The sequence below is a fragment of the Caballeronia sp. LjRoot34 genome (assembly GCF_964253815.1).
Classification (GTDB): domain Bacteria; phylum Pseudomonadota; class Gammaproteobacteria; order Burkholderiales; family Burkholderiaceae; genus Caballeronia.
Map to the genome: position 1 here is coordinate 3685880 of NZ_CAXUSB020000001.1, position 230686 is coordinate 3916565.

Here is a 230686-nt window from a genome sequence, read left to right on the forward strand (position 1 = left end):
CACCAGCGTCGACGCTTCGAGCATGAACGACTGGCTCGCCAGATACGAATACGGCGCACCATTGCGTCGATCGAGCGTAAGCCGCACGTGTGTCGAACTCTCGGACGCCACGTCCCACGCGCCGAGCCAGCCGTCGCCATGCAAGGGCAGCGGCTCGCCGGGCCGGTTGCACGGCACATCGACACCGCGGCCGAGAAACTGAAACCGTCCGCCGCCGATGCGATTCGAATACGGCAGCAGCGGATAACACGCGAGCTCATTAGGATCCGTAGCCGCACTCGGCGCGAGGCACGGCCGGAAGATCGGCACGAGCGCTCCGTCGCTGCGCCAGTCGAAGCGCGTGATGCCGCCGCCGAGGGCCGGCGCGATATCGAGGCGTAGTTGTGCGTTGGCGAGCGTGATGCAACCGTTGACACCCGCGCCGCCCATCGCGACGACCGACGTGGCGGGACCCGGACGAATTGGCGGCTCCGTGGCGGCGACAAGCTTCGAGCGGCGGGTATTCGCGGCAGGACGGGACGACGCCGGTGGGGGCGTGGAGCTTCCTGCTGGGCGGGCAACGGTCATGGTGGCTGTCTCCGAACGAGAGGCGATCGATCCCGTGGTCCTGGCGTGAAGCGCCAGCGTGCCCGGGAAATTGCGGGCAACGCGTCGTGCGCGCCGCCTCATGTTGTGCGTGCAACGTGATACCGCAGGTTTGCTGCGCGACGCGTAAAACGCCCGCCGCATTCACGCGCTCACTGCGCGTGACTATGCCCGCGAAACACCGGCTCGGCGATACCCCTGGCCGACGGCGTCGCGATAAAAACCGCGCCCGCGTGCGGATCGTCCTGCAACGCGCCCGCATCCAATCCAACCCGAGCACTCGTGATGTACACCGTGTCGAGTTGTGGACCGCCAAACGCGACGCAGCTTGGCTGCGCCGTCGGCACGTCGATGCGCGCTGTTTCGCGGCCATCGGCGTCATAACGCACCACGCGCCTGCCGCCCCACTGCGCGTTCCACAAGCCGCGATCGCTATCGACGGCGGAACCATCCGGCTCGCCGCTCGCATCCGCCAGTTCGACAAACACGCGCTGGTTCGCAAACGAATCGTAGTCACACACGCGAATCACGCGCTCCGGGGAATCGCAGAAATACATGCGCGATCCGTCCGGACTGAACGCGATACTGTTCGAAATCGCGCACTCGCCGAGCGGCAAACGCTCAAGCGACAAATCCAGGTTCAGCCGATAAAACCCGCCAATCTTCTCCGCCTTCGCCACATCGTGTTTCGTCCCGAACACGAAGCGGCCCTGGCGGTCGCATTTGCCGTCGTTGATACGCGTCAGCAGATCGGCTTCCACCGGCATGATCGTTTCGATCGCGCCGGTCTTCAAGTCGAAAAACGCCAGCCGGGAAGCCAGGCCGAGCAACAGCACGTCAGCATCGGCGCATAACGCGAAGCATGCAAGCCGTTCCGGCATATCGAACGAAACGCGGCTGGCGTCGCGCGGGTCGTAGCGCCACAAACGCTCGCCTTCAATATCGGTCCAGTAAAAACGCCCGGTCGCGGCGCACCACGTCGCGCCTTCGCCCAGCGCGCATTGGCTGTCGATCAACAGATCGGCTTTCATGCCCAGCCTCCGTCGATCACGACCTCTTGCGCGGTCATCATGCTGCTGTCCTCCGACGCCAGGAACAACGCGGCACGCGCAAGATGCACGGGCAACAATTCCGCATCAATACACTGGCCTTCCTTGATCGCAAGCTTGCCCGCTTCGTCGAGCCATAAGCGACGTTGTTTGTCGGTCATCACCCAGCCCGGCACGAGCGTATTGACCCGGATATTGAACGGGCCCAGATCGCGTGCGAGCCCATTCGTCATACCCTGCACGGCCGCTTTCGCGCTCACGTAAACCGGAAAACCGCCTTGCTTAAGCATCCAGCTAATAGAGCCGAGATTCACGATCGACCCGCCGCCGAGCTGCTTCATATCGTCGATCACCGCCTGCGCCGCGAAAAACTGATGGCGCAGATTCACCGCGATTCCCGCGTCGTACGACTCGGGCGTCACGTCCTCGATCTTGTGGCGCTTGTCGTTCGCCGCGTTGTTCACCAGCACGCCGATAAGCCCCAGCGTGCTGCGAACATCGGCAATGCCTTGTCGCAACGCGTCGATATTCGTCAGGTCCACGCGCAGGAACATCGGCCGGAATTGGCCCTCGGCCAGATCCGCACCGAGCTGATCCGCGAGCGCTTCGCCGGCATTGGTATCGACATCGAAGAACGCGACCTTCGCGCCCTGATCGAAGAAATGCTCGACGAACGCCGCACCAATGCCCGTCGCGCCGCCGGTAATCAGCACCACTTTACCGGCAAGGCTCGGATAGCGGGCGAGGGTTTTATCGACTGAACTGGCCATCTTTTCCTAACCTCTCAATTAGTCGCCGAATTTAGTCGCGTGAGCCACGATTCTTCAACTGGTCGAGCAGCACCGCGGCAAGCAGGATCGCGCCGCGCACGAGGTACTGATAGAACGCGTCGATGTTCATCAGGTTCATCACGTTCTCGACCGTACCCATGATCAGCACGCCGATCACCACGCCCGAAATGGTCGCGCGGCCACCGAGCAGCGACACGCCGCCGAGCACGCACGCGGAAATCACGTTGAGCTCGAAACCGTCAGCGGCGTTCGGTTGTCCCGACGTAATCCGCGACGCCAGGATCACCCCGGCGAGTGCCGCCACCGCGCCCTGGATCAGGAAGATCCAGACGCGCGTGCGTTCCACATTGATACCCGCCAAACGTGACGCTTCTGCGTTGCCGCCAATCGCGAGCGTATTACGCCCGTACACGGTCTGATTCAGCAGCACGCCGAACACGATGAAACACGCCAGCGTGACCCAGATCGGCAGCGAGACGCCGAACATGGTCAGGCCGCCGAGCGCGATAAACGTGTCCGACGACACGCCCACCGCCTGGCCATGTGACACGATAAACCCAAGCCCGCGCACCACTTCCATCGTAGCCAGCGTAGTAATCAGCGCGTTGATGCGCAAGTACGCAATCACCGCGCCGTTCACAAAGCCGATAGCCGAACCCGCCGCCACCGCCGCGATGATCGCGATAAACGTGTTGCCCGTGGCGTTCAGCACCATCGCGCAGAGCACGCCGGCGAAGGCCACCGTGGACCCGACCGACAAGTCGAAATCGCGCGAAGCGAGGCAGAACATCATCGTGCACGCGACCATGCCGATCTGCGAAATCGACAACGCCAGGCCAAGCATGTTCTCGATAGAGAAGAAGTGATCGACCGAGAGCGACATCGTGATGAACATCACGATAAAGATCACGACCAGGCTGTATTCGGTGATCTGTTGCCACCACTTCTGCTTGTCGTTTTTCGCTGGCACCAGCGTGTTGGTAATGTTTTCCCTGACTTCCATGATGTCCTCCATCTCCACTTTTTTGCTTCAGGCTGCCTTCGCAGTCGGTTCCGATTGCACAGGCAGCGCAAGATTGAGCACTGATTGTTCGTTCGCTATTCCACGCGGCAATTCGCCCGCAATGCGCCCTTGCCGCATCACCACGATCCTGTCCGATACCCCCAGCACTTCCGGCAATTCAGACGAAATCATCACGATCGCGCAGCCGCGTTCGGCCAGTTGATAGATCACGTTATAGATCTCGTGCTTCGCGCCCACGTCAATGCCGCGCGTGGGTTCATCGAGGATCACGACTTTCAGTTCCGGCTCAGCGAGCCAGCGCGACAGAATGGTTTTCTGCTGGTTGCCGCCGGAGAGAAAGCGGATTTTCTGCTTGCGGCTCGGCGTCTTGATCTTCAGCAACTGGATAAAACGCTCGGCGGTCGCTGCCTCTTTCTTGCGATCCAGGAACAGCCCGGCGCGCAGATAATGCCGGCGGCACGAAATGTTGATGTTCTCGGACACCGAAGCCATTGCCACGATGCCTTCTTCCTTGCGGTCCTCAGGACACAGCACAATGCCGTGTTTGATCGCTTCGCCCGCGCTGCGGATCTTGATCGACTCGCCATCGAGCATGATCGTGCCGGCCTTCTTGCGGTCCGCGCCATAGACCAGGTGCATCAGTTCGCTGCGCCCCGCGCCCACCAGCCCGAAGAAGCCGACAATCTCGCCGCGGCGCACTTCAAAACTTGTCGGTTCACGCAGCGCATGGCCTTCAATATTACTGACGGAGAAGCGCACGTCGCCGAGCGCACGTGGCTTGTAATCGTAGATATCGGCAATCTCGCGACCGACCATTTCCTGCACGAGCATATCGCGCGGAACCTCGGCCAGATTCGCATGCGACGCGATCTTGCGGCCATCGCGGAAAATCGTGCATGTGTTGCACAGCTCGTAAATCTCGTCCATGCGGTGCGAGATGTAGATCAGCGCGCGGTTGTCCGCCTTCAAATCACGCACGAGCTTGAACAGCACTTCCGTCTCGCGATGCGACAGCGACGACGTGGGTTCATCGAGCGCAATTACGCGTGCGTTACGCATCAGCGCCTTGCAGATTTCCACCATCTGCCGTTGCGCGATGGAAAGCTTCTTGAGCTTCGCGTTCGGATCGAGATCGACCCCCATTTGCAGCAGCCGTTCGCGCACATGCTTTTTCGCTTCGCGCTTGTGCACCCAGCCCAGCGTGTTCGGCAAGGAACCGAGCAGCAGGTTTTCTGCGACTGTGAGATCGGGCACGTACTGCAATTCCTGGTGAATCACCGCGACACCCGCCGCAATCGATACAGCCGCGCTCGTGAACTTCACCTCGTTGCCATCGATCAGGACACGCCCGGAATCCGGCTGATATTCACCGCCCAGCACTTTCAGCAAAGTCGATTTGCCCGCGCCGTTCTCGCCCATCAGGCCGTGCACTTCGCCGGCGTTGACGTCGAACGACACGCCGTCGAGCGCGCGCACGCCTGGAAAAACCTTACCGATATTGTCAAAACGCAGCGTCGCTGACACATCGCCTCCTTATGTTTCATGCGGACCGCCGCGCTTCATTTTGAAACGCGACGGTCCGTATTGCTCTACCGATACCTGATACGAAAAGAGCTTACTTGGCCGATGCCAGGCCCATCTTCTCGCGCACTTCGCCCACGTTGTCACGCGTCGCCAGCATGCCGGTGGTCAGCGTCACGAGCGGCGGTTCCTTGCCGTCCTTGATCCACGTGTACATGAGTGACGACGTTTCCTCGCCGTGACGCTTTGGGCTGATGATGACGGTCGCATAGAAGCCCGTCGGGTTCGGCTTCTTGAACTCGCTCAAGGCCGAATCCGAGCCGCCGATCCCCACGCCGATCATGTTGTCCGCCTTGAAACCACGGCCTTCCGCTGCGCGCACCGCGCCGAGCACGGCTTCGTCGTTCAGGCCGAACGCTACCCAGTGCTTGAACTGCGGATTCTTCGTGAGCGCGATGTTCGCGGCATTGAACGCGTTCTCCGTGTCGGTCTTGGCTTGCGCCGCCATCACGATGTTCGCCTTCGGAAAGCCCGCTGCGACCAATGCGTCGGCAGCGCCGCTCGTACGGTCGTGCGCGGTCGGCAGTTGCTCATAGGTCACGTCGATAGCGCCGGTTTCAGCCATGTTCCAGCCGCGCTTCTTGATCTCGTCGGCAATGCCGTCACCCACTTGCTTGCCGATGTTGTAAGCCGAGATGCCCATGTACGGCACCGAGGCGATCGGCTTGCCCGAACCGTCGACCAGGCGGTCATCCACCGTCATCATCTTCAGTCCGGCGGCTTTAGCCTTCGCGACAATGCCCGGTCCGAGCTTGACGTCAGGTGTGCAGATCACGAAACCCTGGGCCTTTTGCGCGGCGAGGTTGTCGATCGCGCTCATCACCTTTTCACCCGACGGCGCGCCGATCTTCACCAGCGTAAAACCCTTCTCCTTCGCCGCGATTTCGGCGAACTTCCACTCATCCTGGAACCAGGGTTCTTCCGGCTGCTTCACCAGGAAGCCGATCTTGACGTCATCGGCGGCTTGCGCGACCGGTGCCGTGAACAAAGTAGCGCTGGCTGCGGTGGCCGTTGCAACCAGTGTGAGGAACATTCTGCGTTTCATGGTCTGTCTCCTGACTTGAGCTGTCTAGTTGGTACGAAGGTGTTGGCCGCGTCTTGTTGTCATGACGTCGCACCGCGGCCAGTGCGTCATCCTTTGCTGCTTTTCTACGTATTCATAGGGCTTCAGTCGTGGTACAGCGCCGAGCGCCCGCCATCCACCGTAATGCAACTCGCGTTGATAAACGGCGCTTCGTCGGACGCGAGGAACACGGCGGTCATCGCCACTTCCTCCGGCCGGCCGATGCGCTTCATCGGTTGCAGATCGAGCGTTGCCTGTTTCGCTTTGGCCGGATCTGCCTGCTCGTTCCACCAGTCGTGCGTGAGTTGCGTCTCGATGTAACCCGGCGCAATCGCGTTCACCCGCACCTGCCGCCCCGCGTATTCGATACCCAGCGCCCGCGTCAATCCGATCACGCCGTGCTTCGCCACCGGATACGGAAAACAACCCGGGATGATCTTGAACGAGTGCGTAGAAGCAATATTCACGATGCTGCCGCGCCCGCGTTCAACCATGCCCGGCAAGACCGCGCGGCAACCGTTCCAGACGCCGTCGAGATCGACGGCGAAACAGCGGCGCCAGTCGTCGTCGGTCATGGTCAGCGGATCGCAAAACACGTTGATGCCCGCGTTATTCACCAGCACATCGATCGGGCCGAACTTCGCTTCTGCTTCGCTCACGGCGTTTTGTACCGATGCGCTTTGCGTCACGTCTGTTTGTACGGCGAGCACCTTGTCCGCCGATCCGATCCGCGCCGCCGTTTCACGCGCTAACGCAATATCCAGTTCCGCCAGCACCACCGCCGCGCCTTCGCGCACGAACGCGCTGGCAATCGCCGCGCCGATGCCACGCCCGGCGCCGGTGATGACCGCGACCTTGCCTGCGAGCCGGGTCATTTCTTCTGGCCTCGCGCCACGGCTAATCCATTGATGAACGCCTTCGCGTGCGAGGCCGTCGTCGCCGCGCTCTGACCTGGCTTGTACAGCGCCGAGCCGAGACCGAAGCCATTCGCGCCCGCGCTCAGGAACGGTCCCATGTTGTCCGGCGAAATTCCACCGACCGGCACCAGCGGCACACGCGCTGCGATCACCGCGCGCCACGCCTTCACCACATGCACGCCGAGCTGCTCGGCGGGGAACATCTTCAACACGTCCGCCCCGTTCTTCAGCGCGATGAATGCTTCGTTCGGCGTCGCAACGCCCGGTGAACACGCGAGACCTTGCGCTTTCGCGGCGCGCACGACATCGCCGTCGCTGTGCGGCATCACGATCAGTTCGCCGCCGGCGTTTTTCACTTGCGCGACGTAATCTGGATGCAGCACCGTACCCGCTCCGACGATGGCGTCGGCGGGCAGCGCCCGGCGAATCGCTGCGATGCTGTCGAATGGCTGCGGCGAATTCAGCGGCACTTCCACGATCCGGAAACCCGCTTCGTACAACGCGCGGCCGTGGTCAGCGGCGTCCGCCGGCGTCACGCCGCGCAGGATCGCGATCAGCGGACACAGGCCGAACGCAGCGGCCAGGCCAGCGTGCGGCGCGTAAGGCGCGGGGAGGTTGATATCGATTTGCATGGTCCTGCTCCTAATTAGATGCGCTCGCCGTCGACTGGATCAGGCCGGCCTGCAGCGCGATCCGATGCAACCCGCGCTCGGTCGCGTGCGCGACCGTCTGCGCATCGTGGCAACCGAAGCGCGCGAGCGCGTGGCGATAACGTTCGCAAAGCGCGTCGTTACCGATCAGCCTTAACGCCTTGCCCGCGAGATCCGCTTGCTCACGCGCCAGCACTTCATTGAGACCGCGTAATTCGTGGCCGATCAACAGGCCCGACAGGTAATCCGCTTGTTGCTCGGGCTTCAGTTGCCCCGTCAGTCCCAGCGTCCGGGTGCTGAAAATGGTCGCGAGCAAACCCGCGTGGCCGGCGTCCTTGGCGGTATCGACGCCGCGAATGAACGCACCCAGATCGTGGTGATCGGTCGCGCGCATCGTGCGCCCGAGGATGGTGTGATCGCGCAGCGCGCCGAAAGTCTCACCGGTCATGAAGGTGTAGAACCGTTCGATCCGTCCCTTCGACACAACCGCCCACTTGGCATGCGTTCCCGGCAAGCCGATCAGGCCGCCGTGCGGTTCCTGGTCCAGCGTGGCGTCGCTGGCGAGCGCCCCGAAGATCTGCGTTTCTTCGCCGCGCATCACGTTGGGCAACGCGCCGTCTTCAAGCACCCCCGGAACGATGTGAACCGTAATGCCCTTGAGCGTTTTCACGCGCACGATGCCCGCGACCAGCGCAGCCGGATCGGCGGGTGTGGACACGTACGGCGCTTCCAGCCAGCCTTGCGCGCTGCCGACCATGCCCGCAGCGATCACCGGCAGCGGCGCGCCGCTGGCGAGCCATGCGCCACAGGTTGCATCGAATACGGCGTCGAAACCGCCTTGCGCTGCGGGTTTCGGCAAATTCATGATGCCCGCCGACGATGCCCGCGTATCCAGCACCGCGCCGTGTGCGTCGAGCAGATAGGCGCGCAGCGCGGTTGTGCCCCAGTCGAGTGCGATCAGGGCCGGCGGCTCTTCAGCGCGGGCTGATTGCGTCTCGGCCGATGTGTCGATCCGCGTCATCGTTTGATCCTGCGTGTTGCGGGCTGCGGAACGCGCCAGCCGAGTTCTTGCGAGATCGCGCGCGCTTCGCGCTGTACGACCGGAATCAGTTCTTCCATGCGCTCAGGCGGCATGTAGGGAATCGTGCTTGCCACCGACAGCGCCGCGACAATCGCGCCCGACGCGTCGCGCACCGGCGCCGCGACGCAGCGGATCGATGCTTCGTTCTCCTCGAGATCGAAGGTGAAACCGCCTTGCGAATAGCCCGTCATGCGCTGCACGAAGGTATCGGTATCGGGCTGATGGTCGGGCTTGAAACTCACCTTCGCGAGCACGCGATGCGACGCTTCCAGCAGCTTCGACCACGTCTCGGGTGGCAGGTCGAGCATCATCGCCTTGCCAATTCCCGTCGATGCCAGCGGCATCCGGTGCCCTACGCGCGAGCGCATCTCGAGGCCGCGCGTGCCGGGAATTTTGTCGATATAAAGCACGTCGTCGCCATCACGCACGCCGAGGTGAATGGTGTCGTGCGTATGCTCGGCCAGCACTTGCAAATGCGGACGCGCTACCGCGGTGAGCGGCATTTGTTCAAGCGCGATCGTGCCGAGTTCGATCAGCTTCGGGCCGAGCAGATAACCACCGCCGACCTGGCGCAGATAGCGCGCCTGCACCAGCGAGCTCACCAGACGATGCGTCGTGCTGCGGGTGGTGCCGAGCGCCGCGCCGATGCTGCGCAGATCGCGCGCGCCGCCTGCTGCGGCTTCGAGAATCGCGAGGCCGCGCAGCAGGGTTTGCGTGCCGGCTTGCTGCGGCGTGAGGTCGAGCAATGCAGCCGCCGATGCCTGCGCTTCGCTCGGCTCGGTTGCGTCGTTCGCTTCGTTCGCTGCATCTGCCTCGGGCGCTGCCGGTTTGCCGGCCGTGCGGTCCATCGACAATTCATGCTCGACGGTGGAGTTCAGGGTCTTGGTCATGGCACTCGATGTTCGCGGCTTGAGAATGATTGAGCGTTCGTTCACGACGCGAGTTACCGGGCCGATGGCACGCGGCGAAGCATCACGCGGGATACGGCGCGGGGAATCATCGATAAGGAGTGCGAGACGCATGAAGGCGAGTGCAGATGCGAGCGCGCGGGTTGCGCTGATGTCGCTGACGTTGGCATGACGTGTCTCCGAGTGCTTTTTTCGTTTCACACGGTCTCCGGGAAAACCCCGATGCCGCGTGTAACTGCCGTTTTGGCTGTGATCGGATTTTAGAGCCGGGTGTCTCAATTATTCAATATGTGATTGATGTGTTCACATATTGGGAGATCGGATTGATTTTGAGCAGAGGGGTCTCGCGGCCCGACCCGCCCACGCTACCGTGCGTACGGGTCCGAACACGGCGGCTCGGACCCGTTATCCGCCCGGGCTAACCGATCGAAGTACAGGCGGTCTAGCTGGAATCATCAGCGCGAGCGCCCGGTCGGGCGAGTCACCGTTGTGGGCCGTGTACTCGACGGTTGGACCCAGCGCTTCGAGTGCGTTGTCAATGAGCTTGCATAGGTCGTCGCGATACACGCGAATGCCGCCGCCGAGCGGCGGGTTCGTCGCGAACATCAACGAACAGACGGACTGGAGATCCACTATTTTGTTCTACAGCAGCGACCGGTCGATCCTGGGCACTTCTCGCGCCAGTTGTATCAGCTTGCCGACCTGGACGGTCACGAAATCATGGATGCGTTCCACAAGGGCCCGTTCTTCGCCCACGTACACCTCGGATTGCGCCAGGTCCCCCGCGACGCGCGTTATCGCCTGCGCCATGCGCGTCAGTTCGCGTGCAAGCAGAGGTCTGGGCGTGCCCGTACACTGGGCGAAGCAAGCGAGTTCAAACGCGGTGACCTCTTCCAGACGGAATGCGTCGCCGTAAGCCAGTGCCATGTCCTGCTCGACGGCGTCTCCGTAGACATTGACGGACACAAGATCGTAAAAGGGTGCGGGCGACAGGCCGGCGGGACGCACATGAAAAGACAGATTTTTGCCGTGCGCGTCACTGTTGCCGATGAAAAGCTGAAACAACGCCCACCGCAGCATGATCTGACGGGCATGTGCAGGGTTCTCAAGGTGCGGCTCAAGCGTGAACAGCTTTTCGAAGCTCGCGCCCTCCCTGATGTCGCGAACGGCCTGAGCGTTACCGAAGTTGCGCTCGTACTTGAGGCTTACAGGCAGGTCCAGCGCCTGGCAGCCGTCAATGACGTGCGTGCGACGGACCCGAAGCGCGGTCACATCGTCGGCAGGATCAAGCTCTACCTCACGGTCAAATCGCTTGATGAGCAGTATCGGCTCCGGAATCCGGCGAATTTCCACCGCCGCCGTGGGCAGCCCGATGCTTGCGGCCAGCGTCATGCAGTAGTGCTCGTTCGCAACCATGAAAGCGGATGCGGGATTGAGAGACTCCGGCTTAAGGATGTGCGTCGAGCTGATGGGTCCGCCGTCTACGAGCGAGAGCGACTCTCCCTCGACAAGCACCTGCAGTTTGTCCTGGAAGCCCGCGACTGACAGCCGGAGCTTGCGGTCCCAGACCGGAAAGGGAATCTCATCGCGGCGACGGATACGCTCGCTCAGCTCTTCATTGGGCACGATTCGGCGCACGGACGGCGCGTCTTCCTCTTCGGCGGCCGTGTACTCCGCTTCCACGGGTTCGACGCCGTCCTCAACGGGGACCGCCTTTTTCGCTGTGGCCGTAAAACTCAATGCGCCGACGGGTTCTTTTCCCAGGATGTGCACCAGACCGAAAGTGTTGTCCTTCGACATCTGGTACATGACCGAGGCGACCTCAAGCGCGCGCCCTTCGGGAAGCAGGTTCGCGAGGAAGCGATGCACCGTGCCAAGTTTCGGCTGCTCACGCGATAGCGGGATGTGTGGCGAAAGCGCGAAAGCGGCTTCTCTGGCCTGCCAGGTTTCGTCGTACGTAAAGCTGTAGATGTCCTGCTGCGACTCGAACCCGAGCAGCCCTACCGAACCGTCCTGGGTCGAAACATTGAGCACGTGCGCCATCAGGATTGCCCCGTCGAGAGCGGCGCCTTCGGATGACTCGCCGCCACGCCTAGAGCCCGCAGCGCGTTAGCTGACTCGCTCTTCGTGAGCACCAGCATGGTCAGCCCGAGGCCTTCGAGCACGCGCAATAGCCGGTCGGAGCCGACAGGATGGCCATTTTCAAGCCGGGAAAGCACGTTAGAGGACACGCCGAGCAAGTCGGCTGCGTCGTCGATACGCATCGACTGCTCCAGCCGGCGATTGCGCACAAGCGCACCGAGCGCGCCCATGTCGCGCGCAAGGGGGTTGGTGTGGGGGTTACGTGGTGACAGGGTTCGAGCCATAGTTGCGCCATAGGGAAACAATGGGCGTGGCTTGGGCGTTTAACCCGATAGTTTCTCTTTAGGGAAATTATGGGTCGTTGAGCCACGTCGGCTAAATAGTTGCGTTATATGTAAACATGATAAAGCAACATCCCTTAAAACCCATAGTTTCCATATCCGCACAATTATTGCAGATCACCTGGATCGATTGCCAGCTTGAGCCCGCCGACTGGCCCGATGCGGATAGAGGATGGCGACGAGACGCTCGCCTCCATCGTGGTTAATTCCCGAAGCCTCTGGAAGCGGCTGCGCCTCAATGCGGCAATTCCGCCGCCCCCATGCGCCGCGTAATCACCCCTGCCCGCTGCGACAAATACGCCGACCCTCTGTGTTCATCGAAGTATTTCGGCCTCGGCAACATCACCGCGAGCCGCGCCGATTGCCACGCGCTCAGCTTCGACGCCGACGTCTTGTAGTAGTAATGCGCCGCCGCTTCAGCGCCATAAACGCCATTGCCCCACTCCACCGAATTCAGGTAGATCTCGAAGATGCGTTCCTTGTCCATCCAGAGCTCGAGCATCGACGTGATGACCAGTTCCTGCGCCTTCCTCACATAACTCTTTTCTCGCGATAAAAACAGGTTGCGCGCCAGTTGCTGCGAGATGGTCGAGCCGCCCGCGACAATCTTGCCGCGCGCCTTGTTCTTCTCCCAGGCTTGCAGGATGGCGTCGGTTTCGTAACCGTTGTTGTTGACGAAGTTCGCGTCCTCGGACGCAATGATCGCGCGCTTCAGGTTGCGCGAAATCTGGTCGTACGGAACCCAGGTGCGCTGAATGGCGAGATCGGGACGGTCTTGTGCAAGCCGCCACGCATCCGAGCGCATGAACGCCGTCGATGAAGGATTGACGAACGTATAAATCCCGACCATCGCGAAGAAATAGACCTGCGTGGCAATGGCGGCAATCGCCATGACCGAGATGCCGTAGACAATCCACCGAGCCGGCCCGAGACGAACGGGCGATTTTGTTCTTGTCATCGTGCTTCTTCTGTTTGGAACGAATCGGAACATAACGCCGCGCTGATCCGCGCGCTGAACTAACCCTTCGCTGATAACTCCAGCCGCAATGCACGCAGCACCGCGCCGCTGTCGGGACGCACCCCGCGCCACAGGAAAAACGATTCCGCCGCTTGCTCGACGAGCATCCCGAGGCCATCGGCCGAACGCGCGCCGAGGCTGTCGGCGTGACGCATGAACACGGTCGGCTGGGCGCTGTACATCATGTCGTAGGCGAGCGTGCCGGGGCCGAACGAATCGTTATCGCAATCGGGCAGAGAGTCGTCGAGACTGCCGGCCGTCGCGTTGACGATCACATCGTAGGGGCCCGCTTCCACGCTATCCGCACCACCACCGGAGAAACGCACATGCGCGGCGTGTGCGGCATCGGAGAAATGATCGACGAGTTGCTGCGCCTTCAATGCCGTCCGGTTCACGATAGTTAACGCCGCCACGCCGCCATCCAGCATGGGCAGCACGACACCGCGTGCAGCACCGCCCGCGCCGAGCAGCAAGACACGCGCGCCTTTCAAACCAACGCCCAGATTCCCTTCGATATCGCGCACAAGGCCAACGCCGTCGGTGTTGTCGCCAAGCACGCCATCGACGTTGAACGCGAACGTGTTCACCGCACCCGCCGCTGCTGCGCGCGGCGTGAGCGTAGTGGCGAAAGCATGGGCGTCGAGCTTGAACGGCACCGTCACGTTCATTCCCCGACCGCCGGCTTCGACGAACGCACGGACATCGTCGGAGAACGCGCCGATGGTTCCAAGCACGCGCCCATATTCGATCGCCTCGCCTGTCTGCTCAGCAAAACGCGCGTGGATCCACGGCGATTTGCTATGCGCAACCGGATTGCCGATGACCGCGTACTTGTCCCGCGTGACGGCGCCCGATGTCATCGCGTAGGCTCCGTCGTGTCGGGCGTGCTTTCCCCAGCGGGTTCGCCCGTAGAGGCTTCCGCTTCGGGCACCGCTTCCGCCTGCGCCTCAGCTTCGCTCTCCGCGCTCAAATCTTCCGCTTCAATCAGCTCTTCTTCCGTCTCATCCTGCTGCGCCTCGGCCTCTTGCGCCGACGCCGGAGCAGGTGCATCGATCACATGCAGCAAACGGCACGACGCCTCGACCGTGAGTTCATCGAGACTCATGACGTCCAGCATCACTTTCGTCCCGCGCGCGTGCACGCCAAGGCCGGGCACATGCAGCATCAACGGAATTTCATCGAGGCGCACGAGATCGTCCTTCACCACCGACGCCGCCACGTGCTTCTTGTTTTCCTGCTTCAACCAGCGCAGGCACCAGAAATACTCCATGCGCCGTTGATAGTCGGCATATGCGGAATATTGATCATCGAAGCCCTGCACGACGGCAAACAGATCGGCGTCTTTTGGCTTGAACGGCGCAACCAGCGCTGCCGTCACGCCATGCCGCACGCACGCGAGCAACTGCCATTGATTGACCAGGTCGACGTAACGACGCAACGGCGACGTGCTCCACGCGTATTGCGCAACGCCCAGCCCTTCGTGCGGCGCGGGCGTGGTCTGCATGCGCGTGCGCTTCGGACCCGGCGCGCCGAATCCGCGCTGCGACCGATAAATCCCCGGCACGCTGTGATCGTTGAGAAACGCGCCCCACGATGAATTCGCGAGAATCGCCAGCTCGGCGACGATCAGATCGAGCGGCGATCCGCGTCGACGTGGCGTAATCGTGATGTGCTCGCCTTCCACATAGAAATTGAAGTCGTTATTGCGCTGCACTTCGCGCCGCAAACCATACCCCGCGCGCGCTTCCTGACGCTTTTCGAACAGCGCCTGCGCGAGCGGCCACAGCACCGCGATATCGTCCTTGTGCGGATACTCGCCCGTTCCCGCCGCGAGCGATTCCTCGGTGACGTGTTCGTCCAGATGGTTGTGTCGAAGATTGCTCTTTACGAACACGCGCTCGGCGCGCGTTTCGGTTGCGACGATTTCCTGCGTTTCCCGATTCACGATGATGTACAGCGACAACGCCGGCCGCAATCCGCCTTCAGCCAGCGTGAACGCTTCCACGACGCTGTCGGGCAGCATCGTGATCTTGTCGCCGGGCATGTACACGGTGGACAAGCGGGTGCGCGCGATCGCATCGATCATGTCGCCGCGCGAGATTCCCAACGACGGCGCCGCGATGTGAATACCGACGCGCACACGGCCATCGGCGAGATGCTCGACGGAGAATGCGTCGTCGATTTCGGTGGTGGTGACGTCATCGATGGAAAACGCCTGCACGTCCGCTTCCGGCAGATCGTCGGGAAGCGGCGGCACGGTAACCGGCGCGAAGCCCGTCCCGTGCGGGAAAAATTCCGACAGGAAACGGGCTTCGTGCAGCGCGCGCGCCGACGGAATGCCACCCACTTCCAGCATCAGCCGCGCTTGCGAAATCCCGCGAGCGGCAGCAGCCGCTTCGAGCGCCTTATATTCGATACAGTTCTTGTCCGGCTTCGTCAGCAAGCCGATCGCCTTGCCGGCGAGCGCATCGGGCAGTTTTCCAGCAATCAGTTCCGCTTCGTAGCCCGCTTGTACCAGGGCAAGCTGCCGTTTCTTTTCCAGCCCGGCCAGCGCCATCTGCAACTGCTCTTGCGGCGCGCGCTGATATTGCCCGCGCCCCTTGCGGCGGAAATACACCGGCGAACCGTGCATGCGCAGCACGAGCGCGGCGCGCTCGGTCGCGCCGAATTTATCGCCGAAATAATCCGCGCCCAGTTCAGCGAACGGAAATTCTTCTTCCGGCGCGCACTCCCACAGGAAGTCGAGATCGATGTCCTGCGCGATGGCATCGGCCTGCTGCATCAGATCGGCGGCGTTCGGTTTCTCGAATTCGATCAATACGTCTTTGGCGCGCACTTTCGCGCGCCGTCCACCCGGCAACTCGACCTGAAACGCATCGTTCTGCTTGGACAGAACGGCGCCGGCCTTGAAACTACCTGATTCCTCAAAAAAAACGTTCACTCAATACTCTCGAAAGACTGTTGGTCGGCGTGGCGTCCGGTCGGGTTCGCGTCCCGCACAAAGCGCCAGGCCCACATAAAAGGAAACGCTCAGGGTCTTCAGGCCGCCACAGCGGGCGGCGGAGCCTCGCAGAACGCCAGCACCTGGTCTAGGTAACTGGGAAAGTCGCTGATCGCGTGGTCGCTGCCCTGGATCAGCGTGGTCCGCACGTCCGGGTAATGGGCGAGCATGGTGCGGTAGTCGAGCACTTCGTCGCCGGTAGCCGCGATCAGATAGTAGCGCTCGGGACGGGTGATCGATGGAACAGAAAGCGCACGCAATTCGTCGATATGACGCGGTTCGACCACAATACTGCCGCCGCCATGCCACAACGGCTGTTCGCCGAGATAAGCACTCAGGTCCTCCTGCGGCACGACCGCCGGATTCAGCAGGACGGCGCGCCAGCCGTGTTTTTCGGCGAGCCACGTTGCGTAAAACCCGCCGAGCGAGCTGCCGATCAGCGTGATCTGATCGTCATCGGCTTGCGCCGCCAGCTTTTCGGCCAGCGCAATGGCTTCGCGGGGCGAAACCGGCAACGTCGGGCACTGCCATTCATCGATCAGTCCCAGCTCTTCCAGCCGCGCGCGCATCACGCGGGCCTTGAACGATTGTGGCGATGACCGAAAGCCGTGCAGATAAAGAATCACACCCGCTCCTTGGGTTCCGGCCGCGTTGCCGGCCGCGCGGACAATGCGTCGAGCAGCTTCTGATGCACGCCGCCGAAACCGCCGTTGCTCATCACGAGCACGTGATCGCCAGGACGCGCCGCCGCGACGATTGACTTGACCAGCGCTGCAAGATCGCTGAACGCATGGGCTTTATTGCCGAGGGGCGCCAGTGCCGCTTGCAGGTCCCAGCCGAGCTTGTCGCGGCCTTCGTGCGCGCCGTAGCCGAAAACCAGGTCCGCGTCGGCGAGACTGGCCGGCAATTGCGCTTTCATCGTGCCGAGTTTCATCGTGTTCGAACGGGGTTCGAGGACGGCGATGATGCGGCTATTTGCGCCGATACGCGTCCGCAAGCCCGCTATTGTTGTTTCGATCGCGGTGGGGTGATGCGCGAAGTCGTCATAGACGGTCACGCCGTCCACGCTGCCCTTCACTTCCATCCGGCGTTTCACGTTCCGGAACGTGCTTAGCGATTGCGTCGCCTGCGCGGGCGGAACGCCCACTGAACGCGCCGCCGCGATCGCCGCCAGCGCATTCATTCGATTGTGCTCGCCTTGCACTTGCCAGTCGACCACGCCCTGGCGCTCGCCTTCCCAGTACACGGCGAACTGCTCGTCGACGGCAACACCGTCGATCGCGGGCAGCGCTTCCCAGCCGCCTTGCACGCCGAAGCGCTCGACGCCCGTCCAGCAACCGCGTGTCAGCACGCGTTCGAGCGCGGCTTCGCGGCCGTTCGTCACGATGCGTCCGACGCCGGGCACGGTACGCACCAGATGATGAAATTGGGTCTCGATAGCGGCGAGATCCGGGAAGATATCGGCGTGATCGAATTCGAGGTTGTTCAGCACTGCCGTGCGTGGGCGATAGTGAACGAACTTGGAGCGTTTATCGAAGAAAGCGGTGTCGTATTCATCGGCTTCGATCACGAAGAAGCTTGAATCCGTGAGTCGTGCCGAGATGCCGAAATTCAGGGGCACGCCGCCGATCAGGAAGCCCGGATTCATGCCGGCGTCTTCGAGCAGCCAGGTCAGCATGGAGCTGGTGGTGGTCTTGCCGTGTGTTCCGGCAACCGCGAGCACCCATTTGCCGTTCAGCACGTGTTCACCGAGCCATTGCGGGCCGGACGTGTAGGGTAGGCCACGATCGAGGATGGCTTCCATGAGTGGATTGCCGCGCGTCACGACATTGCCTATTACGAACAGATCGGGTTCGAGCGCGATTTGCTCGACGCCATAACCTTCGATCAACTCGATGCCCTGCGCTTCGAGCTGGGTGCTCATTGGCGGATAGACGCCGGCGTCGCAGCCGGTGACGCTGTGCCCCGCTTCGCGGGCGAGGACCGCGAGGCCACCCATGAATGTGCCGCAGATACCGAGGATGTGAATGTGCATAAAGCGTGTGTTCGTGGCGGGAGGGCCGTTAGCACGGGGGGAATGAGTGAGGGTATTCCGGCGCCCGGAGCGGTACATTGTAACCGACCGGGATTTTTTGCTTGCGCGGGTGGGGGGGGGGTCGTTTGGGGGGCTTGAGGGGGAGGTCGGAGTCTATGCCGGGTTGCTGCTTTCGGCCGTGGTGGCCTGCGAGAGTCGGATTTTCTCTTTATCACTATTAGCCACTGTGCGTGGCGGCACGTCATTTCTTGGTCCTTAGCGACAAAGAAACGAAGCAAAGAAAACGCTTTAACCGCTCTACCCTAAGTGTCCACAGCGTGCAGTTTCTATTCATAGGTGCCCCAAAAGCACGGTGCTCGCCAGAGCCACGGATGGTTGAACCCCTCCTTCTCGCGAATCCTGACACGAACACGCTTCGCCCCGTACGCTCTCGGGCAAGCACCACTGCCAAGGAACCACCACGGCCTCACGCGTCTTTCCGGTTTCGTTTTTTGGCGCGTTGGCTAGGTGGTCTGAACAGTTGTTTCCGCCGGCAATGGCACCTCGCGTATTGGTACTTCCGTATTGGTACTTCATTTCTTGGCGGGTTAACTGCGTGGACCACGCGCTTATTTTCGCCGGCTACGGCCTCACGCATTTTCGCGACCTCGTTTCCGGCAGGGTTGGCGACGTGGTTCGAGGCGCGTGCACATTTGGTGGTTGGTCGTCCGCGGATAGCGCGGGGTGAACCTTGGGCAGGTTCAATCACTGGTGGCGAAGCGTGTGGGTATCGGTGTTCGGAGAAGGAGGGGTTCACACATCCGTCGCTCTGGCGAGCACCGTGCTTTTGGGGCACCTATGAATCAAAACTGCACGCTGTGGACACTTAGGGTAGCGTGGTTGAAAGCGCTTTCTTTGCTTCGTTTCTTTGTCGCTAAGGACCAAGAAATGACGTGCCGCCACGCACAGTGGCTAATAGTGATAAAGAGAAAATCCGACTCTCGCAGACCACCACGGCCGAAAGCAGCAACCCGGCATTGACCCCGACCGCAAACGCCGAAACCTAGCAACCGAACACCAGCCCACCCGAGTGCGAACGAAAACCCATCTCCGGTATCATCCCCCCATGATTCGCAAATCACATTTCGATCCGCAGCGCGTGCGCGAAGAAATCGCCATCGCGGCGGCGCGGCTAATCGCCGAAGACGGCCTTGACTATTCCACCGCGAAGCGCAAAGCCGCCCGCCAGGTTGTCGGCGAAACACGCATTGCCGGCGAATGGCTCCCGGATAACGGTCAGATCGAAGATGAAATCCGCGAATACCAGGCAATCTTCCAAAGCGAAAGCCAACCAGCCGTCCTGCGGCGCATGCGCGAAGTCGCATTCGAATGGATGCAACGACTCCAGCCATTCAACCCGTACCTGACCGGCGCCGTGCTAAACGGCACAGCAGGCGAACACTCGGACATCCACCTGCAATGCTTCTGCGATAACCCCAAGGAAGTCGCTATTTACCTGTTGAACGCGAACGTTCAATACGACGTATCGGAAACCCGGCATTTCGCCGGCCGCGGCTACGTCGAAACCCTGAGCTTCCTGATGCGCCCCTCGCGCGACGAAGAACCCATGGGCATTCACATCGCGCTCTACGACACCAACGACCTGCGCGGCGCCGTCCGCGCGGACGGCCGAGGCAAGCTTGCCCGCGCAAGCGCCGCCGCCGTGCGCGCATTGCTCGATGGCCCCCCCGCCCCCACACTGGCACCCTCACTATGAATTCCATGCGTATTGTTGCCGCCCTCGTTATCGCCATCGCGGCAACCGGCGGCGGTTTCTACGCCAGCCATCTGATGATGGGCGGCGAAACGAGCCAGGCAGCAGAAACCACATCGAAAGCAAGCAGCAACGCAGTCGATGAACTCTGGAAAGCACAGTTGCAAACCGCCGCAGGCACGCAGCAAGCACTCGCCTCGTTCAAAGGCAAACCCGTGGTGGTGAACTTCTGGGCGTCGTGGTGCGGTCCCTGCGTGAAGGAAATGCCGACACTCGCGGCGCTGCATCGGGAATATGAGAAGAAAGGCATCACGTTTATTGGCCTCGGCGTCGATTCCGAGAAAAACGTCAACGCCTTTCTTCAGAAGGTACCCGTCGATTACCCAATCTACATCGCGGGCTTCGGCGGCGCCGATCTTGCCCGCAGTTTCGGCAATAACGTGGGCGCGCTGCCGTTCACCGTCGTCATCGACGCGAAAGGGGTGATTCGCTCGACAAAGCTCGGCGAAGTCGATCCAAAAGAGCTGAAAGCGACGCTCGACGCCTTGTGAGACCGCCGTTTGATCCTCCGCAAATCGATATCGATCGCGGGGAGATGCCGTCATTTCAAGAAACTTTGCACGAAAATACGTGCAAAATATGCGAATACGTCCTTCCCCGCCCCCTGATCCGGGCCGCGGGCGGGTCGCGAAACTAGACAAAATTCTCTAAAGGGCGCTAAAGTGCGCCCAACTCCGCACAAACCAAAGCCACTATGTCACGACTGCTGGTCCTGCACGGCCCAAATCTTAATCTGCTCGGCACCCGCGAACCGGATGTCTACGGTCGGGTAACGCTCGCAGAAATCGATCAGGCCCTCGCAGAGAAGGCAGAGGCGGCCGGCGCGGAATTGTCTTCGTTTCAAAGCAATCATGAAGGCGCGATCGTGGACCGCATTCAGCAAGCGCGGACCGAACAGGTGGACTTCGTGCTGATCAATCCCGCAGCCTACACGCACACGAGCGTCGCAATCCGCGATGCCCTCGCGGGCGTGGCGCTGCCGTTCATCGAGATTCATTTGTCGAACGTGCACAAGCGGGAAGCTTTCCGACACCACTCCTATTTCTCCGATCTGGCCGAAGCCGTGATTTGCGGCCTGGGCTGGAAAGGCTATCTGTACGCGCTCGACTTCGCCCTCGAGCGTCTTGCTGCGAATGCTGCTGTAAAGCTTGCTGCGAAGCCGGCTGAGCAGTCAGCTGAAAAGCCACGCGCTTGAGCCGCGATCCGCTCAAGGCAATTGAACTGCTCGCACTACGTGATGCGGAGCGCGCGTCCGCAACATCGGACAACGCTCTCGTCGGCGGCGCCCAACTACCAAGTCAAGCACCGGAAAAAGCTTCCGGTCACCAAGCATTGAAAGGGGAATTTTCGATGGACCTTCGTAAACTTAAAACTCTTATCGACCTCGTCTCGGAATCCGGCATCTCGGAGCTGGAAGTCACCGAAGGCGAAGGCAAGGTTCGCATCGTCAAGAATGCCGCGCCGGTCTACATGCAGGCTCCGCAGTACATGCAGCAACCGATGCAGCAAGCGCCGCAATACGGCCCGCCGGGCGAAGCAGGCAATGCGGGCGCAGCCGCCGGCGCGCCGGCGACGCCGGCCGCAGTCGTGCCGCAAGGTCACGTGGTGACCTCGCCGATGGTCGGCTCGTTCTACCGCGCACCGTCGCCGGGCGCCGACGCATTCGTGCAAGTCGGAGACACCGTCAAGGAAGGCCAGACGCTTTGCATCATCGAAGCAATGAAGCTGTTGAATGAAATCGAGTCGGACAAGTCGGGCATCGTGAAGGAAATCCTGGTCGAGAACGGCCAGGCTGTCGAGTACGGTCAGCCGCTGTTCTTGATCGGCGATTGATTTCCCGCGATGCCGCCGGATGAAAGCGCAGTCAGTCGTCATGCGCCCAGCCGGTGGCCGCAGTACCCGGGCGCTCGCCTGCCTAGCCTGATTTGTCTGGCTAACCGGCGAGACGCGCCGCCGATCTCCCAGGACCGCCGCGGGCAACCGTCCCGGTGTTCCATCGATGAGTCGAAACCTTGCTATGTTTGAAAAAATCCTCATTGCGAACCGTGGTGAAATCGCGCTTCGAATCCAGCGCGCGTGCCGCGAACTAGGCGTCAAGACGGTCATCGTCTATTCGGAAGCCGATAAAGAAGCCAAGTACGTGAAGTTGGCCGATGAAGCCGTCTGTATCGGACCGGCTCCGTCCAACCTCAGCTACCTCAACATGCCGGCGCTGATCAGCGCCGCCGAAGTTACCGACGCCGAAGCGATCCACCCCGGCTACGGTTTCTTGTCAGAGAACGCGGACTTTGCGGAGCGTGTGGAGCAATCCGGCTTCACGTTCATCGGACCGCGTCCTGAAACCATCCGCTTGATGGGTGACAAAGTCTCCGCCAAGCAAACGATGATCAAGACGGGCGTGCCGTGCGTCCCGGGTTCCGAAGGCGCATTGCCCGACGATCCGAAGGAAATCGTGAAGATTGCACGCGCCGTGGGTTATCCGGTGATCATCAAGGCGGCGGGCGGCGGCGGTGGGCGCGGCATGCGCGTCGTGCACACCGAAGCGGCGCTGGTGAACGCGGTGAACATGACCCGCGAAGAAGCAGGCCGTGCATTCGGTAATCCGCAGGTCTACATGGAGAAATTCCTGGAGAACCCGCGGCACATCGAAATCCAGATTCTCGCCGACTCGTTCCGTAACGCAATCTGGCTGGGCGAACGCGATTGCTCCACGCAGCGCCGTCACCAGAAGGTGATTGAAGAAGCGCCGGCACCGGGTATTGCGCGACGCCTGATCGAGCGCATTGGCGATCGTTGCGCCGACGCCTGCAAGAAGATGGGTTATCTCGGCGCGGGTACGTTCGAATTCCTGTACGAGAACAACGAGTTCTATTTCATCGAAATGAACACGCGCGTGCAGGTCGAACATCCGGTGACGGAGCTGATTACCGGCGTGGATATCGTGCAGGAACAGATCCGTATTGCTGCCGGCGAAAAGCTCGCGTTCCGCCAGAAGGACATCGTGTTTCGCGGTCATGCGATCGAATGCCGGATCAACGCGGAAGATCCGTTCAAGTTCACGCCGTCGCCGGGACGGTTGACGTCGTGGCATATGCCGGGCGGTCCGGGAATTCGTGTCGATTCGCATGCGTACAACGGCTATTTCGTGCCGCCGAACTACGATTCGATGATCGGCAAGCTGATCTCGTATGGCGCGACCCGCGAGCAGGCGATCAACCGCATGCGCATTGCGTTATCGGAAATGGTCGTGGAAGGCATTTCGACCAACATCCCGCTGCATCGCGAGATGATGATCGACGCGAAGTTCGTCGAAGGCGGCACGAGCATTCATTACCTCGAAAACAAGCTGGCCGCGCGCAAGGCGGCAGCCGCCGTCGCTGCAGAAGACGCGGCTCAATAACGCAACAACGCAATAAGTAAGGCTTCAAGATGAGCTACCGGGAATTGATCGCCGAGCTGGACCGGGAACACGCGGAAGCGTTGTCGGATGCGCTGCTGGAGTTGGGCGCGCTGTCGGTTTCGGTGGAAGACGCCGACGCCGATACCCCCGACGAGCAGCCTCTGTTCGGCGAACCCGGCCTCACGCCGGACCAGAAGGCGTGGAACCGCTCGCGCGTAGTCGCCCTTCTGGCGGACGCCGCCGACCCCGCCGTGTTGCTTGCAGCGGCGGCCAATGAAATAGGCTTGAAAGACACGCCGGCCTTCACGGTGCGCGATGTCGAAGATCAGGACTGGGTGCGCCTCACGCAATCCCAGTTCGATCCTATTCCTATCGGCAAACGGATTTGGGTCGTGCCCTCGTGGCATGCAGCGCCCGATCCGGATGCACTCGTGCTCGAACTTGATCCGGGTCTCGCGTTCGGTACCGGCAGCCATCCGACTACGCGGCTGTGCATGGAATGGCTGGAGCAGTCGGTGGAACCAAACCAGTCCGTGCTCGATTACGGTTGCGGTTCCGGCATCCTCGCGATCCTGGCGAAGAAATGCGGCGCGAACCCGGTGATTGGTATCGATATCGATCCGCAAGCGGTGGAATCCGCGCGCCAGAACAGCGAGCGCAATCACGCCGATGTCACCTACGGCTTGCCCGCCGATCTCGCCGAAGGGCAATTCGACATCGTGGTCGCGAACATTCTGTCGAACCCGCTGAAGCTGATGGCGTCGATGCTTTCCACACGGGTCAAACCGGGCGGACGCATTGCGTTATCGGGGATTCTGGCGCGCCAGGCCGACGAAGTTGCCGCGGTCTATGCACGCTGGATCGACATCAACGTATGGCGGGAACACGAAGGCTGGGTGTGTCTTGCCGGTACCCGCCGCGAAAGCCTTTAGAATAGCGCCATCGTCCATCTACCGGCCTCTGGCCTTCGGCTACATATGGCGCTGGCAACCCGCTGTCCCCACTGCGAAACGGTTTTCCGTCTGGACCCGCATTTGCTCGCGCCGCACGACGGCCGCGTGCGGTGCGGTCATTGCCAGGAAATCTTCGACGCCGCTCATTACCAGTTCGACCGCGACGAAACCGTCATGGCCGCGCTTGCCGCAACCGCGCCTAATTACGGCGTAGATCCAGCAAGCCCGTGGGCAGAGAAGTCGAGCGCCGAGGTTTCCGCCGACAAGCGCGACGCACTGGGCATTCCTCTGCACCCGTTCGTCCCCACGACCGCCCTCGCGCCTCAGATCGAAGCGCAACACCCTCCGGTTACGCGCGCTGAACCGCTCGCGGGGCTCGCTGCCGCTGAAGCGGTTTCGCACGCGCGCGCGGACCGCGATTTTCCGGGAGAAGGACGCACTGAATTCCCGTGGCAGGCGGTCAATCGCGCTGAAGCGGACGCACAAGCTGATGCACCCGCCGACAACCCCGCTCCCGCCGAACCGCGCGCCGATTCTTTCGTGGGCCGTAACGAAGGCGATTCGCTGAAGGAATCGCGCGCGGATCCCTTCATTGGCCGCACTGAAAGCGAAGCGCTTAACGAGTCACGCGCTGAATCACGCACAGAACCGTTCGTCGGCTGGAGCGCCCCGCGTGCGGAGCCGGAAACGCCCGCGCCGCGCCGCCCAGTCGATACAACCACCCGCTCCGAACCCGCCCCGCTCGGTACCACGTCCGCTGCGCCGTGGGCAGCAGGCCCCGCCGAGCCAAGTTTTGGCGGCGCGGCTGCATCGTCCGAACCTGCTTTTGAGCCCACTTCTGAGCCGTTCCCCGTTATCCGTGAAACGCGCGCGCCGGCCCGTTCGGGAATCGTGTGGAAGATACTCGGATCTTTAATCGCGCTCGTGCTGTTTGTCGCGTTGATCGCGCAGGTCGCGTGGTGGCAACGGGAGACCGTGATGGTCTACTGGCCCGCCTCGCAGCCGCTCTTCGCGCAAGCGTGCGAGCAGATTGGCTGCGTGGTCGCGCCACCGCGCGATATCGATGGCCTGCAGATCGAGAACTCCGGTCTGCGCCAGGTGGACGGATCACACAAGCTCGAACTGAAACTCTCGCTACGCAATCGCTTCGACGTGGCGATCGCCTATCCGGCGCTGGAGCTCACCCTCCTCGACGACAAGAACAACGTCGCGATCCGGCGTGTCCTGTGGCCGCAAGACTATGCGCGTCCGGGCACGGTGATCGGCGCAGGTCTCGCCGCGCGCAGTACACAGCCCGTGATCGTGCGGCTCGATACCGGCGACGCAGTCGCGGCGAATTATCGCGTGCAGATTTTTTATCCCTGATTTATCCGTGACACGCGCCTGCTTTAGCCGGTCTGTTGATGCGCGTCTGCTTCAGCGTCCGCTTTCACGTTTTTACGCTTAACCGTTTTTTTTACGCGGTTTCTGCGCGTGCCCCGTGATCAGTCAGTCGTTTTTTTCCGCGCGTGTCGCTCGTCCGTCCCCGGTCGAGCGACGCGCATATTCCCTGAACATCAGACACTTTCTGGAGTAGACATGAGCCAAGTTACCCTCGGTGGCAACCCGATCGAAGTGGCAGGCACGTTCCCGGCAGCCGGCGCAAAAGCAGCCGATTTCATCCTGGTCGGCAAGGATCTGGGCAATCTGACGCTGGCGAGTTTCGCTGGCAAGCGCAAGGTGCTGAACATCGTGCCGAGCCTCGACACGCCGACGTGCGCCACCTCCACGCGCAAGTTCAACGTGGCCGCGGCCGGACTCGACAACACGGTGGTCGTGGTCGTCTCGGGCGACCTGCCCTTCGCGGCAACGCGCTTCTGCACGACGGAAGGTATCGAGAACGTGGTGACGGCGTCTACATTCCGCGGCCATGACTTCGCGAAGGCCTACGGCGTCGATGTCACAAGCGGACCGCTGACGGGCCTGACGGCGCGCGCAGTGGTCGTGATCGATGAAAACGACAAGGTGTTGTACTCGGAACTCGTGCCGGAAATCAAGAACGAGCCGAACTACGACGCAGCGCTGGCCGCGTTGAAGTAAGCATCGAAGAACGCAGGCCGGTTGCGGCCTGCCTCTTCCCGAGCGGCGGCGAGCTGCATCTCGATCCGCCTCGCCGCGCCGGATGAACATCTGAAGCACGACAGTTATTCAGTCAGCCGTGACGGGTTCAACCCGCCACGGTGGTGAAGCGGCAATGCGCATCCGTGACGGGGTGGAACACCCGCCGCGTGACGAATGCGCAGCGTTTCATGCAGGCATGCACGGTAACTCAAGCCTGCGCGCACTTTCATCGACGCTTTCATAGATCTACTTTCAGGGAATTCGCCAGTGTCTACGCTTATCTGCGGCTCGCTCGCCTACGACAACATCATGACTTTCCAGGGCCGCTTCGGCGACCACATCCTGCCGGACCAGGTGCATCAGTTGAACATCAGCTTCCTCGTCCCCACGATGCGGCGTAACTTCGGCGGCTGCGCGGGCAACATTGCGTACGCGCTGAACCTGCTCGGCGGCGACGCGAAGATCATGGCGACGCTCGGCGAAGCCGACGCCCAGCTTTATCTCGATCGTTTCGATGCGCTGGGTTTGTCGAGGGAATATGTGCGCGTGCTGCCCGACCAGCACTCGGCGCAATGCTTCATCACTACCGATCTCGGGAACAACCAGATCACCGCGTTCCACCCGGGCGCGATGATGGATTCGCACCTGAACCACGCCCGCGAAACCAAGGGCGTCACGCTGGGCATCGTTGCACCGGACGGCGCTGATGGCATGCGTCAGCACGTCGAGGAACTGGCGGCAGCGGGCGTGCCCTTCGTCTTCGATCCGGGCCAGGGCCTGCCGATTCTCGAAGGTGTGGAACTTCGTCGCATGATTGAACTTGCCACATACGTGGCAGTCAACGATTACGAGGCGAAATTGTTGAGCAACAAGACCGGCTGGTCGATCGACGATATCTTGAGCCGCGTCGAGGCACTCGTGATTACGCGCGGCGAACACGGTGCGCAGATTTTGCACGCTGAAGGTATCGAAGAAATTCCGGCCGTGACGGCGCAGAAAGTCGTCGATCCGACCGGTTGCGGCGACGCGTTCCGCGGTGGCTTGCTGTATGGCATCGAGAACAAGCTGGGCTGGGCAAAAACAGGCCGGCTCGCCAGCCTGATGGGTGCGCTGAAAATCGAACATCAGGGACCGCAGACGTATGCGCCCTCCCGTGCCGAGATCGGCGAGCGCTTCGAGCAGGCGTTTGGTTCGGCGCTCCCAGGGTTTTAAGCGGTGCAATGAAGAAGGTTGAAATGCGTCATTGAAGCGAATTTGAGCGACGCTTCGGCAATGACATGTACCGGCAGGCCGTTGGCTTTTTCAAGCAACGGCCTGCCGTAATTTTGTGGAGTGAAGAATGAAGATAACAAGTCGCATGGCGCTGATAGCAGCGCTTTTTAGCTCCGTCGCGATGACGGGATGCGCCTATAACAGCAGTTCGCCCGATGTGTACACCGCGTCGCAAGCCCAGCGCGAAGAGACGGTCCGCATGGGTACCGTCGACAGCGTGCGCGGCGTGAAGATCAGCACGAACAACGGCCAGCCTAGCGGGCTTGGCGCTATCGGCGGCGGTGCACTGGGAGCAGTGGCAGGCAGCGCGCTCGGCGGCGGGAATGGCTCGATCGTGACAGGGATCATTGGCGGGATTGTAGGTGCGGTGGCGGGCAATGCTGTCGAGAACGGCGTCGCCGTGCAGAACGGACTGGAGATCACCGTGCGCCTGGATAACGGCGACATGCGCGCCATTACGCAAACCGCAACCGGCGAAGTGTTCCAGGCCGGCGAGCGGGTTCGGTTGCTTTCCAGCGGCGGTGTGACGCGAGTGACGCACTAGCGCGGATGAAGTGCCGGCGTGATCGAATCGGTTATGCCGGGGTAGGAGAAAAGCGCATGCGTCTTCGGGCGCATGTTTTTTTCGTCTGCAGCCCGGGTGTGCGTCTGACATAGGGATGCCAAGGGCACGCAGCGGCGCCGCTCCGCTATATGTCTACATATGACGGTCAATAAAAAAACCCGCTGCCGGCAACCACCGGGAGCGGGTTTGGACCGCGTAGCACTACACGGTCACGAGACACATCGCGTGTGTCGAAGTACTGCGTTACAGCCTGCGCTTACGGACGGCTGCCCGTCGGGAACGGCCATGCAGCGGCCGGATTCAATGCCGTCTTGACCGTTGCAGCCGGGGCCGGCGCTGCAGGTGTCGTTGCCGTCGCCGGTGCTACAGCAGCCGTCTTCTTCGCAGCGGCAGCCTTCTTGGCCGGAGCCTTTTTAGCAACCGGAGCGGGCGCTGCAGCAGGAGCAGGAGCCGCGGCCGGAGCAGCAGCTACAGCAGCCTTCTTCGCAGCAGGGGCAGCCTTCTTGGCGGGCGCAGCCTTCTTGGCGGCCGCCTTTTTGGCAGGTGCCTTCTTAGCAGGCGCCTTTTTAGCAGCGGCCTTTTTAGCGGCAGCCTTTTTGGCGGGGGCCTTCTTGGCCGCAGCCTTCTTGGCAGGCGCCTTTTTAGCAGCAGCCTTTTTAGCAGGCGCCTTCTTGGCGGCAACCTTCTTGGCCGCTGCCTTCTTCGCAGGCGCCTTCTTGGCTGCAACCTTCTTCACTGCAACCTTCTTGGCGGCAACTTTCTTCGCCGGCGCCTTCTTAGCAGCGACCTTCTTGGCTGCAACCTTCTTCGCCGCGACCTTCTTCACTGCGACTTTCTTGGCTGCAACCTTCTTCACTGCAACTTTCTTCGCAGCCGGTGCCTTCTTCGCTACCGTTGCCTTCTTGGCAGCCGTTTTCTTAACAGCCGGTTTCGCTGCAGCTTTCTTTGCGACGGATTTCTTGGCTAATGCCATCATTTTCTCCTTCAGGTTTCAAGATGAGAGTCAGTTCAAACAACACCCTTCGTCAAAACCCGCTTCCCGCGTGGGCTTCTCAGGACGCACGCTGCGAAGCGGATTATTCATCGGCGTACGCTGATGGAGCCTGCTTACGCTAATGAATACGGCAAGGCGCGCAGTGCCACAAGGCACCGCGCGCCAAATTAAGTCAGCACCAGAAGAAGGTGCCAGCAATCGCTTGATCGGGCCGTCGGCGCTGCCGACGGCATATTTCGGGGGGAAGTTTGCCCGTCCCACTGAAGGGTCCGCAAAACGCCTGTCATCTTTTTGGGCGGTTAAGCCACAAGGCGCACTTTGCATCAGGCGACCGTTCTCCTAAACCTGTTGGCCGGCGCGCGCGCAATCTTGATCGCACGCAATGGCGCCGGTTTGCCATTCATCCCGTCTACTCGGCACCCTCTGCGGGCGCCTGGTCTGCTTTGATTCGTTGCGGCAATGCGTCCATTGCCGCTGGCTGACGCTGATTCGCTGACTCGCTTATTCCCAGGTCAGCGCGCCGCCGGTCTGATACTCAATCACTCGCGTCTCGAAGAAGTTGCGTTCCTTCTTCAGGTCGATCATCTCGCTCATCCACGGGAACGGATTTTCTTCGTTCGGGAACAGCGGGTCGAGGCCGATCTGCTGGCAACGACGATTACAGATGAAACGCAAATAACTCTTGAACATGGAGGCATTCAGACCGAGCACGCCGCGCGGCATCGTGTCTTCTGCGTACCGGTATTCCAGTTCGACGGCTTCCTGGAAGATCTCGCGGATCTCCGCGCGAAATTCCGGCGTCCACAGTTGCGGTTCTTCAAGCTTGATCTGGTTGATCAGGTCGATGCCGAAGTTGCAGTGCATCGACTCGTCGCGCAGGATGTACTGATACTGCTCGGCTGCGCCCGTCATCTTGTTCTGGCGACCCAGCGCCAGAATCTGCGTAAAGCCGACGTAGAAGAAGAGCCCTTCCATCACGCAAGCAAACACGATCAACGACTTGAGCAATTTCTGGTCCGCTTCAAGCGTACCCGTGGTGAATGCCGGATCGGTCAGCGTGTTGATGAACGGAATCAGGAACTCGTCCTTCGCGCGGATCGAGTCGACCTCGTGATACGCGTTGAAGATTTCGCTCTCGTCCAGACCGAGCGATTCGACAATGTACTGATACGCGTGCGTGTGGATCGCTTCCTCGAACGCCTGGCGCAGCAGGAACTGCCGGCACTCGGGCGCCGTGATGTGGCGATACGTCCCGAGCACAATGTTGTTGGCGGCGAGCGAGTCGGCCGTGACGAAGAAACCGAGGTTGCGCTTCACAATCCGGCGTTCGTCGTCGGAGAGGCCGTTCGGGTCCTTCCACAACGCGATGTCGCGCGACATGTTCACTTCCTGCGGCATCCAGTGGTTCGCACAACCCGCCAGATACTTTTCCCACGCCCACTTGTACTTGAACGGCACCAACTGATTCACGTCGGTCTTGCCGTTGATGATGCGCTTGTCCGCCACATTCACCCGCTTGGCACTTGCTGCCGCGATGTCGCTGGCGCTGGGTGCTGCGGGAGCAACGAAGTCGCTCGCAAAAATATTCGGTGCCGCTGCCGTTTGATGAGCCGTTTGAAGAACGCCATGACCAGCGACTTGCGTGGCTGCATGCGAAGTGACTGGAGCTGCAGCACGCGACGCTTGGCTGACTGCTTGGCTGAAACCCGCAACCTGACCCGCCGGGTTACGCAACGCGTTGTGTTGCGAACCGTTCGAGGGAGTTACGGCAGTGGTCTCGTCATCCCAGTTGAGCATAAATTCTCACCATCAATTTAGATCGGTTTGTACCATCTTTCCATGAGCGATAAAAGAGCTTGCTCATAAAAATCCTGTTTTCGTGTTGACACTGCTACTTGCATACAACACTTTGCGTCGAGCTCACTGCCTGAAGCTTCATGCGAAGTCTCTTTGAACGTGTTCGATGCAGTGCTTGCTCAATGCTTCTTCAAGCTCTTTCAGCATTGCTTTTGCTTGGAGCAGCTGCATCGTCCGGCTCTGCTGTGAATCGTCTTGCGTGTGGGCCTGCGTGCGTAATTAGCGTGGTCGTTAAGGGTGATCGTTAAGCGTGAGATCGAATAGCTTTCACTGCGTGATTGCTTCGATGAAAACCTGGTGCGTCCGCGTCTTCGCGCAGCGCGCGATCGTCCCGTTAAGTGCTGCTCGCGACTCGCTCAAATTGGTTGAGCCAAGCTTCGGATCATGACCTTCGACGACCCGCTTCAACCCGCATTTCGAGTGCTTCTTCACTCTAAAAAAACCGTTGCGCCGAGCTCGCGATTACACGTGTCTTGCTGCGGAAAACGATACGCTGGTGCGTCTCGTTTCCATGTCGAAAGTGTAGCACTCGACGCCGTCATCGCAAAGGCAAAACCACAAAATATTGGGTGTTTTTAGCCTGAGACGACTACCTATAGTACAAACGAATACGTCATGCAAGAGCAGATTTCAAGCGTGAAAATGCGGCTGCGAGCTCACGGAGGCACCGCAGACCCGCGCATGAATCACCCGACAGCGGCCGCTCGCACACGCCTTTTCAACGTCGCTTGTCGCGCAGCGGCGTGAGTAATTCGCGCAAGTTGTTGTGATCGATTTCGTGCATCAGCGCGAGCAGCCGGCCGAGTTGTCCTGCAGGAAAACCCTCACGCGCGAACCACGCGAGATAGTGGCCGGGCAGGTCCGCGATCAAGCGATCCTTGTACTTTCCATAGGGCATCTTCTGCGTGACGAGACGCTGCAGATCTTCGGGGTCCATCGTCGTTCTCCTCGGGTTTTATCGTCGCCGGATGTCGCTCGAGTGTCGCTCATCACGGCACTTCGCGATGTCGCTGTCATGATATCGATGCCATAATCCCAGCTTCCCGCCGCGAAGAGATCCCCTTCCGTTCTCCATGTCGCTAGCCATCAAAGCTTTCGCTGCCCCTCTTATCGTCGCCTGCGCGATGTTCATGGAAAGCGTCGATGCCAACGTCATCGTCACCGCAATCCCCGAAATGGCCAAAGCTTTCGGCCGAGACCCCGTCACACTGAAGATCGCCGTCACCAGTTATGTGCTCGGCCTCGGGGTCTTCATCCCGATCTGCGGCTGGGTCGCCGACCGCTTCGGCGCGCGCACGATCTTCCGTCTCGCTATTGGCATCTTCGTCGCCGGCTCCATCCTGTGCGCGGCGTCCACCTCGCTGATCCCGTTCACGCTCGCGCGCTTCGTCCAGGGCGTAGGCGGCGCGATGATGGTGCCGGTCGGCCGGATCATCATCTTCCGCTCCGTGCGGCGCTCCGAATTCATCCGCGCGATGAACTACCTCTCGGTGCCCGCCATGTTTGGCCCCGCCGTCGGACCGCTGCTCGGCGGCTTTATCACCACCTATCTGCACTGGCGCCTGATCTTCTTCATCAACATCCCGATCGGCATCCTTGGCATCTATCTGACCAACCGCTACATCGGTAATGCGCGCGAGCCGCATCCCGGACCGCTGGACTGGTTCGGTTTCTTTTTGTCGGCGAGCGGCGGCACATTGTTTCTGCTCGGGCTCTCGCTGATCGGCGGCGAATTGGTCTCCGATCTCGCCGCGACGATCATGACGATCGCCGGCGTGGCCTTCCTCGTCGTGTATTTACTGCACTCACGACGCATAAAACTGCCGCTCCTCGATCTGCGCTTCCTGCGTGTGCCGACCTTTCAGGCGAGCGTGGTGGGCGGCTCGCTGTTTCGCATCGGCCTGGGCGCGGTGCCGTTCCTGCTCCCGCTCGCCATGCAGGAAGGACTCGGCATGAGTGCGTTCAAGTCCGGCTCGATCACCTGCGCATCGGCGTTTGGCGGCATGTTCATGCGCTCGCTCGCGTCGCGCGTGCTGCACCGGTACGGCTTCCGGCAGACGCTGATGGTCAACGCGGCGCTGTCGGGCATCGCGATCGCCGCGTGCGGCATGTTCTATCCGGGCACGCCGACGTGGCTCATTTGGGCGGTCGTGCTGCTCGGCGGTTTTTTCCCGGCGTTGCAATTCACGAGCCTCAACTCGCTGACGTATGCCGAGATCGAAAGCCGCGATGTGGGTCGCGCGACGAGCCTCGGGAGTTTTATCCAGCAGGTGTCGCTCGGGTTGGGCGTGACAATCGGCGGAATCGCGCTGCAAATTTCGCATTCCCTGCAGGGACATCCGCAGATCGTCTGGTCGGATTTCTGGCCTGCGTTCGTCGTCGTTGGATTGTTTTCGTTTCTTTCGATTCCGATTACCGCGAAGTTGGCACGCGACGCGGGGCATGAGATATCGAGGGGAACACGGGGGTGACGCGCATGCGCGTCGCTTCGAGGTGGCGGCGACGATACCTATAGGAAGGCCGGCCTGAATTCGTCAGCCCGGTTCGTTGTCGAAAGGGCCGATGCATCTTCGGTATCGGCTTCTGATTTCAATCGCTGCAACGCTTCTGAACTCGACGAGCGTAAATACAAATACAAAAGGCTCGCTTCGAATCCGATCGCCCAAGCCGATTGCGGAAAGGGCAACCGCTTCGGGACCGCGACTCGGATTTCAAACGCCGCGAGCTACCGGAACTCAGCGAGCACAAATAGAAAAGGCCGGTTCCGAACCCGCCGCCCCTTCCGTTGTGGAAAGAACAGCCGCCTCGTACCGGCCTCGACTCTCAAACACTACCTGACTGGCGAGAGGCCGATTACATCGGCCTCTCGCTTATTACCCTCTTACTGGCAAGCCTCGCACTCGTCGAACCCGGCATCGCCCGGACGCATCATGCAGACCGGACCATCGGCTTCTGCTTCGGCCGCAGCGGCAATTGCCGGCGCCGCAACCGCAGCGGCGTTGAAACCACCCGTCGACGATCCGTGCGAACCCTGCGAACCAAAACCGTTGCCGTTCGCGCCAGAAGCACCGCCTTCGCCGTTCCCCGAGTTACCCGAAGGCACCGAGTTCAGTTGCCCGTGAGCGACCGTCGACTTCTCGACGTGCGTGGCGGCCATCGTGCGGAGGTAATACGTGGTCTTCAGACCGCGCAGCCACGCCAGCTTGTACACCTCGTCGAGCTTCTTGCCTGACGCGCCACCCATGTAGATGTTCAGCGATTGCGCCTGGTCGATCCACTTCTGACGGCGCGATGCGGCTTCCACCACCCAGGTCGCGTCGAGTTCGAACGCCGTTGCGTAGATTGCTCGCAGATCGGCCGGAACCCGGTCGATACGCGACAACGTGCCGTCGAAGTACTTCAGGTCCGAGACCATCACTTCGTCCCACAGGCCGCGTTCCTTCAGGTCACGCACCAGGTAATCGTTCACGACCGTGAATTCGCCCGACAGATTCGACTTCACGTACAGATTCTGGAACGTCGGCTCGATACATGCCGATACGCCGATGATGTTCGAAATGGTCGCGGTCGGAGCGATTGCCACGCAGTTCGAATTGCGCATGCCGTAGGTGGCGATCCGCGAACGCAGTTCGGTCCAGTCCATCGACGAACTGTCGTCCACTTCCACATATCCGCCGCGCGCTTCGGCCAGCAGCTTCAGCGAATCTTGCGGGAGAATGCCGCGGTCCCACAGCGAGCCGCGATAGCTCGAATAACGCCCGCGCTCTTGCGCCAGTTCCGTCGACGCGTAGTAAGCGTAGTAGCAGACCGCTTCCATGGAAGTATCGGCGAAAGCGACGGCTTCGTTCGACGCATACGGCGTGCGCAGCAAGTGCAGGCAGTCCTGGAAACCCATGATGCCCATACCGACCGGACGATGCTTCAGGTTCGAATTACGCGCTTTGGCGACGGCGTAGTAATTGATGTCGATGACGTTATCGAGCATGCGCATGGCCACGCTGATGGTGCGCTTGAGCTTGTCGTGATCGAGCGCGAGCGTGCCGTCAGCCTGCGTCTTCATGTGCGCAACCAGATTCACCGAGCCGAGATTACAAACGGCGATTTCGGTGTCGCTGGTGTTCAGCGTGATTTCCGTGCACAGGTTCGACGAGTGGACAACGCCCACGTGCTGCTGCGGCGAACGGATGTTACACGGATCCTTGAACGTGATCCACGGGTGACCCGTTTCGAACAGCATGCCCAGCATCTTGCGCCACAGTTGCGCAGCCGGAACCTTCTTGAACAGCTTGAGCTCGCCGCGTGCTGCCTTCTCTTCATACGCAACGTACGCTTTTTCGAACGCTGCGCCGAACAAATCATGCAGATCGGGCGTATTGGCCGGCGAGAACAGCGTCCAGTCACCGTTTTCGTGAACGCGCTTCATGAACAGGTCGGGAATCCAGTTCGCCGTGTTCATGTCGTGCGTGCGGCGACGGTCATCGCCCGTGTTCTTGCGCAGCTCCAGGAACTCTTCGATATCCAGATGCCACGTTTCCAGGTACGCGCACACCGCGCCCTTGCGCTTGCCACCCTGATTCACCGCGACGGCCGTGTCGTTCACGACTTTCAGGAACGGCACCACGCCTTGCGACTTGCCGTTCGTGCCCTTGATGTGCGAACCGAGCGCACGCACGCGCGTCCAGTCGTTGCCCAGGCCACCCGCAAACTTCGACAGCAGCGCGTTTTCCTTCAGCGCTTCATAGATGCCGTCGAGGTCGTCGGCAACCGTCGTCAGATAGCACGACGACAATTGCGAACGGCGCGTGCCCGAGTTGAACAGCGTGGGGGTGGACGACATGAAGTCGAAGCTCGACAGCACGTTGTAGAACTCGATCGCCCGTGCTTCGCGGTCGATTTCGTTCAGCGCCAGGCCCATTGCAACGCGCATGAAGAACGCCTGCGGCAGTTCGATGCGCTTGGTTTCGTTGTGCAGGAAGTAGCGGTCATACAGCGTCTGCAGGCCGAGATAGCCGAATTGCAGATCGCGGTCGGCGTCGAGCGCGGCGCCCAGACGCTTCAAGTCGTACTGCTGGAGCTTTTCATCGAGCAGTTCCGCTTCCACGCCCTGCTTGATGAAGAGCGGGAAATACTCAGCGTAGCGCGTAGCCATTTCGCCCTGCGAGACGTCTTCTTCCAGGATTTCGCGACGAATGGTGTGCAGCAAAATACGCGCGGTGACCTGGCTGTACGCCGGGTCCTTTTCGATCATGGTGCGCGCGGCGAGAATGGCGGAGTCATAGACTTGCGCCATCGGCACGCCGTCGTACAGGTTCTTCACCGTTTCCGCGACGATCGGATCGGCGCTCACTTCGCTGCCGAGATTCGCGCACGCTTCGTTGATGCGCGCCTTCAACGCGTCCAGATCCAGCGGATGCGACACGCCGTTGTCGATCACGTTGATGCCAAGCGCATTCGCGCGCGTTTCCGGTGCGTGCGCGCGTTCCTGCGTGCGCTTCTCGCGATACAGCACGTACGCGCGCGCCACGTTGTGCTCGCCGCCACGCATCAGCGCGAGTTCGACTTGATCTTGAATGTCTTCAATATGGAACGTACCGCCGTTCGGACGGCTGCGAACCAGCGCCCGGATAACGCTCTGCGTCAGTTGTTCGACGAGTTCGCGCACGCGCGCCGAGCCTGCGCCCTGGCCGCCGTTCACGGCCAGAAACGCCTTCGTCACGGCGATGGAGATCTTCGACGGCTCGAACGACACCACGGTCCCGTTGCGGCGGATCACTTTGTAGTCGGCCAGTGTGGCGTCCGGCGCGAGCGCGCTGGCGCTCGGCTGACTCTGTGCGCCGATGGGCCGCACGGAGGCGCCCTCGTAGGAAGTCGTGGTGTTGTCGGTGGTTTGCATGTGCAAATCTCCAGGTGTTCGATGGTGCGGAACGTCCGCGGATTGAGATGCGTGCCGTGCGTGGTGGCTGCTTGTTGCTGCTTTGTTGCTGTTCGCTACTGCTTTCCCCTACTTCTGCCAACCGCGCACGACGATGAAATTGAAAATTGAATAACGGCTCAGTCGAGAAAATTGCCGGTGCCGTTCTTGCGCTCAGTCCATGGTTTTTCCATGACCCGATACGCTTCAAACCGATGAAGACAACCCCTCCCGCTACGCCTGTTTGCCTCGGTCTTTCAAACTGAATGCCGACGGTTTTTACGCGACAAATCAGTGGCTTATCCGGTGTTTTCTTCTATGGCCGGAAAGCGTGCGGCGCCGGCTCTATGAGCGGGGCGCCGCCTGGACAACACAACATATAGTGCGAATTACGTCTCTGAGCACCAAGTATAGTGGCATTCCGCACAGTCTCAAAAACTTTTATTTGCTGAAGAATAGCCCTCAGAGGGTTGACTTTTGAAATGGCAAAGTCGGATAAGGGAAAGCGCGCCAAGGTGCGCAGAACACACGCAAACGCGCTGCGATGCAAAATGAAAGCTCTTTCGGTCTACCGGAAGCGGTGAGGCAAGGCGGGCGGTAAGCCGGCGACGATGGCAAGGCATAGCGCGTCACTACGGCTCAGCAACTCACGCGGCAACGCACTTGATCAAGCGTGAACACACAGCGAATCAAACGTCGCCGAGATAGGGAAAGTACTGAAGCGGGAGTTGTGTATCGCGCTGCAGTCGCGGCCACTCGAAGTACGGGCCCGGATCGGTTTTACGACCCGGAGCGATGTCCGAATGTCCGGCTAGCGCTTCGATCGGATAGCGCCGGGTGAGCGCCTGGACGACATCATTGAGCGATGCGTATTGTGCGTCCTCGAACGCACATCGATCACTGCCTTCCAGTTCGATACCCACCGAAAAATCGTTGCATCGCTCACGTCCGAGAAAACTCGACACGCCCGCGTGCCATGCGCGTTCGTTGCACGACACGTACTGCTCGGTGCGCCCATCGCGATGAATCACGAAATGCGACGAGACCCGCATGCCCCGCAAGTGGTCATAGTAGGGATGAGCGTCGTGATCGAGACGGTTCTGGAAGAACTCGGCAATCGCGTTGCCGCCGAATTCATCGGGCGGCAAGCTGATGTTGTGAACAACGACGAGCGTTGGTTCAATACCCCCCGGACGCGCTTCGAAGTTCGGAGACGGCACCCGGAACGCTGCCGTGTACCAGCCGTCGGCATCGATCAAACCTGTCACGCTCATCGAGCGTCGCGGCCTGTGGGATGCGCGGCGTAGCGCTGGGCGTGATCGGTGCAACAGAAGCGATGCCCGGCCGCGACAATCGCTTCGCTCTTGGGCGTGTGCACGCCGCATTCCGCGCAGCGCACCAGAGGATCGGGAAGTTGCGGCGCGGAACGGGAAGCCGCCGGGCCATGAGACGCGCGCGTGGCCCCTGCACCTTGTGGACCCGCTTGTGCACCAGCGGCGGCCTGGGCGCGCTTGAGCTTCTTGAACAGCCACTGGCTCGCAAAGAACACAAATATCAGCAGGAGAAGTTGGCGCATGATCTTACTAATAGTAGAGGCAATAAAAGCCGGAGGATTCAGCTGACCGCGTCAAACGACCGCGCGATGCAACAGCACTTCGAACACGAAGCGGCTGCCCACGTAAGCAAGGAGCAATGCGACGAACGAAGCGAGCACCCAGCGCAACGCGGCGCGGCCGCGCCAGCCTGACACACGGCGAGCGGTCAACAGCGCGCCAAACATCAGCCACGACAAAATGGCGAACACGGTTTTGTGGTCGAGTTTGAACGCCTTGTCGACGAGTTGTTCGTTGAACGCGACACCCGATATGAGCGTAAGCGTCAGCAGCACGAAGCCCGCCGAGATCAGCCGGAACAACAATTTTTCAAGCGTAAGCAACGGCGGTAACGTATCAAGCCAGCTCGACACCCAGCTATTCGATGTATGTCGCGTAGCGGTCCCGCGCATGTTCTGCAGGCGCTTTTCCACCATCAGCATCAGGATGGCATGAAGCGCGGCAATGGCGAACAGCCCGTACGCAATATTCGCGATCAGGAAATGCAGCTTGAACATGGGCGCGGCGGCATACGGCAGCACGCGCACACCGCCAAAAATCAGCGGCATGACCGAGGCCATGCACGCAAGCGGCAGCACGAGCAGCCGCAGGCCGTCGAGCGGGAAGAAAAAGCTCTCTATCCAGTAGATGCCCGCGCCCAGCCAGAACATGGCGGAGAGCGCGAAGGCAAAGCCGAACACCATCGCGTTCTGCGGAAAGATGGTGGTGTGCAACAAGACGCCATGCACGAGCAACGCGACGCCGAGCAATACGCGCCCCATCGTACTCATGCCCGACGCCTTCGATGCCCGGCCGCTTTGCATGGAGTCGGCCATGCCCGGGTTCATTCCGGTACTCACGCCGCCGGCCAGGCGACCGCCCACCGGCATGCCCGCCAGCGCCGGCTCAACGGCCGTGTTGCGATGCGCGCGCCAGCCAGCTACGGCAAGTCCGCCGTAGAGAAGCGCAGTGAGGGCATACAGTACAATATCCATGTTCGAAGTTTACACCAGGCCCTGAAGCCACGACGTCTTCCCCCTCTTGCCGGGTCGTCTTGAAGCCAGGCTCCGTCAGGAAGTCGTCACTGTTACCCGGCCGCACTCTCCACACGCTCCCATGCTCGACACACTCACTACACGGATGGCGCGCGTCGTCAAGACGCTGCGCGGCGAAGCCCGGCTCACCGAGGCTAACACGCAGGAAATGCTGCGCGAAGTACGCCTGGCGCTGCTCGAGGCTGACGTCGCGTTGCCGGTTGTGCGCGAATTTATCGCGAAGGTGAAGGAAAAAGCGCTCGGCGAAGAGGTGCTTTCGAGCCTGTCGCCGGGTCAGGCGCTTGTCGGCGTCGTGCAGCGCGAGCTGACGGCGATCATCGGCGGGGATTACGAGGGTAAGGCCGTCGAACTGAATCTCGCGGTCACGCCGCCGGCGATCATCCTGATGGCCGGCCTGCAAGGCGCGGGTAAAACCACCACGTCGGGCAAGCTCGCCAAGCTGCTGCGCGAGAAGCACAAGAAAAAAGTGCTGACGGTTTCCGTCGACGTGTATCGTCCGGCCGCTATTCAGCAGTTGAAAACGGTGACGGAACAAGTCGGCGCGGACTTTTTCCCGTCGGAGCCGGATCAGAAGCCGGCGGATATCGCCCGTGCGGCGGTGGATTGGGCGAAACGCCATTTCCATGACGTGCTGATCGTCGATACAGCCGGCCGGCTCGGTATTGACGAAGCGATGATGAAGGAAATCAGCGAGCTTCACGCGATCCTGAAACCGGCGGAAACGCTCTTCGTGGTCGACGCCATGCTCGGCCAGGACGCCGTGAATACCGCGAAGGCGTTCAGCGACGCCCTGCCGCTGACCGGCGTGGTGCTGACCAAGCTGGACGGCGATTCACGCGGTGGCGCGGCGCTGTCGGTGCGTCACGTGACCGGCAAGCCGATCAAGTTCGTGGGTGTCGCAGAAAAACTGGACGGGCTGGAAGTTTTCCACCCGGACCGGATGGCGAACCGGATTCTCGGCATGGGCGACATTCTCGCTTTGGTCGAGGAAGCGCAGAAAGGCGTGGATAGCGTGGCCGCGCAAAAACTCGCCGATAAAGTCAAGAAAGGCGGCGATTTCGACCTGAACGACTTCCGCGCGCAACTAGCGCAGATGAAGAACATGGGCGGTTTGTCGTCGCTGATGGACAAGCTGCCGGCACAGTTCCAGCAAGCCGCGGCGGGCGCGAACATGGGCGTCGCGGAAAAACAGATGCGCCGGATGGAAGGCATCATCAATTCAATGACGCTGCTGGAGCGCGCGAAACCCGATCTGATCAAGGCGCAGCGCAAACGCCGTATTGCAGCGGGCGCGGGCGTGCAGGTCCAGGAAGTCAACCGCATGCTCGCTCAATACGACCAGATGCGCGGCATGATGAAAAAGCTGAGGGGCGGCAATCTGCAGAAAATGATGCGTGGCATGAAGGGCATGATGCCGGGCATGCGTTGAAGTTTTGATCGGGTTTGATTTCCATGACCCGCGTTTTGCTGAGGAACGCGGGTTTATCATGTGGCGCTTAGCGCCTCGTTTCCCCTATTTTTAGCTCTACACCCTCGCCGCCTGCCCTTATGAATCGCGAAGAAGCACTCCACATTTTCAGCCACTCCGAAGAGATTGTTTCGGCACAAGACGTGACCGCATCGATCGAAAGCATGGCGAAAGCCATTGGCGCGAGCGCGGGCGAAGAGTTCCCGCTCGTGCTGTCCGTCATGGGCGGCGCGGCGGTGTTCACCGGCATGCTGCTGCCGCATCTCGACTTTCCGCTTGAGTTCGACTACATCCACTTGACGCGGTATCGGAACGCGACCAAGGGTAGCGACAAGATGGAATGGCGCGTGGCGCCGGCGGAGTCGGTAAAGGATCGCGTGGTGCTGGTGCTCGACGACATCCTGGATGAAGGCGAAACCATGGCTGCCATCCGCGACCGCATCATGGCCATGGGCGCGAAGAAATTCCTCTCGGCTGTGCTGTGCGAGAAGCTCATCAATAAATCGAAACCCCTGCGGCCGGACTTTTGCGGCTTCGAAGTGCCGGATCGGTACGTGTTCGGCTGCGGTATGGACGCGAAGGGATATTGGCGCAACCTGCCGACTATCCGTGCACTGACCGAAGGCGCGTAATTCGGTTTCGCCAGCGTTTGAGGTGCGGCGAATAGCCGCATCATCCACTTGGCGATGTTCAGCGCACTCAAGATCAAAAAGGCCGTTTCAACTTACGTTGAAACGGCCTTTTTATATTCACCACCTCGAAAGCTGCCCCGGGATGATCTTCAGTCAGCCATTTGCAGCCAGTTGATGCACGAAGGTCCGTATCCCGGTGAGGATCATTTCCACCGATATCGCGACCAGCACCAATCCCATCAGCCGTTCAAACGCCGTAACGGCCCGTTCACCCAGCCAATGCTGAATCTTCTCGGCCAGCACCAGCACGACCGCGCAGACCATCATGGTGACCGTCAGTGCTCCGATCCATTCCCACATCTGCCCGGGCGCCTGCGATGTCAGCAGCATCACCGTCGCCAGCGCCGACGGACCAGCCAGCGCGGGAATGGCCAGCGGCACGATCAGCGGTTCGCCGCCGCGTGAATCACCGCCCATCGGACCATCGGGATGCGGAAAAATCATGCGCAACGCGATCAGGAACAACACGATCCCGCCGCCCAGCCGCAACGACAAATCCGTCAGGCTCATCGCGCGAAGAAAGCGGTCGCCCACCAGCATGAACAACAGCAGGATCCCGAAGGCGATGGCGACTTCCCGCAATATCACGATCCGCCGGCGCTCCTTCTCCACACCACGCAAGGCGTTGATGAAGATCGGGATATTGCCGAGCGGATCGGTGATCAGGATAAGCAGCACCGTCGCCGAGAGGAAGTTGTACTGCACGTTACCGGGCCGCTCCACGAGCCAGTGCAGCGCGCACCTTCTCGATCACCACGTTCGCCGCGTCATCCACCGGCAACAAGGTGGCTTCGGCGTCGCGTCGTGCCTGGTACTCGAGCTTGCCTTCCTTGAGCCCGCGGTCACCAATCACCAGCCGATGCGGCACGCCAATCAGCTCCCACTCCGCGAACATCACGCCCGGCCGTTCGCCGCGATCGTCCAGGACCACGTCGATACCCGCAGCCTGCAGCGCCGCGTACAGCTTGTCGGCCTGCTCGCGAACGGCTTCGCTGCGGTCGTAGCCCATCGGGCACAACACGACTTCGAACGGAGCAATCGATTCCGGCCAGATGATGCCCTTGGCGTCGAAGTTCTGTTCAATCGCGGCGCCCAGGATCCGCGTGATGCCGATGCCGTAGCAGCCCATTTGCATGGGCGCGGGCTTGCCGTTTTCATCGAGGAACGATGCGCCCATGGCATCCGAGTACTTCGTGCCGAGCTGGAAAACGTGGCCCACTTCAATACCGCGGCAGATTTCCAGCGTGCCCTTGCCATCCGGCGACGGATCGCCTGCCAGCACATTGCGAATGTCCGCCACGACCGGCTCCGGCAGGTCGCGGCCCCAGTTCACGCCGGTGATGTGATAGTCCACCTCGTTCGCGCCGACCACGAAGTCGCTCATGTTCGCGACCGTGCGGTCCGCGATCACGTTGACCGGCTTTTTCGTGTTGATCGGGCCGAGATAGCCGGGCGGCGTGCCGAACGTATCGATAATCTCGGCTTCCGTTGCAAAGCGATAACCCGCCAGACCCGGCTGCTTGTTCGCCTTGATGTCGTTCAGCGAATGGTCGCCGCGCAGCATCAATAGCCAGATGGTCGGCGCGGCGCCTTCGTTTTCCGTCGCGAGGATGATCGACTTGATCGTGCGTTGCAGCGGAATGTTCAGCAATTCCGCGACCGCCTCGCACTTCGCCTTGCCCGGCGTGGCCGTCTTCTTCATTTCTTCCGCGGGCGCCGGACGCGTGGCGTTCAACGGCAGCGCGTCGGCGGCTTCCACGTTTGCCGCGTAATCCGAGGTCGGGCAATACGCGATTGCGTCTTCGCCGGTGTCGGCGATCACGTGGAATTCATGCGAACCGCTGCCGCCGATCGAGCCGTTATCGGCCGCGACCGCGCGGAATTCCAGGCCGATGCGCGTAAATACACGCACGTAGGCATCGAACATTTTCTTGTACGACTCGCCGAGTGCCGCCTGATCGCGGTCGAAGGAATACGCGTCCTTCATGATGAATTCGCGCCCGCGCATCACGCCGAAACGCGGCCGGATTTCATCGCGGAACTTGGTCTGGATCTGGTAAAAATTGACCGGCAATTGCCGGTAACTCTTGATCTCGCGCCGCGCGATGTCCGTCACCACTTCTTCGTGCGTCGGTCCGAGCACGAAATCGCGGTCATGACGATCCTTGATACGCAGCAGTTCGGGGCCGTACTGTTCCAGGCGTCCCGATTCCTGCCAGAGTTCGGCCGGTTGCACGCCGGGCATCAACAATTCGAGCGCGCCGGCCCGGTTCATTTCTTCACGCACGATTGCTTCCACCTTGCGGATGGAGCGCAGGCCGATAGGCAGATAACTATAGATACCGCCGGCCACGCGGCGAATCATGCCCGCACGCATCATGAGTTGGTGGCTGACGATTTCCGCGTCGGTGGGAGCTTCCTTCAGGGTGCCGATAAAGAAACGGGATGCTTTCATTCAAAAATTTTCCAATGCGGGAGCGCGTCGATTGAATGGGCTTATTGCCCAAACCTGCGGAACATGCAGAACGTGCGGAACGAGTGAACGACGGGACAGCGATACGGCAAGGCGTCGGCCGACCGCACCGGCACTCAAGCGAAACGAACTCCGATTCGGGTTCGTGCCGGTGCGCCAGGCCCGTTATCTGTTTATAATCAAAGCAATTTTAAAGGATTCGAAGGTGGTTGTATGCTGGATCGTGAAGGCTTTCGCCCGAACGTCGGCATCATCCTCTTGAACGCGCACAATGAAGTGTTTTGGGGCAAGCGGCTGCGTGAACATTCCTGGCAGTTTCCGCAGGGGGGCATCAAGTACGGCGAGACCCCCGTGCAAGCGATGTATCGGGAGTTACACGAAGAAACCGGTTTGCTTCCGGAGCACGTGAAGGTCGTGGGTCGAACCCGCGACTGGCTGCGTTATGAGGTGCCGGACAAGTTCATCAAGCGCGAGGTGCGCGGACACTATCGCGGACAGAAACAGATCTGGTTTTTGTTACGCATGGTAGGCCGTGACTGTGACATTTGTTTGCGTGCGACTGATCATCCGGAATTCGATGCCTGGCGGTGGAATGAGTATTGGGTCCCGCTCGACGCGGTGATCGAGTTCAAGCGGGATGTATATCAGCTTGCGCTCACGGAACTTTCTCGCTTTCTTAGGCGCGCGGTTGTGCGGGCTGAGCGCGCGGAGCGTATGGCGCATCATGCCAACCGGTATCCACGCGTGATTCAGGGCATGACGTTGGAAGATGCGGCCGTTTCTGCTAACGGCGGTGTCATTCAGGCAGAATGTTCCGTGACCGAAGAGCTGCACATCTACGCACAACGTCCTTCGCGGGATTAGGACGTGTGTCATTCGAAGCGGCGGTGCGGCAACGCACGCCGCTTTTTTTCGTGCAGCGTCGAAGGCTGGGCTTGCGTGTTTGACATGCCGGCGCGTTCCCTTGGCGGGACAAAACGCGGCGCTTTTCACGCGACACGATCTATTTGCAGTCGCTTCTGCATCAACCTCAGGAAATCAAGAATTGAAAGCCATTGCATTGTTCGCGGTATCCGCGGCAGCCCTTGCCGTGCTCGCCGGTTGCGGCAGCGCCAAGCCGACAAATAAGGACGACAGCGCGTTCGTCTACCTCATGGACCGCAAGCCGAACTGGGTCGAAAACAAGGTCGATACCCTGCCGCCTTTGCCGCAGAACGCGGATCTCCTGGAGTTCAATGTCTCGGAAAATACGCCGCTGTCTTTTTTCATCGATAAAAACTCGCTCAGCGTGGGAACCGACGGTGTGATCCGCTACACGGTTGTCGTGAAAAGCCCGGCCGGCGCGCGCAATGTCAATTACGAAGGCATTCGCTGCGACAACTATAACTGGCGCCTGTATGCGAGCATTAATGAGGACCAGACCGACTGGGACCGCACGGTCGAGAACGATTTTCGACGCATCGAAAACGGCGAGTTGAACGCCTATCATGCCGCGCTGTATCAGGATTACTTCTGCGCGAACAAGTTGCCGACAGGGTCGGCCAAGGAGATTTTGCAGAACATCAAGATGAAACGGACTGCGGTTTCGAACTATCACTAGGTCGAATGACTGGTGAAAAAGCCCGCTGCACCTGACGGTCAGCGGGCTTTTTTGTCGGTCGCCACATCGTTTTACAAGGTGTCGTCACGCAAAAGAGATAATTTGTTGCAATTATTACCGATCAATTAATCGCTCGCATACAATCGGCCGGGAAGTTTCAGTAAGACGTCATTATGAGGAGAAATAACGGTGACCCTGCTCGACTCGAGGCTCTTGTCCGAATACGCCTTCCAGCGCACGGCGGGTGCGACCATACGCTTGGCGTCGCGCGATCTCGCGCACAGGGACGCATCAAGCATCGGGCAATTACCGGCCGATCAGGAAGAAGATTCGGTATATAAAGGCGCAGAAACAGACGCGTTTAGCCAAAACGTCGGCGCTCAGAAACCGAAATAGCCGACACCGCGACGTTGCACACCGTCCAACGAGTTTGGGGTGCAACTGAGATTCGCGGATTCCTTGTGTTGGACAGGAGCCTCCCTGCTTACGCCAGCACCAGATTGTCCCGATGAATCAACTCGGGTTCGAGCATGTACCCGAGCACCGTTTCGATTTCACCGCTCGGCCGACGCTGGATCAATCGCGCCTCCGAACTGCTGTAATTCGTGATGCCGCGCGCCACTTCCTGACCGCTCGGATTCATGCACGCGATCACTTCGCCGCGCGCAAATGCGCCGTGAACATCGATCACGCCAATTGGCAGCAAGCTTTTACCGCCCGCAGTGAGCTTCTCGACCGCACCGTCGTCAATAACCACGTGGCCACGCACCTGCAAATGATCCGCCATCCATTGCTTGCGGGCCGCCATACGGGCTGTGCGCGCCATCAATTGCGTACCGATCATCTCGCCTGACGCCAGCCGGGTCAGGACATCCGACTCCCGCCCGCTCGCGATCACCGTGTTCGCACCGCTGTGCGCCGCGCGCTTCGCCGCAAGAATCTTGGTCAGCATGCCGCCGCGCCCCAGGCTGGAACCCGCGCCGCCTGCCATGGCCTCGAGTTCCGGCGTACCCGCGTCGGCCTGCTCGACCAGTGTGGCTGTGGGATCGTGCCGGGGATCAGCGGTAAACAAGCCGCGCTGATCGGTGAGGATAATCAGCGCGTCGCCTTCTATAAGGTTAGCGACCAGCGCGCCGAGCGTGTCGTTGTCGCCGAATTTGATTTCATCGGTGATGACGGTGTCGTTTTCATTGATGATCGGCACGCAACCCAGGCGCAACAAGGTGAGTAGCGTTGAGCGTGCGTTCAGATAGCGTTCCCGGTCGGCGAGATCGGCGTGCGTGAGAAGAATCTGCGCCGTGCGCATGCCATGCTTCGCGAAACTGCTTTCGTAGACTTGCGCCAGGCCCATCTGGCCAACGGCGGCCGCCGCCTGCAATTCGTCAATTTCACGCGGCCGCTTCGTCCAGCCCAGACGATGAATACCCTCGGCGATCGCGCCGGAACTGACCAGCACGACTTCCTTGCCCTGCGCGCGCAATGCCGCAATCTGCGCAGCCCAGCGCGCGATGGCCGCGTGGTCGAGCCCGCGCCCGTCGTTGGTCACCAGGCTCGATCCCACTTTCACTACGAGTCGCTTCGAAGCGGCTATGACGGAACGCATCTGACGCATTTCTCCTCGGATTTGCCTCGATAACCACGGGCCAAACTTTTACGCTTCGTCTTCGTCCTGGTCTTCGTCGATCTCCGGCGCGATCTGCGGCGCCACGACGGCAGGTTCGTCGCGGAAACGGACATCCGCAGCGAGGTCTTCGGCTTCTGCCGCCCGCGATGCATCCGAATTCTTCGAGATGTAATCGAAGATGGCGTAGGTCAGGCTTTCGCAGCCCTGCCCCGTCAGCGCCGAGATCTCGAACACCGGGCCGTCCCATTCGTAGCGCTTGATGAAGTCCGCCACGCGCGATTTACGCTCGTCGTCCGGCACCATGTCGAGCTTGTTCAGCACAAGCCAACGTGGTTTTTCATACAGCGCTTCATCATATTTGCGCAATTCGTTGACGATCGCGCGCGCTTCCACAACAGGATCGACTGCGTCGTCGAACGGGGCCAGATCGACGAGATGCAGCAGCACGCCGGTGCGCTGCAAGTGGCGCAGGAACCGGTGGCCCAGACCTGCGCCTTCCGCCGCGCCTTCGATCAAGCCAGGAATGTCCGCGATCACGAAGCTCTTTTCCGGTCCCACACGGACCACGCCGAGATTCGGCGCAAGCGTGGTGAACGGATAGTCAGCAATTTTCGGCCGCGCATTCGACACTGCCGTGATGAACGTGGACTTGCCCGCGTTCGGCATGCCGAGCAAACCGACATCGGCGAGCACTTTCAACTCGAGACGCAGCATGCGCCGGTCGCCTGGCTTGCCTTCGGTCTTCTGGCGCGGAGCGCGGTTCGTGCTCGACTTGAAGTGCAGGTTGCCGAGACCGCCAGCACCGCCGTGCGCGATCAGCACGCTCTGGTTATGCTCGGTCAAATCGGCGATCAACTCGCCCGTTTCCGTGTCCGCGATGATCGTGCCGACCGGCATGCGCAAGATGATGTCGTCGCCGCCCTTGCCGTAGCAGTCGGCGCCGCGGCCGTTTTCGCCGTTGCGCGCCTGGTGTTTCTTCGCGTACCGGTAGTCGATCAGCGTGTTGATATTGCGGTCCGCGACCGCATACACGCTGCCGCCCCGGCCGCCGTCGCCGCCGTCCGGTCCGCCGAACGGGACGAACTTCTCGCGCCGCATCGACGCGCTGCCATCCCCTCCGTCGCCGGCGATGACTTCAATTCTCGCTTCGTCAATGAACTTCATGAGTTGCTCCGTCCCGTGTTTCACTTTGCATGGGACGGGAGTAAGCGCATGGGACCAGAGTAAGCGCTAAAACGCCAACTCTGGTCGACAGCGCCAACTCCCGTCGACCGCCTTGCATGGGACTGGAGTAAGGCGCTAAAGCGCCAACTCCAGTCGACACACTATTCTGCCGCGACCGGCCGATGCCAGCCACTAGGCCATTCGATATATGTCACTGCCTGGCCGAGTCAATCAAGCCAGCCAATAAAAAAAGCCCCGCGAACTTCGCGGGGCCCTTTCCGGTCCTGAAGCCCGTGCCTGAATACTACTTAGGCAGCCGGGACAACGTTGACCAGATGCTTCTTTGCTGCGCCCTTCGTCGAAAACGTGACGTGGCCGTCGGTCAGCGCGAACAAGGTGTGATCCTTGCCCATGCCGACGTTGTCGCCCGGGTGCATGCGCGTACCGCGCTGACGAACAATGATGCCGCCTGCATTGATAGCCTGGCCGCCGTAAACCTTCACGCCGAGGCGCTTTGATTCAGAGTCGCGACCATTGCGGGATGACCCGCCTGCTTTTTTGTGTGCCATTTAATAGCTCCTTGACCGTTTAGCTTAATCGACTCGACGACGCTTACGCGGCGTTGATAGCGTCGATACGCAGTTCGGTGTAGTTCTGGCGATGGCCAGCGTGCTTTTGGTAGTGCTTCCGGCGACGCATCTTGAAGATCGTGACTTTCTTGTGACGACCCTGGGACACGACGGTACATGTGACGGAAGCCCCACTGACCAGCGGTGCACCGAACTGAATCGATTCACCTTCGCCTACTGCGAGAACCTGGTCGAGCGTGATTTCAGCGTCAATGTCTGCCGGTATCTGTTCTACTTTCAATTTTTCGCCGACAGCAACCTTATACTGCTTGCCGCCGGTTTTTATGACCGCGTACATTGAGAACCTCACTCTGAATTCATTTTTCCGCACACCGTGCGCGAAAACGCGTGATTATACAGAGAGTTAGGCACTCCGTCAAAACCGTTGTTCATCGGGAAAAACGGAGCGGCGACAGTCCGAACCGAGCACGGCGTGCGCACCATTATCGGGATTTCGCCGCCTGAAGCCTCGCGTCAGGCTTGTCGCGGCCACCCGCGCGGTTCGTCCGAGGCGTCTTTAGAGGCGGCTATCGGCCGATTCGCCTTATAATTCGCGGCACTATCCTAATTGCCGATCATGTCGTCCACTGCCATTTCCTCCCCAAACGCCGCCAACGTGCTCGAGCCTATCGCCGAGGACATGCAGCAGGTCAATCGCGTCATCCGGCAGCGCCTGGCATCCGAAGTGATGCTGATCAACCAGATTTCCGAGTACATCATCGGGGCTGGCGGCAAACGGCTCCGGCCCGCGCTCTTGTTGCTGGTCGCAGGCGCGCTCGGCGACACCACCGGGCACCGGCATGAGCTGGCCGCCGTGGTCGAGTTCATTCATACGGCCACGCTGCTGCACGATGACGTAGTCGACGAATCCGATCTCCGGCGCGGCCGCAAGACCGCGAACGCGCTGTTCGGCAACGCGGCAAGCGTGCTCGTGGGCGACTTTTTGTACTCGCGCTCCTTCGAAATGATGGTCGGCGTGGGCAGGATGCGCGTGATGGAGATCCTGTCGGTCGCGACCAACGTGATCTCGGAAGGCGAAGTGCTGCAGTTGTTGAACATGCACGACCCGGATGTGGACGAAGCGCGCTACATGCAGGTGATCCGCTACAAGACGGCCAAGCTTTTCGAAGCGGCGGCCCAACTGGGCGCGGTGCTGTCGGGGTCGGATGCCCGGACGGAAGCGGCGGCGGCGGAATTTGGCCGGCGTATCGGCACGGCGTTCCAGATCATGGACGATTGGCTCGATTACACCGGCACGGCGGAATCGATGGGAAAAAATGCCGGCGACGATCTGCGCGAAGGCAAACCCACCCTCCCGCTCATCTATTTGATGGAACATGGTTCGGCCGAACAGGCAGCGCTCGCGCGCGAGGCGATCGAGCAAGGCGGCACCGATAAATTCGATACCATCTTTGAAGCCATCACTAAATCGGGCGCGCTGGATCACACGCTGAAATGTGCACGGCAGGAAGCCCAGGCGGCAGCGAATGCAATTTCTTCGTTTCCAGATTCCATTTTTAAAGAGAGCCTGCTAGAATTATGTTCTTACTCGACGGCAAGACAGTCCTGAAAAGGAAACGAACCGTCTCAGAGTGAACATTCGGGGTGTAGCTTAGCCTGGTAGAGCGCTACGTTCGGGACGTAGAGGCCGGAGGTTCGAATCCTCTCACCCCGACCAGAATTGATAAAAAACCGCCCAGCTTGCTGGGCGGTTTTTTGTTTTGGGTCATCGATTTTTTAGGTTATCCGCTAATCATCGGCTATGGGTGATCTACAAGTTCGGCGCAAGGTTTGCGCTGCCATCGTCAGATTCAATAACACTGCGCTCGCTCATCAATGTCTTCACTCAGATTTTCATCGGTTAGAAGAATGTCCGTGGGCCAACGCATCGGGCTGTGGTTCGTGTTTCTGTATTTCCTGATCGGCGGAGCGTGCCACTTTTTGTACATGCCGCTCTTCGTGAAAATCGTGCCGCCCAGTATTCCCTTCCCGCTCCTGGCCGTCATTGTGAGCGGCGTTTTCGAATTGCTTGGCGCGATCGGCGTGATGATCAAACGCACGCGAAGCGCAGCGGGCATCGGGCTGACGTTACTGACCATTGCCGTCACGCCCGCCAACGTATTCATGTATCAACACGCGGATCAGTTCTCACAAGTTCCATCGTGGTTATTGCTCGTGCGGTTGCCTTTGCAACTTGTATTGATTGCGTGCATTTTATGGAGCACGCGGCGGCGCGCTTAACTCGTGCTTCATTCACTTAGCTAACCCGCGCGCGAAAAGCCCTCGCGCGGGAAAGTTGTCACCCATCGCCACCGATCGCACCGCTTCAGACTGATAGAAACTGTCTCGTCGATTCCTCGACGTTTTCAGATGCTTCCGATGTTCCGCACCGGTAACTTTCACTAGATTTTCTACCGCAAGGCCAGCCAAAGGCGTGATTTACGTCTTTCCAGATGCCAACTTCACGTTGCGCTTCTTTGTCCTCAAGGTAGGAACATCATCATGACAGTCTCCAAAACGGCGCCCGTCGCGGCCGGCAAAAGAACGACATCGCGCTCTGTCACCACTCACGATTCGCATAACGAATATCCGATCGTTCTTGTTCACGGCATGTGCGGCTGGGGCCGCGACGAGTTATTCGGACAGAAATTCCGCTATTGGGGCGGCGCAAAAGGTGATATTCAGGAGCATCTGAAAGCGCAAGGTTACGAGACATTCACCGCATCCATGGGTCCGATCTCCAGCAACTGGGACCGCGCTTGCGAGTTGTATACCTATCTCGTAGGCGGTGTGGTGGACTACGGCGCAGTTCATTCAGCCAGATACGGCCACGCTCGCTATGGCCGGAGTTATCCCGGCGTTTATCCGCAATGGAGCGAAGCGCACAAGGTGCATTTGATCGGGCACAGCATGGGCGGCCCGACATCGCGAACATTGATCCAGCTGCTCGAACACGGCGACGCGGACGAAGCGGGTTTTAAACCTGGGCCGAGAGAAGCGCCCAGCTCTCCGCTCTTTGCGGGCGGGAGAAAATGGGTACATAGCGTGACGTCGGTTTCCGGTGTCCACAATGGCGCGCTGACAGCGGACGATGTCGGCCAATTCCCAATCTTTATCCGCGATCTCATGATCGGCGCTGCGGCGCTCGCAGGACTTGGAACGACCGAGCCAATCTACGATTTCAACCTGCAGCAATGGGGACTGGAGCGTGAAGAGGGACAAGGGTTTGACGACTATATTCGTCGAGCGCTGGAAAGCCGGGTCTGGAAAACCCAGGACGGTTGCACCTACGATCTCTCGACCATAGCGGCACATTTCCAGAATTCGTGGGCGCAAACGTCGGAGAACGTGTACTACAGTTCCTACGCTGTTGATGGCACCTTCGCCGGTCCGCAAGGGGTACGTATCCCGCAGGCAAACATGAACGTCATTCTGAAGCCCAGTGCCGCAGCGGTCGGACTGAACAAAAAAGATCTCGCCGGCGGTTTTGCTGCGTGGCGTCCGAACGATGGCCTGGTTAGCGTGCCTTCGGCGCAGTTCCCGGTTGGCCATCCACACGAAATGGCGAGCGAGGACAAAACGACCGCCAGGAAAAAGGGCGTGTGGTACGTCAATCCGACCATTGAAGGAATGGACCATCTAAGCATAGTGATCCCGCTGCACGAGACGACGATTGAGCAGTTGTATCGATTCTACGAAGAAATAGCCGCTCAAATCCACGCGTTACCGGTGTGATCCGTGGGACGTGACGCCTGAGCCATGGCCCTTGAGCCATGGCCCCTATAATGCCGAAGGCACCACTTGGCGGTCACGTCCCATCATCTCATCATGCTTCCTCTGAAATACCTCGGCGCCTATCCGCAAACGCTTCAGGACAAGGTCCGCAAACTTATCGCCGATGACCAATTGGGCGTGTATCTTGCCGACCGGTATCCGGACCGCCATGCCGTGCAATCGGACCGCGCGCTGTATCAATACACCACAGATCTGAAGCAGGAGTTCCTGCGCGTGGCGCCCGCCATCGACAAGGTAATGTACGACGCCAAGCTCGACGTGCTGCGTCATGCGCTCGGCCTGCACACAGCCATATCACGCGTGCAAGGCGGCAAGCTCAAGGCGAAGAAGGAGATTCGGGTGGCGTCGCTATTCAAGGAAGCGCCGCCTGAATTCCTGCGCATGATCGTCGTGCATGAACTCGCGCATTTGAAGGAAAGCGACCACAACAAAGCGTTTTATCGGCTATGTGAATTCATGCAGCCCGGGTATCACCAGATCGAATTCGATCTGCGCATATATCTGACGCAGCGCGAGCTTTCGCGCGACTCATCCGTCAAGTAAATGCGTCAATCCGCGGCCGCGTGAGCGAGTGTTTCGCTGTCAACACTGCGCATTGGCCGGATCAGCAAAAGCAGCGGCACGACCAGCAAGGTCGCCACGAACATCAGCTTGAAGTCGTTCAGGTACGCGATCATCTGCGCCTGCTGATTGATCGACTGATCCATCAACGCAAGACTCATCTGTGATCCACTTTCGAGCATGGGCTGCATCGACGGATTGAATACGTTCACATTCGCCGCGAGATCGGCGTGCGCCACCTGCGTGCCGCGCGTCATCATGGTCTGCACGATCGAGATGCCGATACTGCTGCCAATGTTACGCATCAGGCTGTAGGTCGCGGTGCCATCGGCGCGTAGTTCGGGCGTCAGCGTGGAAAACGTCAGCGCGCTCAGCGGCACAAATACGAAACCCAGGCCAAAACCCTGGATCACGCCGGGCCACACGATGTCCGACACCGACAGCACGAGCGTGTACTGCATCATCTGCCAGAGCGCGAACGCGGAAACGAGAAAACCGGCGAGCAACAACAGACGCGCGTCGATGCGCCGTAACAGCCGCCCGGCGATCAGCATGGCGACCATCGTTCCCGCGCCACTGGGCGCCGTGACCAGACCCGTCGTGGCGACGGGATAGTTCATCAGGTTCTGCAGCATCGGCGGCAACAACGCACGGGTCGCGTACATCACCGCGCCAATCATGAAGATGAAAAACACGCCGGTCGCGAAATTGCGGTCCTTCAACAGTTCGTACTTGAAGAATGAACGCTTGCCGGCGGTCGCGGTGTGCGCGAGAAAAAAGATAAAACTCAGCACGGCAAGAATGGCTTCGATACGGATTTCGATCGAGCCGAACCAGTCGAGCTGCTCGCCGCGATCGAGCATGGCCTGGAGTGCGCCGATCGCAAGACCCAGCGTGGCAAACCCGAACGCATCGAATTTCACCCCGAGCTTCGCCGCTCGCGCCGGCAGGAACGTCACTACGCCAAATAGCGCAAACGCGCCGATCGGCACGTTGATGAAAAATACCCAGCGCCAGTTGTAACTATCGGTGAGCCAGCCGCCCAACGTTGGCCCGAGAATCGGTCCGACCATCACGCCCATGCCCCAGACGGCCATTGCCTGGCCCTGCTTTTCGCGCGGATTGATGTCGAGCAGGATGGACTGCGAGAGCGGCACGAGCGAGGCGCCGAAAATACCCTGCAGCAATCGTGACGCGACAATCTGCGCAAGACTGTCCGATAACCCGCATAGCGCCGACGCTATCGTGAAGCCGCCAATAGAAATGATCAGCAGACGCTTCGTGCTCAGCCGGTCGGATAACCAGCCCGTCAGCGGCGTGGCGATAGCCGCCGCAACAATGTACGACGTCAGCACCCACGTGATCTCGTCCTGCGACGCCGACAGCGTGCCCTGCATATGCGGCAGCGCGACATTGGCGATCGTGCTGTCGAGTGTCTGGATCAGCGTGGCGAGCATGATCGAGACTGTGAGCATGGGCCGGTTGAGCGGCGTGGCCGCCGCGCTTACCGGCATCGATTCAGAGGACATTCAGGCGCCGATTCGGTTATCAGATTGCTTACTCTTAATAGTAAGCATGCTTATTATAAACAAGCTAATGATTGGGACAAGAAGTCAAAAATCAGGAGAAACCCGTGTTTGCCGGAATGTAGGTGGGCGCGAGCTTCTTTCGTATAATCCGGGCATGGAAACGCACCTCGACAAGCGCTTTGGCTTTCTGATCTCGGACGTTGGGCGCTTGTGCAGCAAGCGCTTCGACGAACTCGCGAAGTCGTCCCTCGATCTCACGCGGGCGCAATGCCGCGCGCTCGCCTATCTGTCCCATTTCGGCGATGTGAACCAGGCACGGCTGGCCGATCTGCTGGAAGTCGCGCCGATATCGGCCGGCCGCCTGCTGGACCGGATGGAGGAAGGCGGCTGGATCGAGCGTTTTTCGAATCCCGATGACCGTCGCGAGCGGACGGTGAGGATGACGGCAAAAGCCGAAAGCGCACTCGGCAGGGCGCGCCGGGTGGGCGATTCAATGGCCGCTGAAGCGTTGGCAGGGCTTGATGCCGACGAGCGCGCGCAACTGATCTCGCTGCTGCGGCGCGTGCGGGTGAATCTGAGCACGATTGTGGACGAGTAAGCGTTTTGCAGGAGCTCGGGAAGCGGCGCACTTATGTCTCTTCCGAAACTGCGACAAGCCGCCGCCCGCCGTGAAACGCTCGACTCGATAATTGCAGAACTCGGCCGTGCAATGACCGTGGAGCAGCCAGATTTTAGATCGATCGACGCAGTGCAATAGATAGGAGGTCCGACCTTTGCTACCAAGCGTGTCGGAACATCCGCCGCGCGTAGCTGAGCTTCCGGGCTCCTGCAACGCGCACGCCTCCCTCCCGATTGCAGCTTGTCTCGTCCGGAATCCGACATGCTCTTGCTCGCCATACCGCTTACGGTAATCGTCACGCTCGTCATTGTCCTGATCCTTGCGAACTTCGTGAGCGGCGAAAAGAAGGTCGAGCACAACATCGACAGGCTGTATTCCAGCGACAACCCGCAATTCATTCGTTCAATGAGCCTCTTGCTGGGGCCGCCGGTGACGTCGGGCAACCGGTATGCCGTGCTGCTGAACGGCGACGAAATCTTCCCATCCATGCTCGATGGCATTCAATCCGCCAAAGAGACCATTACCTTCGAAACGTTCATCTACTGGTCCGGCGACATTGGCGCGCGATTTGCGGCGGCGTTGTCGGAGAAAGCGCGTTCGGGCGTTGCGGTGCATGTCCTGCTCGACTGGGTGGGCTGCAAGAAAATGGATCACCGTTATCTCGACGAACTGCGGCAAGCCGGTGCCGACGTCGTTCAGTATCACAAGCCACACTGGACCGGACTCGGGCGAATGAATAACCGGACGCACCGGAAGCTGCTGATCATCGACGGCCGCATGGGTTTCACTGGAGGCGTTGGGATCGCGGAGGAATGGACGGAGAACGCGCAAGACGAAAAGCATTGGCGCGACACGCATTTCCGAGTGGAAGGTCCGGTGGTCGGTCACATGCAGGCCGTGTTCATGGACAACTGGATCAAGGCGACCGGCAATGTGCTGCATGGTCCCAAGTACTTTCCTGACATACCCCCCTTGCCCGAAGCCGAGGCCTGTCATGGTGTCGCGCACATGTTCAGCAGCTCTCCCACCCACGGCGCCGACGACATGGAACTGATGTATCTCATGGCGATTACGGCGGCCACGCACAGCATTCATCTGGCGAGCGCGTATTTCGTCCCCGATGGCCTCGCGATCAATGCCCTGGTGGAAGCCGCACGACGCGGCGTGAGAGTGCGCATTGTGACGCCGGGAAAACGTATTGACACGCATACAGTGCGTGAAGCCTCTCGCGCCTGCTGGGGAGATCTGCTGGCCGCGGGTATCGAAATCCATGAATATCAGCCGACCATGTTCCATTGCAAATTACTCGTGGTGGACGATTACCTGGTTTCAGTGGGATCGACGAATTTCGACAGCCGCTCGTTCAAGCTCAACGACGAAGCGAACCTCAATATCTACGATCGCGAATTTGCCCGTCAGCAAAGCGCGATCTTCGACGCCGATATTGAAAAGTCGCGCCTCGTCACGTACGAAGAGTGGCTGCACAGACCGAGGTCAGAGAAGCTGATAGAGAAAGTGGTGCCGTTGCTCGACTGGCAGCTTTGAGCATCTGCACGACTTTTCCCGGGTTTCGACTACTTGCCACGACCTCAATGCAGCGTCAAGCCACCGCCCGCCGCTGCCTCAATCAGCTTTCTCATAGGCCACGCCTCGGCGTACTGACCGATCACAGCGACCTCGCGATCCGCCTGCTCGGGTAGCAAACGGTCGTCGACCACCACGATGATGGGCATATTGGCAATCAGCGCATTACCCCGCAGGTCCACCAGCTTGTAGAGCTCCGACGACGAAGCGTTACGATGACATGAGATCACGTCGATCTGCGTGTCACCCTGCGACAGGTCGAAGCCATATTGGCGACCCGACACGCCCGCGGCCTTATGCGTGCTTTTGACCGCCAAGACATCTGGCTTCATTGCGTTGAGATAAAGCCGCGTATCGCCGATCAAGCTCGGCTCGCGGACCGCGAAGTCAGTACCCGCGTTGTCGAACTCCCATCTGGCCAGGCTCATCAGCGCGTCTATATAGATCGCGAACCCGGACGCCATGTTGGCAATTTCAAACGTGCCTTCAATTTCGCCCTCGTGCGTCACCTTGATATCAGGCTGCTTGATCGCCGCTTTCACCACCTGATAGTCCCGCAGATGAAATGAGCTGATCTGCCGGCAAAAGCAGTGAAACAGCGTCTCTCCGGAATCGAAGAAGCGAATCTTGCTACCACCGTCCAAATATTCGGCATAGACGACGAACGGATCGCCGCCGTAGAAACCAAATGGTGTGTGGAGCGCCATCATGGGTGGCTCTTCCTCTTCAAGTTGCACGCAGCCGAAGCCAAGCTTCGCGCACATGTCCTTGCAGGACGACTGGATGTTCATTTTGATTCCGGTACCGATGGGTCAGGTAAGACGCACGTCAGCGTCAAGTTAGTCTTTTTGCAGAAGAGCCGAAGCGCGCTTGCGTAGTTGAAACCAGACCATTCGGCCAAGCCCGCAATCCGATCACGCCCGACATGTTCATGAGAATCCCGATGGGGATCAGTTATTGGCCGGCTACCCTGAACAATCTCAAGCTGATAAGCACGTCGATCACTTTTATTCTGAGCGTGGTACATGCCAAAGACAAATCGCCTGAAGGGCGGTCGTCGGCCATACCTGACAGAGAGCTGTGCCGTCATGCCCTGAATGCGCCTGCCGTCGGCATCCGTCATGCCGAACACGCATTTGGCCAAACTGACCGCTTCCTTGTGCTTGCTCCATCCCGTTGAAGGATCGCCAAATTTGGTGAGGCTCAACAGGCGTTCCGCCTCGTCCCGTGGAAGATCGTCGATCATATGAGGTCATGGTTTGCATCCTGCGTGCTTGCGTGGATTTCACATGACCAACCATACCTTGATGCACTTTAGGCGAGTCAAGCTGAACGTTGTCATAAAGTGTCGACTTGCCATGCCGACCACATCTGACATCGCGACAAAGCTATCAAGAAGCTACCCGCCGATCACCCCCGATCGCGTCAACGCCTCGATCTGTGCGTCGCCCATTCCAAGCACATCGCGCAGCACGGCGTTCGTGTGTTGTCCAAGCATCGGGGGCGCCTGATCGTACGCAACCGGCGTAGCCGATAAACGCAGCGGACTCGCCACCGTTGGCGCCACGCCCGCGACGGGATGCGGAATCTCCCGCGCCGCGCCGCGAAATTGCGCTTGGTCAGAATCGAAAGCCTGCGCGATATCGTTGATCGGGCCGCACGGCACGCCGCACGCTTCTAGCGCGTCGACCCATGCGTCGCGGGGACGCGTCATGAACACGGCCGCCAGTTGCGGCAGCAATTCCGCCCGGTTCACGCTACGCCCGCTATTGGTGGCGAAGCGTGCATCGAGCGCAAGTTCCGGCACGTTCATCGCGGTGCACAGCGAACGAAACTGGCTGTCGTTGCCGCATGCAACGATCACATGGCCATCGCTCGCCGCAAAGGTCTGATACGGCACGATGTTCGGATGCGCATTGCCCATGCGCTGTGGCGCGATGCCCGTGGTGAGATAGTTCATGGACTGGTTAGCGAGCATGGCGAGCTGGCAATCGAGCAATGCGATATCGAGATGCTGCCCGAGTCCGCTCTTCTCGCGCTCCATGAGCGCGGCGAGCACGCCGGTAGTGGCATACATGCCGGCCATCAAATCCGTTACCGCCACGCCGACTTTTTCCGGGCCGCCACCCGCTACGCTGTCGGGCTCGCCGGTAATGCTCATCAGGCCGCCCATCCCCTGGATCAGGAAGTCGTAACCCGCGCGCTGCAATAGCGGGCCGCTCTGTCCAAAACCCGTCACCGAGCAGTACACGAGCCGCGGATTGAGCGTCGAAAGACTCTCGTAGTCCAGACCATATTTCCTGAGTCCTCCGACCTTGAAGTTTTCGACGACCACGTCACACGACTTCGCGAACTCGCGGATCAGCGCAGCGCCTTCGGGTGAACTCATGTCGATGGCAACCGACTGCTTGTTGCGGTTCGCGCACAGGAAATAGGCGCTCTCCGATGTATCACGGCCCTCGGCGTCGCGCAGGAACGGCGGCCCCCACGTGCGGGTGTCGTCGCCCGTGCCCGGACGCTCGATCTTGATCACTTGCGCGCCAAGATCCGCGAGGTTCTGCGTGCACCACGGCCCCGCCAGCACCCTCGATAAATCCAGCACACGAATGCCGTCCAACGGGCGTTTTCTTGTCGTATTGATGTTTGCGCCCGAGTTCTCCGGCGTCGCTTGATTCTTGCTGTCCTGCACCATTTCACCTCGTTCGTTTCAAGCCGGGTTCTGGCTGATGGGTCCGTTCATGGCCGGAAAAATGCGAATCGGCACGCCCGGTCAGGCGGCTGGCGGAGAACCGCATCGTCCGATGCCGTCGATTGTAGCCAAGTCGCCAGATAGGCCGTCCCCTCGTATATCCCAAAGCGCACCAGCCAATCGACAGGATCAAAATCACGGAACACGGTCGAAATATTTGTCAGGTATCGGAATATTCCGCGAGCGCCACCCGTTTATCCCGTATCTGTACAAATGTAACGAGACAAACGACGTGATAACGAAAATCCCGATGCTCGCTGCCGCCCTGGCCCTTGTCGCGGCCTTCAGCCTGAGTGCCCATGCCGCCCCGCCGATGGCCGAAGCCGGTATGTACACCGACGCGAAAGGCATGACGCTCTACACGTTCGACAAAGATCCGGCGTCGGGTCCGAGCGCGTGCAGCGGCGGTTGCGCCCAGGCGTGGCCGGCGGTATTGGCCGATGCCGCGGACAAGCCCCAAGGTGACTGGACCATGATGCCGGCAGCCGATGGCGCTAACCAGTGGGCATACAAAGGCAAGCGCGTATACACGTTCGCGAAAGACAAGAAACCCGGCGATGCCAACGGCGACAATTTCAAGGACATGTGGCACACCGTGAGGCAATAAGCGGGATGCACCAAGCGTGAAGCAGCAAGACACCATCACAGCGATGGAGACCAGCATGAAGCGATCGATGGCCGCTGTTCCCGTGGCGGCAATATCGTCGTCACGGGAACAGGGGTCCGGAGCGCTGAAAATGAACCAGTCATGAGCATAGGCCGTTGAGCTTCGATACCGATCTCGTTGGAGTTCTCCCGCAGTTGCGGCGTTATGCGCGCGCGCTGACGGGAGATCGTGCATGGGCCGATGACCTCGTGCAGGACGTGACCGAACGCGCGCTGGGCCGGTCGAAAGGATTTCGCGTCGGCAGCAATCTGCGCGCGTGGCTGTTCACGATCATGCGCAATCTCTATATTGATCAGTTGCGCGGCCGGCGCGATATCGCCGTCGACGATGAAACCGCGCCCTGGCGGCAGATGGCCGCGCCCGTGGGCGAAGTCGATGGGCTCGTGCTGCGCGACGTGCAACGCGCGCTGTATTGCCTGCCGGTCGAGCAACGCGAAGTCATGCTGCTCGTCTGCGTCGAGGACATGAGTTATCAGGAGGCATCCGTGGTGCTGAACGTGCCGGCCGGAACAGTGATGTCGCGATTATCGCGGGCACGGGAGCATATGCGTGTGCTGCTCGGTGAGGAACCGGGCCGCAAATCGGCGTCGTTGAAAATCGTGAGTGGCACATGACGAACCCCGAACGTCCGGAACAGGCGGAATCCAGCGCGGCAGCCGATGAGTTGCGCGCGCTGTCGGCGTTCATCGACGATGAGGCGTCTGAGGCCGAGCGCGCTGAAACTGCCGCGCGGATTGCCCGCGATCCGGCGAGCGCGGTGACGGTCGCCGCGTATCGCGCGCAGGACAATGCGCTGCGGGCGCTGTTTGCCGCCACGGCTGATAAAGAACCCCAAGTCGTGATCGTGCGTCCGCGCAAGCGTTATCTGATGGCGGCGAGCTGGCTGGCGGTGGGGATTGCATGCGGCTTCCTGATGCATATGCTGTTGCCGGTCCTCGATCAGGATCATCCGGCGCCGACGTTCGCGCAACGCGCGGATATCGCTTACGCCGTGTATGCGCCTGAACAGAGGCACGCGGTGGAAGTCGCGGCATCGCAGGAAGATCATCTTGTTACGTGGTTGTCCAAGCGGCTCAACCGGACCCTGACGATTCCCTCACTGCACGAATATGGGTTCGAGCTGGTCGGTGGCCGCTTGTTGCCCGGCGAGGACGGGCCGGCGGCTCAGTTCATGTATCAGAACGCCAGCGGCGAACGGCTCACGCTGTACATGACCAGCGGTTCGGGCAAACACAAGGACGAATACGCCATACGGATGTTGCGCGACGGCTCGCGACGAACTTTCTACTGGACGACAGATCACGCGGGTTATGCGCTCTCGGGACAGATCGGCGAGACGAAGCTCCGTGCCATCAGCTTCGATACCTGCGCCGCATTAGGCGGCGATCCGAAGAAATGGCAGTGAGCGGTTGGCAGGATCGCGGCGCTTGAAGCGGCGGAAATACATCAAGCGCACGTGGTACCCGGAGCGAAGTTATTGAGACTCAAGGCCAGAAGAACAATGAAGAAAGATTCAAGCATGTGCCGCGCGAAGCGGCTTTTGCGCGTTGCCGCGATAGGCGCGGGATGTTTCCTGAGCGTCGCCGCCGTCGCCGATGAGCGCTTCACGCTGACATCGCCCGGCCTCGCCGATAACGCCACCCTCGACTCCCGCCACGCCGCCAGCGCGCAGGATTGCGGCGGCAAGAACGTTTCGTTGCCGCTGGCGTGGAGCAATGCGCCGTCCGGGACCAAAAGCTTTGCCGTCACTATCTTCGATCCCGACGGCGCTCGCGGCCTCGGAATCGTGCATTGGATTCTCTACGGAATTCCTGCTGCGACGACCACTTTGGCGGAAGGCGGGCCGCCGCCGGCGGGGAGTATTGGTGGAATCAACCGGACGGGGAAGGACGGCTATTACGGACCCTGCCCGCCGCACGGCGATGCGCCGCATCACTATGTCGTGCAAGCCTACGCGCTGGATATCGCCGCCAATGCCCTGCCCTCCGCGCTTGACCGCAACGGATTGATCGCGGCGATGAAGGGGCATGTGCTGGCGGCATCGAGCATGGTGGTGCGGTACGGGCGTTGATTACCGCGATGCGTGATTAGGTAGTACATCAACGTCATCGCGGCTTATGCCTTCAGGCCTCATCCGCGGCCGCAAGCCCCGCCCTCGTCTGCACGCGCCACGCACGTGAACCGCCAAGGAAGTCGACCCAGCCAAGCGCCGCGCCCGTATGGCGCAGCAACTGGAACGTGAACGGCTCGACAATCGCCGTCACGATCGCCATCCACAGGCTCGACCCGGCGGTGTCGCCCGTCCAGCGCCGGTACAAATGCACGGTCCACAAATGAAAGGCGAAATCGATAAGAATCTTCCCGCCGATCACGCTGAAAATCGGCAAGACAATAGCGCCGCGCCGATCCACGATAAACCCCAGCAGCAGCGCAAACGCCGTCAAGCCGTAGATGGGCTGCACGGTATCGAAGGCTTTCACGGGCAGCATCAGCAAACCGAGCGTGCCGTAACGCCGGTTGCCGGTCATATCGCGATTCCAGTATTGCGTCTGCAAAAAGCCCGCGAACCAGCGCCGCCTTTGCCGCATGAAACCGCTGAACGAACTCGGCGCGTCCGTGATGGCGTGCGCGTTGCCCACCACACGCACGTCCCAGTCCAGACCGTGATCGACGGAATGACGGCGCAGCCGGTGAATCAATTCGTAATCCTCCACCAGGCATTGCGGATCGAAACCACCGACAGCCAGCAACGCATCGCGGCGAAATGAAGCGAACGCCCCCGAGATCAGCAACAGGCTATCGGCGCGCATCCATGCAAAACGCGCGATGAAATTGCGGATGTATTCGTAAGTCTGGAACCACTGGAAAAAGCGCCCGCTGATCGTTTTGCTGCACACCGGAACCAGGATGCCCGCTGCGGCAACCAGGTTCGGCCGCGACGCAAACGCGCTGCGCATGGCCAGGACGGCGTCGTCGGCGAGACGGGTATCGGCATCGACGGTCATGACGATCGGCGTACTGATCTTTTCGATCGCCGCATTCAGCGCACGCGCCTTGCCGCCATGTGCCACGCGTAGCCAGAAGAGCGTCGGATGCAGCGTCGATGCCGCGCTCAATTCTCCCTCCGCCGGCGAGACAAGGCCAAAACGTTGCGTGAGAAGCTCGGCGGTGGCGTCGGAGGAACCATCGTCGGCGATCACGATTTGCGCCGCGCCATGCGTTTGCCCGAGCAATTTCGCGAGCGTGTTAGGCAGCACGGCCGCCTCGTTATGCGACGCCACGATCACGCCGAGCTTCGGCAAACCGCGTTCGCGCTGCTTGCGATCAAGCGGCTTGCGCGGCCTGACAAGCGTCCACGATTTCGCCGCGACAAACATCAGCAGCAAGGTGTCGTAGACCACGTAGGCAATGCCCGTCGACCATGCCACCACGCCGTGCAGGAAAAACGCGCGGGCGAACAGCACGAGCCACAGCACGACCACGCCGCCGTGAATCAGCACGCTCGCGAGCGTCACGGGGCGAGGCGCCAAGCGCGGCGAAGCCTGCGCGAGCGCCTCTTCCAGAGAGGGTTTCACCAGCAGATCCGGTTGCGGCGGGGTCTTTTTTGTTTGGATGGGTACGGCGTGAAGTTTCACATCCATCACGGCACCATCCGCGAGATCACCGACTTCTTGTCGATCCACTGATGCTTGAGCGCGCCGCCCACGTGCATCGCCAAAAGGGCGTACAGCGCGTAACCCAGCCACGTATGCAATGCGCCGAAACGATCGTGCAACGATTCCTTCAGGACCGGATCGAGATGCATCACGAAACCCACGCGCGGCCACGGAATCAGGCCGAACAGATGCATCGGATGCGTCGCGGCGTCTTTCCATGCCGAGTCGTGCAGCCAGCCAGATAACGGCAAACCGATCATCAGCAGGTACAACAAAAAGTGTGCGAGGTGAGCGGCCATGTGTTCCCACTTCGGAAACGCCTTCGGCAGCGGCGGCGGCCGATGCGAAACGCGCCACAAGATCCGCAGCAGCACCAGCCCGAGAACGGTGATGCCGATGGACTTGTGGGTATCGACGACCGGACGCACCCATGAATCGGGGAACGATTCCGCCGTCAGCCCCAGCACGACGTTGCAGATAATCAACAACGCGATGAGCCAGTGCAGGACCATCGCGGTGCGCGTGTAGCGCAGCGGCATCTCGGTCTGGGGCGGGTCTGACACCACGTTGGCAGCTTGCGTGGACATTGAAACTCCGTGCGGAAAATGAGGATCGGCTGGATAGTTCTTTCTGCAAACTGTCGCGGCGGATTGGTCTATTCAAGCCAAGCGCGAATGTTTGCAGACGACACGATCCAAACGCACCGTGGCGTCGCTTTATTCCATCGATTCTGCGGGAAAACGCGAAGTTGCGTTTGTAGTGGGTTTGTCAGTCAAGGCGTTGAAAGGGTTCGACGGGTTCGGCGCCCCTCGCTCCCGGCGACACAAACGCCAGCACCGCCTGCGCGAATCGCAACGCGGCCGGATTCGCGGCGTCGCGGCGCGTGACAAGGTGGAGCGGCGCGGAGAACGCTTCGTCGCCGGCAACAGCGCAATACACCACGGTTTCCTGCTGGTATCGCTGCATGGATGCCGGCACGAGCGTGATGCCGCCGCCCGCCGCCACCAGGTTGATGGCGCTCAGCATGCGCGGCACTTCGCTCACCACTTCCGGCTTGAAACCCGCCGCCTCGCAGGCGCGGATGAAGTCCGCGTACATGCCCGGTGCGCCCGGCCGCCGCACGAAAATAAACGACTCGCCGGCAAGCGCCTTCAGCGGCACACGCGGCTGTTTGCCCGGGCGCACGCCTTTCCCTTTCGCTGGCAGCAGCGCATGTCCGACCGGAAGCACGAGCACCATGCGCTCCTCGTGCAGCAGGTCGAAGCGCAACTCCGCGGGCGTCTCGATCGGCTTGCGCAGGATGCCGGCATCGACGCGTCCATTCACCATCCGTTCGATGATGTCAGCCGCATTGATCTCGTTCAGGTCGATGGCAATATCCGGATGCGTCGCGCGAAAACGGCGGATCGCGGCGGTGGCGAGCGGGTGGAATGCCGCCGAACTCGTCAGCGCGATCCGCACGGAACCGAGCTGGCCGTTCGCCACCCGCCGCGCATTGACCACGCCTTGATCGAGCGCGTCGAGCACCGCGCGGGCATCGACGACAAAAGCCGCGCCCGCCGACGTCAATTCCACCCCGCGCGGCAATCGCGTAAAAAGCGCAAAACCCAGTTCGCGTTCAAGCTCCTGAATCTGCTGCGACAAAGGCGGCTGCTGAATATGCAGCCGCGCCGCCGCCCGCGTGAACTGGCGCTCCTCGGCGACCGTAAGGAAGTACCGCAGGTGACGCAGTTCCATCGAGAGGCCTCACATACGTGACAGATATGGCAATGCCATCCGATATGTATTTTACATTTGCCACTGCGTTTCGTACTCTTCGATTCAAATACACATAAATGCACAGATCTGGAGACATATGGAAACCACCTTCCCATCTAGCGCGGCCGATCACCCGCCAGCTTCATTGGCGTCGCTCAGCAAGTCGCAGATTCGCCGCGCCGTGCTGGCTTCGGTCATTGGCAATGGGTTGGAATGGTTCGATTTCCTGATCTACGGCTACTTCGCGAAGATCATCGCGCACGTGTTTTTCCCGGTCGGTAACACCGCGCTTTCCACAACGCTGACGCTCGGCACGTTTGCCGTTGGATTTATCGTGCGGCCGCTCGGCGGGATCGTGATTGGGGCCTATGCGGATCGCGTCGGGCGCCGCAAGACTCTTTCCATGCTCATCCTCATGATGGCCGCCAGCACCTTGTTGATGGGCCTGACTCCCGGCTATTCGACCATCGGAGTCGCCGCGCCCTTGCTTGTGTTGCTTGCGCGCGTCATGCAGGGTTTGTCGGTGGGCGGCGAGTTCGCCACGGCCGCCGCGATGCTCACGGAATACGCGCCGCGCGGCAAGAAAATGTACTTCGGCAGCTTCCAGATGACATCGCAGGCGGTGGCGCTGGTGCTTTCGTCGGCGTTTGGGTATTTCCTGACATCGAATCTGGACCGGGCATCGCTCGAATCATGGGGCTGGCGCGTGCCGTTCCTGGTCGGCGCGCTGGTCGGGCCGGTGGGGTTTTACATTCGCCACAAAGTCGCGGAGTCGCCCGAGTTCGTGGAGTTGCGCGAACGGCTCGGCCACGCGCCGCGGCAGACCATCCGCAGCTTTTTCCGGCAACGCGGTGACGCGTCGTTGTGCGCGATGGGCGTGATCATCGTCGGCACGGCAACGAATTATCTGTGGCACACGTTCATGCCGCTCTATGTCGAGCGTCAGTTGCACTTGCCGCTCAAGAATGCGTTGTTCGGCACGGCGGTGTCGGGGCTGGTTTCCATAGTGGGTTATCCGCTCGCGGGAAAACTCGCGGACCGGATCGGCGCGTACCGGCTGTTCTTTCCGGTGACTATCGTGTGGGTCGTGATCGCGTATCCGCTGTTTGCATGGGTACTCGCGTCCCCCACGCCGGGCCGTGTTTTCGCCGCTCAAATGGTCGCGACCGTGGTGCTGAGCCTGATGTCCGGACCGCATCCCGGCATGCTCACGCAGTTGTTTCCCACTGCCACGCGCTCTACCGGCGTCGCGCTCTCGTACAACATCGCGGTGACGCTGTTTGGCGGCCTCGCGCCGCTGACCGTCTCCACGCTGATCACCCTGACCGGATCGAATATCGTGCCGGCGTATTACCTGATCTTCGCGGGCTTCGTGTCGCTCGCGCTGGTCGGGCTGACACGTTCCGGGCAACGTCTGCGCCGCGATCCCGATGCCCTCCCGCTGGATTGAAATGACTGCCGTGCTCCCCTCTTCCCCTAAAGCTCGCAATGAGCATCCGGTTGGTGCAGTCGGCAACGAACGGCTGCGCGTGGTTACGTCGCGCGGCGTGGGTACGGTGCCGTTTTATCGGTCGATCGAAGAACAGGATGCTGCGAACGTTTCGCGAATCGTGATCCTGCTGCACGGCCGGTTGCGTGATGCCGATGCTTACTTGCTCTCAGCGCAACGTGCGTTGGCGGCGGCATCGACCGATCCCGCCCATACGTTACTGCTCGTACCGCAGTTCCTGGCCACCGCGGATATTGCCGCGCACGGCTTGTCCGCCGACACGCTGCATTGGGAATGGACCTCATGGATGGGCGGCGACGACGCGCTCGGCCCGGCGCCGCTCAGTTCCTTCGATGTCCTCGATGCATTCATCGGGCAATTCGCGGATCTTGCGCGTTATCCGGCGCTGCGCGAAGTGGTGATCGCCGGGCATTCGGGCGGCGCGCAGGTCGCGCACCGGTACGCGATTGTGGGCGCCGGCTGTAACGTGCCTGGCGTGCAATGCCGGTACGTGATCGCGAATCCATCGTCGTATGTGTACTTCGACTCCGTGCGGCCCTACGCTGACGGCGTTCTGCGTCCCGCCGATACCACCGCGTGCCCCGGCGTGGATGACTGGAAGTACGGCGTGCGGCACCCGCCGCGTTACGCAAAGTCCGTGTCATTCGATACGTTCGAAACACGTTACGCGGCGAACGACGTTATCTATCTGCTCGGTCAGCAGGATTGCGACCCATACCACGATGCACTCGACCGTTCGTGTGCGGCACAAGCGCAAGGCCCCCATCGGCTCGCGCGTGGACGTTCTTATTTTTCGTACCTCAAAGCCCGTCATCCAGGGCTTGGACATCGCTGCTGGGAAGTCGCCGGCGTAGGCCACAACGGCGCAGCGATGCTCGGTTCGCACGAAGGCGTGCGGGCGTTGTTCGACGCACAACGGCTGGCGAACGTGGCCGATTCATCGACAGCCGGCGCGACGGATTAGACACCGCGCAATACATCACGACATTCAAGAACGTTGCTTCGGCGACGGGACTGCTGTCGTCCGGACGGTGCGTCGTTCGTTTCTTGGTCGGTTTATCGGCAAGCGTTTGGTTGGCTCGTTTGGCTCGTTTGGCTCGTTTGGCTCGTTTGGCTCGTTTGGCTCGTTTGGCTCGTTTGGCTCGTTTGGCTCGTTTGTCCGATGCAAGCAGCAGTTAATAAACATACGGAGACAGCATGATCAAAAATACCCTCGCCGCTTGCGGCGTATCTCTTGTCGTCGCTGCGCTGACCGGTTGCGGCGGTTCATCGTCCAATAACGACAGTCCGCCCCCCGCGCCGCCTACGCCACCTATTTCGTCTGCCACGGCATGCTCTGCGCTCGGCGGGATCAAGATTGCGGCGACGTCGATAGGCGCGCCCAGCAACGGCGCAACGGTGGCGAGCGCGACACTGGTCGCGGCGTCGAGTACGTCCGGCGAGTATTGCCAGGTGAACGGCACCATTGCACCGGTCGATACGACCGCGCCGAACATCAATTTCGAAGTCAACTTGCCGACGGCATGGAACGAAAAGGCGCTGCAATATGGCGGCGGGGGTTTCGACGGCACGCTCATCACCGGCCTTGCCGCACTCGACATGGCGCACACCGGTTCGTCGACACCGCTCGCCCGCGGCTACGTGACCTTCGGCGACGACTCCGGTCACCAAAGCAAAAGCATCACCGACGGTGCGTTCGCCGCGAACGACGAAGCGCTCGCCAACTACGGCGGCCTCACCCTGAAAAAAACCCACGACGTCGCCATGCTATTGCTCAAGGCGCGTTACGGCGCGGCGCCCACGAAAACCTATTTCTTCGGCAGCTCGACCGGCGGTCGTGACGGCCTCACCGTGATCCAGCGATGGCCCGCTGACTATGACGGCATTGTCGTCAACCGCCCCGCGCTCAACTACACGGGTCTGCGTCTTTCCAACGTTGTGCTTGGCCGCGCGCTTTATTTGAATGGCGGCGCGGGCTGGCTCGACGTGAACAAGACCGTGCTGCTCGAGAACGCCGTGACGAAAGCCTGCGACACGCTCGACGGTGTAGCCGACGGCATCATCTCGAACGTCGCGGCCTGCAAGCTGCAAGCGCCCGCCGTGCTCGCCGCCTTGCGCTGCCCGGCTGGCAAGGACACGGGAGACACCTGCCTCTCCGATGCCCAGATCGCAACCGTGAACGCCATTGCTTCGCCATTGCTCCTGCCCTATCCGCTCGCGAACGGCGTCACGCGTTACGCCGGGTACAACATCCTCGCGGGTTCCGTGTTCGCGGGTCAGTACACCACGCGTAACTTCGGCACCTCACCCATACCGGCCAATCCCGCCGGCAAGAACGACGCGAACCAGTGGGTCACAGGCGACCAGTGGGTGAAGTATTTCATCACGCGTATCCCGACGTTCAATTCGCTCACCTTCGACGCTCTGAATCCAGGCGCGTACCAGGCGCAAGTCCAGCAAGTTTCAGCTGAAAGCGATGCCACCAACCCCGACCTCTCGGCGTTCATCGCGAAGGGTGGCAAAGCGATCATCACCCACGGTCTCGCCGATGAAATCGTCAGCACGGATTCGTCGGTGGACTACTACAACGCGCTCGTGCAGAAATTCGGCCAGGCTTCCGTCGATAGTTTCGTGCGCTTCTATTTGATGCCAGGCGTTGGCCACGGCACCGGACCGTTCCTGCCGCAAGTCGATTCGCTTGGGGCGCTGGAACAATGGGCGGAAAACGGCACCACGCCGGAAACACTCACCGTCACGGACTCGACCGCTGCGACCGCCGGGCGCACGCGGCCCCTGTGCCGTTACCCGACCTGGCCGAAATACGCGGGCGGTAACGTCAATTCCGCCGCGAGTTTCAGTTGTAGCCAGTAATCGCCAAGGGAGGACGGGACGGGTCGAACTATCGTCCGGAAGGCTTGTCGAGCAAGAGAAGCAATCGCTTTCTGCTCTGCTATAGTCTTTCCCATCCTCCCTTTCCAGATCGCGCGTGGACCACATTCCCTTATGGGCGCAAATCTGCGCCATTTTCCTGCTGCTGTTTCTCTCCGCATTCTTCTCGATTTCCGAAACGTCGATGATGGCGCTCAATCGCCATCGGCTAAAACACCTCGCCAACCAAGGTTCGCTGCGTGCTCGCGTCACGCAGGGCCTGCTTGCCAAGACCGATCAACTGTTGAGCGTGATCCTGATCGGCAACAATCTGATCAACACGATCATTCCGGTACTGACAACGTCCATCGCGCTGCGCACCTTTGGCCATAACAATGTGGTCTTGTCGGTGACGACCGGGGTTGTTGCGTTCCTCATCATTGTGTTTGCGGAGATTGCGCCGAAGATTGTGGGCGCGACTTATCCGGAAAAGGTCGCGCTCCCGGCCAGCCTGGTTTTGTCGCCTTTGATGCGAGTGGCGAGACCAATCGTCTGGTTCGTCAACCTGTTCGCGAACGGCGTGCTGAAAGTGCTGCACATCAACACGAAAGGTGGCCGGGACCAGCGGCTTTCCACGGAGGAACTGCGCACCATCGTGCTGGAATCGGGCAATTTCATGCCGACCAAACACCGCAGCATCCTGCTGAACCTGTTCGACCTGGAGAACATCACTGTCGACGACGTGATGATTCCGCGCCGCCGGATTGAAGCACTGGATTTCGATGCCCCCTTCGACACCATCCTGCATCAGCTCGAGACCTGCTATCACAACAAGCTGGTGGTGTATCAGGGCGACATCGATCGCGTGCTGGGTGTTCTGCACGTGAGAAAGACGCTCTCGGCACTGCATAACCAGGAATTCGAACGCGAGACCTTGCGCGAACTGTTGGCCGAACCGTACTTCGTCCCGGCCGGCACGCCTGTGTTTCAGCAACTGCAATTCTTTCAGGAGAGCCGGCATCGAATTGCGATTGTGGTGAATGAATATGGCGAACTGCAGGGACTGGTGACGCCGGAAGACATCATTGAAGAACTGATTGGCGAGTTCACCACGACCATTCCACGCGGAGCTGGTTCGCGTGGCGGATGGAACGAGGAAGGTGAATGCATTGTGGCCGGCAGCATGCCGTTGCGCGAGCTGAACCGCTGGCTGAAACTGACGCTTCCCACCGACGGCCCGAAGACACTCAACGGCCTGATCCTCGAAGCCCTGGAAGAGATTCCGGACGGCGACGTGAGCGTGCGTATTGCCGGTGTGCACTTCGAAGTAATGCGCAGCGACGACCAGGCAATACGCACCGTGAAGATATTCCGGCCGCAAGGCGTGGTGCTGAGAAAACAAGGGTAGCGACGAAGCTGGGTTCATGGGCGGGTCGGGTTTCGCGTTGGGCTTCTGGTTGCACCAGCTTGCGCCGTTTTCGCCTCCGCTAATCACCTGTCGGACCGCGTTAGCCATTTGGTCAGCTTTTTCAGCGGCGCCAAGCGTTAGCCGTTCGGCCGAGTTGGAACAAGGCCCGTGGAAGGACATGATTAAGGCATCCCGTTCACCGAGCCATGCCGATGCCGTCCTCTTTCCCAGTTACATTTTCGCGGCCGCCGCCGCAGCTATCCGCTCGCCCGGCCGATGCAATCCCTGACGCCGACAACGCGCCCGCCGTTGCGTTGCTCACCGATACCCTGCGCGAAGCAGCTGCACGCGGAGCGTCCGATATTCACGTCGAACCGGGCGAGCACGAATGGCGCATCCGCTTGCGTATTGACGGTGCGTTGCATGTCTTTCTCAAGCCGCCGCCGCATTTGCGTGACGCTTTCATCACGCGGATCAAAGTGCTGGCGCGCATGGACATTGCCGAGCGGCGCGTGCCGCAGGACGGACGTTTGCGATTGCCGTTGGCTAACGGGAATCCGGAAGACTATCGCGTGAATTCGCTGCCGGTCCTGTTCGGTGAAAAACTCGTGTTGCGCCGCCTGGAGTCACTGCCGGCGGATCTGTCGCTGGCGGCGCTGGGGCTTGCCCCCGACCAGCAGAAGACGGTGCAAGCCGCGATCCACGCGCCCCACGGACTCGTGCTGGTTACCGGCCCCACCGGCAGCGGCAAAACCCTGTCGCTGTATTGCTTTTTGCAGATGCTCAACGCGGAGTCACGCAACGTCTGTTCCGTCGAAGATCCCGCCGAAATCCAGCTTGCCGGTATCAATCAGGTCAGTGTCCGCGACAAAGCGGGCCTCACTTTCGCGGTCGCGCTGCGCGCGTTCATGCGGCAAGATCCGGACGTGATCATGGTCGGCGAAATCCGCGACGCCGAAACCGCCGACGTGGCCGTGAAGGCTGCGCAAACGGGCCATCTCGTACTCTCCACGCTGCATACCAACGACGCACCCGCAGCCATCGCACGATTGATCGATATTGGCATTGCGCCGTACAACCTGGCGTCGGCGCTGAGGCTTGTTACAGCGCAACGGCTGGTGCGGCGGCTTTGCGACGCTTGTCGGCGGCCTTCAGACCTGGAGTTCGAGCCGGGCTTCAAACCGTTCGAGCCCCGTGGCTGCGCCGCGTGCCATGGCATTGGTTATCGCGGCCGGGTGGGCGTGCATCAACTGATGCCCATCTCCGACACGTTGCGCGAACTGATCGTCGCGCGCACCGCCACGCACGCCGTCACGCGGCAGGCACAAAGCGAGGGCATGCCGAGCCTGCGCGACGCCGCGTTCGCACGCGTACGCGAAGGCATGACGAGCGTAGCGGAAGCCGCCGACGCGACGGAGCTTACGTGAACGTGAACATGAGCCCACTGTCTTTCGATACGCGCTTTGGCTGGCGCGGCATTGACGCAAACGGCGCGGACAAGCGCGGCAAGACGATCGCCGCGGATTCAACCCGTGCGCGCGCGGCGCTAAAGCGCGGCGGCGTCACGGTGCTGGAACTCACCGCGCTCGGTTCGGCGCCACCTCCCAAAGCCCGCGCTGCCGACGTCACACTGTTCACGCGGCAACTCGCCGGCTTGCTGCGCGCCGGCTTGCCGCTTGCACCGTCGCTGGATCTCATCGCCAGTACCCCTTCGCGCGGTGGCCTGCCACGCATCGTGGGATCGGTTGCACGGGATATCACGCAGGGCATTGCATTCTCGGAAGCGCTGGCGCGTCATCCCGCGTGTTTCAACACGCTGTATTGCCAGCTGGTTGCCGTCGGCGAAGTGGCCGGCGCGTTGCCGGTCGTGCTCGCGCGGCTCGCCGAAGACCGCGAACGAGCAGGCGCTCAACGGGCGAAACTGCGTGCCGCGCTGACCTATCCGGTCGCGGTGCTGTTGTTGTCGCTTGCCATTACCGCAGGATTGCTGATTGGCGTGGTGCCGACCTTCAAGACCATCTTCGACGGTTTCGGCGCTAAATTGCCGGCACCCACTTTGTTCGTGCTCGCGTTGTCGGATGGCGTCGCGCGCTGGTGCGGACCATTCGCGCTCTTTTGCCTGATGTCCGGCATCGCGTTCAAGCGGCTTCTACGACGAGTCCCCGCGGCTAGAAGCGCGTTTGATCGCGCCATGCTGAAGCTGCCGCTCGCCGGATCCCTCCTGCGCGCGTTGGCGGTGGCACGCTGGAGCCGCGCGCTCGGCACGTTACTGGCGGCGGGCACACCGTTATCGGATGCATTCGATTCCTTGGCGAGCGCCACGGGCAACCGTATCTTCGATACCGCCACTGTCGAGATCGCGAGGCGCCTTCGACATGGCGAGCGGCTAGCCGCCGCCATGCGTGCGGTCGGCTGCTTTCCGCCGGATGTGGTGCAGCCTATCGCCGTGGCCGAGGAATCCGGTTCGCTCGACGCGATGCTGCTCGATCTCGCTACACTGGGCGACCGTCAGGTGGACGAACAGACCAGCGCATTCGCGAGCCTGTGCGAGCCTGTGCGAGCCTGTGCGAGCCGGTTGTGATCGTGGTACTCGGTGCATTGGTTGGCGGTCTCGTCGTCGCCATGTATCTTCCGATCGTTCAGCTCGGGAATGTGGTGTAAGTGGTGTAGGATCGCAGCCGAATTCAACCCAGGACAGTCATGCAGCCTTTGTATCAGGCGGAGTTTTCAGGCCGCTATCTCGACGCTTACGGTTCCGCGTTCGGCGCTTTGCCGCTCGCGGCGCAGTATGGTTTCGCGATCGTCTTCGGGCTGGTAATCGGCAGCTTTCTGACGGTCGTCGTGCACCGCCTGCCGATCATGCTGGAACGCGCGTGGAAGGCCGAGAACGCCATCAGCAACGAGGACGACGCGCATAAAGACGCGCTGCCCGCCCGCTACAACCTCGCCGTACCACGCAGCGCCTGCCCGCATTGCGGCCACGTGTTGCGGCCGTGGGAAAATATTCCAGTCGTGAGTTACGTGCTGCTGCGCGGCCGTTGCGCGAAATGCAACGCACGCGTAAGCGCACGTTATCCGCTGACCGAACTGGCCACGGCGCTGTTTGCCGCGCTATCGCTGTTTGCGTTCGGACCCACGCTGATCGCGCTCGCGGCGTTCGGTTTGTGCGCGACGCTGCTGGCTGCGAGCCTGATCGACTTCGATACCCGCTATCTGCCTGACACGCTGACCTTGCCGCTGCTGTGGGCCGGCCTGATCGTCAATCTCGGCGACACTGCATTCGTCCCGCTGCGGGAGGCGGTTATCGGTGCGATCGCGGGTTATCTGTTTCTCTGGTGCGTGTATTGGCTGTTCAGGCTCGTACGCGGCGTGGAAGGCATGGGTTACGGCGACTTCAAGCTGCTCGGCGCGCTTGGCGCGTGGCTCGGCTGGCAGGCGCTGCCGCAGGTAGTGCTGGTGTCGGCGCTGATGGGCGCGATCTTCGGACTGGCGGCAACCGGTATTGGCAAGATGCGCTTTGAAGAACCGCTGCCGTTTGGGCCGTTTCTCGCAGCCGGCGGCGTGATCACGTTATTTTTCGGCACGCCGCTTTACGCAGTGTTCGGCGGATAAAACGAAACGAAAAGGGAGTTGAACGATGTTCAGCATCGGCTTGACCGGCGGGATCGGCAGCGGCAAGACCACGGTGGCGGACATGTTTGCCGCGCGCGGCGTACCCGTTATCGATACAGACCTGATCGCGCACCAGATTACCGCGCCGGGTGGCGTCGCGATGCCGCTGATCGAAAGCACGTTCGGCCCTGAATACGTTGCCGCCGACGGTTCGCTGGATCGCGCAAAAATGCGCACCCGCGTTTTCTCCGATAACGCCGCCAAAGCTCAGCTCGAATCGATCACGCATCCACTGATCCGCGCCGAAAGCCAGCGCCAACGCAATGCGGCGCAAGGGGCTTATCACATCGTCGTGGTGCCGTTGCTGATTGAAGCGGGCGAACGCGCGAGCAAGGTGGAGCGGATTCTCGTGGTCGACTGCCCGGTAGACACGCAAATCGAGCGTGTGATCCGGCGCAATGGCTTCACACGCGATCAGGTGCTCGCCATCATCGCGCGTCAGGCCGCGCGTGAAGCGCGCCTGGCGGCCGCCGACGACGTCGTCGTCAACGACGCTGCCGCCACGCTGGAAACGCTGCAGCGCGAGGTGGACGCCTTGCACGTGCGCTATCTGGCAATGGCATCGGAGACGGACAAACTGCAGAGCAAACCGGGGAGCAAACCGCGTACCTAGCAAGTGCATGCAACGCGTTCGAACTCCTCACGAACGGCGCTGAAAATGCGCGCCAAATGTGATTAAACGTGCGGATTTGCCGTGGGTTTGATGCGGCATTAGAATGTCCTCACTTTCTGCCATCGAACCTTTCGACCAACGCCGAGGCGAGCGCGCTTGATCCTTTACGAGTACCCCTTCAACGAGCGAATCAGAACGCTGCTGCGTCTCGAAGATCTTTTCGAGCGTTTCACCTTCTTTCTGACTCAAGAAGACCCGCGCGAACATCACGCCGCACTGACCACGTTGTTCGAGATTGCCGAAGTCGCGGGCCGCACGGATCTGAAAGCGGACCTGATGAAGGAGTTGGAGCGGCAACGCCAGACGCTCGCGCCGTTTCGCGGCAACCCTGGTATCGAACAGGATGCGCTGGAGTCGGTGCTGGGCGAAATAGAGCAGACATTGGCCGGCCTCGGACAGATGCAGGGCAAGACGGGCCAGCATCTGGCCGATAACGAATGGCTTGCGAGCATTCGCAGCCGTACGATCATTCCGGGCGGCACCTGCCGCTTCGATCTGCCGTCGTACTTCGCGTGGCAACAAAATCCAGCCGAGGAGCGCCGCGGGGACATCGCGAAATGGGTCACGCCCATGCTGCCGTTGCGCGACGCCGCTACCATCGTGCTGCGTCTCGCACGAGAATCGGGCCAGGCGTCCAAAGTCATGGCCATGCAAGGCAGCTATCAGCAGATGCTTTCGGGTCGAACTTATCAATTGATGCAGGTACGAGTGCCGTCCGACACGCGCCTGATTCCCGAGGCGAGTGCGAACAAGTACATGCTATGGGTACGCTTTACAGTGCAGGACGGCGATCTGAGGCCACGTGCGGTAGACGCCGACATCCCGTTCCACCTGACGTTATGCAGTCTTTAAGTTGGGCTTAGAAACCCCATTTACTGAACTCAACCTCTTTAAATCCGCTCTGCAGAATGACCACTATCGTTAAATGCCCGACTTGCGAGAAGGACGTCCGCTGGGTTCCCGAAAGCCGCTTTCGTCCGTTTTGTTCAGACCGTTGCAAGCAAATCGATCTCGGTGCCTGGGCGACCGAGAAATATAAGATTGGCGGCAGTGAGCAAGACACGCCGCCCGATGAAGACTCGCATAGCGGCCTGAACTAGGCCGCAGCCCCGTTATGAAACAAAGCGTCTAAACCGCTTCCGCCGCGAGCCACTCCAGTACAGGAATGGCCGCGGGCAACAACGGCGTGACATCGGCGGGAAGATGCTGCCAGGATAACGCCTGGCCTTCGCGTCCGACCGGTTCACCGTTCCACGCGGTCACCTTGCAAAAATAGAGCCGCACGTACGCGTGGGGGTAATCGTGCTCGAGTGTCCGCCAGCGCTCGCAACCGGTCACCTCGATACCCAATTCCTCATGCAATTCCCGCGTGAGCGCCGCTTCAACGCTTTCCCCCGCTTCCAGCTTGCCGCCGGGAAACTCCCAGTAACCTTCATACGGTTTGCCTTCCGGCCGCTGAGCCAGCAGATAGCGACCGTCCGGTTGCACGAGCACGCCGACCGCGACGTCCGTCACCTTGCGTCCATCGGGCGCCGTGTTTGAAACGCTCGAAGTAGAAGTAGAAGCCGTCATGCCTTGCGGCCCGACCAGTCGCGGGCGAATTGCCACGCCACCCGTCCCGAGCGCGAGCCGCGTTCCAACGCCCACACGAGGGCGTCGCCGCGAGCCCCGGCAATCTCTTCTGCCTGGCAGCCGAAATGCTTCAGCCAGTGGCCGACGATCGTCAGGTAATCGTCCTGCTTGAACGGGTAAAAACTCACCCACAGGCCGAATCGCTCGGACAGCGAAATCTTCTCTTCAACCACTTCGCCGGGATGAATTTCGCCATCGGACGTGTGTTTGTAGGTCTCGTTGTCGCTCATGTATTCGGGCAACAAATGGCGCCGGTTCGACGTCGCGTAAATCAGCACGTTGTCTGATTGAGCGGAGATCGAGCCGTCCAGCGCCACTTTCAGCGCCTTGTAGCCCGACTCGCCTTCTTCGAACGAGAGGTCGTCGCAGAAAACGATGAACCGTTCCGGCCGCGCGGAAATCAGGTCGACGATATCGCCGAGATCGTGGAGATCGTCTTTATCGACTTCGATCAGACGCAGCCCTTCCGTGTGGTACGCGTTCAGGCATGCCTTGATCAGCGATGACTTGCCGGTCCCGCGCGCGCCCGTCAGCAACACGTTGTTCGCTGGAGACTTGCGCACGAACTGCCGCGTGTTCTGCTCGATAAGCCCCTTCTGGCGCTCGATATTGCAAAGATCGTCGAGCGACAACGGCGACAGGTTCGGGACCGGCTGCAGGAAACCGCGTCCCTGACGCTTGCGCCAGCGAAATGCCACGGCGCTGTTCCAGTCGATTTCCGGCGGAGCCGGCGGCAACATCCCTTCTACGCGCGCCAGGACAGCTTCGGCACGGGTCAGAAATTGTTCGAGTTTATCCATGGAGATTTAAGATCAGGAGCGGTAATCGGCGTTGATGCTGACGTAATCGTGCGAGAGATCGCACGTCCAGATGGTGGCGACCGCTTGACCGCGGCCTAGCAGCACGCGGATCGCGATCTCGCTTTTCTTCATCACGCGCTGCCCGTCTTCCTCGCGATACTCAGGATTGCGGCCACCATTCTTCGCGACCAGGACATCGTCGAGGTACAGATCGATCTTGTTCACATCGAGATCCGCCACGCCCGCATAACCGATAGCCGCGAGAATCCGGCCCAGGTTGGGATCGGACGCGTAGAAGGCGGTCTTGACGAGCGGCGAATGGCCGATTGCATACGCGATCAGACGACATTCGGCTTCGCTCGTGCCGCCTTCCACCGTCACCGTCATGAACTTGGTCGCGCCCTCGCCGTCGCGCACGATCAGTTGCGCCAGCTCCTGCGCCACCGATGTCACGGCATCGCGCAACGCGACATAGGCGGGGGAGTCCGTCGATGTAATCAACGGCAGCGACGACTTGCCCGAAGCGATCACGATGAACGAATCGTTCGTCGAGGTATCGCCGTCAATGGTGATGCAGTTGAACGAGCGATCGGCAACGTGCTTGATCAGGGTATCGAGCACCGGTTGCGTGACAGCGGCATCGCAGGCGAGAAAACCGAGCATGGTCGCCATGTTCGGCCGGATCATGCCCGCGCCCTTGCTGATACCCGACAGCGTGATCGTGTGACCATCGATCTGAACCTGACGCGATGCAGCCTTCGGCAATGTGTCCGTGGTCATGATGGTTTGCGCAGCGTCGTACCAGTGCGCGGGCTTTTGGTTCGCCAGCGCAGCAGGCAAACCTGCTTTCAAACGATCAACAGGCAGCGGCTCAAGAATCACGCCCGTGGAAAACGGCAGGATCTGTGTGGCTTCAAGGTCCAGCAGCGCGGCCAGCGCCTCACACGTTTCACGCGTGTGCGCCATGCCCGGCTCGCCGGTTCCCGCATTCGCATTGCCGGTGTTCACCACGAGTGCACGAATGCCCTTGGCGCCCGCACGCACTGCGTCCAGATGCTCGCGACACACCGTCACGGGCGCCGCGCAGAAACGGTTTTGCGTAAACACACCGCCGACCGTCGCGCCTTCTTCGATCTGAATGACGAGCACATCCTTACGATTCGGTTTTCGAATGTTCGCCTCGGCCCAGCCTAGCGTGACGCCGGCGACGGGAAACAGGTGGGCGGGATCGATCGAGGGGAAATTGACGGCCATGTTCGCGACTCGCTGAAAGTGGCGAGTGCCGGTGCTCAGAAAGCGCAACGGCACGGAGATGAAAGGAACGGAGCCTGACTTGTTTGAAAGACGGACGTCCGGCGATACCAAAACCAATTTGCCAAAGACAAACGACGCATTGCTGCGTCGCCTGTCTCCAATGCTTCTTTCTTGTTACTCGCTACGGCTCTTCAACCGTCGATTATGCGAGCTTGCCGTGACAGTTTTTGTACTTCTTGCCGCTGCCGCACGGGCACGGGTCGTTACGTCCGACCTTCGGCACATCGTCCGCCGCCACGCGGGTGGCGACCGTGGTGTCGTCGCCGTATCCCATCGCCTGATTGACCATCTGCGTGGTGGCGTCGGCCGCAACGGCTGCCGCAGCCGCGCCGCCTTCCTCGAAGTCGGCGTGCTGGAACGATACATTGTCCAGATGGCTGCCCTTCTCTTCGTACTGTTCGGCGGCTTCTTCCAGCTGTTCCGGCGACTGGACCTGCACGTTCATCACGACCCGCGTGACTTCCTGCTTCACCGAATCGAGCATGGCGGCGAACAGTTCGAACGCCTCGCGCTTGTATTCCTGCTTCGGATTTTTCTGCGCATAACCGCGCAGATGGATGCCCTGACGCAGATGATCCAGCGCGGCCAGATGCTCGCGCCAGCGGCTGTCGAGCGTCTGCAGCATGATCGAACGCTCGAATGCGCTGAACGATTCACGTCCGACAAGTGCGACCTTTGCTTCGTAGCTTTCATCGGCGGCGGAAACCACGGCTTCCAGAATCTCGTCGGCGTCGATGGAATTCGACTCGTTGATCATCTCCTGAACGGCGAGATCGAGTGACCATTCGTTGCGCAGCACTTCTTCCAGTTCCGGAGCGCTCCATTGCTCTTCAATGCTGCCCGCCGGAATGTAGGTGCGCGTCACCTCGGTGATCACGCTCTGGCGCATGGCGGTGATGGTCTCGGCCACGTCGGTTGCTTCGAGCAATTCATTGCGCTGCTGGTAGATCACCTTGCGCTGATCGTTCGATACGTCGTCGTATTCGAGCAATTGCTTGCGAATATCGAAGTTACGCGCTTCCACCTTGCGCTGCGCCGATTCGATAGAACGCGTGACAATCCCCGCCTCGATCGCCTCGCCTTCCGGCATTTTGAGGCGGTCCATGATCGAGCGCACGCGGTCGCCGGCGAAAATCCGCAACAGCGGGTCGTCGAGCGACAGATAAAACCGCGATGAACCCGGATCGCCCTGACGTCCGGCACGGCCGCGCAATTGATTGTCGATACGACGCGACTCGTGCCGTTCCGTACCAATGATATGCAGCCCGCCCGATGCCTTCACGCGGTCGTGCAGCGCTTGCCATTCGTCTTCGAGATGCTTGATGCGGCGTTGTTTTTCTTCGTCGGAGAGCGATTCGTCCGCTTCGATAAACGACGACTGCTTCTCGACATTGCCGCCCAGCACGATGTCCGTACCGCGACCGGCCATGTTCGTCGCAATGGTGACCGCGGCCGGCCGCCCGGCTTCCGCGACAATCGCCGCTTCGCGTGCGTGCTGCTTCGCGTTCAACACTTCGTGCTTGAGGCCCGCTTGCGTGAGCAGGCCGGACAGCAACTCCGACGCCTCGATGGACGTCGTACCCACCAGCACCGGCTGCCCGCGCTCGACGCAATCGCGGATATCGCGCGTCACGGCGTCGTAGCGTTCCTTCGCCGTCTTGTAGATCTGATCCTGCTTGTCGATCCGTTTCGGCGGCCGGTTCGTCGGGATCACGACCGTTTCCAGGCCGTAGATCTCGTTGAATTCGTACGCTTCGGTGTCCGCCGTACCAGTCATGCCGGACAGCTTCGAATACATGCGGAAGAAGTTCTGGAACGTGATGGACGCAAGCGTCTGGTTCTCGTTCTGGATCTTGACGTGTTCCTTCGCTTCCACGGCCTGATGCAAGCCGTCCGACCAGCGCCGGCCGGTCATCATGCGGCCGGTGAATTCGTCGACGATCACGACTTCGTTGCCCTGAACCACGTAATGCTGGTCGCGGAAAAACAGCGTGTGCGCGCGCAACGCGGCGTACACGTGGTGCATCAGCGTGATGTTTTGCGCCGCATAAAGGCTTTCGCCTTCACCGATCAGGCCCCACTCGGCCAGCAGCCGTTCGGCCTTTTCGTGACCTTGTTCGGTCAGGAAAACCTGACGCGCTTTTTCGTCAAGCGTGTAGTCACCCACTTTCTCGACGCCCGTGCCGTCCGCCTTCTCTTCGCCGATCTGCTGCTCGAGCAGCGGCGGCAGCGCATTCATGCGCACGTAGAGTTCGGTGTGATCTTCGGCCTGGCCGGAAATAATGAGTGGCGTACGCGCTTCGTCGATAAGAATCGAGTCCACCTCGTCGACCACCGCGAAATTCAGCGGACGCTGCACGCGCGCGTGGGTCTCGTAGACCATGTTGTCGCGCAGGTAGTCGAAGCCGAACTCGTTGTTCGTGCCGTACGTGATGTCCGCGGCATACGCTTCCTGCTTCTGCGCGTGTTCCATCTGCGACAGGTTGATGCCCCACGACAACCCGAGGAAGTTGTAGAGCTTGCCCATCCACTCGGCGTCGCGTTGCGCGAGGTAATCGTTCACCGTGACCACATGCACGCCGCGCCCGGACAACGCGTTCAGATATGCGGCCAGCGTAGCGACGAGCGTCTTGCCCTCGCCCGTACGCATTTCCGCGATCTTGCCGTAATGCAGCACCATGCCGCCGATCAGCTGGACGTCGAAGTGACGCATCTTCAGCACGCGCTTGCTGGCCTCGCGGCACACCGCGAACGCTTCGGGCAGCAACCGGTCGAGCGACTCGCCGCTCGCCACGCGCTGACGGAACTCGTCGGTCTTCGCGCGCAGTTGCTTGTCCGTGTACTGCTCGATCGTCGGCTCGAAAGCATTGATCGCCGCAACGGTCTTTTGGTACTGCTTGACTAGGCGCTGGTTGCGACTGCCAAAAAACTTTTGGAGGAAACCGGTGGTCATCGGATCAGTGTCTGCGTCGCGGTATTGGCTTAGAGCGCGCTGGGTGCGTCCCGGTTCGGGGAACCTCGGCGGCTTAAGTCCATGGGTGAAATCGAATCGGGGATTTTAGCACGCGCCTCCGGTAGAGCTTGCGTGCACATCGTTTGTGGTACATCGGCCCGGCGGCACGTCAGAGCGGTTCAAACCGGCAAGCGCGCCGCCATGTCACAGGGCGCGCAGCGTTACAATCAGCGCATCGCCGCCAGCCCCACAGATTGAAAAATGAGCCGATTTCCGCCGAATTCAAGGCCTCCGCCACGCTTCGATCCCCGCAAGCCGCAGGCGCTGACGGAGGTGCTCGGGCGAACCAGCGAGTTTCTCGCATTGCGCGCCGGCGTTGAACAGGTGACGGCGCTGCAACGCGATCTGGTGGCGCTGCTGCCCGATTATCTTGGATCCAACGTGGAACCGGGTTTCATTAAAGATGGCGTATTGGCCCTTTTCGCCGGCCATAACGCGCTCGCCGCCCGCCTCCGGCATATCGAGCCGCGTCTTTTAGTGGATTTGCAGCAACGCGGCTGGGCGGTCAATGCGCTGAAGATTCGCGTCCGGCCGCAGGCGATGAAAGATGTCGTGCCGCCCAAACAAGCGCGCATGTCTGTCGCCGGGGCCGACGCGTTGCAAACACTCGCCGAAACGCTTGAGCCGTCGCCGCTTCAGGAAGCGCTCGCTAAAATGGCCGCGCGTCATCACGCGAAAACACAAAAAAAATGAGCGGCGCTCGAAAGCAGCCGCTCATTTCATTCTGACTTGCTAAATACCTTATGCGAACGCCGTTTGAGTATCGAAAGCGAAACCGCGCGGCGCCGCTTGCTTATCCTCGAACGTGACAATTTCATATGCGTCTTCGTGCGCCAGTAATTCACGCAACAACATGTTATTCAATGCGTGACCGCCTTTATACGCGGCATACGACGCCAGCAGAGGATGACCAATGACATACAAATCGCCAATCGCATCCAGCATCTTGTGCTTCACAAACTCGTCTTCGTAACGCAAACCGTCGTTATTCAGAATGCGGTATTCGTCCAGCACGATAGCGTTATCCATACTGCCGCCCCGTGCCAAGCCGAGTTCACGCATCATTTCCACTTCATGCGCAAAACCGAACGTCCGTGCGCGGGCAATATCCCGGACATAGGAGGTATTCGCAAAATCCACTTCAAGCGCCTGTCCGGTTTTATCGACAGCCGGATGGCGAAAATCAATGGTGAATTTCAGTTTGAAGCCGAAATACGGCTCAAGGCGTGCGAATTTATCGCCGTCGCGGATTTCAACCGGCTTCGTCACCTTGATAAATTTCTTTGCCGCGTTCTGCTCTTCAATACCCGCCGATTGAATCAGAAACACGAACGAAGCAGCGCTGCCATCCATAATCGGAATTTCTTCAGCTGTGACATCGACATACAGATTGTCGATACCCAGTCCCGCACATGCCGACATCAAATGTTCGATAGTCGAAACGCGCGCGCCGTCTTTTTGCAAGACCGAAGCCAGGCGCGTGTCGCCGATAGCCATGGCCGACACGGGAATGTCCACCGCCACAGGCAGGTCGATACGCGCAAAGACAATACCGGTATTGGCCGGCGCGGGCCGAAGCGTCAAATCCACCTTACGACCCGAATGCAGGCCGATGCCGACGGTTTTGACGATGGTTTTAATGGTTCGCTGCTTCAACATAATTTTTTTCGCTTCGATTGTGACTCTCGATTGAGAGAATCAATCGTGAATTTGTATTCAATAGCGCGAAGTATACTCCAATCGCCTCGCGTCGTCCCGGGAGGAGCCTTGCAACTTGTTTCTCCAGGTTACCGGGTAATGGCAGCACATCGGGTGCTGTGCCACGCGAAAGCGAGGAGGGTCGGGCCGATGACCGGAATGGAGGCATTCCCGGACATCGGCACCGCGTTACGGCTTTGTTGCGACTTTGTTGCGGCATATTTCAAGAGGCCGTCCAAACGTCATTTTATGTCGCACGAATGCAACATATCGTCTGGCTTAAGGCCCTGAAATGAGCGCGACATCAGCTCAACATTGCTTCAAACATCAGCCCAACGTCGCCAGTACGCTCTCAGCGCTACTAACTTCAAACTTGCCGGGTGCTTCGAGATTCAGCGTCTTGACCACGCTGTCCTCGACCACCATTGCGTAACGCTGGGAGCGAATTCCCATGCCACGCTCCGACAAATCCTGCTCCAGGCCGAGTGCTCGGGTAAAACGTGCGCTGCCGTCGGCGATCATCTTCACCTTGCCCGAGGTTTGAAGATCGCGTCCCCACGCGTTCATCACGAACGCGTCGTTGACGGAGACACACCAGATTTCATCGATACCCGCCGCAGCCAGCTTCTCTGCGTTGTCGATAAAACCTGGCACGTGCCTGGCGGAACAGGTGGGCGTGAACGCGCCCGGCAATCCGAAGATCACCACGCGCTTGCCCGCCGTCCGCTCGCGCACCGAGAAACCGTTCGGTCCCACGGCGCAGCCCTCCGTCGCCACATCGATAAATTCGAAGAGGCGTTCGTCGGGCAGCGTTTCACCTGTCTTGATCATGGATCGGCCTTTCACTGAGTCAGTGCTGGTCACGCCAGCGATTTGCATCTTGATTCATCACATCAGAAGCTCGTTCCGCCGCCGCTTAACGTATCGATCTCATCCCAATATAGACGATGATGAACGCAATCGAGGCGGTCACTCGGCCACAGTCCAGCGTCCAGAAGACGCGGCCTGAGAACGAGGCAGAACAATCGTCGCCTGAGACTTTTGCCAACGGGCGCTTAAATAAAACAACTAAAACCAGCCGCCCCGGCAAGCATCATCAGTCTGCCTGCTTGCGCAAGAACGCCGGAATGTCGTATGTGTCGACGCCCTTTTCCTGCAGCGCCTGCACGTGCGAAGCCGCTGTTTCACGCGTCTGACGCCACACAGCCGGCGCTTCCAGCGCGCCGTAATCCGTACCGTTCGATTGCTGCGGCGCGTAGCTGTGCTGTGCGTGCGCGAACGCTACGTTGTCCGTGCCTGTTTTCAGCAAGGTCATCGGAGCGGCTTGTTGCTTCTTCGCCGCACGGCCAAGGCCCGTTGCCACCACAGTCACGCGCAATGCATCGCCCATCGCGTCGTCATACACGGCGCCGAAGATCACGGTCGCGTCTTCTGCTGCATACGACTTGATCGTGTTCATCACTTCACGCGTTTCCGACAAGCGCAGCGAACGGCTCGACGTAATGTTCACCAGCACGCCACGTGCCCCTGAGAGGTCCACGCCTTCCAGCAGCGGACTTGCCACGGCTTGTTCAGCAGCCAGGCGCGCACGATCGACACCGGCGACCGTCGCCGTGCCCATCATTGCCTTGCCTTGCTCGCCCATCACCGTCTTCACGTCTTCGAAGTCGACGTTGACCAGCCCGTCGACGTTGATGATTTCCGCGATGCCGGCAACAGCGTTGTTCAACACGTCATCAGCGCACTGGAAGCACTTGTCCATCTCAGCGTCATCGCCCATCACCTCGAACAGCTTGTCGTTGAGAACGACGATCAGCGAGTCGACGTGATCCTCCAGTTGCTGCGATCCCGCTTCAGCCACGCGCATGCGGCGGCCGCCTTCAAACTCGAACGGCTTGCTGACCACACCTACGGTCAAAATACCCATTTCCTTGGCGATCTGAGCCACGACTGGCGCGGCTCCCGTACCCGTGCCGCCACCCATGCCTGCGGTGATGAACACCATGTGCGCGCCGCGCAATGCATCGGCAATACGCTCACGCGCATCTTCCGCTGCGGCCTTGCCCATGTCCGGCTTGGCGCCTGCTCCCAGACCCGTGTTGCCCAACTGGATCACCTGGGTGGCACGCGAACGCGCGAGCGCCTGCGCATCCGTATTCATCACGATGAAGTCCACGCCCTGGACCCCGCGGTTGATCATGTGCTGCACCGCGTTTCCGCCTGCACCACCAACACCAACGACCTTGATGATCGTTCCGTTGGTTTCCGTTTCCAGCATTTCGAAATCCATATTGCCTCCGTCAAGAATGAAAATCGGCGTTATTCGGCAAGAGATCGGGCAACCTCTTGTCGCGCGCCAGCCGCCGGCACCAGCGCGAATTCTTTGTGTTCAAAAATTTCCCAGGAACCAATCTTTCATGCGTCCCAAAACCTGTCCCATCGAGCCGGACTGCACAGCGACCTTTCGGCCGCGCATGCGTTGCGAACGGCCTTCGACGAGCAAACCCATCGCGGTGGAATAACGCGGATTGCGAACCACGTCCGCCAGACCGCCCGCATATTCGGGCACGCCGATACGCACCGGCTTCAGGAAGATGTCTTCGCCGAGTTCGACCATGCCGGGCATCATCGATGCGCCGCCGGTCAGCACCACGCCGCTGCTCAGCAATTCTTCGTAACCCGATTCGCGCACGACCTGCTGCACGAGCGAGAACAGTTCTTCAACGCGCGGTTCGACAACAGCGGCCAGCGCTTGACGTGACAATGTCCGCGGACCGCGCTCGCCGAGTCCCGGCACCTCGATCATTTCATCCGGATCAGCCAGCGCCTGTTTCGCGATCCCGTAGCTCACCTTGATATCTTCGGCATCGGGCGTTGGCGTACGCAAAGCCATGGCGACGTCGCTCGTGATCTGATCGCCGGCGATCGGAATCACCGCCGTATGACGGATCGCGCCTTCGCTGAAGATTGCGATGTCGGTCGTACCGCCACCGATATCCACCAGCACCACGCCGAGTTCCTTCTCATCTTCCGTCAGTACCGCCAGCGACGAAGCCAGCGGCTGCAAGATCAAGTCGTTCACTTCAAGCCCGCATCGACGCACACACTTCACGATGTTCTGCGCCGCGCTCACCGCGCCCGTCACGATATGCACCTTCACTTCCAGCCGGATGCCGCTCATGCCGATCGGCTCGCGCACATCTTCCTGCCCATCGATGATGAATTCCTGCGTCAGGATATGCAGCACCTGCTGATCGGTCGGGATGTTGATCGCCTTGGCCGTTTCGATCACGCGCGCCACGTCGGTCTGCGTGACTTCCTTGTCCTTGATAGCAACCATGCCGCTCGAATTGAAGCTGCGAATGTGGCTGCCGGCGATGCCGGTGAATACATTCGTGATCTTGCAATCGGCCATCAGTTCGGCTTCTTCGAGCGCGCGCTGGATCGACTGGACCGTGGCTTCAATATTCACCACCACGCCCTTCTTCAATCCCTTCGAGTCGCTTTGCCCGAGCCCGATCACCTCGTAGTGGCCTTCGCCTTTCAACTCGGCGACGATCGCCACCACCTTCGACGTCCCGATGTCGAGGGCGACCAGCAAGTCTTTGTAGTCTTTGCTCATAGGGTGCTCATTGCCTGTGATGTCTGCTTACTTCTTCGCTTTGTCGGTGTCGCTGATAAAGCGCATGCCGGCGGCCTTGATCGCAAAGCCGTTCGGATAGCGCAAATCCGCGTACTCGATGTCATTTCCCCACCGCCCCGTCACCGCCGACCACGCCGCCACGAACCGTCGGCTGCGATCAAACAACGTATCCTGATTGCGCTCGCGCCCCAATTCGATCTGCGTCCCGTTCGAAAGCTTCACTGTCCACGCATATCGCGGCGACAAGATGACTTCTTCCGGATGCGCGTCGAGCGGAGCGAACCACTTCGTGAAATCGTGATAGCGCGCCACCACTTCTTTCGCCGATCCATCCGGCCCTTCGAACGCGGGCAGGTCGTCATCGAGCTCGCCCTGGTTCGCCGTGAACAGATCGCCGTCCACACTCACCAGTTGATCCGTACCCCACGTGCCAAGCGGCTTGAATTCTTCAAGCGTGACCGCCAGCGCATTCGGCCACACGCGCCGCACGCTCGCGTGGCGTACCCACGGCATCTGTTCGAACGCGGTGCGTGCCGCGTCGAGATCGACAGTGAAGTAGTTGCCCTTCAAATGTCCCACCACGCTCGCGCGCACGGTCGGTGAATTGATGTGCAACGTGTCGCCGTCAATCTGGATCTCGCGCAGGCGGAACTCCGGCCGCTGGATCGCCCAGTAACCGGCGGCCGCCAGCAGCACGAACACGAGCAATACGTGCAGTGCGTTGGCCGTGAGGTTCAGTTGGCGAGCGTTATTCCACATGTCTTTTTACGTCTAATCCTGCAATGTCAACGACAACACCTTCACCACCAGGTCCTTGTAGCTAATCCCGACTGCACGCGCCGCTTTCGGTGGCAGCGAGTGGTCCGTCATGCCCGGCGCGGTGTTCACTTCCAGGAAGTACGGATTGCCGTCACCGTCCATCATGAAATCGGCGCGGCCCCAGTCGGTGCAGCCCAGCACATCGAACGCGCGGCGTGAGAGTACCTTCATGCGCGCTTCGTCGGCGGGCGTGAGGCCGCAGGGAATCGGGTACTGCGTGTCGTCGGCGATGTACTTCGCGTTGTAGTCGTAGAACTCGCCGGCCGGCACGATCTTGATGATCGGCAAATCCAGGTCGCCCGCGATACAGCACGTGTATTCACCGCCGCCTTCAATGCTTTTCTCGACCAAAACGATCTTGTCGAACTTCGCCGCTTCGATCAGCGCCGGCACCAGCGTTTCCGCGCTCTTCACCTTGATCACGGCAACGCTCGATCCTTCGCTCGCCGGTTTCACGAACAGCGGCAAACCAAGCTTCGGAATAATCTTCTGCGCCGCGGCTTCGTAGTCATCGCCGCGCATCACGACTTCGAACGGCGGCGTGGGCACGCCGGTTTGTTGCCAAACAAGCTTCGTGCGGAATTTATCAAGGCCGAGCGCCGAACCGAGCACACCGCTACCCGTGTACTTGATGCCGTAGAAATCGAGCGCGCCCTGCAACTGGCCGTTCTCGCCATACCCGCCATGCAACGCGATAAACACGCGCGCAAACCCTTCGGACTTCAACTCGGCCAGCGGCCGTTCCGCCGGATCGAACGGCTGCGCGTCGATGCCTGCATCGCGTAATCCCTGCAGCACGAGACGCCCCGAATTCAGCGATACCTCGCGCTCAGCCGTTTCCCCGCCAAGCAGCACGGCCACTTTGCCAAACACCTTGGGGTCGATTGCGTTGCTCGTCATTTCAAAACCTTCGAATCCTGAACTTGCGTCGTCAGCCGAGCGCATACGCCGCCGATAGAACCGGCGCCCATCGTGATCACCACGTCGCCATTGCGTGCCAGCGTGGCAATCGCGTCCGGCATCTCATCCACCGTTTCGACAAACACCGGCTCCACTTTTCCCGCCACACGAATCGCACGCGCTAACGCGCGGCCATCGGCGGCGACGATCGGCGCTTCGCCTGCCGCGTAGACGTCGGTGAGCACGAGGGCGTCGACGGTCGATAACACCCGCACGAAGTCTTCGAAGCAATCGCGCGTGCGCGTGTATCGATGCGGCTGGAACGCCAGCACGAGACGACGGCCAGGAAATGCGCCGCGCGCCGCCGCGACCGTCGCGGCCATTTCGACCGGGTGATGACCGTAGTCGTCAATCAGCGTGTAGGCGCCGCCTTCGGACGCTTTCACGTTCACTTCGCCGTAGCGCTGAAAACGCCGGCCTACGCCGGTAAATTCCTGGAGTGCCCTCTGGATATCGGCATCGGAGACTTCAAGTTCAGTCGCAATCGCAATAGCAGCCAGCGCGTTCTGCACGTTGTGCGTGCCCGGCAGATTCAACACGATGTCCAACGGCGTCGCGTCTTCACGCAACGTCGTGAAATGCATCTTGCCGTCCCGCGCTTCCACGTTCACCGCGCGCACTTGCGCTTCGGCGCCGAGGCCGTATCGGATGATCGGCTTCGATACGAACGGCAAAATTTCGCGCACGTTCGGATCGTCCACGCACAGCACCGCAATGCCGTAGAACGGCAGCCGATGCGTGAATTCGATAAACGCCTGCTTCAGCCGCGCGAAGTCATGGCCGTAGGTGTCCATGTGATCGGCATCGATGTTCGTGATGACTTCGATCACCGGGAACAGGTTCAGGAACGACGCATCCGATTCATCGGCTTCAGCCACGATGAAATCGCCCGTCCCCAGTCGCGCATTCGCGCCCGCGCTGATCAAACGACCGCCGATCACGAAAGTTGGATCAAGCCCGCCCGCGGCCAGCACGCTTGCCACCAGCGACGTGGTCGTGGTCTTGCCGTGCGTGCCGGCAATCGCGATGCCCTGCTTCAGGCGCATCAGCTCCGCGAGCATCACGGCGCGCGGCACGATCGGAATCCGGCGATGGCGCGCGGCCAGCACTTCGGGGTTATCGGAGCGCACGGCGGTGGACACGACCACGGCATTCGCGCCGTCGATGTTCTCTTCCCGATGCCCGATCGCCACGCGAGCACCCAGCGTGGAGAGGCGATCGGTCACGCCGTTGCTCGTCAGATCCGAGCCGCTGACCTGATAGCCAAGGTTGAGCAACACCTCCGCAATGCCGCTCATCCCCGCGCCGCCGATGCCGACAAAGTGAATGTGTTTGACGATATGTTTCATGGCTGGATTTCCTTCGGCGCTTGTATCAGCGCGCTCAAGCCGGCTACATCGGCGCAGACCCGGCCGACGCGTTCAGCCGCGTCGGGTTTCGCCAGGGCGCGACCTTTCACGGCCATCGAGGCCAGCGTCTCGCGAGTCTGTTCACGCAACCAGCCAGCGAGCTTTTCCGCCGACAAATCGCGCTGTTGTATTAAGTGGGCCGCGCCCGCATTAGCGAGGAACGCGGCGTTGGTGGTCTGGTGGTCATCGACGGCGAAGGGGAACGGCACGAACAACGCCGCCACGCCAACGGCCGCGATCTCCGATACGGTCATCGCGCCCGAGCGGCAGATCACGAGATCCGCTGCGGCATAGGCGCTCGCCATATCGTCGATAAACGGCACCAGTTGAACATCGTCATCCGCCGATAAACCCGCTGCCGCATAGTTCGCTTTCAACGCATCAATATGCTTCGCGCCCGCCTGATGCACGACGCGCGGACGCATCGCGGGGTCGAGCAATGCGAGCGCGTTCGGTACGGTTTCATTCAAAGCGGCTGCACCCAGACTCCCCCCGACGACCAGAACGTTAAGACGCGCATCAGCAGCTACATTCCGCGCGGCGTAGCGTTCTTTGGGTGGCAATGCTTCGCTAAGTTCCGCACGAATTGGATTTCCGGTCCATTCAGCATTCGGCAGCGCATTCGGGAACGCGACCAGCACGCGTTTGGCCACATGCGCGAGGACCTTGTTCGCCAGTCCCGCGATTGAATTCTGTTCGTGGAGCACGAGCGGCGTGCCGCTCAGCTTCGACATCAAACCCGCCGGAAACGTGATGTATCCGCCCATGCCGAGCACCACATCCGGCTTCACCTTACGCAGCGCGTGCAGACTTTGCGAGCATGCGCGCAGCAAGTTCACCGGCAGCATCAGCTTCGTCTTGATGCCCTTGCCCCGCACACCTCCGAAGCGCACGTACTCCATCGCGATACCGTGCTTCGGCACAAGCGTCGCTTCTATGCCCGACGCATTGCCGAGCCACACGACACGCCAGCCGCGCGCCTGCATCCAGTGAGCGACCGCGAGCCCCGGGAATACGTGTCCCCCGGTGCCGCCGGCCATCACCATCAGCGTGCCTGCGCGCGGCGACGTCGAAACCGTCATACCTTGCCTCCGCGCATGAGCACCCGGTTTTCGTAGTCCACGCGCATGAGTACCGCCAGTGCGACGCAATTCAGCAAGATGCCCGAACCGCCATAGCTCACCAGTGGCAACGTCAAGCCTTTGGTCGGCAAGAGACCGAGGTTCACGCCCATATTGATGAAGGTCTGCGCGCCAAACCAGAGGCCAATACCCTTTGCCATCAAACCGGCAAAAGTGCGATCGAGCGCGAGCGCCTGACGGCCGATTTCGAACGCGCGCCGCACGATCCAGTAGAACAGCAGGATCACGATCAGCACGCCCACGAACCCGAGTTCCTCGCCGATCACCGCGAGGATAAAGTCGGTGTGCGCTTCCGGCAGATAGTTGAGCTTCTCGACACTGCCGCCCAATCCCACGCCGAACCATTCGCCGCGACCGAACGCGATCAGCGAGTGCGTCAACTGGTATGCCTTGCCTTGTGCATAGCGGTCGTCCCACGGATCGAGGTAAGCGAAGATCCGTTCACGACGCCACGGCGATGCCCACACCAGCAACGCGAATGTGCCAACGGCCGTTGCAACCAGGCCGCCGAACAGCTTGGCGTTCACGCCGCCGAGGAACAGCACGCCCATCGCGATGACCGCGATCACCATGAACGCGCCCATGTCCGGCTCGAGCAGCAGCAGCGCGCCGACGAAACCGACGGCAACAGCCATCGGCAAAAAGCCACGGCCGATGCTGTTCATGAACTCCTGCTTGCGCACCGTGTAGTTGGCCGCGTAGATGGTCACGGCGAGCTTCATGATTTCCGACGGCTGCATATTCGTGATGCCGAGCGGTATCCATCGACGCGCCCCGTTCACACCCTTGCCGATGTGCGGAATCAGCACGATCACCAGCAGGAACAGCGAGAACAGGAAGAACTTCGCCGCGTACTTGTCCCACGTGGACACCGGAATCTTGAACGCGATAATCGAGGCCACGACGGCCGTTGCTATCGACACAAGATGGCGCACCAGGAAGAAATAGTCGTGGTACTGCGCATATTTCGGCGAATCCGGCATGGCGATGGAAGCTGAATACACCATCACGATACCGAGCCCGAGCAACGCGATCGTCACCCACAGCAGCGAGTAGTCATAGTCGAGCATGCGCGAACGGATAGGCGTCACGCCGTTGACCGCGCTCGAAATGCCACTCGTGCGTTCGGCCACGCGCGCACCGAGGCCGCCAAGCCCACCCGCGCCGCCCGTGCGGTCCGTACGCGAGGTGCGGCCGCCGAGCGTGGCGCTGTCGTTGGCAACGGCGTTGCGTTGACCGGTCAGTTTCGAGCCAAAACGTTCGGACCAGCTCATAGCATCACTCCCCGATCTGCCGCAATGTCGGCCACCGCTTGCCGGAATACGTCCGCCCGATGTCCGTAGTTTTTAAACATGTCGAAGCTGGCGCACGCGGGCGACAGCAATACCGCGTCGCCAGGCTGGGCCAGAAGCGCTGCGGCCTGCGTGGCGGCTTCGAGCGTTGCGTGGTCGTGCATCGGTACGTCCGTGTCCGCCAGCGCCTCACGAATGCGCGGGGCATCGCGGCCAATCAGCATCACGGCCCGGCACCAACGCGCGACGGGCGCTGCGAGCGGCGAAAAATCCTGGCCCTTGCCGTCACCGCCAGCGATCAGCAGCGTCTTTTGCGCCAGGCCATCGAGCGCCGCGACGGTCGCGCCGACGTTCGTGCCTTTGCTGTCATCGACGAAATCAATGCCTTCTATTTGCGCGATCACTTCCACGCGATGCGGCTCGCCCTGGTATTCACGCAAGCCATGCAACAGCGAAGCAAGCGGCAAATCGATCGCCCTTGCAAGCGCCAAACCAGCCAGCGCATTCGCTGCGTTATGCAAACCGCGAACGCGCAGCGCATCGACGGGCATCAGGCGTTTCGAATACACATTCGGCTCAGCGGCGACATCGCTTTTACGCCGGCGCGTGGGCGCGGGTTCATCGCTAAGGTCGCGGTCGTTGCCTTGCGCCAGCCACGCGATACCGTTCTCGCGCAGCAGGCCGTAATCGCCGAGACGCTTCGGCTCGTTCAGGCCGAACGTGACCACCAGCGCGGGATTTCCCGATCCCAGCGCCATCGTCCGAGCGTCATCGCGATTCAACACGCGCACGGTCTTTTCACCAAAGATGCGGCCCTTTGCTGCAGCGTAAGCGTCAAGGCCGCCGTGCCAGTCCAGATGATCCTGCGTGATATTCAGCACAGCAGCAGCGTCCGGCGCGAACGAGTGTGCCGTCTCAAGCTGAAAACTCGACAACTCCAGCACCCAGACATCGGGCAGCGCAGTGTTGTCGATTGCTTCACTCAACTTGTCCAGCATCGCCGGGCTGATGTTTCCCGCCACCGCCACGGTCTTGCCGGCACGTTCACACAACAGCCCAGTCAGCGCGGTCGTCGTGGTCTTGCCGTTGGTGCCCGTAATGGCGATCACCTTCGGCGCATAGCCGTTCGCGCCAAGCGACTTCAACGCTTGCGCGAACAATTCCAGCTCGCCCCACACAGGGACGCCGCGTTCCCGCGCGGCGTCGAGGAGCGGCCTCAAATCATCAGCCAGAGGCGACAGTCCCGGGCTGATTGCAACAATTTCGATACCGCCATCGAGCAGCGCCGGCGTGAATTCACCGCCGACAAACTCCGCATCGATGCCATGCACAGCGAGCTCCGACAGGTTCGGCGGCGTGGCGCGGGTATCGGCCACGCGCAGACGGCACCCGTGACGCGCGCACCAACGCGTCATCGCGAGGCCGGATTCACCGAGCCCCAGCACAAGCACCATCGGACTTTGCCGATCGAAGAACTTCTCGCCAAACATCGCTTTACCTTTTTCCTGGCCAACTAAAAATCAACGCAACTTCAGCGTCGACAAACCGAACAGACACAACATCAGCGTGATGATCCAGAAGCGCACGACCACCTGCGTTTCCTTCCATCCCGACAACTCGAAATGGTGATGCAGCGGCGCCATCTTGAAGATGCGCCGCCCTTCGCCGAAGCGTTTTTTCGTGTACTTGAAATAGCTCACCTGCATCATCACGGACACCGTTTCCGCGACGAACACGCCGCCCATGATGAACAACACGACTTCCTGCCGCACGATCACGGCGATGGTCCCGAGCGCGCCGCCTAGCGCGAGTGCGCCGACATCGCCCATGAAGACTTGCGCGGGGTGCGTGTTGTACCAGAGAAACGCGAGCCCCGCGCCCCCCATTGCAGAACAAAAGATCAATAACTCGCCGGCCCCGGGAATGTGCGGGAACAACAAGTACTTCGAGTACACCGAGCTACCCATCACATAAGCAAACGCGCCCAGCGATGCGCCCACCAGCACGACCGGCATGATGACGAGACCGTCGAGGCCATCGGTGAGATTCACCGCGTTGCTCGAACCGACGATCACCAGATACGTCATCGCGATGAAACCCCACGTGCCGAGCGGATAGCTGATCGATTTGAGGAACGGCAGCATCAAGTCCGCACGCGCGGGCAAACCCATCGACAGACCGCTTCGCACCCACGCCATGAACAGATCGAACACGCGCGCGTTGTTCGCCTCCGACACGCTGAACGCGAGATACACGGCGGCGAACAAACCGATCACCGATTGCCAGAAATACTTTTCCCGCGACGACATTCCGCGCGGGTCTTTATGCACGACCTTGCGGTAGTCATCGACCCAGCCGATCACGCCGTAACCGAACGTGACGAGCATCACGATCCACACGAAGCGATTGGTCAGGTCAGCCCAGAGCAAGGTGGAAAACGCGATGCCCAACAGGATCAGCACGCCACCCATGGTCGGCGTGCCGGACTTCACCAAATGCGTTTGCGGGCCGTTCGTACGCACGGCCTGACCGACCTTCAACGACGTCAATTTTCTAATCACCCACGGACCGCAAACGAGGCCGACGAACAACGCCGTGATCGTCGCGCCGACTGCGCGGAACGTGAGGTAGGTAAACACGCGCAGAAAACTGGCGTCATTCTGAAGCCATTGCGCGAGTGCGAGTAGCATGCTGGTCCTTCTTCTTCAGTGCGCAGCGGGCGTTTTGCCCGCTGCGGGTTGGTGTGGACTCGTCACGGCGTCCACCACGCGTTCCATCTGCATGAAGCGCGAGCCTTTCACGAGAAACGTGGCGTCGGGTCCGAAGCCGGCGCCGGTGAGTGCCGCAATGAGCGAGGTGATATCGGTGAAATGCTGTCCTGTCGGGCCGAACGCTTTGCTTGAATCGATGCTGGCGTCGCCAAGTGCATAAAGCACATCGATACCCCGTTGCGCCGCGTAAGCACCCACCTCGCGATGAAACGCCGGGCCCTGGTCGCCGACTTCGCCCATGTCGCCCATCACCAGCACGCGCGGTGACGGTTGCGACGCGAGCACGTCGATAGCCGCGCGCATGGAGTCGGGATTCGAGTTGTACGTATCGTCGATAACAGTCGCGCCTTCGATCGGCTTGAGCACCGCGTGCTTCACTTGCAGGCGGCCCTTTACCGGTTTAAAAGCTTCGAGCCCGCGCTTGACGGCATCGAGTGAAACGCTCGCGGCAATAGCGGCAGCCGTAGCCGCCAACGCGTTGCGCGCGTTGTGTTCGCCCAGTACTTGCAACGCGACTTCGAGCGAGCCTTGCGGCGTGCTGATCTCAAGCGTCGCGCCAACCAGCTTGCCGGTCACCGCCGCTTCGCTTTGCGACGCGTCCGTATGCAACGCGAAATCCAGAATCGGATTGCCCGTCGCGGCGACGCGCCAGATGCTGGCGTATTTATCGTCGGCGGGGAAAACAGCCGTGCCGTTGGCGGCCAGCGCGTGAATCACCGACGCATGTTCCAGCGCGACCGCTTCCACCGTCGCCATGAATTCCTGATGCTCGCGTTGCGCGTTGTTGACGACCGCGACCGTCGGCGCGGCGATCTTGCCGAGCGTTTCAGTTTCGCCCGGATGATTCATGCCGAGTTCGATGACCGCCAGCTTGTGCGTCTCGTTCAGGCGAAACAACGTCAACGGCAAGCCGATGTCGTTATTGAAATTGCCCGCCGTCGCGAGCCGCGCGCTTTCGCCCACGGCCGCCGCGAGGATCGACGCGATCATTTCTTTGACCGTAGTCTTGCCATTGCTGCCGGTGACTGCAATCAGCGGAATCGTAAAGCGCTTGCGCCAGCCGTGGGCCAATGCGCCGAGCGCCACGCGTGTGTCCTTGACCTTGATCGCGGGCACAGTGAAATTGGCCGGCGCGTGCGTGATCAACGCCGCCGCAATGCCGCGCTGCGCCACTTGCGGCAGGAACGTGTGGGCATCGAAACGATCGCCCTTGATCGCGATGAACAGATCACCCGGACCCGCCGTGCGGCTATCGGTTGATACCCGGTCGAACGCGACGTTTTCATCGCCGATAACGATCGCACCCGGAATCTGCAACGCGGCGTCGCGTAGTGTGAAGAGCGTCATTCGCCACCTCCGCGTGCTTGCGTGGCGCGAGCGGCAAGCGCCAGACGTGCGTGATCCTGATCGGAGAAAACGCGCTTTTTTCCCATGATTTCCTGCGTGGCTTCGTGACCCTTGCCGGCCAGCACGACCACGTCCTCGCGCGCCGCCATGCGGATCGCCTGGAGAATCGCGCTCGCGCGGTCTTCTATGCGGCGCGCTTTCGACGCGTCCTGAAAGCCCGCCGCAACCTGATCGATGATCGCAAGCGGATCTTCGCCGCGGGGGTTGTCGCTGGTAATCACGACGTGATCCGCATTCTTCTCGGCAATGGCGCCCATCAGCGGACGCTTGGTCGCGTCACGATCGCCGCCGCAACCGAACATGCAGATCAGTTGACCGCCTCGCGCTTCGGCGATTGGCCGCAGCGCTGCCAGCGTTTTCTCGAGGGCGTCCGGCGTATGCGCATAGTCGATCACCACCAGCGGCTCATCGTTCTGCAAACGGCCACCGAGACGTTGCATCCGTCCATTCACCGGCTCGAGTTTCGCGATCTGCGCAAGCGCGGCGTCGAGCGGAATCTGCGCCGCCAGCAACGCACCCAGCACGCCGAGCAGGTTGCTCACATTGAACTCGCCGAGCGTCGCCACTTCCACGTCCGCGTCGCCCCAGTCGGAACTCAGGTGGAACGCTGTGCCCTTCGTGGTTGCGCGCACGCGGCTGGCAAGCAGCAACGCGTCGGCTTTGACTTCGGCTCCGGCGCCGTTTTCGATGCCGTACGCAATCGTTCGCGTCCTGCCGTGACACGATGCAATCAAACGCTGACCAGCCGGATCGTCGCGATTGATGACAGCGGCTTTCAAAGCCGGCCACGCGAACAGCTTCGCCTTCGCCGCTTCGTACGCGGCGAACGTGCCGTGATAGTCCAGATGATCCTGCGTGAGATTCGTGAAGATCGCGATGTCGAACTTCGTGCCATTCACGCGGCCCTGATGCAGCGCATGCGACGACACTTCCATGGCCACGGCCTTCGCGCCGCCGGTCTTGAATTGGGCAAACGTGCGTTGCAGTTGTGGCGCGTCCGGCGTCGTGAAACCTGAATGCACGAGCTTGCCCGGCATGCCGCTGCCGAGCGTACCGACCACCGCACACGGCTTGCCCAACGCCGACAGCGCCGTTGCCAGCCAATGGCTGCACGACGTCTTGCCGTTCGTGCCGGTTACGCCCGCGACCAGCATGGAATCGGTGGGGTCGCCGTACCACCCCGATGCAATCGGCCCGGCCAGTTCATTCAGCGCCTTGACCGCGAATGCACGCGACGCGTCCGGCTTGCCGGTGAAATTCTCCGGCTGATACAGCACGGCAGCGGCGCCCTTTTCGAATGCAGTATCAATAAAAGGACGGCTATCCGCGCCATCCACGGCGTAGGCAAAAAACACGTCACCGGGTTTCAGCGAACGCGAGTCGGCATGCAATTGCGCGCCGGCGTCCACGTGCGCCCGCAACCACTCAACCGCTTTCGCGATCTGCGCCTGCTGCTTGACCAAATCCAGGCCGCTCATCGGACGACTCCCGGGTGATTCTTCGAGTTCGTCGATACCTTCAGCTTCTTCGGCGGATTCGTGTTCGTATTCGTCCCGTCCGGCTTCTTGATGTCGGTGGCGGGCGTGCTGGAGGCGGGGTCATCGGACACCACCATCTGCTTCACCGCCATGTCCGGCGGTACGTTCAACGAACGCAGCGTGTCCCCGACGATTGCCGAGAACACCGGCCCCGACACCTGGCCGCCAAAGTGGCTGCCGGCCGTCGGTTCATCGACCGAAACCGCCACCACGATGCGCGGATCAGGCATGGGTCCCATGCCGACAAACGATGCGCGATACCGAGATTTATCGTAGCCACGTCCTGCGTGCTTGTACGCCGTACCCGACTTACCCCCCACGCGATACCCCGGCACGGCCGCATCCGGCGACGTGCCGCCCTTCGCCGTCACCATTTCGAGCATGGCGCGCACTTCACGCGCGGTGGTCGGCGCAAACACTTGCGGCCCCGTCACGGGCGCGTCGCCCGGCGTCCGGAAAATGGATACCGGCAGCACTTGCCCGTCATGCGCGATGGCCGTGTACGCGCGCGCCAACTGGAACAGCGACGCCGACAGGCCATAGCCATACGACATGGTCGCCTGTTCGATCCGGCGCCAGCTTTTCCAGGGCCGCAGCCGGCCCGACACCGCGCCCGGGAAGCCCACTTTCGGCGCCTGCCCGAGCCCGATGCTCGTATACATGTTCCACATCTCTTCAGGCTTCAACTGCATCGCGATCTTGGTCGCGCCAATGTTGCTCGACTTCTGGATCACGCCGCCCACGGTCAGCACGCCGAACCCCGAGTCGTCGGTAATTCGCGCGCCGTCGAGCACGAACGAACCGTTGCCGGTATCCACCAGCGTATTCGGCGTGACCCGATGCAGATCGAGCGCCAGCGAAATGGTGAACGGCTTCATGATCGAGCCCGGCTCGAACGTGTCCGTCATGATCCGGTTACGCAATTGCTCGCCGGTCATGCGCGAGCGGTCGTTCGGGTTATAGGTTGGATAATTGACAAGCGCGAGCACCTCGCCCGTCTTCACGTCGATCACGATCGCCGCACCCGCCTTCGCCTTGAACTTCTCCACGGCGGCTTTCAGGTTCGTGTACGCGATGTACTGGATCTTGCTGTCAATGGACAACTCCACGTCCTCGCCGTCATGCGGCACGACTTGCTCGTCCACATCCTCGACGATGTGCCCCATCCGGTCCTTGATCACCCGACGCATGCCCGGCGTACCGGCGAGAATGCCCTGATCGCCCAGTTCGACGCCTTCCTGACCCTTGTCTTCAATATTAGTAAAGCCGATCAGATGTGCCGTGATCTCGCCTTCCGGATAAAAGCGCTTGTATTCACCACGCGAATAAATCCCGGGGATGTCCAGCGCCGTAACTTTCTGCGCGACCTCGATCGACACCTGGCGCTTCACATAGACAAAGGTCTTGTCCATGGAGAGCTTCGCGCGCAATTCCTTCGGCGACATATCGAGCAGCGTGGCGAGCTCGCCGAGCTTGTCGGCGCCGAGATCGTCGGGAACGGCTTCGGGGATTGCCCAGATCGCCTTCACCGGCAGGCTGGTCGCGAGCACGAGGCCGTTGCGGTCCTTGATCTGGCCGCGCGTGGCCGGCATTTCGAGCGTGCGCTGATAGCGGCTTTCACCCTGCTTCTTGAAGAACGCGTTGCCCGGACCCTGGATCCAGAACGCACGCCCCGCGAGCGCGACGAACGCCATGAACAGCATGAACACGACGAGCTTCGAGCGCCACATGGGGAGGCGCACCGAGAGGATGGGATTGGGCGTGAAGGCGACGCCCTTGTTTTTCTTTGGCGACGGTTTCATCGTTTCACCCCGCGTGCGGGAGGAGCCGACGCCGGAACGGGCGCAGGCAACGGCGCGTCCGTGGCCTTCGACGTCGCCGGGTCATAGTTCAGATATTGCGTGCGGCCCGTGGTGACGGGCAGCATTTTCAGGGACGTAGTAGCCAACTGCTCGATGCGCGAAGTTTTCGACAACGCGCTCTGCTGATATTGAAGCTGCGAAAAATCCTGCTGCAACTGGCGCTCTTCCGACTGCGCCCGCTGCACATTGATAAAAATCTGCCTTTGCTTGTTCGAGGCGTTCACCGCGGACAGCGCGCAACCGAGCACAACGATCAGCAGGAAGATGTTGAGACGGTTCATGGCGCCGCCTGCCCGCTAGGCTGCTCAGTAATACGTTCGGCAATCCGCATGACAGCGGAGCGCGCGCGCGGGTTCGCCGCGACTTCCGCGTCAGACGCAAACACACGGCCAATCAGCTTGAGTGGCGGACTGGGGAGGTCGACGGCACGAATCGGCAGGCGGCGGTCGATCACAGGCCCGCTTGCGTGGGCCTGCATGAAACGTTTGACGATCCGGTCCTCGAGCGAATGAAAGCTGATCACGACGAGGCGCCCCCCTTGCTCCAACAACGCCAATGCTGCGTCCAGAACTACTTGCAGCTCCGCAAGCTCTTGATTGATGTGAATCCGTATAGCCTGAAAGGTGCGGGTTGCCGGATCCTTACCCTTCTCACGGGTTTTGACGACATGACCCACGATTTGGGCAAGCTCGCCCGTGGTGACGAGAGGCCCAAGACGGTCGGACTCTGCCCGGCGAGCAACAAGCGCCTTTGCAATCTGAAAAGCAAACCGTTCTTCCCCATAATCTTTAATCACCTCCGTCAGTTCCTGCACCGTTGCCCGTGCCAGCCATTCCGCGGCGGATTCGCCACGGCTCGGGTCCATCCGCATGTCGAGCGGGCCGTCGGCCCTGAAACTGAAGCCGCGATCCGGATCGTCCACTTGCGGCGACGACACCCCCAGATCCAGCAACACGCCCGACACTTTCCCTACTCCTCGCTCGGCAGCGGCATCGGCTAACGAGGCGAAACTCTCATGCACAATGGAAAATCTTGAATCCTGAATCTGCGCCGCTGTAGCAATAGCCAACGGGTCTTTGTCGAAGGCAATGAGCCGGCCGCCTTCCGCCAGCTTCGTCAGGATCAGACGGCTATGGCCGCCCCGTCCAAACGTTCCATCTATATAAGTACCGTCAACACGCGTGACGAGCCCATCTACCGCCTCATCCAGCAGCACCGTGCGATGCTGCAATTCATTTTTCATCGCAGGGGCCATGTTCTTTAGCGCCGCGTCAAAACGTAAAATTCTTCAGCGCGTCGGGCATGCCTTGCGCCATTGCCGCTTTTTCCTTCTCGGAGTAAGTCACTGTGTCCCACACTTCCAGGTAGTTACCCATTCCGAGCAACGTCACTTCTTTAGTCAGCGATGCCGCCGCGCGTAATTCCGGCGACACCAATACCCGTCCAGCGCTATCGAGCTCGACATCCATGGCGTTGCCGAGATAGATCCGGCGAACCCAGATTGCGTCCATAGGGAGTGCAGCGATTTTCGAGCGAAAGATTTCCCACTCAGGGCGAGGAAAGAGCAACAGGCATCCATCCGGGCTCTTGGTGAGCGTAACCCGGCCTTCTGCCTGTCCTTGCAGCGCTTCCCGATAGCGAGACGGGACGGACATCCGTCCTTTCGCATCGAGCGACAGCGCCGAAGCCCCTTGGAACACTCGCCCTCTCCTCTTCACGCCACGGCGGCGCGTCACGACTTTGTTGGAATATGCCTGAAAATGCTCTCTGAATCACACAAAAATACACTTTCTCACACCATTTCCCACTGTAGAGGAAGGCATTTCGCCGGTCAATACGATCTGGCATTTTTTGACTAAATTTGTTTGTTAGAACAATGACTTAGCGCAGACCGCTAAAGTAGGGTGAAATTTCGAAAAGCGTTATGAATGAATGATGTAGTGGCGAATGTGAAGGTAGTACGTGAAATGACGGACAACGACTAGGGGATGGTTTTGTTCCGCGAAGGCCCGCGCGAGGAATTGCGGGTCAGATGGAACGCAGAAACAGGAGAGAAGTGAGAGCGCATCCCGCCGGATTCGGCGAGATGCGTGATTGATTAAATATAGTACGCCGTGCGGGTCATGACCTTCGATGTCGCGCGCATCAGCGCCCGCACCGGAAACGGCAATTCGACGCCGCCAGCGTTGATGGCCGCGGCGGCATGCGCGGCTTCATCCGAACGCATTTGCTCGACGATCGCGCGTGATGCGTGGTCGTTCACGGGCAGACTCGTCATATGGCTGTTCAGGTGCTTCTCCACCTGACGCTCGGTTTCTGCCATGAACCCCAGACTGACCCGGTCACCAAACCTTCCCGCGATAAACCCCAGCGCCAGCGACCCGCCATACCACAATGGGTTGAGCAGGCTGGGCCGTGAGTCGAGATCGCGCAAACGCTGCATAGTCCACGCCAGGTGGTCTTCTTCCTCGCGCGCAGCTTCCTCGAAGCCGCGCTTCAACGTGGTCGACTTGGTCGCGAGCTTTTGCGCCTGATACAGCGCCTGCGCGCACACCTCGCCAACGTGATTCACGCGCATCAACGCCGCCGAATGCGCCTTCTCTTCCGCGCTCAATGCTGTATCCGCTACGTCAGCGGGAGGCTCAGCAATGTCCACTTGAACCGGAGGCGCCTCGGGTATGGGGCGTGACATCCGGGATACGCCGGTCATCGACCGTAGTCCACGATCGAACTCAGAGATCAGTTCATCGAGTGTCATTTCATAACTCCTGTTTCGATCTCCTGAGCGATCTTGACCGGGCGGAGACCGATCGTCCAACTAACAAATTATCTACACTTTAAAACGCGTAATTAGGGCAGATACGGGTCGTAAATATGTCGGAAACCTGGATTTTACCGCATGTTGCGTAAACGTCACATGCGGGTAATTGACCGTCGGCTTTTGCTTTGTCACTAAAGGCCTCTTTGTTACATTACGTTCAACTTTGATTTTGAAGTACCCGGCGGGGACGTCAACACACTGGCGCCAAGAACAGTGACCTTGCCAAACAGTTTCAACACTGTGGAGATCATCAGCGAAAAAGTCGCTTCTCGCTGTGGCCAATATCAACGGCCTATCGCCAGCGTCAACGCAGAACCCGATCACCGCGCTGGCCGGCATCCGTCACACGTTCTAATAAGTCGTAATAACGTAGTTGTCTTGAAAGGCGCCTTCGGGCGCCTTTTTTTCGTGCTGACCGGGCTGGATCGAGTCGGCTTCGATGCATACACTGAAAAAAGCCTCCACATCTTGCGATGCGAAGGCCTGCTGTTTATTTCACTCTTCGGCAGTTGATCCGTGTTCAGGCGTTGCCGTCGCGCAACTCACGGCGCAATATCTTGCCGACATTACTCTTCGGCAATTCCGTCCGGAACTCGATCACGCGCGGCCGCTTGTAGCCCGTCAACCGTTCTTTACAGAAGGCCATCACATCGGCTTCGGTCAAATGCGGATCGCGGCGAACGACAAACAGTTTGACCGCTTCGCCCGAGGTCGCATCCTTCACGCCGACGGCCGCCACTTCGAAGACGCCCGGAAGCTTCGCCACCACATCCTCGATCTCATTCGGGTACACGTTGAAGCCCGACACCAGGATCATGTCCTTCTTGCGGTCTACGATCTTCACGTATCCGCGTTCGTCCATGATGCCGACGTCACCCGACTTGAAGAAACCGTCGGGGGTCATCACTTTCGCCGTCTCATCGGGACGGTTCCAGTAACCCGCCATCACCTGCGGACCGCGAATGCAGATCTCGCCGGGCTGGCCAAGCGGCATGTCGTTGTTGTCGTCGTCGCGGATGGCCAGTTCGGTGGAGGGGAACGGCAAGCCGATCGTGCCGGTGTATTCCGTAGCGGTCACCGGATTGCACGTCACGCAGGGAGATGTTTCGGATAACCCATAACCTTCGATAATCGGCGAACCGGTGACCTCGAACCATCGCTTGGCCACAGCTTCCTGCACGGCCATGCCGCCGCCGTTCGCCGCGATCAGCTTGGAAAAATCAAGCTTGGCGAATTCCGGATTGTTCAGCAGCGCGTTATACAGGGTGTTCACGGCGGGAAACGTGTTGATCTGGAAGCCTTTCAGCTCCTTGATCGTGCCGGGGATATCGCGCGGATTCGGAATCAGGATACCCAGGCCGCCCGTGCGCAGGGTCAGAAAGCCGCAAACGGTCAGCGCGAAGATGTGATAAAGCGGCAGCGCCACGACGGTCACGAATTGATCGATGTCCGGCCGGCTCTTACGTCCAGGTTCGAGCCAGACTTCGGACTGCAAGACGTTCGCAATCAGGTTCCGATGCAACAGCATCGCGCCCTTCGCTACACCTGTCGTGCCACCTGTGTACTGGAGAAAAGCGATGTCGTCGGGACCTTGCTTGATGGGTTTGAGCGTTTCGCGTGCACCTTCTCGAAGGGCTGCGTTGAAACTCGCATGGCCGGGGAGACTCCACGCCGGCACCAACTTCTTCACACGCCGCACGACGAAGTTGACGATCACGCCTTTCGCGCCCATCAGGTCGCCCATCGACGCCACCACCACGTGCTTGATCGCGGTGTTTTTCACGACGGCCTGCACGGTATGCGCGAAGTTCTCGAGCACGACGATTGCCTCGGCTCCCGAATCCCTCAATTGATGCTCGAGTTCGCGCGGCGTGTAGAGCGGATTGACGTTCACAACGACATAACCCGCGCGCAAAATGGCGGCAATCGCGACCGGGTACTGCAGCACGTTCGGCATCATGATTGCGACGCGTGCGCCGGTCTTAAGCCCGCGCGACTGGAACCACGCCGCTAGCCGGCTGGACAGCGTGTCGAGTTCGCCATAGGTGATCGCCTTGCCCATACAGACAAACGCGTGTTTGCTGCGATGTTCGCGAAAACTTTCTTCCAATAGGTCGGAAAGCGAATTGTACTGAGTCGCATCGATTTCCTCGGGCACGCCTGCCGGATAGGACTTCAGCCAAATTTTTTCCATACGGCGTCTCCTTTGTATGATTTTAGAATGGTCGTGCGAAATTTGTCCGTAGCGCATCGTAGCCGCTCGATCGCATTCCGACAACCGGGTTAGACGCCAGCTTCCAATCTCACCGGCCCGTGCTTCCCCTTACGCCTGCTGGCTTCCACGCAATTTTGCTTACCTCGTTTTCTCAACTCAGTAAGCCGCCTCGACCTCCACGAGACAATCGTAAAATGTGGCGGAGCCGCCCAGATCCGTCAGCGCTTGACTCGTCACCTGGTTGGCGTTGCAGCCATCCGGCGCGAGTTTCTTCCACCATACCGATAACCCCACCACTACGCCTTCACGCGCGCGATCGGTGACGCGCACGCGCGCCTGCATCGACCCGCGGTCGTTGAATACACGCACCAGTTCGCCTTCGATGATCTGGCGAGCGTGGGCATCGGCGGGATGCATGTCGAGATGCGGTTCACCCTCCGTCGATCGCAGGCTTTCCACGTTGACGAAGCTGCTGTTGAGGAAGTTCCGTGCGGGCGGCGAGATCATCGCGAGCGGATAACGTGCGGCGAGTGCCGGCGCGTATTCTGCCGATTCGTACGGCGGCAGGTAATCGGGCACCGGTTCCAGCCCGGCACGTTGCAAGCGCTCACTGAAAAATTCGCATTTCCCCGATGGCGTGTGGAAACCGCCCTCGGCGAACGGCGCCTCCGCCAGCTTGAGCTGCGCCCAGCCTGTTGTCTTCAGCGTGTCCCAGGTCACGCCGGCCAGCGCGGGATCGTTCCAGCGGAATGCCTTCGATGCCAGCTCTTCATCGCTTTCAAATAGCGCCGGATGCGTCAGCCCCATCGCTCTGGCCAGGCCGCGGAAAATCTCCGTGTTTGGCCGCGACTCACCCACCGGAGCGATAGCCGGCAAGTTCGCCATCACGTGCGTGTGGCCGTATGACTTGTGGGCATCGAGATGCTCGAGCTGCGTGGTCGCCGGCAAGATGAGGTCGGCGTAATCGGCGGTATCGGTCTGGAAATGTTCGAGCACGATCGTGAACAGATCCTCCCGCGCGAACCCTGCCGCGACCTTCGCGGAATCCGGTGCGACGGCGACCGGGTTCGAGTTGTAGACGATCAGCGCTTCGACTTTCGGGCCGAAGCTCGCGTCGCCAGCGTGCAGCAACGCGTCGCCAATAGCGTTCATGTTCACCATGCGCGGCAGCTTCGACGGCCATCCCGGCATCAAGTCCGGCCGTTCGAGCGCGTTGACATCGACTGGCGCCCAACTCGACGACGACAGCAGCAAGCCCCCCGACCGCTCGCGCCATGCACCAGTAAGCGAAGGCAGACAAGCGATCGCGCGAACCGCATTGCCCCCGCCTCGCACGCGCTGCATGCCGTAGTTGAGGCGTATCGATGCTTTTTTCGTCGATCCGAAAGCCCGCGCGAGATCGATCACAACCTGCTCTTCGATCCCGCATATTTCCGCGACACGCCCCGGCGGATAAGCTTCGGCACGCGCCTTGAGTTGATCGAAGCCGAGCGTGTAGGCGCCGATGTACGCCTGATCGATCAGCCCTTCACCGATCATCACGTTCATCATGCCGAGCGCCAGCGCGCCGTCAGTGCCCGGTTTCAACGCGATGTGCTGGTGGCATTTTTCAGCCGTCAGCGAGCGATAAGGATCGATGGCAATCAACCGCGCACCCCGGCGCTTGGCTTCCTGTGCGCGCGTCCAGAAGTGCAGATTCGAGGCGATCGAATTCGATCCCCAGATCAGGATCAGTTCGCTTTCCTCGAAATACTCGGTATGCATGCCGAGACTTCCGCCATACGTGTAACGCAAGCCCGCGGCGCCGGCAGCAGCGCAGATAGTCCGGTCCAGACGCGACGCGCCGAGCACATTGAAGAAGCGCGCAGCAATGCTCTCACCTTGCACCAAGCCCATCGTGCCCGCGTAGCTATAGGGCAAGATGGCTTCGGGCGCACGGGCCGCGATTTCATTCAGGCGCTCCGCGGCGAATTTCAGCGCGTCATCCCAGCTGAGTGTTTCGAAACGGCCCGAGCCCTTCGGACCAACGCGCCGCATTGGCGTGAGTAACCGATCTCGATGATGTGTCCGTTCGGCATAGCGCGACACTTTCGTGCACAGCACGCCTTGTGTGGGCGGATGATCCGGGTCGCCGGTCACCTTGATAGCGCGGCCGTCCTTGACCGTGACGCGCATCGCACAGGTGTCGGGACAATCGTGCGGACAGACAGCACGAGCGAATTCGGCGGGAGCATTCATGCGGATATCCGGTGGGAACGAGCAAAAAGCGGACAGATTGCATCATTTTATTACGGTCGACCGGGGCCGCCGTCTCGTATCTCGATAAATAATCGCGGGCGTAGAATGGTGCGATCGACGCGGACGAAAGCACGCGCAACGTTAATTTTTCAAACCGAGGCCAGTTTCATGAATCTGATTCCAGAAATCGAAGCGTCGCACGAGGAAATCAAAGCGCTGCGACGAACGATCCATGCGCATCCCGAATTGCGTTACGAAGAAGTCGGCACGGCAAAACTAGTCGCCGACAATCTCGAACAATGGGGCTTGGAAGTACATCGCGGCATGGGCAAAACCGGCGTCGTCGGGGTATTGAAACGGGGTTCGGGTAAGCGATGCGTGGGCCTGCGCGCCGACATGGACGCATTGCCTATTACCGAAATCAACACGTTCGGACATCGATCCCAAAACGAGGGCCGCATGCACGCGTGCGGCCACGACGGCCATACCGCCATGTTGTTGGGGGCGGCGAAACATCTGGCTACGTACGGCAAGTTCGACGGGACCATCGTGTTCATCTTCCAGCCGGCCGAGGAAGGTGGAGCGGGCGCCAAGGCGATGATCGAGGACGGGCTGTTCGAACAATTTCCCGTCGATGCCGTGTTCGGCATCCACAACTGGCCGGGTATTCCTGCGGGTCATTTCGGTGTCACCCCGGGCCCGATCATGGCATCGAGCAACGAATTTCGCATCAATATCAAGGGTATCGGCTCGCACGCGGCGTTGCCACACAATGGGCACGACCCGGTATTCACCGCGGTTCAGATTGCTAACGGGCTGCAAGGGATCATCACGCGCAGCAAGAAACCCATCGACACCGCCGTCCTTTCGATCACGCAGATTCATGCTGGAGACACGTCGAACGTTGTCCCCGATGACGCCTGGCTCGGGGGCACAGTGCGAACATTTACCGTCGAGACACTCGATTTGATCGAGCGCCGGATGCGGGCGATTGCGGAGGCGACTGCTGCTGCGTACGAGTGCGACGTTTCCATCGACTTTCATCGCAACTATCCGCCCACGATCAACGACGCTGAGCAGACGCGCTTCGCGGCGTCGGTGATGGCTGCGGTAGTGGGAAAGGAGAACGTCAATGCTTCCGTCGAACCTACGATGGGCGCCGAGGACTTCGCTTTCATGCTGCTCGAGAAGCCAGGCTGCTATGCGTTTTTGGGAAATGGCGAAGGGTCGCATCGTGAAACTGGACACGGATTGGGACCTTGCACGCTTCACAACGCAAGCTACGATTTCAACGACGCGCTGTTATCGGTTGGATCAACGTATTGGGTGCGGCTTGCAGAAAAGTTTCTGACTGCTGGAGAGGATCAGGCGACGCGCTGAATGAGTTAAATCGCGGTTAACGCCGATGCGTCCACCTCTTTGAGAAGTGGGCGCATTTTGTTTGTAGCGGGCGGGCGTGTTTTAGTTATGTTTTGGCTATCGAATCAGCGTTTTGAGGGCGCTTTGCTTTGCCGCGTGATCGAGAGTGATTTGATTCGGTTCGCGCAGAGTGTGTTTCTGCTGAAACGCCGTAAATAGGCCGTGTAGGCCGTGTATATGCGCTGAAGTCACGGCACCGTTATAGTCCGCAGCGATACGCGTTCATGGGTTGCTGTATTGCGTGTTGAAGAACGCGTAAGCCGATGTGTTGTGGTGTTGGGATGCGAGTTGTATGAAGCGGTGTTCAGAAACGCAAAAACCCCACCTTTGTGGGGTGGGGTTTTTGTTTAGCTGCACAGGTTACGAGCAACAGATGAGGAGCCTGACGATTACCTACTTTCACACGGGAATCCGCACTATCATTGGCGTGGAGTCGTTTCACGGTCCTGTTCGGGATGGGAAGGGGTGGTACCGACTCGCTATGGTCATCAGGCATAAAGGGGTGTTGTGGTGGGGGTTAAGGCCATCACAACCAATCTGGGGAAGAAGTAGTCGAGTGCATGTGTTGAGCACGCCTCGTTATTACTGGTGTTGCTTGGGGTTGTGTTTAGTACTGGCACAACACTGATCTCAACCTTGCGCGTTCGTCTGGCACTGGGCCATAGGAGACACACTTGTTATAGGATCAAGCCTTACGGGCAATTAGTATCAGTTAGCTTAATGCATTACTGCACTTCCACACCTGACCTATCAACGTCCTGGTCTAGAACGACCCTTCAAGGAGCTTAAAGCTCCAGGGATATCTCATCTCAAGGCGAGTTTCCCGCTTAGATGCTTTCAGCGGTTATCTCTTCCGAACATAGCTACCCGGCGATGCCACTGGCGTGACAACCGGTACACCAGAGGTTCGTCCACTCCGGTCCTCTCGTACTAGGAGCAGCCCCCTTCAAATATCCAACGCCCACGGCAGATAGGGACCAAACTGTCTCACGACGTTTTAAACCCAGCTCACGTACCTCTTTAAATGGCGAACAGCCATACCCTTGGGACCGGCTACAGCCCCAGGATGAGATGAGCCGACATCGAGGTGCCAAACACCGCCGTCGATATGAACTCTTGGGCGGTATCAGCCTGTTATCCCCAGAGTACCTTTTATCCGTTGAGCGATGGCCCTTCCATACAGAACCACCGGATCACTATGACCTGCTTTCGCACCTGCTCGACTTGTCGGTCTCGCAGTTAAGCACGCTTATGCCATTGCACTATCAGCACGATTTCCGACCGTACCTAGCGTACCTTCGTACTCCTCCGTTACACTTTGGGAGGAGACCGCCCCAGTCAAACTGCCTACCATGCACTGTCCCCGATCCGGATCACGGACCAAGGTTAGAACCTCAAACAAACCAGGGTGGTATTTCAAGGACGGCTCCACCGAAACTAGCGTTCCGGTTTCATAGCCTCCCACCTATCCTACACAGATCGGTTCAAAGTCCAATGCAAAGCTACAGTAAAGGTTCATGGGGTCTTTCCGTCTAGCCGCGGGGAGATTGCATCATCACAAACACTTCAACTTCGCTGAGTCTCGGGAGGAGACAGTGTGGCCATCGTTACGCCATTCGTGCAGGTCGGAACTTACCCGACAAGGAATTTCGCTACCTTAGGACCGTTATAGTTACGGCCGCCGTTTACCGGGACTTCAATCAAGAGCTTGCACCCCATCATTTAATCTTCCGGCACCGGGCAGGCGTCACACCCTATACGTCCACTTTCGTGTTTGCAGAGTGCTGTGTTTTTATTAAACAGTCGCAGCCACCAGTTTATTGCAACCCCTTCACCCTCCTGGCGCAGGCCAGTCAAGCTACAGGGGCGTACCTTATCCCGAAGTTACGGTACCAATTTGCCGAGTTCCTTCTCCCGAGTTCTCTCAAGCGCCTTAGAATACTCATCTCGCCCACCTGTGTCGGTTTGCGGTACGGTCTTGTTAAACTGAAGCTTAGAGGCTTTTCTTGGAACCACTTCCGATTGCTTCGCCACCTAAGCGGCTCGCCTCACACCCTTGAATTCCGCGCCCGGATTTGCCTAAGCGCCTTCTCCAATGCAAGGACCGGGACTTCCAACACCCGGACAACCTTCCGCGATCCGTCCCCCCATCGCATTTAACAATGGTGCAGGAATATTAACCTGCTTCCCATCAGCTACGCATTTCTGCCTCGCCTTAGGGGCCGACTCACCCTACGCCGATGAACGTTGCGTAGGAAACCTTGGGCTTACGGCGAGGGGGCTTTTCACCCCCTTTATCGCTACTCATGTCAGCATTCGCACTTCCGATACCTCCAGCACACTTTTCAATGCACCTTCACAGGCTTACGGAACGCTCTCCTACCATGCGGGATAAATCCCGCATCCGCAGCTTCGGTATATTGCTTAGCCCCGTTACATCTTCCGCGCAGGACGACTCGATCAGTGAGCTATTACGCTTTCTTTAAAAGATGGCTGCTTCTAAGCCAACTTCCTGACTGTTTTAGCCTTCCCACTTCGTTTCCCACTTAGCAATATTTGGGGACCTTAGCTGGCGGTCTGGGTTGTTTCCCTCTTGACACCGGACGTTAGCACCCGATGTCTGTCTCCCGTGATTGCACTCTTCGGTATTCGGAGTTTGCTATGGCGTAGTAATCCGCAATGGACCCCACAACCATGACAGTGCTCTACCCCCGAAGGTGATACACGAGGCACTACCTAAATAGTTTTCGGAGAGAACCAGCTATTTCCAAGTTTGTTTAGCCTTTCACCCCTATCCACAGCTCATCCCCTAATTTTTCAACATTAGTGGGTTCGGTCCTCCAGTACGTGTTACCGCACCTTCAACCTGGCCATGGATAGATCACTTGGTTTCGGGTCTACGCCCAGCAACTGAACGCCCTATTCGGACTCGCTTTCGCTACGGCTGCCTTAATCAGTTAACCTTGCTACTGAACGTAAGTCGCTGACCCATTATACAAAAGGTACGCCGTCACCCCTTGCGAGGCTCCGACTGTTTGTATGCATGCGGTTTCAGGATCTATTTCACTCCCCTCCCGGGGTTCTTTTCGCCTTTCCCTCACGGTACTGGTTCACTATCGGTCGATCACGAGTATTTAGCCTTGGAGGATGGTCCCCCCATCTTCAGACAGGATTTCACGTGTCCCGCCCTACTTGTCGTACACCTAGTTCCACACATCCGCTTTCGCCTACAGGACTATCACCTGCTATGGTCACACTTTCCAGAGTGTTCGGCTAACGGTCGTGCTAAAGAGTACAGGCTGATCCCATTTCGCTCGCCACTACTTTGGGAATCTCGGTTGATTTCTTTTCCTGCGGTTACTTAGATGTTTCAGTTCACCGCGTTCGCTTCACTAGACCTATGTATTCAGTCTAGGATGACCCAGAAGGGCCGGGTTTCCCCATTCGGACATCTACGGATCAAAGCTCGTTTGCCAGCTCCCCGTAGCTTTTCGCAGGCTACCGCGTCCTTCATCGCCTGTGATCGCCAAGGCATCCACCACATGCACTTGTTCGCTTGACCCTATAACGAGTGTGTCTCTCCAAACACTACCCAGGTTGCCCCGGACCGTGTTTTTCTTCACCTCGCTATAGGTTGAGTATTCGTGTTGCGCCGTATTCCAAAGCAATCTTTCGATCACCTTTTCATACATTGATACAATCACAACCCTGATTCACCTACTCACACACCCATCTCTAAGTGTACTTTCGTGAATCTCTTTACTACTTCTTCCAGATTGTTAAAGAACGACAGCACAACTTAAAGCGCTATGCTTTAAGTTGCTTACTGACTGGCTCAATCGCCAATGCGTAATCACTCTCTTTATAAAGAATGCTATGCGTTGGTGATTGGTGGAGGATGACGGGATCGAACCGACGACCCCCTGCTTGCAAAGCAGGTGCTCTCCCAGCTGAGCTAATCCCCCAGTACCGCGATGCTGAAGGGTCCGTAGATTGGTTTGAATGCGATTAACTTTCGTCAATCACTTTCAAGCGAATCATGGTGGGTCTGGTTGGATTCGAACCAACGACCCCCGCCTTATCAAGACGGTGCTCTAACCAACTGAGCTACAGACCCTTAGCCTGTCTTCTTACAGCCGATAAGCGTGAGCGCTTTAGCACTTCACTTTGAAACGTTGAGCTCGAGAAAGGAGGTGATCCAGCCGCACCTTCCGATACGGCTACCTTGTTACGACTTCACCCCAGTCATGAATCCTACCGTGGTGACCGTCCTCCTTGCGGTTAGACTAGCCACTTCTGGTAAAACCCACTCCCATGGTGTGACGGGCGGTGTGTACAAGACCCGGGAACGTATTCACCGCGGCATGCTGATCCGCGATTACTAGCGATTCCAGCTTCACGTAGTCGAGTTGCAGACTACGATCCGGACTACGATCGGTTTTCTGGGATTAGCTCCCCCTCACGGGTTGGCAGCCCTCTGTTCCGACCATTGTATGACGTGTGAAGCCCTACCCATAAGGGCCATGAGGACTTGACGTCATCCCCACCTTCCTCCGGTTTGTCACCGGCAGTCTCCTTAGAGTGCTCTTGCGTAGCAACTAAGGACAAGGGTTGCGCTCGTTGCGGGACTTAACCCAACATCTCACGACACGAGCTGACGACAGCCATGCAGCACCTGTGTATCGGTTCTCTTTCGAGCACCCCCACCTTTCAGCAGGGTTCCGACCATGTCAAGGGTAGGTAAGGTTTTTCGCGTTGCATCGAATTAATCCACATCATCCACCGCTTGTGCGGGTCCCCGTCAATTCCTTTGAGTTTTAATCTTGCGACCGTACTCCCCAGGCGGTCAACTTCACGCGTTAGCTACGTTACTAAGTCAATGAAGACCCAACAACTAGTTGACATCGTTTAGGGCGTGGACTACCAGGGTATCTAATCCTGTTTGCTCCCCACGCTTTCGTGCATGAGCGTCAGTATTGGCCCAGGGGGCTGCCTTCGCCATCGGTATTCCTCCACATCTCTACGCATTTCACTGCTACACGTGGAATTCTACCCCCCTCTGCCATACTCTAGCTCGCCAGTCACAAATGCAGTTCCCAGGTTAAGCCCGGGGATTTCACATCTGTCTTAACGAACCGCCTGCGCACGCTTTACGCCCAGTAATTCCGATTAACGCTCGCACCCTACGTATTACCGCGGCTGCTGGCACGTAGTTAGCCGGTGCTTATTCTTCCGGTACCGTCATCCTCCCGCCGTATTAGGGCAGAAGTTTTCTTTCCGGACAAAAGTGCTTTACAACCCGAAGGCCTTCTTCACACACGCGGCATTGCTGGATCAGGGTTTCCCCCATTGTCCAAAATTCCCCACTGCTGCCTCCCGTAGGAGTCTGGGCCGTGTCTCAGTCCCAGTGTGGCTGGTCGTCCTCTCAGACCAGCTACAGATCGTCGCCTTGGTAGGCCTTTACCCCACCAACTAGCTAATCTGCCATCGGCCGCCCCTATAGCGCGAGGTCTTTCGATCCCCCGCTTTCTTCCGTAGATCGTATGCGGTATTAATCCGGCTTTCGCCGGGCTATCCCCCACTACAGGACACGTTCCGATGTATTACTCACCCGTTCGCCACTCGCCACCAGGGTTACCCCCGTGCTGCCGTTCGACTTGCATGTGTAAGGCATGCCGCCAGCGTTCAATCTGAGCCAGGATCAAACTCTTCAGTTCAATGCCTGTTACTGTTTTCTATTCTTGCGAATAGGTCGCTCACTCAACGTACTGACAAGTTCCTCCCATCTTCCCTTTCGGAAAGACGCTCAAAACCTACCTTAATACTAGTGTGAGACTTGATACTTTCGCTTCACGGCAGCGTCTCCCGAGAAACCCCGGAAAACACCACCACGCTTCTCAGCAAAACACCAAGCGCCCACACTTATCGGCTGTTAGTTTTTAAAGAACATTCGCTCAAACCGCAAAGCCCCAACCCTCAGAACCCCACCGCTTTCGCGTCGCTGCTCGTGCAGCACAGAAACGAGATTATGTCCTGCGTTTCGCTTTCCGTCAACAGGTTTTTTTACTTCACCTGAACTTTCCGATTCGCTGCGAAGCCCGTCCTGCTTGGCTCTGCGGCATCCTCTTAAGCGCCACGCTTACTGCACTTTCTCACTTCCCTTCGCCTCTTCGTGAAGCGAAGGAACGGAATTCTAGTGCCCGTTCCTCACTCGCGCAAGAGGTTCGTGAAAAGAATTTCAGCGGTGCTTAAAAACCGGTTTCCGCTTCTCAACAAATGCGGCCATTCCTTCCTTCTGATCTTCAGTGGCAAAGAGTGAATGGAACATGCGCCGTTCGAAATGAACTCCCTCTGCTAACGTCGATTCATATGCGCGATTAACGGACTCCTTCGCCATCATTACCGCGGGCAGCGAGAAGCTCGCGATTGTCGATGCCGCTTCCATTGCTTCGTCCAACAAGCTTGCCGCCGGCACAACGCGCGATACCAAGCCAGCACGCTCCGCCTCTTCGGCGCCCATCATGCGCGCGGTCAGGCACATGTCCATTGCCTTCGCCTTCGACACTGCGCGCGGCAGGCGCTGCGTGCCGCCAGCACCCGGAATCACGCCAAGCTTGATTTCCGGTTGTCCGAACTTGGCGGTATCGGCGGCAATGATGATGTCGCACATCATGGCCAGCTCGCAGCCGCCACCGAGCGCGAAGCCTGACACCGCCGCAACGATGGGCTTGCGAATAGTGCGCACCGTTTCCCAGTTGCGCGTGATGAAGTCACCCTTGAACGTGTCCATATAGGAATAGCCGGCCATCATGCCGATGTCCGCCCCCGCCGCGAACGCTTTTTCGCTGCCGGTCAGCACGATCGCGCCGATGTTCTCGTCGGCATCGAATTGCTTCAGCGCGACGCCGAGCTCATCCATCAGGGCATCGTTTAGCGCGTTGAGCGCCTTAGGCCGGTTCAACGTGATCAAGCCGACTCGTCCGCGGACTTCGGTCAATAGATTCTCGTAAGCCATTCATTCCTCCTATGTGAACTCGCGCGAAAACGCTTCGCGCACGCGTCTCGAAAATGCTAACATTCGCAAACCAACCGGTCGGTCAATTAATTGATCAAGCGTCCATCACCGTCACTCATCCCTTGCCGCCATGACACATCCGCTATTCACGAAGCACGAAGCGACGCTTAATCAAGCGCTCGCCGCCATTGCAACACGTGGCTACTGGAGCCCGTTTCCGGAAATGCCGAGTCCCAAAGTGTACGGTGAAACGGCGAGTACGGACGGCGAGGCGGCCTTCAAAGCACACCTGAACCGAACCTTCGATCTGGATCAGCCGACAACCGGCGAGACGATTGGCAATGAGCGTTCGCCCTTTGGACTCGCGCTCGGAATCCGCTATCCGAAAGCGAACCTCGACGCACTGCTGGCTGCATCCAGGACCGCTCAAAGTCAGTGGCGCGCCGCCGGTCCCGACGCGTGGGCGGGTGTCAGCCTCGAAATACTGACCCGGCTGAACAAGGCGAGTTTCGAGATCGGCTACAGCGTCATGCATACGACCGGGCAAGCCTTCATGATGGCCTTTCAGGCAGGCGGTCCGCATGCACAGGATCGCGCGCTCGAAGCAGTGGCGTACGCGTGGGACGAGCTCCGCCGAATTCCTACCGACGCTTATTGGGAAAAGCCCCAAGGCAAGAATCCCCCGCTCGCGATGCACAAGCGTTTCACCATCGTGCCGCGCGGTACAGGTCTTGTGCTCGGTTGCTGCACATTCCCCACCTGGAACGGCTATCCGGGGATGTTCGCCGATTTGACCACAGGCAACACGGTCATCGTCAAACCGCATCCTGGCGCCATCCTGCCGCTGGCAATTACGGTACGCATCGCTCGCGACGTTCTGCGCGAAGCCGGATTCGACCCGAACGTGGTCACTCTGCTTGCGACCGAAGCGAACGATGGCCCCCTCGTTCAGGATCTTGCGCTACGCCCCGAAATCAAGCTGATCGATTTCACCGGCAGCACGCAAAACGGCAACTGGCTCGAGCGCCATGCGCACCAGGCGCAGGTCTACACGGAGAAGGCCGGCGTGAATCAGATCGTGATCGATTCGGTAGATAACCTCAAAGCTGTTGCCGGCAATATCGCATTCTCGCTGGCGTTGTACTCCGGCCAAATGTGCACGGCGCCGCAAAACATCTACGTGCCACGCGACGGCATCCAGACGAGCGACGGCCACATGAGCTTCGACGACGTCGCGAAGACGCTCGCGGCTGCCGTCGAAAAGCTGGTCTCCGATCCGGCCCGCGCGGTGGAATTGACGGGTGCCATTCAGAATGATGGCGTGATGGCGCGCATTGCCGACGCCCGGCAACTGGGCGAAGTGCTGACAGATAGTCAATCGCTCGCTCATCCTACGTTCCCCGATGCCCACGTGCGCTCTCCTCTCATGTTGAAACTGGACATTCGTACCGACGCCGCAAAATTCACGCAGGAGTGGTTCGGCCCAATCTCGTTTGTCATTGCGACGGACTCGACAGCACAGTCTCTCGACCTGGCGGGATCGATTGCTGCGGAACACGGTGCGCTGACGTTCTCCGTGTACAGCACGGACGATGCAGTGGTCGACGCAGCCTACGACGCGGCGATCCGCGGCGGTGTCGCGCTCTCGATCAATCTGACCAGTGGCGTGTTCGTCAACCAGACAGCGGCGTACTCGGATTTCCACGGCACTGGCGCCAATCCTGCAGCTAACTCGTCGTTGTCAGACGCAGCGTTCGTCACGAACCGCTTCCGCGTTGTCCAAAGCAGAATGCATGTTGCACCCAAGACCGTGCCAGCAACAGCTAGCCAAACGGCATAGGTGCCCGGCCCGCAACGCCGCGTCAAGACATAGGCCATTCGGCAGAATGGAGCGCGGCGCCGGGCGCGGCTAGTATCGAAGGCATGCGTATTTGCACAACCTGGTCAGCAAGGAGACACCATGTCCGACAACAGCAATTCAATCGTCATCTGTATCGACGCAAGCACGCGCGTCGCCACGCTGACGCTCAATCGTCCCGACAAGCTGAACAGCTTCACGCGGACGATGCACGAGGAATTGAACAAAGCGCTCGATCAGGTTGAAGGAAGCAACGCCCGGGCACTGGTAATCACGGGGGCGGGCCGCGGCTTTTGCGCGGGCCAGGATCTCGCCGATCTTGACTTCACGCCGGGCGCGATGACCAATCTGGGCGCGCTGATCGACCGGCATTTCAACCCGCTCGTGCGCCGCCTGCAGGCCTTGCCGTTGCCGGTGATTGCCGCTGTCAACGGTATCGCGGCCGGTGCCGGAGCGAATCTCGCCATGGCGTGCGACCTGATCGTAGCGTCGCGTTCAGCGAGTTTCGTCCAGGCTTTTGTGAAGATTGGTCTGGTTCCGGATACCGGCGGCACGTGGCTCTTGCCGCGGCGCGTTGGCGAAGCACGGGCGCTGGGCCTCGCATTGACCGGAGACAAACTGGGCGCCGAACAAGCTGAGACGTGGGGACTGGTCTGGAAAGTGGTCGACGACGAGCAATTGCAGAGCGCTGCACTGAAGCTTGCCGCGCAACTCGCACAGCAGCCCGCCAAGGCTATCGCAGCAATCAAGCACGCTATCCGTGCCGCCGCGAACAATACGCTCGATCAGCAATTGGATCTGGAGCGCGACGTTCAACGCGAACTAGGTGACTCGCACGACTACGCCGAGGGCGTCGCGGCCTTCAAGGAAAAACGTGCGCCCCGCTTCGACGGCCTCTGAAATTCGATCAGAAAACTCCGGGAGAACGCAGCAATGACACCTGAAGAACTCGCCAACGCGACCGCGCAAGCCATGTACGAAGCGGATGCATGCAGCCGTGCGCTCGGCCTCGAACTCAAGGAAGTTCGTCCGGGGTACGCGCGCATGCAAATGAACGTCCGCGACGACTTTCTGAACGGTCACGGTATCTGCCACGGCGGACTCATTTTCACGCTGGCCGACTCAACGTTCGCGTTTGCCTGTAACTCGTACAACATCAATACGGTCGCGGCAGGCTGTTCCATTGAATTTCTGCGTGCAGTGAAAGGCGGCGACCGCTTGTCGGCAGAAGCTGTCGAACAATCACTGACGGGGCGAACCGGCATCTACGACATTCGCGTCACGAACCGCGAAGGCGAAACGGTCGCGATGTTCCGCGGAAAGTCGTCGCAGATAAAGGGCAAGCTGGTTTCCGTGGAATCCTGACCCACCCTACAAAACACAGCGCCCATACGAACTTGATTCGGGCGATTGATTGACGATCAAGAAGGAGACACTCGATGAACAACGCGCTTCCGCTGGACCCGATCGAGACGGCCAGCCGCGACGAACTAACGGCACTGCAGCTCGAACGCCTCAAGTGGTCGCTCGCCCATGCGTATGAAAACTCGCCGGTGTACCGCCGCAAGTTCGACGAAGCGGGCGTGCATCCGGACGACGTGAAAACCCTGGCCGACTTAGCGCGTTTCCCGTTCACGACGAAGAAGGATCTCCGCGATAACTACCCGTACGGTATGTTCGCCGTTCCACACGACCAGATTTCGCGAATCCACGCGTCGTCCGGGACGACGGGCAAGCCGACCGTGGTTGGTTACACGGCGAAGGACATCGACACCTGGGCAAATCTCGTCGCGCGTTCCATTCGGGCTGCGGGCGCTCGGCGTGGCGACAAAGTGCACGTCAGCTACGGCTATGGTTTATTCACGGGTGGCCTCGGCGCTCATTACGGCGCTGAACGTGCTGGTTTGACCGTGATCCCGTTCGGCGGCGGCCAGACTGAAAAGCAAGTGCAACTGATCCAGGATTTTCGCCCCGACATCATCATGGTGACGCCCAGTTACATGCTGTCGATCGCCGACGAACTCGAGCGCCAGGGCGTTCATCCCGCAGATTGCTCGCTGCGGATCGGCATCTTCGGCGCGGAGCCGTGGACGAACGAGATGCGCACGGCTATCGAGAAGCGGATGGGTATCGACGCTGTCGATATATACGGGCTATCGGAAGTAATGGGACCGGGGGTGGCGTCGGAGTGTGTCGAGACGAAGGACGGCCCGACGATCTGGGAAGATCATTTCTATCCCGAGATCATTGATCCGGAGACCGGCGAGGTCTTGCCCGACGGTGAACTGGGCGAACTCGTGTTCACTTCGCTGACCAAGGAGGCGCTGCCGATCATCCGCTACCGGACTCGCGATCTCACCCGGCTTTTGCCGGGAAGCGCGCGAACGATGCGTCGGATGGAAAAAATCACGGGGCGCTCGGACGACATGATGATCGTGCGCGGTGTGAATGTATTTCCAACGCAAATTGAAGAGCTGCTGCTCAAGCAGCACGCGCTCGCGCCGCATTATCAGATCGTGCTGACGAAAGAAGGTCCACTTGATGTGCTCACGTTGAATGTTGAACCTTGTCCTGAAACGGCCCCGGATATGGGGGTTCTCGATCAGGCCAAAGTTGCGCTCGCTTACGACATCAAAGCCTTGATCGGTGTCAGTGCTGTGGTTCAGGTGCTGGGTGTGAACGGTATTGAGCGGTCGGTTGGAAAGGCGCGGCGCGTGATTGACCGGCGCAAAGCAGCGAGTTGATTCTGTATTCTGCGCTTGTTACGCGAGCGATACTCGCATTCAAGATTCCGGCTCTCTCGGGCCGATCCTCAAATGATCGCCCGCGCGCAAAGCAGCGAGTTGATTGCGTAAGCGCCGGCAATCCGGCGCTTACGCCTACTCTCGCGACATCCCCAACACCCGTCTACGAATTCGGCAGGAGCAGCCACATCCTGCCGGCCTGCTTCATCCGGCCAGCGAGATCGCCGGCATCGTCACCCAGACCCCAGAAATAATCCGCGCGCACGCCGCCCTTGATCGCGCTGCCGGTGTCCTGGGCGAACACCAGCCGGTTCATCGGCGAATTGCTCAACGGGCGAGTGGTCTGCAAGAAAACCGGCGTGCCGAGCGGGATGGAGGACGGGTCGACCGCGATCGAACGTTCCGGCGTAAGCGGAACACCCAACGCGCCCACCGGCCCGGTTCCCACGCCAGCCGCCAGCGTTTCCGTGCCCGGCATCTCGCGGAAGAACACAAAGCGCGGATTGACGTCGAGCAATGCATCGACACGCGACGGATTCGCTTTCGCCCACGCCTTGATACCTTGCATCGTGGCCTGTGCAGGCGCGAGTTCACGCCGATCCAGCAACTCACGCCCGATTGATTTGTACGGCTGGTTGTTCGTCCCGCCAAAACCAATGCGCATGGTGGTCCCGTCTTCCATCACGACTTGTCCCGAGCCCTGGATCTGCAGGAAGAACGCTTCGATAGGATCATCGACCCAAACCAGTTCGTTGCCGTTCAACACACCCGAACTTTCAAGCTGGGCACGCGTCGGCAATGCGGTGCCGGCTTTGAACCGATACGGCCATCGATACAACGCGTATTGATAAGCCCCGTGACGCGTACGCGAACCGCGCAACAAGGGCTCGTAGTAACCGGTCACCAGACCGTCGAGCGTGCCGTCGGTGTTGGCCAACTGGAACGGCGTGAAATACGCTTCGAAGAATTCGCGGGCGGCGTTCATGTCGAGATCGTCGAGACGCTGCGCCGCCGCGCATGCCCGGCGCCACGCGGGCTGTTGCGCGAGACGGCTGCAGTTCTGGCGCATCGCGGCAGTCGCGCCGAGCAACGAGTCGTCCTGCCAGCCGGGCACTTGCTGCCAGCTCACTGCAGTCAAGCGATTAGCCGCGCGCTGTCCCGTGATGATCGGCGCACCGGTCGGTGGCGCGAGATACCCGGACTTAATGGAGCCACCGCCGCACGAAGCGAGCAGGACGGCTGCTGTAATCGACGCCGCCCAACCCGCCAATCCGGCGAGCGAGCGAGTGAAACGCATACAATGTTCGTTCTTGATGAGAACCGCCATGTCTGATCTATTCGACGAATACCCAATGCTTATTTTTGCGCTCGAGTCTCTCGTGGCGCTGCTTCTGCTGATCTTTATCGTCGTGTGGACGGCTTCGGGCAAGAAGAAAAACAGGCGCCAGGAGAAACGAAAGCAGCAAGCACCATGACGGCACGTGTTTCAGCGCTGCCGGTCAATGCAGCGTACGCGGCATGTGCAACGAAAACTCGGCAATTGGGGCCTCGAAACGCTCGCCATCTTCGGCTACGCAAAAATACGAACCACGCATGGTGCCAACGGGTGTCGCAATGACGGCCCAACTCGTGTACTCGAATTTCTCTCCCGGCGGCAGCAATGGCTGGTTCCCCACCACGCCAAGTCCCTTTACTTCCTGCACTACGTCGTCGCTGTCAGTAATGATCCAGTGGCGCGAGATCAGTTGCGCCGCGACCTGCCCGGTATTGCGGATGGTCAGGGTGTAGGCGAAAGCAAACTGCCGGGCGTCCGGATCCGATTGTTCAGGGAGATACTGCGTCTGGACGGAAACGCTGAATTCATACTGGCTCATCGCTTTTCCAATTCAAAAATGTGCTACGCGGGTTCGAACCCCTCCCCCCTCTAAGGACAGAGGCCCGGCGCGGGTCTCGCGAATTTGCGTGAACGTCAGGTGACGCATTCTGCTTGATGCAGCCGGTGCCCGCAACAGAACGCCACTGCGTGCAAGGGCTTTGTCAGCCGCACGAAGCTCCCGCGAAAGGCCGCGGGATGGGACGTAGGCCATTCGGTCAGCGGTCAAAAAGGTCTTCACGCTGTAAAATGCATTTTCCGCTCGCAACCGGCCGACGTCATGACGCAATTTCGCCTGTCCCCCAGTATTTTGTCCGCCGACTTCGCCATTCTCGGCGAAGAGGTCCGCAATGTGGTCGCCGCCGGCGCAGACTGGATCCACTTCGACGTGATGGACAACCATTACGTCCCGAACCTGACAATCGGCCCCATGGTCTGTGAGGCGCTGCGTCCGCATACGGATGTTCCTATCGACGTGCATCTGATGGTGCGGCCGGTCGATCGGATCGTGCCGGATTTCGCCAAGGCCGGCGCTAATGTGATCAGCTTTCACCCGCAAGGTTCAGATCATATCGATCGCACGCTTTCGCTGATTCGCGAACACGGTTGCAAGGCAGGTCTCGTTTTTAACCCGGCGACGTCGTTGAGTCATCTCGACTATGTCATGGATAAAGTCGACCTGGTGCTCATCATGTCGGTGAATCCGGGCTTCGGCGGCCAGTCGTTCATTCCCGAAGCGCTCGTTAAACTGCGCGAAGCGCGTCGGCGCATTGACGAATACCGCGAGCGGACCGGACGCGAGATTCATCTCGAAGTGGACGGCGGCGTCAAAATCGATAACATCCGGGAAATCGCGGAAGCCGGCGCGGATACGTTCGTGGCTGGATCGGCCATTTTCGGCCACCACAATTATCACGACGTGATTGCGCAAATGCGCGCCGAGTTGGCCAAAGTGAATACCGGGGAAGCACGATGAGCGAACTCACGGCGGAGCTTCCGGCGTTCACGAACAAGACGCTGCGCGCGGCGATCATTGACCTTGACGGGACCATGATCGACACCGCGGACGATTTCGTCGCCGCGCTCAACGGCATGCTGGCGCGGATCGGCACGAAAGCCACAGATCGGGACGAAGTCATTGGCTATATCGGCAAAGGTTCGGAGAACCTGATCCGCAGCGTGCTGGCCGTGCGGTTTTCAGCACTCGAAGCAGCCACGAAGTTCGAGGACGCGCTCGCGATCTATCAGACCGAATATGCACGCATCAATGGACAGCACGCCACGCTCTATCCCGAAGTCACGGAAGGCTTGAAAGCGCTGCGGGATCTCGGATTGCCGTTGGCATGCGTGACGAACAAGCCGCACAGGTTCGCTGTCGAATTGTTAACAAAATTCGGCTTGGCCGAATACTTCAAGGTTGTGCTCGGCGGCGATTCCGTCCCGCAAAAAAAGCCTGATCCGGCGCCTATGCTGATTGCTTGCGAACGGCTGGACGTGCTGCCACGCGAAGCCGTGGCCATTGGGGATTCGGAGAATGATGCGCTGGCGGGTCGCGCAGCGGGTATGGCGACGCTTACGGTACCTTACGGTTACAACCACGGCAAACCCGTGCACCTGGTGAAATCCGATGGTATAGTTTCTTCCCTGCTAGCTGCCGCACAGGCAATAGCAGCAACCATGACCGCGCCTGCTGCACCCGGCGCGACAACATCGACTGACTAGTTCAATCCTCATGTTTCTGAACAAAAAACGGAGTCTGAGCAGCATCGACCGGGGAGCCTGGCCCTGGCGTCGCTGGTCGCGCTAACCTCGCCTGAGGAACGCCGAAGCTCGTCTTCGGCAACCGTTTTTTGTTTCGCTGCGCATTCCGCGCGCCGATCCCGCCGACTTGTTTTACCTTGATGCCTGGCCTGATCCGCATCATTCGTTGCGCCCAAATTCCGTTTTGCGGCCGTGCCGTTTTAGCAAATGGCTACCACCGCCTAAACGATCGGGACAGCGTTTGAAGCATCAGGCAACGCACAAACGAGAGCGAGATTCGCGCCGTGCGGTAAATTGTCCGCAGCGCCCAGTGTGTGCTCGATGTCGCCAAATCCAACAAGCGACACGTAAAGGATCAGAACATGACCGAACTCGAATTCCAATCGCTGGCGAATGAAGGTTTCAACCGCATTCCCCTGATCGCCGAGGCGCTGGCCGACCTCGAAACGCCGCTTTCGCTTTATCTCAAGCTGGCTCAAACCGAGCGCAATGGCGCCAACTCGTTCCTGCTGGAATCGGTGGTGGGTGGCGAGCGCTTCGGGCGTTACTCGTTTATCGGCTTGCCGGCCCGCACCATGATTCGCGTACAGAACGGCGTGTCGGAGGTGCTGAAGGACGGCAACGTCATTGAAACGAGCCAAGCCGATCCGCTGACGTTTATCGAAGAATTTCAGAAGCGCTTCAAAATTGCGCAGCGCCCGGGACTACCGCGCTTTTGCGGCGGTCTGGCCGGGTATTTCGGTTATGACGCCGTGCGTTATATCGAAAAGAAGCTGGCCCATACGGCTCCGCGTGACGATCTCGGCCTGCCCGATATCCAGTTGCTGCTGACCGAAGAAATGGCGGTTATCGATAACCTCGCCGGCAAGCTTTATCTGATTGTCTACGCCGACCCGACCACGCCCGAAGCATTCACGAAAGCCAAACAGCGCCTGCGCGAATTGCGGTCGCGTTTGCGCACGACCGTGCAGCCGCCGGTGACATCGGCGAGCGTGAGGACGGAGACGTATCGGGAGTTCGCGAAGGACGATTACCTGAACGCGGTGCGAAAGGCGAAGGAGTACATCGCGGCGGGCGAATTGATGCAGGTTCAGGTCGGCCAACGGCTCGTGAAGCCGTTCCGCGATAACCCGCTCTCGCTGTATCGCGCGTTGCGCTCGCTGAATCCATCGCCGTATATGTATTACTACAACTTCGGCGGAGAATTCCACGTGGTGGGGGCATCGCCGGAAATTCTGGTGCGGCAGGAAAAACGTGGCGACGAACGGATTGTGACCATTCGTCCGCTCGCCGGAACGCGGCCGCGCGGCAACACGCCCGAGCGTGATGCAGAACTCGCGACCGAATTGCTGAACGATCCGAAAGAAGTGGCCGAACACGTGATGCTGATCGATCTGGCGCGTAATGATGTCGGCCGGATTGCGCAGACGGGATCGGTGGTGGTGACCGACAAGCTGGCGATCGAAAAGTACTCGCACGTTCAGCACATCGTGAGTTCGGTGGAAGGCAAGCTAAAACCCGGCACGACCAATTTCGACGTGCTGCGCGCCACCTTCCCAGCCGGCACGCTGTCGGGCGCGCCGAAAGTGCGGGCGATGGAAATTATCGATGAGCTGGAGCCGGTGAAGCGCGGCTTGTACGGCGGCGCTTGCGGGTATCTGTCGTTCACGGGCGAGATGGATCTCGCCATCGCAATCCGCACGGGTCTGATCCACAAGGGCAATTTGTACGTGCAGGCGGCAGCGGGCGTGGTCGCTGATTCGGTGCCGGAGTCGGAATGGCAGGAGACGGAGAACAAGGCGCGAGCAGTGCTGCGCGCCGCCGAGCAGGTGCAAGACGGCCTCGATAGCGACTTCTGACCGGAGACAGACCATGCTGCTGATGATCGACAACTACGATTCGTTCACCTATAACCTGGTGCAGTATTTCGGCGAACTGGGCGAGGATGTGCGGACTTTCCGCAACGACGAAATTACCCTCGATGAAATCGCGAAGCTCAATCCCGAGCGGATCTGCCTCTCGCCGGGGCCGAGCAATCCGCAACACGCGGGCATCACGCTCAACGTGCTGCGCGAATTTTCCGGAAAGATCCCTATTCTTGGCGTTTGCCTCGGCCATCAGGCCATTGGCGAGGCGTTCGGCGGACGCGTGGTGCGCGCGCAAACCATCATGCACGGCAAAGTCAGCACCATCGAAACCGATTGCCGTGGCGTGTTTTCCGACCTGCCGAAACATTTCAGCGTGACGCGTTATCACTCGCTCGCGATCGAACGCGAGTCGCTGCCGGATTGCCTGGAAATATCCGCGTGGACGCCTGACGGCGAAATCATGGGCGTGCGTCATAAAGAACTCGCGGTCGAGGGCGTGCAATTCCACCCGGAATCGATTCTTTCCGAGCACGGCCACGCACTGCTCGAAAACTTCGTCAAGAGCCCGGCGCAAGGCATTCGCGCGTGAACCGAGATCCGATCATGACTATTACGGCCCAGGAAGCGTTGCAACGGACGATCGAGCATCGCGAGATTTTCCACGACGAAATGCTGCACCTGATGCGCATGATCATGCGCGGCGAGATGTCGCCGGTGATGTCCGCCGCGATCATCACGGGTTTGCGCGTGAAGAAAGAGACCATCGGTGAGATCGCCGCAGCGGCCACGGTAATGCGCGAGTTCGCGAATCACGTCACCGTGCCGGATAGCGAGAATCTAGTCGATATCGTGGGCACCGGCGGCGACGGCTCGCATACCTTCAACATTTCGACGGCCACCATGTTTGTCACGGCGGCCGCCGGCGCGAAGGTCGCGAAGCACGGCAATCGCGGGGTATCGAGTAAATCGGGCAGCGCGGACGTGCTTGAAGCGCTGGGCGTGAATATCGATCTGAATCCGGAACAAGTGGCGTTATCCATTGCCGAAACGGGCATGGGTTTCATGTTCGCGCCGAACCATCATCCGGCGATGAAAAACATCGCGCCGGTGCGTCGTGAACTCGGCGTGCGGACGATTTTCAACATCCTCGGCCCGCTGACCAACCCAGCCGGCGCGCCCAATCAGTTGATGGGCGTGTTCCATGAGGACCTCGTCGGCATCCAGGTTCGCGTCATGCAACGCCTGGGAGCTAAGCACGTGCTGGTGGTGTACGGCAAGGACGGCATGGACGAGGTATCGCTGGGTGCGGCAACGGTGGTAGGCGAGCTGCGCAACGGCGAAGTGCGCGAGTATGAGATTCATCCGGAGGACTTCGGCCTGCAGATGGTGTCGAACCGGACGCTGAAAGTGGCCGATGCGCTGGAATCGAAAACCATGTTGCTCGGCGCGCTGAATAACAAGCCGTGCGTCGCGCGCGAAATCGTGACGCTGAACGCGGGCACGGCGCTATATGCAGCGAACGTGGTCGAATCGATCGCGGCCGGCATGGTCCTCGCGAAAGAGGTGATCGCAAGCGGGCAAGCGCGCGAAAAAGTCGATGAACTCGTGCGCTTCACGCAGCAATTCGCGAAATAAAGAGGCCAGGACATGAGTGACATTCTCGACCGCATCATCGAAGTCAAACGAGGCGAAATTCGCATCGCGCAGGAAAGCGTGTCGCTCGAGGAACTGCGTTTGCAGGCGAGCACGCGCGACTCGCGCGACTTCGTCGGCGCATTGCGCGCGAAGCACGCCGCGGGGAAGCCGGCGATCATCGCGGAAGTGAAGAAAGCGAGTCCGTCGAAGGGCGTATTGCGCGAGAACTTCGTCCCCGCCGAAATCGCGAAATCGTACGAACAAGGCGGCGCCGCGTGTTTGTCCGTGCTGACCGACGTGCAGTTCTTCAAGGGCAGCGTTGCGTATCTGGAAGAAGCGCGCGCCGCTTGCAGCCTGCCGATTCTGCGCAAGGACTTTATCGTCGATCCTTATCAGATCCTGGAAGCCCGCGCGATGGGCGCCGACTGCATTCTGTTGATCGCCGCCGCGCTCCAGCCCTTGCAAATGCGCGATCTGGAAGCGTACGCGCACTCGCTCGGGCTGGCGGTGCTCGTGGAAGTTCACGATCGTGACGAACTCGAGCAATCGCTTACGTTGAAGACGCCGTTGATCGGTGTGAATAACCGCAATCTCCGCACGTTCGAGACATCGATTGAAACGACAATCGGCATGCTGGACATGGTTCCTGAAGATCGTATAGTGGTGACCGAATCGGGCATTCTGAGCCGCGTCGATGTCGACCGGCTACGCGCCATGGACGTGCAGACGTTCCTGGTCGGCGAGGCGTTCATGCGCGCCGACGATCCCGGTACCGAACTGGCGCGAATGTTCTTCTGACGCTGTTGCACGGAGTTTATTTTGAGTATTGAACGCGAGATCAAACTGGCGCTGCCTACGTCGGAACATGGCGAGATAGCGAAGGACCTGACGCAACGCACCGGTCGGGAAGGCCGCAAGATCCAGCTCACCAACGTGTACTTCGATACCCCTGACCGTGCGCTCGCGAAGGCGAAAAGTGCGGTGCGTCTGCGCGGTACGCCGGATCAATGGCTGCAAACCTACAAGACGGCGGGTGAAGCGACGGGCGGTTTGCACAACCGCCACGAGTGGGAGCGGCCCGTAGCCGGTGAAGCGCTGGAAATCCCCGCCCTGCTTGAAATTTGCGATGACGAGCACGCCGCCAATGCGCTCAGCGACGCCGCGCCCGAATTGGCCGCGCTGTTCCGCACCGATTTCTCACGCGTGATCTGGGACATCGAAATTGACGGTGCGCGGATTGAAGCCGCGCTGGATCTCGGCGAGGTGGTGGCTGATGTGAACGGCGAGCGCCTGACCACGCCGATCAGCGAACTCGAACTCGAACTGAAATCCGGCAACGAGGAAGCATTGAACATCCTTGCCGCGCAAATGCGGGGAGCGTTTCTGTATCTCCAGCCTGAGGACGCCAGCAAGGCACGCCGGGGCTACGACCTGTGCGAGTCCAAAGTGGCTGGCTCCAACGGCGGCGTGAAATGAGTCAGGCGTCACTATTTGAAGCTGAGTCACCGAAAACCCAGCTCGAACCGTTTACGTCGCTCGAAAGTCAGTTCGACGCGTTGCCGGCGGACTGGCGCAAGCATCTGAAGACTTTTATCGACAGCCCGCATTACGCTGCGTTGTGCGCGTTCGTCGACGCCGAGCGCGCCGCCGGCAAGACCGTGTATCCCGCCGATGTCTTCCGCGCGTTGCGTCTGACTCGTCCCGGCGATGTGAAGGTCGTCATCCTCGGACAGGATCCTTACCACGGCGAAGATCGCGGTGCGCCGCAAGCTCACGGCCTGGCGTTTTCGGTGCCGGCGCCGGTTCGGCCGCCGCCATCGCTGAAAAATATCTTCAAGGAAATCAACGCCAGCCTTGGTTTTACTGCGCCCGCTCACGGTTGCCTCGACGCATGGGCGCAACAAGGCGTGCTGCTGTTGAACACATCGCTGACGGTGGAACGCGATAAAGCCGGCAGCCACGCCAAACGCGGCTGGGAGCATTGCACCGACACGCTGATCCACGAACTTGCCCTTCGACACGAACATCTCGTGTTCATGCTTTGGGGTGCGCATGCGCAGGCAAAACGAGGGTTGATCGCGTCGGCGGTGGCATCCGGGAAGGCGCACTGCGTGCTGGAAGCACCCCACCCGTCTCCGCTGTCAGCGCATCGCGGCTTTCTGGGCTGCGGGCATTTTGTGTCGGCGAATACGTATCTCGAGCAACACGGGCGACCGGCCATCGACTGGCGTTTGCCTGACGTCCCAGCGTAAAAAACCCGCCGATGTCTCACGACACGGCGGGTTTTTTCAAAAGCGTCCTGCTTACTTCACAAACTTGCTTACAGCGCGGCGATCGAGTCGCGTGCGGTAGCCAAAGCGGCGCCGGCGGCGTCCGGGCCCATTGCCAGGCCTTCGGCGAAGATGAAGCTGACGTCGGTCATGCCCAGGAAACCGAGGAACGACTTCAGATACGGCGTTTGCGAATCATTCGGCGTGCCGCTGTACTTGCCGCCACGTGCCGATACAACTACCACCTTCTTGCCCGTCACCAGGCCTTCCGGGCCGTTCGCGCCGTACTTGAACGTGATGCCCGCACGTGCGATCCAGTCGAAGTACGCCTTCAGTTGCGACGAAATGCCGAAGTTGTACATCGGCGCGGCGATCACGACTACGTCAGCCGCTTGCAATTCGGCGATAAGCGCTTCGCTCTTGGCGTGGATCGCGTTTTGTTCAGCCGTGCGTTGGTCGGCGGGCGTGAAGAATGCGCCGAGCGTGGCATCGTCGAGGTGGGGAAGGTTGTCGGAGAGAAGATTGCGCACGACTAGCTTCGCACCCGGGTGCACTTGCTGCAGCTTCGCCGACACTTCGTCAGCGAGCAACGTTGATTGGGCGCCTTGCGAGCGGGCTGCGGAATTGATTTGAAGAATGGTCGTCATGATGATTCCTGTGTCTGTTGAGTTCGAGCACGGATCGCGCTCTGACAGGACGCATTCTTCTTTTTTACGACGCCGGGAACAAGCTGCGCACTCGTGACGGATTGTTGCAACAATAGAACAATCCGCCTTTAGCGCTGCTTTAACGCCTCAACCTTTCAGCCAGCGTTCGCGCCATTGCTTCGACGGACCGCGCTCATCGGCAGTGGAAAGCACATAACGCGATACTTCCGGCGGATCGAGCCTGACCTGCGTGACACGCAATTCGTCACGACGGAATGCGTGCACTTCCACCTTCGCGCCTGGCAAATAGCGCGCAAGCAGCGTGTCGAGATTCGATCCGGTCACGCGCAAGCCGTCGATTGCAACCAGCACGTCACCCGCCGATAACCCCGCCTTCTGCGCCGCACTGCCCTCGTGGACAGCCGCGAGCACGCAATCCGCGCCATTGCGAATCCGCGCCCCGAGCGACGGTTTCCCCGCCGTGCCGTTGGTCGCGACATCGGGCGCGAACGTGATGCCGAAGGGCTCGAACAAAGTATCGAGCGGCAGATCGCGCGTCCCGTGGACACCGTCGCGGAACAGCTTTTTCAAATCGGCGCCGGTAGCTTCGGCGAACAAGGCTTCCACCTCGCTTTCTTCGATACCCCGCGCTTTGCCGTGATAAAAATCCCGGCCGTAGCGTTGCCACAGAAGCCGCATGACGTCGTCGAGTGACTTCTTGCCTTCGGTTTGCGCGCGGATCGACAGATCGAAAGCGAGCGCGACAAGCGAACCCTTCTGGTAATAGCTGACAATCGCGTTCGCTGCGTTTTCGTCCTGCCGATAATATTTGACCCAGGCATCGAACGAACTTTCAGCCACGGTCTGCTTGAGCCGCCCCGACCCGCGCAACACGCCGCCGAGCGTCTTTCCCAGAAGCGAAAAATACTCGCTCGCGCTGATCAGGCCGCTTCGCACGAGCATCAGGTCGTCGTAGTACGACGTAAAACCTTCGAACAACCACAGCAGCGACGTATAATTTTCCTGCGATAAATCGTACGGCGCGAACGCGGCCGGTTTGATGCGCTTCACGTTCCACGTATGGAAATATTCGTGGCTGCAAAGACCAAGATACGTTCGATAACCATCCGTCACATCCGGCCGCCCGGCAACGGGCAGATCGGCGCGATTGCAGATCAGCGCCGTCGATGCACGATGTTCCAGGCCACCATAACCATCGGCGACAGCGACCGTCATGAACACATAACGATCAACCGGCGCCTTCTTCGTGCGCGGCTCGAACAACGCAATTTGCGACTCGCAAACGCGCTTGAGGTCGGTTTCCAGGCGATGCATATCGAGCCCGGTCACGCGGCCTGAAATCACGATGTCGTGCTTCGCGCCGTGGGCATCGAAGGAACCGAGCGCGAACTCGCCGAGCGTCACGGGATGATCGATCAGCGCATCGTAATTCGCCGCTTCATACGCGCCGAAGCCATAGCGCTTCGTGCCGCGCGCCTCGGGCAATGCCGTCGCCACGCGCCAGTTCGCGTATTGCGTGCCCGCAGGTTTTTGAATGTCGACTATGCAGGGCGCATCCGCCTGCCCTTCTACCGCGAGGAACACGCTCGTGCCGTTGAAAAAACCGATGGTGTCGTCAAGATGCGCCGCACGCACTGAGAGGTCCCAGCCGTAGACATCGTAACGCAGCGTGATCGGGCCATCGTGCGGTGCGGTTGCCCAAGCGTGCTTGTCGGTTTTATCGATGGCGAGCTTGCGGCCGGCCGCGTTGAACGCCTGCAGCGTCACGATATTGCGGGCGAATTCGCGGATCATGTAGCTGCCCGGAATCCACACAGGCAGCACAAAACGCTGGCCCGACGGATCGGGTTGCGCGACGGTCAACGTCACTTCGAACAGATGCGCAGCGGGATTTTTCGGAACGATGGTGTAACGGATGGCGTTCATGCGTCGAGGTCCTTTTGTTCTTGTCGCCGGGTTTGGCTGTCCGCGCTTTTCGCGGTTGAACCGCTCATTGCAGAATCAGGCAAGTGGAAGTTCATGAAAGCGAAAGAGGCGCTTCGCGCGCCTCCTTCGTCGTTGGTCCACGAATCGACAGCGGACTTCAGTGAACCGCCGACAATTCCTTCTCCAGCCGATCTGCCGGCACCGCGCCGGGCAGACGGCGTCCGTCGGCGAGGAAAACGGTCGGCGTACCGGTGACGTTCATCGACTGGCCGAGTTTCAGGTTCTTGTCGATGGCGGTTGTGTCGCAGCTGGCGGCGGCGGTCGGCGCCGTGTGGTCGAGCATCCAGCCTTCCCAGGCGCCCGAACGGTCCTTCGAGCACCAGATCGACTTCGACTTGACCGACGAATCCGGCGACAAAACCGGGTACAGGAAGGTGTAGATGGTGACGTTATCGACGGATTTGAGCGTGGTTTCGAGCTGCTTGCAGTACGGGCAATTCGGATCGGAGAACACCGCGATCTTGCGCGCGCCCGTGCCCTTCACCACTTTGACCGCGTTCTCGAACGGCAGCTTCGCGAAGTCGATCTTGTTCGTTTCCGCCAGGCGCGCTTCGGTGATGTTCGTGCGCGTGCGGGTATCGACGAGATCGCCCATCAGCAGATAGTTGCCGGTCGCGTCCGTGTACACGATCTGCGCGCCGAGATTGACTTCGTAGAGCCCCGGAACCGGGGACTTCTCGACGCTTTTGATGTCGGCGTCACCAATGCGCGATTGCAGCGTGGCCTTGATCTTGTCGGTGGTCTGATCGGCTTGTGCCGCGATGCCGATACCAAACACCGCGGCCAACGTGGCAGCGGCGACCAGGGCGCGGCGAAGAGTGATTTTCATTCGAGTTTCCGTCAATCTGAAGTAGGTGGGATGTTCTTGACCAGGTCTCAACCAAGCGCCGCGGACACGAGCCAGCGCTTGATAAGCGGTTGTGCTCCCACGAGCGCCATGCCTGTATTGCGCAGTCCGCGAGCGAGCGTGCCGGGCATGGCGAAGAGTTTCTGCAGCCCGTCGCAGGCGAGCGTCAATTTCTGGATGTCCTCGCGACGGGTGCGTTCGTATCGGCGCAGTAAAACGGGGTCGCCGGCTGAGCGGAATGCTTCCTTGTTGGCGAGGGTTTCGGCCAGCGCGGCGACATCGCGCAAACCCAGGTTCATGCCCTGCCCAGCCAGCGGGTGAATCAGATGCGCAGCGTCGCCAACCAGCGCCACACGTGCGCCGATCAGCCGGTCCACGGTTTGCAGCGCGAGCGGAAAGCCCTGCGCGGGCGTCACGCATTCGAGCGCGCCAAGCATGTTTTGCGTGGCCTTTTCGACTTCCGCCGCGAGTTGGGCGGGATCGAGTTTCAGGAGGGTATCGGCGTGTTCGGTTTTAGCGGACCACACGAGCGACACGTGATCACCCGGCAACGGCAACAACGCGATGATTTCGCCATCACGGAACCATTGGTACGCCGTCTCGCCGTGCGGCTTTTCGCACTTGAAGTTCGCGACCACGCCCGTTTGCCGATAATCCCGGCGCTGCATTTTCGCGCCCGTCTGCGCCCGCACCCAGGAATGCGCGCCGTCCGCGCCGACCACCAGGTCTGTTTCGAGCGTGTCGCCGTTTGCGAGGGTCAGATGGGCGGCGTCGTCGTGGATAGCCAAACCCTGGGCGCGCGAATCGATCCACGTGAGGTTCGGCTGGAAACGCAGCGCGGCATCGAGCGATAGTTCAATCAGCGACGACTCCACAATCCACGCCAATTGCGGCACAGCCGCCTGGAATGCCGAGAAATGCAGCTCGGCGAAAGCGTCGCCGAAAACGCGCATGTCCAGCACCGGCCCGAGCTTTTCGCGCTCCAGCGCCTGCCAGACGCGCAGCCGTTCCAGCAGCGCCTGCGAGCTCGATGACAGCGCGTAGATGCGGGAATCGAAGCTGCCGGCGGCGGGCGGGGCTGCAGCAGGCGTTGCCAGCAACGCGGTGCGCAGGCCGGATTGTGTCAGCGCGAGCGCCGCCGTCTTGCCGACGAGCCCGCCGCCGACCACGACCGCGTGAAAATTTCTTGAGTGGAAAGTCATACGGCCATTATAGCCGCCGGGGTATGCCGGGAATCGATGGTCAATGCGGTGTTTCAGCGGGTGCGACGCCCTGTAGCGGCACATCCCACCCGCCCAGCCGACCCGGCCGTGGCGCTACAATAGCGGTTTTTCCGGCCCGTACGACGTGGCCGCCCGCTACGCGCCTTGGTCGCCGGGGTTGTGAAACCCGCGACACGCGCATCCAGCGTTGACCCACGCGGCGCACGCCGTTTCACCAGTTCGAAGGATTCCATGAGCCTCCAATGCGGCATCGTCGGCCTGCCTAACGTCGGCAAGTCCACACTGTTCAATGCACTGACCAAGGCCGGCATCGCCGCCGAAAACTATCCGTTCTGCACGATCGAGCCGAATGTCGGCGTGGTCGAAGTGCCGGATCCCCGTCTGGCGGCGCTCTCCGAGATCGTTAAACCCGAGCGCGTGGTCCCGGCCATTGTTGAGTTCGTCGATATCGCGGGCCTCGTGGCCGGCGCGAGCAAGGGCGAAGGCCTGGGTAACAAGTTCCTCGCGAACATTCGCGAAACCGATGCCATCACGCACGTCGTGCGCTGCTTCGAAGACGAAAACGTGATTCACGTCGCGAACAAGATCGACCCGCTCGCGGACATCGAAGTCATCAATACGGAACTGGCGCTGGCGGATTTAGCGACAGTTGAGAAAGCTCATCACCGTTTCGCCAAGTCGGCGCGCTCGGGCAACGACAAGGAAGCGGCGAAGCTCGTCCCCTTGCTGGAAAAGATCCAGGCGCAACTCGATCAGGCGAAGCCCGTGCGCGCGCTGGACCTGAGCGAAGACGAACTCGCGCTGATCAAGCCGCTGTGCCTGATTACGGCCAAGCCGACCATGTACGTGGCGAACGTGAAGGACGATGGTTTCGAGAACAATCCGCACCTGGACGCGGTGCGAAAGCACGCCGAGGCCGAGGGCGCGCCGGTGGTGGCGGTGTGCGCGGCGATCGAAGCGGAAATCGCGGATCTCGACGACGCCGACAAGCAGGAGTTCCTGGCCGATATCGGCATGGAAGAGCCGGGCCTGGATCGCGTGATTCGCGCGGGTTACAAGCTGCTCGGATTGCAGACGTATTTCACGGCGGGCGTGAAGGAAGTGCGGGCATGGACGATTCATATCGGCGACACCGCGCCTCAGGCGGCCGGCGCTATTCACACGGATTTCGAGCGCGGGTTTATTCGCGCGCAGACCATCGCCTTCGATGACTTCGTCGCGTTCAAGGGCGAACAAGGCGCGAAGGAAGCCGGGAAGATGCGGGCGGAAGGGAAGGAATATGTCGTGCACGACGGCGACGTGATGAATTTCTTGTTTAACGTCTGATGTAATAATTTGTCGTTCGAGGTTGTTCGAGGTTGTGATTAAAAGCGGAGTCCCTGATAAAGGGATTTCCGCTTTTTTTATTGCTTTGCACCGGCTGCCTTGCTTGCCAACCGCGCGCAACCCACCTTGGACGGTGTACATGAAGACCGAATTGATTTACTCGTTGACCGAGCATTTCGAAGCGCATGCTCAGCAGACCAATAACGGCGTCGAATTCTGACTTGCTCGCGACCTTCAGCACCTGCTTGGGTATGCGAAGTGGGAAAACTTCGTCAAGGTTGTGAACAAAGCTGAGATTGCCTGCGAAACATCGGGGCATGCGGCAGCAGACCATTTTCCTGACGTCAGGAAAATGGTCGACCTGGGCTCAGGTAGCCAGCGCGAAGTCGATGACATCATGCTCACGCGCTACGCCTGCTATCTGGTCGCGCAAAACGGCGATCCCAAGAAGCACGAAATTGCGTTTGCACAGACCTATTTTGCCGTCCAGACCCGGCGCGCCGAGTTGATCGAACAACGTCTGCTCGACTCGGAACGTCTCGTCGCCCGCACGAAACTGACCAGCACAGAAAAGGAGCTATCCGAGGTGATTTTCGAACAAACCGGTGGAAACGACGATTTCGGCATGATTCGGAGTAAAGGCGATCACGCCTTGTTCGAGAAATCCACCCAGCAAATGAAGTCGCATTGGAAGGTCCCCGCCAAGCGGCCATTGGCCGATTTCGCGCCCACGATCATTCTCAAGGCAAAGGATTTCGCAGCGGAAATCACCATCTTCAATTCGCGCGAGAAACAGCTTGGAAATGAAGAAGCGATTTCGCGGGAACATATCAACAACAATGGAGCGGTTCGTAAGACCCTCCTTGAACGCGGCATCCGGCCCGAAACCCTGCCTGCGGCGGAGGACGTGAAAAAAGTCGCGCGTCGTCTGGCATCGGAAGATAAAACACGCGCGAAGAATCCGGCAGCGCTCGATTCCTGACTGATCCAGAAGGATCGCCGGTTCGATAATGCGGCGATCCAGAACGGCCAGCGCAAGCGTTCACGCTCCTCGCGCCCAAAACAAAAACAATGACGACACGTTTCTATCGCTGCACCGCTTCAATCCTCGTCGGCGCCATCCTCGCGCTCAATGGTTGCACCGCGTTCGCTTACGCTTACTCGGCCCCGAACGAATCCGACCTCGATAACCACCAGACCTATCGCAATCACGACGGCCAAACCGTCCACTCCCCGGCACATTCGCGTTCGGGCGAAGCCCCCGACGGCGCCACCGCGCGATGCCGTGATGGCACGTGGAGCTTCAGCCGGCATCGCAGCGGCACGTGTTCGCGCCATGGCGGCGTCGCAGCCTGGCGTTGAGAACTCTCCGGCGCCGGCATCAAAGCCGATAAACGCCCGGCAGACAGCCATATTCATCGAAGTACAATGTCGTCACTTCCCGCGCGCTGCGGGAGACGCATCGTCGCGTACTGAATCCAGGGGCTTCCCGGCAGCGGCTTAAAATCCGGCATCCGCCCGGCCGAAGCCCGCCGTAAAACCGAAAACCGCAAACCTCAAGACAACCGAACCCGCAAATGGCCCAATACGTCTTCACCATGAACCGCGTCGGCAAGATCGTGCCGCCCAAGCGCCAGATCCTGAAAGACATCTCGCTGTCGTTTTTCCCCGGTGCCAAGATCGGGCTGCTCGGCCTGAACGGTTCCGGCAAATCGACCCTGATCCGCATCATGGCGGGCGTCGATAAGGACATCGAAGGCGAAGCCACGCCGATGCCGAACCTGAACATCGGTTATTTGCCGCAGGAACCGCAACTCGATCCGCAGCAAACCGTGCGCGAAGCCGTTGAAGACGGCCTCGGCGAAGTTTTCAGCGCGCAGAAAAAGCTCGACGCCATCTACGCGGCGTACGCGGAACCCGACGCCGACTTCGACGCCCTCGCCGCCGAGCAAGCCAAATACGAAGCCATCCTCGCAACCAGCGACGGCGGCACGCCTGAGCAACAACTCGAAGTCGCCGCCGACGCGCTGCGCCTGCCCGCGTGGGACGCGAAAATCGAACATTTGTCGGGCGGCGAAAAGCGTCGTGTGGCGCTATGCAAATTGCTGCTGCAAAAGCCCGACATGCTGCTGCTCGACGAACCGACCAACCACCTGGACGCAGAATCGGTGGACTGGCTCGAACAATTCCTGACGCGCTATCCGGGTACGGTCGTGGCCGTCACCCACGATCGCTATTTCCTCGATAACGCCGCCGAGTGGATTCTCGAACTCGACCGCGGCCACGGCATTCCGTGGAAGGGCAATTACAGCAGCTGGCTCGACCAGAAGCAGGATCGGCTGAAGCAGGAAGAATCAACGGAATCCGCGCGGCAGAAGGCGCTGAAGAAAGAGCTGGAATGGGTGCGCCAGAACCCGAAGGGACGCCAGGCGAAATCGAAGGCGCGGATCGCGCGGTTCGAGGAACTCAACAGCCAAGAATATCAGAAGCGCAACGAAACGCAGGAAATCTTCATCCCTGTCGGCGACCGGCTGGGCAATGAAGTGATCGAGTTCAAGAACGTGAGCAAGGCTTACGGCGACCGGCTCTTGATCGATAACCTCAACATGAAGATCCCGGCGGGCGCGATTGTCGGAATTATCGGGCCAAATGGCGCAGGGAAATCCACGTTGTTCCGCATGCTGACGGGTAAGGAACAACCGGATTCGGGCGAAATCGTCACGGGTCCGACGGTGAAACTGGCCTACGTGGATCAAAGCCGCGATGCGCTCAACGCCGGCAAGACCGTGTTCGAAGAGATCTCGGGCGGTGCGGACGTGCTGACGGTCGGCAAGTACGAAACGCCGTCGCGGGCGTATATCGGCCGCTTCAACTTCAAGGGCGGCGATCAGCAAAAGACCGTCGGGGCGCTCTCGGGCGGTGAACGCGGCCGCCTGCATCTGGCGAAAACGCTGATTGAAGGCGGCAACGTGCTGCTGCTGGACGAGCCGTCGAACGACCTGGACGTCGAAACGCTGCGCGCGCTGGAAGACGCGTTGCTGGAATTCGCGGGATCGGTAATGGTGATTTCGCACGATCGCTGGTTCCTCGACCGGATCGCGACGCACATCATCGCGTTTGAAGGCGATTCGCAAGTGACCTTCTTCGACGGCAACTATCAAGAGTACGAAGCCGACAAGCGTAATCGTCTGGGCGAAGAAGCGGCGAAGCCGAAACGCCTGCGCTATAAGCCAATCGTCCGATAAGCACGGCGAGGCCAACAACAACGCACCGGATCGCCGCCCGCGCGCGGCTTGGATGGGGGACATCGGGATGGCGGTTACAAAGGCGCAACGCGTGGCGCTGTGGGCGGGCGCGGTCATCGTGGTGTTGCTGTTGGCAGTGGTCGGCGGCGGCTTTTTCGTCGCGCATGAAATGAAAGCGCGCGTGCTCGAAACGCTCGGGCCGCTCGGCTCGGTGGAAGATATCGACGTAGGTTATGCGCGCATCACGCTGAGCCGCGTGCGTCTGCGGGGACCGCAAGGCTGGCCCACGGACGACACGCTGCGCGCCGAGCGCGTGACGCTGAACGTCGATATGCGCGCCCTCCTGAGCAACCGCGTGCATCTGCGCCATGTGACGGTGGACGGGTTTTATCTCTCCGTTGCGCGTTTCGCCGATGGCCGCGTCGAACTGCTGCCCAATCTCCGGCAGTCGACGCGCGAGGCTCAGGCCGGTTCAAGCGAAGCTGCAACACACGCGCAGGAAGACCGTCTGATCGACCACGTCACGTTCGAGCGCGGCGCGATGGAGTTCTTCGATGAATCCGTGCAGACGCCGCCCTACAGAATCCTGATTGCCGACGCACGGGCCAACGTCGACAATCTGCATCTTCCCGCGCTCGCCGAACCGACCAGGCTCGACATGACCGGGTCGATCAAAGGGCCGTCGCACACGGGCACGGTCGCGTTCAACGGCTGGATAAAAATCGCGAACAAGGATTCGCAGACGCACACGACCTTGCGCAACGTCGACATTGTTACGCTCGATCCGTATCTGCTGAGGAAAGCGGGCGCGAAGACCAGCATCACGGGCGGCACGCTTGACCTTACGCTCGACGCCACGGTGCACGACTACCGCATCCACGCGCCGGGTTCGATCACGCTGAACCGGCTGCAGTTATCGGATAGCGGCAATTCGCTCGACACCTTCCTCAGCATTCCGACCAAGCTCGCGATCGCCGCGCTGAAGAATCATGATCAGATCAAGCTGGACTTTGAACTCGACGGCGATCTGCGCGACCCCAAGTTTTCACTTAACGAGAGCTTGATGAAAAAGCTGGCGGCGGGCTTCGCCAAGGTGGTTGGCGTGAACACCGAAGGCGTGGCCAAGAACGCCGGCGGTGTGGTCAAGAGCATCGGCGACACGCTGAAGCATCTATTCGGAAAGTAATCACACGGGCAAACCGAGCGCCCTCAAGTGCGCTTCGGTCTGCTCTGCGTTCGTGTGATGCACGGCGTTCCAGCCAAGCGTGGTGGCAGCCCGGATGTTCTTCGCGTTGTCATCGATAAAAACGACTTCCTGCGGCTGAATGCCCGGAAGATGCCTTTCAATTTCAGCCCACATCAACGCGAAAATCGCCGGATCGGGTTTTGCGACCAGCACGCGCCCCGACACAACCACCTCGCGAAATCGCTGCAGCACCGGAAACCGATCCCATGCCCAGGGGAAAGTTTCGGCGGACCAGTTGGTGAGCCCGAACAGCGGCACATCCGCGGCTTCGAGCTTGTCGACGAGCGCGACCCCGTCTTCCAGCACGCCCGCCACCATTTCCTGCCAGCGCTCGTAAAACGCGCGGATCAGGGCTTCATGCTCGGGAAACCTGGCGATCAATTCAGCGTTCCCATCGGCGATGGTTTGCCCCGCGTCCTGCTGCAGCACCCAGTCCATCGCGACCACGTTGTCCATGAACCAGCGCCGTTCAGTTGCATCGGGAATCAGCCGGCTGTACACATATTCAGGATTCCAGTCGATCAACACGCCGCCGAAATCAAACACCACTGCCTTGATCGCCATGCGTTCGTTGCTCCGTTCAGATTGCCTGCGTGCGTTTTTCGAGCCACGTTTTCGCCGCGCCGGACACATGCGGCGAGACGCGTTCGAGGACCGTTGCGTGATAGTCGTTGAGCCACGTGCGTTCGTCGTCGCGCAGCAGGGTCAGGTCGATGCAGCGTGTGTCGATAGGACACAACGTCAGCGTTTCGAACTTGAGGAAATCGCCGAATTCGGTTTTGCCGGCGGGCTCGTTCATCACCAGGTTTTCGATGCGAATACCCCATTTTCCCGGCCGATAAAGCCCCGGTTCAATCGACGTGATCATGCCGTCTTCCATCGCCGTGTACGGCTCGGCCGGCGCGTAGTGCGAGATGACCTGCGGGCCTTCGTGCACATTCAGGAAATAACCGACGCCATGCCCCGTGCCATGTCCGTAATCCGCGCCGGCTTCCCAGATGGGCGCACGGGCGATGGCGTCGAGCATGGGTGAACGAATGCCGCGCGGGAAATGCGCCCGCGACAACGCGATCGTCCCTTTCAGCACGATGGTGAAATCACGTTTGTGCTCAGCCGTAATCGTGCCGATGGGTACAACGCGCGTGATGTCGGTCGTACCGCTCACGTATTGACCGCCCGAATCGATCAGCAGCAAGCCATTGCCTTCGATCACCGAATGCGAGGCTTCGGTCGCGCGGTAATGCGGCATCGCGCCATTCGCATTGAAGCCGGCGATGGTCGCAAAGCTCAACGTCACGAAACCGGGCCGGCGCGCACGCGCAGCCGTCAATTTTTCGTCGATGGTGAGTTCCGTGATCGTCTCGCGCCCAAGCGTCTCTTCGAACCACGCGAAGAACTCGGCAAGCGCCGCGCCGTCCTGTTCCATCGTTGCGCGAATATGCGCGGCGTCGGCGGGGCTCTTGCGCGACTTGGCGAACGTCGACGGGTTCACCGCTTCCACGATCTTCACCTCGGGCGGCACTTTCTCGAGCGAGCCGAACGTGATCCGGCGCGGATCGATGAGCAACGTGGAGCCCGCGGGCAACGCGGCAAGCGCATTGGCAACATCGGAATACGGCTCGACGCGCACGTTCTCCGTCAGCAGCGACGCCTTGAGATCAGCGGAAATCTTGCCATCGCCGACGAACAATGCTGCGTCATCCAGTCCGATCAACGCGTGCGCGACGAAGACGGGGTTATAGGTGACATCGGCGCCGCGCAGGTTGAACAGCCACGCGAGATCGTCGAGCGTCGAAATGAAATGCCACTGCGCGCCCTTCTCGCGCATCACGCCCCGCACTTCCGCCAGCTTTTCCGAACGCGTAACGCTCGCCTGGGGCGCGACGTGTTCGTACACGCGCTCCGATGGCAAACCCGGCCGCTCCGGCCAGACGGCATCGAGCAGATCCAGGTCCGTGCGCAAGACGATCCCGCGCGCCGTCAGCGCATCTTTCAGCGCCCGCGCCGCCGCCACGCCGAGCACGGCGCCATCGACTGCCACCGTCTCGCCGGCCGCCACATTCTCCGCGAGCCAGTCGACATGCGGCGCGGATTGCTGCCCGGCCATCATCTTCATCAACGCGATGCCGGTCCCTGCCAGTTGCGCCTCGGCCTGCGTCCAATACCGGCTGTCGACCCACACACCGGCGAAATCGGCGGTCACGACCAGCGTTCCGACCGAGCCGGTGAACCCTGATAGCCACTGCCGCCCCTGCCAGTGCTCCGGCAGGTATTCGGAGATGTGCGGGTCCGACGACGGCACCAGCACGGCAGCCAGCGCCTCACGCGCCATGGCGCCGCGCAACAATTCGATACGCCGGGCGAAAATCTGGCCATCGGGGGAATTCAGTCGATCGTTCATGGAGTCACCTGCAGAATTTTTTTGTTACGTCGAACATAAGATCAACGGCGCGCCGCCAGTCCCACCGTGACGGTTACGGCGGCCAGCGCCAACAGCACGCACGCAAGCCACTCAAGGGAGTCGCCATCGTGGAATGCGCCGGTGATGTTGCCGAGCATTTTCGCGACTATCGCCGCCGCCATGCCCGCGAGTCCCGCCGCCCATAGCCGGCCAAATGGCCTTGAGACCAAACGCCGCAACGGGTGCAGCCACCAGCCGGCCAGCCCGACCACCAGACCGAGAAATACGATGCCAGGCCACCCCATTAGCGGCGCGTTCCAGCGGAATTAGGACTAAACCTATGGGTTGAATCGGATTCGTGAACTAGCATTTTCGGTTCTGTAAACCTAGAAGGTCTGGAAGGCGTTTGCAGCGTAGCGAATGAGTTTAGGGGGCTGGAATGGCGATGGCAAGCAAGTGCCGCGCCGCCCGGCCCGCTCTCAGCGCGCGCGGCGACGTCGGAAATCATGCGAATCGCCATCATCGACGCGGACGTTCAGCACGCCGCACTCATCCGCCGGACGCTTGTCCTGGACGGCCATTTTTGCCATTTCTTCCCCACTGCGCCCGTGCTGCTGGATCGGATGAGGTACGACACATTCGACTTGCTGATCGCCGCCAATGAAACGCGCGACATGATCGGCGCGGAAATCATCGAACGGGTCAGGCAACTGGCGCCGCAGCTTCCCATCGTGTTGATCGCGGCGAGCCAGAGCGAATCCGACATGGTCGCGTGCCTGAAAGCCGGCGCTGACGATTGCGTCGCCAAACCCGTCCGCTGCGTTGAACTGGCCGCCCGCGTTGAAGTACTGGCACGGCGTAGCGCGGTTCGTACGCCCGCCGCCGAGCATTTCGGCGAGTATCGGTTCAATGCGTCGGAATTGAGCGTGAGTTTCGTGGATCAGCGGGTCTTGCTCACGCCGAAGGAGTTCCGCTTCGCCCGGTTGCTGTTCACGAACCTCTCGCGCGCCGTCTCGCGTGCACACATCATGGAAGTGGTGTGGCCGCGGGGGAGCGACATGGCGTCGCGGACACTCGATACCCACGCGTCCCGCCTGCGCACGAAATTGCATCTCCGGCCCGACAACGGTTACCGGTTGACGCCGCTGTACGGCTACGGTTACCAACTGGACCGGATTGAAGCGGACGGCATTCCGGGCGGCTTGTCTGGCTTGGGTTTCCCAGCCGGAAATGAAGAAATCCGCGAAAGGCTATAATATCGGGCTAAATTCCAAGGTCCCACAAGGCCATCGGATCAGGCCCAAAACATGCAGCTCCTCGCGATCGGAATCAACCACCACACTGCGCCTGTCGCCTTGCGCGAACGCGTGGCGTTTCCGCTCGAACAGATCAAACCAGCGCTCGGCGCGCTGAAAGATCTGTGGCTGGGGTCGCTGGGGAAAACTGCACCGGAAGCCGCGATCCTGTCGACGTGCAACCGCACGGAGCTGTATTGCGCCACCGACGACAAAGCCGCCCGCGACGCCGCCATCCATTGGCTGTCCAAGTATCACAACCTGCCGGTCTCCGAGCTCGCGCCGCATGTCTACGCGCTGCCGCAGTCAGAAGCGGTGCGGCATGCGTTTCGCGTCGCCTCCGGGCTTGATTCCATGGTGCTTGGCGAGACGCAGATTGTCGGCCAGATGAAGGACGCGGTGCGCACAGCGTCCGAAGCCGGCGCACTCGGCACGTATCTGAACCAGCTGTTCCAGCGCACCTTTGCCGTTGCAAAGGAAGTGCGCACGACAACTGAAATTGGGGCGCAATCTGTTTCCATGGCCGCTGCGGCCGTGCGTCTCGCGCAGCGCATCTTCGAAAACATTTCGGGCCAACGCGTGCTGTTCATTGGCGCGGGCGAAATGATCGAGTTGTGCGCGACGCATTTTGCCGCGCAAAAGCCGCGCGAACTCGTGGTGGCGAACCGCACCGCCGAACGAGGCGAAAAGCTCGCCGATCGCTTCAACGGCCGTTCCATTCCGCTTTCCGAGTTGCCGGCGCGCATGCACGAGTTCGACATCATCGTGTCGTGCACGGCATCCACATTGCCGATCATCGGACTCGGCGCGGTGGAACGGGCCGTCAAGGCGCGCCGCCATCGGCCGATTTTCATGGTCGATCTCGCGGTTCCGCGCGACATCGAACCCGAAGTGGGCAAACTGCAGGACGTATTCCTCTATACCGTCGACGACCTCGGCGCAATCGTTCGCGAAGGCAGCGCGTCCCGGCAAGCGGCGGTGGCGCAGGCCGAATCGATCATCGACACCCGTGTGCAGAACTTCATGCAATGGCTCGACGCACGCAGCATCGTGCCGGTGATCCGCCATATGCACACGCAAGCCGACGCCATGCGCCGCGCCGAAGTCGAACGCGCCCGCAAGATGCTCGCGCGTGGCGACGACCCGGCGGCGGTGCTCGAAGCGCTGTCGCAGTCGCTGACCAACAAGCTGATCCACGGCCCCACGCACGCGCTCAGCCGTGCCAGCCGTGAGAATCGCGACCAGCTCATCGACCTGATGGGCGGACTTTACAAACACGGCCATCCGTCGGGATCGAACGATCCGTCCGATCCGTCGGAAACTTAGCGCCCCTCTTTCGTCTCTTCTGCAGTTGCGCCGCATGCGAGCATCTTTGCGGTCGCGTTCCTGATCGCTGTCCTCTCCGGAGCTTCGCTCCAGCCTTCCATGAAAACGAGCATGCAAAACAAGCTCGACCAGCTGACTACCCGGCTGGCCGAACTCAATGACCTGATGAGCCGTGAAGATGTGACCGCCGATATGGATCAGTATCGGAAGATCACGCGGGAAAACGCCGAAATCGGGCCGGTTGTGGAGCAATACGCGTTGTGGCGGCAGGCGTCGAACGACGAAACCACCGCCATGGAATTGCTCTCCGACCCGTCCATGCGCGATTTCGCCGAAGAAGAAATTGGCGAGGCGCGCGAGCGGATGGTGGCCATCGAGCGGGATCTGCAAGCCATGTTGCTGCCAAAAGATCCCAACGATGACCGCAATATCTTCATCGAAATCCGCGCGGGCACGGGCGGCGATGAATCCGCGCTGTTCGCGGGCGACCTGCTGCGCATGTATCTCCGATACGCCGAGCGCAATCGCTGGACGGTCGAAATGATGTCGGAAAGTGTCTCCGATCTCGGCGGTTATAAAGAAGTGATCGTGCGGATCGCGGGCCAGAACGTGTACTCGAAACTGAAGTTCGAATCGGGCGGGCATCGCGTACAGCGGGTGCCGGCGACCGAAACGCAGGGGCGCATTCACACGTCGGCGTGCACGGTCGCGGTGATGCCCGAAGCCGACGAAATTGGCGAAGTGGTGATCAATCCGGCGGACTTGCGTATCGATACCTTTCGCGCTTCCGGCGCGGGCGGCCAGCACATCAACAAGACCGATTCAGCGGTGCGCGTGACCCATTTGCCGACTGGGATCGTGGTGGAATGCCAGGACGACCGCTCGCAGCACAAGAACAAGGATCGCGCGCTGAAGGTGCTCGCCGCGCGGATCATGGACAAGCAGTATCACGAGCAGCACGCGAAGGAAGCAGCCACGCGCAAGAGTTTGATCGGCTCGGGCGATCGTTCGGAACGGATTCGTACGTATAACTTTCCGCAGGGGCGAATGACGGATCATCGGATCAATCTCACGCTGTATAAGCTCGACGCGATCATGGATGGCGATATCGATGATCTGGTTGCCGCGCTCGTCAGCGAACATCAGGCCGAGTTGCTGGCGGCGCTGGGCGATTCGGAATGACGACGGTCGCCGGGTTAATGCGTGCGTGTCCCCTGCCCGCGCTCGAAACGCGGATCTTGCTCGAGCATGTGCTCGGCTGGCGGCGCACCGAATTGATCACACGCGACGACGAAGAACTGGCTGAGGAGAACGTCGATCGCTTCGAAGCGCTGGCACAACGACGCGCAGCGGGCGAACCGATCGCGCAACTCGTGGGAACGCGGGAATTTTTCGGGCTTGAGTTCGAGATCACGCCGGACGTGTTGATTCCTCGGCCGGAAACTGAATTACTGGTGGAAATCGCGCTTGAACAGATGGCCGGGATCGAAGCGCCGCGAGTGCTCGATCTGGGCACGGGTAGCGGTGCGATTGCAGTAGGAATCGCATCGGCCCATCCGCAGGCGCATGTCTGGGCAGTCGATCGCTCCGCGCAAGCGCTGGAGGTTGCTGCGCGAAATGCAGCGAAGCTGCTTGATGCCGACCGACCGGGCGGTGAAATCACGCTGCTGGAAAGCAACTGGACAGACGCCCTCGATCCCGCTCTGCGCTTTGACGTGATCGTGAGCAATCCGCCCTATATAGCGCAGAACGATCCTCATCTTTCCGAAGGCGATCTGCGCTTCGAACCGCGTACCGCCCTCACCGACGAAGCCGATGGACTCGCCGCGATTAGGACAATCGTCCAGACAGCGCCGTTCCTCCTGGCGACGGGTGGCTCGCTCTGGCTGGAACACGGCTACGATCAGGCCGCAGACGTGCGCGCCCTGCTGACGGCGCGCGGCTTTTCCGACGTACGCTCGGAGCGTGATCTGGCTGGTATTGAACGTGTCAGCGGCGGATTTTTCACGGCTTGACGCGCGCGTCAACCAACTGCAGACGGGCCGCACGCCGCCCCAACCGCTTTGCGCCGCCCCGAATGAAATCCGCTATCATTTCAGACACGTTAGCGTGTGAAATTTCGCTTGAAGTAGCGCATGTCTCACTGCTCGACCCAAAATCAACCCCGCATTACAACGCATCGCAGGAAACGCCATGGATACGCAAGAACGCATCAAGGAAATCGTCGAAGGAGCACCGGTCGTGCTGTTCATGAAGGGCACCGCGCAGTTCCCCATGTGCGGTTTCTCAGGCCGCGCCATCCAGGTCCTGAAGGCTTGCGGCGTGACCGAGATCAAGACCGTCAATGTTCTCGAAGACGAAGGCGTCCGCCAGGGCATCAAGGAATTCTCCAACTGGCCGACCATTCCTCAGCTTTACGTGAAGGGTGAGTTCATCGGCGGCTCGGACATCATGATGGAAATGTACGAATCGGGCGAACTGCAGCAATTGTTCGCCGCTGCCTGAGATTGTCCGTCGCACGTCCTTCGCCCGTAGCACCCGCAGTACTCGTGCCGCGACGGCTGATTGTCGCCATCACGGGTGCAACGGGTTCAATCTATGGCGTCCGGCTGCTGGAAACGCTGCGCCGCATAGGTGGCGTCGAAACGCATTTGCTGATCTCCAGCGCGGGTTGGCTGAACATCCAGCACGAACTGGATCTCGATAAAACCACCATCCATGCGCTGGCAGATGTGGTGCACAACGTCCGCGATGTCGGTGCGAGCATCGCATCGGGATCGTTCGCCACCGACGGCATGATCGTCGCGCCCTGTTCGATGAAAACGCTGGCGAGCATCGCGCTCGGGCTATCGGACAATCTGATCACCCGCGCCGCCGACGTCGTGCTGAAAGAACGCCGCCGCCTTGTGCTAATGGTGCGTGAGACGCCGTTCAACCTCGCGCATTTGCGCAATATGACCTCGGTTACCGAAATGGGCGGCGTTATTTTTCCGCCGTTGCCGGCGTTCTACCATCGTCCGGCTTCTATCGATGAAATGGTCGATCAGACGGTCGAACGCGTGATCGACATGTTCGCGCTTGGCAATCCGATTGCGGCAGCGTGGCCGGGACTGAAAGATACGGATAATTAACAACACCGGCGACACAATTCATTGCCTCGCCAGCTGTTTATCAACGCAGCGACCATCTTTATAGTCGTGATAACCCCTCTTTCAGAGATTCGCTGCCATGACCCGCCTTCCGACCGTTTTCATTTCCCACGGCGCGCCCACGTTGCCGATCGACCCGTCGATGCCTTCCGCCGAATTCGCCTCGTTTGCGACGCGCTTCGAGCGCCCGCGTTCGATCCTCATGCTTTCGGCGCACTGGGGCACGGCACAGCCGGTTGCAAGCATCGCTGAGCAACCCGAGACTATCCACGACTTCTATGGTTTTCCACGCGCCCTTTACGAGATTCAGTACCGCGCGCCGGGTGCGCCGGAACTCGGCAAGCAAGCCGCGACGCTGCTGACCCAAGCGGGCATTCCGTCGGCGATCACTGAACACGGGCTTGACCACGGCGCCTGGGTGCCACTGCTGCTGATGTTTCCTGACGCGGGGATTCCGGTCGCGCAGTTATCCATCCAGCCGCGTCTCGATCCGGCTCACCACTATCGCGTGGGCCACGCGCTGCGAGCACTAAGGGATGACGGCGTGATGATCGTGGGCTCGGGACAGATCACGCACAATCTGCGGACCGCGGATTTCAGCGCGCGGCCGGAAGACGCCGATCCGCGCGTGACCGAATTCACGGACTGGTTTGAGGATCGACTGGAGAAACGGGATATCGAAGCCTTGCTGGACTATCGGAAGCAGGCGCCGCACGCGGTGCTGATGCATCCGACCGATGAACATTTGCTGCCGATTTTCGGCGCGCTAGGAGCCGCCGGCGACAATTTCGAACTCGGTATTCAGTCGCTCGGTACATTTCAGAAAACGTTGGCCATGACAAATTACGTTTTCAGCGACGCCTGAATCCCCACAAAATGCGGCGATTTGCCACGAACAGAAATAAAGAACCCGCTTGATTGCTCAAGCGGGTTTTTTTAATTGAGATAGCGGGGTTTTACGAGCCGGCTATCACGCACCGACTTCGGCGAGGATATCTTCGTCGCTTTCGCGTTCATCGAGATATTTGGTCCGATACCCGGTTTGCACGCCCCAATAATAAAACGCCAGCGCCATGACGGCCACCAACGCCATATCCCAGCCGTACGGCAATAATCCGCGTCCGCCGAATTCCTTGCTGCCGATGAGCGAAACAAGGGCCATCGCGGGCAAATACACGATCAGCCACCACGCCGCCTTCAAGTCGTCGCCCCACTCGTGGAAACCCGTCTTGAACTGATAGTAGAAATACACCGGCAACGCGACCACCATCAACAGGATGATTTCGCCGGTCAGCGGCCACTTGGCCCAATACAACACCTCGGACGCGCACACGAATGCGAACGGCGCGATGATGCTCATGCCTTTGATCATCAGCGGCCGATGCAGATCCGTGGCCGCGCGGCGCAACGCCATCAGGCTCACCGGGCCGGTCAGGTACGAAATCACGGTCGCGACCGAAATCACCGCCGCCAGCGAGCTCCAGCCGCGGAAGAAGAACATGAAAACGAACGCGACGCCGAGGTTGAAGAACATTGCCGGACGCGGCACACCGTAAAGCGGATGGACGTAGCCCAGGATCTTCGGCAGCGTGTTGTTGCGCTCCATTGCGTAAATCATGCGCGAGGTGGTCGCCATGTAGGTCGTGCCGGTACCGCTCGGGCTGACAAATGCATCGACGTAAAGGAGAAACGCGAGCCAGTTGAGGTTAAGCGCCAGCGCGAGTTCCGCGAATGGCGATGCGAAGTTGAATTGGCCCCAGCCTTTCAACACGTCGCCAGGACTAACCGCGCCGATATACGCCACTTGCAACAATACATAAATCACGAGTGCGAGCAGGATCGAGCCGATCACGGCGAATGGAATACTCTTCGACGGATTACGCGCTTCTCCAGCGAGATTCACCGGACTCTGAAAACCGTTAAAGCTGAATACGATTCCGCTGGTAGCAACCGCAGTCAGGACTGCGGACCAGCCGTAAGGCGCGAAACTCGAACTCGTACCAAAGTTCTCGCTATGAAAACCGGTCAGCATAAGACCGAGAATAGTCGCACCGGGAATAATGAACTTGAATACGGTAATAGCGGAATTGGCGCGGACGAATAATTTAACGCCCCAGTAATTCAGGAGGAAATATACGATCACTAATAATGCCGATAAACCGAGTCCGACCGGCGTTAACGATCCATCGACAAAAAGTGCATGGGCCCATTGATACGGCCAGGTACTCATATATTGAATCGATGCTTCCGCTTCAATCGGAATCACCGAAACGATCGCAATCCAGTTTGCCCAGGCACTGACGAATCCAACCAGCGCGCCATGTGAATAGCGTGCATACCGGACCATTCCGCCAGACTCCGGAAACATTGCGCCCAGTTCGGCATAAGTCAGAGCAATGGCAAGTATGACGACAGCACCAATAACCCATGCGACGATAGCCGCCGGACCTGCAATCTTGGCTGCTTTCCAGGCGCCGAATAACCAGCCCGAACCAATGATGGAGCCCAGACCGGTCAGCAGCAGCGCAACCGGCCCAATGTTCCGTTGAATAGAACTTTTCACACCATCTCCTTCAGTCAGAAAACTTTCAAATACCTTATGCGGGATAATACGGAGCCAGAGCTATATTCATGCCCTGCCCCAACGTGGCGCGTAGTTTAACGGGTGTGCCGGCATAACGCTCTATCTGTTACGACTGAGGTTTGGACGAGTCCGACTCAAGCAGAAAACATCGATCGAAAGATTTGTAATATGACGTTAGGATGTCGCGAAAACATCTCAAAAAACCCCGGTTTACAGTCGGATATTATTTGACCTTGGGTTTGATTCGCCGTATAAACCTTCTTGCAGGATTTCAAGTGGCGAGTGAATTGGTCTTTCGTAGTTCGCCCATCACGGTACTCCGGTTGTCCCATTGCCCCTTCCTTGATTTTCATGCACATTCGGGCTTCGGCCTTATTCAACATCTTTAGGAACAAGTAACATGGAAACCGGTACCGTCAAGTGGTTCAATGACGCAAAGGGCTTTGGCTTCATCACGCCGGACGGCGGCGGCGAAGACCTGTTCGCACATTTCTCTGAAATTCGCGTGGAAGGCTTCAAGACGCTTCAGGAAAACCAGAAGGTAAGCTTCGAAGTGAAGACGGGCCCGAAGGGTAAGCAAGCTGCCAACATCAAGCCGGCCTGAGTTTTATTGCCGTTTGAATAGCAGAGAAAACCCCGCATTCGCGGGGTTTTTCTTTTGCATCGCGGGTTTATCAGTAATTAATGAGAAATTACTTTAAATGACTGACCGGACGGTGATAGCAAGCAATACCGATCGGCGAAAACTCAGTCACCGTTCACTTACCGATCAGCCGAATAGCCGGCGCGCATAAATACCGAGTCCGGTCGCCACGCTGGCCAGCCGGTCGCCAAACACGGCTTCAGCCTCCGGGAACGCATTGGAGAGCGATTGCGAGAGAAAACCCAGACCGGTCGATCCGCCGGTGAAGTAGATCGCGCCCACATCCTGGGGCGCAACGCCCGCGCGGTGCACCGTTTCCCGCGCCGCCGCCACGATCCGCCGCGTCTCTTCCAGGCCCGCGTCGATAAGCTGCTGTTCGTTGAAGCCAATACGCAGCGCCTCTTCTACCTCCTCCATCCCGATAGTGGTCTCACCGCCCGCCGCCACTTCGATCTTCGCGGCCTCCGCGTGTGACGCCAGCGCATGTCCAAGACGGCGCTCGACCACGCGCATCAGGCGGTCATGGTGCTTTGAGTCGCTATAGAGATGCCGCATCAATTGCAGCTCGTTGACGCGTTTCGGCCCGTAAACGGTGTTGATCAGATGCCAGGTCGCCAAGTCGAAATAGACGCGGTTCGGCACTTCGCGGCCTTCCGGCGCTATCGACTGATAGCCGAGTTCGCGAAGGATCGTCGCGAGCTCCACACGGCGGTCGAAATCCGTTCCGGCCACGTGGACGCCGTAATGCGCGAGCACGTCGTCTTTTCGCGACAACAGCTTGGCGCGCGCCGGCCCGACCCGCACCAGCGAAAAATCTGACGTGCCGCCGCCAATATCCGCGACCAGCACCAGCCCTTCCTTCGTCAGGCGCGCTTCGTAGTCGAAAGCGGCGGCAATCGGTTCGTACTGAAAGTGGATATCCGTCAGACCAATGGCTTGCGCCGCGGCCTGAAGCTGGTTCTGGGCGAGCTGATCGGCGCGCGGATCGTCATCGACGAAAAATACCGGGCGGCCCAGCACCGCCCGCGTGATAGGCGTGCTGGAAACGGCCTGCGCCTTCTGCTTCAGATGCTGCAGGAACAGCGTGATGACGTCGACGTAGCGGATCGCGGAACCGTCGCCCAGGTCCGTACTCGTCTCAGCCAGCGGCGAGCCGAGAATGCTCTTCATGGAGCGCATCAGGCGGCCGTCGAAGCCGTCGATGTAAGACTCGAGCGCGGCACGCCCGTAGGCCTGCTCGTCCTCGTCCGTGTTGAAAAAGACAGCGGTCGGCAGCGTGGTGGCACTGCCTTCGACCGGCGCGAGCCGGATCGATGCCCCGTCGGGCAATGCGACCGCTGAATTCGACGTGCCGAAATCGATCGCGCAATAGGTCATGAGGTGAGCGACGGCAGCGTGAACGCGGCCGACGTCGCAAACAAAAAGTGGAGCGCGTTTTTAGCACGTAACGCGCAGTACATCAACAACCAATCAAAAACATGGCCGGGGGAATGGATTTTGCTCGAAAACCCGGTAATTAATGCTCTGCCGGAGGCGCGTGCAGCCGGTTATTTCCACGTCATAGGCCAAACGCATGAATGACGCTACGACCATCCGCACGATTGAAGGAGAAAAGGAAGCGCCGGCGAGGATCATTGAAACCGATCTGCCCGGAAGGCTCGATCGGCTGCCGTGGGGCCGCTTTCATACGCTGATCGTGCTGGCGCTCGGAATCACGTGGCTGCTCGACGGGCTTGAAGTGACGCTCGCAGGCGCAGTGGCCAGCGCGTTGAAAACCAGTCACGTGCTGAAGTTTTCGAACGCCGATGTCGGGTTCGCCGGTAGCGCCTACATTGCGGGTGCGGTGATCGGCGCGCTGGGTTTCGGCTGGCTTACAGACCGGCTCGGGCGTCGCAAGCTCTTTTTCATCACGTTGTTTTTGTATGTAGCGGCCACGGCGGCTACCGCCGTTTCATGGAATCTCGCGAGTTTTGTGCTGTTTCGCTTCCTGACCGGCGCGGGGATCGGGGGCGAATACACAGCGATCAATTCCACGATCCAGGAGTTCACCCCCGCCCGCGTGCGCGGCTGGACGGACCTGGCGATCAACGGCACGTTCTGGGTGGGCGCGGGATTGGGCGCGGCGGGTTCGATCGTGCTGCTCGATCCTGGCTTGCTGCCGCCCGATTACGGCTGGCGGGCGTGTTTTCTGATCGGCGCAATCCTAGGATTGCTGATCCTTTTCATGCGCATGTGGGTGCCCGAAAGTCCACGCTGGCTGATTACGCACGACCGTGTGGATGAGGCGAAGGAGATTGTGGAGGGCATCGAGGGGAAGTTTCGCGAACATGGCGTGACATTGCCCGCCGATCCCGTCAAACCGCTGCGCCTGCACGCCCGCGATCACACGAAACTCAGTGAAGTGTTCCACTCGCTGTTTCATTCGCATCGGCGGCGCTCACTGGTCGGGTTGACGCTGATGACCGCCCAGGCGTTCTTCTATAACGCGATCTTTTTCACCTACGCGCTGGTGCTGACCGATTTCTACGGCGTGCCGGGGGATCACATCGGCTGGTATGTGTTGCCGTTCGCCGTCGGCAATTTCCTCGGGCCGATCATGCTCGGCAAACTCTTCGATGTCCTCGGCCGGCGCAAGATGATCGCCTTCACCTACGGTATGTCGGGTGTTTTGCTGACCATCAGCGGATATATGTTCGAGCAGGGCTGGCTGACGAGCACCACGCAGACTATTTCCTGGATGGTGATCTTCTTCTTTGCCTCGTCGGCGGCGAGTTCGGCGTATCTCACCGTCAGCGAAACCTTTCCCCTCGAGATTCGAGCGCTGGCCATCGCGATTTTCTATGCCTTCGGGACGGCGCTGGGCGGCATTGTGGGGCCGGCGTTGTTCGGCCGGTTGATAGACACACATCAGCGCGGCGCGGTGTTTGTGGGCTATCTGATCGGCTCTGCGCTGATGGTGCTGGCGGCGGTTGTCGCGGGAATCTGGGGGGTATCGGCGGAACGCAAGTCGCTGGAGGACGTGGCGCGGCCGTTGTCATCGGCGGAGGGGGATTGAGCGTTTCCTGCGCGTTCCTGTAGCCAAAAATAAAAACCCCCGAAACGTCGAGCTTCGGGGATTCAGGGACTTCGCGGCAATCGATTTGGATCCTATCCGACAACCGCGCTAGTCCAGCATGTCCAGCTTGCTCAAACCGCTTATTTGAACGCCTTGCCCCAAGCGCCATCGAACGCGATTTCGCCCATCGGCGCACGCGAGCGCGGTGCGTTTTCACGCTCCAGCAGAACTTCGTCGAGCAAAGCGGGATCGCCGTGATGTCCCAGCGCGATCATCGCGATCACTTCTACATCGTCCGGCGGCGAGAAAGCCTCGCGGAACGCGTTGGTATCGAAACCGGCCATTTGGTGCGCGACCAGACCGAGCGCGTGAGCCTGGAGCGTCAGCGACAAACCCGCCGCGCCCGCATCGTACGGAGCCACGCGGTTCACATCGCCCTTAGGCGTCAAGGTCTTCGCCAGCACGCAAATCAGCACGGGTACGTTCGCGTTCCAGCCCTGGTTGAACGGCACCAGCGTGGCGAAAGCCTTCTGGAAAGCGGCTTCATCGTGGTTACGATCGAAGGTCAGGAAACGCCACGGCTGCATGTTGTACGAAGACGGCGCCCAGCGCGCGGCCTCCAGCACGCTATGCAATTGCTCGCGGCTTACCGCCTTGTTCGATATCGCCCGCGGGCTCCAGCGGCCGGCCAGCAGCGGATCGATTGCGACTTCAGTAGGTGCGATTTTTTCGGTCATGCGGCAGTCCCTGGTTGGTTGATCCGGACAGCGTGCGCTCACAGGCACGCTGCAAGACCATAAGAATAACCAAGCTGGCAAACCCGCGCTGCGAGATTGAATTCGCGACTCCACCGGCACGCCGGCGAGCGGCCGCTGCCTCTCTGCCGCTGTCAGGTCGCCACCGCCTGTAGTGAACGCGGCGCCTTGTTGATCCGCAAGACCATCACGGCGGCGACAATACACAGGCTGCCGGAAATCATCGTCGCGACGGTGTAGGTGCCGAGACTCGCGCGCAGCATGCCGCCGCCAAGCGCCGCGAACGCCGCGCCGAGCTGATGCGCCGCCACGACCCAGCCAAACACGATAGGCGCCGACTCCTTGCCGTAGACATCGGTAGCGAGCCGGACGGTCGGCGGCACGGTTGCCACCCAATCCAGCCCGTAGAACACCGCGAAGACCGGCAGTCCATAGAAGTCGATACCAAACGCGTGCGGCAGGAACATCAACGACAACCCGCGCAAGCCGTAATACCAGAACAGCAGCACGCGCGCGTTGAAGCGGTCGGACAGCCAGCCGGACAGCGTGGTGCCGAAGAGATCGAAAATGCCCATGGCGGCGAGAAGACCCGCGCCCTGCACTTCGGTCATGCCGTGATCGGCGCACATGGCGATCAGATGCGTACCGATATACCCATTCGTACTCGCGCCGCAGATAAAAAAGCTGCCTGACAGCAGCCAGAAATCACGCGTCTTGCTTGCCATGCCCAACGTGCCGAAAGCGAGCTTGATCGGATTCTTCTGCGCGACGGGAACGGGCGGCGGTGCATCGGCGGCTTCGCCGAACGGGCGCAGCACGAGATCGGCGGGACGCTCCGGCAGCAGCCACGCCACCAGGGGCAACGCCACCGCCGCAGCCGCCGCGACGACCAGCACCACTGGACGCCACCCGAAACGCTCCGCAATAGCAGCGAGCACCGGAAGGAACACAAGCTGGCCGGTGGCCGAACTGGCGGTGAGAATCCCCATCGCCAGTCCGCGATGCGTCGTGAACCAGCGATTCACCACCGTGGCCGCCAGCGTCATGGCAGCGACCCCGGTAGCGCCGCCCACCAGCACGCCCCACACCAGGATCATTTGCCAAGGTGCGGTCATCAGCGCCGACAACGCCACGCCTGCCGACAGCGTCCCCAGCGCGACGAGCACCGTGGGGCGCACGCCGAAGCGCTGCATTGCCGCGGCGGCGAACGGCCCGGTCAGGCCGTATAGCGCCAGGTTGATGGAGATCGCGAGGGAAATGGTCGCGCGGCTCCAGCCGAATTGCTGTTCGAGCGGCAACATCATGACGCTGGGTGTCGCACGCGTGCCGGCCGCTGCGAGCAACACAAGAAACACGACCCCTACCGATATCCACGCGTAATGCATGCGGCCCGAAAGCCGCCTGGCTGCCCAATTCATCCCTTCGCTCCGGTTTCTTCTGGTTATCTTGCAACAGCGTTTCGACCATGTTTCGACGAACGTTACCGCCCAGTCACATTTAGGTTGCGAGCTTAGTGACTGCTCGGTAACATGTCAAGAATCCCTTCGGAAGTAAAGGACATGCCGTGGTACGCGTATCGAATGAAGACACTGTCACCGATAAAAAAACCGTCCGCCGGCATATGGACGGCGCCACCGCGCAGGAGCAATTGCTCGACGCCGCGGAGCAGCTGTTTTATCGCGACGGCATTCGGGCGATCAGCGTGGACGCTGTGGTCGAACGCGCGGGCGTGAACAAGATGAGCGTGTACCGGCAGTTTTCGTCGAAGGACGATCTGGTGGTGGCGTATCTCACGCGCATGGACGCGCGCTTTCGGGAACGGGTCGAACGCAGTATCGCGAAGCATCCGGATCAACCGGCGAAGGCGCTTGTGCAGAGCATTACCGACCTTGTCGAGCGGGCATCGAATCCGGATTATCGCGGCTGTCCGTTCGTGAACGTGGCCTGCGAATTCGCGGATCGCGAGCATCCGGCGCGGGTATCGGTGGCACACAACAAGCAGTATCTGATGGCCCGGCTGCTGGAATTATCGACTGCGGCGGGCGCGGCCGACCCTCAACTTCTCGCCGATTCCCTCGCGTTGCTGATAGAGGGCATATACGCCGCGAGTCAGACGTTCGGCCCCGGTTGCGGACCGATGCGCGCAGCGCCCGCCGCGGCCGCGTTGCTCGTGCAAGCCGCGTGCGGTGAAGACAGGATTGAACTGTGAACGAAGAGATTATCGATTCAACGCGGAATTGGCTCACGCGGGCAGTCATTGGCCTGAACCTGTGCCCGTTTGCCAAATCCGTGTATGTGAAGGACCAGATCCGCTACGCCGTCAGCGAAGCGCGCACGTTCGAAGAGGTGCTCGCCGATATCGAAACCGAACTGAAGTATCTGGCGGACACCGATCCGGAAAAAACCGATACAACGCTGTTGATCGTCCCGCACGCGCTCGCCGATTTCGCCGACTACAACGACGCCCTTCATTTCGCCGATACCCTCCTGAGACAACTCAAGCTGGAAGGTGAACTACAGATCGCGAGCTTTCATCCGAACTATCAATTCGATGACGCCGAGCCTGACGACATCGAAAATTTCACGAACCGCGCGCCGTACCCAATCTTCCATTTGCTGCGTGAGGCAAGCATTGAACGCGCAGTGGAAGCATTCCCCGACGCCGCCGATATCTACGAGCGCAACATGGCCACGCTACGCCGTCTCGGCCACGCAGGCTGGCTCGAACATCTGAAACGCGACGCAAGCGTCAAGCCATAGCGTCAAGTCGTAAAGAACCGCTCGCGCATCTCTTCCAGACCGAGCGTTTCGAGCACATCGGACAGACGCTGCGCCGGTTTTCCGCGCGGCAGATCCTTGAACTGCGCGATGATCAACTCGTTTTTCATCGAGTGCTCCCAGCCGACAAGTTCCGTCACGCTGACCTGGTACCCATGCGATTCCAGTTGCAGGCAGCGCAGCACATTCGTGATCTGGCTGCCGAATTCGCGCGTATGCAGCGGATGCCGCCACATCTCCGTCAGCACGTTCTTCGAAAGCGAATGCCCTTTGTTCTTGCGTAGAACCGACGCCACTTCGGCCTGACAACACGGCACCACCACAATGGTTTTCGCTTTCTTCTGCAAAGCGAAATGAATCGCGTCGTCGGTCGCGGTATTGCATGCATGCAGCGCCGTGACGACATCCACGGTTTCAGGCAAACGGTCTGACGTAATCGATTCGGCCACCGATAGATTCACGAACGACATACCCTCGAATCCCAGCCGCGCGGCCAATTCCTCCGACTTTTCGACTAGCTCCGAACGCGTCTCAATGCCAAAGATATGTGACCGATCGCGCAGAGCTTTGAAGTAGAGATCGTAGAGAATGAAGCCAAGGTAAGACTTGCCCGCTCCATGATCGACCAGCGTCACCGAACCGTCTTTTGCATGAATTTCCGCAAGCAAAGGTTCGATGAACTGAAACAGGTGATAGACCTGTTTCAACTTACGGCGGCTGTCTTGATTCATCTTGCCGTCGCGCGTCAAGATGTGCAGTTCCTTCAAAAGTTCGAGGGACTGACCGGGACGAATGTCGTGCTTGGCCGAAGTTTCCGGCTTTTGATCGGACGAATCCGTTGATGCAATGGGCGCGTTCGGCGCCCGGGACTTCTTGGCCATCGTCTGGATACCGTAGTGATTCTGTAGGCGGGGTCACGCGGAATTTCGGCGCGAAGTGTGCGCTAACCGCTGGTTGTATCGATGTAAATCGGCAAGTTTACCCAAAAGCGCATAGACGCTCCCGCATGACGCAGCATCGGGAACTGTCGGAGGTTTCGAGTCTCCTCAACAGGCACTGAGGAACCCCGGTTTTTGATGGAACATTTCGTGCATTTAGAACGGGACAACCAACGGGATGGACGGATATTACGGCGGCACAAGGCCGCGACTTTTATAGCAGGACCCCTGGTAGCAAGGCAGGCGCGACCAATTAAGACCTCCGCAACGCTCGAGGCCATGCCGGTGAAACACACCGGCGAACGTCGACGCACGGCCTGTTACGTAACACCTAACGCACACGGCATGTTCCCACAGGGAACGCGCGAACAAAATGAGGACGGCGATGGACCCAATCCGAGACAGTAAAGCCGAACAGCAGTTTCAGGAAATGCTTGCAAAGCTCACGTCAATGCCCGAGTGGAGCGAAAAGCAGCAACTTGAACTCGAAATGGCCCGAGAAATTTCCGGCGAAATGTTGCGGCTCGCGGAAGTCATGCGCGACGGCACCACCGACATGGAAACGTGCCTGACCATGCTCAAGTACGCGAAAGTGATGGATTTCGTGTTGACAACCCTCGCCTCGCGGCGCGAGATTGCGCCGCAGACGCTGCGCGTAATCTTCAAGCTCGCCGGGCTGAAAGTGGACGAGGCTTATCCTGGTTGAACGGTTGCTTGCATACTGGTTGTACGTAGTTCAGCGGCCAGTCCGGGTTGAGTGCGGACTGGCCTGATGCAATATTTTCAATGCTTGCGGCGCGTCATCAGCCGCTCGTACGACGCCTTCAAATGGCGCTGCATCGACGCTTGGGCCTGAATGGCATCGCGCGCTTCGAGCGCGTCCAATATGTCCTTGTGCTCGCTTAACGCGGCCACCCAGGTTTCCTCCCCCTCAAAATGTACACGCAGCTTGGATGACAGCGGGCTATGCCGTTCATCGAAAAGACCCGCTACCGTGCGCACCAGCACATCGTTTCCTGACATCTGCGCGACGGCTAAATGAAACGCGCGGTCCGCCGCCAGCGGAATTTGCCCGTCCGCCACTTCCCGCGCCATGCTTTCGTAGATCTCGCGCAGCGCCTTGAGCGCCTTCGGTTTGCCGAACGCCGCAACATTCGCCGCTATCGCCCCCTCGATCACCATTCGCGCCGTCATGATTTCGAGCAGACTTTCGCCGAATTCCGTTCCCGGCGGCGGATTCGGACGCGATCCGGACGCGGGCGGCGCACAGATATAGACGCCCGATCCCATCCGGATTTCCACGCGCCCTTCCAGCTCCAGCGCCACCAACGCCTCTCTCACCGACGGCCTCGACACCCCCAGCATCAGCGCCAACTCACGCTCGGACGGCAGGCGACCGTTCGGCGCGAAGCCTTGTTCTTCGATCCGCGCGCGCAGTTTATCGGCGATCTGAAGGTAGAGACGACGCGTCTCAACGGGTTTGACAGCCACGAAGGCTCCTTATGTGGGCAGGCAGGCCGGACCGGCGGAAAGGCTAAATTCTAAACAACGATGCCCCGATGGTCAGGCCAAACCCCTAGCCGGCGCTAATTGGCTTGACCAATTCCGTTTTAGGAAACTAACATGCGTTCTGGTAAGGCCAAAAAAATCATCCTATTCCCATGAAAACTGTCATCTGCGAACAACCCGGCTCGCTCGTCCTGATTGATCGCCCATCGCCTGAACCCGGTATCGACGACGTTCTGATCCGCATCAAGCGTGTCGGCGTGTGCGGTACGGACTTGCATATCTACACCGGGAATCAGCCGTATCTATCGTATCCGCGGGTGATGGGGCATGAGTTGTCGGGGATCGTGGAATCCGCGCCGGCCGGCGCACGCGTGGCAAAGGGCGATCAGGTTTACGTGATGCCCTATCTGGCGTGTGGGAAATGTATCGCGTGCCGGGCTAAAAAGCCGAATTGCTGCATGAATATTCGCGTCCTGGGTGTCCATACCGATGGCGGCCTCGTCGAGCAACTCGCCGTGCCGCAGGCGTTTGTGTTCAAAGCCGACGGCGTGACGCTCGATCAAGCCGCAATGATCGAATTCCTGGCGATCGGGGCGCACGCTGTCGCGCGAGCCGACGTGCAGCCGAAACAGCGTGCGCTGGTGGTCGGCACCGGGCCGATCGGAATGGCTGCGTTGATCTTCGCCAAGCTGCGCGGCGCGGAAGTCACCGTGCTCGATGGCCGCGAGGACCGGTTGCGATTCTGCGAGACGCTGCTGAACGCCGACCATGTCGTGCGCCTGGATACGACCGGCGCCGCCGCGGATGCAAAACAGCTTGCGGAACTCACGGGTAACGAGTTTTTCGATATCGTCTTCGACGCCACCGGCAACGTGAAAGCGATGGAGCGCGGCCTGGAGTTTGTCGCACATGGCGGAAAATACGTGCTGATATCGATTGTTAGTGACCGAATCTCCTTCGCCGATCCCGAGTTTCACAAACGCGAGACGACCCTGCTCGCGAGCCGTAACGCCACGCCGGACGACTTCGAAACAGTGCTGAAGGCCATGCGAGCGGGATTCATTCCCACGGCGGCGCTGAACACGCACACGCTCAAGCTGAGTGATTTGCCGAGCGAATTTTCCAAACTGCTCGACCCGTCCGCGGGCGTGATTAAAGCACTGGTCGAGTGCTGACACGACCGTATAGACGATGAGCAATCCGATTCTCCAGTTCGGCACGAGCCGCTTTCTCCAGGCGCACGTCGATTTGTTCGTTGCGGAGGCTGCGCGACGTGAGCCGTCTCAGGCGCTCGGACGGATTACCGTCGTGCAGAGCACATCGAATGCTCCGAGCCGGGCGCGGATAGATGCGTTGCGCGCCTCAAGCGTGTACCCGGTGCGGATTCGCGGCCGGCAAGGCACGGCGACCGTCGACGTCACCGTTCAATGCGACGCGATCACCGAAGCCCTCAACGCCGCCGATGACTGGCCAACGCTACGTGAGCGCGTGCGGCACGACGTCAAGGTGATCGTGTCGAACACCGGCGATACCGGCTACGCCTCCTTTGAAAACGACATCGCGCGAAGCCTTGACGAAAACTCCGTCCCGCGCGGTTTTCCCGCCAAGCTGGCGCTCTTGCTACACGACCGGTTTATCGCGAGCGCCGAGCCGATGACCTTGCTGCCTTGCGAACTGGTATCGCGTAACGGCGACACATTGCGCGACCTGGTTATCGGCATGGCGAAGCAATGGCGAGCAGACGACGCGTTCATCCGCTATCTGCAACACGATTGCATCTGGGTAAATTCGCTGGTCGACCGCATTGTCTCCGAGCCGATACATCCCGTTGGCGCCATTGCCGAGCCTTACGCGTTATGGGCAATTGAACGCCAACCCGGCATGGTCCTTCCATGCGAGCACGAGGACATCGTCCTCACCGACGACCTCGCCCACTACGAGCGCCTCAAACTTCTGCTGCTCAACCTCGGCCATACGATGCTCGCGGAACTCTGGCTCGCAGATCAAGCCTCAGCCGATACCAACGTCCGCGACGCCATGCGCAACGAAGCATGGCGTACGACATTGGAATCGACATGGCGCGACGAAGTGCTGCCAATCTTCGATGCCCTCGGCGAGCACGACGCCGCACGCGCCTATCTCGTCGATGTCCGGGACCGTTTCGAGAATCCGTTCCTCGATCACCGGCTCTCCGACATCGCGCGTAACCACGCAGAGAAAAAACAACGCCGTTTCAAACAGGCTGTCGAGCTCGCGCATCAACTCGGCTTGAATATCGACCAGCGGCGGCTTATCGCGGCGCTGTCCTGAGGAATACTTACCATGCCTATCGATCACACCGTTATCCGCCTTCATCCCAACGACGATGTCGTGATCGCGACGCGTCAGCTCATGTCGGGCGCGCGCATTACGTCTGAAGTCGAGCCGCTTGTGGTGAGCGGGCTGATTCCGCCGGGCCACAAGATAGCGACGCGCGACATCGCCAAAGGTGAAGCCGTACGGCGCTACAACCAGATCATCGGGGTGGCACTGAATGCCATCTCGCGTGGCCAGCATGTTCATGTCCACAACCTCGGCATGGCGAATTTCGAGCGCGAGCACGAGTTCGGTGTCGATATCCGCGAAACCCATTTTGCCGATAAACCCGCCATATTCATGGGTATTCGTCGCGATGACGGTCGTGTGGCCACGCGCAATTACATCGGTATCCTGACGAGTGTGAACTGCTCGGCCACGGTGGCACGAGCTATCGCCGATCACTTTCGCCGCGATGTCCGTCCTGAAGCGCTCGCCGATTATCCGAACGTGGATGGCGTGATCGCGTTGACGCATGGTCTGGGCTGCGGCATCGATTCTCTCGGCGACGGCATCGCTATCTTGCGCCGCACCCTCGCGGGTTACGCCGTCCATCCGAACTTTCATTCGGTGCTGTTTATCGGCCTGGGCTGCGAGACGAATCAGATCTCAGGCATCCTCAATTCGGCTGGCCTGAAAGATAACGGCGCGAAACTGCGCAGCTTCACGATCCAGGACAGCGGCGGCACGCGCAAGACGATCGAACGCGGCATCGCGATGGTGAAAGAACTGCTCGCCGATGCCAACCGCGTCGAACGCGAACCCGTGCCGGCGTCGCATTTGGTGGTCGGATTGCAATGCGGGGGTTCGGACGGTTATTCGGGGATCTCGGCGAATCCAGCACTGGGCGCGGCCGTCGACCGCCTGGTTCAGCATGGCGGCACGGCGATTCTCTCGGAGACGCCCGAGGTCTACGGTGCGGAGCATCTGCTCACGCGACGGGCGGTGAGCCGGGAAGTCGGCGAAAAACTGCTGACGCGCATCAAGTGGTGGGAGGATTATTGCGCGCGAAACGGTGCGGCGATGGACAACAATCCATCTGCAGGGAACAAGGTCGGCGGCTTGACCACGATCCTCGAAAAGTCACTAGGCGCGGTGGCGAAAGGTGGCACGACAAAGCTCGTGGAGGTCTATGAATACGCTCAACCTATCGATGCGAAGGGTTTTGTGTTCATGGACTCGCCCGGGTACGACCCGGTCTCGGCGACAGGCCAGGTTGCGTCGGGTGCGAATCTGATCTGCTTCACAACAGGACGTGGCTCGGCTTACGGCTGCGCGCCCTCGCCTTCGCTCAAACTCGCCACGAACACGGCGCTGTGGGAGCGGCAGGAAGAAGACATCGATATCAACTGCGGTGGGGTTGTCGACGGAACGGCATCCATCGATCAGCTTGGAGAAGCCATTTTTCAGATGATGCTGGACTGCGCGTCGGGGGTTCCATCGAAGAGCGAAGCGCACGGTTACGGGCAGAACGAGTTCGTGCCGTGGCAGGTGGGTGTGATTACGTGATGGGTTTTGATTGATATTGGCGAAGCGCGCTGATCATCGTTTGTTTCTGTGCTTTTATCGTTTCGATGCCATTGATCGCGGCTAAGGCATTCTTGCGCGATATACGCCGGCCATATTCGTACGCTGCGGGAAATGACAAGTTGCCTGGAGCAACCGGTCGAAATCGACTGCGCATCAATTGCGACGGTGAAATGCAGCGTCGTGGCTCGCGCTCACCCGTGGGACATCGACGCGCGACGGACAGCGGCGACGGCAAGGGCGATCTGCGCCAACGAACCGCCTGCCTGGATAGCTGAGGTAGCGCGAAGGAACGCTGGCCAAAATCGACTGGGCATCGATCGATATGTGGCATCACGGCTCGCACTCACCCGTGAGACATCGACAACGGGCATCGATGCGCGACGGACAGCGGCGATTGCAAAGGCGATCTGTATCAACAAACCGCCTGCCTCGATAGCGGAGTCAGCGCGAAGGAACGCTTGCGAAAATCAACTGGGCATCGACTGTGGCGAAATAAAATCTAGCTCGCGCGACCATTTGCATTCCCGCGCCGAGGCATCGCGAGAAGTAGATCCGCCATCGTCCGGCGACCGTGCCTCAGCCGCGGGTAACCCGTCGGGCACTGGCGAATAAATACGTCGTCATGGGCAGCATTCGATCATCAGGCCGACGCGGCACAGCGCCTTAACCCGCCATCATTTTCAATGCCAGCGCCTCGGCCACTTCTATCCCATCGATCGCGGCCGAATAAATACCACCGGCATATCCCGCACCTTCGCCCGCCGGATAAAGACCATCGACATTCACGCTTTGATAATCGTCCTTTCGGCGAACTCGTATTGGTGACGACGTGCGCGTTTCGACGCCCGTCAGCACCGCATCGTGCATGGCGAAGCCGGGAATCTTCTTGTCGATCTGCGGCAATGCTTCACGAATCGCCTCAACCACGTACTCGGGCAATGCGGTGGTCAGGTCAGTCATACGAACGCCGGGTTTGTACGACGGTTCGACGGACCCCTGCTCGGTAGACGGCCGTCTCGCAATAAAGTCGCCGACCAACTGCGCCGGCGCACAGTAATCACCGCCGCCAAGCTCGAACGCGCGCTCCTCCCACTGCCTTTGAAACGCGATCCCTGCTAGCGGACCGCCCGGGAAATCGTCCGGCGTAATTCCGACGACAATGCCTGCATTTGCATTACGCTCATTGCGCGAATATTGGCTCATCCCGTTCGTGACGACACGTCCCGGTTCCGATGCTGCCGCTACCACCGTTCCACCCGGACACATGCAAAAACTATAGACCGCCCGACCGTTGCTGCAATGATGGACGACTTTGTAGTCGGCTGCGCCTAGTAGCTTATGGCCGGCAAATTTGCCGAACCGGCTCCGATCAATCAACCCTTGCGGATGCTCGATCCGGAACCCGAGCGAAAACGGTTTTGCCTCCATGTAGACGCCGCGATCGTGCAGCATCTCGAACGTGTCTCGTGCGCTATGTCCCACCGACAACACGACGTGGTCGCAGCGCAGCGTTTCGCCGTTCGAAAGCGTGAGACTTCGCACCTTGCCGCCATCGATCTCAATATCTTCGACACGCGATTCGAAGCGCACCTCACCACCGAGTTGATGAATTGTCGCGCGCATTTTCTCGACCATCCCCACCAGTCGGAACGTACCGATATGCGGGCGGCTCAGATAGAGAATGTCTTCGGGCGCGCCGGCAAGCACGAACTCTTCGAGCACCTTACGCCCGTAGTGCTTCGGGTCTTTGATCTGGCTGTAGAGCTTGCCGTCCGAAAACGTCCCGGCACCGCCTTCGCCAAACTGCACGTTCGACTCGGGGTTCAGCACGTTTTTTCGCCACAAGCCCCAAGTGTCCTTGGTCCGTTCGCGAACAGCCTTGCCACGTTCCAGGATGATGGGACGAAAGCCCATCTGCGCGAGAATCAATCCGGCGAACAAACCGCACGGTCCCATGCCGATCACTACAGGCCTCGGCGATGTCATCGACACCGGCGCCTTCGTGACGAATTTGTACGCCATGTCTGGCGTTACGGTGCAATGCGGCTGATCGTTCAGGTAACGAAGTGCGGCGGCTTCGTCCTTCACGTCGACATCGACGATGTACGTGAGTTTGATGTCTGAGCGCTTGCGCGCATCGTGCGCGCGACGGAATACCGTATAGCGGATCAGACCATCGGCGGGGACATGAATAAGCGCGAGACGTGAGCGAATTGCCGACTCGAGTTCGCTTTCCGAATGCTCAAGCGGCAGCTTGATTTCGCTTAGACGTAGCATGGGGACCTGTTTTACAAAAGCCGTGAAGACATCCGGCTAAAGCGGTATTTTAGCGTGTTGAAGAACGAGCAAGCCGGTGTGTTGTGGTGTTGGAAGCGAGTTGTATGAAGCGGCGTTCCGAAACGCAAAAACCCCACCTTTGTGGGGTGGGGTTTTTGTTTAGCTGCACAGGTTACGAGCAACAGATGAGGAGCCTGACGATTACCTACTTTCACACGGGAATCCGCACTATCATTGGCGTGGAGTCGTTTCACGGTCCTGTTCGGGATGGGAAGGGGTGGTACCGACTCGCTATGGTCATCAGGCATAAAGGGGTGTTGTGGTGGGGGTTAAGGCCATCACAACCAATCTGGGGAAGAAGTAGTCGAGTGCATGTGTTGAGCACGCCTCGTTATTACTGGTGTTGCTTGGGGTTGTGTTTAGTACTGGCACAACACTGATCTCAACCTTGCGCGTTCGTCTGGCACTGGGCCATAGGAGACACACTTGTTATAGGATCAAGCCTTACGGGCAATTAGTATCAGTTAGCTTAATGCATTACTGCACTTCCACACCTGACCTATCAACGTCCTGGTCTAGAACGACCCTTCAAGGAGCTTAAAGCTCCAGGGATATCTCATCTCAAGGCGAGTTTCCCGCTTAGATGCTTTCAGCGGTTATCTCTTCCGAACATAGCTACCCGGCGATGCCACTGGCGTGACAACCGGTACACCAGAGGTTCGTCCACTCCGGTCCTCTCGTACTAGGAGCAGCCCCCTTCAAATATCCAACGCCCACGGCAGATAGGGACCAAACTGTCTCACGACGTTTTAAACCCAGCTCACGTACCTCTTTAAATGGCGAACAGCCATACCCTTGGGACCGGCTACAGCCCCAGGATGAGATGAGCCGACATCGAGGTGCCAAACACCGCCGTCGATATGAACTCTTGGGCGGTATCAGCCTGTTATCCCCAGAGTACCTTTTATCCGTTGAGCGATGGCCCTTCCATACAGAACCACCGGATCACTATGACCTGCTTTCGCACCTGCTCGACTTGTCGGTCTCGCAGTTAAGCACGCTTATGCCATTGCACTATCAGCACGATTTCCGACCGTACCTAGCGTACCTTCGTACTCCTCCGTTACACTTTGGGAGGAGACCGCCCCAGTCAAACTGCCTACCATGCACTGTCCCCGATCCGGATCACGGACCAAGGTTAGAACCTCAAACAAACCAGGGTGGTATTTCAAGGACGGCTCCACCGAAACTAGCGTTCCGGTTTCATAGCCTCCCACCTATCCTACACAGATCGGTTCAAAGTCCAATGCAAAGCTACAGTAAAGGTTCATGGGGTCTTTCCGTCTAGCCGCGGGGAGATTGCATCATCACAAACACTTCAACTTCGCTGAGTCTCGGGAGGAGACAGTGTGGCCATCGTTACGCCATTCGTGCAGGTCGGAACTTACCCGACAAGGAATTTCGCTACCTTAGGACCGTTATAGTTACGGCCGCCGTTTACCGGGACTTCAATCAAGAGCTTGCACCCCATCATTTAATCTTCCGGCACCGGGCAGGCGTCACACCCTATACGTCCACTTTCGTGTTTGCAGAGTGCTGTGTTTTTATTAAACAGTCGCAGCCACCAGTTTATTGCAACCCCTTCACCCTCCTGGCGCAGGCCAGTCAAGCTACAGGGGCGTACCTTATCCCGAAGTTACGGTACCAATTTGCCGAGTTCCTTCTCCCGAGTTCTCTCAAGCGCCTTAGAATACTCATCTCGCCCACCTGTGTCGGTTTGCGGTACGGTCTTGTTAAACTGAAGCTTAGAGGCTTTTCTTGGAACCACTTCCGATTGCTTCGCCACCTAAGCGGCTCGCCTCACACCCTTGAATTCCGCGCCCGGATTTGCCTAAGCGCCTTCTCCAATGCAAGGACCGGGACTTCCAACACCCGGACAACCTTCCGCGATCCGTCCCCCCATCGCATTTAACAATGGTGCAGGAATATTAACCTGCTTCCCATCAGCTACGCATTTCTGCCTCGCCTTAGGGGCCGACTCACCCTACGCCGATGAACGTTGCGTAGGAAACCTTGGGCTTACGGCGAGGGGGCTTTTCACCCCCTTTATCGCTACTCATGTCAGCATTCGCACTTCCGATACCTCCAGCACACTTTTCAATGCACCTTCACAGGCTTACGGAACGCTCTCCTACCATGCGGGATAAATCCCGCATCCGCAGCTTCGGTATATTGCTTAGCCCCGTTACATCTTCCGCGCAGGACGACTCGATCAGTGAGCTATTACGCTTTCTTTAAAAGATGGCTGCTTCTAAGCCAACTTCCTGACTGTTTTAGCCTTCCCACTTCGTTTCCCACTTAGCAATATTTGGGGACCTTAGCTGGCGGTCTGGGTTGTTTCCCTCTTGACACCGGACGTTAGCACCCGATGTCTGTCTCCCGTGATTGCACTCTTCGGTATTCGGAGTTTGCTATGGCGTAGTAATCCGCAATGGACCCCACAACCATGACAGTGCTCTACCCCCGAAGGTGATACACGAGGCACTACCTAAATAGTTTTCGGAGAGAACCAGCTATTTCCAAGTTTGTTTAGCCTTTCACCCCTATCCACAGCTCATCCCCTAATTTTTCAACATTAGTGGGTTCGGTCCTCCAGTACGTGTTACCGCACCTTCAACCTGGCCATGGATAGATCACTTGGTTTCGGGTCTACGCCCAGCAACTGAACGCCCTATTCGGACTCGCTTTCGCTACGGCTGCCTTAATCAGTTAACCTTGCTACTGAACGTAAGTCGCTGACCCATTATACAAAAGGTACGCCGTCACCCCTTGCGAGGCTCCGACTGTTTGTATGCATGCGGTTTCAGGATCTATTTCACTCCCCTCCCGGGGTTCTTTTCGCCTTTCCCTCACGGTACTGGTTCACTATCGGTCGATCACGAGTATTTAGCCTTGGAGGATGGTCCCCCCATCTTCAGACAGGATTTCACGTGTCCCGCCCTACTTGTCGTACACCTAGTTCCACACATCCGCTTTCGCCTACAGGACTATCACCTGCTATGGTCACACTTTCCAGAGTGTTCGGCTAACGGTCGTGCTAAAGAGTACAGGCTGATCCCATTTCGCTCGCCACTACTTTGGGAATCTCGGTTGATTTCTTTTCCTGCGGTTACTTAGATGTTTCAGTTCACCGCGTTCGCTTCACTAGACCTATGTATTCAGTCTAGGATGACCCAGAAGGGCCGGGTTTCCCCATTCGGACATCTACGGATCAAAGCTCGTTTGCCAGCTCCCCGTAGCTTTTCGCAGGCTACCGCGTCCTTCATCGCCTGTGATCGCCAAGGCATCCACCACATGCACTTGTTCGCTTGACCCTATAACGAGTGTGTCTCTCCAAACACTACCCAGGTTGCCCCGGACCGTGTTTTTCTTCACCTCGCTATAGGTTGAGTATTCGTGTTGCGCCGTATTCCAAAGCAATCTTTCGATCACCTTTTCATACATTGATACAATCACAACCCTGATTCACCTACTCACACACCCATCTCTAAGTGTACTTTCGTGAATCTCTTTACTACTTCTTCCAGATTGTTAAAGAACGACAGCACAACTTAAAGCGCTATGCTTTAAGTTGCTTACTGACTGGCTCAATCGCCAATGCGTAATCACTCTCTTTATAAAGAATGCTATGCGTTGGTGATTGGTGGAGGATGACGGGATCGAACCGACGACCCCCTGCTTGCAAAGCAGGTGCTCTCCCAGCTGAGCTAATCCCCCAGTACCGCGATGCTGAAGGGTCCGTAGATTGGTTTGAATGCGATTAACTTTCGTCAATCACTTTCAAGCGAATCATGGTGGGTCTGGTTGGATTCGAACCAACGACCCCCGCCTTATCAAGACGGTGCTCTAACCAACTGAGCTACAGACCCTTAGCCTGTCTTCTTACAGCCGATAAGCGTGAGCGCTTTAGCACTTCACTTTGAAACGTTGAGCTCGAGAAAGGAGGTGATCCAGCCGCACCTTCCGATACGGCTACCTTGTTACGACTTCACCCCAGTCATGAATCCTACCGTGGTGACCGTCCTCCTTGCGGTTAGACTAGCCACTTCTGGTAAAACCCACTCCCATGGTGTGACGGGCGGTGTGTACAAGACCCGGGAACGTATTCACCGCGGCATGCTGATCCGCGATTACTAGCGATTCCAGCTTCACGTAGTCGAGTTGCAGACTACGATCCGGACTACGATCGGTTTTCTGGGATTAGCTCCCCCTCACGGGTTGGCAGCCCTCTGTTCCGACCATTGTATGACGTGTGAAGCCCTACCCATAAGGGCCATGAGGACTTGACGTCATCCCCACCTTCCTCCGGTTTGTCACCGGCAGTCTCCTTAGAGTGCTCTTGCGTAGCAACTAAGGACAAGGGTTGCGCTCGTTGCGGGACTTAACCCAACATCTCACGACACGAGCTGACGACAGCCATGCAGCACCTGTGTATCGGTTCTCTTTCGAGCACCCCCACCTTTCAGCAGGGTTCCGACCATGTCAAGGGTAGGTAAGGTTTTTCGCGTTGCATCGAATTAATCCACATCATCCACCGCTTGTGCGGGTCCCCGTCAATTCCTTTGAGTTTTAATCTTGCGACCGTACTCCCCAGGCGGTCAACTTCACGCGTTAGCTACGTTACTAAGTCAATGAAGACCCAACAACTAGTTGACATCGTTTAGGGCGTGGACTACCAGGGTATCTAATCCTGTTTGCTCCCCACGCTTTCGTGCATGAGCGTCAGTATTGGCCCAGGGGGCTGCCTTCGCCATCGGTATTCCTCCACATCTCTACGCATTTCACTGCTACACGTGGAATTCTACCCCCCTCTGCCATACTCTAGCTCGCCAGTCACAAATGCAGTTCCCAGGTTAAGCCCGGGGATTTCACATCTGTCTTAACGAACCGCCTGCGCACGCTTTACGCCCAGTAATTCCGATTAACGCTCGCACCCTACGTATTACCGCGGCTGCTGGCACGTAGTTAGCCGGTGCTTATTCTTCCGGTACCGTCATCCTCCCGCCGTATTAGGGCAGAAGTTTTCTTTCCGGACAAAAGTGCTTTACAACCCGAAGGCCTTCTTCACACACGCGGCATTGCTGGATCAGGGTTTCCCCCATTGTCCAAAATTCCCCACTGCTGCCTCCCGTAGGAGTCTGGGCCGTGTCTCAGTCCCAGTGTGGCTGGTCGTCCTCTCAGACCAGCTACAGATCGTCGCCTTGGTAGGCCTTTACCCCACCAACTAGCTAATCTGCCATCGGCCGCCCCTATAGCGCGAGGTCTTTCGATCCCCCGCTTTCTTCCGTAGATCGTATGCGGTATTAATCCGGCTTTCGCCGGGCTATCCCCCACTACAGGACACGTTCCGATGTATTACTCACCCGTTCGCCACTCGCCACCAGGGTTACCCCCGTGCTGCCGTTCGACTTGCATGTGTAAGGCATGCCGCCAGCGTTCAATCTGAGCCAGGATCAAACTCTTCAGTTCAATGCCTGTTACTGTTTTCTATTCTTGCGAATAGGTCGCTCACTCAACGTACTGACAAGTTCCTCCCATCTTCCCTTTCGGAAAGACGCTCAAAACCTACCTTAATACTAGTGTGAGACTTGATACTTTCGCTTCACGGCAGCGTCTCCCGAGAAACCCCGGAAAACACCACCACGCTTCTCAGCAAAACACCAAGCGCCCACACTTATCGGCTGTTAGTTTTTAAAGAACATTCGCTCAAACCGCAAAGCCCCAACCCTCAGAACCCCACCGCTTTCGCGTCGCTGCTCGTGCAGCACAGAAACGAGATTATGTCCTGCGTTTCGCTTTCCGTCAACAGGTTTTTTACCGCTTCGTGACAAACATCATCTCGACCACCTGGACTTTCCAATTCCGTCGAAGCACCGTCCTGCTTGGCTCTCCGGGTACCGAAATTGAACAGCTAACGCCCTTACTTCCCGCTTCTCTTCGCCTCATCCAGAAGCGAAGAGGCCGAATTCTAGTGCCCCCTCAGACGTTGCGCAAGGGGTTTGTGAAAAGATTATTAATGGCACGTGAAGAGTCTGCGCGAATCCAGCGAAATATGAGGAAGAACTACGACCAGACACGCGTGATTGCTCGCTGAGAAGACCTTCTGATGAATATGCGGAATCGATCGGGGGCGAGTCGCTATCGCACCCTTTGGCATCGGGCATCGGCCGATCAAGTCTCAAGTACCAAGCGCCTCGAAGACCGTGGTGATTTACTCGACTTCGTGCCGCACTGTTTCGGAAATTTGCTTCCCGGCGCCATCTCGGAAACTCTCCCGGTTTCCGAACCAGATGCTGCTTTGCAGCGAATGACGACGCAAAGATGCCGGCCAAGACCCCCAAGGACCACCCCCATCGCGCTATTCAGCATCGAGCGATTGAAGCCGCCGAAAACAAAAAACCCCGCAGACCGTTACCGGGCGCGGGGTTCAATACATCTTGGTACTTCATGAAAAGCTAAACTGGTGCCGGCTGCAGGACTCGAACCCGCCACCTTCTGATTACAAATCAACTGCTCTACCTGATGAGCTAAGCCGGCGAAGTCAGCGATTTTACTTCATTTGACGACCTTGAGGTGGCCTCGACCAGATGATTTCGACCCATCGTCGTCAGGAGGCGACTCATTGTCATCTCGTGCGTCGCGTGCTGACGCCGTCGTCTCACGGTGCTCGATCCGCTCAGCCCCACTTTCCTCCGGACCCAGCTCCGACGAACGCGGCCCGTTCTCGCCCGACACGTCCGGCGCCGCGCCGATCGCAGCGGGATCGACGGGAAAGGCCATGCCCTGGCCATTCTCTCGTGCATAGATAGCCAGCACGTTGGTGACCTGCACTTCGATCTTGTGCGACTTGCCAGAAAAGCGTGCACTGAACTCGATCCACTCATTGCCCATCTGCAACTGGCTCGTAGCCTCGAAGCTGATGTTCAGCACGATCTCATCATTGCGCACGAACTGGCGCGGCACGCGCGTGCCGTTGTCGACCCGCACCGCGATATGCGGCGTAAAGCCGTTATCCGTGCACCACTCGTAGAGCGCGCGCAGTAGATAAGGCTTGGTGGATATTTCTTGCATCGACTTGCCCTCGATCGATGGGGAGCGCCGCCGGTCGAGCCGGCGCGCCCGCCAATCGAAAATATTAGCGACGCATTACCTTTTCCGAAGGCGTCAGCGCTTCGATGTAGGCCGGACGGCTAAAAATTCGCTCGGCGTACTTCATCAACGGCGCAGCGTTCTTCGACAGCTCGATGCCATAGTGATCCAGGCGCCACAGCAGCGGCGCGATGGCGACGTCGAGCATGGAAAACTCTTCGCCGAGCATGTACTTGTTCTTCAGGAAAATGGGGGCGAGTTGCGTCAGGCGATCGCGGATGGCGTTGCGCGCCTTCTCGTGATTCTTTTCCGCAGCCTTGCCCTTTTCGTTTTCCAGCGTGCCGACGTGCACGAACAGCTCTTTCTCGAAGTTCAGCAGGAACAGGCGAGCGCGAGCGCGTTGCACCGGATCGGCGGGCATGAGTTGCGGATGCGGAAAACGCTCATCGATGTATTCGTTGATGATGTTCGATTCGTACAGGATCAGGTCGCGTTCGACCAAAATGGGAACCTGGCCGTACGGATTCATCACCGCGATGTCTTCCGGCTTGTTGAACAGGTCAACGTCGCGGATTTCGAAGTCCATGCCCTTTTCGAACAACACCAGCCGGCAGCGCTGGGAGAACGGGCAGGTAGTGCCGGAGTACAAAACCATCATGATTAAAAGTCCCTTCAGAAAAACATAAGGGCCAGCGTGCGAAAAGCGCCTGCTAGGAGGCGCTTCGTCCACGCTGACCCACACCGATCGCGGCGTGTTATTTAATTTGCTTCCAGTATGCCGCGTTGAGGCGCCACGCCAGAAAGCTCAAAACTCCCAAGAACATCAGGACCCAGACACCCAGCTGCTTTCGCTCCTGCTGGGCCGGTTCCGCCATCCACGAAAGGTACGAAACCAGATCGGCCATAGCCGAATCATAATCTACTGGCGACATCGTCCCCGGAGTCACTTGGGTATAACCCGCGAAATGTTTGACCTTTTCACCGGTTTTTTCGTCGACGTCGGTATCGAATTTCGCCGTCCGAATACCCTGCAACTCCCACAGCACATGGGGCATGGCGACGTTTTCATACACGAGATTGTTCCAGCCGGTCGGCCGGGTATCGTCGCGATAAAAACTCCGCAAGTACGTGTAGATCCAGTCCTTGCCACGCGCCCTCGCCTCCACCGACAAATCCGGCGGCGCCGCCCCGAACCACGTTTTTGCGTCATCGGGACGCATGGCGATCGTCATCGTATTGCCGACCTTGTCGGTCGTGAAAAGCAAATTATCCTCGATCTCCTTCGGATCGATGCCGATGTCCGTCAGCCGGTTGTAACGCATCAAATTGGCGCTGTGGCAATTCAGGCAATAGTTTACAAACAATTTTGCGCCATGTTGAAGCGAAGCAAAATTTTCGGAGCTATCGGGCGCGGCGTCCAGCGGCACTTCCTGCGCGTGCGCCGGGGTCAGGCCGAACGACAGCAGCGCCGCGCCAATCACCGCGAGGGTAGAAAACCATTTTTTCATCGTCGTGTCTCCTTTGGGGTCAATGCGGCTTGTACCGCACGCGGTCGGGCGGCTGTTTGAAGCGGCCGCGCGTCGTCCAGAAGGGCATGCCGAGGAAAAACGCGAAATAAATCAATGCACAGATCTGCGCTATCAATGTGCTGGCCGGTGACGGCGGTTTCGTGCCGAGATAGCCAAGTACCAGGAACGCGAACACAAAGACGCCATAGAACACTTTGTGGAAAAACGGCCGATAGCGAATGGATTTGACAGGACTTCGGTCAAGCCACGGCAGGAAGAACAGCGATACCACGGCTGTACCCATCACCACCACGCCCCAGAATTTCGATTCGGTGAACGCCATGAACACGACCATCAGCAACGCCAGCACCGGCAAACCGATCCGCCATTTGCCGCGCGCTCGCAACAACGCCAGTACGCCCAGCAACGCAACCACGATCATCAGGACAATCTTGAACGGGTCGGTCGTGGCGCGGAGCATCGCGTAGAAGGCGGTGAAATACCAGACTGGGGCAATCTCGTTCGGCGTCTGCAGCGAGTTCGCCGGCACGAAGTTATTGGCTTCGAGGAAATAGCCGCCCATTTCCGGCGCGAAGAAAATGATCGCAGCGAAGATGAACAGGAACACGCACACGCCCATGAAGTCGTGGACGGAGTAGTACGGATGGAACGGGATGCCATCGAGTGGAATGCCTTTCTCGTCCTTCTTCGCCTTGATCTCGATGCCATCCGGGTTATTCGATCCCACTTCGTGCAGCGCGACCAGGTGGGCGACCACCAGTCCGATCAGCACGAGCGGAATGGCGACCACGTGGAACGCAAAAAAGCGGTTGAGAGTCACGTCCGACACCACGTAATCGCCGCGAATCCAGAGCGACAGATCCGGGCCGATGAACGGAATCGCCGAGAACAGGTTCACGATCACCTGCGCGCCCCAGAACGACATCTGGCCCCACGGCAGCAGGTAGCCGAAGAACGCCTCGGCCATCAGGCACAGGAAAATCGCGCAGCCGAAGATCCAAACGAGTTCGCGCGGCTTGCGATACGAGCCGTACAACAGCCCGCGGAACATGTGCAGATACACGACGACGAAGAACATCGACGCGCCCGTGGAGTGCATGTAGCGGATCAGCCAGCCCCACGGCACTTCCCGCATGATGTATTCGACCGATGCGAACGCGAGCGTCGCATCGGGCTTGTAGTTCATTGTCAGGAAGATGCCGGTGACGATCTGGTTCACCAGCACCAGCAGCGCCAGCGAGCCGAAGATGTACCAGAAGTTGAAATTCTTCGGTGCGTAGTACTCGGAAACGTGCGCCTTCCAGGTCGATGTCAGCGGAAACCGCCGGTCGATCCAGCCCAGAAACCCCGTTGTTTCCACTTCCTTGTCGGTAGCCGCCATTACGCTTCTCCCTTTTCGTCCTTGCCAATCACGAGTGACGTCGCCGAAGTGAACATATAAGGCGGGATGTCCAGGTTGTCCGGTGCGGGCTTGTTCTTGAAGACGCGGCCGGACAGGTCATAGGTCGAACCGTGGCACGGGCAGAGAAAACCGCCGGGCCAGTCGTCGGGGAGATTGGGCTGGGCGCCTTCCTGGAAACGCGGCGTAGGGGTGCAGCCGAGGTGCGTGCAGACGGCCACGGCGACAAGCAAATTCTTATGATCGGTGCGCGAACGGTATTCGTTATTGCAGTATTCCGGCAGCGGCATGCTGAATACTTTCTTCGATTGCGGATCCGCGAGCTCGGGATCGGCCTTCTTCACGTCGGCGAGCATTTCGTCGGTACGATTCAAAATCCAGACAGGCTTGCCGCGCCAGGCAACCGTCATCAGGTCGCCAGGCTTGAGACCTGATATATCGACTTCGACCGGCGCGCCCGCTGCCTTGGCTTTTTCCGACGGTGCAAACGACCCGACGAACGGGACGCAAGCCGCTACGCCACCAATTCCGCCCATTACGGTCGTCGTGATCAGCCAGGTTCGGCGGCTGCCGTCGACGCGTTGATCTTCGTTGTCTCGCATCACACGCCCCACTTCTGAGTTGGATTTATACCGTCAGGTCGTTCTACCGACGCTAGTGTGCGCGAATGGAGTCGTCATTTACAAGAGTTGAATAGCAAAAAACGCTCGAAGTCCTTCATTCTTAAGGGTTTCCCCGCACTTATCGTGAGTAGGGAATGAAGGGGTTATTTAACCCATTCGATTATTTATTGCACTGCAAGATAATCACACCGGATTATCGATATCGATAAAAACGTGTTCGATATCGAAATGCTCGGCCACATGGGCGCCGAGCGCCTGAACGCCGTATCGTTCAGTGGCATGATGCCCTGCCGCAACGTAGGCTACGCCGCTTTCCGCCGCGATGTGCATGGTCTGCTCGGAGACTTCGCCGCTTATGTAGACATCGGCGCCGGCGGCAATGGCTTCGTCGAAGAAACCTTGCGCGCCGCCTGTGCACCACGCCACGCGACGCAGTTCCCAATCCGGGTTACCGAATACGAGCGGCTTGCGCCCTAATTCGTTCTCGACCGTCGCGGTGAAATGCTCGAGCGACAACGGCACCGGCAACGACGCAATCCAGCCGAGATCCTGGTCGCCGAAACGGTTGTCCGCGATCAAGCCAAGACGCGCGCCAAGCTGGGCGTTATTGCCGAATTCGGGATGCGAATCGAGCGGCAGGTGGTACGCGAACAGGTTGATATCATGGTCCAGCAGCGTCTTCAGCCGCCGGTATTTGCGGCCCGTGACCTGCGGCGCTTCGTTCTTCCAGAAGTAGCCATGATGTACGAGCACGGCGTCGGCGCCCCACTCGATGGCCGCGTCCAGGAACGCCTGCGACGCTGTCACGCCGGTCGCCAGTTTGCCCACGCGACGTGAGCCTTCAACCTGCAGACCATTCGGGCAATAGTCCTTGAAGCGCCCGATTTCAAGCAGATTGTTCAGATACAATTCTAGTTCGATCCGATCCATGAATTCCTCTATTCCATCAAATGCTTAGACGCTTCTGGCTGTTTTTTGCCCAAGCGGTGACCGTGCTTTTGGCGCTGATGTTCATCGTCGCGACCTTGAAACCGCAGTGGCTTCAACGCCAGGGAACGTTCGGCAAGCAACTCGCCGAACCGATCGTCGCGTTGCAGGAAGTTGCGCCAAGCATCGGTTCCCGGCCCGCCCAATCGTCCTATGCGGATGGCGCGCAGAAAGCGATGCCCGCCGTGGTCAACGTGTTTTCGAGCAAGGACGGCACATTACCGCCCGATCCGCGCGCGAAAGACCCGCTGTTCCGCTATTTCTTCGGCGACAAGAACAAGCGTAAGGGCGACGAAACGCCGGCGTCGAATCTCGGCTCAGGCGTGATTGTCAGCTCCGAAGGCTACATTCTAACGAACCAACATGTCGTCGATGGGGCTGATCAGATCGAAGTTGCTTTGGCTGACGGACGGACGTCGTCGGCCAAAGTAATCGGCGTGGATCCGGAAACCGATCTCGCCGTGCTGAAGATCAACATGACCAACCTGCCGACCATCACGCTCGGCCGCATGGACCAGACGCGCGTGGGCGACGTGGTGCTGGCGATCGGCAATCCGTTTGGCGTCGGGCAGACGGTGACCATGGGGATTGTCAGCGCGCTCGGGCGCAATCACCTCGGCATCAATACCTTCGAGAATTTTATCCAGACCGACGCGGCCATCAACCCGGGTAATTCCGGCGGCGCGCTGGTGGACGTGAACGGTAATCTGCTCGGCATCAATACGGCGATCTATTCGCGCAGCGGCGGCTCGCTCGGGATTGGCTTTGCCATTCCCGTGTCAACGGCGCGCAGCGTGCTGGAAAGCATCATCACCACGGGCACGGTCACGCGCGGCTGGATTGGCGTGGAACCGCAGGACGTGACGCCGGAAATCGCGGAATCGTTCGGGCTCGAGCAAAAGTCCGGCGCGATCGTGGCGGGCGTATTGCAAGGCGGACCGGCCGATAAAGCCGGCATCAAGCCCGGCGACATCCTGATCAGCATCAACGACGACACTATCACCGACACCACGCGCCTGCTGAATGTAGTCGCACAGATCAAGCCGGGAACGTCGGTGAAGGTGCATCTGATGCGCAAAAGCAAGGAACTGGACCTGAGCGTGGTAATCGGCAAACGACCGATGCAGCCCAAGCAGCCCCAGGCACCGGACGATGATAACGGCGGCGGGGATCAAAACGACGAGTGAACTAGGAACGTTGCCGCCGATCGTTGACCGGCAACTCCTCGTACTTGTAACGCGCACAAACCAAAGGGGCCGTTCCAACTCACGTCTGGAACGGCCCCTTTTTTGTATTCTTGCCCGTCACCCGGCGACTGAAACCCTCACTCCTCTTCCCGCTTCGCGTCCTCTGCAGCGTCCGCTTCCTGCTCCTTGATCTTGTCCTTGCCCACGATCAACCGTGCCGCAATGATGCCGACCTCGTAAAGAATGATCAGCGGCACAGCCAGGATCAGTTGCGAGAACACGTCCGGCGGCGTCACCACGGCGGAAATCACGAACGCGCCGACAATCACGTACGGCCGGATCTGCCGCAACTTCTTGATGGTGACGAACCCCATGCGCGCGAGGATCACCACGATGATCGGCACCTCGAAGGTCACGCCGAACGCGAGGAACATGGTGAGGACGAAGCTCAGGTAATTATCGATATCCGTCGTCATTTCCGCACCGAGCGGCGCGTTGTAATGCGCCATCACGCGGAAAATGGTGGGAAACACGACGAAATAGGCGAACGCCATGCCGCACAGGAACAGGACATAGCTGCTCCCGACCAGCGGCACGACCAGCTTCTTTTCGTGCTGATACAGCCCCGGCGCGATAAACGCCCAGATCTGGTACAGCACAATGGGCAGCGCTATGACAAGCGCGACCATCATGGTCACCTTCATTGGCACAAAGAACGAGCCAGTGACGTCAGTGACGATCATCTTGCCGTCCTTCGGCAAGTTCTGCATCAGCGGACGCGCGAGCAGCCTGAATATGTCCGGTGCCCAATAAACCAGCCCGATGAACACGACGATGACTGAAGCGCCTGCGCGGATGATGCGGTCACGCAGTTCGACCAGGTGCGAGATAAACGTCTCTTCGACGGGCTCGTCTTTAATCTGTTGCGGGTCGCTCACGCCGGCCCTCTGCTGGGATTCATCGATGGAAGGGAAGTTGGCGTTCGCGCAATGGAAGTGGCGCAAACATCAGAAAAACCGCGTGGGACGACGCAGCGTCTCAGGCGTATGCCGCGCCACGCGCGCCGCACCTGACTGAACGCGCGTCTTGCGTAACGTGGTGCGCTTGTACCAGTTCGGAATGGCGGCCTGCTTGACACGCCAGTTCTTGCGTTTCGCCGGCGACGCGTTGCTGCTGCTGAACGTGTTGTCCGAGTTCGAACGCCAGGTGTCCCCGGAAACGTGCGTCAGATTCGGGTCGCCACCGCCCGCCACGCTGTCCGACACGGACGTGCCCTGGTTCCAGGCGTCGTTGAGTTCGTTTTCGTGCTGGCGAAGATTGTCGTGAATCTTGTTCTCGACATTCGATGCCGCCGTTTCGAACTCGGTGCGCATCTTCTTCAACTCGTCGAGTTCCATCTCACGCGAGACTTCGGCCTTGACGTCGTTGATATACCGCTGTGCGCGGCCAAACAGCGCGCCTGCTGTTCGTGCCACACCGGGCAAGCGTTCCGGCCCGAGCACTACCAGCGCGACGACGCCAATCAGCGCCATTTTGGTCAGACCAAGGTCGAGCATGGAATCGAAGATCCTGAGGGTGGCGAGTGAAGGTGACCGGTGCCGGGCTTACCGTGCCTGGGTCAGATTACCTGGGTCAGATTAATCAGCTTGATTAGCGGTAGTCGCTCGAACGAGTCTTGTCCTTCGCTTCTACGTCGACCGTACCGTTGCGCGGCAATTCGCGCTGCTCGGCCGGCGTCCCTTCGCCTTCCTTCATACCTTCCTTGAAACCCTTTACCGCACCGCCCAGATCCCCGCCGATGTTGCGCAGTTTCTTCGTGCCGAAGACCAGTGCCACGATCAGCAAAACGATCAACCAATGCCAAATGCTCAACGAACCCATGACTGAAAACTCTCCTTGGCTTCGCCGCGCATGTCGCTCGCGACGAAGAATGTGGGCCTTGCGGCCCGAGTCGGAGCGTCGACGCCCCGATGATTAAACCGATATCTTGCACGCCTAATATTGCGATGGAAAGACGCTTTCGTTTTCATTACATTTTGATCACACGATCAGCCGTGTCCATCGACGATCCTTCAGCCCATCCGACGCCACGGACGTTCCCCGGCGAGGATATGAGCGTGAATGTGATACACCTCTTGCCCGCCGCCCGGACCGGTATTGATGACCGTCCGGAAACCAGTTTCGCCGCCCGTGTACGCAACGCCCAACTCACTGGCAAGCCGTGCCGTCAGGCTCAGCATTCTACCAAGCAGCGGCGCATCGGCTTCGGTGCAGCTCGACAGCGTCTCAATATGTTTACGCGGGATCACCAGCACATGGACGGGCGCGGCCGGGTTGATATCATGAAAAGCAACGAATTCATCGTCTTCATGGACTTTCTTGCTCGGAATTTCTCCTGCAGCGATCTTACAGAAAATGCAGTTCTCTTGGCTCATGTGTGTCGCGGGATATCCCGATATGAATGCATGTTGAAGATCAGGCGTTCGGTCTCAAACCCAGGCACCCGGTTGCAATGGCTTGTTCTCGTACAAAAACAGCCAGCCCTTTATAACGCGATACAGCGTCCAGATGCCGACCATGAACAAAATGGGGAAGCCGATAAACACCCAGATCAGCGCTATGCCGATCACATGACCGAGCAACGCCCACCAGAAGGTGCGGATCTGCCACCGGAAATGCGCTTCATACGGCGTTCCCGCGACGTCATCGCGTTTCAGGTAATTGATGATGACCGCGATCAGCACGGTCAACCCGCCAGTGAGCCAGTACGCGGCGTAAAGCGCATATAGCACGTGGGTCAGCGTGCGCAAGCTGCGCAGGCGTTCGGATTCGGGCGAGTTTTGGTAAACAGGCGGCGGATAAGGCTCATAAGGCTGATTCATTTCATCCTCCTCGGCGACCGGTCGAACGTGACCCGACCCTGCAGCTTAGCCGCCGTTTTCGTTCTGCTCACGATCGCGGGATTTGCGTAACGCCTTTTCTTCGATCCCCGACATCCCCTCTCGCCGTTCCAGTTCGGCAATGACGTCTGCCGGACCGAGGTCGAAATGGGACAACATCACGAGACAATGGAACCACAAGTCGGCCACTTCGCCGACAAGCGCCTTGGGTGCACCGCCGTGTCGCGCGTCCTTGGCGGCCAGCACGACTTCGGTAGCTTCCTCACCGATCTTCTTGAGAACGGCGTCGTCACCTTTATGAAAGAGTCGGGAAACGTAGGATTGTTCCGGATCTCCGCCCTTGCGGCTATCGATAATCGCCGCGAGGCGCAGCAACGTGTCTTGCGTGGAAAGCGTGGCTTGAGTCATTACTTATAGATATGTTCAGGGTCCATCAAGACCGGATCGACCGCGATCCAGTCGCCCGTTTTGACCGATCCCTCGAATTTCTGGAAAAAGCACGAATGGCGGCCGGTGTGGCACGCAATGCCCGACACCTGCTCCACTTTGAGCAATACGACGTCTTCATCGCAATCGAGCCGGACTTCATGCACGTGCTGGACGTGTCCCGATTCCTCGCCCTTGAACCACAGGCGCTGGCGCGAACGCGAGTAATACACGGCGCGCTTCAATTCGATGGTCTTCGCCAACGCTTCGCGGTTCATCCACGCGAACATCAGCACGTCACCCGTTGTGGATTCCTGAGCGATCACCGGCACGAGACCGTTCGCGTCCCACTTGACCTTATCGAGCCAACTCGCTTCTTCAGTTTGTGCAGTCACCGCTTAAATCCTCACCGAAATACCCTGATCGGCCATGAAGCGTTTCGCCTCGCCGACCGTGTGTTCGCCATAGTGGAAAATGCTGGCGGCAAGCACCGCATCGGCGTGACCTTCGGTGATGCCGTCGGCCAGATGCGCGAGCGAACCCACGCCGCCCGATGCAATCACCGGAATCGAAATAGCGTCGGACACCGCGCGCGTCAGCGCAAGATCGAAGCCGCTTTTCGTGCCGTCACGATCCATGCTGGTCAGCAGGATTTCGCCGGCGCCAAATTCCGCCATCTTGCGCGCCCACTCGATCACGTCGAGTCCCGTGTTCTTGCGGCCACCGTGCGTGAAAACTTCCCAACGCGGGGTTTCGCCCACGGCGCTGACACGCTTTGCGTCGATGGCCACCACGATGCACTGCGAACCGTGTTTGTCCGATGCATCGCGCACGAGTTGCGGATTCGCCACCGCCGATGAATTCATGCTGATCTTGTCGGCGCCCGCGTTCAGCAGCCGACGCACGTCTTCCACCGCGCGCACGCCGCCGCCAACGGTCAGCGGGATAAAGACCTGCGACGCCACCTGTTCGATGATCGGCAGGATCAGGTCACGCTGGTCGGAGGTGGCGGTGATGTCGAGGAACGTGAGTTCGTCGGCGCCCTGGTCGTCGTATCGGCGAGCAATTTCGACGGGATCGCCCGCATCGCGCAATTCGAGGAAATTGACGCCCTTGACCACGCGGCCAGCGGTGACATCGAGACACGGGATGATGCGTTTAGCGAGAGCCATGTTGTTACGAATGCCGTTGCGCTGCGAGTGAGTGCTTAGGATAAGCGAGGCGGTTCAATCGAAATTGACCGTCGCGGAAAGAAACGAAACGAATGGCCGCCCCGCCTGTACGGACTTGCGGCGCGCCTCGATCAGGCTGAGCAGAAAACTGTCCGGAAGCACATAAGGCGCTTAAATCAGGCGGCCCGAAAAAGTCGCCGCGTGGTCAGGTAACCCACGACTGCGCGGCGCCCTCGCAACATGCGGCTGCTTAGGCTTAAGACTTAGGCGTAAGACTTAGGCTCAGGCGTCGTCGGCTTCGCGCAGCTTGTCGGCGCGCGCTTGCGCGGCGGCGAAATCCAGGTCGCCCGAATAAATCGCGCGCCCGCAAATCACGCCGGAAATGCCTTCGTCTTCCACTTCGCACAGGGAGTCGATGTCGCCCAGGTTCGATAATCCGCCGCTCGCAATCACCGGAATCTTGACGGCTTGCGCGAGGCGCACAGTGGCTTCAATGTTGATGCCCTGCAACATGCCGTCGCGGCCGATATCCGTATAGATGATCGCCTCGCAGCCGTAGTCTTCGAACTTGCGGCCGAGGTCGATGACTTCGTGCCCCGTCAGCTTGCTCCAGCCGTCGGTAGCGACCTTACCGTCCTTCGCATCCAGCCCGACGATGATATGACCCGCAAACGCGGTGCACGCATCTTGCAGGAAGCCCGGATTTTTCACCGCCGCCGTGCCGATGATCACGTACTCCAGACCGTCATCGAGATAGCGTTCGATGGTGTTCAGGTCGCGAATGCCGCCGCCGAGCTGCACCGGGATGTCGTTACCGACTTCCTTGATGATCGCGCGGATGGCTTCTTCGTTTTTCGGCTTGCCGGCAAACGCGCCGTTCAGGTCGACGAGATGAAGCCGCCGTGCGCCCCGATCGACCCATAGCCGGGCCATTGCCGCCGGATCTTCGGAAAAAATGGTCGCCTGGTCCATATCGCCTTGTTTGAGGCGTACGCACTGACCGTCTTTTAGATCGATGGCCGGAATGAGCAACATAGAAATAGCGTTATCGGATGAGGGTTGATCGAACGGTTGCAAATTTGGGCACAGCGCCCTGTTTTGCCTGCCGTCTCGCTAGTGTAGTACAAGTGATGCAAGGCTCGCCGCTGCAAACGGCATAAGCCAAAACGTCAAATCACCGCTAAAACAGCACCAAAAACGCGAACTTCATGGTTTCCAGTGTACGAAGTTTCGATACAGCCGCAAGCCCGCATCGGCGCTCTTCTCTGGGTGAAACTGGGTCGCGAACAGATTGTCCCGAGCGATAGCCGAAGTAAACGGCGCGCCGTAAAGGGTTTCGCCGGACGTATGCGCCGGATTGTCCGGAACGCCGTAATAACTGTGCACGAAATAGAAAAATGATTCGTCGGGCACCCCGTCCCACAGCGCGTGCCGCTGCGTCTGACGCACGCGGTTCCAGCCCATCTGCGGAACTTTGAAGCGCGAGCCGTCATCTTGCAGTTGGCCTTCCAGATCGAAGCGCACGACCTTGCCGGGTATCAGGCCAAGGCCATTCGTGCCCTTCGCGTCGCCTTCCTGGCTCCAGTCAAACAGCATCTGCTCACCGACACACACGCCCAGCATGGGTTTGTTGCGCGCGGCTTCCATGACGGCTTCCTGCAGGCCCGACGCGCCGAGGTGCGCCATGCAGTCGCGCATGGCGCCCTGTCCCGGCAGCACGACCCGGTCGGCCGCACGGATTGCTTCGGGCTGCTCGACGATCGCCACGTCCGCTTCCGGCGCGGCCTTGCGCAGCGCCTGATACACGGAACGCAGGTTGCCCATGCCGTAATCCACGATTGCTATCGAAGTTTTCATCGAAGTATTCAATTCAGCACGTTCCAGAACGCTATTTCAAGGAGGGCAGCAACGCCTTCAATCCGTTGACGATAAATTCCACCGCCAGCGCCGACAGCATCAAACCCATCAGGCGCGTACCAATGTTAATGCCCGTACGCCCGACCCAGCTCGCAATGGGTTCAGCCAGGCGCAGCGCACCGAAACACAACAGCGCCAGCACCCCGCCGATCATGACCAGTCCGATACGGTCATACCAGTGCACCACACTTGCAGAATAGACGATCACCGTGCTGATGGAACCCGGTCCCGTCAGCAGCGGAATGGCGAGCGGCACGACCGCGATGCTGCTTTTCATCTCGGCTTCGTGTCGCTCTTCCGGCGTGGAGCGCGCGTTGCCGACTTGCGCGTTCAACATGTTGATCGCCATCAACAACATGATGATGCCGCCGCCCACTTCAAGAGATCCGACGGAAATCCCGAAGAACGCGATGATCTGCTGTCCGAGCAGCGCAGTCACGCCAATCACGCAGAAGACCGAAATGGACGCGATCCGGATCGTGTTTTTCTTCTCCGGGCTCGACATATCGGTCGTCAAGCTCAGAAAAAACGGGATCGCGCCGACCGGATTGATCAGCGCGAGCAACGAAATAAACGATTTGAGTAGATTCATCGCAGGCCGGCATGGCTCGTATCGACGCGGACGGCCCGGACGCGCTTGGAAACACGCCCGACATGTGCCAGTTTCGCGTTATTTAGAAGGCGCTTAAAGGCTGCCCTTGGTCGATGGAATCTGCCCTGCCGCGCGCTCGTCCAGCTCAACAGCCATGCGCAACGCGCGGCCGAATGCCTTGAAGACGGTTTCCACCTGATGATGCGCATTGATGCCGCGCAAATTGTCGATGTGCAGCGTCACGCCCGCGTGATTCACGAAACCGCGGAAGAATTCGATGGTGAGATCGACGTCGAACGTGCCAATGCGCGCACGCGTGAACGGGACGTGAAATTCCAGCCCCGGCCGGCCCGAAAAATCGATCACCACGCGTGACAGCGCTTCGTCGAGCGGCACGTAGGAATGGCCGTATCGGCGAATGCCCTTGCGGTCGCCAATGGCCTTCGCCACGGCCTGACCCAGCGTGATACCCGTATCTTCCACCGTGTGGTGGTCATCGATATGAAGGTCGCCATGCGCTTCGACTTCAAGGTCGAAAAGGCCGTGACGCGCGATCTGGTCGAGCATGTGGTCGAGAAACGGCACACCGGTGGCAAGCTTTTGCTTGCCGGTGCCGTCCAGGTCGAGCTTCACACGGATCTGCGTTTCGCTGGTGTTGCGAACGACTTCCGCATTGCGCATGGTATTTCCTTTGAGACTTTTAAGAGATTTCAGTGCAGCGCGAGTTTCAGAGCGGCGATCATTTGCGCATTCTCTTCTGCCGATCCGACCGTCAAACGCACGCAATTCGCCAATAACGGATGCATTTTACTCACGTTTTTGATCAAAACCCGCGATGTCAGCAGGGTTTCGAAGACGGCAGCAGCATCGGGAACACGAACCAGCAGAAAGTTGCCGGCGCTGGGATAAACGGTCGCGCCGGGCAGCGCCTTCAAGGCCAGTTCCAACCGCGAGCGTTCAATGCGGAGTTCGGCGGCTTGGGCATCGAGCACATCGAGGTGATCGAGCATGAAATCCGCGGCCGCCTGCGTCAGCACGTTGATGTTGTACGGCGGACGCACTTTATCGAATTCCGTGGTCCATGACGCCTTGCCCGCCAGATAACCCAGGCGAATACCCGCCAGGCCGAGCTTCGACATCGTCCGCATCACGACCACGTTGTCGAAATCTGCAGCGCGCGGCAGCCAGCTTTGCTGGGCGAACGGTTGATACGCTTCATCGATTACAACCAGGCTGTTCGATGCCGCCGCGATCACGCGTTCAATATCCGCGTCGTCGTAAAGCGTGCCGGTCGGATTGTTCGGATACGCGAGATATACCAGCGCCGGGTTGTGCGTTTCGATCGCGGAAATCAGCGTGTCGACATCGAGTGTGAAATCAGCGTTCAACGGCACGCCGATAAACTCAAGCCCCGCGAATTTCGCCGACATCTCGTACATCACGAAGCCGGGAACCGGCACGACGACGGTGGCGCCGGGTTTCGCGCACGCCATCGACATCATGCTGATCAATTCATCCGAGCCGTTGCCGAGCAGCAATTCGCACGCGGCGGGCACTTGCATGACGCGCTTGATCTTCTCGATCAACGCGGTCGGACGGGGTTCGGGGTATCGGTTCAAGGCGACGTCCGATAAGCGTTCGCCCAATTCAGCAGCCAGCTTCGCCGGCAACCGATACGGATTTTCCATTGCGTCGAGCTTCACTAGACCGGTTGAATTCGGCACGGGATAACACGTCATTGCAAGGACGTCGGGGCGGAGAATGTCTTGTGGTCGTGTCATGGTATTGCCGGACGCCAGGCGCCGGACGTTGGGCGGCTCTAAGGCCGCCTCGGTGTTTAACTCGGTTTGCGTCTTTGCTTTGTTACTGCGATGTATTTTTCATCCGATATTCAGCGCTGCGCGCATGCGCCTGCAGGCCTTCGCCATACGCCAGTTCGGCTGCAATCTCGCCGAGCGTCTGCGCGCCTTCCGCGCTGACTTCAATCACGCTTGAGCGCTTGATGAAGTCGTACACGCCCAGCGGCGATGAAAACCGCGCGGTACGTGACGTCGGTAGTACGTGGTTCGGTCCCGCGCAGTAATCGCCAAGGCTCTCGCTCGTGTAGCGGCCAAGGAAAATAGCGCCCGCGTGACGGATCTGCGCCGCCCAGTGATGCGGATCGAGCGCGGAAATTTCGAGGTGTTCCGGCGCGATGTCGTTGGCGATCGCGCAAGCTTCGTTCATGTCGGCGACCTTGATCAGCGCACCACGGTCTTCGAGCGAGCGCTGGATCACATTGCGACGGGGCAACGTGGGCAGCAATTCGTTGATCGCGTCTTCCACGCGCTGGATAAACGTCGCGTCCGGGCACAGCAGGATGGATTGCGCGAGTTCGTCGTGCTCGGCTTGCGAGAACAGATCCATTGCGACCCAGCGCGGGTCCGTGGTCGCATCGCAGATAATCAGGATTTCCGACGGTCCCGCGATCATGTCGATACCGACGGTGCCGAACACGCGCCGTTTTGCCGATGCAACGTACGCGTTACCCGGGCCGCAGATTTTATCGACGGCAGGAATGGATTGCGTGCCGTAGGCCAGCGCGCCGATCGCCTGCGCGCCGCCGATGGTAAACACGCGGTCCACGCCGCCCAGCAACGCCGCCGCGAGCACCAGCGGATTTTTCACGCCGTCGGGCGTGGGCACGACCATCACGATTTCCTTCACGCCGGCCACGCGCGCGGGAATCGCGTTCATCAGCACCGACGACGGATACGCCGCCTTGCCGCCCGGCACGTAGATACCCGCGCGATCCAGCGGCATGACTTTCTGGCCGAGCACCGTGCCGTCCGCTTCCGTGTACTGCCAGCTATGGCTGCCGCACTCGATCCGCTGTTTCTCGTGATAACCGCGCACGCGCGCCGCCGCCGCTTCCAGCGCGGCGCGACGTTTCGGTACGAGCCCTTCGAGCGCCGCTTCCAGTTCGGCCTGCGGCAATTCCAGCGACGCGACGTTCTCAGCTTTCAGCCGGTCAAACTTGTTCGTGTATTCCAGGACAGCGTCGTCGCCACGCGTTTTGACATCGGCGAGAATTTGCGCGACCGAGCGCTCAATGGCTTCGTCCTCGCTCGCCTCGAACGCGAGCACCGCGTGCAGCGCCGTGTGAAAACCGTTGGCGCTGGAATCGAGTTTGCGAATCTTGATAGACATGCTGGTATCCGGTTGTTTGCCCTGCTCTGCTTTACTCTACTTTTACGCGCCAACCGACGCGCGTTCGAACGCATCGAGATACGGTTTCAACGCGGCGCGTTTCAACTTCAGCGCGGCCTGATTGACGACCAGACGCGACGATATTTCCATGATTTCTTCAACTTCGACCAAATCATTCGCGCGCAATGTATTACCTGAACTGACCAGGTCGACGATGGCGTCGGCCAGACCGACCAGCGGCGCCAGTTCCATCGATCCATACAGCTTGATCAGATCGACGTGAACGCCCTTCGCTGCGAAATGCTCACGTGCCACTTCAACATATTTTGTCGCGATGCGCAGCCGCGCACCCTGGCGCACGGCGGTTTCGTAATCGAAGCCATTCTTCACCGCCACCGACATCCGGCAGCGCGCAATATTCAGATCGATCGGTTGATACAAACCACCGCCGCCATGCTCGATCAACACGTCCTTGCCCGCCACGCCGAAGTCGGCCGCGCCGTATTCGACGTAGGTCGGAACATCGGTTGCACGCACGATGATCACGCGCAAGTTCGGGTTCGTGGTCGGCAGGATCAGCTTGCGCGACGTTTCGGGATCTTCCGTCACTTCCACGCCGGCTGCGGCGAGCAGCGGCAGGGTTTCGTCGAAGATGCGTCCCTTCGATAACGCCAGCGTCAACATCGCGCTAGCCGGCACCGAACTCAACGACTGCGAAGTTTGCAGCGAACTCATTGCTCGCCTCCGCTACCGTTGATGCGCCTTACGTTCGCGCCAACGGCCGTCAGTTTGCTTTCCATCCGGTCGTAGCCGCGATCGAGGTGATAGATACGATCAATCAACGTTTCACCGTCCGCGCACATGGCCGCGATCACCAGACTCGCCGATGCCCGCAGATCCGTCGCCATCACCTTCGCGCCCGACAGTTTATGCACGCCGTTCACGAGCGCCGTATTACCGTCGACGGTAATACTTGCGCCCAACCGGTTCAATTCCTGCACGTGCATGAAACGGTTTTCGAAGATGGTTTCCACCGCTTGCGACGTGCCGGTCGCGAGCGTGTTGAGCGCCATGAACTGAGCCTGCATGTCGGTGGGGAACGCCGGATACTCCGACGTACGGAAGCTGACCGCCGTCGGACGTTTGTTCATACGTACACGAAGCCAGTTCTCGCCTTCTTCAATAGATACACCCGCTTCGTGCAGCTTTTCAATCACTGCTTCGAGCAACGAAGGATTCACGTTACGCAACGTCACGTCGCCGCCGGTAGCCGCGACCGCGCACAGGAACGTGCCCGCTTCAATCCGATCCGGCACCACCGAATGACGCGCGCCGTGCAACTTGTCTACGCCCTGAATCACCAGCCGGTCCGACCCGATCCCGTCGATCTTCGCGCCCATCGCGACGAGCAGATTCGCGAGATCGCTGACTTCCGGCTCGCGCGCCGCGTTCTCGATGACCGTTTCGCCTTCCGCCAGCACCGCAGCCATCAGCAGGTTTTCCGTGCCGGTGACGGTGATCATGTCGGTGACAATGCGTGCGCCCTTCAGCCGCTTCGCCCGCGCTTCAATGAACCCATGTTCGATCGTGATCTCGGCGCCCATCGCCTGCAGGCCCTTGATGTGCTGATCGACGGGACGCGCGCCGATCGCGCAGCCGCCCGGCAACGACACCTTGGCTTCGCCGAAACGCGCGAGCAGCGGCCCGAGCACGAGAATGGACGCGCGCATGGTCTTGACCATTTCATACGGCGCGAGCAGGTTGTCGACCTTCGATGCATTCAGCCAGACCTTTCCGTTCGCTGATTCGGAACGCAGGCCCATCTGGTTGAGCAGTTTGAGCATCGTGCGCACGTCTTGCAGGTTGGGCACGTTTTCCAGATGCACGTCGTCAGCCGTGAGCAGACTGGCGCAAAGAATGGGCAGCGCCGCGTTCTTCGCACCCGATACCACGATTTCGCCCGAGAGCTTCGCGCCCCCGACAATCACGAGTTTGTCCATGCTTGGCGTTCCTTCTACGGAGCTTCCTGCTGCAGCGCCGTTATCGGCGCTGCGGTTGTCTTGAGTGAATCGCACTAAATTTTCAGCCAGTCGGTTACGGGTGATGCGGTGACATCATCAAATGTTGGGAACGCTCAGACGGGTTTCCACTCGGCCGGGGTCAGCGTTTTCATGCTCAGCGCGTGGATTTCCGCGCGCATGCGGTCGCCGAGCGCCGCGTAGACGAGTTGATGGCGAGCGATGGGCCGCTTGCCTTCGAATGCGTCGCTCACGATGGTCGCGAAGAAATGCTGGCCGTCGCCTTCTACTTCGACATGCTGGCAAGCGAGGCCGCCAGCAATGTATTCCTTCACTTGTTCCGGAGTCGGCAACATGGAAGTCTCCTGAAAATTAAGCGAACTGATGAGTGACGCTATCAATGACGCAGTTTGTAACCGCTTGCCAGCAAGCGTATGGCGATTCCAGCCAGTACGATGAAAAACCCGCCGACAATGCCAAGGCTCGCGAGTGGATTGACGTCGGACATGCCGAAGAAGCCGTATCGGAAACCGTCGATCATGTAGAAGAACGGATTCAGCCGCGACACTTCGCGCCAGATCGGCGGCAGCGTATGGGTGGAGTAAAACACGCCCGACAGGAAAGTCAGCGGCATGATCAAAAAGTTTTGGAATGCCGCGAGCTGGTCGAATTTATCGGCCCAGACGCCGGCGATCAATCCGAGCGTTCCTAGAATTGCAGAACCGAGGATCGCAAAACCGAGAATGTAGAACGGCGCGGCGAAACTCATGGGAATGAACCACACCGTGACGATAAACACGCCAAAACCGACCGCAATCCCGCGCACGACGGACGCGAGCACATACGCAAAGTACATTTCCCAGTGCGACAGCGGCGGCAGCAGCACGAAAACGAGGTTGCCTGTGATCTTCGACTGGATCAGCGACGACGAGCTGTTCGCGAACGCGTTCTGCAACACGCTCATCATCACCAGTCCCGGCACGAGGAAACTTGTGTAAGCCACGCCCGGATAAACCTCGACGTGATTTGTCAGCGCGTGCCCGAAGATCATCAGGTACAAAAGCGCGGTGATAACCGGTGCGAGCACCGTTTGAAACCCAACTTTGTAGAAACGCAGGAGTTCTTTGTAGAACAGGGTACGAAAGCCGCTCATGAAAGGCCCTCGATGACTTCCGGCTCGTTCATCACCTGCACGAACACATCCTCCAGATCTGCTTTGCGCACATCGATTTCATCGAACGTGCAGCCCGCTGCGCGGCATTTCGCCAGGATCGGCTCGACGTCGTCGTAGCTTGCGAGCCGCAACAAATGGTTGGTCCCGGAAGCCGCGCGCGAATCGACTTCCAGCGAGCGCAACTCGACGGGCAATACGCCCTGCGAGAAACGCAACGAAAGCTGCATTCCGGCGAAGCGCTGCAATAGCGTGCTGGTTCGTTCAAGCGCGACGACTTCACCCCGACGCAGCATGGCGAGCCGGTCGCACAACGCCTCGGCTTCTTCAAGATAGTGCGTGGTCAGCACGATGGTGTGGCCTTCGCGGTTCAACCGGGAGATGAACTTCCAGAGCGTCTGGCGCAATTCGACATCGACACCCGCGGTCGGCTCGTCGAGCACGATCACCGGTGGTTTGTGGACCAGCGCCTGGGCTACCAGCACACGACGTTTCATGCCGCCGGAGAGTGCGCGCGTGTTGACATCGGCTTTCTCGGTGAGATCGAGATTGGCCATGATTTCGTCGATCCAGTCGTCGTTCTTGCGCAGGCCGAAATAGCCGGACTGGATGCGCAGTGCTTCGCGGACGGTAAAAAACGGATCGAAGACGAGCTCCTGCGGCACCACACCCAGCGAGCGGCGCGCCTGGCGGAAGTCGGTGACGACGTCGTGGCCGAGCACGGAGACGGCTCCGCTATCGGCGCGCGCGAGGCCCGCGAGGATGCTGATGAGGGTCGTTTTACCGGCACCGTTGGGGCCGAGCAGGCCGAAAAACTCGCCTTCTTCGACGACGAGGTTCACGCCTTTGAGCGCTTGCAGCTCTTTGTAGCGCTTCTTGACGTTGCGTATTTCTATGGCTGACATGACAGTGCGCGCGCCGGCGGGGCTGCGCCTCGATGTGTGCGGATCGGAACCGGAACCGGTCTTTACAAAATGAAAGGCGGATAGCAGGCCGAAAAAACGGTTGATTATAGGCCAAACGCGGCGGAGGTTAGCCGATTGCTCAAGGGGTCTTCGTTCGCACTTGGGGTTCTGTTTGGGTTGGTGCTTTCGGTGTTTAGTGGTTAGGGGTCAATGCTGGGTTGGTGGTTTCGGCGGTAGTGGTCGGGGTTGATGCCGGGGTGGTCGGTTCTGGGGTTAGCGGTCGGGGTCTATGCCGGGTTGGTGTTTTCGGCGTTAGTGGTCTGCGAGAGTCGGATTTTCTCTTTATCACTATTAGCCACTGTGCGTGGCGGCACGTCATTTCTTTGTCCAAAGCGACAAAGAAACGAAGCAAAGAAAACGCTTTTAAACCACGCTACCCTAAGTGTCCACAGCGTGCAGTTTTCATTCATAGGTGCCCCAAAAGCACGGTGCTCGCCAGAGCGACGGATGTGTGAACCCCTCCTTCTCGCGAATCCTGACACGAACACGCTTCGCCCCGTACGCTCTCGGGCAAGCACAATTGCTAAGGAACCCGCACAGCCTTACGGGTATTTACGGCTGCGGTTTTGACGGATTAGCTATCTGGTCTGTGCGACCGTATTCGTAGGCCACAGCTTGATGCGTGCTTGTGGTTACTGCCTCAGTTTTTGTGAATTGGCTGCGCGTTCTGTACAGCTATTTTCGTCGGTTACGGCCGCCCGCATCTTCGCGGCTTCGTTTCTTGGCGGGTTGGCGACGTGGTTCGAGGTGTGTACAAATTCGGTGGTTGGTCGTCCGCGGATAGCGCGGGGTGCCCCTTGGGCAGGTTCAATCACTGGTGGCGAAGCGTGTGGGTATCGGTGTTCGGAGAAGGAGGGTTTCACACATCCGTGGCTCTGGCGAGCACCGTGCTTTTGGGGCACCTATGAATAGAAACTGCACGCTGTGGACACTTAGGGTAGCGTGGTTTAAAAGCGTTTTCTTTGCTTCGTTTCTTTGTCGCTTTGGACAAAGAAATGACGTGCCGCCACGCACAGTGGCTAATAGTGATAAAGAGAAAATCCGACTCTCGCAGACCACTAACGCTGAAAGCACCAACCCGGCATTGACCCCGACCGCTAACCCCAGAACCGACCACCCCGGCACTAACCCCGCCCCTAACGCTCGAACCCGGAACCCATCCCCCTAGTGCGAACGAAAAGACAGAAGTGAATCCACGCCATAAGCCTGCGCAAGACTGGCAAGCCCCGAGGGAAGATTAACAACAGTAAGCGCCGCGCCACGCGCAACCGCCGCGCGTTGCCACGCAAGCAGCACGGCGAGCGCCGACGAATCGAATTGCTTGAGCGACGCGCAATCCACTTCGGTCGCGCCAGCGGCGATCCGCGACAAACCCGCGTCGAGCGCGCTTCTTGCGCTCTCGTGCGTGAGCGTCGCGGCGGTTTCGAAGCGACTCACGATGCCTTGCCGCTCGCCAGTTGCTGGTTACGCTGCGTGAGGAACTGCACCAGCCCGTCCACGCCATGTTGCTGAATCTGCTCGTTGAACTGCTGCTGGTAAGCCTGAATCAGCCACGCGCCCAGCACGTTGATGTCGTAAACCTTCCAGCCCTGCGGCGTCTTGTACAAACGATAGTCGAGCTCGATCGGCGAACCGTTGTTCAGCACCACCGAGCGCACCACCACGTCTGTGTCGCTAGGATCTGCCCGGAACGGCTTGTACTGGACCTGTTGATCGCGAACCTGGGCAAGCGCCCCCGAATACGTACGGATCAGCAGCATCTTGAACTGCTCGACGATGTCTTTCTGTTGCTGCGGCGTAGCCGTGTTCCAGTTGCGCCCCATGACAAGACGCGTGGTACGCGTGAAGTCCGTGTACGGCAGGATCTTCTCGTTCACCAGCTGCGTGATGCGCGTGATATTGCCCGACTGGATCTGCTTGTCAGCCTTGATCTGATCGAGCACTTGCGATGTGACTGTCTTGACCAGCCCGTCAGGAGTGGACATGTCGCCAGCCTGCGCGAACGCACCGCTGCAAAACGCCATCAGCACGGCAAACAGGGGAAGTAGAAATAGTTTTTTCATTACGGACTCTGCAAAAAAAGTGGCCTGAGTTTGAGCGTGGTGTTCACCATGAGTTCATCTTCCACGCCCTTTCAGCCATCGAAAGGCTTTCGTTATATTACCGGGCCGTCATTCTGCACGCTTTAACGCAGCCTGAACGACGGGAACGACGGAATCCGCGGCGGCACCATCTGGTCCGGCCGCACAGTATTCGCACCGGGTTCGCTCGCCGCAGTCTCGCCCGAAGCCGCCTCCGGTGCCGACGCAGCCGCAACCGGCGCCGCAGTGGTAGCTGAAGCAGGCGCTGCGCCTGCTGCCGCGCCGCTGTCTACATCCTCGTACTTCGGCAGAGCTTCGTTGCCGTCGCTCGCGCTGTTGTCGCCGCCGATCAGATACTGGCGGCGTTGCAGATATGCATTACGCACGAACGAATACTTGTCGAGCGCCGCGCCCGCCAGCACGTCGCCCGCGCCCAGCAAGTTGGCTCGCGTGTTGATCAGTTGCAGACCGAAGAGCGTGGAACGGAACCAGGTCGGGTCCACGAAGCTCGTCACGCTGCCGAAATAATCGACAACCGTACCCGCCGTATCACGCACCGTGCTCGGTCCCAGCAACGGCAGCACAACATAGGGACCCGCCGGCACGCCGTAATGGCCGAGCGTCAAGCCGAAGTCCTGGGTGTGCTTCGGCAGTCCGGCAACGCTCGCTACATCAAACAAGCCGGCCACGCCGAAGATCGAGTTCATCACGACACGCATGATGTCCGACACGCCGTCTGCAATCTTCAACTGCACCAGATTGTTCGCAGCGGTATAAATATCGCCGATATTGCCAAAGAAATTTGTGACACTGTCGCGCACCGGCTGCGGCGTAACGTACACGTACCCCTTGGCAATCGGCTTGAGCGCGACTTCATCGATCTTGTCGTTGATCGTGAACATCGTCCGGTTGTAACTCTCGAACGGATCACCCTTGGTCGGCGTGGTGACGGTTGCGCACCCGGCAAGCACCGCCACCGCGACTATCACAGCCGCGCTATTTACGCGCATTGCCTGCATTTGTTCTTCTCCTTATTGATGCTGATCCGAAGGCCAAGCCCGTACTGCGAGATCGGCGCGCCTTCGACTGCCTGGAATCTGGAACCGCCAGTCCGGCTCATTGAGTCGCCGCGCTCGCGCCCATCGCGCTCGCGGCGCCCGGGAAAGCTGGCGCGGCAGGCGTTGCAGCAGGTGCGGCAGAGGTTGCCGGACCCTTGGATGCGCCCGAATCCGCCGCTTTGTTGTACAGGAATTGCCCGATCAGATTCTCAAGAACCACCGCCGATTGCGTCATCGAAATGGTGTCGCCCGCTTTGAGCATCTGGTCGTCGCCGCCCGGCTCCAGGCCGATGTACTGCTCGCCGAGCAAGCCCGACGTCAGGATCTTCGCCGACGAATCCTTCGGAAACTGATATTGCTTGTCGAGGTCGATGGTGACCAACGCCTGATACGTGTTCTGGTCAAAACCGATCGAATCCACACGGCCCACCGTCACGCCCGCGCTCTTCACCGGCGCACGCGGCTTCAGCCCGCCGATATTGTCGAATTTCAGCTTGACCGCGTAGGTCGGCTGAAACGACAGCGAGCTCATGTTGCCCGCCTTCAACGCAAGGAATAACAGCGCCACGAAGCCCAGCACCACGAAGAGGCCGACCCAAAAGTCGAGAGCAGCAGTCTTTTTCATCGTCTTCCCAAAGAATCTTGTCGCAGTTTTTTGTGTGAAGGACTGTGCCCTTCACAACGTCCACGAACCGGTGAACCGAATCGCGACACAAAGAGCGTCGCGGTCCGGCCCGGAGTAGTCAGTTGAACATCAGCGCGGTCAGCAGGAAATCCAGCCCGAGCACGGCCAGCGAGCCGTACACCACCGTTTTCGTGGTCGCGCGCGAAACGCCTTCCGGCGTCGGCTGGGCTTCATAACCCTGGAACAGGGCAATGAACGTGACGGCAAAGCCGAACACCAGGCTCTTGATCACGCCGTTGCCTACGTCGCTCCATACGTCAATGCCGCCTTGCATCTGGGACCAGAACGCGCCCGAATCCACGCCGATCATCAGCACGCCGACCACATAACCGCCGAAAATGCCGACCGCGCTGAAAATGGCGGCCAGAATCGGCATGGCGATGATGCCCGCCCAGAAGCGCGGCGCCACCACCACCTTGAGCGGATCGACCGCCATCATTTCCATGGCAGTGAGCTGCTCGCCGGCTTTCATCAGGCCGATTTCCGCCGTCAGCGAGGTTCCTGCCCGACCCGCGAACAGCAACGCGGTCACCACCGGCCCGAGTTCGCGCACCAGCGACAGCGCAACCAGGAGGCCGAGCGCTTGCTCGGAGCCGTATCGGTTGAGGGTGAGATAACCCTGCAAACCGAGCACAAAACCCACGAACAAGCCCGAAACCGCGATGATCAACAGCGAATAGTTACCGACAAACAGGATCTGTTTCGTGACAAGGCGCGGCCGGCGCATCAACGGAAAGAATTCGACGACCAGGCGCAGGAACATGCGCGTCGCGTAACCAATCGTGCCGAAGCTGCCGAGCACCGACCGTCCGATGGCGCTGATCATGCTTTTGCTCCGAGTCCAAAGTCCGCCGCCAGCGGCGTCGTGCTTGGATAGTGAAATTTGAACGGACCGTCCGGCGTACCGTCGATAAACTGCCGAACCGACGGTTCCTGGGACGCCCGCAACTGCGCCGGCGTGCCTTCAGCCAGAACGCCGCCGTTCGCGATGAAATACACGTAATCGGCAATGGCGAACGATTCCGGCACGTCGTGCGTCACCAGAATGGACGTGGCGCCCAGCGCGCTGTTCAGCGTGCGGATCAAATTAGCCGTGATGCCGAGCGAAATGGGATCGAGGCCGGCAAAGGGCTCGTCGTACATCATCAGTTCGGGATCCAGCGCGATGGCGCGGGCAAGCGCCACGCGGCGAGCCATGCCGCCCGAGATCTCCGACGGCGCGAGATCGCGCGCACCCCGCAAACCAACCGCGTTGAGCTTCATCAGCACGAGGTCACGCAGGAGTTCTTCGGGGAGATCGGTGTGTTCCCGCAGCGGGAACGCGACGTTATCGAATACGGATTGGTCGGTGAACAGCGCGCCGAACTGAAACAGCATCCCCATCTTGCGGCGAAGCGCGTAAAGGCCGTCGCGGCTCTGGGTGCCGACGTCCTTGCCGCCGAACAACACCTGGCCGCGTTTGGCCTTCACCAAGCCGCCGATCAAGCGCAGCACGGTCGTCTTGCCACAGCCGGAACCGCCCATGACAGCCACGACCTGACCGCGCTTGAAGCGCATGTTCAGGTTCGATAATACGAGCCGGTCGCCGTAGCCGAAATCGACGTCGCGAAGCTCTAGCAAGGTCTCGGGAGAAGCTGACACGAAGGCTGACAATCCTTTTACACAAGAGGGCCGAATTATAGGGCCTCTACGCAACGGGTGTCGTGGGGGCCCCCTTCGGTTGGTTTAACGGCTGAATATTTTCCCGAATCCGGCGCATTATCGCCCGAATTCCTGTTGCAGCGCAGAAATGGCGGCACCCAGATCCGGCGCCTCTGTAACGGCCCGCACGACTGCTGCACTTCCCACGCCGGTTGAAATAATTTGTCGCAAAACCGGGCCGTTGATGCCGCCAATTGCAACGAGCGGCACGATGCCGTCGAGCAAGCGCACATAACGTGTCAAACGCGACAAACCTTGTGGCGCCGTTGGCATGATTTTCGTCGTGGTCGGGAACACCGCGCCGAGCGCGAGGTAGCTCGGCTTGAAATGCAGCGCCTTCAGCATTTCATAGTAGCCATGCGTCGACAGGCCCAGGCGCAAGCCCGCTTCGGCGATCGCGTTCAAGTCGGCAGTCTCCACGTCTTCCTGCCCGAGATGCACGCCGTACGCGCCGGCCTTGATGGCTTCCTGCCAATGATCGTTGATAAAAAGCTGCGCCTCGTGCTTCGCGCCCGCCGCCACCGACCGTTCGATTTCCTGCTTCAAATCGCCGGAATCGGTGGTTTTGCGGCGTAATTGCGCCGTTCGGACGCCGTGATCGAGAACCCGTTCGACCCATTCCGCGCTCGGCAGGACGGGATATAGGCCCAACCTGTCGGGACAATGGGGGAAAGGCTTTGAAGGGGCCGCCGGCAATTTCCCGACCTTCGGAAACGTGGAAAAATCGACGGGCCACGCGTCGAGTTCATCCAGATTGGCCGGGCGCCACGCAAGCGCCAGCACGAGCGCGTCGTGCGGCTCGAAACCGCAATCAAGGAACGCGGCCAGCGCCGCCGGCCAATCGTCCGACCATTCGCCCTCCAGCGTGTACTCGACGTTATCCAGATGCAGCGTCGCGCTCCCCGCTTCTACCTCCAGACGCCCAACTCCCTCCGGCAACGGCTCAACGCCGCCATCTACGATCAAATCATCCGAGCGCGGATGATCCGGCTCGCTCAAGCAGATTCGCCATGTCTTCGATCCCGCCGGCCACTCGCCCAGCCGCCGCCGGATTCGCTCGGCGGCTTCCAGCAATTCATCCGCCGGGGGCCAAAATACTTCCTTATCCAGCAATGCCATACTCATGCAGCACTCCCGTCTTGATGCCAGAACGGCATGCCGACCACCGGCGTGCTCGCTTGTGCGCTATCACGCTCGGCCATCGGCCCGGCGAGATAGGCCATTCGCCCCGCCTCGACGCCCAGCGCAAACGCACGCGCCATCTGCGGCGGAAACGTCGCCTGTGAGACAGCCGTGTTCAGCAACACGCCGTCGAAACCCCACTCCATCACCTGGCACGCATGCGACGGCACGCCAAGACCGGCATCGACGATAAGCGGCACATCCGGCAGCCGCTCACGCAGCGTGCGCAATCCGTAGGGATTCGTCACCCCTTTCCCCGTTCCGATAGGCGCGCCCCACGGCATCAACGCCTCGCAACCGACATCGAGCAGACGCCGGCCGATCACCAGATCCTCGGTGCAATACGGCAGCACCTTGAACCCCTCGCGGATCAGTATTTCAGCGGCTTCCACGAGGCCGATCGGATCGGGCTGCAGCGTGTAATCGTCACCGATCAGTTCGAGCTTCAGCCACGGGGTATCGAAGAGTTCACGCGCCATGCGCGCCGTGGTCAGCACTTCGTCCACGGTCTGGCAGCCGGCCGTGTTGGGCAGCAACGCGACGCCGTGACGCTTGAGGACATCGAAGAAACCGGCCTCGCCCGTGTTCGACTGGCGCCGCAACGCGACGGTGACCATGCCGGGACGGGCGGCGTCGATGGAATCCGACAGCGATTGCAGCGACGGATAGCGCGACGTCCCCAGCAGCACCCGGCTCGGGAACGACGTGCCGTAGAGCGTGAGGGTATCGGCTGTGGTGATGGTTGAAGTCATGGTTCGATTCCCTTTGGTTACCCTCAGCCGCCGGCGACCGGCGAGACGATATCGAGTTTGTCGCCAGCCGTAAGCGCCTTCGATGCATGTTCGCCACGCGCCACGAATTGCCCGTTCAGCGCCACGGCGAACGGCGGTTTTGCGCCGAAGGCCGCGAGGGCGTCGGTGACGGTCGCTGCGTCGGGCATGGAAAAAGGCTGCTGATTGATGTGAATGTTCATGATGAAAGTCAAAGCACGGGCGCCGCGTGTTCGCAGCGCAGCAAGGCGGACCAGCGGGCTTGGCGGCGCCAGTCATCGAAGGAATCCGGATTGGTGATCGCACCGCCAAGCAGCGCTTCGGCGAGGGCGCGGGCGGAGTCGGCGACTTCGGGCGCGATCATGTAACCGTGTCGATATAACCCGTTCACCCGCAAGGTTCGTGCGCCGTCCCAGACAATTGCCGGACGATGGTCGGGCAAGGTCGGCCGGCATTGCGAATTGAGTTCGAGAATGCGCGCCTCGCCGAAACCCGGATGCACCGCGAACGCCGCGCTCAGGAGTTCGAGCGCGGAGCGTACGGTCATCGGCGACATGTCTTCGCCTTCCACTTCGGTTGCGCCAATCACGTAAAGGTCGTCCTGTTTCGGCGCGATATAAAGCGGATAACGCGGATGCAGCAAGCGCACCGGCCGCGTCAGGCCGATACCCGGCGCATGCACACGCGCTACTTCGCCACGAATACCCCTTAACGCCGGCCATGCCGGTTTTCCGCCGAGCCCCCGGCAATCGATCACGAAATGTGCGTCCGGCGGGGTATCGGTATCGATCGTCGTATTCCAGTGAAGATCGACGTTACGTTCGGCCAGCCCCGCAGCCAGCGCAGTCAGCACTTGCCGGTTGTCGAGCTGGCCTTCGTTCGGCAGCAGCCAGCCTTGCGGAAAACGCGTACCCAGCGACGGTTCCGCCGCCGCGACTTGCGCGCCGGAGAGCTTGACGAAGCCGTTCTGGAAAAGCTCCGAAGGCGCATTCGCGCGCAAACGGCGCTCGAACAGCGGCGCTTCGGCGCGGTCGCCGGCATGCCAGACGACCAGCGTGCCATTGCGCTGGAAAAACACCGGTTCCGGCATTTCAGCGATAAAACCCGGCCAGCGCTCAAGCGATGCCGCACCGAGTTCAGTAATCAGCAATTCAGCGCTGGCGGCCTCGGCGAGCGGCGCGAGCATCGCCGCCGCGACCCATGCGGCCGATTGCGTGCCGGCGGCGTCGCCGCGGTCGTACAGCGCCACGCGGTGCCCCGCGCCCGCCAGCAGCCAGGCGACCAGCCGCCCGCACAAGCCACCGCCAACGACGGCAAAGTCGTCTCGCCCGGACGCACGGGAGCGAGTGGAGTGCATAGTGGAATGGGAATGCACAACGGTGTTCACGATGACGATGCCTCCTCAGCAGACGCTGCAGAACGCACAGAGCACACAGCACGGAAATCGAGATCGGGAGGAACGCCCGTTTCGAACCCTGGTTGCACGCGCGGCGCACAAAACATAATTCAGGGACGAAACCACGGCGAGAAAGCGGCTCGGGAGCGCATAACCTGCGGCTCCTGTGCCAGCCAATACTGGAAGAAACTGGAAACGCGGCGGTTTCCGGAAACTTCCCTCGCCGGTATTACCCGGATCGGGTGCAAAGGGACTCTCTCAGCCTCGCCGCGCGTTTCTCCGTTATTTCAAGGAGGCAGACGCGTGCCGAAGCACCCCTGTTTCGTCATCGATCATTAAAACATAAAAGCGAAACGACCCGCAAACCGGGAAAAGCCGGGGACCCGGCGCGGACAAGACCGGACAACCTTCCCTTTCGTTCGCGGTACGCGCACTCTGGCACAATGCCGCGAACGCCGATTCGTCTTGGTTGGCCGGCAGCATATGCGTACGGCAAGCGCCTCGCTGCTGCATTGCATCAGCGGGGCGGTCGCCAGCCGGGCGTGGATTAAGGAAGAATTAAGCCACGCCCGAAACAATGCTCCGGCACGCGCCGTCTTTAATGGCCTCTTACGATCATTGAGACGGAGCAGGACCCTCCGCATCGATACGATACCGCCAAGTTACAACCTGCCGCCGAGCCGGCACGTCTTCAGGAAGCTCATGACCACCACACCTCCCGGCAACACAGAACAAAACGCCGACAAAGTGTCGGCGTGGAGTCTTATCAAGCCTTACTGGGTATCGGAAGAACGCGGCATTGCATGGCTTTTGTTGATCGCGATCATCGCGATCAACATGACGGTTGTGTACATCAATGTCCGCCTGAACACCTGGAGCGCGGACTTCTACAACACGCTGCAGGCCAAGCGGGTCGCCGAGTTTCCACGCTTGCTGCTGATCTTCGCGGGCCTCGCGTTCGCGTACATCCTGCTCGCCGTGTATGGCCGGTATCTGCGCCAGATGCTCGGCTTCCGGTGGCGCCAATGGCTCACGCACCGGTACCTCGAACAATGGCTCGGCGATAAAGCCTTCTACCGTATAGAACGCGATCGTCTCGCCGATAACCCCGACCAGCGGATCAGCGACGACCTGCAGTCTTTCGCCACGACCACGCTGTCTTTGTCGCTGGATCTGTTGTCCACGCTCGTCACGCTCGTCACCTTCATCACGATCCTGTGGACGCTGGCCGGCGCGCTGAGTTTCTCGTTGTTCGGCACGCCGATCACTATTCCGGGCTACATGGTCTGGGCCGCCGCGCTGTACGCAGTGCTCGGCTCGCTGCTGATCCAGCGTTTCGGCCACCCGCTGGTATCGATTAATTACCAGGCGCAGAAAGTGGAAGCCAACTTCCGTTTCGGCCTGATCCGCATTCGTGAGAACGCCGAGCAAATCGCGTTTTACGACGGCATCGCGACGGAAAACACCAACGCCCGGACCATCTTCGAAACGATCCGCCAGAATTACTGGCAGATCATGAAGTACACGCGGCGGATGACCTTCGTGCTGTCCTTCTATGGCCAGATCGCGATTATTTTCCCGATCATGGTCGCGGCTCCCCGCTACTTCGCAGGCGCATTCACGTTCGGCGTGCTGATGCAGATCAGTTCGGCGTTCGGCACGGTCAGCGACTCGTTTTCCTGGTTCATCAATAGTTACTCGACCTTGGTCGAATGGCGCGCCACCGTGAACCGGTTGCGCGAATTCAAGCGCGTGATGCGCTCGACGCACATCAAGGAAGCGATATCGCCGGCGACCGCCCACGGTGGCATCAACCTGCATTACACGGATACAAAAGCGCTGACCACGACGGGGCTGAAGCTCTCGTTGCCAAACGGTACGCCGCTCGCGAACGTCGCCGATGTGATCGTGAAGCCGGGCTCGCGCTGGCTGGTGCAAGGCCCGTCCGGTTCGGGCAAGAGTACGTTGATGCGCGCGCTGGCCGGCCTGTGGCCGTTCGGTGACGGCACGATCGACGCCCCGGTCGACGCCAAGCTGATGTTCATTCCGCAGCAAAGCTACTTGCCGATCGGCACGTTGAAGGCGGCGCTGAGTTATCCGTCGACTGCGGAAGCCTTCTCAGATGAAGCCTGCCGCGAAGCCCTGCGCGCCTGCAACCTGAACGCGTACGGCACGCGTCTGGAGGAGTCGGGGCATTGGGCCAAGATGATGTCGCCGGGTGAACAACAGCGGCTCGCGGCGGCCCGCGTGTTGCTGCAAAAACCCGACTTCATGTTCCTCGATGAAGCCACCAGCGCGCTCGACGCCGAGAACGAGATGCTGATCTATACGGCGATCATCGACGCGTTACCGAACGCCGCGATCGTCAGCGTCGCGCATCGCGAGTCGGTGAGTGGCTTCCATGAGAGCCGGATCGAGATCGAGCGCGCGGGAGCTGAAAGCCTGGTTGTGTAAGAGCGAAGCGCTTGCTCGATGCCCGGTGACCCCGGGCATCGAACGCCGAGTGAATCTCAACCGGGCAGGTTCTTTTTGACTTGCTTTTCCCGTTGAACGACGCACCGTAGAATGTCCCGGCGCCTGCATCGCAGGCTTTGAACGGGAGACCGGATGCGAGCGTTCGAGTGGTTCACCGAGTTGACGACGCGCGAGCGCCGCACGCTTTACGCAGGTTTCGGCGGTTACGCCGTCGATGCCTTCGACTTCATGATCTACTCGTTCCTCATTCCCACGCTGATTGCCACGTGGGGCATGACGAAGAGCGAAGCCGGGATGATTGCGACGAGCTCGCTGATTTCATCGGCTATTGGCGGCTGGCTCGCCGGCATTCTCTCTGACCGATATGGCCGCGTCCGCGTGTTGCAGTGGACCATCGGCACGTTCGCGTTCTTCACGTTTCTTTCCGGCTTCACGCATTCATTCGGACAGTTGCTGGCCACGCGCACGCTGCAAGGCGTGGGCTTCGGCGGCGAATGGTCCGTGGTCACCGTGATGATGGCCGAGACCATTCGCTCGCCGCAACATCGGGCGAAAGCCGTGGGTACCGTGCAGAGCAGTTGGTCATTCGGCTGGGGCGCAGCGGCGATCCTCTACTGGGCGTTCTTCGCGTTGCTGCCCGAAGATACCGCGTGGCGCGCGTGCTTCTGGATCGGGATCTTGCCGGCGCTGTGGATCCTCTACATTCGCCGCAACGTCAGCGATCCCGACATCTATCTCGCCACGCGCCGCGCGCGCGATGCCGGCACTGAAACCGCTACGTTCTCCGATATCTTCAAAGGCTCGCACCTCAAGACCACGATACTGGGCAGCGCGTTGTGCACCGGCATGCTCGGCGGTTATTACGCCATCACCACGTGGCTGCCGACCTATCTCAAGACCGAGCGCCATTTGTCCGTGTTCAACACGAGCGGTTATCTCGTAGTGCTGATTGTCGGCTCGTTTTTGGGTTATGTATTCGGGGCTATTCTCTGCGACAAGATTGGGCGGCGCGCGTCGTTCGTACTGTTTGCTATCGGCTCGTTTCTGCTAGGGATGATCTACACGATGATCCCCATTACCGACCATGCGATGCTGCTGCTCGGCTTTCCGCTTGGCATTGTCGTACAGGGGATATTTGCGGGCGTGGGCGCGTATTTATCGGAGCTGTACCCGAATGCGATACGCGGCTCAGGACAAGGGTTTTGTTATAACCTCGGGCGCGGGCTCGGCTCGTTTTTCCCGATTCTTGTCGGCGTGCTTTCGCAGGGAATGTCGCTTGTCAAAGCGATGGGCGTGGTGGCGGGGACGGGGTATTTGTTGGTGATTGTTGCGGCGTTGTTGTTGCCGGAAACACGGGGGAAGGCGCTTGGTGCGGTGACGGGGTGAGTTTCCGCACCAATGTGCCGGACCGGGTTCGCCTTCGTAGGTCCAGCGTGACCGCGGTTTCAGCCGATGCGGCAAGTGTATCGAAGGCCGTCAACAAGAACGTGCCGCCGGACAAACGTTTTGATATTGCTCCTTCCATGCCCCTGGAACTGTGATGGCATGAGCATGCGCTGATCTGTGCGAGGGCGATGTCGGAGAATCCGTAACGGACAGGGAAGCATTTGGACGGGAGGTTCTTCGGAACCTCCCCAAACTTACGGAGCAATGCCTTGCGGTAGACCAGAACGAGCACGCAACGCCTCATACAATTGCCCGGGCCCAAGAAGGATGTCCTTGAGGCCAGCACGAATCCGCGATGAGCTGAGCGCTTGAGTGCTCATTGCCGTGTGGGCATCGAAGGCGTCCATGATGGCGTTCTGTAACGCATCGGTGAGATCGGGTGAATTGTCGAACTGCTGCTTACTGTTGCTCTTTGCCTGTTGAACCAGCGTGTCGTTCTCAAGGAGCTTGCCTTTGATGACGCCATTGATATACACGAGCTGGTCGTCAGCGGTGAGCTCGCCTTCGAACAGGCCATTTACCTTCGCGATGATCTCGTTCAGCAACGCTTGCTGCTTGTCCTGCACCGAGCCACTGCCGACTGCATCCATAGGTGACAGCTTGGGTGTTTCGCCATTCGCGAGACTCAATACCTGTCGTCCTTTGTTCCTCAAGGTGTGATGCGTTAGAACGACCTTCGATAAATCTACTTCATCGCGTTCGCGCCCGAACTCGAGCAATGGCACCAGCCGTTTGAAGAACATGAACCGCTTCTCGATATCGGTGTTGCCGTAGTCAAATATTTGCGACAGAAAAGCGTACAAGCGGATAAAGGCGCCCATATCGTTTTTGAACAGCACTAGCGCATCAAGTACGTCCTTAGCGCCTTGTGCAAGCCTCCTGTCCTCTTGCTTTTCGGCATCAAGGTTGCGCTGCCGCGCCGCTTTGTACTTCTTAAGCAAGCGATCAGCTACCGGTGCAATAGCGCCGTTCAACTGCGCTTGGGTCCCTTTAGGGTCAATCTCAACCCTTACCACCCTGTCGACTTCGAAGTCATCGTAATGACCGCTTGCGTCGAGTTTCGCCCGGAGGTCATACACCTGATTTGGATCGGTTGTTGCCTCGAGTTCGGCCGTATCGTAGTACGTCTTGAATGCTGCCAAAACGTCAGCGGCATCATTCACAAAGTCGAGAACGTACGTGTCGGTCTTTCCAGGATGTGCCCGGTTCAGCCGCGATAAAGTTTGTACCGCCTGCACGCCACCGAGCATCTTGTCGATATACATTCCACACAACAGCGGCTGATCGAAGCCAGTCTGGAATTTGTTGGCCACCAGCAGCAGGTGATAACCGGGCTCGGCGAACGCGTTCCGTATATCCCTGCCATAGAGCGCTGGATTTAGCTCCTTGCTCGTTTCGCTGACAGGTGAAGGGTAGCTTTCGGGATCATCTATCTCGCCCGAAAACGCAACCAGAACGCCAAGAGAATAATTCTGCCGTTCAATATAGCCACGAATCGCTTTCTGCCAGCGCACGGCCTCCTTGCGACTGGCGACGACGACCATCGCCTTGGCTAAGCCGCCCAACAAAGGCTGCACATTCTCACGATAATGCTCAACCACAACCTGCACCTTCTGCGCGATGTTGTACGGATGAAGGCGAACCCATTGCATGATTCCTTTCATCGCCGTGCTTCGCTCCACTTGCTTCTCGTCGAATTCCCGGCCGTTGTGTGCCAGTCTGAACGCGAGTTTGTAGGTCGTGTAGTTCCTGAGAACATCGAGAATGAACTTCTCCTCGATCGCCTGGCGCATGGAGTACACGTGAAAAGGCCCGGGCAATCCGTCGGCATCGGGACGGCCGAAAAGTTCGAGCGTCTTCTGCTTTGGCGTCGCGGTGAAGGCCACGTACGTCAGTCCCTTTGCGCCAACACGGCCTTGCATTTGCGCGACCAGCAGCGTTTCGGTGTCGATCTCGCCACCGTCCTGAAGCGCACTCCATTCTTCCGCCGACAACAACTGCTTAAGCTTCGATGCCGCCTCACCGCTTTGCGAACTGTGCGCTTCATCGGCAATCACCGCAAAGCGTTTGCCTTCCGTCGCCGCGAGTTCATTAACAGCATCGAGCGCGAACGGAAAAGTCTGGATCGTGCATACGATAATCTTCTTGCCGCTCTTTAACGCCTGACCTAGTTGTGCGCTTTTGCTTCCATGCTCGTTCGTGATCGTCGCGACAACGCCCGTGGTACGTTCGAAATCGAAGATGGCTTCCTGGAGTTGCGCATCGAGTACGGTCCGATCCGATACCACCAGCACGCTATCGAAGATTTTATTATGGTTCGCGGCGAGGAAATGGGCCGTCCAAGCGATCGAATTGGTTTTCCCCGACCCGGCGGAGTGCTGGATTAAATAGCGCTCGCCCGCACCCTTAGCGAGCACATCGGCGACTATCTTCCGAGTCGCATCTAGCTGGTGATATCGCGGGAAGATAATGCTTTTAAGTTGCTTCTTGTCGTCGCGCTTGCCGATCAAGAAGCGACCCAGTATCTCGAGCCAGCTTTCGCGTGCCCAAACTTCTTCCCACAGATACGACGTTGCGTAACCGTCAGGATTCGGTGCGTTGCCAGCCGCGCCAGCGTTGCCGCGATTGAAGGGCAGGAAGAATGTCTGCGTCCCTTCGAGGCGCGTGGTCATCATCACTTCGCTTTGGCTGACGGCAAAGTGCACCAGCGCGCCACCGGGGAAGCTCAATAAAGGCTCGAACACGCCGCCTTTAGGGTGCGGGTTTCGATCGTATCGATATTGATCCACTGCATCCTGAACGCTTTGCGTGAAGTCCGATTTGAGCTCCACGGTTGCGACCGGAATGCCGTTAAGGAACAGGACAAGGTCGAGTTCTTCTTTGGAGTTGTTCAGAGAATGGCGCACTTGGCGTACTACGCGCAAACGGTTCGTTTCATACTTTTGCAGTACGACGGGATTGATCGCGAGCGCCGGCTTGAATTGCACTAGTGACAAGGGTTCCTTTAACCCGAGCATCTCGACGCCTCGTCGCAGGACGTCCAACGCGCCTCGTTCGTTGAGGCTTTTACGCACGCGCTCAGCCACGCGCTCTTTTACGGCCGTGCCGTGCGTTGTCGTCAACCGCTGCCACGAATCTTGCTGAGTCTTTTCGATCCACGCGAGCAAGTCGGGTAGATAAAGCGCGTTGAATCGATCGTAGTGCGCTGCATCGCCCTCTGAATAGAGCCAACCGATATCGTTGAGATGTCGACAGATTGCCGCTTCGAAGTGGTGTTCCTGGTGCAGGTCGCTCATACGTCTTCCGGCGGATGTTGGATTCGTTGTTGCTCGACGTTCGGCTATGTTGCAACCGGCGGTTTAGCTCTCTGCATAGCTGCGCTCGATGAGTGGCTTCGCGCGCTCGAACTCCGAGATGGATCGCAGGCTTACCTCAAGATCGCCCGTACCCCAATGGCCGATCTGGCTGATATCACGCGTGAACCCCTCTTCCAACGTTATCAATGCCGGGTCGAGTTTCAGCGTGATCAAGATGCGCTGAGCGTTCACGACGACGCATGCAAAGTTCTTTAACCGACGAAACGCGGTGTAAAGCTTTAAGCGTCGTTCTTGAACGTCATCCCCCAGCGAAAGCAGATGGGTTGCTGTTTGCTGGTATAGCTCGGATATTTCTGGCGACGCGGCGTCAAGTTGCTCTGCGAGTGTCTTGTCTTTGCTCGCTGTCTTTGTTTTTGCGGGTTCTGCCGACGATGAGTTATCGATCGATTTCAATGCCGTAGCGTCTACGATAGTGACGGCATTCACCAACTCGAGCAGCAAAAGATCCTCGCCAAATAACTTGTACCGGATCAACTCTATGTTGCGTGGAATCTGCTGGACCGCGTGTTGATCGAAGCGAGTGAAATCCGCAGCGATGCAGAGAAGTCGCGTGCCAGTCCACTCGACGGTATCGGCAATTTCCTTGCCGAGCTTTTCCATCACAAGCCATCGAAACTCAGCTTGATGATCGAGCAGCCAGTCGAGGTAGAAAAGACCTTGATTGATGACGTTCTCGTTGCTGTGCCGCTTATATTCGATGATGACCGGGCAACCGTTTTCATCGAGTCCCAGGGAGTCGATGCGTCCCTTGTGGGTCTTGCCAGTGATGTATTCGCTGGCGAGGAAACGGATGCCGAGGAACGTTGGCATTTGCGCTTCGATCAGACTTTGGAGCTGCTTTTCCAGGGCGGCGGGTCGGCTTTGCAGTTCGGTTGGTTCGCCGTCGGCGGAGAGGCGGAAGAGTTGGATATCGCTCATGCGATGGGGGTGAAGTCGGTCGCCGATCTTTCGGCAGCGGCGTAATCGCGGACGTCAATCTTTCCGGTAACTGCTGCGGAAATGAGGGCGGAGCGGCGTTCTTTGAGGAGACTAATCGCGAGCACGACGTCTCGCTCAAGGTTTTCGATATTCTGCGACAGCCTATCACACGCGTGAACAATCCACTGCTGCTCGTCCAGCGGCGGAAGTGCGACGGCAATATTTTTGAATTCATCCCAGTAAAGTCTTAATCTAAAGTCAGTCACCCCCCGGGAATAACGCTTCATTTCTTCGACTCCATTTGGAGTCCGCAAAAGAAGTTCGATAAACCTAGTCACGACGTCGCCTCGTTTGCGCCGCGCGACCACGTAAGCAGGACTTACCATTCCGGGGATGGCGACGGTCCCAAATCCCCCTTGCCATGCGCGCATCATGTTGTAGACCAAGTCGTCGACCGCAACTCGCTTGTATTTTTCTGGCTCATCGCTCCTTGATACCTTTCGGTCCGTTTCGTCGTCGGTGAGCTCTTTGTCGGAGACGCCATGGTGAATCGACACGCTCAGTGTCGGCAACGATCCATCGCCAGGCTCATTCACTTGAGAAAAAAGCCGACCCAAGCGGATTACGGTCCAGTGAGATGGAATCTTTTCGGACCAACCCAAGCCAGAGTTTCTTAGAGGTACATCCGAAGTGATCCCACGCGTCACGACGTGCGCAATAGTCGCTTGACGCTTTTCCGCGAGAATCGTGAGTAGTTTTTCCTGCTCAGCAATCAGCGCATCAATCTTGCCGGTTTCGCGGTCGAGAAAATTAGAAATAGCTAGCTGCTCGTCGAGATGCGGAACGAGGAACGGCATACTTGCTAAAAATTCCCAACCAACACGCGGCATCCTCGAACCAAACGTCGAACTATTTACCGAAGCAATGAAGCCACGGTTGAGTACCTGGTACTGCGCGAAGCGACCGAACAACTGGGCACTGCATCGGAGAACCAGGAAATCTCCTACTGCTTCCCCAGCGCAATCTGCCAGGTATGCCTTCGCGAGATAAGGTCGCAATTTTCCAAATAGGATGTCTCCTTTCTCGAAAGCAACACCTTCGCCCGTAAAGTCGGCTTCCGTTACAACAAACTTTCCTGACCAACTTTCTATGTTCTCTAGAGCGACAGGGTTCACGCTTTGCGTTGCTTTAGCCGTGACGAGGCGAGCACACAATTTGAGGCGCTTTACTTTCCAATTCTTGGGCACCTTGCCAAGCCATTCCGAACCGCTGTCCTTGCAATCTACATAATTTCGCAAGCTCATCCGACCAGGTCCTTGAGCATCTCCGACACGGCGGCGCAAACCGACGCGAGCTCCTGATCGATAATGTCTAACCCACGCGGTGGTTCAAACACATAGAAATGCCGATTAAACGGAATCTCATACCCCACCTTGCTCTTCTCTTCATCGATCCAAGCATCCGGTGCATGCGGCAACACCTCGCGCTTGAAGTATTCACTGATGTCATCGCCGAGCGGAACGTTCTCGATATCACGCAACGCGCTGTCCGCTTGCGGCTTACCTTTTTGCTTGCCCTTCACACCGAGAACGATCTCGCCTTTGTCATCACGTAATGGACGCTCAACGGTAATGGTTGTATAGCCGAAGGCTTCGTTCTTGAACAACCGAGATACGGGCGCCAATTTCACCTTCCCACCAGCCGGCGCTTTGGGTACCGCAGTCTTACCGCTCACAATCTTCTGACTGGCCTCTTTGCCACTCACATCGAAAACAGTCGCCAAGTCAGCGTCCACGCAATGGCCGAACAAATTGGTCACTGTATCGATATGACCACTGCTCATCTCCTTGCGCTTGCTACCTAAACTCTTGCGCATCTTTTGCCAGAAACTCGACGCATCAATGAGCTGCACAAAGCCCTTCCGATTCCACGGTTTCTTATTCGACAGAACCCATATATAGGTCGCAATGCCGGTGTTGTAGAACATGTCAACCGGCAGCCCAATGATCGCCTCTACAAGGTCGTTCTCAAGCACGTACCGACGAATTTCCGACTCGCCCGATCCTGCGCCTCCGGTGAACAACGGCGAACCGTTGAGAACGATCCCAAACCGACTGCCTCCGTCCCGTGCTGCGCGCATCTTTGAAAGTAGGTGCATCAGAAAAAGCATCGAGCCGTCAGAGACACGCGGCAGCCCCGGACCAAATCGACCATCAAAACCTTTCTCTTCGTGTTCTCTGCGTACAGCCTTCTCGACCTTCTTCCATTCCACGCCGAACGGCGGATTCGAAAGCATGTAATCGAACTTGCGACCGCTATGTCCATCTTCGGAAAGCGTATTGCCAGCGACAATGTTGCCGACGTCTTGCCCTTTAATCAGCATGTCGGCTTTACAGACCGCGTAGGACTCGTCGTTGAGCTCCTGCCCGAACATGGTCAGCCGCGCAGCCGGGTTGTGTTGAAGCAGATACTCACCCGCCATTGACAACATACCGCCCGTCCCAACAGTCGGATCATAAATAGTTCGGACTACCGCACTTCCTGATTTCAGAACATCATCGTCTTCAATGAACAGCAGATTCACCATCAAGCGGATCACTTCACGCGGTGTGAAGTGCTCCCCCGCTGTCTCGTTAGAAATTTCGGCGAACTTGCGAATCAACTCCTCGAAGGCCAATCCCATTAGATGGTTGTCCACCGTATCGGGATGTAAGTCGAAGCCGGCAAACTTTTCGGTAACGAGATAAAGCAAGTTCGACTTGGCCAAACGCTCGATCACAGAGTGAAAATCGAATCGCTCGAAAATATCGCGTGCGGCTGGCGAGAACGCTTGAACGTAGGCGTAAATGTTTTGCCGAATATTGTCTTGGTCACCGAGAAGCTTGGTCAGATCAAGCGGCGATGCGTTGTAAAAAGACGTGCCGGCTTTCCGAATCAGGAAGGGATCGGGGTTGAGACCCGCTTTGGTTTTTGCATCGAACTCGGCAAGTACCTTCGCTTTCGTAGGCTGCAGCACGCAGTCCAAACGGCGCAATACGGTAAATGACAAAATCACACGGCCGTATTCGGATTGTCGATAGTCACCGCGTAGCAAGTCCGCGACAGACCAGATGAGAGCTGAAATTGTCTGATGATTCATCGTCGGCAGGCTAGCGGCTGCCGGCTATCGAATAAATACGAAAATTCTTAGATGCAGTTACCCGCTACAATTTATGACATCTCCGGACGGAAGCGAATGTTGCCCTCAAAGGCAATACCATGCGAACTGCAGTGTTCGGAATGCGAGATCGGGACGGACTATAGTAGGGACGAGGGGACCGAGAAAGAGCGGAGACTATCGCTCCGCCGCCATCGTTACATTGCTCGGCGCACGGTCGCCAGCGGCAAAAACAAGCTCAGCGGATTGCTGGGTAGAGCCACGAATCCATGATGCAGGTAAAACCTTGCGGCCAATTCATGCTTAGCGTCAACAACCAGCGCGAACGCTGCGATCTCTGATCGAACAGACCGCGTGAACGCATCCGCCAGCAAGGCACCGCCCAGGCCTTGTTTCTGAAATGCCTGGTCGACAGCCAAGCGCCCCACTCTCACAGCGGGCACACTAGGATAGCGCGGCGGTTTTTTCCCGACACTAGCCGGCAATTCAGCTAGAAGCAGACTTGTTGCCGCGAGGGTGTAGTAGCCCGCGACTCGTTGCTCATCAGTAACCGCCACGAAACAGGCAGCAACCCGACGACGGATATCCTGAGTAACCTGCTGTTGAAAGTAGCGATTCAGCGGCTCCGAATCGCTACTGAAGGACGCGCGCTCGTGAACTGCGTCAAGCGCCATAACGCTGTAGGGCGCGGAACTCATTCAGTTCGCAAAAGTTTCTGACGCCGAGCGAATGCTCGCTTGAGCGCCGGAGCGGGTTCCGGCGGTGACAAAAGAGCCTGAGCGAAACACTCCTGATCGGCGAGCGACAGACGCATGACGTCCGCCTGTTCGATGGCGCGCTGAGCGGCATCCTGCACGGCCGATACGACAAAGTCGGTCATTGTGCGCCCCTGCAACTCCGCTGCACGCTTGAGCATTGCGTGCAAATCAGTGCTGATCCGGGCTTCGAGACGAGCAGTAGAAATGGCTGTGGGCATGATGAGAACCTCCTGGATCACTTATCATACGGCAATTTGCCGTACACATCAACGGTGTACCTTCGGACCGCTCTTGTCTCTTTCTGACATTCTTCGAGATCCATCGACAAAAAACCGGGCTCAAACCCCGAGCCCGGCTTTTCAACGAACATCCCACGAGAAAAATCTTATCGCGGCAACTCGCTAGACCCCATCAAAAACGCATCGACCGAGCGCGCGCACTGCCGTCCTTCACGAATCGCCCACACAACCAGCGACTGACCGCGCCGCATATCGCCGGCGGTGAACACCTTCGGCACCGACGTAAAGTATGCCTTCTCCCCTTCGGTCGAAGCCTTCACATTGCCACGCGCGTCCTTATCCACGCCGAACGCTTCAAGAACCGGCGATGTGGGCTGCGTGAATCCCATCGCAAGCAGGACCAGATCGGCTTTCATTTCGAACTCCGATTCCGCCACTTCCTGCATCTTCCCGTCCTTCCATTCCACGCGCACCGCGATCAGCTTTTCAACCTTGCCGTTCTTGCCTTCGAAGCGCTTGGTCGCCACCGACCAATCACGCTCGCAACCTTCCTCATGCGACGACGACGTGCGCAACTTGATCGGCCAGTACGGCCACACCAGCGGCTTGTTCTCGACTTCAGGCGGTTGCGAAAGCAACTCGAACTGCGTCACGCTTTTCGCGCCATGCCGATTCGATGTCCCAACGCAATCCGAACCCGTATCGCCGCCGCCGATCACCACAACGTGCTTGCCCTTGGCAATCAACTGATCGACGACCGTGTCTCCAGCATTGACCCTGTTCTGCAGCGGCAGGAATTCCATCGCGTAATGGATGCCCTGCATTTCACGCCCAGGCACCGGCAAATCACGCGGCGTTTCCGAGCCGCCTGCAATGACAACAGCATCGAATTGCTCACGCAACTCATCGGGCGAAATGGTTTCACGCGATGAATTCGCGATATGCCCCGGCAGCGGATCCTTGCCGATAAAAACATTGGTCCGGAACGCCACGCCTTCGGCTTCCATCTGCCGCATGCGGCGATCGATCAGCCACTTTTCGAGCTTGAAATCGGGGATGCCATATCGCAGCAATCCACCAATCCGATCGTTCTTCTCGAACACCGTCACGTCATGCCCCGCACGCGCCAGTTGCTGCGCAGCGGCCAATCCGGCGGGACCTGATCCGACCACCGCAACCTTCTTGCCGGTCTTGTGCTTGGACGGCAAGGGTGCGACCCAGCCTTCGGCCCAGGCTTTATCGATGATCGCGTGTTCGATCGACTTGATGCCGACCGGATCATCGTTGATACCGAGCGTGCAAGCCGTCTCACACGGTGCCGGACAAATGCGCCCGGTGAACTCCGGGAAGTTGTTCGTGGAGTGCAATACTTCAATGGCCGTCTTCCAGTTCTGCTGGAACACCAGGTCGTTGAAGTCGGGAATGATGTTGTTCACCGGACAGCCGTTGTTGCAGAACGGAATGCCGCAATCCATGCAGCGCGCGCCCTGGATCTTCGCGTTCTCGTCCGACAGCGCGTGAACAAATTCCTTGTAATGCTTGACGCGAGCGAGCGGCGCTTCGTACGTCTCATGCTGGCGCTCGAACTCGAGAAAACCGGTTGCCTTGCCCATGTGGTTCTCTTTCTCTGTATTGGGGGTTGATCCACCCTTCGGCGTCTAACGCCGAAGGGCCGTACTAGTCATCGGAAACGGAAGGAAGCTCAGGCCGCGATCGCGTCTTTTGCTTTTTTTGCGCCCATCTCGCCGAGCGCTCGCTTGTATTCCGTCGGGAACACCTTCACGAATTGACGGCGCGACGCATCCCAGTTCTCGAGCAGCGCTTTCGCACGCGTCGAACCGGTGGACTGGAAGTGCCGCTCGATCAGGTCCTTGAGCAACGCTTCGTCGGTCTTGCCGGTGTGCCACAAAGCCCGGTCCACCGTACGTTCCTGTTCTGCCTGCTGCAAGACAGGATCGAGCGCGACCATCGCCTTGTTGCACTTGCCGCTGAACGTGCCGTCGGCATCGAAGACGAACGCCACGCCGCCCGACATGCCCGCCGCGAAGTTGCGCCCGGTTTCACCGAGCACGACCACCGTGCCGCCAGTCATGTATTCGCAACCGTGGTCGCCCGTGCCTTCCACAACTGCGGTCGCGCCCGAGTTACGCACGGCGAAACGCTCGCCCGCGACACCCCGGAAATACGCATCGCCTTCAATCGCGCCGTACAACACCGTGTTGCCGCAGATGATGTTTTCCTCCGACTTGCCCCGGAAGTCGTTAGTCGGGCGAATGATGATGCGTCCGCCCGATAGACCCTTGCCAACGTAGTCGTTGCCATCTCCGACGAGATCCAGCGTGATGCCCTTCGCCAGGAACGCGCCGAAACTCTGCCCCGCCGTGCCCTTCAACTGGATATGAATCGAGTCGTCGGGCAGGCCGTCGTGACCGTACTTTCGTGCGATCAAACCGGACAACATCGCGCCCACCGTGCGGTTCACGTTGCGCACCGGCTGGATGAACGAGACGTGCTCGCCTTTCTCGATAGCCGCCTTCGACTTCTCGATCAGCACATGATCGAGCGCCTTCTCAAGCCCGTGATCCTGCGTCTCGACGTGCTTCGTCGCGATGCTGCCGTCGTTCGGCACTTGATAAAACACTTTCGAGAAATCCAGGCCCTTAGCCTTCCAGTGCTCGACGCCCTTCTTCGTATCGAGCAATTCGGCGTGGCCGATGAGGTCATCGAACTTGCGGATACCCAGTTGCGCCATGATTTCGCGCACTTCTTCCGCGATAAAGAAGAAGAAGTTCACCACATGTTCCGGCTGTCCCGTGAACTTGGCGCGCAGCACGGGATCTTGCGTCGCGACGCCGACCGGGCACGTGTTCAGGTGACACTTGCGCATCATGATGCAGCCCTGCACGACGAGCGGCGCGGTCGCGAAACCGAACTCATCGGCGCCGAGCAGCGCACCGATCACCACGTCGCGGCCGGTCTTCATCTGGCCATCGGCCTGCACGCGGATACGGCCGCGAAGGCGGTTAAGCACCAGCGTTTGCTGCGTTTCGGCCAGACCGAGTTCCCACGGCGTACCGGCATGCTTGAGCGATGACAACGGCGAGGCGCCCGTGCCGCCATCGTGGCCGGCGATCACGACGTGATCGGCCTTCGCTTTCGCAACGCCCGCGGCAACGGTTCCCACACCCACTTCCGAGACCAGCTTCACCGAGACGCTCGACGACGAGTTCACGTTCTTCAGGTCGTGAATAAGCTGCGCCAGGTCTTCGATCGAATAAATATCGTGGTGCGGCGGCGGCGAAATCAGGCCCACGCCCGGCACCGAGTACCGCAACTTGCCGATGTAATCGCTGACCTTATGACCCGGCAGCTGACCACCTTCGCCCGGCTTCGCGCCCTGCGCCATCTTGATCTGGATCTGATCCGCCGACGACAGGTACTCCGCCGTCACGCCGAAGCGTCCGGACGCCACTTGCTTGATCTTCGAGCGCAGCGAATCGCCGTCTTTCAACGGGATATCGGTGACGACTTCATCGCCGATAACCGAGCGCATGGTGTCGCCGTTCTTGATCGGAATGCCACGCAGTTCGTTGCGATACCGGTTCGCGTCTTCACCGCCTTCACCCGTGTTCGACTTCCCGCCGATACGGTTCATGGCCACAGCCAGCGTGGCGTGCGCTTCGGTGCTGATCGAACCCAGCGACATTGCGCCGGTCGCAAAACGCTTTACGATTTCCTTCGCCGGTTCCACTTCGTCCAAAGGAATCGCCTTCGCCGGATCGACCTTGAACTCGAACAAACCACGGAACGTCATGTGACGCTTGGTCTGGTCGTTGATCAGGTGCGCGTATTCCTTGTACGTCTGGTACGAGTTGCTGCGCGTGGAATGCTGCAGCTTGGCGATAGCGTCAGGCGTCCACATGTGCTCTTCACCACGCACGCGATACGCGTATTCACCGCCCGCATCCAGCATGGTCGCGAGCACGGGGTTCTCGCCAAACGCCTCACGATGCAGACGAATCGCTTCCTCAGCCACTTCGAAAATGCCGATTCCGCCGACCTTCGACGCCGTGCCCTTGAAGTACTTCTCCACGAGTTCGCTCGAGAGCCCGACCGCTTCGAAAATCTGCGCGCCGGTGTACGACATGTACGTGGAAATGCCCATCTTCGACATGACCTTGTACAAGCCCTTGCCCACGGCCTTCGTATAGTTGTAGATGGCTTTATCGGCGGAAAGATCGCCCTTCAGACCTTCGGCCATTTGTGCGAGCGTTTCCAGCGCGAGGTACGGATGCACGGCTTCCGCGCCGTACGCGGCGAGCAGCGCGAAGTGATGCGTCTCGCGCGCCGAGCCCGTTTCCACGACCAGACCCGTGCTCGTGCGCAGACCGTGCTGCACGAGATGCGTATGGATGGCAGACGTAGCGAGCAACGCCGGAATAGCCAGGTTGTCTCGGTCCATCTTGCGATCGGAGACGATCAGCATGTTGTAGCCGGACTTGACCGCATCCACCGCTTCCGCGCACAGCGAAGCCAGGCGCGCTTCCACGCCTTCGTTGCCCCACACCACCGGATAGCAGATGCTCAGTTCATACGAGCTGAACTTGCCGCCGGTGTATTTATCGATGGCGCGAATCTTCGCGATGTCCTTGAAGTCGAGCACGGGCTGCGAGACTTCGAGACGCATCGTCGGGTTGATGTTGGTCGTGTCGAGCAGGTTCGGCTTCGGGCCGACGAACGACACCAGCGACATCACCATGTTCTCGCGGATCGGGTCGATCGGCGGGTTCGTGACTTGCGCGAAGAGTTGCTTGAAGTAGTGATACAGCGTCTTGTTCTTGTTCGACATGACGGCCAGCGGCGAGTCGTTGCCCATGGAGCCAACGGCTTCTTCGCCCAACTGCGCCATGGGCGCCATCAGGAACTTGACGTCTTCCTGCGTGTAGCCGAACGCCTGCTGACGATCCAGCAAAGCGGCCGCTTCACGGCGCTGCGTGTCAACTTCCTCGGCCTTCGGCTCGATTTCATCGAGCTTGATGCGCACGGCGTCGATCCAGCTCTTGTACGGCTTGCCGTTCGCGAGGTTGTCCTTGAGTTCCTTGTCGTCGATGATCCGGCCTTGCTCCATGTCGATCAGGAACATCTTGCCCGGCTGCAGACGCCACTTCTTCACGATCTTCGATTCCGGCACCGGCAACACGCCCGATTCCGATGCGAGGATCACGAGGTCGTCGTCGGTGATGACATAGCGCGCCGGACGCAGGCCGTTACGGTCAAGCGTGGCGCCAATCTGGCGGCCGTCCGTGAACGCGATTGCGGCGGGGCCGTCCCACGGCTCCATCATGGCAGCGTGATATTCGTAGAAAGCGCGGCGGTTGTCGTCCATCAGCGTGTGCTGTTCCCAGGCTTCGGGAATCATCATCATCATTGCGTGGACGAGCGGATAACCCGCCATGACCAAGAGTTCAAGGCAGTTATCGAACGATGCCGTGTCCGACTGGCCCGGGTAGATCAGCGGCCAGAGCTTCGGCAGGTCGTCGCCCAGCACGTAGCTGGCGATCGCGCCGGTACGCGCGTTCAGCCAGTTGACGTTGCCCTTCACGGTGTTGATTTCACCGTTGTGCGCAATCATCCGGTACGGGTGCGCGAGTTCCCACGCAGGGAACGTGTTGGTGGAGAAGCGCTGGTGCACGAGCGCGAGTGCCGACACGGTACGTTCGTCCTGCAGGTCGCGGTAATACACGCCAACCTGACCGGCCAGCAGCAGGCCCTTATAGACGACCGTACGCGCCGACATGGACGGCACGAAGTATTCCTTGCCGTGCTTGAGCTTGAGCGCCTGGATCCGGTGACTAGCGGTCTTGCGGATCACGTACAGCTTCCGCTCGAGCGCATCGGTCACGACAATGTCCTTGCCCCGGCCGATAAAAATCTGCCGGATCAGCGGCTCGCTGGCCTTCACGGTGGGCGAAATGGGCATGGTGGCGTCCACCGGCACATCGCGCCAGCCCAGCACGATCTGACCTTCGGCCTTCACCGTGCGCTCCAGCTCCTGCTCGCACGCGAGACGCGATGCGTTTTCCTTCGGCAAGAAGATCATGCCGACGCCGTACTCGCCTTCCGGCGGCAGCGTCACGCCCTGCTTCGCCATTTCCTCACGATAAAACCCGTCCGGGATCTGGATCAGGATGCCCGCGCCGTCGCCCATCAGCTTGTCGGCGCCGACAGCGCCGCGATGGTCGAGGTTTTCGAGGATCTTCAGACCCTGCTGGATGATTTCGTGGCGCTTCTTGCCCTTGATGTGCGCAACGAAGCCGACGCCACAGGAGTCGTGTTCGTTTTCGGGGTCGTACATGCCCTGCGCGGCGGGAGCGGAACCGAGAGTCGGCGGCAGTTGATCGTTCATGGGTCACCGTGTTCTGTGGGGGGCCGCGGGCGGCCGTTGAACATGTTCTTGCTTTGGGCTTACGTGCATTGCTTACGTGCGTTGCTCGCGCCTCCGGCAGGCCAAGACCCTGAACCTGGGCGAAAAACGCGAAGCCGGTCGTGCAAACAGACGCGATGCGTCCTGAACTGCCGGAAAACGAAATATACGCGATGAATCAAAAACTTGGCAACCAAAACTCGTTGATCTGGCGCCTATTATCGAGTTGGTGCATGATTGCCCCATTTAATTAGGTCCACATCAAGTAAGGCAAAAAATAAACGGCATCCCGATTTTTGTCGTCATGCCGTTCAGTCATTCTTCAGTTCCGGCGCAAAAACACCGTTAACGCGTCTGAGGAGTCTCGCGAATCTTGCGGGGGCGGCCGCGAGGCAACGGTGAGACGCGCCGGTTGGCGGCGCGTCCTGCCCACTCCCTGTAGGAGTCGCTGCCGAGCACCCAGCCCTTGAGCGTCGCCTGAAGCAGCCGGTTGGCTTCGCGTTCATCGAGCGGCTGCTCGCACAGCTCTGTATAAGCGCGCTGGCGTTCGAACGGCGTATTGCCGAGCTTCCAGTACAGCGGGTGGTCGGTGATGAGGCTGTCGAGCGTCAAGCCGATGTGATGGCGGTAGCTGGACCATTTGTAGTCTTGCGGGAGGGCCGCGAGGCCGGCATGCACCGGCGCCATCTCGACTACCCGGCTCGCGAGCAGGAAGTAGGTTTCACCTTCAATCACCGTTGCCCGGTAGCGGCCTTCCCACAAGGTGCCGCGGCGGGCATAACGGCGATTGAAATGCGCGACGTAGCGCCGGCCGACCGCCTGCATGGCTTTCGGGAGACTGGCTTCGTCGCGGGGAGTGACGAGCAGATGCACCGCGCCTGGCATCAGCGCATAAGCGTGGATGGCGAGATGGTGGTCGCGGGAGGCGGTGCGCAGGCATTCGATGAAAAGCTCATAGTCCGGAGCTTCGACGAAAGCGGGCTGCTGATCGAGACCGCGCAAGATGACGTGCTGCGGCTGTTCGGGAACGTAGAGTCGTGCAAGCCGTGCCATGCTGGATTTTCCGTTGGTCGAGCGTTGGTCGGGTTCGGGGTATTCCGGCGGTCCGTCAAAGCCACATTCTGGGCCACCTTGAAATTTTTCGTTCAAGTCGTGCGAGATAGGCAGCAACCCATGCATCAGCCGGGAAAATCAGGAGCCCGGCAGCTCGCTAACCCAATCGGAGCCAGCATTCTTCTTAGGGAAAACGCTCTGAGGCGAAGCATGGTTTGTTTCAAATGTTCTGTTCATAATTAGCGTGCTTTTTCGGAGGAGCACTCAATGAAAATAAAACGGGTTGTTACGGGGATCGCCGCATTCGCGTGCGTGTCTGGCGCAGCACATGCCCAGTCAGCAAACACTTTCTACGTCACTACAGGCTGGTTCCATTTCGCTCCTATTTCCAGTAGCGGACCGCTCAAGGAAACGAGCGTGGGTGGATCGTCAGTCGGCATTGAAGTACCCAACACCGGCGCGAGCCTCTCTAACGCCGACACCGCAGGCTTCACCGCCGGCTACTTTGTCACCGACCATATTGCCGGCGAATTCGTTATCGGCATTCCGCCCTCGTTCGACCTGAAAGGCGAAAAGTCGTATTCGCAATACGGCACGCTCGGCACGGCCAAGCAGTGGAGCCCGACGCTGCTGCTGAAGTACTACTTCATGCAACCGCAATCGAAGATTCGCCCGTATGTGGGTATTGGCGTGACGCGCGTGTGGTTCTCGGACGCAAAGATCACGAACACCGCTTTCGAAGCCAACGTACTGCATGGTCCGACCGACGTATCGACGGATAGTTCGTGGGCTCCCGTGTTTAATGCAGGCCTTACATACGCGTTCAACGATCACTGGTTCGCCGGTTTCTCCCTCTCGTTCGTGCCGCTCCATGCCACGGCGAAGCTGACAACCCAGGCGCAGACGCCGGTTGGCCAGCTCACCGTGAAGTCGGAGGCAAAGCTGAAGCTGAACCCGATCGTGACGTACCTGAACGTCGGGTATCGGTTCTAAACTCGGTTCTAAACTCGGTTCTAAACGCCGACACCCCTTCTGTTTTTACGCTGTTCCGTCAAAGCAAGCCAAGAACAAACACAAACGCCGTTGCGGGGAATCCTCGTAACGGCGTTTGTGTTTCAGCGCTTGTAAATATGACGCGCAGCACGCACTTTTCCGAGCCTGGCCGGGCAGTTTCTACTTTTCCTGATTTTCTGGTTTTCGCGAGATGCCTTGTGTGGCAAGGCTCGAGCGTGCAATGTTGAACGCGGCGGCCGAATCGGCATCCAACTTGCTCACCTTTTGTTTTTCCGCACTTTCGCGGCCCATCCCACGATTCATCCATCGACGGAGCGATCCTATGAACGCATTCCCCAATACGCGAGATGCCATCGGAGATTCATGGAACTCCACCAGCCGCCGTGCGCGCCGCATTTCGCGTCACAGCCGCGACGCGGCGCAGGACATTGGCGGCGAATTACGCACGCTGATTTCGGAGATTGAAGAAACACTGTCAGAAGGGACGTCGGCCGACGTCGCCGCGCTGCGGGCTCAATTGAGCAAGAGCGTGGATTCGGCACGCGAGCGTTTGAATAATACGCACGACGCGGTACGCGCTCGCGCGAATACGGCCCTGGCCGATGCGGACACCTATATTCACGACAAACCATGGCAAACCATTGCCCTGGTGGGCGGCCTGGCGCTGGTGGCAGGCGTGTTGCTGGCTCGCGCCCGATAAGCCTTTTGCTTGTATCGATGAAAAAACGCGCGCTGGAATTGCTTCCGCGCGCGTTTTTACTCGTTCACGCGTTTCCGCTCAGTCCAGAAAATCCGCGCCGATCACATCGATCCGGTCCGTGCAGATCGCGTCCACGCCCCATGCTGCGAGCTCGCGCGCCCGCTCCGGGTCGTTGACGGTATAGGCCAGTATCCGCAAGCCGGAATCCTTGATCTCGGCGACCAGACGCTCGTCCAGCGTCGTGTGATCCGCATGCAGCGACACGCACGACAACGCCGCGGTTTGGGCCCGCCAGTCGCTGGGAATGGCTTCATAGAGCATGCCGCGCGGCAGATCGGGCGCAGCTCCCGCGGCGGCCTCGAGCGCAGCGTAGGAAAACGACGACAACAACGGCGCCGGTTCTGCTCCTGACCACAGCCGCGCAGCTTCCTGCGCCACTAAAACGCCCGTTTCAACATCGCGCCCTTCGCACGGCTTGATTTCGATATTCGCGGCTAACCCGTGCGAAAAACACCGTTCCGCGACCTGAGCGAGCGTTGGCATGCGCGCACCGGCGAAACTCGGATCGAACCAGCTTCCGGCATCGAGTTGCTCGAGTTCTTCGTAGCGAAGATTTTTCGCCGCGCCGCGCCCGTTCGACGTGCGATCGACGAGATCGTCGTGTAGCAAAAACACGACGTTATCCGCCGATAACTTCGCATCGAATTCGATCATTTTCAGACCGAGACGCGCACCGGTATCAATACCGTCGAGCGTGTTTTCCGGCGCGACTTTCCCGCCGCCACGATGCGCAACGATGCGCGGATAAGGCCAGATTTTCATCGCTTTTCCTATTAATTGACGCGCAAGCCCGTCGCCGGATCGAAGATGTGCAGACGATGAGCCGGCAGCGCCACTTCCAGCGCCTCGCCGCGCGCCGGACGATGTTCGTGCGGCAAACGCACCGCGACGTCGTGTTTGCCCCAACGGCCATGCGCGAGGTTATCGGCACCGAGGAGTTCGCAGGAATCGACCGTCAACGTGACATGCGCGCTCTGTTGCTCTGGCAGCATGTGTTCCGGCCGAATGCCCAGCACCCACTCGCGGCCCTTCAGATCCTGTTGCAACGACTGCATGCCCGCGAGCGGCAGGCGTGGCCCGTTACCCGCGACATCGAAGCCCAAACCGTCATCCGACACTCGGCCTTCCAGCAGATTCATGGCCGGCGAGCCGATAAAGCTTGCCACGAACACCGTCGCCGGCCGCTCGTAGACTTCGGTCGGCGGCCCGATCTGCTCGGCCCGGCCGCGATTCATCACGATCACGCGCTGCGCGAGTGTCATCGCTTCGATCTGGTCGTGCGTGACGTACAGGCTCGTGGTCGCAAGACGCGCGTGCAGCCGCTGGATCTCCAGCCGCATTTGCACGCGCAGCTTGGCGTCGAGGTTGGAGAGCGGTTCATCGAACAGGAACACGGCCGGTTCGCGCACGATCGCGCGCCCCATTGCCACACGTTGCCGCTGCCCGCCGGACAGCTCGCGCGGCTTGCGGGCGAGCAACGGTTCGAGTTCCAGTATCTTCGCGGCATTCTGCACGCGCCGGTCGATTTCAGATTTGCCGACGCCGCCGATCTTCAGCGCGTACGCCATGTTCTGCGCGACGCTCATGTGCGGATAAAGCGCGTAGTTCTGGAACACCATCGCGATGTCCCGGTCCTTCGGCTCCAGCCTATTCACCACTTTCTCGCCGATGGAAATCGTCCCTTCGGACACGCTTTCCAGCCCCGCGACCATCCGCAGCAAAGTCGATTTCCCGCAGCCGGATGGCCCGACCATCACGACGAATTCGCCGTCCGTCACTTCCACGTCGATGCCGTGCAGGACGAACTGCTTGCTGTCGTAGGTTTTCTTGACGCCTTGAAGGCTCAGTGCAGCCATCGACCCGCCTTCATTTAAGGGCGCCCGCGACCGTCGCAAAATGCGCGACCGCGACACCCGGTTCATAGAATTTATGCAGCAACTCGCGCCACGTCTGGTAGCCGGCGGAATTGCGGAAACCTTCCTGATGCGCCGCGACCGTTTCCCAGCGCACGAGCAACACGTAATGCGAGCCGTTGTCCGCGTCGGCGCCACGCACCAGTTCGTGCGAGAGATAGCCCGGTTGCGCCGAGATAATCTTTTCGGCTTCAGCGAACGCCGCTTCGAACGCGGCCTCTTCGCCCGCCTTCACCGGCAATTGAGCAACTTCAAGGATCATTGAACGAACCTCCGTTATTTTTCGGAATCGACGAGACCGCGCACGAACCAGCGCTGCATCGTCAGTACAACCGCGAGCGGCGGCAACATGGCCAACAGCGTGGCGGTCATGACCAGATGCCACTCCGTGGCGGTGTCTCCTGAAGCGATCATGCTCTTGATGCCGACCACCGCGGTCTGCAGCGACTGGTCGCTGGTGATCAGGATCGGCCACAAATACTGGTTCCAGCCATAGATGAACGTGATCACGAACAGCGCGGCAATGTTCGTCTTCGACAGCGGCAGCACCACGTCCCACAAGAACCGCAATGCCCCGGCGCCGTCGATGCGCGCCGCCTCCATCAGCTCATCGGGCAGCGTCATGAAGAACTGGCGGAACAGGAACGTCGCCGTCGCCGATGCAATCAGTGGCAACGTCAGGCCGGCGTACGTGTTGCTGAGGTGCATGGATGAAACGACCTGGACCGTCGGGAAAATCCGTACTTCCACCGGCAGCATCAGCGTGATGAAGATTAGCCAGAAGGCCAGGTTTTTAAACGGGAAACGGAAGAACACAATGGCGTAGGCCGACAACATGGAGATAGCGATCTTGCCGATCGAAATCACCAGCGCCATGACCAGGCTGTTCAGCAGCATGTGGCCGAACGGCGCCGCCGCGTTGCCGCTGCCGTGCGTCCAGATATTCGCTATGTTCTCGAACAAATGCGTGCTCGGAACCAGCGAAAGCGGCACGCTGAAAACTTCCGCTTCGCTCATGGTGGCCGCGCAGAAAGCGATGTACACCGGAAACACGACCAGCACCACGCCCACGATCAGCACCGCGTGGCAAAACAGGTCAAAACCGCGACGGTTCTCGATCATGAGTACTGCACCCGACGTTCAATAAAGCGGAATTGCACGACAGTCAGCGCCACCACGATCACCATCAGCACGACCGACTGTGCGCCGGAACTGCCGATATCGAGCCCCTGGAAACCCTCGGTGAAAATCTTGTAGATGAGCGTTTTTGTGGACTGCGCCGGACCGCCGCCGGTCGCTGCATCGATGACCGGGAAGGTATCGAAGAAGGCGTAGACCACGTTCACGGTCAGCAGGAAGAAACTGGTTGGCGAGAGCAACGGCAGCGCGATTCCGAAGAACCGCCGCACGGGCCCGGCGCCGTCAATGGCCGCCGCTTCGATCAGCGAACGCGGGATAGCCTGCAGACCGGCGTAGAAGAACAGGAAGTTATAGCTGACCTGCTTCCACACTGACGCCAGCACGACCAGGAACATGGCCTGTGAACCGTTAAGCGCGTGGTTCCAGACAATGCCGTATTTCGCGAGCGCATACGTCACCAGGCCTATGCTCGGATTAAACAGGAACGACCACAGCACGGCGGCAATCGCCGGCGCGACCGCGTATGGCCAGATCAATAGCGTCTGATACAGCTTCCGGCCTCTTGTCACCCGATCGGCGCACGCGGCCAGCAGCAGCGAGATCACCAGACCCGACACGGTGACGAGCGTGCAGAAGATGATGGTCGTATTGAACGACGCGAGGTAAAGCGGATCGGTGAAGATCTGCTTGAAATTGGCCAGCCCGACAAACTCGCTCGATGTACCGAACGCGTCCTGGGTCTGCGTGGCCTGCCAGAGCGCCTCGCCGGCCGGCCACAGGAAAAAGAGCGCGGTGATGGCGAGTTGCGGCGCGACCAGCAGATAAGGCAGCAGGCTCGTATTGAACCGCGATCGTTTTTCCATGGCGAGTTTAGTTTCCAGCCTTTTCGAAGCGGCGCAGCAGGTCGTCGCCGCGCGACACCGCCGAATCAAGCGCGTCCTTCGGCGTTTTCTTCTCCGCCCAGACCTGCTCGAGTTCTTCGTCAACAATCGTGCGGATCTGCGGCATGTTGCCCAGACGCAAGCCCTTCGTGAACGGCAGAGGCGGCTTGTTCAGCATCTGTTTGATCGCGGTATCGGCGCCGGGGTTTTTGTCGTAGAAGCCCTGCTTTTGCGTCAGTTCGTACGCGGCGGTCGTGACCGGCAGATAACCCGTGTCCTGATGCCATTTAGCTGCCACTGCCGGCGAGGTCAGATAAGCCAGGAACTTGGCGACGCCCTTGTACGTTGCCGGATCCTTGCCAGCCAGCACCCAAAGACTCGCGCCGCCGATAATCGCGTTCTGCGGTGCGCCCTTCACGCTCTGGTCGTACGGCATCATGCCCGTGCCGAAATTGAACTTCGCGTATTTCTTGATGTTGGCCAACGAGCCCGACGAGTTGGTCACGATGCCGCAATCGCCGCTATAGAACTTCGATACCGCTTC

At 59.6% G+C, this 230686-nt stretch carries 207 protein-coding genes, 6 tRNA genes, 6 rRNA genes, 2 pseudogenes and 1 riboswitch (2 of these 222 cut by a window edge); of the genes and pseudogenes, 80 read left to right on the top strand and 141 right to left on the bottom strand.

Features of this window, described 5'->3' with window-relative positions; translation table 11 throughout:
- The 18 genes from ACSQ36_RS16480 to mpl form a co-directional block, all read right to left on the bottom strand.
- Positions 1 to 567 carry the 5' portion of an aldose 1-epimerase gene (locus tag ACSQ36_RS16480; RefSeq protein ID WP_436182715.1) on the bottom strand. 543 nt of this gene lie to the left of the window's left edge, so only the first 567 of its 1110 coding nucleotides appear in the window; its start codon is at positions 565 to 567; its stop codon lies beyond the left edge, outside the window.
- Between the two features lie 170 nt (positions 568 to 737).
- A complete protein-coding gene (locus ACSQ36_RS16485; RefSeq protein WP_436182716.1) occupies positions 738 to 1616 on the bottom strand; it encodes an SMP-30/gluconolactonase/LRE family protein in 879 nt (292 codons plus the stop codon).
- On the bottom strand, positions 1613 to 2404 hold the full coding sequence (locus ACSQ36_RS16490; protein WP_436182717.1) for an SDR family NAD(P)-dependent oxidoreductase: 792 nt from the start codon (positions 2402 to 2404) through the stop codon (positions 1613 to 1615). Before ACSQ36_RS16490 ends, ACSQ36_RS16485 begins: the two co-directional genes overlap by 4 nt.
- A gap of 31 nt (positions 2405 to 2435) precedes the next feature.
- On the bottom strand, positions 2436 to 3428 hold the full coding sequence (gene araH, locus ACSQ36_RS16495) for an L-arabinose ABC transporter permease AraH (protein WP_213767189.1): 993 nt from the start codon (positions 3426 to 3428) through the stop codon (positions 2436 to 2438).
- Between the two features lie 27 nt (positions 3429 to 3455).
- Positions 3456 to 4973 (bottom strand): L-arabinose ABC transporter ATP-binding protein AraG, encoded by a 1518-nt coding sequence (gene araG, locus ACSQ36_RS16500; RefSeq protein WP_213767188.1) that lies wholly within the window; start codon positions 4971 to 4973, stop codon positions 3456 to 3458.
- A gap of 91 nt (positions 4974 to 5064) precedes the next feature.
- Positions 5065 to 6075, bottom strand: coding sequence for an arabinose ABC transporter substrate-binding protein (locus ACSQ36_RS16505; RefSeq protein WP_436182718.1), 1011 nt, complete (start codon positions 6073 to 6075; stop codon positions 5065 to 5067).
- A 122-nt stretch (positions 6076 to 6197) separates the two neighbouring features.
- A complete protein-coding gene (locus ACSQ36_RS16510; protein WP_436182719.1) occupies positions 6198 to 6968 on the bottom strand; it encodes an SDR family oxidoreductase in 771 nt (256 codons plus the stop codon).
- Positions 6965 to 7642, bottom strand: a complete 678-nt coding sequence (locus ACSQ36_RS16515; protein WP_436182720.1) for a 2-dehydro-3-deoxy-6-phosphogalactonate aldolase — start codon at positions 7640 to 7642, stop codon at positions 6965 to 6967. Before ACSQ36_RS16515 ends, ACSQ36_RS16510 begins: the two co-directional genes overlap by 4 nt.
- A 10-nt stretch (positions 7643 to 7652) precedes the next feature.
- On the bottom strand, positions 7653 to 8681 hold the full coding sequence (locus tag ACSQ36_RS16520; RefSeq protein ID WP_436182721.1) for a 2-dehydro-3-deoxygalactonokinase: 1029 nt from the start codon (positions 8679 to 8681) through the stop codon (positions 7653 to 7655).
- Positions 8678 to 9631: an IclR family transcriptional regulator gene (locus ACSQ36_RS16525; protein WP_436183203.1), complete on the bottom strand. Its 954-nt coding sequence runs from the start codon at positions 9629 to 9631 to the stop codon at positions 8678 to 8680. The genes ACSQ36_RS16520 and ACSQ36_RS16525 overlap by 4 nt, the downstream gene beginning before the upstream one ends.
- 423 nt (positions 9632 to 10054) lie before the next feature.
- A complete protein-coding gene (locus ACSQ36_RS16530) occupies positions 10055 to 10282 on the bottom strand; it encodes a hypothetical protein (RefSeq protein WP_436182722.1) in 228 nt (75 codons plus the stop codon).
- A 9-nt stretch (positions 10283 to 10291) separates the two neighbouring features.
- Positions 10292 to 11692 (bottom strand): HipA domain-containing protein, encoded by a 1401-nt coding sequence (locus tag ACSQ36_RS16535; RefSeq protein ID WP_436182723.1) that lies wholly within the window; start codon positions 11690 to 11692, stop codon positions 10292 to 10294.
- Entirely contained in the window at positions 11692 to 12015 is a 324-nt protein-coding gene (locus tag ACSQ36_RS16540; protein WP_436182724.1) for a helix-turn-helix domain-containing protein, read from the bottom strand. Before ACSQ36_RS16540 ends, ACSQ36_RS16535 begins: the two co-directional genes overlap by 1 nt.
- A 292-nt stretch (positions 12016 to 12307) precedes the next feature.
- Positions 12308 to 13030 carry a monofunctional biosynthetic peptidoglycan transglycosylase gene (gene mtgA, locus ACSQ36_RS16545; RefSeq protein WP_213767180.1) on the bottom strand — a complete coding sequence of 241 codons (723 nt, stop codon included), beginning with the start codon at positions 13028 to 13030 and terminating at the stop codon, positions 12308 to 12310.
- Between the two features lie 59 nt (positions 13031 to 13089).
- The gene (gene aroE, locus ACSQ36_RS16550; RefSeq protein WP_436182725.1) at positions 13090 to 13950 is read right to left on the bottom strand and encodes a shikimate dehydrogenase; all 861 of its coding nucleotides are present in this window, start codon (positions 13948 to 13950) and stop codon (positions 13090 to 13092) included.
- A complete protein-coding gene (locus ACSQ36_RS16555; protein ID WP_436182726.1) occupies positions 13947 to 16031 on the bottom strand; it encodes a ribonuclease catalytic domain-containing protein in 2085 nt (694 codons plus the stop codon). Before ACSQ36_RS16555 ends, aroE begins: the two co-directional genes overlap by 4 nt.
- A gap of 98 nt (positions 16032 to 16129) precedes the next feature.
- Entirely contained in the window at positions 16130 to 16717 is a 588-nt protein-coding gene (locus tag ACSQ36_RS16560) for a YqiA/YcfP family alpha/beta fold hydrolase (protein WP_436182727.1), read from the bottom strand.
- Positions 16714 to 18204: a UDP-N-acetylmuramate:L-alanyl-gamma-D-glutamyl-meso-diaminopimelate ligase gene (gene mpl / locus ACSQ36_RS16565; RefSeq protein ID WP_436182728.1), complete on the bottom strand. Its 1491-nt coding sequence runs from the start codon at positions 18202 to 18204 to the stop codon at positions 16714 to 16716. The genes ACSQ36_RS16560 and mpl overlap by 4 nt, the downstream gene beginning before the upstream one ends.
- Positions 18205 to 19231: 1027 nt before the next feature.
- Between mpl and ACSQ36_RS16570 the strand changes: the two genes are divergently transcribed.
- From ACSQ36_RS16570 to ACSQ36_RS16615, 10 genes are all read left to right on the top strand, one after another.
- The gene (locus tag ACSQ36_RS16570) at positions 19232 to 19882 is read left to right on the top strand and encodes a UDP-N-acetylmuramate--alanine ligase (protein WP_436182729.1); all 651 of its coding nucleotides are present in this window, start codon (positions 19232 to 19234) and stop codon (positions 19880 to 19882) included.
- Positions 19879 to 20430 (top strand): TlpA family protein disulfide reductase, encoded by a 552-nt coding sequence (locus ACSQ36_RS16575; RefSeq protein ID WP_436182730.1) that lies wholly within the window; start codon positions 19879 to 19881, stop codon positions 20428 to 20430. The genes ACSQ36_RS16570 and ACSQ36_RS16575 overlap by 4 nt, the downstream gene beginning before the upstream one ends.
- Positions 20431 to 20633: 203 nt before the next feature.
- Positions 20634 to 21134 (top strand): type II 3-dehydroquinate dehydratase, encoded by a 501-nt coding sequence (aroQ, locus tag ACSQ36_RS16580; protein WP_436182731.1) that lies wholly within the window; start codon positions 20634 to 20636, stop codon positions 21132 to 21134.
- Between the two features lie 155 nt (positions 21135 to 21289).
- A complete protein-coding gene (accB, locus tag ACSQ36_RS16585; RefSeq protein WP_436182732.1) occupies positions 21290 to 21772 on the top strand; it encodes an acetyl-CoA carboxylase biotin carboxyl carrier protein in 483 nt (160 codons plus the stop codon).
- 184 nt (positions 21773 to 21956) lie between these two features.
- Positions 21957 to 23339 carry an acetyl-CoA carboxylase biotin carboxylase subunit gene (gene accC / locus ACSQ36_RS16590; protein ID WP_031360758.1) on the top strand — a complete coding sequence of 461 codons (1383 nt, stop codon included), beginning with the start codon at positions 21957 to 21959 and terminating at the stop codon, positions 23337 to 23339.
- Between the two features lie 29 nt (positions 23340 to 23368).
- Positions 23369 to 24271 carry a 50S ribosomal protein L11 methyltransferase gene (prmA, locus tag ACSQ36_RS16595; protein WP_436182733.1) on the top strand — a complete coding sequence of 301 codons (903 nt, stop codon included), beginning with the start codon at positions 23369 to 23371 and terminating at the stop codon, positions 24269 to 24271.
- A 45-nt stretch (positions 24272 to 24316) separates the two neighbouring features.
- Positions 24317 to 25657 carry a DUF3426 domain-containing protein gene (locus tag ACSQ36_RS16600; protein ID WP_436182734.1) on the top strand — a complete coding sequence of 447 codons (1341 nt, stop codon included), beginning with the start codon at positions 24317 to 24319 and terminating at the stop codon, positions 25655 to 25657.
- Positions 25658 to 25870: 213 nt separating this feature from the next.
- Positions 25871 to 26371, top strand: a complete 501-nt coding sequence (gene tpx / locus ACSQ36_RS16605; RefSeq protein WP_436182735.1) for a thiol peroxidase — start codon at positions 25871 to 25873, stop codon at positions 26369 to 26371.
- Positions 26372 to 26659: 288 nt separating this feature from the next.
- Positions 26660 to 27604, top strand: a complete 945-nt coding sequence (locus ACSQ36_RS16610) for a carbohydrate kinase family protein (protein ID WP_436182736.1) — start codon at positions 26660 to 26662, stop codon at positions 27602 to 27604.
- 127 nt (positions 27605 to 27731) lie between these two features.
- Positions 27732 to 28208, top strand: a complete 477-nt coding sequence (locus ACSQ36_RS16615; RefSeq protein WP_436182737.1) for a glycine zipper 2TM domain-containing protein — start codon at positions 27732 to 27734, stop codon at positions 28206 to 28208.
- A gap of 277 nt (positions 28209 to 28485) precedes the next feature.
- Here the strand turns inward: ACSQ36_RS16615 and ACSQ36_RS16620 are convergent, their stop codons facing one another.
- From ACSQ36_RS16620 to ACSQ36_RS16635, 4 genes are all read right to left on the bottom strand, one after another.
- Entirely contained in the window at positions 28486 to 29202 is a 717-nt protein-coding gene (locus ACSQ36_RS16620) for a histone H1-like repetitive region-containing protein (RefSeq protein ID WP_436182738.1), read from the bottom strand.
- Positions 29203 to 29232: 30 nt separating this feature from the next.
- A complete protein-coding gene (locus tag ACSQ36_RS16625) occupies positions 29233 to 29547 on the bottom strand; it encodes a hypothetical protein (protein WP_255631635.1) in 315 nt (104 codons plus the stop codon).
- Positions 29548 to 29724: 177 nt separating this feature from the next.
- The gene (locus ACSQ36_RS16630; RefSeq protein ID WP_436182739.1) at positions 29725 to 31020 is read right to left on the bottom strand and encodes a ribonucleotide-diphosphate reductase subunit beta; all 1296 of its coding nucleotides are present in this window, start codon (positions 31018 to 31020) and stop codon (positions 29725 to 29727) included.
- 778 nt (positions 31021 to 31798) lie between these two features.
- Positions 31799 to 32017 (bottom strand): DUF3820 family protein, encoded by a 219-nt coding sequence (locus ACSQ36_RS16635; protein ID WP_436182740.1) that lies wholly within the window; start codon positions 32015 to 32017, stop codon positions 31799 to 31801.
- 136 nt (positions 32018 to 32153) lie between these two features.
- Between ACSQ36_RS16635 and ACSQ36_RS16640 the strand changes: the two genes are divergently transcribed.
- Positions 32154 to 33551 (top strand): MFS transporter, encoded by a 1398-nt coding sequence (locus ACSQ36_RS16640; RefSeq protein WP_436182741.1) that lies wholly within the window; start codon positions 32154 to 32156, stop codon positions 33549 to 33551.
- A 410-nt stretch (positions 33552 to 33961) separates the two neighbouring features.
- Here the strand turns inward: ACSQ36_RS16640 and ACSQ36_RS16645 are convergent, their stop codons facing one another.
- The 4 genes from ACSQ36_RS16645 to ACSQ36_RS16660 all read right to left on the bottom strand — a co-directional run bounded on the left by ACSQ36_RS16645 (position 33962) and on the right by ACSQ36_RS16660 (position 39578).
- Complete coding sequence (locus tag ACSQ36_RS16645; RefSeq protein ID WP_436182742.1) at positions 33962 to 36973, bottom strand: ribonucleoside-diphosphate reductase subunit alpha; 3012 nt, start codon at positions 36971 to 36973, stop codon at positions 33962 to 33964.
- 707 nt (positions 36974 to 37680) lie between these two features.
- Positions 37681 to 38265, bottom strand: a complete 585-nt coding sequence (gene ampD / locus ACSQ36_RS16650) for a 1,6-anhydro-N-acetylmuramyl-L-alanine amidase AmpD (protein ID WP_436182743.1) — start codon at positions 38263 to 38265, stop codon at positions 37681 to 37683.
- On the bottom strand, positions 38262 to 38567 hold the full coding sequence (locus tag ACSQ36_RS16655; RefSeq protein ID WP_213767288.1) for a PP0621 family protein: 306 nt from the start codon (positions 38565 to 38567) through the stop codon (positions 38262 to 38264). The genes ampD and ACSQ36_RS16655 overlap by 4 nt, the downstream gene beginning before the upstream one ends.
- 51 nt (positions 38568 to 38618) lie before the next feature.
- Complete coding sequence (locus ACSQ36_RS16660; protein ID WP_436182744.1) at positions 38619 to 39578, bottom strand: cytochrome C assembly family protein; 960 nt, start codon at positions 39576 to 39578, stop codon at positions 38619 to 38621.
- 121 nt (positions 39579 to 39699) lie between these two features.
- On the opposite strand from ACSQ36_RS16660, the gene ffh reads away from it, so the two are divergent.
- On the top strand, positions 39700 to 41067 hold the full coding sequence (gene ffh / locus ACSQ36_RS16665; protein WP_436182745.1) for a signal recognition particle protein: 1368 nt from the start codon (positions 39700 to 39702) through the stop codon (positions 41065 to 41067).
- 119 nt (positions 41068 to 41186) lie between these two features.
- Positions 41187 to 41738 carry a hypoxanthine-guanine phosphoribosyltransferase gene (locus ACSQ36_RS16670; protein ID WP_213767291.1) on the top strand — a complete coding sequence of 184 codons (552 nt, stop codon included), beginning with the start codon at positions 41187 to 41189 and terminating at the stop codon, positions 41736 to 41738.
- A 153-nt stretch (positions 41739 to 41891) separates the two neighbouring features.
- On the opposite strand, the gene ACSQ36_RS16675 is transcribed toward ACSQ36_RS16670, so the two are convergent.
- The gene (locus ACSQ36_RS16675) at positions 41892 to 42503 is read right to left on the bottom strand and encodes a MarC family protein (protein WP_436182746.1); all 612 of its coding nucleotides are present in this window, start codon (positions 42501 to 42503) and stop codon (positions 41892 to 41894) included.
- Between the two features lies 1 nt (position 42504).
- Positions 42505 to 44253, bottom strand: coding sequence for a proline--tRNA ligase (locus ACSQ36_RS16680; protein ID WP_436182747.1), 1749 nt, complete (start codon positions 44251 to 44253; stop codon positions 42505 to 42507).
- A 231-nt stretch (positions 44254 to 44484) separates the two neighbouring features.
- Between ACSQ36_RS16680 and ACSQ36_RS16685 the strand changes: the two genes are divergently transcribed.
- The 3 genes from ACSQ36_RS16685 to ACSQ36_RS16695 all read left to right on the top strand — a co-directional run bounded on the left by ACSQ36_RS16685 (position 44485) and on the right by ACSQ36_RS16695 (position 46267).
- Positions 44485 to 45135, top strand: a complete 651-nt coding sequence (locus tag ACSQ36_RS16685) for an RNA pyrophosphohydrolase (protein WP_213767294.1) — start codon at positions 44485 to 44487, stop codon at positions 45133 to 45135.
- Between the two features lie 181 nt (positions 45136 to 45316).
- Complete coding sequence (locus ACSQ36_RS16690; protein ID WP_213767295.1) at positions 45317 to 45871, top strand: CNP1-like family protein; 555 nt, start codon at positions 45317 to 45319, stop codon at positions 45869 to 45871.
- A 189-nt stretch (positions 45872 to 46060) separates the two neighbouring features.
- Positions 46061 to 46267, top strand: a complete 207-nt coding sequence (locus ACSQ36_RS16695) for a hypothetical protein (protein WP_436182748.1) — start codon at positions 46061 to 46063, stop codon at positions 46265 to 46267.
- An 88-nt stretch (positions 46268 to 46355) separates the two neighbouring features.
- Here the strand turns inward: ACSQ36_RS16695 and proB are convergent, their stop codons facing one another.
- The 4 genes from proB to rplU form a co-directional block, all read right to left on the bottom strand.
- A complete protein-coding gene (gene proB / locus ACSQ36_RS16700; protein WP_436182749.1) occupies positions 46356 to 47474 on the bottom strand; it encodes a glutamate 5-kinase in 1119 nt (372 codons plus the stop codon).
- Positions 47475 to 47522: 48 nt separating this feature from the next.
- Positions 47523 to 48659 carry a GTPase ObgE gene (gene obgE / locus ACSQ36_RS16705; RefSeq protein ID WP_436182750.1) on the bottom strand — a complete coding sequence of 379 codons (1137 nt, stop codon included), beginning with the start codon at positions 48657 to 48659 and terminating at the stop codon, positions 47523 to 47525.
- Positions 48660 to 48967: 308 nt separating this feature from the next.
- A complete protein-coding gene (gene rpmA / locus ACSQ36_RS16710; RefSeq protein WP_031360734.1) occupies positions 48968 to 49228 on the bottom strand; it encodes a 50S ribosomal protein L27 in 261 nt (86 codons plus the stop codon).
- 43 nt (positions 49229 to 49271) lie between these two features.
- Positions 49272 to 49586 carry a 50S ribosomal protein L21 gene (gene rplU, locus ACSQ36_RS16715; RefSeq protein ID WP_056354755.1) on the bottom strand — a complete coding sequence of 105 codons (315 nt, stop codon included), beginning with the start codon at positions 49584 to 49586 and terminating at the stop codon, positions 49272 to 49274.
- Positions 49587 to 49865: 279 nt separating this feature from the next.
- Here rplU and ACSQ36_RS16720 point away from each other — a divergent pair, with 279 nt between their 5' ends.
- From ACSQ36_RS16720 to ACSQ36_RS16740, 5 genes are all read left to right on the top strand, one after another.
- Positions 49866 to 50858 (top strand): polyprenyl synthetase family protein, encoded by a 993-nt coding sequence (locus tag ACSQ36_RS16720; RefSeq protein WP_436182751.1) that lies wholly within the window; start codon positions 49866 to 49868, stop codon positions 50856 to 50858.
- Positions 50859 to 50889: 31 nt separating this feature from the next.
- Positions 50890 to 50966: transfer RNA gene (locus ACSQ36_RS16725), tRNA-Pro, on the top strand.
- Between the two features lie 191 nt (positions 50967 to 51157).
- Positions 51158 to 51529 (top strand): DoxX family protein, encoded by a 372-nt coding sequence (locus ACSQ36_RS16730; RefSeq protein WP_436182752.1) that lies wholly within the window; start codon positions 51158 to 51160, stop codon positions 51527 to 51529.
- 261 nt (positions 51530 to 51790) lie between these two features.
- Positions 51791 to 53023 carry an esterase/lipase family protein gene (locus ACSQ36_RS16735; RefSeq protein WP_436182753.1) on the top strand — a complete coding sequence of 411 codons (1233 nt, stop codon included), beginning with the start codon at positions 51791 to 51793 and terminating at the stop codon, positions 53021 to 53023.
- Positions 53024 to 53116: 93 nt separating this feature from the next.
- Positions 53117 to 53626 (top strand): M48 metallopeptidase family protein, encoded by a 510-nt coding sequence (locus tag ACSQ36_RS16740; RefSeq protein ID WP_436182754.1) that lies wholly within the window; start codon positions 53117 to 53119, stop codon positions 53624 to 53626.
- A 5-nt stretch (positions 53627 to 53631) separates the two neighbouring features.
- Here ACSQ36_RS16740 and ACSQ36_RS16745 read toward each other — a convergent pair whose 3' ends face one another.
- Positions 53632 to 55173 (bottom strand): DHA2 family efflux MFS transporter permease subunit, encoded by a 1542-nt coding sequence (locus ACSQ36_RS16745; RefSeq protein WP_436182755.1) that lies wholly within the window; start codon positions 55171 to 55173, stop codon positions 53632 to 53634.
- A gap of 154 nt (positions 55174 to 55327) precedes the next feature.
- Between ACSQ36_RS16745 and ACSQ36_RS16750 the strand changes: the two genes are divergently transcribed.
- Positions 55328 to 55771, top strand: coding sequence for a MarR family winged helix-turn-helix transcriptional regulator (locus tag ACSQ36_RS16750; RefSeq protein WP_436182756.1), 444 nt, complete (start codon positions 55328 to 55330; stop codon positions 55769 to 55771).
- A 282-nt stretch (positions 55772 to 56053) separates the two neighbouring features.
- The gene (gene cls, locus ACSQ36_RS16755) at positions 56054 to 57337 is read left to right on the top strand and encodes a cardiolipin synthase (RefSeq protein ID WP_436182757.1); all 1284 of its coding nucleotides are present in this window, start codon (positions 56054 to 56056) and stop codon (positions 57335 to 57337) included.
- 44 nt (positions 57338 to 57381) lie between these two features.
- Here cls and ACSQ36_RS16760 read toward each other — a convergent pair whose 3' ends face one another.
- The 3 genes from ACSQ36_RS16760 to ACSQ36_RS16770 form a co-directional block, all read right to left on the bottom strand.
- Positions 57382 to 58167: a hypothetical protein gene (locus ACSQ36_RS16760; RefSeq protein WP_436182758.1), complete on the bottom strand. Its 786-nt coding sequence runs from the start codon at positions 58165 to 58167 to the stop codon at positions 57382 to 57384.
- A complete protein-coding gene (locus ACSQ36_RS16765; RefSeq protein WP_436182759.1) occupies positions 58164 to 58622 on the bottom strand; it encodes a hypothetical protein in 459 nt (152 codons plus the stop codon). Before ACSQ36_RS16765 ends, ACSQ36_RS16760 begins: the two co-directional genes overlap by 4 nt.
- A 153-nt stretch (positions 58623 to 58775) precedes the next feature.
- On the bottom strand, positions 58776 to 60068 hold the full coding sequence (locus tag ACSQ36_RS16770; protein ID WP_436182760.1) for a CaiB/BaiF CoA transferase family protein: 1293 nt from the start codon (positions 60066 to 60068) through the stop codon (positions 58776 to 58778).
- Between the two features lie 307 nt (positions 60069 to 60375).
- Here ACSQ36_RS16770 and ACSQ36_RS16775 point away from each other — a divergent pair, with 307 nt between their 5' ends.
- From ACSQ36_RS16775 to ACSQ36_RS16790, 4 genes are all read left to right on the top strand, one after another.
- Positions 60376 to 60732, top strand: a complete 357-nt coding sequence (locus ACSQ36_RS16775; RefSeq protein WP_436183204.1) for a COG4315 family predicted lipoprotein — start codon at positions 60376 to 60378, stop codon at positions 60730 to 60732.
- 155 nt (positions 60733 to 60887) lie between these two features.
- On the top strand, positions 60888 to 61406 hold the full coding sequence (locus ACSQ36_RS16780) for a sigma-70 family RNA polymerase sigma factor (protein WP_031360721.1): 519 nt from the start codon (positions 60888 to 60890) through the stop codon (positions 61404 to 61406).
- Positions 61403 to 62197 carry an anti-sigma factor family protein gene (locus tag ACSQ36_RS16785; RefSeq protein ID WP_436182761.1) on the top strand — a complete coding sequence of 265 codons (795 nt, stop codon included), beginning with the start codon at positions 61403 to 61405 and terminating at the stop codon, positions 62195 to 62197. Before ACSQ36_RS16780 ends, ACSQ36_RS16785 begins: the two co-directional genes overlap by 4 nt.
- Before the next feature lie 96 nt (positions 62198 to 62293).
- Positions 62294 to 62863, top strand: a complete 570-nt coding sequence (locus ACSQ36_RS16790) for a YbhB/YbcL family Raf kinase inhibitor-like protein (RefSeq protein ID WP_436182762.1) — start codon at positions 62294 to 62296, stop codon at positions 62861 to 62863.
- Between the two features lie 52 nt (positions 62864 to 62915).
- Here the strand turns inward: ACSQ36_RS16790 and ACSQ36_RS16795 are convergent, their stop codons facing one another.
- The 3 genes from ACSQ36_RS16795 to ACSQ36_RS16805 all read right to left on the bottom strand — a co-directional run bounded on the left by ACSQ36_RS16795 (position 62916) and on the right by ACSQ36_RS16805 (position 66185).
- Positions 62916 to 64367: a glycosyltransferase family 2 protein gene (locus ACSQ36_RS16795; RefSeq protein ID WP_436182763.1), complete on the bottom strand. Its 1452-nt coding sequence runs from the start codon at positions 64365 to 64367 to the stop codon at positions 62916 to 62918.
- A 65-nt stretch (positions 64368 to 64432) separates the two neighbouring features.
- Positions 64433 to 65035, bottom strand: coding sequence for a cytochrome b (locus ACSQ36_RS16800; protein ID WP_436182764.1), 603 nt, complete (start codon positions 65033 to 65035; stop codon positions 64433 to 64435).
- 181 nt (positions 65036 to 65216) lie between these two features.
- On the bottom strand, positions 65217 to 66185 hold the full coding sequence (locus ACSQ36_RS16805) for a LysR substrate-binding domain-containing protein (protein WP_436182765.1): 969 nt from the start codon (positions 66183 to 66185) through the stop codon (positions 65217 to 65219).
- Between the two features lie 118 nt (positions 66186 to 66303).
- Here ACSQ36_RS16805 and ACSQ36_RS16810 point away from each other — a divergent pair, with 118 nt between their 5' ends.
- The 10 genes and pseudogenes from ACSQ36_RS16810 (at position 66304) to yacG (ending at position 77437) form a co-directional block, all read left to right on the top strand.
- Complete coding sequence (locus tag ACSQ36_RS16810) at positions 66304 to 67656, top strand: MFS transporter (protein ID WP_436182766.1); 1353 nt, start codon at positions 66304 to 66306, stop codon at positions 67654 to 67656.
- A 1-nt stretch (position 67657) separates the two neighbouring features.
- Entirely contained in the window at positions 67658 to 68680 is a 1023-nt protein-coding gene (locus ACSQ36_RS16815) for a hypothetical protein (protein ID WP_436182767.1), read from the top strand.
- A gap of 233 nt (positions 68681 to 68913) precedes the next feature.
- Positions 68914 to 70587: a tannase/feruloyl esterase family alpha/beta hydrolase gene (locus ACSQ36_RS16820; RefSeq protein WP_436182768.1), complete on the top strand. Its 1674-nt coding sequence runs from the start codon at positions 68914 to 68916 to the stop codon at positions 70585 to 70587.
- Between the two features lie 115 nt (positions 70588 to 70702).
- The gene (locus ACSQ36_RS16825) at positions 70703 to 71992 is read left to right on the top strand and encodes an HlyC/CorC family transporter (protein WP_436182769.1); all 1290 of its coding nucleotides are present in this window, start codon (positions 70703 to 70705) and stop codon (positions 71990 to 71992) included.
- Between the two features lie 206 nt (positions 71993 to 72198).
- Positions 72199 to 73419 carry a GspE/PulE family protein gene (locus ACSQ36_RS16830; protein ID WP_436182770.1) on the top strand — a complete coding sequence of 407 codons (1221 nt, stop codon included), beginning with the start codon at positions 72199 to 72201 and terminating at the stop codon, positions 73417 to 73419.
- Positions 73420 to 73427: 8 nt separating this feature from the next.
- A pseudogene (locus ACSQ36_RS16835) lies at positions 73428 to 74653 on the top strand (type II secretion system F family protein).
- A gap of 39 nt (positions 74654 to 74692) precedes the next feature.
- Positions 74693 to 75604: a prepilin peptidase gene (locus tag ACSQ36_RS16840; RefSeq protein ID WP_436182771.1), complete on the top strand. Its 912-nt coding sequence runs from the start codon at positions 74693 to 74695 to the stop codon at positions 75602 to 75604.
- A gap of 25 nt (positions 75605 to 75629) precedes the next feature.
- Positions 75630 to 76277, top strand: coding sequence for a dephospho-CoA kinase (gene coaE, locus ACSQ36_RS16845; protein ID WP_436182772.1), 648 nt, complete (start codon positions 75630 to 75632; stop codon positions 76275 to 76277).
- A 156-nt stretch (positions 76278 to 76433) separates the two neighbouring features.
- Positions 76434 to 77189 (top strand): cell division protein ZapD, encoded by a 756-nt coding sequence (gene zapD, locus ACSQ36_RS16850; protein WP_031360708.1) that lies wholly within the window; start codon positions 76434 to 76436, stop codon positions 77187 to 77189.
- A 56-nt stretch (positions 77190 to 77245) separates the two neighbouring features.
- A complete protein-coding gene (gene yacG / locus ACSQ36_RS16855; RefSeq protein ID WP_213767319.1) occupies positions 77246 to 77437 on the top strand; it encodes a DNA gyrase inhibitor YacG in 192 nt (63 codons plus the stop codon).
- Between the two features lie 28 nt (positions 77438 to 77465).
- Here yacG and ACSQ36_RS16860 read toward each other — a convergent pair whose 3' ends face one another.
- The 4 genes from ACSQ36_RS16860 to secA all read right to left on the bottom strand — a co-directional run bounded on the left by ACSQ36_RS16860 (position 77466) and on the right by secA (position 83036).
- Positions 77466 to 77909, bottom strand: coding sequence for an NUDIX domain-containing protein (locus ACSQ36_RS16860; protein ID WP_436182773.1), 444 nt, complete (start codon positions 77907 to 77909; stop codon positions 77466 to 77468).
- A complete protein-coding gene (locus ACSQ36_RS16865) occupies positions 77906 to 78769 on the bottom strand; it encodes an ATP-binding protein (protein ID WP_213767321.1) in 864 nt (287 codons plus the stop codon). The genes ACSQ36_RS16860 and ACSQ36_RS16865 overlap by 4 nt, the downstream gene beginning before the upstream one ends.
- Before the next feature lie 12 nt (positions 78770 to 78781).
- On the bottom strand, positions 78782 to 80023 hold the full coding sequence (gene argJ, locus ACSQ36_RS16870) for a bifunctional glutamate N-acetyltransferase/amino-acid acetyltransferase ArgJ (protein WP_436182774.1): 1242 nt from the start codon (positions 80021 to 80023) through the stop codon (positions 78782 to 78784).
- 202 nt (positions 80024 to 80225) lie between these two features.
- Positions 80226 to 83036, bottom strand: a complete 2811-nt coding sequence (secA, locus tag ACSQ36_RS16875) for a preprotein translocase subunit SecA (protein WP_213767323.1) — start codon at positions 83034 to 83036, stop codon at positions 80226 to 80228.
- A gap of 261 nt (positions 83037 to 83297) precedes the next feature.
- Between secA and ACSQ36_RS16880 the strand changes: the two genes are divergently transcribed.
- Positions 83298 to 83789: a DciA family protein gene (locus ACSQ36_RS16880; RefSeq protein WP_436182775.1), complete on the top strand. Its 492-nt coding sequence runs from the start codon at positions 83298 to 83300 to the stop codon at positions 83787 to 83789.
- Between the two features lie 48 nt (positions 83790 to 83837).
- Here ACSQ36_RS16880 and lpxC read toward each other — a convergent pair whose 3' ends face one another.
- The 18 genes from lpxC to coq7 all read right to left on the bottom strand — a co-directional run bounded on the left by lpxC (position 83838) and on the right by coq7 (position 104395).
- Entirely contained in the window at positions 83838 to 84755 is a 918-nt protein-coding gene (gene lpxC, locus ACSQ36_RS16885; RefSeq protein WP_213767325.1) for a UDP-3-O-acyl-N-acetylglucosamine deacetylase, read from the bottom strand.
- A 366-nt stretch (positions 84756 to 85121) separates the two neighbouring features.
- Positions 85122 to 85625: a peroxiredoxin gene (locus tag ACSQ36_RS16890; protein ID WP_165092595.1), complete on the bottom strand. Its 504-nt coding sequence runs from the start codon at positions 85623 to 85625 to the stop codon at positions 85122 to 85124.
- 265 nt (positions 85626 to 85890) lie between these two features.
- The gene (ftsZ, locus tag ACSQ36_RS16895) at positions 85891 to 87084 is read right to left on the bottom strand and encodes a cell division protein FtsZ (protein ID WP_213767326.1); all 1194 of its coding nucleotides are present in this window, start codon (positions 87082 to 87084) and stop codon (positions 85891 to 85893) included.
- A gap of 99 nt (positions 87085 to 87183) precedes the next feature.
- Positions 87184 to 88416: a cell division protein FtsA gene (ftsA, locus tag ACSQ36_RS16900; protein WP_031360698.1), complete on the bottom strand. Its 1233-nt coding sequence runs from the start codon at positions 88414 to 88416 to the stop codon at positions 87184 to 87186.
- Between the two features lie 27 nt (positions 88417 to 88443).
- On the bottom strand, positions 88444 to 89196 hold the full coding sequence (locus tag ACSQ36_RS16905; RefSeq protein ID WP_213767327.1) for a cell division protein FtsQ/DivIB: 753 nt from the start codon (positions 89194 to 89196) through the stop codon (positions 88444 to 88446).
- Between the two features lie 12 nt (positions 89197 to 89208).
- Positions 89209 to 90156, bottom strand: coding sequence for a D-alanine--D-alanine ligase (locus tag ACSQ36_RS16910; RefSeq protein ID WP_436182776.1), 948 nt, complete (start codon positions 90154 to 90156; stop codon positions 89209 to 89211).
- Positions 90153 to 91565: a UDP-N-acetylmuramate--L-alanine ligase gene (murC, locus tag ACSQ36_RS16915; RefSeq protein WP_436182777.1), complete on the bottom strand. Its 1413-nt coding sequence runs from the start codon at positions 91563 to 91565 to the stop codon at positions 90153 to 90155. Before murC ends, ACSQ36_RS16910 begins: the two co-directional genes overlap by 4 nt.
- Complete coding sequence (murG, locus tag ACSQ36_RS16920) at positions 91562 to 92707, bottom strand: undecaprenyldiphospho-muramoylpentapeptide beta-N-acetylglucosaminyltransferase (protein ID WP_436182778.1); 1146 nt, start codon at positions 92705 to 92707, stop codon at positions 91562 to 91564. The genes murC and murG overlap by 4 nt, the downstream gene beginning before the upstream one ends.
- Positions 92704 to 94041 carry a putative lipid II flippase FtsW gene (gene ftsW / locus ACSQ36_RS16925; protein ID WP_213767331.1) on the bottom strand — a complete coding sequence of 446 codons (1338 nt, stop codon included), beginning with the start codon at positions 94039 to 94041 and terminating at the stop codon, positions 92704 to 92706. The genes murG and ftsW overlap by 4 nt, the downstream gene beginning before the upstream one ends.
- The gene (gene murD / locus ACSQ36_RS16930) at positions 94038 to 95549 is read right to left on the bottom strand and encodes a UDP-N-acetylmuramoyl-L-alanine--D-glutamate ligase (RefSeq protein ID WP_436182779.1); all 1512 of its coding nucleotides are present in this window, start codon (positions 95547 to 95549) and stop codon (positions 94038 to 94040) included. Before murD ends, ftsW begins: the two co-directional genes overlap by 4 nt.
- Before the next feature lie 30 nt (positions 95550 to 95579).
- Positions 95580 to 96749: a phospho-N-acetylmuramoyl-pentapeptide-transferase gene (gene mraY, locus ACSQ36_RS16935; protein WP_089162472.1), complete on the bottom strand. Its 1170-nt coding sequence runs from the start codon at positions 96747 to 96749 to the stop codon at positions 95580 to 95582.
- 15 nt (positions 96750 to 96764) lie between these two features.
- Complete coding sequence (locus ACSQ36_RS16940) at positions 96765 to 98177, bottom strand: UDP-N-acetylmuramoyl-tripeptide--D-alanyl-D-alanine ligase (protein WP_436182780.1); 1413 nt, start codon at positions 98175 to 98177, stop codon at positions 96765 to 96767.
- The gene (locus ACSQ36_RS16945; protein WP_436182781.1) at positions 98174 to 99715 is read right to left on the bottom strand and encodes a UDP-N-acetylmuramoyl-L-alanyl-D-glutamate--2,6-diaminopimelate ligase; all 1542 of its coding nucleotides are present in this window, start codon (positions 99713 to 99715) and stop codon (positions 98174 to 98176) included. The genes ACSQ36_RS16940 and ACSQ36_RS16945 overlap by 4 nt, the downstream gene beginning before the upstream one ends.
- Entirely contained in the window at positions 99712 to 101577 is a 1866-nt protein-coding gene (locus ACSQ36_RS16950) for a peptidoglycan D,D-transpeptidase FtsI family protein (RefSeq protein WP_213767335.1), read from the bottom strand. The genes ACSQ36_RS16945 and ACSQ36_RS16950 overlap by 4 nt, the downstream gene beginning before the upstream one ends.
- On the bottom strand, positions 101574 to 101918 hold the full coding sequence (gene ftsL / locus ACSQ36_RS16955; protein WP_213767336.1) for a cell division protein FtsL: 345 nt from the start codon (positions 101916 to 101918) through the stop codon (positions 101574 to 101576). The genes ACSQ36_RS16950 and ftsL overlap by 4 nt, the downstream gene beginning before the upstream one ends.
- A complete protein-coding gene (gene rsmH / locus ACSQ36_RS16960; protein WP_436182782.1) occupies positions 101915 to 102880 on the bottom strand; it encodes a 16S rRNA (cytosine(1402)-N(4))-methyltransferase RsmH in 966 nt (321 codons plus the stop codon). Before rsmH ends, ftsL begins: the two co-directional genes overlap by 4 nt.
- A 28-nt stretch (positions 102881 to 102908) precedes the next feature.
- Positions 102909 to 103337, bottom strand: coding sequence for a division/cell wall cluster transcriptional repressor MraZ (gene mraZ / locus ACSQ36_RS16965; protein WP_436182783.1), 429 nt, complete (start codon positions 103335 to 103337; stop codon positions 102909 to 102911).
- 398 nt (positions 103338 to 103735) lie between these two features.
- Complete coding sequence (coq7, locus tag ACSQ36_RS16970) at positions 103736 to 104395, bottom strand: 2-polyprenyl-3-methyl-6-methoxy-1,4-benzoquinone monooxygenase (protein ID WP_436182784.1); 660 nt, start codon at positions 104393 to 104395, stop codon at positions 103736 to 103738.
- 276 nt (positions 104396 to 104671) lie between these two features.
- On the opposite strand from coq7, the gene ACSQ36_RS16975 reads away from it, so the two are divergent.
- Positions 104672 to 104971 carry a hypothetical protein gene (locus ACSQ36_RS16975; RefSeq protein WP_436182785.1) on the top strand — a complete coding sequence of 100 codons (300 nt, stop codon included), beginning with the start codon at positions 104672 to 104674 and terminating at the stop codon, positions 104969 to 104971.
- Between the two features lie 7 nt (positions 104972 to 104978).
- On the opposite strand, the gene ACSQ36_RS16980 is transcribed toward ACSQ36_RS16975, so the two are convergent.
- Both ACSQ36_RS16980 and ACSQ36_RS16985 read right to left on the bottom strand, forming a co-directional pair.
- Positions 104979 to 106652 (bottom strand): long-chain fatty acid--CoA ligase, encoded by a 1674-nt coding sequence (locus ACSQ36_RS16980; RefSeq protein WP_436182786.1) that lies wholly within the window; start codon positions 106650 to 106652, stop codon positions 104979 to 104981.
- A gap of 177 nt (positions 106653 to 106829) precedes the next feature.
- On the bottom strand, positions 106830 to 108911 hold the full coding sequence (locus ACSQ36_RS16985; RefSeq protein ID WP_436182787.1) for a molybdopterin-containing oxidoreductase family protein: 2082 nt from the start codon (positions 108909 to 108911) through the stop codon (positions 106830 to 106832).
- A gap of 168 nt (positions 108912 to 109079) precedes the next feature.
- On the opposite strand from ACSQ36_RS16985, the gene ACSQ36_RS16990 reads away from it, so the two are divergent.
- Complete coding sequence (locus ACSQ36_RS16990) at positions 109080 to 110291, top strand: M20 aminoacylase family protein (protein WP_436182788.1); 1212 nt, start codon at positions 109080 to 109082, stop codon at positions 110289 to 110291.
- 419 nt (positions 110292 to 110710) lie between these two features.
- On the opposite strand, the gene rrf (ACSQ36_RS16995) is transcribed toward ACSQ36_RS16990, so the two are convergent.
- The 6 genes from rrf (ACSQ36_RS16995) to ACSQ36_RS17020 all read right to left on the bottom strand — a co-directional run bounded on the left by rrf (ACSQ36_RS16995) (position 110711) and on the right by ACSQ36_RS17020 (position 117345).
- Positions 110711 to 110823 (bottom strand): 5S ribosomal RNA (gene rrf, locus ACSQ36_RS16995).
- 188 nt (positions 110824 to 111011) lie between these two features.
- Positions 111012 to 113892 (bottom strand): 23S ribosomal RNA (locus tag ACSQ36_RS17000).
- A gap of 327 nt (positions 113893 to 114219) precedes the next feature.
- Positions 114220 to 114295, bottom strand: a tRNA-Ala gene (locus ACSQ36_RS17005).
- A 75-nt stretch (positions 114296 to 114370) separates the two neighbouring features.
- A tRNA-Ile gene (locus ACSQ36_RS17010) sits at positions 114371 to 114447 on the bottom strand.
- A 69-nt stretch (positions 114448 to 114516) separates the two neighbouring features.
- A 16S ribosomal RNA gene (locus ACSQ36_RS17015) occupies positions 114517 to 116047 on the bottom strand.
- Together the 16S, 23S and 5S rRNA genes with 2 tRNA genes alongside form the textbook arrangement of a ribosomal RNA operon.
- Positions 116048 to 116568: 521 nt before the next feature.
- Positions 116569 to 117345 (bottom strand): enoyl-CoA hydratase, encoded by a 777-nt coding sequence (locus ACSQ36_RS17020; RefSeq protein WP_436182789.1) that lies wholly within the window; start codon positions 117343 to 117345, stop codon positions 116569 to 116571.
- A gap of 130 nt (positions 117346 to 117475) precedes the next feature.
- On the opposite strand from ACSQ36_RS17020, the gene paaN reads away from it, so the two are divergent.
- The 4 genes from paaN (at position 117476) to paaK (ending at position 121947) form a co-directional block, all read left to right on the top strand.
- On the top strand, positions 117476 to 119185 hold the full coding sequence (gene paaN, locus ACSQ36_RS17025) for a phenylacetic acid degradation protein PaaN (protein ID WP_436182790.1): 1710 nt from the start codon (positions 117476 to 117478) through the stop codon (positions 119183 to 119185).
- A gap of 120 nt (positions 119186 to 119305) precedes the next feature.
- A complete protein-coding gene (gene paaG, locus ACSQ36_RS17030) occupies positions 119306 to 120103 on the top strand; it encodes a 2-(1,2-epoxy-1,2-dihydrophenyl)acetyl-CoA isomerase PaaG (protein ID WP_436182791.1) in 798 nt (265 codons plus the stop codon).
- A gap of 33 nt (positions 120104 to 120136) precedes the next feature.
- On the top strand, positions 120137 to 120568 hold the full coding sequence (gene paaI / locus ACSQ36_RS17035) for a hydroxyphenylacetyl-CoA thioesterase PaaI (protein WP_436182792.1): 432 nt from the start codon (positions 120137 to 120139) through the stop codon (positions 120566 to 120568).
- Between the two features lie 74 nt (positions 120569 to 120642).
- The gene (gene paaK, locus ACSQ36_RS17040; RefSeq protein WP_436182793.1) at positions 120643 to 121947 is read left to right on the top strand and encodes a phenylacetate--CoA ligase PaaK; all 1305 of its coding nucleotides are present in this window, start codon (positions 120643 to 120645) and stop codon (positions 121945 to 121947) included.
- Between the two features lie 163 nt (positions 121948 to 122110).
- On the opposite strand, the gene mltA is transcribed toward paaK, so the two are convergent.
- Both mltA and apaG read right to left on the bottom strand, forming a co-directional pair.
- Positions 122111 to 123352 (bottom strand): murein transglycosylase A, encoded by a 1242-nt coding sequence (gene mltA, locus ACSQ36_RS17045; protein WP_436183205.1) that lies wholly within the window; start codon positions 123350 to 123352, stop codon positions 122111 to 122113.
- A 94-nt stretch (positions 123353 to 123446) separates the two neighbouring features.
- Positions 123447 to 123821 (bottom strand): Co2+/Mg2+ efflux protein ApaG, encoded by a 375-nt coding sequence (gene apaG / locus ACSQ36_RS17050; protein WP_165092620.1) that lies wholly within the window; start codon positions 123819 to 123821, stop codon positions 123447 to 123449.
- Positions 123822 to 124100: 279 nt separating this feature from the next.
- Between apaG and rpe the strand changes: the two genes are divergently transcribed.
- The 8 genes from rpe to ACSQ36_RS17090 all read left to right on the top strand — a co-directional run bounded on the left by rpe (position 124101) and on the right by ACSQ36_RS17090 (position 131336).
- The gene (rpe, locus tag ACSQ36_RS17055) at positions 124101 to 124796 is read left to right on the top strand and encodes a ribulose-phosphate 3-epimerase (protein WP_213768496.1); all 696 of its coding nucleotides are present in this window, start codon (positions 124101 to 124103) and stop codon (positions 124794 to 124796) included.
- Positions 124793 to 125542, top strand: coding sequence for a phosphoglycolate phosphatase (locus ACSQ36_RS17060; RefSeq protein WP_213768495.1), 750 nt, complete (start codon positions 124793 to 124795; stop codon positions 125540 to 125542). The genes rpe and ACSQ36_RS17060 overlap by 4 nt, the downstream gene beginning before the upstream one ends.
- 401 nt (positions 125543 to 125943) lie before the next feature.
- Positions 125944 to 127440, top strand: a complete 1497-nt coding sequence (gene trpE, locus ACSQ36_RS17065) for an anthranilate synthase component I (protein ID WP_213768494.1) — start codon at positions 125944 to 125946, stop codon at positions 127438 to 127440.
- Between the two features lie 13 nt (positions 127441 to 127453).
- Positions 127454 to 128038: an aminodeoxychorismate/anthranilate synthase component II gene (locus tag ACSQ36_RS17070; protein ID WP_213768493.1), complete on the top strand. Its 585-nt coding sequence runs from the start codon at positions 127454 to 127456 to the stop codon at positions 128036 to 128038.
- A 14-nt stretch (positions 128039 to 128052) separates the two neighbouring features.
- Entirely contained in the window at positions 128053 to 129084 is a 1032-nt protein-coding gene (gene trpD / locus ACSQ36_RS17075) for an anthranilate phosphoribosyltransferase (RefSeq protein ID WP_436182794.1), read from the top strand.
- Positions 129085 to 129096: 12 nt separating this feature from the next.
- Positions 129097 to 129882 carry an indole-3-glycerol phosphate synthase TrpC gene (trpC, locus tag ACSQ36_RS17080; RefSeq protein ID WP_436182795.1) on the top strand — a complete coding sequence of 262 codons (786 nt, stop codon included), beginning with the start codon at positions 129097 to 129099 and terminating at the stop codon, positions 129880 to 129882.
- Between the two features lie 21 nt (positions 129883 to 129903).
- Positions 129904 to 130560 carry a CYTH domain-containing protein gene (locus ACSQ36_RS17085; protein ID WP_436182796.1) on the top strand — a complete coding sequence of 219 codons (657 nt, stop codon included), beginning with the start codon at positions 129904 to 129906 and terminating at the stop codon, positions 130558 to 130560.
- The gene (locus tag ACSQ36_RS17090) at positions 130557 to 131336 is read left to right on the top strand and encodes a uracil-DNA glycosylase (RefSeq protein ID WP_213768489.1); all 780 of its coding nucleotides are present in this window, start codon (positions 130557 to 130559) and stop codon (positions 131334 to 131336) included. The genes ACSQ36_RS17085 and ACSQ36_RS17090 overlap by 4 nt, the downstream gene beginning before the upstream one ends.
- Positions 131337 to 131404: 68 nt before the next feature.
- Here the strand turns inward: ACSQ36_RS17090 and ACSQ36_RS17095 are convergent, their stop codons facing one another.
- The 4 genes from ACSQ36_RS17095 to ACSQ36_RS17110 all read right to left on the bottom strand — a co-directional run bounded on the left by ACSQ36_RS17095 (position 131405) and on the right by ACSQ36_RS17110 (position 136057).
- Positions 131405 to 132001, bottom strand: a complete 597-nt coding sequence (locus tag ACSQ36_RS17095; protein WP_213768488.1) for an FMN-dependent NADH-azoreductase — start codon at positions 131999 to 132001, stop codon at positions 131405 to 131407.
- 147 nt (positions 132002 to 132148) lie between these two features.
- Positions 132149 to 133948, bottom strand: a complete 1800-nt coding sequence (locus ACSQ36_RS17100; protein WP_436182797.1) for a M61 family metallopeptidase — start codon at positions 133946 to 133948, stop codon at positions 132149 to 132151.
- A gap of 157 nt (positions 133949 to 134105) precedes the next feature.
- Positions 134106 to 134837, bottom strand: coding sequence for a DsbC family protein (locus ACSQ36_RS17105; protein ID WP_436182798.1), 732 nt, complete (start codon positions 134835 to 134837; stop codon positions 134106 to 134108).
- Positions 134838 to 134884: 47 nt separating this feature from the next.
- Positions 134885 to 136057 (bottom strand): UbiH/UbiF family hydroxylase, encoded by a 1173-nt coding sequence (locus tag ACSQ36_RS17110; protein ID WP_436182799.1) that lies wholly within the window; start codon positions 136055 to 136057, stop codon positions 134885 to 134887.
- Positions 136058 to 136309: 252 nt separating this feature from the next.
- Here ACSQ36_RS17110 and ychF point away from each other — a divergent pair, with 252 nt between their 5' ends.
- From ychF to ACSQ36_RS17135, 5 genes and pseudogenes are all read left to right on the top strand, one after another.
- The gene (gene ychF / locus ACSQ36_RS17115; RefSeq protein ID WP_436182800.1) at positions 136310 to 137404 is read left to right on the top strand and encodes a redox-regulated ATPase YchF; all 1095 of its coding nucleotides are present in this window, start codon (positions 136310 to 136312) and stop codon (positions 137402 to 137404) included.
- Between the two features lie 232 nt (positions 137405 to 137636).
- Positions 137637 to 138386: pseudogene (gene dinD, locus ACSQ36_RS17120) on the top strand (DNA damage-inducible protein D); the annotation flags it as partial.
- Between the two features lie 89 nt (positions 138387 to 138475).
- Positions 138476 to 138766: a DUF3761 domain-containing protein gene (locus tag ACSQ36_RS17125; RefSeq protein WP_436182801.1), complete on the top strand. Its 291-nt coding sequence runs from the start codon at positions 138476 to 138478 to the stop codon at positions 138764 to 138766.
- A gap of 215 nt (positions 138767 to 138981) precedes the next feature.
- The gene (ettA, locus tag ACSQ36_RS17130; RefSeq protein WP_436182802.1) at positions 138982 to 140649 is read left to right on the top strand and encodes an energy-dependent translational throttle protein EttA; all 1668 of its coding nucleotides are present in this window, start codon (positions 138982 to 138984) and stop codon (positions 140647 to 140649) included.
- A 67-nt stretch (positions 140650 to 140716) separates the two neighbouring features.
- On the top strand, positions 140717 to 141835 hold the full coding sequence (locus ACSQ36_RS17135) for a DUF748 domain-containing protein (RefSeq protein ID WP_436182803.1): 1119 nt from the start codon (positions 140717 to 140719) through the stop codon (positions 141833 to 141835).
- Here ACSQ36_RS17135 and ACSQ36_RS17140 read toward each other — a convergent pair whose 3' ends face one another.
- From ACSQ36_RS17140 to ACSQ36_RS17150, 3 genes are read right to left on the bottom strand one after another with little or no spacing between them, the layout of a single operon-like run.
- The gene (locus ACSQ36_RS17140) at positions 141836 to 142459 is read right to left on the bottom strand and encodes an HAD family hydrolase (protein ID WP_436182804.1); all 624 of its coding nucleotides are present in this window, start codon (positions 142457 to 142459) and stop codon (positions 141836 to 141838) included.
- Between the two features lie 16 nt (positions 142460 to 142475).
- Positions 142476 to 144296, bottom strand: a complete 1821-nt coding sequence (locus ACSQ36_RS17145) for an aminopeptidase P family protein (protein WP_436182805.1) — start codon at positions 144294 to 144296, stop codon at positions 142476 to 142478.
- Between the two features lie 41 nt (positions 144297 to 144337).
- Positions 144338 to 144601, bottom strand: a complete 264-nt coding sequence (locus ACSQ36_RS17150) for a hypothetical protein (protein WP_436182806.1) — start codon at positions 144599 to 144601, stop codon at positions 144338 to 144340.
- Between the two features lie 201 nt (positions 144602 to 144802).
- Here ACSQ36_RS17150 and ACSQ36_RS17155 point away from each other — a divergent pair, with 201 nt between their 5' ends.
- The 7 genes from ACSQ36_RS17155 to ACSQ36_RS17185 all read left to right on the top strand — a co-directional run bounded on the left by ACSQ36_RS17155 (position 144803) and on the right by ACSQ36_RS17185 (position 150931).
- A complete protein-coding gene (locus ACSQ36_RS17155; protein WP_213768476.1) occupies positions 144803 to 145552 on the top strand; it encodes a response regulator transcription factor in 750 nt (249 codons plus the stop codon).
- 51 nt (positions 145553 to 145603) lie between these two features.
- Positions 145604 to 146917, top strand: coding sequence for a glutamyl-tRNA reductase (gene hemA / locus ACSQ36_RS17160; RefSeq protein ID WP_436182807.1), 1314 nt, complete (start codon positions 145604 to 145606; stop codon positions 146915 to 146917).
- 99 nt (positions 146918 to 147016) lie between these two features.
- Positions 147017 to 148099: a peptide chain release factor 1 gene (gene prfA / locus ACSQ36_RS17165; RefSeq protein ID WP_213768474.1), complete on the top strand. Its 1083-nt coding sequence runs from the start codon at positions 147017 to 147019 to the stop codon at positions 148097 to 148099.
- Positions 148096 to 148932, top strand: coding sequence for a peptide chain release factor N(5)-glutamine methyltransferase (prmC, locus tag ACSQ36_RS17170; protein ID WP_436182808.1), 837 nt, complete (start codon positions 148096 to 148098; stop codon positions 148930 to 148932). The genes prfA and prmC overlap by 4 nt, the downstream gene beginning before the upstream one ends.
- 178 nt (positions 148933 to 149110) lie before the next feature.
- On the top strand, positions 149111 to 149422 hold the full coding sequence (grxD, locus tag ACSQ36_RS17175) for a Grx4 family monothiol glutaredoxin (protein ID WP_213768472.1): 312 nt from the start codon (positions 149111 to 149113) through the stop codon (positions 149420 to 149422).
- A 44-nt stretch (positions 149423 to 149466) separates the two neighbouring features.
- Complete coding sequence (locus ACSQ36_RS17180; RefSeq protein ID WP_436182809.1) at positions 149467 to 150048, top strand: UbiX family flavin prenyltransferase; 582 nt, start codon at positions 149467 to 149469, stop codon at positions 150046 to 150048.
- Between the two features lie 97 nt (positions 150049 to 150145).
- Complete coding sequence (locus ACSQ36_RS17185) at positions 150146 to 150931, top strand: DODA-type extradiol aromatic ring-opening family dioxygenase (protein ID WP_436182810.1); 786 nt, start codon at positions 150146 to 150148, stop codon at positions 150929 to 150931.
- A gap of 105 nt (positions 150932 to 151036) precedes the next feature.
- Here ACSQ36_RS17185 and ACSQ36_RS17190 read toward each other — a convergent pair whose 3' ends face one another.
- Entirely contained in the window at positions 151037 to 152629 is a 1593-nt protein-coding gene (locus tag ACSQ36_RS17190; RefSeq protein ID WP_436182811.1) for an APC family permease, read from the bottom strand.
- A 421-nt stretch (positions 152630 to 153050) separates the two neighbouring features.
- On the opposite strand from ACSQ36_RS17190, the gene ACSQ36_RS17195 reads away from it, so the two are divergent.
- Positions 153051 to 153254 carry a cold-shock protein gene (locus ACSQ36_RS17195; protein WP_158937752.1) on the top strand — a complete coding sequence of 68 codons (204 nt, stop codon included), beginning with the start codon at positions 153051 to 153053 and terminating at the stop codon, positions 153252 to 153254.
- Positions 153255 to 153419: 165 nt separating this feature from the next.
- On the opposite strand, the gene ACSQ36_RS17200 is transcribed toward ACSQ36_RS17195, so the two are convergent.
- Complete coding sequence (locus ACSQ36_RS17200) at positions 153420 to 154670, bottom strand: Hsp70 family protein (RefSeq protein ID WP_213768468.1); 1251 nt, start codon at positions 154668 to 154670, stop codon at positions 153420 to 153422.
- A 3-nt stretch (positions 154671 to 154673) separates the two neighbouring features.
- On the opposite strand from ACSQ36_RS17200, the gene ACSQ36_RS17205 reads away from it, so the two are divergent.
- Together ACSQ36_RS17205 and ACSQ36_RS17210 are read left to right on the top strand one after the other, a co-directional pair.
- Positions 154674 to 154874, top strand: a complete 201-nt coding sequence (locus ACSQ36_RS17205; protein ID WP_213768467.1) for a hypothetical protein — start codon at positions 154674 to 154676, stop codon at positions 154872 to 154874.
- Positions 154867 to 156348 (top strand): MFS transporter, encoded by a 1482-nt coding sequence (locus ACSQ36_RS17210; protein WP_436182812.1) that lies wholly within the window; start codon positions 154867 to 154869, stop codon positions 156346 to 156348. Before ACSQ36_RS17205 ends, ACSQ36_RS17210 begins: the two co-directional genes overlap by 8 nt.
- A gap of 140 nt (positions 156349 to 156488) precedes the next feature.
- Here the strand turns inward: ACSQ36_RS17210 and ACSQ36_RS17215 are convergent, their stop codons facing one another.
- A complete protein-coding gene (locus ACSQ36_RS17215) occupies positions 156489 to 157085 on the bottom strand; it encodes a nitroreductase family protein (protein ID WP_436182813.1) in 597 nt (198 codons plus the stop codon).
- Positions 157086 to 157237: 152 nt separating this feature from the next.
- Positions 157238 to 158521 carry an MFS transporter gene (locus ACSQ36_RS17220; protein WP_436182814.1) on the bottom strand — a complete coding sequence of 428 codons (1284 nt, stop codon included), beginning with the start codon at positions 158519 to 158521 and terminating at the stop codon, positions 157238 to 157240.
- Between the two features lie 203 nt (positions 158522 to 158724).
- Between ACSQ36_RS17220 and ACSQ36_RS17225 the strand changes: the two genes are divergently transcribed.
- Together ACSQ36_RS17225 and ACSQ36_RS17230 are read left to right on the top strand one after the other, a co-directional pair.
- Positions 158725 to 159312 (top strand): TetR/AcrR family transcriptional regulator, encoded by a 588-nt coding sequence (locus ACSQ36_RS17225; RefSeq protein WP_436183206.1) that lies wholly within the window; start codon positions 158725 to 158727, stop codon positions 159310 to 159312.
- Positions 159309 to 159863 carry a DUF1415 domain-containing protein gene (locus ACSQ36_RS17230; RefSeq protein WP_436182815.1) on the top strand — a complete coding sequence of 185 codons (555 nt, stop codon included), beginning with the start codon at positions 159309 to 159311 and terminating at the stop codon, positions 159861 to 159863. The genes ACSQ36_RS17225 and ACSQ36_RS17230 overlap by 4 nt, the downstream gene beginning before the upstream one ends.
- A 2-nt stretch (positions 159864 to 159865) precedes the next feature.
- On the opposite strand, the gene ACSQ36_RS17235 is transcribed toward ACSQ36_RS17230, so the two are convergent.
- Positions 159866 to 160762: a class I SAM-dependent methyltransferase gene (locus ACSQ36_RS17235; protein ID WP_436182816.1), complete on the bottom strand. Its 897-nt coding sequence runs from the start codon at positions 160760 to 160762 to the stop codon at positions 159866 to 159868.
- 442 nt (positions 160763 to 161204) lie between these two features.
- Between ACSQ36_RS17235 and ACSQ36_RS17240 the strand changes: the two genes are divergently transcribed.
- Positions 161205 to 161525, top strand: coding sequence for a hypothetical protein (locus ACSQ36_RS17240; protein ID WP_031362147.1), 321 nt, complete (start codon positions 161205 to 161207; stop codon positions 161523 to 161525).
- A 77-nt stretch (positions 161526 to 161602) separates the two neighbouring features.
- Here the strand turns inward: ACSQ36_RS17240 and ACSQ36_RS17245 are convergent, their stop codons facing one another.
- The gene (locus ACSQ36_RS17245; RefSeq protein WP_436182817.1) at positions 161603 to 162310 is read right to left on the bottom strand and encodes a FadR/GntR family transcriptional regulator; all 708 of its coding nucleotides are present in this window, start codon (positions 162308 to 162310) and stop codon (positions 161603 to 161605) included.
- Positions 162311 to 162480: 170 nt separating this feature from the next.
- Here ACSQ36_RS17245 and ACSQ36_RS17250 point away from each other — a divergent pair, with 170 nt between their 5' ends.
- From ACSQ36_RS17250 to ACSQ36_RS17260, 3 genes are read left to right on the top strand one after another with little or no spacing between them, the layout of a single operon-like run.
- Entirely contained in the window at positions 162481 to 163503 is a 1023-nt protein-coding gene (locus ACSQ36_RS17250) for a zinc-binding alcohol dehydrogenase family protein (RefSeq protein WP_436182818.1), read from the top strand.
- A 16-nt stretch (positions 163504 to 163519) separates the two neighbouring features.
- Entirely contained in the window at positions 163520 to 164638 is a 1119-nt protein-coding gene (locus ACSQ36_RS17255) for a mannitol dehydrogenase family protein (RefSeq protein ID WP_436182819.1), read from the top strand.
- A 12-nt stretch (positions 164639 to 164650) separates the two neighbouring features.
- Positions 164651 to 166192 (top strand): UxaA family hydrolase, encoded by a 1542-nt coding sequence (locus ACSQ36_RS17260; protein ID WP_436182820.1) that lies wholly within the window; start codon positions 164651 to 164653, stop codon positions 166190 to 166192.
- 684 nt (positions 166193 to 166876) lie between these two features.
- On the opposite strand, the gene ACSQ36_RS17265 is transcribed toward ACSQ36_RS17260, so the two are convergent.
- The 13 genes from ACSQ36_RS17265 to ACSQ36_RS17325 all read right to left on the bottom strand — a co-directional run bounded on the left by ACSQ36_RS17265 (position 166877) and on the right by ACSQ36_RS17325 (position 180120).
- Positions 166877 to 168490, bottom strand: a complete 1614-nt coding sequence (locus tag ACSQ36_RS17265) for an NAD(P)/FAD-dependent oxidoreductase (RefSeq protein WP_436182821.1) — start codon at positions 168488 to 168490, stop codon at positions 166877 to 166879.
- A 192-nt stretch (positions 168491 to 168682) separates the two neighbouring features.
- Positions 168683 to 168795: ribosomal RNA gene (rrf, locus tag ACSQ36_RS17270) — 5S ribosomal RNA — on the bottom strand.
- Between the two features lie 188 nt (positions 168796 to 168983).
- A 23S ribosomal RNA gene (locus ACSQ36_RS17275) occupies positions 168984 to 171864 on the bottom strand.
- Positions 171865 to 172191: 327 nt separating this feature from the next.
- Positions 172192 to 172267: transfer RNA gene (locus ACSQ36_RS17280), tRNA-Ala, on the bottom strand.
- A 75-nt stretch (positions 172268 to 172342) separates the two neighbouring features.
- Positions 172343 to 172419 (bottom strand) — tRNA-Ile (locus ACSQ36_RS17285).
- A 69-nt stretch (positions 172420 to 172488) separates the two neighbouring features.
- A 16S ribosomal RNA gene (locus ACSQ36_RS17290) occupies positions 172489 to 174019 on the bottom strand.
- A gap of 992 nt (positions 174020 to 175011) precedes the next feature.
- Positions 175012 to 175087: transfer RNA gene (locus ACSQ36_RS17295), tRNA-Thr, on the bottom strand.
- A gap of 18 nt (positions 175088 to 175105) precedes the next feature.
- Positions 175106 to 175621 carry a ClpXP protease specificity-enhancing factor gene (locus tag ACSQ36_RS17300; RefSeq protein ID WP_436182822.1) on the bottom strand — a complete coding sequence of 172 codons (516 nt, stop codon included), beginning with the start codon at positions 175619 to 175621 and terminating at the stop codon, positions 175106 to 175108.
- 64 nt (positions 175622 to 175685) lie between these two features.
- On the bottom strand, positions 175686 to 176297 hold the full coding sequence (locus ACSQ36_RS17305) for a glutathione S-transferase N-terminal domain-containing protein (RefSeq protein ID WP_031362199.1): 612 nt from the start codon (positions 176295 to 176297) through the stop codon (positions 175686 to 175688).
- A gap of 97 nt (positions 176298 to 176394) precedes the next feature.
- Positions 176395 to 177147: a cytochrome c1 gene (locus ACSQ36_RS17310; RefSeq protein WP_436182823.1), complete on the bottom strand. Its 753-nt coding sequence runs from the start codon at positions 177145 to 177147 to the stop codon at positions 176395 to 176397.
- A 19-nt stretch (positions 177148 to 177166) separates the two neighbouring features.
- The gene (locus ACSQ36_RS17315; RefSeq protein ID WP_213767168.1) at positions 177167 to 178549 is read right to left on the bottom strand and encodes a cytochrome b; all 1383 of its coding nucleotides are present in this window, start codon (positions 178547 to 178549) and stop codon (positions 177167 to 177169) included.
- Positions 178549 to 179169: a ubiquinol-cytochrome c reductase iron-sulfur subunit gene (gene petA / locus ACSQ36_RS17320; RefSeq protein ID WP_436182824.1), complete on the bottom strand. Its 621-nt coding sequence runs from the start codon at positions 179167 to 179169 to the stop codon at positions 178549 to 178551. The genes ACSQ36_RS17315 and petA overlap by 1 nt, the downstream gene beginning before the upstream one ends.
- Before the next feature lie 204 nt (positions 179170 to 179373).
- A complete protein-coding gene (locus ACSQ36_RS17325) occupies positions 179374 to 180120 on the bottom strand; it encodes a Nif3-like dinuclear metal center hexameric protein (protein ID WP_436182825.1) in 747 nt (248 codons plus the stop codon).
- A gap of 20 nt (positions 180121 to 180140) precedes the next feature.
- Between ACSQ36_RS17325 and ACSQ36_RS17330 the strand changes: the two genes are divergently transcribed.
- A complete protein-coding gene (locus tag ACSQ36_RS17330; protein WP_436182826.1) occupies positions 180141 to 181364 on the top strand; it encodes a S1C family serine protease in 1224 nt (407 codons plus the stop codon).
- A gap of 137 nt (positions 181365 to 181501) precedes the next feature.
- Here ACSQ36_RS17330 and tatC read toward each other — a convergent pair whose 3' ends face one another.
- From tatC to ACSQ36_RS17475, 29 genes are all read right to left on the bottom strand, one after another.
- Positions 181502 to 182302, bottom strand: coding sequence for a twin-arginine translocase subunit TatC (tatC, locus tag ACSQ36_RS17335; protein WP_213767164.1), 801 nt, complete (start codon positions 182300 to 182302; stop codon positions 181502 to 181504).
- Between the two features lie 69 nt (positions 182303 to 182371).
- The gene (gene tatB, locus ACSQ36_RS17340; RefSeq protein ID WP_436182827.1) at positions 182372 to 182920 is read right to left on the bottom strand and encodes a Sec-independent protein translocase protein TatB; all 549 of its coding nucleotides are present in this window, start codon (positions 182918 to 182920) and stop codon (positions 182372 to 182374) included.
- Between the two features lie 94 nt (positions 182921 to 183014).
- A complete protein-coding gene (gene tatA / locus ACSQ36_RS17345) occupies positions 183015 to 183245 on the bottom strand; it encodes a Sec-independent protein translocase subunit TatA (RefSeq protein WP_213767162.1) in 231 nt (76 codons plus the stop codon).
- Positions 183246 to 183436: 191 nt separating this feature from the next.
- Entirely contained in the window at positions 183437 to 183799 is a 363-nt protein-coding gene (locus ACSQ36_RS17350) for a histidine triad nucleotide-binding protein (RefSeq protein ID WP_213767161.1), read from the bottom strand.
- A gap of 54 nt (positions 183800 to 183853) precedes the next feature.
- Positions 183854 to 184246, bottom strand: coding sequence for a DUF4870 family protein (locus tag ACSQ36_RS17355; protein WP_436182828.1), 393 nt, complete (start codon positions 184244 to 184246; stop codon positions 183854 to 183856).
- A 45-nt stretch (positions 184247 to 184291) separates the two neighbouring features.
- Entirely contained in the window at positions 184292 to 184672 is a 381-nt protein-coding gene (locus ACSQ36_RS17360; protein WP_436182829.1) for a phosphoribosyl-ATP diphosphatase, read from the bottom strand.
- Positions 184672 to 185085: a phosphoribosyl-AMP cyclohydrolase gene (hisI, locus tag ACSQ36_RS17365; RefSeq protein ID WP_213767159.1), complete on the bottom strand. Its 414-nt coding sequence runs from the start codon at positions 185083 to 185085 to the stop codon at positions 184672 to 184674. Before hisI ends, ACSQ36_RS17360 begins: the two co-directional genes overlap by 1 nt.
- 3 nt (positions 185086 to 185088) lie before the next feature.
- Positions 185089 to 185862 carry an imidazole glycerol phosphate synthase subunit HisF gene (gene hisF / locus ACSQ36_RS17370; RefSeq protein ID WP_213767158.1) on the bottom strand — a complete coding sequence of 258 codons (774 nt, stop codon included), beginning with the start codon at positions 185860 to 185862 and terminating at the stop codon, positions 185089 to 185091.
- 282 nt (positions 185863 to 186144) lie between these two features.
- Complete coding sequence (hisA, locus tag ACSQ36_RS17375; protein ID WP_089166109.1) at positions 186145 to 186897, bottom strand: 1-(5-phosphoribosyl)-5-[(5-phosphoribosylamino)methylideneamino]imidazole-4-carboxamide isomerase; 753 nt, start codon at positions 186895 to 186897, stop codon at positions 186145 to 186147.
- 171 nt (positions 186898 to 187068) lie between these two features.
- The gene (hisH, locus tag ACSQ36_RS17380) at positions 187069 to 187719 is read right to left on the bottom strand and encodes an imidazole glycerol phosphate synthase subunit HisH (RefSeq protein WP_213767157.1); all 651 of its coding nucleotides are present in this window, start codon (positions 187717 to 187719) and stop codon (positions 187069 to 187071) included.
- A gap of 31 nt (positions 187720 to 187750) precedes the next feature.
- On the bottom strand, positions 187751 to 188371 hold the full coding sequence (locus tag ACSQ36_RS17385; RefSeq protein ID WP_213767156.1) for a MarC family protein: 621 nt from the start codon (positions 188369 to 188371) through the stop codon (positions 187751 to 187753).
- Positions 188372 to 188464: 93 nt separating this feature from the next.
- Positions 188465 to 189052 (bottom strand): imidazoleglycerol-phosphate dehydratase HisB, encoded by a 588-nt coding sequence (gene hisB / locus ACSQ36_RS17390; RefSeq protein WP_213767155.1) that lies wholly within the window; start codon positions 189050 to 189052, stop codon positions 188465 to 188467.
- Between the two features lie 29 nt (positions 189053 to 189081).
- A complete protein-coding gene (hisC, locus tag ACSQ36_RS17395) occupies positions 189082 to 190152 on the bottom strand; it encodes a histidinol-phosphate transaminase (protein ID WP_213767154.1) in 1071 nt (356 codons plus the stop codon).
- 82 nt (positions 190153 to 190234) lie between these two features.
- A complete protein-coding gene (gene hisD, locus ACSQ36_RS17400; protein ID WP_213767153.1) occupies positions 190235 to 191560 on the bottom strand; it encodes a histidinol dehydrogenase in 1326 nt (441 codons plus the stop codon).
- A 42-nt stretch (positions 191561 to 191602) separates the two neighbouring features.
- Entirely contained in the window at positions 191603 to 192295 is a 693-nt protein-coding gene (gene hisG, locus ACSQ36_RS17405) for an ATP phosphoribosyltransferase (protein ID WP_158934227.1), read from the bottom strand.
- Entirely contained in the window at positions 192292 to 193560 is a 1269-nt protein-coding gene (gene murA / locus ACSQ36_RS17410) for a UDP-N-acetylglucosamine 1-carboxyvinyltransferase (protein ID WP_436182830.1), read from the bottom strand. The genes hisG and murA overlap by 4 nt, the downstream gene beginning before the upstream one ends.
- 134 nt (positions 193561 to 193694) lie before the next feature.
- Complete coding sequence (locus ACSQ36_RS17415) at positions 193695 to 193934, bottom strand: BolA family protein (RefSeq protein WP_031362176.1); 240 nt, start codon at positions 193932 to 193934, stop codon at positions 193695 to 193697.
- A 41-nt stretch (positions 193935 to 193975) separates the two neighbouring features.
- Positions 193976 to 194731 (bottom strand): ABC transporter permease, encoded by a 756-nt coding sequence (locus ACSQ36_RS17420; RefSeq protein ID WP_213767151.1) that lies wholly within the window; start codon positions 194729 to 194731, stop codon positions 193976 to 193978.
- The gene (locus tag ACSQ36_RS17425) at positions 194728 to 195654 is read right to left on the bottom strand and encodes an ABC transporter ATP-binding protein (protein WP_436182831.1); all 927 of its coding nucleotides are present in this window, start codon (positions 195652 to 195654) and stop codon (positions 194728 to 194730) included. Before ACSQ36_RS17425 ends, ACSQ36_RS17420 begins: the two co-directional genes overlap by 4 nt.
- Positions 195655 to 196878: 1224 nt before the next feature.
- Positions 196879 to 197154, bottom strand: coding sequence for an STAS domain-containing protein (locus tag ACSQ36_RS17430; RefSeq protein ID WP_213767175.1), 276 nt, complete (start codon positions 197152 to 197154; stop codon positions 196879 to 196881).
- Positions 197148 to 197777, bottom strand: coding sequence for an MlaC/ttg2D family ABC transporter substrate-binding protein (locus ACSQ36_RS17435; RefSeq protein WP_213767149.1), 630 nt, complete (start codon positions 197775 to 197777; stop codon positions 197148 to 197150). Before ACSQ36_RS17435 ends, ACSQ36_RS17430 begins: the two co-directional genes overlap by 7 nt.
- Before the next feature lie 122 nt (positions 197778 to 197899).
- Positions 197900 to 198814: an MlaA family lipoprotein gene (locus ACSQ36_RS17440; protein WP_213767148.1), complete on the bottom strand. Its 915-nt coding sequence runs from the start codon at positions 198812 to 198814 to the stop codon at positions 197900 to 197902.
- A gap of 97 nt (positions 198815 to 198911) precedes the next feature.
- Positions 198912 to 199478, bottom strand: coding sequence for an outer membrane lipid asymmetry maintenance protein MlaD (mlaD, locus tag ACSQ36_RS17445; RefSeq protein WP_436182832.1), 567 nt, complete (start codon positions 199476 to 199478; stop codon positions 198912 to 198914).
- Positions 199479 to 199596: 118 nt separating this feature from the next.
- Complete coding sequence (mlaE, locus tag ACSQ36_RS17450) at positions 199597 to 200364, bottom strand: lipid asymmetry maintenance ABC transporter permease subunit MlaE (protein WP_213767146.1); 768 nt, start codon at positions 200362 to 200364, stop codon at positions 199597 to 199599.
- The gene (locus ACSQ36_RS17455) at positions 200361 to 201179 is read right to left on the bottom strand and encodes an ABC transporter ATP-binding protein (protein WP_213767145.1); all 819 of its coding nucleotides are present in this window, start codon (positions 201177 to 201179) and stop codon (positions 200361 to 200363) included. The genes mlaE and ACSQ36_RS17455 overlap by 4 nt, the downstream gene beginning before the upstream one ends.
- Positions 201180 to 201296: 117 nt before the next feature.
- Positions 201297 to 202358: a thiamine phosphate synthase gene (gene thiE / locus ACSQ36_RS17460; RefSeq protein WP_436183207.1), complete on the bottom strand. Its 1062-nt coding sequence runs from the start codon at positions 202356 to 202358 to the stop codon at positions 201297 to 201299.
- Between the two features lie 2 nt (positions 202359 to 202360).
- A complete protein-coding gene (locus ACSQ36_RS17465; RefSeq protein ID WP_158934218.1) occupies positions 202361 to 203173 on the bottom strand; it encodes a thiazole synthase in 813 nt (270 codons plus the stop codon).
- Between the two features lie 23 nt (positions 203174 to 203196).
- A complete protein-coding gene (thiS, locus tag ACSQ36_RS17470; protein ID WP_436182833.1) occupies positions 203197 to 203394 on the bottom strand; it encodes a sulfur carrier protein ThiS in 198 nt (65 codons plus the stop codon).
- 8 nt (positions 203395 to 203402) lie between these two features.
- Positions 203403 to 204548: an FAD-dependent oxidoreductase gene (locus ACSQ36_RS17475; protein ID WP_436183208.1), complete on the bottom strand. Its 1146-nt coding sequence runs from the start codon at positions 204546 to 204548 to the stop codon at positions 203403 to 203405.
- Between the two features lie 237 nt (positions 204549 to 204785).
- A riboswitch (TPP riboswitch) is annotated at positions 204786 to 204916 on the bottom strand.
- Between the two features lie 373 nt (positions 204917 to 205289).
- On the opposite strand from ACSQ36_RS17475, the gene ACSQ36_RS17480 reads away from it, so the two are divergent.
- The 3 genes from ACSQ36_RS17480 to ACSQ36_RS17490 all read left to right on the top strand — a co-directional run bounded on the left by ACSQ36_RS17480 (position 205290) and on the right by ACSQ36_RS17490 (position 208603).
- Positions 205290 to 207041, top strand: coding sequence for an ABC transporter ATP-binding protein/permease (locus ACSQ36_RS17480; RefSeq protein WP_213767143.1), 1752 nt, complete (start codon positions 205290 to 205292; stop codon positions 207039 to 207041).
- A 153-nt stretch (positions 207042 to 207194) separates the two neighbouring features.
- The gene (locus ACSQ36_RS17485; protein ID WP_436182834.1) at positions 207195 to 208448 is read left to right on the top strand and encodes an MFS transporter; all 1254 of its coding nucleotides are present in this window, start codon (positions 207195 to 207197) and stop codon (positions 208446 to 208448) included.
- Positions 208445 to 208603: a hypothetical protein gene (locus ACSQ36_RS17490; protein WP_436182835.1), complete on the top strand. Its 159-nt coding sequence runs from the start codon at positions 208445 to 208447 to the stop codon at positions 208601 to 208603. Before ACSQ36_RS17485 ends, ACSQ36_RS17490 begins: the two co-directional genes overlap by 4 nt.
- Before the next feature lie 99 nt (positions 208604 to 208702).
- Here ACSQ36_RS17490 and ACSQ36_RS17495 read toward each other — a convergent pair whose 3' ends face one another.
- Both ACSQ36_RS17495 and ACSQ36_RS17500 read right to left on the bottom strand, forming a co-directional pair.
- Complete coding sequence (locus ACSQ36_RS17495; RefSeq protein ID WP_436182836.1) at positions 208703 to 211804, bottom strand: type I restriction endonuclease subunit R; 3102 nt, start codon at positions 211802 to 211804, stop codon at positions 208703 to 208705.
- 63 nt (positions 211805 to 211867) lie between these two features.
- Entirely contained in the window at positions 211868 to 212485 is a 618-nt protein-coding gene (locus ACSQ36_RS17500) for a DUF5655 domain-containing protein (RefSeq protein ID WP_436182837.1), read from the bottom strand.
- 21 nt (positions 212486 to 212506) lie between these two features.
- Here ACSQ36_RS17500 and ACSQ36_RS17505 point away from each other — a divergent pair, with 21 nt between their 5' ends.
- Positions 212507 to 212848, top strand: coding sequence for a hypothetical protein (locus ACSQ36_RS17505; RefSeq protein ID WP_436182838.1), 342 nt, complete (start codon positions 212507 to 212509; stop codon positions 212846 to 212848).
- Here ACSQ36_RS17505 and ACSQ36_RS17510 read toward each other — a convergent pair.
- The 7 genes from ACSQ36_RS17510 to ACSQ36_RS17540 all read right to left on the bottom strand — a co-directional run bounded on the left by ACSQ36_RS17510 (position 212800) and on the right by ACSQ36_RS17540 (position 224434).
- A complete protein-coding gene (locus ACSQ36_RS17510; protein ID WP_436182839.1) occupies positions 212800 to 214107 on the bottom strand; it encodes a hypothetical protein in 1308 nt (435 codons plus the stop codon). The genes ACSQ36_RS17505 and ACSQ36_RS17510 overlap by 49 nt on opposite strands.
- Entirely contained in the window at positions 214104 to 215942 is a 1839-nt protein-coding gene (locus ACSQ36_RS17515) for a type I restriction-modification system subunit M (RefSeq protein WP_436182840.1), read from the bottom strand. Before ACSQ36_RS17515 ends, ACSQ36_RS17510 begins: the two co-directional genes overlap by 4 nt.
- A gap of 215 nt (positions 215943 to 216157) precedes the next feature.
- A complete protein-coding gene (locus ACSQ36_RS17520) occupies positions 216158 to 216658 on the bottom strand; it encodes a GNAT family N-acetyltransferase (RefSeq protein WP_436182841.1) in 501 nt (166 codons plus the stop codon).
- On the bottom strand, positions 216655 to 216936 hold the full coding sequence (locus ACSQ36_RS17525; protein ID WP_299705533.1) for a DUF1778 domain-containing protein: 282 nt from the start codon (positions 216934 to 216936) through the stop codon (positions 216655 to 216657). Before ACSQ36_RS17525 ends, ACSQ36_RS17520 begins: the two co-directional genes overlap by 4 nt.
- Positions 216937 to 217103: 167 nt before the next feature.
- Positions 217104 to 218570, bottom strand: coding sequence for a glutamate synthase subunit beta (locus ACSQ36_RS17530; protein ID WP_436182842.1), 1467 nt, complete (start codon positions 218568 to 218570; stop codon positions 217104 to 217106).
- An 89-nt stretch (positions 218571 to 218659) separates the two neighbouring features.
- On the bottom strand, positions 218660 to 223363 hold the full coding sequence (locus tag ACSQ36_RS17535) for a glutamate synthase-related protein (protein WP_213767140.1): 4704 nt from the start codon (positions 223361 to 223363) through the stop codon (positions 218660 to 218662).
- 363 nt (positions 223364 to 223726) lie between these two features.
- Positions 223727 to 224434, bottom strand: coding sequence for a transposase (locus ACSQ36_RS17540; RefSeq protein WP_436182843.1), 708 nt, complete (start codon positions 224432 to 224434; stop codon positions 223727 to 223729).
- A 267-nt stretch (positions 224435 to 224701) separates the two neighbouring features.
- On the opposite strand from ACSQ36_RS17540, the gene ACSQ36_RS17545 reads away from it, so the two are divergent.
- Positions 224702 to 225427 carry an OmpW/AlkL family protein gene (locus ACSQ36_RS17545; RefSeq protein WP_436182844.1) on the top strand — a complete coding sequence of 242 codons (726 nt, stop codon included), beginning with the start codon at positions 224702 to 224704 and terminating at the stop codon, positions 225425 to 225427.
- A gap of 343 nt (positions 225428 to 225770) precedes the next feature.
- A complete protein-coding gene (locus ACSQ36_RS17550) occupies positions 225771 to 226148 on the top strand; it encodes a DUF883 family protein (protein ID WP_213767137.1) in 378 nt (125 codons plus the stop codon).
- A gap of 78 nt (positions 226149 to 226226) precedes the next feature.
- Here ACSQ36_RS17550 and ugpQ read toward each other — a convergent pair whose 3' ends face one another.
- The 6 genes in view from ugpQ to ugpB are tightly spaced (at most 14 nt apart) and all read right to left on the bottom strand, a layout consistent with a single transcriptional unit that may run on beyond the window.
- Positions 226227 to 226970: a glycerophosphodiester phosphodiesterase gene (gene ugpQ, locus ACSQ36_RS17555; protein WP_436182845.1), complete on the bottom strand. Its 744-nt coding sequence runs from the start codon at positions 226968 to 226970 to the stop codon at positions 226227 to 226229.
- A gap of 11 nt (positions 226971 to 226981) precedes the next feature.
- Entirely contained in the window at positions 226982 to 228064 is a 1083-nt protein-coding gene (locus ACSQ36_RS17560) for a sn-glycerol-3-phosphate import ATP-binding protein UgpC (protein ID WP_436182846.1), read from the bottom strand.
- A 10-nt stretch (positions 228065 to 228074) separates the two neighbouring features.
- Complete coding sequence (locus ACSQ36_RS17565; protein ID WP_436182847.1) at positions 228075 to 228383, bottom strand: antibiotic biosynthesis monooxygenase family protein; 309 nt, start codon at positions 228381 to 228383, stop codon at positions 228075 to 228077.
- A 14-nt stretch (positions 228384 to 228397) separates the two neighbouring features.
- Entirely contained in the window at positions 228398 to 229243 is an 846-nt protein-coding gene (gene ugpE, locus ACSQ36_RS17570; RefSeq protein WP_213767133.1) for a sn-glycerol-3-phosphate ABC transporter permease UgpE, read from the bottom strand.
- Positions 229240 to 230124: a sn-glycerol-3-phosphate ABC transporter permease UgpA gene (ugpA, locus tag ACSQ36_RS17575; RefSeq protein WP_213767132.1), complete on the bottom strand. Its 885-nt coding sequence runs from the start codon at positions 230122 to 230124 to the stop codon at positions 229240 to 229242. The genes ugpE and ugpA overlap by 4 nt, the downstream gene beginning before the upstream one ends.
- Before the next feature lie 7 nt (positions 230125 to 230131).
- A protein-coding gene (gene ugpB, locus ACSQ36_RS17580; protein ID WP_436182848.1) for a sn-glycerol-3-phosphate ABC transporter substrate-binding protein UgpB crosses the window boundary here: on the bottom strand, positions 230132 to 230686 show its 3' portion. The gene runs 768 nt beyond the window's last position; 555 of the gene's 1323 nt are visible here — the last part of the coding sequence; the start codon falls outside the window, past its right edge — the gene reads right to left on this strand; its stop codon occupies positions 230132 to 230134.

Bases quoted from the DNA above. Each gene is read 5' to 3' on its own strand.
- ACSQ36_RS16485 (WP_436182716.1), bottom strand. From the start codon at position 1,616: ATGAAAGCCGATCTGTTGATCGACAGCCAATGCGCGCTGGGCGAAGGC.
- ACSQ36_RS16490 (WP_436182717.1), bottom strand. From the start codon at position 2,404: ATGGCCAGTTCAGTCGATAAAACCCTCGCCCGCTATCCGAGCCTTGCC.
- araH (WP_213767189.1), bottom strand. From the start codon at position 3,428: ATGGAAGTCAGGGAAAACATTACCAACACGCTGGTGCCAGCGAAAAAC.
- ACSQ36_RS16505 (WP_436182718.1), bottom strand. From the start codon at position 6,075: ATGAAACGCAGAATGTTCCTCACACTGGTTGCAACGGCCACCGCAGCC.
- ACSQ36_RS16510 (WP_436182719.1), bottom strand. From the start codon at position 6,968: ATGACCCGGCTCGCAGGCAAGGTCGCGGTCATCACCGGCGCCGGGCGT.
- ACSQ36_RS16515 (WP_436182720.1), bottom strand. From the start codon at position 7,642: ATGCAAATCGATATCAACCTCCCCGCGCCTTACGCGCCGCACGCTGGC.
- ACSQ36_RS16520 (WP_436182721.1), bottom strand. From the start codon at position 8,681: ATGACGCGGATCGACACATCGGCCGAGACGCAATCAGCCCGCGCTGAA.
- ACSQ36_RS16525 (WP_436183203.1), bottom strand. From the start codon at position 9,631: ATGACCAAGACCCTGAACTCCACCGTCGAGCATGAATTGTCGATGGAC.
- ACSQ36_RS16535 (WP_436182723.1), bottom strand. From the start codon at position 11,692: ATGGCGCACGTGCTCAATGTTTCGACCCAGGACGGTTCGGTAGGGCTG.
- ACSQ36_RS16540 (WP_436182724.1), bottom strand. From the start codon at position 12,015: ATGGCTCGAACCCTGTCACCACGTAACCCCCACACCAACCCCCTTGCG.
- mtgA (WP_213767180.1), bottom strand. From the start codon at position 13,030: ATGACAAGAACAAAATCGCCCGTTCGTCTCGGGCCGGCTCGGTGGATT.
- aroE (WP_436182725.1), bottom strand. From the start codon at position 13,950: ATGACATCGGGCGCCGTCACGCGGGACAAGTACGCGGTCATCGGCAAT.
- mpl (WP_436182728.1), bottom strand. From the start codon at position 18,204: ATGTACCGCTCCGGGCGCCGGAATACCCTCACTCATTCCCCCCGTGCT.
- ACSQ36_RS16570 (WP_436182729.1), top strand. From the start codon at position 19,232: ATGATTCGCAAATCACATTTCGATCCGCAGCGCGTGCGCGAAGAAATC.
- ACSQ36_RS16575 (WP_436182730.1), top strand. From the start codon at position 19,879: ATGAATTCCATGCGTATTGTTGCCGCCCTCGTTATCGCCATCGCGGCA.
- aroQ (WP_436182731.1), top strand. From the start codon at position 20,634: ATGTCACGACTGCTGGTCCTGCACGGCCCAAATCTTAATCTGCTCGGC.
- accB (WP_436182732.1), top strand. From the start codon at position 21,290: ATGGACCTTCGTAAACTTAAAACTCTTATCGACCTCGTCTCGGAATCC.
- accC (WP_031360758.1), top strand. From the start codon at position 21,957: ATGTTTGAAAAAATCCTCATTGCGAACCGTGGTGAAATCGCGCTTCGA.
- prmA (WP_436182733.1), top strand. From the start codon at position 23,369: ATGAGCTACCGGGAATTGATCGCCGAGCTGGACCGGGAACACGCGGAA.
- ACSQ36_RS16600 (WP_436182734.1), top strand. From the start codon at position 24,317: ATGGCGCTGGCAACCCGCTGTCCCCACTGCGAAACGGTTTTCCGTCTG.
- tpx (WP_436182735.1), top strand. From the start codon at position 25,871: ATGAGCCAAGTTACCCTCGGTGGCAACCCGATCGAAGTGGCAGGCACG.
- ACSQ36_RS16615 (WP_436182737.1), top strand. From the start codon at position 27,732: ATGAAGATAACAAGTCGCATGGCGCTGATAGCAGCGCTTTTTAGCTCC.
- ACSQ36_RS16620 (WP_436182738.1), bottom strand. From the start codon at position 29,202: ATGGCATTAGCCAAGAAATCCGTCGCAAAGAAAGCTGCAGCGAAACCG.
- ACSQ36_RS16625 (WP_255631635.1), bottom strand. From the start codon at position 29,547: ATGCAAAGTGCGCCTTGTGGCTTAACCGCCCAAAAAGATGACAGGCGT.
- ACSQ36_RS16630 (WP_436182739.1), bottom strand. From the start codon at position 31,020: ATGCTCAACTGGGATGACGAGACCACTGCCGTAACTCCCTCGAACGGT.
- ACSQ36_RS16635 (WP_436182740.1), bottom strand. From the start codon at position 32,017: ATGGACCCCGAAGATCTGCAGCGTCTCGTCACGCAGAAGATGCCCTAT.
- ACSQ36_RS16640 (WP_436182741.1), top strand. From the start codon at position 32,154: ATGTCGCTAGCCATCAAAGCTTTCGCTGCCCCTCTTATCGTCGCCTGC.
- ACSQ36_RS16645 (WP_436182742.1), bottom strand. From the start codon at position 36,973: ATGCAAACCACCGACAACACCACGACTTCCTACGAGGGCGCCTCCGTG.
- ampD (WP_436182743.1), bottom strand. From the start codon at position 38,265: ATGAGCGTGACAGGTTTGATCGATGCCGACGGCTGGTACACGGCAGCG.
- ACSQ36_RS16655 (WP_213767288.1), bottom strand. From the start codon at position 38,567: ATGCGCCAACTTCTCCTGCTGATATTTGTGTTCTTTGCGAGCCAGTGG.
- ACSQ36_RS16660 (WP_436182744.1), bottom strand. From the start codon at position 39,578: ATGGATATTGTACTGTATGCCCTCACTGCGCTTCTCTACGGCGGACTT.
- ffh (WP_436182745.1), top strand. From the start codon at position 39,700: ATGCTCGACACACTCACTACACGGATGGCGCGCGTCGTCAAGACGCTG.
- ACSQ36_RS16670 (WP_213767291.1), top strand. From the start codon at position 41,187: ATGAATCGCGAAGAAGCACTCCACATTTTCAGCCACTCCGAAGAGATT.
- ACSQ36_RS16680 (WP_436182747.1), bottom strand. From the start codon at position 44,253: ATGAAAGCATCCCGTTTCTTTATCGGCACCCTGAAGGAAGCTCCCACC.
- ACSQ36_RS16685 (WP_213767294.1), top strand. From the start codon at position 44,485: ATGCTGGATCGTGAAGGCTTTCGCCCGAACGTCGGCATCATCCTCTTG.
- proB (WP_436182749.1), bottom strand. From the start codon at position 47,474: ATGCGTTCCGTCATAGCCGCTTCGAAGCGACTCGTAGTGAAAGTGGGA.
- obgE (WP_436182750.1), bottom strand. From the start codon at position 48,659: ATGAAGTTCATTGACGAAGCGAGAATTGAAGTCATCGCCGGCGACGGA.
- rpmA (WP_031360734.1), bottom strand. From the start codon at position 49,228: ATGGCACACAAAAAAGCAGGCGGGTCATCCCGCAATGGTCGCGACTCT.
- rplU (WP_056354755.1), bottom strand. From the start codon at position 49,586: ATGTACGCGGTCATAAAAACCGGCGGCAAGCAGTATAAGGTTGCTGTC.
- ACSQ36_RS16720 (WP_436182751.1), top strand. From the start codon at position 49,866: ATGTCGTCCACTGCCATTTCCTCCCCAAACGCCGCCAACGTGCTCGAG.
- ACSQ36_RS16730 (WP_436182752.1), top strand. From the start codon at position 51,158: ATGTCCGTGGGCCAACGCATCGGGCTGTGGTTCGTGTTTCTGTATTTC.
- ACSQ36_RS16735 (WP_436182753.1), top strand. From the start codon at position 51,791: ATGACAGTCTCCAAAACGGCGCCCGTCGCGGCCGGCAAAAGAACGACA.
- ACSQ36_RS16740 (WP_436182754.1), top strand. From the start codon at position 53,117: ATGCTTCCTCTGAAATACCTCGGCGCCTATCCGCAAACGCTTCAGGAC.
- ACSQ36_RS16745 (WP_436182755.1), bottom strand. From the start codon at position 55,173: ATGTCCTCTGAATCGATGCCGGTAAGCGCGGCGGCCACGCCGCTCAAC.
- ACSQ36_RS16750 (WP_436182756.1), top strand. From the start codon at position 55,328: ATGGAAACGCACCTCGACAAGCGCTTTGGCTTTCTGATCTCGGACGTT.
- cls (WP_436182757.1), top strand. From the start codon at position 56,054: ATGCTCTTGCTCGCCATACCGCTTACGGTAATCGTCACGCTCGTCATT.
- ACSQ36_RS16760 (WP_436182758.1), bottom strand. From the start codon at position 58,167: ATGAACATCCAGTCGTCCTGCAAGGACATGTGCGCGAAGCTTGGCTTC.
- ACSQ36_RS16765 (WP_436182759.1), bottom strand. From the start codon at position 58,622: ATGATCGACGATCTTCCACGGGACGAGGCGGAACGCCTGTTGAGCCTC.
- ACSQ36_RS16770 (WP_436182760.1), bottom strand. From the start codon at position 60,068: ATGGTGCAGGACAGCAAGAATCAAGCGACGCCGGAGAACTCGGGCGCA.
- ACSQ36_RS16775 (WP_436183204.1), top strand. From the start codon at position 60,376: ATGCTCGCTGCCGCCCTGGCCCTTGTCGCGGCCTTCAGCCTGAGTGCC.
- ACSQ36_RS16785 (WP_436182761.1), top strand. From the start codon at position 61,403: ATGACGAACCCCGAACGTCCGGAACAGGCGGAATCCAGCGCGGCAGCC.
- ACSQ36_RS16790 (WP_436182762.1), top strand. From the start codon at position 62,294: ATGAAGAAAGATTCAAGCATGTGCCGCGCGAAGCGGCTTTTGCGCGTT.
- ACSQ36_RS16800 (WP_436182764.1), bottom strand. From the start codon at position 65,035: ATGTCCACGCAAGCTGCCAACGTGGTGTCAGACCCGCCCCAGACCGAG.
- ACSQ36_RS16805 (WP_436182765.1), bottom strand. From the start codon at position 66,185: ATGGAACTGCGTCACCTGCGGTACTTCCTTACGGTCGCCGAGGAGCGC.
- ACSQ36_RS16810 (WP_436182766.1), top strand. From the start codon at position 66,304: ATGGAAACCACCTTCCCATCTAGCGCGGCCGATCACCCGCCAGCTTCA.
- ACSQ36_RS16815 (WP_436182767.1), top strand. From the start codon at position 67,658: ATGACTGCCGTGCTCCCCTCTTCCCCTAAAGCTCGCAATGAGCATCCG.
- ACSQ36_RS16820 (WP_436182768.1), top strand. From the start codon at position 68,914: ATGATCAAAAATACCCTCGCCGCTTGCGGCGTATCTCTTGTCGTCGCT.
- ACSQ36_RS16830 (WP_436182770.1), top strand. From the start codon at position 72,199: ATGCCGATGCCGTCCTCTTTCCCAGTTACATTTTCGCGGCCGCCGCCG.
- ACSQ36_RS16840 (WP_436182771.1), top strand. From the start codon at position 74,693: ATGCAGCCTTTGTATCAGGCGGAGTTTTCAGGCCGCTATCTCGACGCT.
- coaE (WP_436182772.1), top strand. From the start codon at position 75,630: ATGTTCAGCATCGGCTTGACCGGCGGGATCGGCAGCGGCAAGACCACG.
- yacG (WP_213767319.1), top strand. From the start codon at position 77,246: ATGACCACTATCGTTAAATGCCCGACTTGCGAGAAGGACGTCCGCTGG.
- ACSQ36_RS16860 (WP_436182773.1), bottom strand. From the start codon at position 77,909: ATGACGGCTTCTACTTCTACTTCGAGCGTTTCAAACACGGCGCCCGAT.
- ACSQ36_RS16865 (WP_213767321.1), bottom strand. From the start codon at position 78,769: ATGGATAAACTCGAACAATTTCTGACCCGTGCCGAAGCTGTCCTGGCG.
- argJ (WP_436182774.1), bottom strand. From the start codon at position 80,023: ATGGCCGTCAATTTCCCCTCGATCGATCCCGCCCACCTGTTTCCCGTC.
- secA (WP_213767323.1), bottom strand. From the start codon at position 83,036: ATGACCACCGGTTTCCTCCAAAAGTTTTTTGGCAGTCGCAACCAGCGC.
- ACSQ36_RS16880 (WP_436182775.1), top strand. From the start codon at position 83,298: ATGAGCCGATTTCCGCCGAATTCAAGGCCTCCGCCACGCTTCGATCCC.
- lpxC (WP_213767325.1), bottom strand. From the start codon at position 84,755: ATGTTGAAGCAGCGAACCATTAAAACCATCGTCAAAACCGTCGGCATC.
- ACSQ36_RS16890 (WP_165092595.1), bottom strand. From the start codon at position 85,625: ATGATCAAGACAGGTGAAACGCTGCCCGACGAACGCCTCTTCGAATTT.
- ftsZ (WP_213767326.1), bottom strand. From the start codon at position 87,084: ATGGATTTCGAAATGCTGGAAACGGAAACCAACGGAACGATCATCAAG.
- ftsA (WP_031360698.1), bottom strand. From the start codon at position 88,416: ATGAGCAAAGACTACAAAGACTTGCTGGTCGCCCTCGACATCGGGACG.
- ACSQ36_RS16905 (WP_213767327.1), bottom strand. From the start codon at position 89,196: ATGTGGAATAACGCTCGCCAACTGAACCTCACGGCCAACGCACTGCAC.
- ACSQ36_RS16910 (WP_436182776.1), bottom strand. From the start codon at position 90,156: ATGACGAGCAACGCAATCGACCCCAAGGTGTTTGGCAAAGTGGCCGTG.
- murC (WP_436182777.1), bottom strand. From the start codon at position 91,565: ATGAAACATATCGTCAAACACATTCACTTTGTCGGCATCGGCGGCGCG.
- murG (WP_436182778.1), bottom strand. From the start codon at position 92,707: ATGACGGTTTCGACGTCGCCGCGCGCAGGCACGCTGATGGTGATGGCC.
- ftsW (WP_213767331.1), bottom strand. From the start codon at position 94,041: ATGAGCTGGTCCGAACGTTTTGGCTCGAAACTGACCGGTCAACGCAAC.
- murD (WP_436182779.1), bottom strand. From the start codon at position 95,549: ATGTTTGGCGAGAAGTTCTTCGATCGGCAAAGTCCGATGGTGCTTGTG.
- mraY (WP_089162472.1), bottom strand. From the start codon at position 96,749: ATGCTACTCGCACTCGCGCAATGGCTTCAGAATGACGCCAGTTTTCTG.
- ACSQ36_RS16940 (WP_436182780.1), bottom strand. From the start codon at position 98,177: ATGACGCTCTTCACACTACGCGACGCCGCGTTGCAGATTCCGGGTGCG.
- ACSQ36_RS16945 (WP_436182781.1), bottom strand. From the start codon at position 99,715: ATGAGCGGCCTGGATTTGGTCAAGCAGCAGGCGCAGATCGCGAAAGCG.
- ACSQ36_RS16950 (WP_213767335.1), bottom strand. From the start codon at position 101,577: ATGAAACCGTCGCCAAAGAAAAACAAGGGCGTCGCCTTCACGCCCAAT.
- ftsL (WP_213767336.1), bottom strand. From the start codon at position 101,918: ATGAACCGTCTCAACATCTTCCTGCTGATCGTTGTGCTCGGTTGCGCG.
- rsmH (WP_436182782.1), bottom strand. From the start codon at position 102,880: ATGAAAAATGAATTGCAGCATCGCACGGTGCTGCTGGATGAGGCGGTA.
- coq7 (WP_436182784.1), bottom strand. From the start codon at position 104,395: ATGACACTCGATGAACTGATCTCTGAGTTCGATCGTGGACTACGGTCG.
- ACSQ36_RS16980 (WP_436182786.1), bottom strand. From the start codon at position 106,652: ATGGAAAAAATTTGGCTGAAGTCCTATCCGGCAGGCGTGCCCGAGGAA.
- ACSQ36_RS16985 (WP_436182787.1), bottom strand. From the start codon at position 108,911: ATGAATGCTCCCGCCGAATTCGCTCGTGCTGTCTGTCCGCACGATTGT.
- ACSQ36_RS16990 (WP_436182788.1), top strand. From the start codon at position 109,080: ATGAATCTGATTCCAGAAATCGAAGCGTCGCACGAGGAAATCAAAGCG.
- ACSQ36_RS17020 (WP_436182789.1), bottom strand. From the start codon at position 117,345: ATGGCTTACGAGAATCTATTGACCGAAGTCCGCGGACGAGTCGGCTTG.
- paaN (WP_436182790.1), top strand. From the start codon at position 117,476: ATGACACATCCGCTATTCACGAAGCACGAAGCGACGCTTAATCAAGCG.
- paaG (WP_436182791.1), top strand. From the start codon at position 119,306: ATGTCCGACAACAGCAATTCAATCGTCATCTGTATCGACGCAAGCACG.
- paaI (WP_436182792.1), top strand. From the start codon at position 120,137: ATGACACCTGAAGAACTCGCCAACGCGACCGCGCAAGCCATGTACGAA.
- paaK (WP_436182793.1), top strand. From the start codon at position 120,643: ATGAACAACGCGCTTCCGCTGGACCCGATCGAGACGGCCAGCCGCGAC.
- apaG (WP_165092620.1), bottom strand. From the start codon at position 123,821: ATGAGCCAGTATGAATTCAGCGTTTCCGTCCAGACGCAGTATCTCCCT.
- rpe (WP_213768496.1), top strand. From the start codon at position 124,101: ATGACGCAATTTCGCCTGTCCCCCAGTATTTTGTCCGCCGACTTCGCC.
- ACSQ36_RS17060 (WP_213768495.1), top strand. From the start codon at position 124,793: ATGAGCGAACTCACGGCGGAGCTTCCGGCGTTCACGAACAAGACGCTG.
- trpE (WP_213768494.1), top strand. From the start codon at position 125,944: ATGACCGAACTCGAATTCCAATCGCTGGCGAATGAAGGTTTCAACCGC.
- ACSQ36_RS17070 (WP_213768493.1), top strand. From the start codon at position 127,454: ATGCTGCTGATGATCGACAACTACGATTCGTTCACCTATAACCTGGTG.
- trpD (WP_436182794.1), top strand. From the start codon at position 128,053: ATGACTATTACGGCCCAGGAAGCGTTGCAACGGACGATCGAGCATCGC.
- trpC (WP_436182795.1), top strand. From the start codon at position 129,097: ATGAGTGACATTCTCGACCGCATCATCGAAGTCAAACGAGGCGAAATT.
- ACSQ36_RS17090 (WP_213768489.1), top strand. From the start codon at position 130,557: ATGAGTCAGGCGTCACTATTTGAAGCTGAGTCACCGAAAACCCAGCTC.
- ACSQ36_RS17095 (WP_213768488.1), bottom strand. From the start codon at position 132,001: ATGACGACCATTCTTCAAATCAATTCCGCAGCCCGCTCGCAAGGCGCC.
- ACSQ36_RS17100 (WP_436182797.1), bottom strand. From the start codon at position 133,948: ATGAACGCCATCCGTTACACCATCGTTCCGAAAAATCCCGCTGCGCAT.
- ACSQ36_RS17105 (WP_436182798.1), bottom strand. From the start codon at position 134,837: ATGAAAATCACTCTTCGCCGCGCCCTGGTCGCCGCTGCCACGTTGGCC.
- ACSQ36_RS17110 (WP_436182799.1), bottom strand. From the start codon at position 136,057: ATGACTTTCCACTCAAGAAATTTTCACGCGGTCGTGGTCGGCGGCGGG.
- ychF (WP_436182800.1), top strand. From the start codon at position 136,310: ATGAGCCTCCAATGCGGCATCGTCGGCCTGCCTAACGTCGGCAAGTCC.
- ACSQ36_RS17125 (WP_436182801.1), top strand. From the start codon at position 138,476: ATGACGACACGTTTCTATCGCTGCACCGCTTCAATCCTCGTCGGCGCC.
- ettA (WP_436182802.1), top strand. From the start codon at position 138,982: ATGGCCCAATACGTCTTCACCATGAACCGCGTCGGCAAGATCGTGCCG.
- ACSQ36_RS17135 (WP_436182803.1), top strand. From the start codon at position 140,717: ATGGCGGTTACAAAGGCGCAACGCGTGGCGCTGTGGGCGGGCGCGGTC.
- ACSQ36_RS17140 (WP_436182804.1), bottom strand. From the start codon at position 142,459: ATGGCGATCAAGGCAGTGGTGTTTGATTTCGGCGGCGTGTTGATCGAC.
- ACSQ36_RS17145 (WP_436182805.1), bottom strand. From the start codon at position 144,296: ATGAACGATCGACTGAATTCCCCCGATGGCCAGATTTTCGCCCGGCGT.
- ACSQ36_RS17150 (WP_436182806.1), bottom strand. From the start codon at position 144,601: ATGGGGTGGCCTGGCATCGTATTTCTCGGTCTGGTGGTCGGGCTGGCC.
- ACSQ36_RS17155 (WP_213768476.1), top strand. From the start codon at position 144,803: ATGCGAATCGCCATCATCGACGCGGACGTTCAGCACGCCGCACTCATC.
- hemA (WP_436182807.1), top strand. From the start codon at position 145,604: ATGCAGCTCCTCGCGATCGGAATCAACCACCACACTGCGCCTGTCGCC.
- prfA (WP_213768474.1), top strand. From the start codon at position 147,017: ATGAAAACGAGCATGCAAAACAAGCTCGACCAGCTGACTACCCGGCTG.
- prmC (WP_436182808.1), top strand. From the start codon at position 148,096: ATGACGACGGTCGCCGGGTTAATGCGTGCGTGTCCCCTGCCCGCGCTC.
- grxD (WP_213768472.1), top strand. From the start codon at position 149,111: ATGGATACGCAAGAACGCATCAAGGAAATCGTCGAAGGAGCACCGGTC.
- ACSQ36_RS17185 (WP_436182810.1), top strand. From the start codon at position 150,146: ATGACCCGCCTTCCGACCGTTTTCATTTCCCACGGCGCGCCCACGTTG.
- ACSQ36_RS17195 (WP_158937752.1), top strand. From the start codon at position 153,051: ATGGAAACCGGTACCGTCAAGTGGTTCAATGACGCAAAGGGCTTTGGC.
- ACSQ36_RS17200 (WP_213768468.1), bottom strand. From the start codon at position 154,670: ATGACCTATTGCGCGATCGATTTCGGCACGTCGAATTCAGCGGTCGCA.
- ACSQ36_RS17210 (WP_436182812.1), top strand. From the start codon at position 154,867: ATGAATGACGCTACGACCATCCGCACGATTGAAGGAGAAAAGGAAGCG.
- ACSQ36_RS17215 (WP_436182813.1), bottom strand. From the start codon at position 157,085: ATGACCGAAAAAATCGCACCTACTGAAGTCGCAATCGATCCGCTGCTG.
- ACSQ36_RS17220 (WP_436182814.1), bottom strand. From the start codon at position 158,521: ATGAATTGGGCAGCCAGGCGGCTTTCGGGCCGCATGCATTACGCGTGG.
- ACSQ36_RS17225 (WP_436183206.1), top strand. From the start codon at position 158,725: ATGGACGGCGCCACCGCGCAGGAGCAATTGCTCGACGCCGCGGAGCAG.
- ACSQ36_RS17235 (WP_436182816.1), bottom strand. From the start codon at position 160,762: ATGGCCAAGAAGTCCCGGGCGCCGAACGCGCCCATTGCATCAACGGAT.
- ACSQ36_RS17240 (WP_031362147.1), top strand. From the start codon at position 161,205: ATGGACCCAATCCGAGACAGTAAAGCCGAACAGCAGTTTCAGGAAATG.
- ACSQ36_RS17250 (WP_436182818.1), top strand. From the start codon at position 162,481: ATGAAAACTGTCATCTGCGAACAACCCGGCTCGCTCGTCCTGATTGAT.
- ACSQ36_RS17255 (WP_436182819.1), top strand. From the start codon at position 163,520: ATGAGCAATCCGATTCTCCAGTTCGGCACGAGCCGCTTTCTCCAGGCG.
- ACSQ36_RS17260 (WP_436182820.1), top strand. From the start codon at position 164,651: ATGCCTATCGATCACACCGTTATCCGCCTTCATCCCAACGACGATGTC.
- ACSQ36_RS17265 (WP_436182821.1), bottom strand. From the start codon at position 168,490: ATGCTACGTCTAAGCGAAATCAAGCTGCCGCTTGAGCATTCGGAAAGC.
- ACSQ36_RS17300 (WP_436182822.1), bottom strand. From the start codon at position 175,621: ATGCAAGAAATATCCACCAAGCCTTATCTACTGCGCGCGCTCTACGAG.
- ACSQ36_RS17305 (WP_031362199.1), bottom strand. From the start codon at position 176,297: ATGATGGTTTTGTACTCCGGCACTACCTGCCCGTTCTCCCAGCGCTGC.
- ACSQ36_RS17310 (WP_436182823.1), bottom strand. From the start codon at position 177,147: ATGAAAAAATGGTTTTCTACCCTCGCGGTGATTGGCGCGGCGCTGCTG.
- ACSQ36_RS17315 (WP_213767168.1), bottom strand. From the start codon at position 178,549: ATGGCGGCTACCGACAAGGAAGTGGAAACAACGGGGTTTCTGGGCTGG.
- petA (WP_436182824.1), bottom strand. From the start codon at position 179,169: ATGCGAGACAACGAAGATCAACGCGTCGACGGCAGCCGCCGAACCTGG.
- ACSQ36_RS17325 (WP_436182825.1), bottom strand. From the start codon at position 180,120: ATGGATCGGATCGAACTAGAATTGTATCTGAACAATCTGCTTGAAATC.
- ACSQ36_RS17330 (WP_436182826.1), top strand. From the start codon at position 180,141: ATGCTTAGACGCTTCTGGCTGTTTTTTGCCCAAGCGGTGACCGTGCTT.
- tatB (WP_436182827.1), bottom strand. From the start codon at position 182,920: ATGCTCGACCTTGGTCTGACCAAAATGGCGCTGATTGGCGTCGTCGCG.
- tatA (WP_213767162.1), bottom strand. From the start codon at position 183,245: ATGGGTTCGTTGAGCATTTGGCATTGGTTGATCGTTTTGCTGATCGTG.
- ACSQ36_RS17350 (WP_213767161.1), bottom strand. From the start codon at position 183,799: ATGAGCCAAGAGAACTGCATTTTCTGTAAGATCGCTGCAGGAGAAATT.
- ACSQ36_RS17355 (WP_436182828.1), bottom strand. From the start codon at position 184,246: ATGAATCAGCCTTATGAGCCTTATCCGCCGCCTGTTTACCAAAACTCG.
- ACSQ36_RS17360 (WP_436182829.1), bottom strand. From the start codon at position 184,672: ATGACTCAAGCCACGCTTTCCACGCAAGACACGTTGCTGCGCCTCGCG.
- hisF (WP_213767158.1), bottom strand. From the start codon at position 185,862: ATGGCTCTCGCTAAACGCATCATCCCGTGTCTCGATGTCACCGCTGGC.
- hisA (WP_089166109.1), bottom strand. From the start codon at position 186,897: ATGTTGCTCATTCCGGCCATCGATCTAAAAGACGGTCAGTGCGTACGC.
- hisH (WP_213767157.1), bottom strand. From the start codon at position 187,719: ATGAAAACTTCGATAGCAATCGTGGATTACGGCATGGGCAACCTGCGT.
- ACSQ36_RS17385 (WP_213767156.1), bottom strand. From the start codon at position 188,371: ATGAATCTACTCAAATCGTTTATTTCGTTGCTCGCGCTGATCAATCCG.
- hisB (WP_213767155.1), bottom strand. From the start codon at position 189,052: ATGCGCAATGCGGAAGTCGTTCGCAACACCAGCGAAACGCAGATCCGT.
- hisC (WP_213767154.1), bottom strand. From the start codon at position 190,152: ATGACACGACCACAAGACATTCTCCGCCCCGACGTCCTTGCAATGACG.
- hisD (WP_213767153.1), bottom strand. From the start codon at position 191,560: ATGTCTATCAAGATTCGCAAACTCGATTCCAGCGCCAACGGTTTTCAC.
- hisG (WP_158934227.1), bottom strand. From the start codon at position 192,295: ATGAGTTCGCTGCAAACTTCGCAGTCGTTGAGTTCGGTGCCGGCTAGC.
- murA (WP_436182830.1), bottom strand. From the start codon at position 193,560: ATGGACAAACTCGTGATTGTCGGGGGCGCGAAGCTCTCGGGCGAAATC.
- ACSQ36_RS17415 (WP_031362176.1), bottom strand. From the start codon at position 193,934: ATGTTGCCGACTCCGGAACAAGTGAAGGAATACATTGCTGGCGGCCTC.
- ACSQ36_RS17420 (WP_213767151.1), bottom strand. From the start codon at position 194,731: ATGAGCGGCTTTCGTACCCTGTTCTACAAAGAACTCCTGCGTTTCTAC.
- ACSQ36_RS17425 (WP_436182831.1), bottom strand. From the start codon at position 195,654: ATGTCAGCCATAGAAATACGCAACGTCAAGAAGCGCTACAAAGAGCTG.
- ACSQ36_RS17435 (WP_213767149.1), bottom strand. From the start codon at position 197,777: ATGAAAAAACTATTTCTACTTCCCCTGTTTGCCGTGCTGATGGCGTTT.
- ACSQ36_RS17440 (WP_213767148.1), bottom strand. From the start codon at position 198,814: ATGCAGGCAATGCGCGTAAATAGCGCGGCTGTGATAGTCGCGGTGGCG.
- mlaD (WP_436182832.1), bottom strand. From the start codon at position 199,478: ATGAAAAAGACTGCTGCTCTCGACTTTTGGGTCGGCCTCTTCGTGGTG.
- mlaE (WP_213767146.1), bottom strand. From the start codon at position 200,364: ATGATCAGCGCCATCGGACGGTCGGTGCTCGGCAGCTTCGGCACGATT.
- thiE (WP_436183207.1), bottom strand. From the start codon at position 202,358: ATGGCATTGCTGGATAAGGAAGTATTTTGGCCCCCGGCGGATGAATTG.
- ACSQ36_RS17465 (WP_158934218.1), bottom strand. From the start codon at position 203,173: ATGACTTCAACCATCACCACAGCCGATACCCTCACGCTCTACGGCACG.
- thiS (WP_436182833.1), bottom strand. From the start codon at position 203,394: ATGAACATTCACATCAATCAGCAGCCTTTTTCCATGCCCGACGCAGCG.
- ACSQ36_RS17475 (WP_436183208.1), bottom strand. From the start codon at position 204,548: ATGCACTCCACTCGCTCCCGTGCGTCCGGGCGAGACGACTTTGCCGTC.
- ACSQ36_RS17480 (WP_213767143.1), top strand. From the start codon at position 205,290: ATGACCACCACACCTCCCGGCAACACAGAACAAAACGCCGACAAAGTG.
- ACSQ36_RS17485 (WP_436182834.1), top strand. From the start codon at position 207,195: ATGCGAGCGTTCGAGTGGTTCACCGAGTTGACGACGCGCGAGCGCCGC.
- ACSQ36_RS17495 (WP_436182836.1), bottom strand. From the start codon at position 211,804: ATGAGCGACCTGCACCAGGAACACCACTTCGAAGCGGCAATCTGTCGA.
- ACSQ36_RS17500 (WP_436182837.1), bottom strand. From the start codon at position 212,485: ATGGAAAAGCTCGGCAAGGAAATTGCCGATACCGTCGAGTGGACTGGC.
- ACSQ36_RS17510 (WP_436182839.1), bottom strand. From the start codon at position 214,107: ATGAGCTTGCGAAATTATGTAGATTGCAAGGACAGCGGTTCGGAATGG.
- ACSQ36_RS17515 (WP_436182840.1), bottom strand. From the start codon at position 215,942: ATGAATCATCAGACAATTTCAGCTCTCATCTGGTCTGTCGCGGACTTG.
- ACSQ36_RS17520 (WP_436182841.1), bottom strand. From the start codon at position 216,658: ATGAGTTCCGCGCCCTACAGCGTTATGGCGCTTGACGCAGTTCACGAG.
- ACSQ36_RS17525 (WP_299705533.1), bottom strand. From the start codon at position 216,936: ATGCCCACAGCCATTTCTACTGCTCGTCTCGAAGCCCGGATCAGCACT.
- ACSQ36_RS17530 (WP_436182842.1), bottom strand. From the start codon at position 218,570: ATGGGCAAGGCAACCGGTTTTCTCGAGTTCGAGCGCCAGCATGAGACG.
- ACSQ36_RS17535 (WP_213767140.1), bottom strand. From the start codon at position 223,363: ATGAACGATCAACTGCCGCCGACTCTCGGTTCCGCTCCCGCCGCGCAG.
- ACSQ36_RS17540 (WP_436182843.1), bottom strand. From the start codon at position 224,434: ATGGCACGGCTTGCACGACTCTACGTTCCCGAACAGCCGCAGCACGTC.
- ACSQ36_RS17545 (WP_436182844.1), top strand. From the start codon at position 224,702: ATGAAAATAAAACGGGTTGTTACGGGGATCGCCGCATTCGCGTGCGTG.
- ACSQ36_RS17550 (WP_213767137.1), top strand. From the start codon at position 225,771: ATGAACGCATTCCCCAATACGCGAGATGCCATCGGAGATTCATGGAAC.
- ugpQ (WP_436182845.1), bottom strand. From the start codon at position 226,970: ATGAAAATCTGGCCTTATCCGCGCATCGTTGCGCATCGTGGCGGCGGG.
- ACSQ36_RS17560 (WP_436182846.1), bottom strand. From the start codon at position 228,064: ATGGCTGCACTGAGCCTTCAAGGCGTCAAGAAAACCTACGACAGCAAG.
- ACSQ36_RS17565 (WP_436182847.1), bottom strand. From the start codon at position 228,383: ATGATCCTTGAAGTTGCTCAATTGCCGGTGAAGGCGGGCGAAGAGGCC.
- ugpE (WP_213767133.1), bottom strand. From the start codon at position 229,243: ATGATCGAGAACCGTCGCGGTTTTGACCTGTTTTGCCACGCGGTGCTG.
- ugpA (WP_213767132.1), bottom strand. From the start codon at position 230,124: ATGGAAAAACGATCGCGGTTCAATACGAGCCTGCTGCCTTATCTGCTG.